Raw genomic sequence first — 205,001 nt, forward strand, 5'->3', positions numbered from 1 at the left:
GATGAATGGCAGATAATGATCCGGCCCTGAAGCGGTATGTATAAAACTTATTGAAATGGCACTCAAAAGAAGCGCCCAAAGTGTACTGTCCATTTTTTTATTTAATTTTTTTACCAGGGAGCCTTGTCAAGGTTTAAACCTTGACAAGGCTCCCTTTTTATTCTAAAGACCAAAGAATTTCCTGAATATGCAGGAAGAAGTTGTACATCATTTCACCTCCATGTCCTAAAGCTCTTACTACAAAACCGTTGTCTTCCATGGCAGAAACTCCTACTTCCATTTCTTCATGATGTTGTGCTGCAGCCTCAACAATCTCTTCAATCAAGCCATTCTTCTCTACATTTTCCTTTGTGCTGTAGAAAATTAGGGTTCCCTGATGGGTGTACTGTTCCAGATTTCCAATACTGCTGATCGGGATCATATCAGGCTGAATCAGAACATTATCTTTCACGACGAGTTTGTTGTTATGATAGATTTCCATTACATTCTGGAAACGTTTTAATTTAAAAACTTCTCCATAATGTTTTCGCCCGCAGGTAATAATCTCACTGATGATGATCTGACTGTTTTTCCCGATGTGAATATTTGCTTTACTCTTAAAGTTAGAGTCTTCATGCGGAACAATAGGATGAGGAACGTAGGCAAAAGAAGTTTCATCCTCCATCCTTACATTAAGCTCCTGAAGTGCCTTATCCTTCATGTTGAAAAGCCTCTGATACGATTGTGACTGCAGCTGAAGTGCAGATCCTTTTTCAAGGGCAACGTCCAGATGATAGTGGTCTCCATCCAGAATTCCCGGAGAGGAGCTCATCACCATCTGATAGAGCTTTTTGTCACTTTTTCGCTGTCCTACAGAAACTACTCTGAAAGGCAGCGAGACATAAAGATCTTTCACATAGGATTCTCCTCCCTTGAATCCTGCAATAATACTTAAACGACTATCCATCTATCTTACTAAGTTCGGTTCTTCAATTTCTTCTAAAAGAGCATATTTTTTGATCCATCCGATTACCTTATCCAGTCCTTCATCTGTTTTAAGGTTTGTGAACACAAAAGGATTTCCTTTTCTCATTCTTCTGGCATCATTTTCCATCACTTCAAGACTGGCTCCTACATGCGGGGCAAGGTCAATTTTATTGATGATCAATAAGTCTGATCTTGTAATACCGGGACCTCCTTTTCTAGGGATTTTTTCTCCTTCTGCAACATCGATGATGAAGATGGTAACGTCTGCAAGGTCCGGACTGAAGGTCGCTGAAAGGTTATCCCCTCCACTCTCAATAAGAACCAGTTCGATGTCCGGGAAACGTGCTGCAAGCTCATCTACCGCTTCAAGGTTCATACTTGCATCTTCACGGATGGCAGTGTGAGGGCAGCCCCCCGTTTCTACTCCAATAATTCTGTCATGAGGAAGAAGACTGTTTTTCGCCATAAATTCAGCATCTTCTTTGGTATAAATATCATTCGTAATCACTCCAAGATCATATTTCCCGAATAATTTTCTGCTTAGACGTTCCAATAAGGCTGTTTTTCCTGAACCTACCGGTCCTGCAACTCCTACTTTTATATATTTTCTATTTTCCATTGTATTTAAATTTTACTTTATTCTTTTAGCGCGATAGGCGCTGATTTTTTTATCAATTGAGAATATTATAAGGGGTGCAAAGGCATTTCATTCAGCTAAGAAACATCCCATTCATTGGGTCCTAAGTTTCTTCATTTTCTTAGCTTTTCCAGTCTTCCTTTATCATTTTGCCTTTCCTCCCTTTTATCTTTTTACTTTTGCTTTACGACATATAAAGTCTTGAATACAGCCTCTCATGCTGCATACACCTTATATCAAAAGCCGTATTACAAAGCCCCACCATATCTCTGTCCAGTTCTATAGTTTCTACAACTGTTTTTTCCATGACAGGATATAGGGAAAACAAGATATCCTGCCCGTCCAGCTGGCCAAGAGGGACCAATTTTACGGCATTGGTGATCATTCCTGCAACGGAGGTATAATAAAATCCCAGAAGTGCTTCGTACAAAGGGATCTTCATTAAATAAGCATACACCCCAAAAACAATACAGTAATGAGAATTGGCTTCTTTATGCTGAACTGCTTTTTCAAAAGCCTCCATCAAAGGGGAACTTTCTTTTCTTTTGAAGATCTTGATCAGCCTGAGGCCTAATTTCTGGCTGGCCTGACGGATTTCTTTCGGACATTTTATCGCATTACATTCGTTATCTAAATCCAACAGTTGTTGCAGATCACCATTTTCTGCAGCTTGATAAGCCATTTTTACAAAAGCTCCGTCATTGAATTTAAGATTGTACTCCAGCATATTCTGAACAAATTCTTTTGCTGTTGCCAGATTATGCACGATTCTTTCCTGTACATAGGTTTCCAGTCCGTTGGAGTGGCTGTAGCCCCCTATGGGAAGCGTAGGGTCAGAGAGATGAAGGAGTCCTGACAGAAAGGTTATGTTCATATTATTCATCTTTCGGAGCGGCCATTTTTAAGATTTTTGTAAAGATTGTAGAGCCAAGGCTTCCGTGTCCGTGAGGTTCTACGTTAGATTTAAGAAGATTCAGCAGTTTTACGGATTGTTTTTCCGGTTTGAAACCGCTTGCTTCCAGCCATCTGAACATGGGCATTTCAAAAGGAAGCAATACTTTATCCTCCTGAATAAAAAGCGGAATATGTTTGTTTCCTATTTCATAGCACACGGTACCCATTTCCAACAATGAAGCAGGTGACATCACAATAGCTTCTGTTTCCAGCACATTGACCGCGATTATTTTTTCGGCATCCTCAAAAAGAATATCTCCTTCACGCAAACGCTGGCCTTCTCTAAGAAACTTGATGGCAACATCAGTTCCTTGTCTGGTTTTTTTGCGCTGGATTCTTTTGGTGGTTTCAAACCATTCCAGATCAAGATAATCTATGGTTTTCCCTATAGGATTTTCGGTTAGATTGCCTATGATTTGATTAATTATCATTTTTGGATTTTTTTCTGAAGTCTAAGTTTTTGGAAATACCCACTCCGAATGTTGAACCACTGATTCCTGCTATATAACTTTTCGTCCAACCCTCTTCTTTTGTCTTGGTCTGAAGCATTGAAAGTTCAGCAAATTTGAATTTCAGAGCCCAGCCTCCGCCTAATAAAATTCCGATCAGAGGATAGGCACGAAGACGAAACCCGTTAAAATTCTGCATAGCATCAGCCGCCGTTGACAGCTGTTGTCCCCAAACATAATGGGCATCCACCTGTCCAATCAATACAAAGTATTTCCCTAGCATTAATGAGGGGCTGTACCAGATACCGGCTTCATTTTGTTTATAGACTACATTGTGATCAACCGTATTCTGTGAGTATGCATAATTGACTCCGATAAGATCATTATTGTTGATAAAGTACCCCACTCCCAGCGGTGCACTCGAAACGGTACTGCTGCTGCTTGACGGTGTTGTGATTTTAGAATAGTCTAAAGAACCGTACACCATAAACTGTCCTTTGGGGCCTTCTTCATCACTTTTCAGTCTGTGTCCTCCTAAAAACTGAGCGCTTACATTTCCTGAAAGCATAGATATTCCGGCTATGGCAAAAGAAAAAACTGTTTTATTTAAATATTTCATTCTAAGCTTAGTTCTATAATTGTTTTACATTCTATTGGGATAAACTTTAAATAAACAGAGTGTCTGAAAATCTCAATTATTTGACTTTTGTCATTCTGACGAAGGAAGAATCTCATTGATAATGCTCGGAGATTCTTCACTACATTTCATTTCATTCAGAATGATACTTTCAGACACCCTGCTTTAAGATTTATCTTAGAATAAGAAATACAACTGTGTTAAAGGAAGTGTTTCTGCCGGCTCACAAGTGATATATTCACCGTCTACCGTTACTTTATAGTTTTCAGCATTCACTTCAATTAAAGGAGTCTTATCATTATGAATAAGATCTGCTTTTGAAATATTTCTACAGTTTTTCACGGGAAGAATCATTTTCTCCAATTTGTAAGAAGCAATTGTTCCGTTATCGATAGAGATCTGTGAAACGAAGTTGGCACAAATACCAAACTTGGCTTTTCCGTGAGCTCCGAACATATTTCTGTAAATAATCGGCTGAGGCGTTGGAATAGACGCATTCGGATCTCCCATTTTAGCAGCGATTACAAATCCCCCTTTAACAATCATTTCCGGTTTTGCTCCAAATAATGCAGGCTTCCAGATCACCAAATCTGCTAATTTTCCTTCCTCAATGGATCCTACATATTCTGAAATACCGTGAGCAATGGCTGGGTTAATGGTATATTTAGCTACATATCTTTTAGCGCGGTAATTATCGTTTTCTGCATTCTGATCTTCTTCCAAAGCTCCTCTCTGCTCCTTCATTTTGCTTGCCGTCTGCCATGTTCTTGTGATCACTTCTCCAGGTCTTCCCATTGCCTGAGAGTCTGAACTCATGATGCTGAAAACTCCCATGTCATGAAGAATATCTTCTGCTGCAATGGTTTCAGGACGGATACGTGAGTCTGCAAACGCTACATCTTCAGGGATATTTTTGCTCAAGTGATGGCATACCATCAGCATATCTAAGTGCTCATCGATTGTATTGACCGTGTAAGGACGTGTAGGGTTTGTAGAAGCCGGCAATACGTTTGGATACATGGCAGCTTTAATGATATCCGGTGCGTGGCCTCCTCCTGCTCCTTCCGTGTGGAAAGTGTGGATTACTCTTCCGTTAATCGCTCTCATAGTATCTTCAAGAAATCCTCCTTCATTCAAAGTATCAGTGTGGATGGCAACCTGAACGTCATATTTATCAGCTACTTTTAGGGCAGCATCAATGGTTGCAGGAGTTGCTCCCCAGTCTTCATGGATTTTTACTCCTAAAGCCCCTGCTTCCACCTGTTCTTCAATAGGCTCTTCTGCTGAGCAGTTTCCTTTTCCAAAGAAACCAAGGTTCATCGGATATTCTTCTGCTGCCTCAAGCATTTTCTGCATATTGAATTTTCCCGGCGTAACAGTTGTAGCATTGGTTCCGTCATTAGGGCCTGTACCGCCACCGATCATTGTTGTAATTCCGCTGTACAGGGATGTTTCGATCTGCTGAGGGCAGATATAGTGAATGTGGGTATCAATACCTCCGGCAGTTACAATATATCCTTTTCCACCGTGAACTTCAGTTGAAGCTCCAATGATCATATTGGGACTTACCCCATCCATCGTATCAGGATTCCCTGCTTTTCCGATCCCTACAATCTTTCCGTCTTTGATTCCGATATCACCTTTTACAATTCCCCAGTGGTCAATGATTACTGCTCCTGTGATACAAAGATCCAAAACACCTTCGTCTCTTTTAGCCGTCACATTCTGGCCCATGCCGTCACGTACGGTTTTCCCTCCTCCGAAAACAGCTTCGTCTCCGTAATGGGTGAAGTCTTTTTCAATTTCAATGATTATTTCAGTGTCGCCCAGTCTGATTTTGTCTCCGGCTGTTGGACCTAATATATTGGCATATTGTTTTCTGTCTACGTGTAAGCTCATCTTAGTAATTTTTAAAGTTTAACTCTTCAACTTTTGCAAGGCTTGCTTTTTTCTGCTCTTCAGAATCTACCTGTCCATCAACAAGGTTGTTGAAGCCCATCGCTTTTTTGGTTCCTCCTATTTCTACCAATTCCACTTCTTTTTCTTCCCCCGGTTCGAAACGTACTGCAGTACTTGCTACAATATTCAGTCTCTTTCCGAAAGCTTTTTCGCGATCAAAGCTCATGGCTTTATTGACTTCGAAAAAATGGAAGTGTGAACCTACCTGAATAGGACGGTCTCCTGTATTGGTTACTTTTATTTTTACAGTTTCTCTGCCTTCATTGCAGATAATTGTACCTTCTTTTACAAAAATTTCTCCTGGTATCATCATCAATAGTATTAGCGGATTGGATTATGTACGGTTACCAGCTTAGTCCCATCCGGGAAAGTGGCTTCAATCTGAACGTCATGGATCATTTCTGAAACGCCGGGCATCACATCATCTTTGGTAAGAAGATGAGCGCCTTCCTGCATCAGTTCAGCTACTTTTTTTCCATCTCTTGCTCCTTCCAGCAAAAAGTGACTGATGAGTGCTATTGATTCCGGGTAGTTTAATTTAAGGCCTCTTGCCTTTCTTTTTAGAGCGAGTTCGCCTGCCAGAAATAGCATAAGCTTCTCCGTTTCTCTCGGTGTTAAGTGCATAATATTTTTATTTAAAATTGGACAAACACGATCCTGTTCACCTTTCTGTAAGGCAAATAGAAATGTTCAAAAATGTAAAATGGGGAATGACTATTACGGATCTGTATTTACATGAATACAAACCATAACAGATCATTAAAATCTTAAAAAAGGGATTAGCAGCCTGCTATCTGCAGGGAATGATACAGGATGTATCTTGGTGCTGTAAAATAAATACGGTTTTGAACAGCCGCAACCTGTGTATTATAAGTATAGCCTGCAAAGAAATAGTGTAACCACTGCTGGGCAAGTACTGAGTAATCAAATTTCACTTTCTCCCAGTCATTGGAATCCTGTACATCCTGAGCGTCTGTGAAACTATACATTTCAGGCTGAGTCTGCTGATCGGATTTCTGTTGAAGGAGATGTATTTTTGAAAGGAGATCAGGATAGGATTGAGTTTTCCCTTTATGTGCAAAAAGACCTGCACACAAAGCTGAGAAAAATAAGACAAAAGAGAAAAATAAGACTCTTTTTTTCATACCTGATTAATAATGGTGTAAAATTAGAACAATCTTAAAACTCCGGCTATCAAAAAAATCGTTTAAAATGTTCAAAATCGCAACAAATGCAATTTTATACATTTTTAACATTTCGCCATAAATCCTTTATTTACAATACTTAATCATCATTTATGAACTATGACAAATATTTTGTTGTTTCTATTCTTATGATTAAGATCGTTCACTTCATTCACTTCTTCTATTTAAAATATCGAATAAATACATCTTCTATTATCAATAGCAGATGTTAAAAAACCACTATTTATTAATGATTATTCAATAATAAAGTTTATTCCATAAAATCAGGTGGTATTTTTTTCTTTCCTTATAATTATCGTAAATTTGTATACACATCTTATTTAATTTAATAAAATAATAAAACGTAATATGTCAAAAGCAATTTCGCAAGTACCATTAGCGGTAAACGAGCCGGTAAATTCATATGAACCGGGATCTCCAGAAGTTAAGAGCCTTATCGACACTTATAAAAAAATGTGGGCTGAAAAGGTAGAAATCCCAATGATTATCAATGGAAAAGAAGTAAAAACGGATACCAAAGTACAGCTTCAGTCTCCACAGGATCATGCTCATGACTTCGGATTTTACTACCAAGGTGGTATGCAGCACGTGGATGACGCTATCAATGCGGCATTGGCAGCTAAAAACGATTGGAATGAACTAGGCTGGGAACAGCGTGCAGCAATTTTCTTAAAGGCAGCTGATCTTTTGGCTGGACCTTACAGAGATGTGATCAACGCTGCAACGATGATCGGACAGTCTAAAAATGTACACCAGGCTGAAATTGACGCTGCTTGTGAGTTCATCGACTTCTTAAGATTCAACGTAGAATTCATGACAGAAATGTATTCGGAACAACCAGTTTCTGACAATGGAATCTGGAACCGTGTTGAGTACAGACCATTAGAAGGATTTTGTTTTGCAGTAACTCCGTTCAACTTTACAGCAATTTCCGGAAACCTTCCGACTTGTATGGCAATGTTAGGAAACGTAGTCGTTTGGAAGCCTTCTGACAAGCAGGTATATTCTGCAAAAGTAATCATGGATGTATTGACAGAAGCAGGTCTTCCTGCAGGGGTTATCAACATGATCTTTACAGATGGAAAAGAAACTGCTGAAAAAGTATTGGCACATCGTGATTTCGCAGGTCTTCACTTTACAGGATCTACAAAAGTATTCCAGGGAATGTGGAAAATGATCGGTGACAATATCCATAACTACAGAACGTATCCAAGAATCGTTGGAGAAACTGGTGGGAAGGACTTTGTTATTGCTCACCCTTCTGCTAACGTAGAAGCTGTAGCTACTGCATTGGTAAGAGGTTCTTTCGAATACCAGGGACAAAAATGTTCTGCGGCTTCAAGAGCTTATGTACCTAAGTCTCTTTGGGCTGATGTGAAAAAAGTAATGGAAGCTCAGATGAGCACAATCAAAGTAGGTTCTCCGGAAGATACTTCTAACTTCGTAAACGCAGTAATCGACAAAAATTCTTTCGAAAAATGTAAAGGATATATCGACAGAGCTAATGCTTCAGGTGAAGCTACTGTAGCGATCGGAGGAAAAGTTGATGATTCTAAAGGATGGTTTGTACACCCTACAGTAATCGAAACGACAAATCCTCACTACGAAAGTATGGTAGAAGAGATCTTCGGCCCAATCTTATCGATCTACGTATATGAAGATCAGGACTGGAAAGAAACGCTGAAGCTTGTAGATTCTACTTCTCCTTATTCATTAACGGGTTCTGTATTTTCTCAAGACCGTTATGCTATCAATGAGGCTTATAAAGCGTTAGAAAATGCGTCAGGTAACTTCTACATCAACGATAAGCCAACAGGTGCTGTAGTAGGACAACAGCCTTTCGGTGGTGGTAGAGCTTCAGGTACAAATGATAAAGCAGGTTCTAAAATGAATCTTCTAAGATGGACGTCTGTAAGAAGCGTAAAAGAAACATTCGTTTCTCCAAAAAACTACAAATATCCATACCTAGGATAATAAACGATAAATGATCATTGACAAATGATGTAACAGCCTCGGAATTTCGGTTTCGGGGCTTTTTTGTAGAATGAGGTGCAGGATTGAAGGTTTAATTTAAGATTTCTGGTAGTCAGAAAGGCTCTTTACCTTAATACCCTCTAACCCTCAAACTCTTCCACTCCTACCTAACATCTTTTAACAAACTTTACCGATATTTTACGATTTCCCATACCCTATTAGGAATAATTGTTGATTTTTAATCACTACACACCCCAAAATAAAATAATATGAAAAAGTTATTGCTAACAGCCGTTGTGGGGATATTCGCAATGAGCTGTGGAACCAAAGAATCGACAATGTCATCGAGCAGCCGTGATTCAGCGACGGTAGATAATGCACGAAAAAACGCATCACCTGCCACCACTGATACTCTGACTACAAAGAAGACGAATCCTGACAGTATCAAGATGAAAAAAGATTCTACGGTGACATCACCCGTTAAATAGTATTACTATACGTTCAATTTAAAATAGAAAATCTGCAGATGAAAGCGCTGCAGATTTTTTTATTGTGAAAATAGAAAGATAAAGAGTTCAGTGAACTTGTCATTATTAAGTTTTAAGTTTTGGCTAAAGTCGATGGATAGGTGTTGTTTTTTAAGGTGGCCGGGCTAAAGCCCACCCCTATTGAATTTTGATAATAAAATCTTTTAATTTTTTAATTAAATGATTATATTTGATTAACATCAACATTAAAACAGTATTACAATGAAAAAAATATGGATAGGAGCGGTTCTTGGACTTCTTTTCTTAGGAAGTTGTGCTCAAAACAAAGAAAAAAGAGAGGAATATAAAGATGCTCACAACAAAGATTCTTTAAGAAATAAAATGGGTGATTCTGCTGTGGCCAATTCAATCCCTTCGCCGGCAGCCTCTGATACTTCAAAAACAAAAACCGACAGTACAAAAGGTAAATAAAATCACAAATCCACAGACTTCTGTGGATTTGCACTTAAAAAAACTTGACTGAAAAAAAACCGGGCAATCAACCCCGATTATGAGATATGGTTAATATTCTGATCCAGAATATTTCGTTAAAAGTTAAAAATGGGAATTGAAGTTTATGTTACCAATCTTTTATTTCAGAAGATGTAATATCCTTTCAAAAATAAAAGAGTTAAACCGTTGTAGTATTTGTATTCATCCCTTAAAGCTGGCGCAAAGATATGATAGCAAGGCTTTCCTATAAAACAATAGGTTGTTCATTTTCGCGAAAATGGTAAGATAGAATTAAAAAAACTATTTCTTTTTAATCATTTTCGGGAAAATGAACATTTTTATCTGATTGATTTTCAGCATCAATATATTTAATATAAGCAGATGGAGAATGGTCAGTAACAGCTTTGAAGACTGCGGCAAATTTGCTGTGTGAAGAGAAGCCGCATTCATCAGCAAGGATACTTATTTTATACTGTCTGTACTTTTCATCATTAATCATTTTGTCTACAATATAGTTGATCCTTAAGCGGTTGATATACGTTTTAAAATCAGCACTTTTATGCTGATTAATGACATAAGACAGATATTTTGTATTGGTATTCAGCTCGCCTGCAAGAAAAGACAGGGACATTCCTTTATTGTTATACAGGTTTCCTTTTTCAAATTCTTCCAGCAATTCGAGCAGTTTTGATTCTGTTTCAGAGGTCATCAATGAATCATTACGTTTTCGGTCTGTTTCAGAATCTTTTTCATCAATTTCTTCCACGGATATATTGGAAAACTCAGAACCACCGGATTGTTTTAAAGGTTGACCGTTCCTTTTACTGATCATATTCAACTGAGTCCTTATGATGTTTCTAAGTTTTGAACGCTGTTTTTTCTGCTGCGTTCTGAAGAAAATAAGTAAGCCAACCAACGATATAAACAGGACAATAATAGCCGCATTCTTCACCAAATTCATCTGCCCGTTCTTTTTATTAATCTTCCCTTTGGAAATTTCAGGACCTTTCATGGTGAAACTTTGGTTGCGGGCAGCAATGCTGTCATACATCCTTACATATTTTACCGCATATAAAGAAGCTTTGAAATTATCCCCCGTTCCTTCATAGTAATCATTAATATTAGAATATACTGCTTTCTTAAGCTTAAGGCTTCTGGATGTCTCTGCAATTTTTTCAGCTTTTTTAAGGTATAATTCGGCATCCTTCCAGTTTTTCTGTTTCAAACGGATACCTCCCAGTCCATTATAGACCAATCCCAGTGTGCAGCTGCCCTCTTTAAGCAATCCTTCGGCTTTTCTATAATAATTTTCTGAAACGGAATATTCATTAAGTTTAAAATAAACATCGCCCAACACCTGATAAGAAGCCGCTGCCGTTCTATCCTCATAACGGCTGTCTATTTTTTCAAAATATTTCAGGGATGACTCAATGTATCGTATTGCATTTGAATAATTGCCCAATTCCATTTCATAGAAGGCCATTTCCTGATTCAATAATCCTGCTGCCTCATTACTTTTCTGAAAATCGGAGATCTTACCCGATGCCTCCAGCCCTTTTACAATGTATTTTTTGGACCTTTCGTATAACCCTACCTGTCTATATTGCCTGGCAAGTAATCGGGTTACCACAGCCATCCATTCGGGATCATTAACCTGATTGATGACAGAATGGGCATTTTCACTATAGCATATTGCTTTTTTAAGCTCACCTGCATGATGATAAAGTTCTGAAGAAAGAACAAGGCATCTTATTTTCTCTGAAGGCGTTTGTGCCGACAAATAAAGAGAATCTGCAGTTTTGATCGCTTTGGGTAAATCTTTATAAGCTGTAACAGAAAAGGTTCTTTCACAGATAAGATCAAAGTTATTTTTTTTCTGAGCGAATATGGGGACCGCTGTTGCCAGCAAAAACAAAAATTTCAGAAGATTTTTAGACATAAAAAAACAAATTATTATTTTTATTTTATAATAATTCATCATTACTTTCACAGGGAGTGTCTTTTTGTTTTTTACAAAACTAGTGATATTTTATTTTTTATTAAAATATAATATTGAAATTTAATCATTTAACCAAAATAGCATTTTACATTAATTTTAATAATTATACTAAAACAATAGATGATTATCTTTCATATAAGCTGATGTCTGATTTAAAACTAAGGTTCCTCTATAATTATTTTCAATATGGACGGCTTATGTGTCATCATATTTATTACATTTGCAGGGAATAAAAAGTTTTTATGAAAAAAATAGCTATACTTTCCTCCATATTTATAGGAGCCCTTGTATGGGCGCAGGGAATTAAATTTGAAGAGGGCAAATTTGCCACTATCCTTGCCAAAGCAAAAAAAGAAAAAAAGCTGGTCTTTATAGATGCATATGCCTCGTGGTGTGGACCTTGTAAACTGATGGTAAAAAACATTTTCCCACTTCAGGCTGTAGGTGATTATTATAATTCTCACTTTATCAATGCTAAAATTGATATGGAAAAAGGAGAAGGAATTGAACTGGCAAAAAAATACAATGTAAAAGCATTCCCTACTTACCTGTTCATTGATGGAAATGGTGAAGCTGTACACAGAACGCTAGGATATGTTGAAGAGAAAGACTTTATCCAGTTTGCGAAGGATGCTGAAGATCCTAACAAAAGACTGACTTCTTTGAAGCAGCAATTTGAGAAGGGAGAAAAAGATCCTGAGTTTCTAAAGAATCTTGCAGGTCTTACCATGTATAATGATGCTGAATTTGCCGGTAAGGTACTTAACCGTTATTTTCAACAGAAAGCCAGCTTAGACCAGGAAGATATTCAAATGCTTCTTTCGGGAGTTCAGACCACAGACAGCCCATTGTACAAGATTTTCCAGGATAAAAAAACAGATATCGTTAAATTTTTTCCGGAAGATAAGTATGAAAAGTTTGACAAAAATATCAAACTGAATACTGTTTCCAAAAAAGCATATAACGCGGATGCCAAAACGTGGAACGACAGCTATTTTATGGCTGAAACCCAAAAATTTCTGAGCAAAGAAGAGGCGGACAAGATCTTAAAAAGGATGAAAGCCAACAGAGCTTTAAAGAATAAAGATATTCCTGAGTATGAAAAATTAATTCTCGATCTTTACAAAGATTATTCTGCAGCAGGTTCTGAAGAGTTGAATTCTCTTGCATGGAACTTCTTTGAAAATGTGAGCAATAAAACGTCTCTTGAGAAAGCAATCAGCTGGGCACAGGAATCTGTGAAGAAAGACCAGAACTTTGCCAATACAGATACTTTAGCTAATCTTTACAATAAGGTTGGAGATAAGAAAAATGCAAAAATGTGGGCTGAAAAGTCTATTGAGCTTGCAAAGAGTACCGGACAGGATTCTTCTGATACAGAAAAATTATTGAAAAGTCTTTAATAAGTAATACATCATAGAAAACCCCGCAGAACTGAAGTTCTGCGGGGTTTTTATTGTGTTATAGAACCACCCCGTCAAAAATTCTTAGAATTTTTGCCACCCCTCCAGAGGAGGGGAATTTTCACGTCTCCAGTTGTGGTATCAGTGAAAACCAGAGGGCTCTTTTACCTATTAATATTCAAAAAGGACACTTCCCCACGTAAATCCGCTTCCGAAAGCTGAAAGAAGTACAAGGTCTCCTCTTTTGATTTTCCCTTGCTCAATCGCTTCACTTAAAGCAATCGGAATAGAGGCAGCCGTTGTATTTCCATATTTCTGGATGTTATTAAAGATTTTATCATCCGGTAATCCAAATTTTTGCTGAACAAACTGAGCAATCCTCAGATTGGCCTGATGCGGGATAAACATGTCAAGATCTTCAACGGTTTTTCCAGCTTTATTCAGGGCTTCCATCATCGTTTCCGGAAATCTTGTTACAGCGTGTTTGAAAACGAAGTTTCCATTCATAATAGGATACACTTCTTTATTGGTAACATTCTCAGGTTCCTTTCTCATCCTGTCACTCCATCCGAACTTAGAACCCGGAAACTGTGTGCACAATTCATCTGCATATTTCCCTTCAGAATGCATATTGACTGCTAATATATCTCCCGCTTTTTCATCTTCTGCAGCAGAAAGTATTACTGCTCCTGCCCCATCTCCAAAGATTACAGAAACCCCTCTTCCTTCATCAGAAAAATCCAATCCAAAAGAATGAACTTCTGCTCCTACAACAAGAATATTCTTATACATTCCCGATTTAATAAAAGCATTGGCAACGCTCATAGAATATACAAACCCCGAACATTGATTTCTTACATCTAAAGCTCCGATGGTATCACATCCCAGCATATCCTGAAGCAATACTCCACATCCAGGAAAATAATAATCCGGAGAAAGTGTTGCAAAAACAATATAATCAATATCTTTCGCAGTCAGACCCGCTTTTTCAAGGGCTTTTTCAGAAGCTTTAAATCCTAGATAAGCAGCCGTTTCCTGAGAATCATTTCTATTCTTACGATGCCTTCTTTCTTTAATTCCTGTCCTTTCCGTAATCCATTCATCATTAGTAGTCATTAATTCTGCCAGATCATCATTGGTAACAACATTATCTGGAACATAAAATCCCACACCTTTTATTGTACTTTTAATCATATAGTTTTTTAATTTTGGCAAAGATAAAACTTATTTAACACATACTTTTTCAAAATATTAGTATTTTTACTTTATGCCAATTGATACGATATACAGAACCTCCCAGTGCGAATGGGTAGATGTGGAGGCTCCTACTGCAGAAGACCTGAAGTTTCTTCATGAAAGATACGAAATCAACAATCTTCTCCTGGAAGATACCATGGATCCTAACCACCTTCCCAAATATGAAGAAGACGGAAATATAAAATTCTTCTTACTCCGCGAAAGCACAGAACTGGAAAGAAAGAATCTGAATACAATCAGTGATATCAGCACCAAGATCGGAATCTTTTTGGTAGATAATACCATTATTACCATCCACAGGATGAAAACAAGGAGTATCTCCGAGGTCAAGAAAAAAGTTTCAATGATCCAGGAAGACCTTACTCCTCAGCAAATCATTCTGATGATCGCTATATTGATTATGAAAAGTTTTGACGACGAATCTTTGAGTCTTTTCGAAACGATGGACAATATAGAGAATGAGATTTTCCTTAAAAACACCAATCATACCAGCCAGATCCGACGTCTTTATAAACTGAAACGAAAATCAGGATTGAATTCACGGGTACTGATAATTTCTACGGATGCTATTGATAAATTTAAATTATTGAATCTCCAGGACTCTGAAATTGTAGATTTAAAGGATAAGCATAAAGATGTAGTGGCGGATTTTGATCATTTAAATATTCAGATTACCAACCTTATTTCCATGTTTCTGGCACTTTCGGATCAAAAGGCCAACCAGGTCATGAAAGTTCTGGCTATTTATTCTATTTACTTCTTACCCATCACCTTTATTGCCGGGGTGTATGGGATGAATTTCGATAATATGCCTGAACTTCATCATAAATATGGATATTTTATAACGCTGGGAGTCATGGCTACTATTATGATCAGTACATTTATTTATGTGAGGCGAAAACAATGGTAATTTCACTGGGAATACAATCACTTTTAGAATAGAAATTGTTTCAGTCCGGTTCGCAATGACCACACATCATCAAAATAAAATACCATGACCCCTGAAAACCTTAACACAATTCTGGAAGATCATTCTCTTTCGCAGGCCTCTAAGGAAAAACTGATTGCTTTGCATGAGAATATTTCAGCAAAAGAATTTTCTGATCTGCTGGACCAGTCAGGAAATCAATATGTGGAGTTCGTACAGGAAGGTGGCGGTGTCTGGGGAAGTGCATTGGTTGGTTATCTTTATGGATTGGAAATATTTGGTGTCCGATTTCTGAAAGTAGCAGGAACAAGTGCAGGAGCAATCAATACCATGCTTATTGCAGCGTGTAAAACCAAAGAAGAAGCCAAAAGTGAGCTGATTAAAGATATTCTCTTCAGCTGGGATTTTTCAGATTTTATGGATGGGAAAACCTATGTAAAAACAACCCTCCATGCAATGTTGAACAACAAAGATTTCTTTAAGATCAATGCTGTTATTGCCGCAATCCTGTTCATTATCTTGGTCAGCATTCCTTTCCTGGCACCTTCAACAACCATACTGAATGCCAAACTGATGTTTTTGATTCCTCTGATTCCGGCTGTTATTCTTTTTTTCTGCATTAAAAAGCTGTACAACAATTTCAGGAAAGAAAACAGCGGTCTTAATCCTGGAAACATTTTTCAGAATACCATGCAAAATGCACTGGATCATTTTGGAATAAAAACCGTTGCCCACCTCAACGAAAAATTCATTCAGAAAGAAAAGGACCTCAACCTCAACTATCGCTATGGAAACGGGCAGGAATACTATTTGATGGCCCTGCAAAGTATCGAAAAGATTAAAATCAAAAATCAGGAACATATTGATCAGACTCGATATAGAATTTTCTACGAAAGTGCGGTCAATAATGATTATTATAAAAACAATCCGTTTTACCTTCTTCAGTCTGATTATGTTGTGATTACCACTGACATCAATGCTAAAATTAAAGTACAGCTTCCGATTATGGCCAATCTCTACTGGTCTGAAGAAGAACTGAAACACATCAGTCCGGCTGAGTTTGTAAGAGCATCTATGGCGGTACCTTTTTTCTTTGAGCCTTTTCAGAAACGGATTAATAAAGATGACAGCTCTGTAAAATATGCCTGGAAATATTGGATGAATACCAAACCGGAAGATATTAATCCCGCAGGGGTTTTCATTGATGGAGGCAGTATTTCCAATTTCCCGATTGACCTGTTTCATGCGGATGAAGTTTTTTATCCCAGAATGCCTCTTTTCGGAGTTCAGCTCACAAGTGATTCTGATATCCTTTCTGAAAAAGGAAAAACCAGTGAAGAAATTCTTAAAACACCTTTCAGCTATGCCGGAAATATCATCAATACTTTGAAAGGTTTTAATGACAAGACATTTTTAACCAAACATACTTTCTATAAGCTCTACAGTATACAAACCGTGAACTGCGGTACCAGCAGCTGGCTTAATTTCTTTATGAAAAGAGAAGAAAAAGAAGAGCTTTTCAACAGAGGCTTTCAGGCAGCCCTTGATTTTCTCAACGGATTCAATTGGGAGAAATACAAATATGAAAGAATGATGCTTACCATGAAGGATAAAAAAATACTGAAAGAAGAGGATACACCTACGGTGGGATAAGGATTTTTAAGTATTTTAGCTTTTTAAATTTCCATGAAAAAGAGACATTTTTTTATACTTGGGACCGTTATGGTCCTTATTTTCATTGCTATTCCTGTTATTCATGTTTTTAAAACAAAATGGAGTGAATCTGGTATTAAAAACGAAATTCCCAAAGGATATACGAATGATGCAAGCCAGCTGAATTTAACAAAAATTGATACGCTGATCAAAGTTCCTGCTTCTAAAACTGAAATTGAAAACCAGCTTCGTCAGATCCTGAAATATGCTAAAGAAAAACATGTAAAAATCTCTATTGCCGGGGCCCAGCACAGTATGGGCGGACATACCATCTACCCTGACGGCATCCTGCTGAATATGCTCCCCTATAAACATATGGAACTGGATGAAAAGACCAACATTCTTACCATCGGTTCCGGTGCTCTTTGGGAAGACGCTATCAAATACCTGGACAAACATGGAAAGTCTATCGCCGTGATGCAGGCTTTCAGTTCTTTTTCAGTAGGCGGATCTATGAGTGTCAACGGTCACGGATGGCAGAAAAACCTTCCTCCCATTTCTTCTAGTGTAGTTTCGTTTTCACTGATGGATCAAAGTGGGAAAATTCTTAATTGCAGCAGGGAAGAAAACCCGGAGCTTTTTAAACTGGTAATCGGTGGTTATGGGCTTTTCGGGATTATTCTTGATGTGAAATTAAAAGTGGTTAACAACCTTGCTCTTCAGTATAAATATGTCCGCTTAAGTTCTGATCATTATACCGATTATTACAAAAAATTTGTTTCTGACAATCCGAATGTTAATCTTGTTTTCGGAAGACTGAGAATTTCTGATAAACATTTCCTTGAAGAAGCTACCATCAATTATTTTGAAAAAGTAGATGAAAAGCCTTTACCGCTCCCCCTTCAAAATGCTAAAAATGCGGAAACGAAGCGTCTCGTTTTCCGTAGTACCGTAAACAGTGAGTATGGAAAAAGGCTGCGATGGGATCTGGAAACGGGAATGAATAAAATGACTAAAGATGCTGTTTATTCCAGAAATGAACTCCTTAACGATCATGTTTCCCTCATTGAAAATAAAGACCCGAATTCTACTGATTTGCTGCAGGAGTATTTTATTCCGGACAGAAATTTTAATCAGTTTATTAAAGGTATAAAACCAGTTTTGAGAAACTCCGGGCTGGATCTCCTGAATATCACCATCCGCGCAGTGAATAAGGATGAAGACAGTTATATGAATTACGCCAGAGAACATGTTTTCGGATTTGTATTACTTTTTAACCAGAAGAAAACAGAGAAGCAGGAAGAAGCCATGAAAGTTCTCACCAACAAGCTGGTAGATATTACCCTGAAAAACGAGGGTACTTTTTATCTTCCTTACCGTCTTCATATCGGCAGAGAGAAAATGAGAAAGGTCTATCCACAGGCAGAATCTTTTTTTGAAATGAAAAGGAAGTATGATCCTCAGGAACTTTTTGACAATAAATTTTACCAACATTATAAATAAAACAATAGTATGAAATACATCTGCCAATGCTGTGGGGAAGAAAAGGAAGACTGGCCTGCACTCGCCTATAATGAACCCTATTTCTATTCGTGTTTGTCCGAAGAGGAATTAAAGAATGCTGAACTCAGTTCAGACCTGTGTGTCGTTGAAGATTCCGAAAATACCCACAGATTTATCCGTACTGTTCTTATACAGGAAGTTACAGATGACTGCAGGGATCTGGATTACGGAATCTGGGTATCATTAAGTGAAAAGAGCTTTAATGAATATGTTGAAAATTATGACAATAAGGAATTTGAAGCTGAATATTTCGGATGGCTTTCTACCTACCTTCCGGATTATGATTTTGAAGAAAGTATTCCTACAACAGTGGTAGTAAACAATTCTATCGGCCGGCCATTTGTTTTTCCTCACCAAAGCTATGAACATCCTTTTGTACATGATTTTTATAATGGAATAACAAAGGAGGAAGCGGAGAAGAGAATAAACAGGGTTTTAAACAGAGAATAGATGAACTGGATTATCAGAAGTACAAAAAAGGTAAAATTCCATACCAATCTTCAGGAGGTTTTGAAACCTATATGGGATGACCTCGTTATTTATAAATGGATTTTGACAGATTTGGATTTTATGCAAGATCAGTCGGTTCCCATTAACTTTGATGAAGATTTTTTTGTTTTGGATAATCCGGAATTTGAAAAACTTTATAAAAGCAATACTCAGATAATTTGGGGAATAATATCAGCCGTAAAAGATAATATTGAACCAGATACTTCATTAGTATCCAGATTATCTGCTGAAGATACAAGTGTTTGGGAACCTAATCATTTTTTAATTCAGGAAAGTATTGTAGAAATTATTGCTTTTGATAGCGGGTACACTATTGTAAAATTTAAAGAAAAAAATCTTTCAGATAAGTTCAAAGAATATTTTCAGGAACATGCGATAGATCTACAAAAGTTTAATGAAAAATATATTAATTGAGTCTAAAAAAATTTATCTTAAAAAAGTTTCATATTGTTATTTTGATAATCGTTTTCCTATTTATTATATTCTGTTTAATCAGTACCAATCTAGGAATTAATAGCATACTCAAAAATCCTAAATATACAATTGGAGAAGCCACCTCAGACTGGCATTATAAAAACAATAATGGGGTGGGAATAGATTATAAATATCATGTTAATGGTATTACATATTCTAAAACTGCTAATTTTTCTTATCAAAAAGGAGGCAAATTCCTTATCATTTTTGATTCTATTAAACCTGATAATTCAGCGATACTTGATATCTATTCTATTGAAAACTATCTTATAGATTTAAAAGTTCCTTCAAAAGGTTGGAAATATCAGGATGTTCCTTTTAATATTGACAGTAATACGATCAAAAAATATGTGCAGGATTGGAATGTCGAGCCATTTGAATATATTCAAAAGTAGGCTGAACACATTGAACATTCAAAGTTTCACCCTACTTTTTATATCATTATAAATTATCCAAGAACTCCAGATACATCGGAACACTTCTGTTGATCCATTCATCGGAAGAATCTCTTTCAATTCCGTAGTAGACAAAAGGTTCTTTATAGTCTGCTTTTATATAATCGAAGGTCAGTTCATAGGGTCTGAAAAGTTCATTCATCGTGTACTTATATTCTCCAGAGGGAGAGTATCCTTCTTCATCTATTCCTGCAGTAACAGCCAGTGACATTTTCTTTCCGGCCAGTTTAAAACCACTGTTGCTTCCATACGCCCAGCCATATAAAACCACCTCATCCAGCCATTGCTTCAAAAGCGGCGGGCTGCTGAACCAGTAAAAAGGAAATTGAAATACGACTTTGTCATAAGATTCCATCAGTTTTTGTTCTTCTGCTACATTGATTTTTCCATCGGGATAAGCTTCGTACAGTTGATGAACAGTATATTTTTCAGGGTATTTTTTCAATTCGTCAATCCATTTTTTATTGATCGCTGATTTTTCAATATCTGGGTGTGTAACAATTACTAAGGTCTTCATTATGTTTAAATTTCTCCTACAAAATTACAACACGTAACTTACATTTCGTACATTAGCAACCTATTGTATGGTACTATAAAAAATGTAAGTAATGACTAAAATAAAGGAAACCTCAACCAATTTTGCCAATAAAAAGGCACTTGCTGATGAATGTCCGGAAATCTATGCATCTAACACGATCGGAGGGCAATGGGCACTGGCCATCTGCTGCTATCTGATCAATGGGAAAATGAGATTCGGGGAACTTAGAAAAAAGCTTCAGAATATTACCGAAAGGATGCTTACGCTTCAGCTTCGCAGATTGGAAGAAGACAAGATTATTACCAGAACAGTCTATGCAGAAGTTCCGCCAAGGGTAGAATATGAGCTTACAGAAATAGGATACAAACTGAAACCCATTATTCTTGAGTTTGAAAAATGGGGAAATGAACATAAGGAATTGATGAAAAAAGCTTCGAAGAATGACTGAGGAATTAGATGCATTTTATCTGGAATTAATCGTAATGGCAAGCCAGACAAGCCAAAACGACGTCTATATGGAAGGCCAGCTAGAAATAAGGCTCAATAACAAGAAGCCTTATGCGGAAGAGGATATTATTGATATCGGCGAGTTCTATGAAAGTATACATTCTGATGGTGAATTTAAAATATTTTCATGTTGCTGTGGAATCCCTGAGTGCAGTGGCTGGCTTAGAGGAATCCAGGTTGATCAAATTGAAAATAAGTATATAAAATGGACCAATCTTAATACCGGACAATCCTGGACATTCGAAAAACATTTACTGGTTGATGCTCTACAGAAAATAGATGAAGAAGTAGAAGATTTTAAAAAATTCTTCCACCAGAAAGATATTGAATATGTGGGATATGGTTATTAATAGAATGTTTTTTATAAAAATTGATAAAGCTAGATTCCTACAGAATGATAAAATGTGCAAATAACCTAAGTACTCCGATTATCATTCCGCAGGAATCTAAAATTATATATTGATCAGTTTTTCTATTTATCCTCTATTTTATTCCATAATGGATTACTTTCCAATACCTTCACGTAAATAGGGCAGGTTTCGGTATGACAACCTTTCAAATATCCGGTACTCATGAGAAATTCGTTGACAATCTCTCCACCTGTGAATTTGAAGGTTTTCTTGAATAATTTCATCCACTCCTGCAAAGTTTTGGGATGATGATGTTCCAGCCATTTTTCAAATGAACCAAATTCCTTCTGCAATTCTATAATGGTTTTTGCATTTTCTATCGCAGCATTCACTTTGAGTTTATTCCTGATAATTCCCGGGTCGCTCAGCAATCTTTCACGGTCTTCTTCTGTATAAGCCGCTATTTTTTGGATATCAAAATGATCATAGGCTTTTCTGAAGCTGTCTTCCTTTTTCAGAACGGTTTCCCAGCTTAATCCTGCCTGGTTGATCTCCAGAATCAATCTTCCAAACAGTTCATTATCATCATGAATAGGAAAGCCATAATAGTTGTCATGGTAATTTTTGTGCAGTTCTTTTCTGCTTTCAGGCTGCATGCCTTCTATTGCTAAACAATAACTCATTAGAATATATTTTCCGTTTTAGTTAAAAATTTTTCCATCGCTTCTTTAATATCAATTCCTGTTCGATCTGCCAGGGCAATCAGCCACCAGATATTTTCTGCTAATTTATGTTCCAGTTCTTCCGCTGAATCTTTTTTCAGCCATGTTTTCTGATGGGACATTACATTTCTTCCTATCAATCCTGCATCGGTAAGATAAGCAAGAGCATCTTCTTCCAGAGTCCATTCTTTTCCGTTGCCTTTTATTTCCAGCTGATGATATTTTTCTCTGATATCTAAGGAACGTTTTATGATGGTATCAAAATTATTGGTGTCCATATTTTGTTTTTTTATATAAACTTTCAAGATGTAAAGATAAACCGGAACTGTGACAACTGTCCGTCAGTAGTGTTTTCAATTTTTAAATGTAATAATAATTCAGATCACTTTATTTTTTCTGCCCAGAGAATATTTAGTAGTTTAGAGGGTTTAAAAAAACCATCATGAAATCACTGTTTTCCATTCTTTTCATCATATGTTCAATGTTTTTTAAATCACAGAATTTATATTCTAAAGCCTATGGAAATCCGAAAAATTCTCCTGTAATTTTTATTCATGGCGGGCCAAGCGGAAATGCAACTTTATTTGAGGGAACAACGGCTCAACATCTTTCTGACAAAGGATTTTATGTCATTGTCTATGACAGACGCGGTGAAGGACGTTCAAAGGATGAAAATGCAACCATGACTTTTAAAGAAAGTTTTGAGGATCTAAAAGGAATCTATACAACTTATAACATCAAAAAAGCCAATATTCTTGCCCACAGTTTCGGCGGAATTATCGGGACTTTATTTACGGCACAATTTCCTGATAAAGTAAGCAGTCTGACTCTTGCAGGTGCATTATTTACCCAGCAGGAAACCTACGATCATATTTTAAAACAAGCCAGAGAACATTTTAAAAATGATCCTGCCCAGCTCAAAGAAATTTCGGAAATAGAAAGTCTAAACAAAAATTCTGCTGCCTATAGAAAAAGATGTTATGATATAGCCGGAAAACTAGGGTTCTTCGATATGCCCCATCCTACTGCCGAAAGTGAAATGCTGAGAAATGAATACAAAGCGGGTGAATTTTACAAAAACAACATAAGAAACCCCGATTCTCCATTGAAGTTTTATCAAAATGAACCTCAGAACAATCTGGATAATACCTCTATTTTAAAAGATATCCGAAAAAAAGGAATTCCCGTTTTTGCGGTCTATGGTAAAAATGACGGAATATTTTCAGAAAAACAGCTGAATGATCTTAAAAATATAGTTGGAAAGAAAAATTTCAAGCGTATTGATAATTGCTCACATTACTTATTTGTAGATTAGCAGGACGATTTCTTACAATTTATAAAGCTTACATTAAAATAAAGTGTAGTTTTGTAATTATGCCCCATTCAAGACTTCATATGAAAACTTATAAAGCTATCATTACGATGCTTATATTGGTGTTTTCATTGTCTCCATGTTCTGTCAAAAGAAATGTTCTTGATATTTTTGATATTCAGTACATCAGCGGCCTCAATAAAGTAAAAATAACCTCATCTCTTTCCTTCAGCTGTGATTTGGCCTCTGATTCCTCCAGGGTATCAGTTTCAAAAGCTAGAGCTCAATGCAGATACAAAGAATCTTTATCCGGTATTTATTTCACTGCCGGGAATTCTTTTGAAGAGAAGATTTTTTTCAATGACTATTCAGGGCATTCTACAGGAAACAGCCCACCGAAATATATTTTATTTAAAAGACTGAAACTTAATCTGGTTTAAATTTTTTTAAGCCTAATTAAAAATCAGTTTTTTACAATAACAATATAAATTTCAATGAAACATACCATAAACAGTCAGTCTTCGGACCTGGCCGGATTATATACATTATCCCTCCGAATGGTTATCGGATGGACTTACTTTTCAGCTTTCTGGCGCAGACTTATCCTTGAAAACAAGCTTATTCCCGATGAACAGGGATATATCGGGGAAAAATTCAATCATTTTTTACCCAATGCCCTCGGAATAAAACCAATTATTGAATATCTGGTTACCCATCCCGATGCTTTAGAGAGATCCATGATTACTTTCACCATTATTGAAGCCATTGTAGGATTATTGATTATCCTTGGATTATTTACCCGGTTGATGAGTATCGGGATCTTCAGTCTTGCCCTTGGAATCCTGCTAGGATCCGGATGGCTGGGCACAACCTGTCTTGATGAATGGCAGATAGGGGTTCTAGGAGTCGCAGGCGGATTTGTTCTGTTTCTTACCGGAAGCGGCCCTTATTCGATGGATTATTATTTTATAAAGAATAACAAGAGCTTCACTCAAAAAAAATGGTTCTCATGGTTGGGTTCGGGAGATCTCCCTGTTTCAAAACCTAAAACAATTGTCTTTACGGGCTCGCTCATTATATTCGGATTAACTCTTTTTACCAATCAATATTTCCATGGAGGCGTGTTTGGAACCTTACATAATAAATCGGTAAAGCCAAAGCTGGAAATTTCAAATATCTCCCATAGTAATTCGGATCTGACATTTGAAGTGTACAGAACGGAAGGTGCTGATGTCTATGGTTCTTTTCTGATAGGTATTCATATTCTGGACAAAAACGGAAATATTTTAAAAGAATTGAACCCTAAAGAACTTTCCGATTTTTCTAAAGAAAATATAAAAAACCATTACGTTGCCAAAGTAAAACCCGGAAAACACAGTCTCGTTATTCCGTTGGGAGCAAAGGCTGATTTAACTCTGAATATTGATGATGTTCTTTTGAAAAGTGAAATTCATACGTTGAAACTGATTGATATAAGTGGCATTGAGTGGATAGGGAGGATTGAATAAAATATTTTATTGGTGGACGCAAAGGCACGAAAAGTTTTGTATGGATGTGCTATAAGGCGCAAGGATTTTATCTCCGATAAAATTGAATATTGCTGATATTTTTGATAAGGTTATCGTTAAAGTGTGTGAGATTTTATGTTTTGGCTAAAGCCAATTGAAGGTATTGTTCTTTTGTAAATGGGCTAAAGCCTTATTGAATTTTCTTTATGACATAATTTCTTTAAAATAAGATCTGCAGAATCAGCAAAATCCACGAGATACTTTATACGTTCTGGCTAAAGCCATTAGATTATTCATTTATAAAAAAAGCGGACTAAAATCCGCTTTTTTTGATATTTGAAATTATTATTTTCATTACTATTTTTCTGAGACGATGACATGGTAACTGCATGAGCTGTCCGGATCAAGCTTCAGGACTTTTATTTCAAGTAAAACATCCAGTCCCATGGTATCGCAAACTCCCTGTATGAAAGGCTTTATGACCGGCCATTTCAGCAAACCTGCAATCTGCAGGCTCTGGGTGATTTTGTGGTAACGGTCTACTCCTTTAATCAGCAATTCGCCTCTGTGATCATTTAATTCTTTAAATTCAAAATTATATTCGGGACTGGATGTAAAAACTGCTCCTATCAATATTTTTGCCACAGCCGGAATACCGGGCTGCAGAGTAGGTTTTGCTTCAAGGTTCCTCAGTGCCATTCTTGATCCGAGGTCATACATAAAAATACTGGAAAGCTGCTCAATAGCTTCTGCACCGTAAAGCTTTCCGATCTGCTTGAGCATGCCTCCATAAAACGCTCCTGTAATATCTGACAGGCGTTGGGTAAGCTCTGTAAAGGTTGGTGGAAAAAAATCTGAAATAATCTGAGCCTGATTCATTTCAGGAAGGTAAATATCATTTTCCCTGAAATCTGATAATGCCAGATAGGTCTCCGGAAGTTGTATTTGATTCATATTTAATGTTTTGTAAGTGTTTTGAGATCATGGTTAAGTTTAGGATGAAAGAAAAAATAGTATTAATGCATCCTTTCGGAAATAAGACTATTACATTTATGGGCATAAAAGCATCGTAAAGGGTAAAATACGATGAGCTGAGATAAAAATACTCTTCAGATAAAAGTCCTGTAATAGAGTAAGGCTCTACTTTTTGAAAAGGCATTTTCGGGTTGAGGGAATCTATTCATATTTTTTCATTTGGTTATGTAAAACTAAAAAAAATAAATAAATTCTCCAATAAGTGATATTATTTTTATTTTAACAAGAGACTGTAAATTAATATTTTGTGTTAATATATTCAATTTATATAATAAAAAAAACCTTCGAAAATTTCGAAGGTTTTAAATTAAAATTTAGTGCATGGCTTCACTCAAATCTATTTTTTCTTTGCTTTTTCTTTCTTTTACGAGTAAGATAAATGGAATACATATCAGGAATACGATCCCAAGGTAAAGAAATACGTCCATATAGGACAATACTGTTGCCTGTTTGGTTACGGACAAATCAAGCATTTTATAAGCGGCATTCATGGCCTCATCAGGAGTTTTTCCTTTTGCTATAAAGCTTGCCTTTAGCGCAGCCAGCCTTTGTTGAACTTCAAAGCTATTTTCATCCAGATGAGAAATCAGGTTATTCCTGTATTTCTGACCTGCATTGGCGATAAATGTTGTAATGGCAGCAATACCAAATGAACCTCCTAGCTGTCTCATCATTCCTGTAAAGGCTGCTCCCTGACCAATCTCCTGACCTTTCAAGGTACTTAGTGATAAAGAGGTAATCGGGATAAATAATAATCCAAGACCGGCCCCTCTTACAATCAACATCCAGAAAAAGGCATCTTTGCTGGTATCCGGTGTCAGAATTTTATATCCCCAGAAACTATAGACAAAGAAGATAAAGAGTCCTAATGAAACCAGGATCTGCTGTTTTGCTCCTTTTGCTAATAGCCTGCCAATAATAGGCATCATAAAGGCGGTTGTCAATGCAGCCGGAATCATCAATGCTCCTGACTGAAGTGCCGTCCATCCCAAAATACTCTGTGTATAGAGTGGAACGATGAACGTGGAACCATAAAGTCCGAATCCAAGCACGAATGACATCATTGTTCCGATCCTTAAGTTACTGTTTTTAAGCACCCTGAGTTCAACGATAGGATATTTAAAGGTGAGTTCCCGCCAAAGGAATAATATAAATCCTAAAATAGCAGCTGCAGTAAACGCTACAATCATTCCGCTTTCAAACCAGTCTTCTTCATGTCCTCTTTCCAGAATGAACTGTAATGAACCTACCGTTACTGCCAGTAAACCAATTCCAATCCAGTCGACATCCGAAACTTTACGTTTCTCTGCATATTTCGGACTTCTTACAAACTGAAGAGTCATCAAAGTTGCCGCGATTCCGATCGGAATATTAATATAGAAAATATATGGCCAGCTGAAATTATCAACGATATACCCCCCAAGAGGCGGACCTAAGGTAGGGCCGATAATTACTCCCAGACCATAAATAGCCTGAGCCATACTTCTTTTTTCAATCGGATAAGATTCCGTAATGATCGTTTGTGAAGTTACCAATAAGGCTCCCCCACCGATTCCCTGCATCAATCTGAAGAACACGAGTTCCCAGATATTGGTCGCATTTCCACATAAAAATGAAAATATGGTAAATATAATGATGGATGCCGCAAAGTAATTTCTACGCCCAAACTGCTGGGAAAGCCAGCTCGTCATCGGTACTATAATTACGTTACCAATGGCATAAGCCGTAATTACCCATCCCACTTCTGAAAGTGTAGATCCAAGATTCCCTTTCATTTCATTCAAGGCAACATTGACAATCGTGGAGTCTACAATTTCTAGAAGGGCACAAAGGATAGCAGTAATCGTAATGATCACTCTCCGCGCTCCATATTCTACTAATGAATCTTGCATAAGTTTTTACGATGTAAAAATCAATGGTGAATTTTGCTCCGCAAGTGAATCGTGAATTATAAAGCAGTCGGTTTTAAATTGACAGCAAAACTGATTCACTATTGACAACGAAGCTCATTGACTTTCAACAATTTTAAATGTTATTTCAAAGCAACCTCTGCCTTCACGTTCATACCTGTTCTCAATCTTTTTGCAATATTCTTATCAAGATTTACAAAATCAATTTTCACAGGAAGTCTCTGAACTACTTTTACGAAGTTACCACTCGCATTATCCGGAGGAAGTATAGAGAAAGTAGCTCCTGTAGCCGGAGAGAAAGAGCTTACTACTCCATCAAATTTCTGATCAGGAAAAGCGTCAATTTCAATTTTTACTTTCTGGCCTTCTACCATTTTATCAACCTGTGTTTCTTTAAAGTTGGCCACTACCCATTTCTGGTCGTTTTTAACCAAAGCAAACAACTGTGATCCTGCCTGCAGATACTGACCTGCCTGAGTAGATACTTTTCCTACGTGTCCATCTTCAGGAGCAAGGATTACGGTATATGATAAGTTTAATTTTGCATTTTCAACATCTACTTCTCTCTGCTTTGCCACGGACCCTGCAACACTGATTTGTTGTGAGCTTGCTGCTGTCTGAGAAGAAGCAATATGGGTTTGCTGAGCAATTTGATTTCTCTGGTCAATCAACACCTGCAGCTGTCTGTCTGCTGATTGTTTTGCAGCCAGAGCCTGCTCATATTGCTGTTCTGTAATGGAGTGATCTTTCACAAGATTAGCATATCTTTTCAGATCCTGAGAAGTTTTCCAAATATTTACTTTCGCAGCTTCTATCTGAGCATTAGCAGTTACTACAGCAGCTTCTGAAGAACCGATATTTTTTGAAGTAGCTGTTGTGGTAGCTTCTGCATTTGAAATATTACTTTTGGCTGTAGATAGTGCTGCCTGAGCCTGCTCAAGAGCCATTTTCTGATCTCTGTTATCCAAAATCACCAAAGTATCTCCTTTCTTTACAAACTGATTATCTTTTACCTTTACCTGAGCTACATAGCCAGAGATTTTAGAAATGACAGGAGCCATATTGGAAGCAATCTGAGCGTCGTCAGTTTCCTCATGATACTGTCCGTAAGTGAAGGCTCTGTAACCGTAGATTCCTCCTCCGATTACTACTGCTGCTAAAATGATAGGAAAAACTAAACTTTTTTTCTTTTTAGGTTCAATTACCTGTGTATTATTATTTTCCATTTTGGTTTCGATCTGATTATTTAATTGTTAAAGTTCCTGTTGTCTGTAATAGTTTTCTGTATGCCAGTGCAGCATCTGCCTTAGCATTGATCACGCCAACGTTGGCCGCGATCTGAGCGGCGTCTGCATCCAGCAATTCGGTCATGGTTGCAAGACCGTTATCATATTTATTCTTTGTAATTCTATAATTCTCATTAGCCTGTTCAGCAGTTTTTTCGAAAACGACAATTCTCTTTTTTGAATAGTCTGTGTTCTGATATTCTCTGTTCACCTCAAGTTTAATGTTGTCATTCAATAATTCATCAGTAGCTGCCAGTTGCTTCTCTCTCGCTTTGTACTGTCTCAATGAAGAATTTTCTTTCCAGATATTGGATAAATTATAAGAAACTCCAATCCCAACATTGACGGCATTGTAGACCGTAAGAAATTTAGGAATATCTGCTGCTACATACCCTCCGGTAAATGCTATAGAAGGAAGGTTTTCTGCTTTTGCCGATTTGGTGCCCAATTCTGCTGCTTTTCTCTGCTGTGCTAAAGCCTGTAAGTCTTTACGGTTTTCTCTGGCCTCAGTAACATAGAAATCAACAGGTTTTACCTCTGTTCCTTCTTCAATATAATTCTGATCTACTTCAATCTCTGTCGTTTCAGGAATACCAAGTAATAAATCCATATTGATATTGGCAATATTGTAATTATTTTTAGCTTCCAACAACTGAAGTTCAATATTTGAAGTCTGAAGATTTGCTTTTAATCTGTCATTTCTGGCGATCAAACCATTATTCTCCATTTTAAGGAAGGTTTCATCTCTTTTTTGAGAAGCAGACAGGTTTTCTTCAAAAACTTTGATCGCCTGATTGGCTTTAAATAGATTGTTATAAGCCTGGGCAACATTATAAGCAATAGCAGTTTTATCGTTCTCAGTACTTAGTTTTGACGCTTCCACCAAATATTTAGCTGACTGTATCCCATATCTGATTCTTCCTCCGCTGTAGATAGGAACGCTAAGATTAGCTGAACCATATAGTACCTGATGTACTTCAGGGCCGCCTGCTCCTCCTGAAAGCCCAGGAAGTTTAATATCAACATTGGGCTTTATCGGAAGGTACATGTAACTTCCTGACACTTTCAACTCTGGTAACTGTTTGTTTTTCGCTTCCAGAAGATCAGCGGTAGCCTCTTCGATCTTGGCTGCATCAATCTTGAGATTCTTGCTGTTCTGGATTCCCAGCTGAACGGCTTCGTCAAGAGAAAGTGTTTTTTTCTCCTGAGCATTTGCATTTGCTATTCCTACGAATAGTGATAATGCAATCACTGAGTTATTTATTCTCTTCATAACCTAAAAGGTCTTTTAGTAAATATTTTATATGTTTATTAAGTTCTGTATAGTATTTTTCGTCAAATGCCTCCTCATCTTCTGTTTCGTTCAGGAATTCTTTATACATCTCTTTGGCATTGAATGCATAAAACAGAGTTCCGCTTACGGTAGAATGAAGCAGATAAATAGGTGGGTTTTTGGTAAAAATTCCATTTTTAAGACCGCTTTCCAATATTTGTGAATACATAGAAAGAAATCCCATTTTAGTTTGCTTCAAAAATTCTACAATCTGAGGATTTTTACTATGCAGCTGCTCTCGCTGCATAATCCTGTAAAAGCATTTTTGAGTTCGGATCTTGTTAGAAAACTGATCGATTACTCTTTCAATCTTCTGCCATTCGTTGATATCTGTTCTTCCCAAAAGATCTTTTGAAAAAAACTGACCTTCATTCATTCTGTATTCCACTAATTTCTCATAAAGTTTTTCCTTAGAGCCAAAATAATATGAGATCATAGAGATATTTACATTAGCAGCCTTTGCTATTTCCCGGGTGGAAGTTCCTTCGAACCCCTTTTCTGCAAAGAGCTTCTCGGCCGCAAACAATATATTTTCTTCTTTTGAAATCATGTTAGTGTTCATTTTTCAGGGCGCAAATTTACATAAGTTTTTGTTGAAATCAAACGATTGATTGATTATTTAATATAGATTTAATTGATTGTAAACAAAAGACTATTTCTATAATTATATATCGGAATAACAGGTAATCCTGTATTTATCACAAGAAACCGCAGTAATACCTCCGTTTATCTGAGATTACGGAAATGAATCAAAAAAGGTTTACATTGATCAACCTTAAAAATTGAGACGACGAAAAAAATAATTTCAATTGCAGCGCTAGCTTTTTCACATTGAGCTATGCTCAGGAAAAGACAAAAAAACTGAGTAGAAGTCTTTATATAAAAACAAAAACTCCGGTAATGTTACCGGAGTTTTATTATGTGCTTTTGTGAATATATCTTGATAATTTTATGCCCAGATCGGTCCAGACAATTTTAGGATTTCCGTTTCGGGTCAGATGCAGATCTGCGGTATTGATTTCTTCTAAAATACTTTCAATATTAGCACCACTGATAAATTTCGAAAATCCAGCCCAGTTGAAGCCATTGGCATTGATCTTTTTATATACCAGATTTTCGGACTGGTAATTCTGAAGGAGTGCCAATCTGAAAATTTCAGAACAGTAATTCAGGAAATTCTTCTGTTTTTCTCTGTTCCATCCTGCAATCTCTCTCGCCCAAAGAATAATACTCCTAAGATATTCCGGTTTCTTTTTCACCATAAAGGCATCTCTCACCCATTGTACAAAAAGCTTTTCAAATTCGTTGGTTTTATCTCCCGAATTAACAAGCTTTACCGCATCATTCAGATCTCCCTGTGCCTCATGAACAATTTCTCTTATTTTATCCTCCGTAACAGATAATTTTGTTTTAAGGTGCCTTTCAATATCTTCATCATTGATTCTTGGGATTTCTACCACCTGTGTTCTGGAAAGAATGGTAGGAAGTATATCATTTGTACTTTCTGCAGTAAGAAGAATGATCGTTTTAGCCGGCGGCTCTTCCAAAAATTTCAAAAACTTGTTGGAAGCGGCAATATTCATTTTATCGGCTCTCCAGACAATAAGGATTTTAGTTCCTCCTTCATAACTTTTTAGTGAGAATTTTTGATTTTGATCATCAATCTCATCTGCTGAAATAAAAAGCTGTTTATTTTCGGATTCTAAAAAAGCCGTCCAGTCATCATAGCTTGCATAAGGAGAAGCCAGTATCATTTCTCTGAACTCTTCAAATTTATTCTTGCTTAAAGAATTTTTATTATCTGTAAAAACAGGAAAGCTGAAATGCAGGTCCAGGTGATTGAGATGCTCAACTTTCGCTGCAGCATGTTCATTTTCCTGACTTAAAATTTCCCGTGCATAGGCTAATACCATAGGTAGAGTTCCATATCCCTCCTTTCCTACAAAAAGCTGGGCATGGCTCACTCTGTTTTCGGCAATGCTTTCTCTAAGAAGTTTTTTCAGATTCGTCTGTCCGGCGATGTTCTCCCAATTCATGTTTCAAAGATAAAAAATCTTATTTCAATTTATAAAATTAAGTCTGCTTAAAATGCATAAAACTACAGATCATTAATTCCTGAAGGTTCACACTATCTATTCTATGATAGGTAATATCAATAATGGCGTTAGAATAAAATTAAAAATTAAATTGTGTAAAATTTAATTTTAACCAATATATTTGCGAAGTAAAATTTCTCGTAAATTACATTACCATTTCAACTTATACTCTAATAGTAAAATCATAAACCAATGAACAAAGATTTAGAACAAAAAATCAAAAGTGTATTTCAGAAACAGAAGGCTTTTTTCAAAACGAATCAGACTAAAGATATTGAATTCAGAAAAACCCAGTTAAGAAAATTCCGTGACGTATTTTTACAGCATACGGACGATCTTTGCGAAGCTTTATCCATCGATTTGGGGAAAAGCAGAAAGGAAGCAGAGTATGTGGAAATTCAAATTGTCATCAGTGAACTTGATTATCTTCTTGAGAATATTGATGAGTGGGCAAAACCGACTCCCGTACTTTCAAAACCACATCCATCAGGAGCAGAAGTTGAGAGCAAGATAACCTATCAACCTTACGGTGTTACTTATATTATTGGCCCATTCAACTACCCTGTTCAGCTGACTTTCAGTCCGCTTATCGGAGCTCTGATTTCAGGAAATACCGCGATTATAAAACCTTCGGAAAATACCCCTCACGTTGCAAAAGTTCTTGAGCAAATTGTCAATGAATCTTTTGACGAATCTTATGTAGCGGTTATTCAGGGAGCTATTGAGGAAAACACCCTCTTATTGAGCTTTCCTTTTGATTATATCTTCTTTACAGGAAGTCCGAATGTTGGAAAAATCGTGATGAAAGCTGCTGCAGAACAATTAATTCCATTGGCGCTGGAACTTGGAGGAAAATCTCCTACTATTGTTCATAAAGATGCAGATCTGGATAAAGCAGTGGCAAGAATATCGTATGGAAAATGGATCAATTGCGGCCAGACATGTGTTGCTCCGGACTATATTTATATCCATGAATCTATAAAAGATGCATTTATCGAAAAGTTTAAAGCAAATTTAGAAACCACTTATGAAGGTAATTCTCTAGGGAAAATCGGAAAAATTGTAAGTCAAAACCAGATGAAGCACCTTGCAGGCTACCTGGAAGCGGCTCCTGAAAAAGTAATCTATGGAGGGCATTATGATCTTGAAACCCGTCATTTTGAAGCGACTGTAATGGATAATGTTACCTGGGATGATCAGATTATGCAGCAGGAAATTTTCGGTCCTATCCTTCCTATTATGACGTATAATGACATTGAAGAGGCCTTGGAAGAAATCAATAATCGACCTAAACCATTAGCTTTATATGTTTTCACGGAAAATCAGGAGTTTGCAGATTATGTTCTCAATCATACGACGAGCGGAGATGCGGAAATCAACAGTACTATCATCCATGTGGGTTCTCATTATTTGCCTTTTGGAGGGGTAGGAACTTCAGGAATGGGAAAATATCATGGTAAATTCAGTTTTGAAAGTTTTAGCCACAGCCGTTCTGTTCTTCAGGTAAAATAATAATAGATATAATACTCTGTATAAACCGAGACTGTTCATCATAGAACAGTCTTTTTTGTATAGCAGAATTACTATTTTTATTGATAAAAATTTGCATTTTTCTTTTAAAGGAAGGCCCTTAACAAACTTTAACCACATATAATTTTTACAATTCATTAATATTTAAGATATTTGCGCATTATTTTAAAAATAAAGAATGAAAAAAATCTTTGTAGTATCATTCATATCAGTTGGATATTTTCTGAACGCACAGAGTCTAAGCAACTCACCTTATGCAACTTATGGAATTGGAGATGTGAAATATGATAATACGATCGAAACTGCTTCTATGGGAGGTATATCTACTGCTTTTATCAGTGATTTTACCAGTAGTTTCAATTTTGCCAACCCGGCGAACAATGCCAATTTCGAACTTACGAGTATCAGATTGGAGGCTACCAATGAAAACAATTATTTCAAATCGAACTTTAACGATATGAAATCTACAAAGCATTCTACGTACCTTTCCAGTATTTCGTTGGCATTTCCGTTATCTTCAAAAGTAAAAATGGGAATCTCTTATCAGCCATACAGTTCTAAAAGCTACGATATTGTAACTGAGCAATTTGCTGACGATAAGACTCCTCTTTATAAAAATAACTTTAAAGGAAGCGGAACTTTGAACACCGCACAGGTAGCAGTTTCTTATAAAATCAATCAGGAACTTTCTGTGGGGGCAAGAGCCAACCTTTATTTTGGAGATCTTAGCGACCTTAACGAATTCCGTGCTTATAATGCTGCCACAGGTAGTTATGCTGGTGAATACGTGAATGGTTATCAGACTAAAAACAGAATCAGAAACTTTAACTTTACCCTTGGTACAAGTTATCAGACTTTAAATACACGTACTGACAAGAAGTTTACAGTAGGAGCTACTGCTACATTTGGTAACACGAGTAATATGACTACTGAATACATCAACAGTACCTACAGATATTCTGATGCTCAGGAAACGACAAAGGTTACCGGATCAGAAACAATTATAGAACAACAGAATACAAAATCTAAAAACCTTCTTCCATTACAGGCATCCGTAGGGGTTGGATATGGAAGTGAAAACCATTGGTTTGTATCTGGACAGGTTGATTATAAAAAAGGAGAAAACATCGCTTATTTTGGTAAAACTTTTGATTTCCAGGATAGCTACAGAATTTCTGCCGGTGGATGGTACCTTCCTAACTATAACAACTTCAGAAGCTACTTCTCAAGGGTAGTCTATAGATATGGGGCTTTCTATGAAAGAGGAAATCTTAATCTGGATGGAACAAGCATCAACAAATTCGGTATCTCCGGAGGGGTAATGCTTCCATTCAAAAACAGCAGTATCACAAGAATGAGTGGTCTTGAAATAGGAGTAGAAGTTGGAAAAAGAGGAACTCTTAGCAACAACCTGATCAATCAGAATTTCATCAACCTGAAAATCGGCTTTAATTTTGCTGATAAATGGTTCAGAAAGACTCTTTATAACTAGAATGAATTTTTCAGAAAAAATATCATATAAAAATATAGCATGCCTTTTTAGTTGTGCTATATTTTTTATATTGACATCCTGTGAAGAGGATCTTACCAAAAGAAATGGCAGTCAAAGTAAAAACTTCCCTTCACAGATTATCAACAACGCCAATATTATACAGCGCGACTCTGGCTTTGTCACCTTAAAAGCCAAAGCACCCATCATTGAAAAATATGAGCTTATCGACAGCCCGTATGTTGTAGCCAGAAAAGGAATTGATATCGAGTTTTTTGATAAAAAGAAACCTAAAGTTCCGGGAAGGATTACAGCCAAATACGCCAGAATCTTTGAATACAAAAAATTCTACGAAGCCAAAGGTGATGTAAGAATAAAAACCAATGAAGGACAGAGATTTGCGATGCAGAGTATTTATTGGGACCAAAGAAAGAACAGAATCTATACTAAAGATACGGTGTATGTCACCATGGAAGACGGCTCTACTCTAGTGGGTGCCAATGGAATGACTGCTAAAGATGATTTTTCAGAATATACGTTCTATAACAACTCAGGAGATTTCAGTTCAAAAAGAATTTCCGAGAACAAAAAATAAATCCAAGAAGAATGAAAGCTCTTGCTATTGGACTGATGTCCGGGACGAGTCTGGATGGTTTGGATATCTGTCTTGCAGCATTTGAAAAACAGGACAAATGGACCTTTCAAATCCTGAAAGCCGAGACATTACCTTATTCTGAAGATTGGGAAAACAGACTCAAAAACTCCATTCACCTTTCTGCTGAAGACCTACTGGAACTGCATTCAGAATATGGCTTTTATCTGGGAGAGCAGGTTAAAGAATTTATGCATCAGCATCGGCTTGAAAATATCAGTCTGATCGCATCCCATGGCCATACCGTTTTTCATCAGCCTCAGAGAAAATTTACGCTGCAGGTAGGTGACGGCAGAGCAATCAAACTGAAAACCGGAATACCTGTCATCTATGATTTCAGAAGTCAGGACGTCCTGCTGAAAGGAAACGGAGCTCCACTGGTTCCCATAGGGGATGAATTGCTTTTTTCAAAATACAGTGCTTGTCTGAATCTTGGTGGATTTTCCAATATTTCTTTACAGTCAGACGGAAAAAGGATCGCTTTTGATATTGCTCCTGTTAATATTGTGTTGAATCATTTAGCGAAAAAGCTCCATAAAAGTTTTGATGAAAACGGAGAACTTGCAAAAAAAGGAAAAATACATGAAGCTTTACTTGATGAGCTTAACAATTTAGATTTCTATCAGCAATCACATCCGAAATCATTAGGAATAGAATGGTGCCATCAACATGTTTTTCCGGCTCTTGAGAATATCGAAATTTTAGATGCCCTTGCCACTTTTACAGAGCACTGTGCCCAGCAAATCGCACATGTCATCAATAAGAACAATATAAAAGATATCCTTATCACCGGAGGGGGCACTTATAACTCTTTTTTAATTGAAAAAATAAGAGCAAAAACAAAATCCGAAGTCATCATTCCTGAAAAAGAGATCATCGATTATAAGGAAGCTTTGATCTTCGCCTTTATGGGGGTGTTAAAAATAAATAATGAAGTGAATGTATTGTCTTCCGCCACAGGAAGCTCCTATGATCACTGCTCGGGGATCATTGTATAGATAAACTTACTTTCATAGATTTATTTCATTTACTAACTCGGCTAAGGAAATATCAAGTGCATAAGCTATAACAGAAATAGTGAAAATACTGGAAGTAACCTTTCCCTTTTCAATCTTATAAAGATACTGTCTATCCTTCCCTATCATCATAGCAAGTTCTGTTTGTGAAAGTTTTTTCTTTTCACGAAATGTTCTTACCCGATTACCTAATTCGATAGGTATTCTTCCCTTTAATTCTGAGTTTTTATTTTCTTCAATATATTTCACTTACGCAGTATGCTAATAATGTATTAAGTTTTGTGCCGACCTCAGAAGGCTATTATGACTTCGTTCAAAATAAGTATATTTACAATTATACCGATCAGGTAGGAAACATCAGATTAGCGTATTACAAATATGCTTCCGGAAACCTTAAGGTAGACAGAACTACCCATTATTATCCTTTTGGATTGGAGTTTGGAGACTACTTGGGAACTTCTCTTTCGATATCTGCAAACTATAAATATTCCACATAGGGACAGGAGAAACAACAGGAAACAGGCTGGAGCTCCTACAGATGGAGGAATTATTATGCTGTAATGGGAATGTTTTTTAATGTGGATCCGTTAAGTGAAAAATATAACACTTGGTCTACCTATGCTTTTAGTGGAAATAGAGTAGTTGATGCAAAAGAATTGGAAGGTTTAGAGCCTGTAGATTTTAGAAAAAGTGATGGATTTAAAAATTTAGTGTAGTGCAGGGACATACCGGAGACACTAAAAAAGGCTATACACAAGCCCAAAATCGAGGAGACGGTTCTGTTGATACAAAAGGCCTTGGAGCTTTAAATCAGTTAAGTAGTAAAGATACTAAAGTAGTGATTTTTGATTCTTCTCAAAATGAAAACACAAAAGATGATATAAATTCTACAATCTCTAGTTTTAATAAAAATCATCCTGACGGTATAGTTGCTGCTGTTGGGCATAGTTTACGAGGAGACAACCTTGTCGAAAAAGTAAATGAAAATAAAGAGTTAAAAGTAGACTTGATGGTTACTTTAGATATTATGGATTGGTATTCAGACACTAAAATACCATCGAATGTATCAAAGGAAATTAACTACTATCAAACAAAAGATTTTTATGGTGGAGAAAAAGTAAAACCTACAAGTAGTAATAAAACAACAAAAATTTCCAATATCCATGCTCCTAAATCAAACCATAAAAGTATTGATAATGAATTAAGTAAAAGAGTAACAGAAATTGTTAAAAAAGAAATCAGTAAAACTAAAAATAATCACTAATGAAAAAACTTACACAAATTATTCTAATTATTTCCCTAGTTTATGCAGCCCTATTATTATATTTTCAGTATGACTACTTTTTAGAATTCACTCCAGTGATTATACTCTTACTGGCATTTAATTTTTATCTGATCTACAAATATAATAGTAAAAGGAAAAACTATCTTTTTAATAGTTTATTATTTATTTTTTTAATTATTTGTTTTGCTTTCGGAGCAATATTAAGACAAGATTGGAATCTATAAGATAAACCATAACCGAAGACTTTCCCTTTTTGAGACTTTCAAGAAAATTGGTTCCCACGAAAGATATATAAAAACAAGTAGCCATAAAGACTATCTGTTTTACTTCTTTGAAGAAAAATCAATATTTACAACTATACAGATCAGGTAGGAAACATCAGATTAGCGTATTACAAAGATGCTTCTGGAAACCTTAAGGTAGACAGAACTACCCATTATTATCCTTTTGGATTGGAGTTTGGAGACTATTTAGGAACCTCTCTTTCGATATCTCCAGACTATAAACACTCTACTCAGGAGAAGGAGAAACAAACGGAAACAGGATGGAGTGATTATGGAGCGAGAATGTATATGTCAGATATTGGACGGTGGGGAGTTTTGGATCCATTGGCAGAGATTTCCAGAAGATGGAGTACTTACGCTTATGCGTATAACAATCCTATTAGATTTATTGACCCAGATGGTATGCGAAACAAAGATGTAATACTTTCAGGAGATCTTAAAGATAAAGCGTTTGAACAGCTTCAAGCAAAAGCGGGAAATCTTAATCTACAAATGGATTCAAAAGGGAAAGTTAGGGGAAGTATTAAAAGCGGTGCAACAGCAACAGATGCTGAATTAAAGTTATTAGAAGCAACAAATGATTCTTCTGTTGTGGTCAATTTAGATGCCACAAGTTCAAATAGTGTTGATAATACACCTATTTTAGGAGGAGCCTTTGGTGGAAGTGAAATAGATGACAATGGCATTGTTCAAACAAATCAAATTATGAATCCGAATCAAGCAGAAATAATTGAAAATACTACTGGACGGCCAAAAGGAGGAACTGTGTTACATGAAATTCTTGAATCCTATATTGCAGGAAAAAATAACCCCGGAGCGCCTGGGTTTGGAATTGGAGGAGATTTGAGTGAAAAACCATACCTTAATGCGCATAATGCAGCAAAACGATTAGATCCTATTCATAATAATTATACTGTATCACAAACCATAGATTCTGTGGATGCGACCATTGGAGGAACTAAATTTGGAACAGTAACGACTTACATTAATGTGACAAAAACAAAACCGCTAATTAAAAGCAATGGGGAACCACACAAGAGAAAAACAGTGACAAGCATTATTAAGGTTCCTGTTGCAACTGCAAAAGATATTAGATTAAGAAATTAAAAAAATGAAAAATTTTACATTAATTCCAGTACTCATTTTAAATTCATTTCTTTATGGTCAACAAAAAATTGAGATAAAAATAAAGAAAGTCATTGAATTTGAAAAATCGTATGTTTTTAAATTTAAAAATTTAAAAACGAGAAAAGTAGATTATTTTTTCTCTTATAAAAAAGACATTTGTAATGAGGGAGCGAAAATTAATAAAGGTAAAAAATATACTATTATAATGTCTGAATTTACTATTCCTCATCAAAATGATGGAAATAACTACTTGATGGGTGTGGATAATTTTACACTACCTTCTCATCATAAATTATACTATTCTGACAATGTCAAAGGCTTGTATGTCTGTAAACAATAATCCCATTAAGAAATGAAGTTACTTATTGAGGCTTAGTTAAAAAGTTGTTTTATAGGCCTGTTTTGGAAATACGGATCAGGAAACATCAGACTGGCATATTATAAAGATGCTTCCAGTAACCTGAAAATTGACAGGACTACGAACTATTATCCATTTTGGTTAGGGTTTGGAGGAGAGTTAGATCTTAATGGTACACTATCTCCTAATTACAGATACTCCACTCAGGGGCATTAGTACTGGTAGTGAATCTACAAATAAAAAAATTAATTCTTTTCATCCTTCCATCCAAAATCAAATGAAATCATTCATATTAATGGCAAAATATAGATTTGATGTAGATTTAAGGATAACAGATGGTTTTAGATCAGTTGAAGAGCAGAATAAGTTATATGCAAAAGGTAGAACAGCACCTGGAAGCATTGTGACAAAAGCAAAAGGAGGGCAAAGTAATCACAATTTTGGATTAGCTGTTGATGTAGTTCCTATGGAAAATAGAAAATTAAATTGGGAAACTAAGAATTGGAATTCAATTGGTCAGATAGGGGAAAATAGAGGGCTTGAATGGGGTGGCAGATGGAAATTTTTAGATAGACCGCATTTTCAAAATTTACAAGGAAAAACATTAAAACAATTACAGGCTTTGCCTAAAAAATGGATTACCAATATTAAGATATTAAGACAATGAGAAATATAATACTAACATTTTTATTATTGACATTAATAAATTGCAATATGAAGGACAGTAATAGTACTACAAGTTCTGAAAAAGTATCCTTAAGTCAAAATGACTTAATAAAAAAAGATACTGTAATTACTTATAGTATTGAGGGCATTAGTTCTGAGGGAACAGAAGCAATAGTTACCTATAGAAGTAAAAGGATTTACGAAAGTAAGATTAGCATATATGGGGAAACGGGTCAAGCAGAGCTGATTTATAAATTTTATCCTGCAAAAATTGAAGTGACAGAAAAAAGGTATAAGTACAAAGATGATCTCAAAAGCGTAAATAGTAAAGATGATCTGATTTTGGCAAATACAATAAAATACAATATTGATTATGAAGGACAATTGTTATCAAATAATCCAAAAGAACATATAGATATTTTTAAAGAATTTAAAGGAATTGTTCCTTTTGAAATACAATAAAAGCCAATCAAAGGGGAGCAATTAGCTTTAGCCAGTGATTTTATCATGACAATATGACTTTTAAATAGTCGATTTTCTATTATTTTTAACCACAAGAAAGGATTGGATCACTCCTCTGTGATCATTTTTTAGGAATTGTATAACAACAAAAAACCTTCATTTTTGAAGGTTTTTTTTATTATTTATAAGCTTCGATCTTATCGGTAAGCGTATTGATAAAGTTCTGTAATGGTTTTTCTACCATCATTTTGATGAAAGGATTAAATTTCCCTTCAAACAACATCTGAACTTCAGTCTGATTTTCACTAATTGGGTTTAAAGTTGCTGTTAATGTAAAATCCAAGCTTGAACTTGCAGATCTTAAAACAGCCTTTTGATCATCTACTTCATCTATTTTTAACGCGATTTCCGGCATTCCTTGTAATCCAAATTTAAATCCGTTATCTCTTGTTTCAAACTTTTGAAGACCATCCGGCATAAAATCTTTGTAATTTTCAGGTGATTTTAGCAATTCGGTAAGCTCTTTAGATGATTTATTGACAATAATCTTTCGTCCTTCTAAATTCATTTTTTATTTTTGTATTTAAATTCTTAACTCTTACAAATGTATAAAGTTTTTATCAACGAAAAAAAATTATTAATATCTAAGCATCCTGAAGAACTTGAAAAAAAGCTTGGGTATGAAAATTATACGACTTTAGAGATCGCTCTTGATCTTTTGGAGAATACTTCTGTGCAGGAACTGAATGTATATGGTGAGAATTTGGACGAAATCTGGCAGGAATTCCAAAAGCTTTTCAGAATTATAGAAGCAGCAGGAGGCCTTGTCAATAATCCTGAAGGTAAGATTCTTTTCATCAAAAGACTTGGTAAATGGGATCTTCCCAAGGGGAAAATGGAAAAAGGAGAATCCAGAGAAGAGTCTGCAGTACGTGAAATAGAAGAGGAAACCGGTCTTAAAGATGTTGAACTTCTAAAATTCATCAATACCACCTATCATATTTATATAGAAAGAAATGGTGAGAAAATCTTAAAATGCACCCATTGGTTTGAAATGAGCTTCGATGGAGAAGACACTTCCAAGCCTCAAATAGAAGAGGGCATTACTGAAGTAGCCTGGAAAACGACATCACAGATTGAGAATGAAGTATTTCCGAGCACTTTCAAAAATATTCAACTCATTGTACAAGAATTCTGGGATTTAAAGATTAAATAAATTTAATATTAAAAACCGGAAGCTGGAAAAGGGAGACTCATTTTGCTATTCTGAACCGTTCTCCCCTACAGCTATATTTTTTTGATGTACACTCCATCAATTTCTGAAATCTATACAAAGTCAATCAGTTTCTCAAGGGCAATTCCTCTGGATCCTTTCAACAATATGTTTTCAGATTGAATTTTATTCTGTTTTAAATATTCCATCAATACTGTTGTATTTTCAAAAGCAAGATCTGAAGAATTAACTGCCTTAAAATGCTTTCCTACAGTAATAATTTCATCGAAATTCAGATCCTGAGCCAGTTTTAAGATGTTTTGGTGCTCTTTCTCGCTTTCATCACCCAGTTCAAGCATATCTCCGATAATAATGGTTTTACGGCCTTCAAAACTGATGAAATTATTCAATGAAGCAGTCATAGAGCTTGGGTTGGCATTATAGGTATCCAGAACCAGGGTTCTCCCCTCTTTTTTCACCACCTGCGATCTCATATTGGTCGGTGTATACAATTCCAGAGCATGTTGTATTTTTTCAAAACTGATTCCGAAATGAAGTCCAAGACTTGCTGCTGCACAGAGATTGGTAAAATTGTATTCTCCTGTCAGTTTTGAAACAGCTTTTACTCCCTGATAAGTTAATCCTACAAAATGCTCTTCCGAAAAAGATTCAAAATTGTAATCGGATGTTTCTTTTCCAAAAGTAATCTTAGGAGAATAGTTTTCAGTTTTTTCAATCTGAATAGGATCGTTCTCGTTAACAACAATGGTTCTATGATTGTTTTTAAGATAAGCATAAAGCTCAGACTTGCCTTTAATCACTCCTTCGAAACCTCCGAAGCCTTCTAAATGAGCTTTCCCAAAATTGGTAATATATCCGAAATCAGGTTGAGAGAGGGTACATAGAAATTCTATTTCTTTCTGATGATTGGCTCCCATTTCTATCACAGCTATTTCGTGTTCTGGTTTAATGGAAAGAATCGTCAAAGGAACTCCGATGTGATTATTCAGATTCCCAGATGTGTACTGAACATTAAATTTTTCTGAGAGAACAGCATGAATCAATTCTTTTGTGGTGGTCTTTCCATTACTTCCTGTAAGTCCTATAAAAGGAATGGTAAGCTTGCTTCTGTGATAGAGAGACAGCTGCTGCAAAAACTCAAGGGTAGACGGAACATAGAAAATATTTTTATCTCTGTTTTCAAATTCCGGAAGTTCAACAATTACAGCCAAAGCTCCATCATCAATGGCTTTTTCCGCTAAGGTAGCCGCATTGAAATTCTCCCCGGAAAAGGCGAAGAAAATATCATTCTCTGCTATTTTTCTGCTATCAATAGTCACTTTTGCGGCCTGCAGAAATAAAGGATAAAACTGTTCTATATTCATGTGGAAATATATATATATTTTTTAAAGAGGTCACATGCAATCGCCAAATCTATATGAGTATTTTAGATTTTTTAACCAAAGCGATTTCATGGTTCAAAAATAAAAAAACCTTCCGGAAATCCGGAAGGTTTTTTATAAGTATTTTTTGATAAATATTATCTTCTAGTTCTACTCTTATCGTTAGTTCTGGCATCCTGTGCAACACGGAATCCTACCCAACCATAAGCTCTGTTTTGATTTTTATATCTTCTTTGTCCCGGGTCCAGCCAATACGCTGTATCCTGCCAAGAACCACCTTTTACTACTCTAACCTCGTTAGAAATTCCAGAAGTTCTTTCTTTAGTATCTTTCTGTAGCTTCACTCTACCCGTTCCATCTACAACGAAACTTGTTTTAGGAGCGTTATACATATCAAATCCTGCAGCAGAATCTGAAGCTCTGTAATATTCTAAAGAAGATTGTCTGTCACCATCTCTGTAGTTTCTGTAGTCAGCGATAGTCTGTCTTTCGAATTGTCCAGGAAGTCCTTTATACACTAATCTTCCGTCAGCCAAAGTATCATACTTGATAGTACCTTCGTCGATCATTTTATAAGTTCCGTCACCGTTTCTTACGATCGCTTGAGGCATATTTCCTCTATAGTAGTTGAAATCACTGTAATCCTCATCAATGATCGGTCTGTAAACATCGGCAGTCCATTCTGAAACGTTACCGAACATACCATACACACCAAGATCATTAGATGGATACTTTCTTACATCAGAAGTTTGTGCAGAACCATCGTTCTTCCATCCTGAGATACCAGAATAATCCCCTTTACCCATTTTAAAGTTTTCAAGGAACATTCCTCTGTCTCTTCCTTTAGTACCTCTTAATCTTTCGATTTCAGGTTTTTTACCTAAGTATTGGTTATATTCTCTGGTTTTTGCCATACCAAGAGCTGCATATTCCCATTCTACTTCGGTAGGAAGTCTGAACTTCTGTACCATTGCAGAATTTGGAGCTCTGTTGGCTGCAAGCAATCTCTGGTTTGTAGTTTTCATACCAGTTTTTTGCTGCATTCTTTTCTCATTAATATATCCCTGCATTTCAGGATCATTCGATTTGAATTTATCCATGTTGAATGCAGTTCCTCCTTGGTTATTGGATTCGTTGATATACAAATCTTTAGCAATAATACCAGACTGCATCAAAGCTTTTTCGTTCGCTCTGTCTGTCAGCCATTCACAGTATCTGTTTGCCTGTGTCCAAGAAACTCCTACAACTGGATAGTAATCGAATTCCGGAGAACGCAAATACGTTTCATTATAATCGTTTCTAGCTAATTTGTTGTCCCATAATAAGGTATCCGGTAAAGCACCGTTATAGATCTCCTTAAAGCTCGGGTCACTTGGTGGGAATACATACTTCAACCATGTCAGGTATTCGCGGTATTCGTAGTTAGTAATTTCAGTTTCTCCGATAAAGAATGAGCTTACCTGCATTCTGCGAGGTGTGTTATTCCAATCGTGCATAACATCATCTTTCACTAATCCCATCGTAAAAGTTCCACCTTCTACATATACCATTCCAGGCCACCCCTTCTGCTTCTGTTGCTTTCCTGCAAAAAACCAACCTTGTTTCTCGTTTGGTTTCCAACCTGTTTTGCTGACAAATTTTTTGGTACCGCCACCCTTGCTGGTTCCTGATCCGCCACAGCTGGTTAATGCAAGTGTAGAACTTAATGCTATTAATGAAAACAACTTTAGTTTTTTCATAGTTGATATAAATATTTTCAAAGTACAAAGAAAAAATAAATTATTCAATAAATCAAGTAAACATTTGATTTTTTTGAAAAACGTTAACAAATTAATTTTATTGTATCGCAATTTAATTCTAAAATTTTCATTTATTTTGTAATTTAGCAATTTCAATAGTAAACATGAAACGAAAAATTACGCTTTTATCTTTAATCGCTTTTGCATCAACACTTTACGCCCAGAGAAACACCATAGAATGGAGTGGCTCTAAAATTCAGGATTTTGGTGACACAAAATTGAATCTTCCAAATTTTAAAAATGAAGGTTTTTCTTTCAACCAAAATAATGTTTTTATAGTAACCAAGCAAAAAATTGGAGAAAAGCAATTAAAAATTTCAGACCTTGTCTGGGAAAACGTTTCCAATCAGGATTTATTTGAACTGGATAAGGGCAGTCTTCCCAGTTATGATGTGGCAGATGTTGCTTATTATAATTTAGATGGAGACAGCTATGCAAGTGTGAGTATCGCTTTATTTAAAAATGTAAAAGGCCGTGTTCAGAGATTATCCTCATTTAATGTTTCAGAAGCCTCCGCATTTGTCAATACTACAGGCACTGTCAGTAAAATAGGATCTAACATTAACCCATTATCAAGTGGAAATTTCTACAAAATAAAAGTAGACAAGTCCGGAGTATTCAAAATTACCTCTCAATTTTTAAAAGATAACGGAATCAATCCTGGTTCTGTAAATCCTAAAAATTTCAGAATCTATGGAAACGGAGGTGTAATGCTTCCTGAGTTTAACCAGGATGCCAGATACGGAGCTTTACAGGAAAATGCCATTCAGGTAGTAGGTGAAGATGATGGCGTATGGAATGATAATGATTACGCCCTTTTCTATGCACAGGGACCTGATGGATACAATCTTTATGACACTTCCAATGGAAATGGTTTTAAAAGAAAAGATACCCGATTCAGCGAAAGAAGCAATAATGTCAAAAATATATATGAGGATTTCTCTTATTACTATATCAACTTTGACAAAGGTTCCGGTAAAAGGGTTCCAACGGTTGATGGAACTCTTCCTGCCCAGGTAATTACAAGATACGACAATTATCAGGTGATCAACAAAGATCAGAAAAATCTGTTGAAAGTGGGAAGAACATGGGTAGAGGACACTCCTTTCAACAATGAAAAAACAATAACGTTTACTACCAATTCGCCCATACAGGCGAATGATGTTGTACGATACAGAACACAGGTGGTTGCTTATAATTCACAACAGAATACAATTGATTTTAAAATCAATAATTTAAATCCGCACCCACTGCAAACGATTCCTTCCGATACATCAACATATCAGTATACCTTCTATCCTGTAACCTATACAGGTTCTCTTACCAATCTTACCGGGAACCAGATTACAATGGTTTTAAACCCTGATATTTCCAAAAACCCTAACGGAACTTTCTATTTTGATTATGTAGAAGTTCAGTATAAGGAAAATCTGGCTTTCAATGGTTCGCAGATGAATTTCAGAGATTATTCGATTGTAAGTGGAAGCAATACAGATTATGGTTTCAGCATTAGCAACGCTGCTAATATTGAACAGGTATGGGATGTAACGGATATTACAAATGCTACTAAAAGGGTGAATAAAGGAGGAGCCGGTTCTTTCAACTTTGCCTATACTGCCGCTGATCAGAATTTCAATAATGAATTTGTGGCTTTCCGTGCTGATGCTGCTTTCAGTCCTCAGTTTGTAGGAAGAATTTCGAATCAGAATCTTTCTGCTTTACAAAATGTAGATTACCTTATCCTTACTGTACCTGAAATGATGGGCCAGGCACAAAGACTTGCCAGCTACCACCAGACCAATCATAATTATAAGGTAGAAATTGTAGACGTTAACAAGATCTATGAAGAATATGGCAGCGGAAGCAAAGATCTTACTGCTGTAAGAGACTTCGTAAGTAAACTTAATACTCCTCTTGGAAGACTTCAGTATGTATTTATTCTGGGGGATGCTTCATTTGATTATAAAAATAGGATTCCTAATAATACAAATGTTGTTGCCAGCTACCAGAGTGAGCAGTCTTCAGATTATGTATCATCATTTGTAACGGATGATTATATTGTAATGACCAAGCCGCAAACCACATTATTAATTGAAAATAATTTACCGGATCTGCCTGTTGGTAGAATTCCAGCCGCGAATACCAGTGAAGCTGGAGATATGATCAATAAAACGCTGGCTTATTATAATTCTCTTCAGGGACAATCAAGTCCTTTCGGAGACTGGCGTATGAGACTTGACTTCGTAGTGGATGATAATAATGAAGGAGGAAGTCCTTTCCACAATGTCATGAACAGCTCTCTGGTTAGTATATTTGAACAACCTGGCCAGACAGACCTGAAAGAATATAATGTTAAAAAATTATATCTGGATGCCTTTACCGCTCAGAGTACATCCGGAGGCCGAAGATATCCACAGGTAAACCAGGCTATTTCCAATGCTATAGGAAACAGCTTATACCTTTTCTATTTCGGACATGGAGGAATCAACGGCTGGGCACAGGAAAGAGTATTGACAAGTACTGAGGTTCAGAATGCCAATAACTTCTCCAATGTATACAGTAGGTTCCCGTTTGTATCTACCATCACCTGTGAATTTACTTTATGGGATGAGCCTTCAACCAACTCTGTAGGAGAACAGTTTATTAAAATGAAACAGGGAGGTGCATCAACAATGATTACTTCCAGCCGTGCCATTGGGGTAGATTACGGACGTGACTTCACCAATACATTGACTCAAAATATATTTAAGCTAACCAACGACGATTTCAACTCATTAGGAAATGCTCATTTAATTGCTAAAAAACAAAAGGGTCCCAACAATAATCACTTAAAGGTAAACTTATTGGGTGACCCTGCTATGAAACTGAGCAGACCACAAAGACTTCTGGTCATCGACAATATTGAAACCCCTGTTCCGGGATTGATAAGAGGTTTGGATTTTGTTAAAATAAAAGGACACGTCAATAATACGAACGGAACATTGAACAGTACCTTCAACGGAAAGGTTAGCATCAATATTTTCGATAAGAGATTAAATAAGAAAACTTTAAATAACAATGGAGTTTTGTCTCCTGTATTAGATTATACTGAAGAAGGAAGCGCCATTGTAAAAGCTGCCGGAACTGCTGTGAACGGTGTATTCACTGCCGAATTCTACGTTCCTAAAGACATCAACTACGCAGTAGGTCAAGGAAGAATACTAGCCTACGCAGACAACAAGTCTACGGATGTTTTCAACAACCAGGCTGTACAGGTAGGTGATATCAACCCTAACGGAATTAATGATAACCAGCCGCCAAAGGTAAAACTGTATATGAATAACACCAACTTTGCAGATGGTGGAATTACCAATCAGAACCCTATGCTTCTGGCTTGTCTTACAGATGATACAGGAATTAATTCAACCGGATCAGGAGTCGGTCACGATATTACCGTATACCTTGACGGGCAGATTATCAACACCGTTGTTTTGAATGATTTTTATGCCCCTGGAGAAGGAAACGGATGTTTAAACCCAAGTCTTGCCGACTATCAGAAAGGAAATGTGACCTACCCTTTCAGAAATATGTCAATCGGACAACACCAATTGACATTTAAAGTTTGGGACATAAACAATAATTCGACAAGCGCTACGTTAAATTTTGAAGTTAAGGATGAATCTGACCAGCACCTGACTATCAACCGTCCGCTGAACTGGCCAAATCCATTTACAAATAAAACATATATTCAGTTTGAACACAATTGTGATGATATTCTGGATGTGAACGTACAAATTTATACAATAACGGGAAGATTGGTAAGAACTTTATCACAACCGGTGGTAGCAGAACCGTTCCTACAGGGCTTTAGAACCCCTCGTCAGGCGATAGAATGGGACGGAAGAGATGATTTTGGGGCTACTGTTGCAAAAGGTACGTATATTTTTAAGATATTTGCAAAAAGTCAAAATCAAGAAAAATGCAAAGGAAGTGCTACAGCTGTAGAAAAAATGGTACTTTTGAAATAATTAAATAATACATAGACAATAATATTAACAAAAAACTGATAATATATAAAAGACAACATATGAATTTAACTACTAAACTGCTTTTAGGATTTGGTTTGAGTGCTGGTTTTTTAGGCTATTCGCAAGATTTAGGTAAAGTAAACCCAGTTCTTACCGGAGCTCCTTTCCTAAGAATTGCTCCTGATGCGAGATCGGGAGGTATGGGAGATCAAGGGGTGGTAACCTCTCCGGATGCATTTTCTCAATTCTGGAATGCGGCTAAATATCCTTTCAGCAGAACAAGTTCTTCCGTAGGTCTTAACTATACACCTTACATGGGAAAACTTACCAATGATGTATTCTTATTATATGCTTCGTTCCACAAGTTCTTGGGGCAGGAAGAAAGATCTACAATTTCTGCAAGTATCTATTATTTCAACATGGGACAGGTAGACCTGACTCAGTTGGTAGGTACAGAAATTGCATCAATGGGTACATCAAAACCAAACGAATTCTCAATTGACGTTGCCTACGCTTTGAAGCTTTCCGATTCATTCTCTGGTGCTGTTACCGGTAGATTCATCCGTTCAGACTTAGCCGGAGGATTCAACACAGATACTACACTTAAGGCTGCAAACAGTTTTGCAGTAGACGTTTCAGGATACTATACTTCTCCAAGATTCTCCAGTATTGGTGGATATGATGGGAAGGTAAATGCAGGTTTGGCGATTCAGAACTTAGGTCCGAAACTGGATTATACAGGAAATGAAGAATCAAGATCTTATCTTCCGACGATGGCAAGATTAGGGGTTGGATATGACATGTACCTGGATGATATGAACAGAGTAGGAATCTCTGTAGAAGGTTCAAAACTTTTGGTTCCTGGATCTGAATATGCAGGAATAGATCCTAATACAAGACAGCCTATTTATCAAATTCCTAACGTAGGGCCAATGGCTGGTATTGGAAAATCTTTCAAAAACAAAAACAGTATCATGTACAGTGGTGCTTTAGAATATTCTTATGACAATGCTTTTTCTGTAAGAGGAGGTTACTTCCATGAAAGTGAAGAGCAGGGAGCAAGACAGTTTGCAACAGCGGGTGTTGGACTAAGATACCGTTCTTTCGGACTTGATCTTTCTTACCTGATCAATATGTCTAAAATCAACAGTGCATTGGATAATACTCTTCGTTTCGGTCTTACCTGGAACATTGGAGAAGAAACATCCAATAACGATCGTTAATAAAAGCAACAGCTATATAAAAAGCCTCATACATCGTAATGAGGCTTTTTTTGTCAATGGTGAATCTTCAATCCGCTGCGCTTGTCAATTTCACATACTACAACCATTCACCATTCACTTTGCAAAGCAAAAATTCACTATTAATCTTTAAACAGTGTAATGGTATAATCAAGAAGTCTTCCATCCCCATAATCCCCATGCCCGGGAACGACGATTTTCACATTGGGATATTCTTTTTTTACTTTTTCAACAGTATTGGACCACGCAGAAACATTAGCATCTCCCAAATATCCTTTGCCAGCCTCAAGTTCTTTCAACAAACAGCCTCCAAACAGAATATTTTCACTTGGGAAATACCCCACTGCATTATCCTTTGTATGGCCTTCCCCAAAAAATTTTGCAGTGACCTCTTGATCGCCTACTTTCAGAACAACTGCATCATTGAAACTGTTTTCAGGAATAACAAAATTATTTTCTTTGGCCAATTCAATTGTTTTAGCATATGAATAAGAAGGAATATTATGCTTGTGGAATGCCATCAATCCACCTAAACTATCATCATGGAAATGGGTAGGAATAACCGCATTGATTTTTGCATGGAGTTTTTCATTAATCCATTTAATCAGCTCTTCAGAACTTTTATCATGAGTGGGAGTATCAAAAACAATAGTTTCATCACGATCTTTTACAATCAATCCATTACAAGGTACATTTCCGAAATCATGGGTCTGTTTGAAGGAAGTATGAATAAAAGAATGTTCTGAAATCTGAGTAATGATCAGCTCATTGGATTTATAAATTTCTTTTGCTTTAAAGGCATCTTTATTCCGCGATCCGCAACTTAGAATAATGAAAGACAATAAAATGACAGCTATAGTATTAATACTAATCTTCATGAGCCTGAATATTTAAGAGTTGAGATAAGCTAAGGTAAGAATTCATAAAACATGATTGGTCAGCGGAAATGTTAAAGTGAATCCTCAATCCACTTTTGTTTCTCTGTTTACTTTTAAATAGTTAGTGACTCATTAAAAAATATAATATTTAAGTTAATAAAAGTCTCTTTTTTATGGCGCTTTTCTTAAATTCAATAACTATTTTTGTAATATGAACTATTCGGCGGAACTAAAAAAATTTGTAACCAGTCAGTATGTATATTCTGCCATCAGAATTACATTAGCTACTGTTCTGCCTTGTCTAGTCCTCGCCCACTTCGGGATTTTGAAAGAATACTTCCTCTTCCCTCTCGGAACCAGCTTTGTAGCCCTTACGGATCAGCCCGGTCCATTTATCCGAAGAAGAAATGCCCTTACCTTTGCGATCTTCTGTTTTGTTTTTGTGGCACTCATTGCAAGTCTTGTGATGAATATTAAGATATTGGTTCTTCTTGAGGTTATTATATTCGGGATGTTTTTCTCACTCATTGGGGTTTATGGTCAAAGATTGGCTGCTGTAGGCTCATTATCCCTGGTTGTCCTTGCGATCTTTATTGACGGGCATCTTACGGGAAGTAATATCTTTAAAAGTCTGCTGATCTTTGCTTCAGGCTGTATCTGGTTTTTACTCATATTCCTTATTGTAACAACCATACGCCCTTATAAACTGGCGAGTCAGATGATTGGAGAAAATTATCTTCAGCTGGCTGAATTTTTAAAGATTAAAGCCAATTATTACCAGAAAAATCCAGATTTTAATAAACTGACCACTCAGGTTATTGCGAAGCAGATTGCAATCAAAAACCTGCAGGAAGATACCAGAGAAACGGTTTTTAAAACGAGAACCATCGTCAATGAATCTACAACTACCAGCCGTTTGTTGATGCTGATGTTCCTGAATTCTATGGACCTTCATGAGAAACTGATGACTTCTGAAAGTGATTATCAGAAACTTCAGCAGAGTTTCGAAGACAGTATGATTCTGGTGAATATCCATGATTATCTCAATCTTTTGGCAGAAGAGATTACCAATATAGGAATCGCCCTTCAAAGCGGAACCAGAGCAAAACCACTGTCCGATCTGGAACTGGAATTAAAGAACTTAAATTATAATTATTTCGAGCTTAGAAATAAACAACTGTCTTCCGACAACCTGGAAAACTTCATGATCCTGCGTCAGATCCTGATGCGTATCTATGAAATCACGAAAGAAATCAACGAGATCTATAAAGTATTTTCTCAGAATATAAAACTGGCGAAGAGTTTATCCACAGGATTAGATTTGAAAAAATTTATGCCTAATGAGCCTAAACTGAATGCTAAGGTTTTAAGAAATAATATTTCATTATCATCTTCCCATTTCCGTCACGCCATAAGAATTACAACCGCTTTATTGCTGGGGTACCTTTTCTCTATGTTTGACCTTCTGGGACTGGGACATACTTACTGGATATTAATTACCATTACGGCTATTTTAAAACCTGCTTATTCCATTACAAAACAGCGAAATCTTCTTCGTCTCTATGGAACCATTGCCGGAGCAACGATTGCTTACGTTATTCTGCATTTTATCCATATTAACGGAGTATTATTGGCTATCCTGCTCATCAGTATGATCATGTGTTTCAGCTTTTTGAAAGGACGGTATTTCTGGGCAGTATTATTCATGACTATTTATGTTTTCCTGAGTTTTAATTTTTTAAATCCTGGAAAGGTCAATATCATTTTTAAAGACAGAATCGTTGATACAGCGATTGCGGGAATCATTGCTTTTGCAGTGTCTTATATTGTATTGCCGGTCTGGGAACATACCCAAAATCTGGAGCTGATGAAAAAGTCTGCTGCAGATAACCTTATCTATTTCCAGAGTGTAATTTCTAAGTTCCTACAGGGGAATTTTGACCTTGAGGAGTATAAAGTAAAAAGAAAAAATGCCATCATTTCTTTGGCCAATCTTTCCGATAATTTTCAGAGAATGATTTCTGATCCTAAAAATCAGCAGAAAAAACTGGAAGTAGTGCATCAGTTTGTAGCAACATCCCATTTGATCACAGCCTATACCGCTTCGTTATCTCAATATTCAAAAAGTAATGAGGAATATCCTGAAATAGATGCCGAAAGCTGGAGCAGAAAAATTGAAGCAGAAATGCAGCAAACCTCTACCCTTCTCAACGGAAATGATGTGAACGAAACCCTGAAAATGGAAAGCCGTCTTGAGCCGGAAGATTCTTCCATTGAAGATATGCTGTTGAAAAGAAAAACCGAGATTGAAGAAAACGATATCGTTGACAGAAGAGATCCTGACAAAATATCACATTTGACGGAGCTTAAAAATATCCTCGACATTCTGGAGCTGATCTATGATGTCGCAAAAGAACAGAGAAAGGTCATCGAAAAATACAAAAACGAAACAGATCCTACTCCTATTCCTCCACAATCGTAAAGCAGTAGTCGTCAAAAAACTCTACCCTGGCCTTGAATTCATCTGAAAACTGATCGTCATATACACGGCAGCTTATTTTATGAAGATGCTTCAGCTCAAAAGATTTCACCTCATAATTCTTCTTTAAAGACCAATATTTTGAGTGATGAATTTTGTACATGCTTTCCTTTACACTCCATATAATAGTGTAAAAAGTATCGGCTTTATCTTCGGGAATGAATCCGCGCTCATTTTCATAGGTGAATTTATCGATTACCCTTAAAATCTTAGGGTTGAATTTTTCGACATCAATCCCTATTTTATTTTTAGAAATGGCAATGGCGGCAAAGGGAAAAGAATGCGTAATGGAAATTTCCGCATCGTTGGGAGAAAGAAAAGGTTCTCTTTCTTTATATAAAATTTTAGAATGAGGTTTTAGTCCTTTCAGGAGTTTACGGACCATCAGGACTTCAAGGAGTTTCTTAGGATGATAATCTTTCACCTTTTCAGCATTCTCCGGCTCCAGAAGTTCGTTGATATCAAGCTCTTCATCCTCATCATATTTCCAAACAAGGATCGTGGCATTATCATCTGAAAAATCTCTGTAAAGGGGCATTCTTTTTTTATTGGACAAAAATACTAAAAAGAAACCATTAGTGGAAAAGAAGAAACGAAGATGGGAGCTAGAGGATGGAAGTTGCTACTCGTTATAAAAACAAATTCTTTATTTGATTAATCTTTATAAACCTTAAGCTTCCTTCTCCCAGTCCCCAGCTTATTTATTTAGATTGGTGATTCGCATCATTTCTATGCTCTACAATGTCAAGATTGGCATCTACAAAATAAGCACTTCCAAATCCGTTCACATAAGATCCTTTTACAGGCTGCAAAGCAATTAAAATAAAATCTCCCATTCCGGAAATAACATCCACTACTTTTCCGTGAGTTTCTTTAAGTTTAGCCACTACCTCATTCCATACCTCAGAATCTCTTTCAATTTGAGAAGGTGCTGCTTCAATAGTCAGACGTTCGCGGGCATAGATTTGTTTGGTCGCAGATTCGTCTTCAATAAACATGATAGAGGCATTTCTTCCATCAGCAAGATTTTTTGTATGTTTTGCCATGAAAGATACCAGGATATAAAACGTCTGTTCCACCTGTACAAAAGGGGCATAGCTGGAATTAGGAATTCCTTCAGCATCCACTGTAGCCAGGATGATACTTTTGGAAGCATTGATGAGCTCCTGTACTTTTGGGGCAATAGGCTTAGCACTCTTTTCTGTATGACTATGATTCATAATATATATATTTTTTTATCCGCTAAAATTAACTATTTATATTAAGACTAAATAATATTAACTCATGTTTAATCTCATACACCTGAACTTAATTTTGCCGTTTTTATATCTTAATTATTAATCGTAATTTTGCCTTTCGTTATCAATTGAATTTAAAAACTATTCATTACATATGAGTACTACAACACAATACGTTCCTTACAAAGTTAAGGATATCTCCCTTGCAGAATGGGGTAGAAAAGAAATTACCCTTGCAGAAGCAGAAATGCCTGGTCTGATGTCTATCCGTGAAGAATACGGACCTTCTCAGCCACTGAAAGGAGCAAGAATCGCAGGATGTCTTCACATGACTATCCAGACGGCTGTGCTTATCGAGACATTGGTCGCTTTAGGAGCTGAAGTTACCTGGTCATCTTGTAATATTTTCTCTACACAGGACCACGCTGCTGCGGCTATTGCTGCTGCTGGAATTCCGGTTTATGCTTGGAAAGGTTTAAATGAAGAGGATTTTGACTGGTGTATTGAGCAGACTTTATTCTTCGGTGAAGACAGAAAGCCATTAAATATGATTTTGGATGATGGTGGTGATTTAACAAACATGGTTTTTGATAAATACCCTGAATTCACAAAAGATATCAAAGGTCTTTCCGAAGAAACTACGACAGGAGTACACAGACTGTACGAAAGAATGAAGAACGGAACTTTGGTAATGCCTGCTATCAACGTAAATGATTCAGTAACTAAGTCTAAATTCGACAACAAATACGGATGTAAAGAATCTGCTGTAGATGCAGTAAGAAGAGCTACAGACGTAATGTTGGCTGGAAAAAGAGTGGTAGTTTGCGGATACGGAGACGTAGGTAAAGGTACAGCTGCTTCATTCAGAGGAGCTGGTTCTATCGTTACTGTTACAGAAATCGATCCCATCTGTGCGCTTCAGGCTGCAATGGACGGTTACGAAGTAAAAAGATTAGATACCGTGGTAGATAATGCTGATATCGTTATCACAACTACAGGTAACTTCAATATCGTTAGAGGAGAACATTTCCTTAAAATGAAAGATAAAGCTATCGTTTGTAACATCGGTCACTTCGACAATGAAATCGATATGGCTTGGTTAAACAAAAACTATGGTCAGACTAAATCTGAAGTGAAACCTCAGGTTGACATCTATACTATTGAAGGAAAAGAAGTAATTATCCTTGCAGAAGGTAGATTGGTAAACCTTGGATGTGCTACAGGCCACCCAAGTTTTGTAATGTCTAACTCTTTCTCAAACCAGACTTTGGCTCAGATCGAATTATGGAACAACTCTGCTGCTTATGGAAACGAAGTATATATGCTTCCTAAGCACTTAGATGAAAAAGTAGCTGCTTTACACCTTAAGAAATTAAGCGTTGAGCTGGAAACTCTTTCTCCTGAACAGGCTGAGTATATCGGAGTAGACGTAAAAGGGCCATTCAAGCCTGAATACTACAGATACTAGAATCTATATAAAACATGATATTATCCCACTATTTCTAAGATAGTGGGATTTTTTTATGCAGAGCCATAAGGCATTCTTTATTTTTGTCAGCAAAAAAATAACATGAAAAATTTCTTATTTCTAGGGTTGATGAGCTCTGTAGTATTCTTTAACAGCTGCAGCAGTAATGATGATAATGATGGGACTAATACCCCTTCTGAACCAAAGGTATTATTGAGCAAAATTACTATCGTTTATTATGATAATCCGGCTCAGCCACAGACCAGTATACAAACTATAGAATATAATAATCAGGGTGAACTTATAAAAACATCGTCAGCTTCAGGAACTTCCATGTTCGAATACAGTAACGGAAAACCCTCTAAAACCACTTATTATAAACCAGATGGAACGGTAGACTATTATTCATCTTATACTTACAATGGAGATCTGCTTACGACAGTTAAGGCAATCTACACTACTAATCCGGATTACAACAGAACCATTACCTATAATTATAATACCAGCGGGCAGGTGATTTCTTCAACGCTTTGTCAGTCACCAAACTGTTCCAATCCGATCGTAGATACTTATGCTTATAATGGAAACAATATTTCATCAGAAACGTCAGAGGGCGGAGGATCCAGCTATAGCACTAAAATTGTGTACTCTTATGATGATAAACTGAACCCATACTCTAATATCAACAAATATCTCAAAATTATGATGGGAGGAGCCTATACCGTAAGTCAAAACAATTATCTGACAGAAAAGATAAGCTATAAAAGTAATGGTGTCTGGATACAAAATCAAACCAGAACTTCCACCATCCAATACAACAGCGCTGGCTTACCTACTCAGGTTATCTCAAAAGAAGCTAACGGAAACCTTTCCGCCCAATACAATTACGAATATATTACTCAATAAGATACGAGCTCTCCAATTTGGGGAGTTTTTTATGAGCTGATCCCGCTATCCGCTCATACTCCTCACGCCATAGCCTTCCCATACCTTAACTCTTCAACTCTCCTACTCTTGCTCCGGGGTAACCGCTGCTATCGAGGCTAGGGAGGAATTATGAATTATCAATTTTTGTTCAGTCTTATAAACATTCAATAGGAACGGACTTAAGTCCGTTTTTACTATTCAATAAAAGTCCATTGGCTTTAGCCAAAAATTAATGATATCTCTACCGTATTTTACCCATATTTTCCCTCTGTTAGAGCTCTATTTATAAAAAATGAATATCTTAGCCCCTTAAATAAAACAGTAAATACATGAAAAAACAAAAAGTCTCGAATGCATTCATCGCTGCATCTTGGGTGGCATTAGGAGCCGGAATGATCGGTTTCATCGTGGGTCTTGTGAGGGCTGAAATGCTTCTGAATGAGAAAGGATATTATTTCACCATCCTTCTTTATGGCTTATTTGCCGTTGTTTCTCTGCAGAAAGCAGTAAGAGACCGATTAGAAAATATTCAGGTAACCGATATTTATTATGGCATTTGCTGGTTTGCGACATTATCATCCATTATACTACTAGCCATAGGACTTTGGAATGCAACCATTCTTCCAAGTGAAAAAGGTTTTTATGCCTTTGCCTTTTTGCTCGCTCTCTTCGGAGCTATTGCAGTCCAGAAAAATACCAGGGACAATATGATTCAGGAATAAAGTACAACTCTCCATTTTGGAGAGTTTTTTATTTTATCAAAAAAAAAAACAAAATTCAAAACAAACACGAAAAACATCATAAATATTTTAAATTTTTGTTATATTTATATCGAAAAAAATAGAGATATCGTTAAAAATATTCTTTATTTCTATTTTTCCCATGAAAAACTAATACCATAAAAACAATAAGCATGATTTTAAAAAAAATCCCAATGCTCATTTTTCTTTTGTCAATATTCACGGCAAAAGCGCAAAATGAATTTATCACCATCTGGAAAACCCAGACCGCACAACAAATTAAATTTCCGGGAAGAGGAACCAATTTTCAGGTTTCCTGGGAAGAGGTTGGGTATCCACAACACAATGGAACGATGAATAATGTAACTTCTACTAAGGAATTCATCATCAATCTAGGCACCCCTTTAAATCCTCTATCATCCCAAGCCAGCTATAGAATTAAAATCAGCAACGGAAATGGAAGCTTTGATCAGGTAAGGTTTTTCGACAATACAATAGTCCCTACTTACAATGCTACAGACCGAACGAAATTGACCCAAATTGCTCAATGGGGAAATATAAAATGGAAAAGCTTTGACAATGCTTTTGTATTATGCAACTTTATGGACGTGACAGCAACTGATGCTCCTGACCTGAGCATGGCAACCAGTATGCGCCAGATGTTTTATGTGTGTACAGCATTGGTAGGCAATCCTTCTTTCAATACATGGGATACTTCTACTATTACAGATATGTATTATATGTTTGGAGATGCTGACCAGTTTAACCAACCGATAGGAAACTGGAATACGGCTAATGTCACAGATATGTCGTATATGTTTGATAATACAGCATTCAATAAGCCTCTCGGCGAATGGAACACATCGAAAGTGACCACCATGGAGCATATGTTTCATGAGGCTAAGAATTTCAACCAGGATATTCAAAACTGGGATATATCCAGTGTTACCAATATGAACGAAATGTTCCACCATACAGCTTTTAATCAAAATCTGGGAAAATGGGACCTCAGCTCACTGGTAACTGCTAATGATATGTTTCTCAATTCTGCGATGAGTTGTCTGAATTATGACAAAACACTTTTCGGATGGAGCCAGAATTCATCAACACCTAATAATATTACTTTATCTAGTGTTTCCCCAATAGTGTATTCTCATCCGGATGCAGTTACCGCAAGAAATTATTTGATCAATTCTAAAGGCTGGACTATATCAGGGGATGTTTATAATGCGCTATGTAATCAGACCCTTTCAACTTCTGAAATGGAGATGAGCAATAAAGCTTTCATCTATCCCAACCCTGCCAAAGATAATATTCACCTGAAAAATATTCCGAATGCAGTACGTTATATCATCACCGATATGAGCGGAAGAACTGTTGCCAAAGACCGCCTGGAAAATGATGAAATTCCTGTCAGATCTTTATCTTTGGGAAATTACATCCTGCAGGTGGTTACCAAGAATAAAATTCATTCCTTTCCATTCATTAAAAAATAACCGTAAAACCAATCACCATAAAATTTTAATCATGATTTTAAAAAGAATTCCGATACTCATTTTCCTTTTGCTCCTATTCATGGCAAAAGCACAACATGAATTCATTACAGTATGGAAGCCCAGCCTGCCCCCTCCTCCCAATGCTTATACAGGAATTCCTGTTAACTCAAACAATAATCAGATCTGGTTTCCCGGAAGAGGAACCAATTACCAGATCTATTGGGAAGAAATAGGCTATCCTTCTCATAATGCTACTTTAACGAATGTGACTTCTGCCTATCAGACCTTGATCGATTTCGGAGCCCCACAAAATCCCAACCCATCAGATGCTACTTATAGGATAAAGGTAAGTAACGGAAACGGAAATTTTCATCAAATAAGATTTGCAGACTGGGATATGCTAAATTATGACGCAATTGTAGGAGATGTTCATAAAATACTATTGATAGAACAGTGGGGAACTATTCAGTGGTCTTCTATGGAGCAGGCATTCCAGGCGTGCAAAATTTTAGATTTTACTGCAACTGATATTCCCGATCTGAAGATGGTAACGGATATGTCTTACATGTTTTCAGGATGTTATGATTTAGTGGGAAACCCTAGTATCAACAACTGGAATACTGCTAATGTAACTACTTTGCTGGGCACGTTTGCAGGATGTTTTGTTTTTAATCAGCCGGTTGGAAATTGGAACACTTCCAATGTGACAATGATGGGAATAACGTTCAACGTAGCAAAGCTTTTCAACCAGCCATTAGACCACTGGGATACTTCTAAAGTAACCGCCACGACAGCAATGTTTAGTATGGCTAAGGAGTTTAACCAACCTATTGGAAGTTGGGATATGTCTAATAATCTTGATGCTGAATTCATGTTTTCAAATGCTTCAAACTTCAATCAACCACTTGGAAACTGGAATACCTCGCAGATTATAGAAATGAATAATATGTTTTCCAATGCAAGGGCTTTTGACCAGGATATCAGCAACTGGGATACCCAAAATGTGAAAATTATGAGTAGCATGTTTAGCAATGCAGAGAACTTCAACAGTAATATTTCTCACTGGGATACAAGAAAAGTAGAATGGATGCAGGATATGTTCAACGGAGCCAAAAAATTCAACCAGGATATAGGAAAATGGAATGTAGCTTTAGTAAAAAGCACAAACAACATGTTCAATAATGCAATTGTCTTTAACCAAAATTTAGGAAGCTGGGATCTGAGTTCTTTACTATATGCTTCCAATATGTTTAAAAACTCTGCACTGAACTGCCAGAATTATGACAGCACTCTTTATGGCTGGAGCCAGAATCCTTCCATCCCTGACAATATCAATCTGTCTTCGGTTTCACCTCTTACTTATTCTCATAATGCGGCGGTAACTGCCAGAAATTATTTAATCAACAGTAAGGGCTGGACCATTAGTGGAGATACTTATAACGGAGAATGCCAGTCTCTCCTTGGAACTTCCGATCTAAAGTTGAAAGGTGAAATCAATCTGTATCCCAACCCTGCTGCAGATATCATCTATGTGAAAAACTCCAATGCAAAAGACTTTAAGATTATGGATCTAAGCGGAAGAATTGTTTTACATGGAAATGTAGTGAATGAACAGATTAATATCCAAGCATTAACTTCTGGGAATTATATATTACAGCTTTATTCAAAAGAAAATATTCAGAATTTAAAATTCATCAAAAAATAATCTTAAACATTCAACATGATACTAAAAAAAATCCCAATACTCATTTCCCTTTTATTGGTTTTGATGATGAAAGCTCAACATGAGTTTATCACCATCTGGAAGCCAGCCTCTACTGCACTACCGGCATTAAATGTAGATGCCCCGCATCAGGCTACCACAGAGCAGATATGGTTTCCCGGAATTGGTGAGAATTATGATATATATTGGGAGGAAGTAGGTTATCCCCAGCACAATGGTACCCTTACCGATGTAACTTCTACAAAACAGGTTTTTATTGATTTTGGTACATCAATCGCAGATAAGGATGATGCAAAATACAGAGTAAAAGTTACTAATGGCAGCGGAGTTTTCAAGCAAATAAAATTCGGATCTCCTCAACTATTTGTTGCTCCTGAACAACTCATTCCCATATGGCAGGTCAACGGAAGTGCAGATAAATTGTTAGAAATAGAGCAATGGGGTAATATCTCATGGACTACAATGAACAGTGCCTTCAGCCTATGCAGACTTATGGTACTTACGGCAACAGATACTCCGAAACTTAATAATGTGGATGATGCTTCTTTCATGTTTTTTGGGACTAACAGCTTTACAGGTGCCGGCTCCATGCAAAACTGGGATACTTCGAAAATCAAAAATTTCAGCTTTATGTTTTCACTTTTATTTGATTCTCCACCAGTCACAATGACAGATCAGTTTAATCCTCCTTATTTTGACACCTGGAATATGTCTTCGGCTACGAACCTCAGCTATATGTTTGGAAACAGAACTGTTTTTAACCAAACTCTCAATAGCTGGGATGTTTCCAAAGTGACCGATATGAGCTGGATGTTTGGCCAGTGCCTAAGCTTCAATCAGCGTCTGGACAATTGGGATACTTCCAATCTTGAAGATATGCATTTTATGTTTCATATGATCCCTGTTTTCAATCAGCAACTGAATTGGAATACTTCCAAAGTGACCAATATGGCGCACATCTTCCATGGATGCTCATCTTTTAATCAACCCTTAGAAAACTGGGATACAACTAAGGTAACCAAGATAGATCAGATCCTTACTGGTGCTTCAAGTTTTAATCAACCGTTAGGAAACTGGAACTTAGCTTCTCTTATTAATGGTAACAGTGCTTTTACTATGTCAGGCATTAATTGTGAAAATTACAGCAAAACACTTCTGGGATGGGCAGACAATCCCAATACCGCAAACAATGTTTCACTAGGTTCTTTAATAGGAATAAAATATGCTTCAAACGTTTCTGACAAAAGAGATATTCTCATCAATAAAGGTTGGGTATTAGGAGGTGATGCCGTGGGAAGCTGTTTATTGTCTTCATCAGATTTGAAGCTGAATAAGAAACCTCTACTTTATCCTAATCCTGTAGTGGATGATATTCACATTGAAGGCTTAAGCGATATTAAGAATTATAAAATCTATGATGCAAGTGGAAGACTGGTAAAGGAAGGAAATCCTAATAATGAGATGATCAATGTAAGCTCTTTACCAAAAGGAAATTATATGATACAACTTATCATGAAAGAAAAAACTGTTTCTTCAAAATTCATTAAGAAATAACGATAAACTCCTCTATATGGTATTGAAAAAATTATTGGCCAGCTTTTTTATTTTACTGGTATGTATAGTGAAAGCCCAAAATGAATTTATCACCATCTGGAAGCCCGCTTCTACTGTCATACAGCCTATCAATGTAAGTGCTCCCTATCAGGCAAATTCTGAACAAATATGGTTTCCCGGAATTGGTGAAAACTATGATATTGATTGGGAGGAAGTAGGTTATCCCCAGCACAATGGTTCTCTTACCAATGTAACCTCTACAAAACAGGTTCTTATTGATTTTGGGACATCCATCGCAGAGAAGGATGATGCAAAATACAGAGTAAGAGTGAGTAATGGAAATGGTATTTTTCAACAGATAAAATTTGGAGATGTACAGGAGTTTCAGCTTCCGGATCAGATTTTCCCGGTTTGGCAGATCAACGGAAGCGCTGATAAAATTCTGGAAATAGAACAATGGGGAAACATTGCCTGGACCTCTATGAACAGTGCCTTCAGTCATTGTAAACTCATTCAGATCACGGCTGCTGACACTCCCAATCTTAATAATGTTGAAGATGCTTCTTATCTGTTTTATGGTATAAAAAGCTTTACGGGAGCCAGCTCCATGCAAAACTGGGATACTTCAACAGTTAAAAATTTCAGATTTATGTTTGCTCTTATTTTTGACAGCATTAATACCACGCTTTCTGATCAGTTCAATTCTCCTTATCTTAATAGCTGGAACATGTCATCAGCAACTGATCTCAGTTTTATGTTTGCAGGAAGAGGAATCTTTAACCAAACATTAAACAACTGGAACGTTTCCAATGTAACTGACATGAAATGGATGTTTGCTCTTTGTCCAAGCTACAATCAACCTATGGATCACTGGGATACCTCAAGCCTTGAAGATATTCGTTTTATGTTCCACTTTGATTCTGCCTTCAATCAATCATTAAACAACTGGAATACTTCTAAAGTTACGAATATGGCCCATGCTATTCATGGCTGTACAGCTTTTAATCATCCTTTAGAAAATTGGGACATGACCAAAGTTACCAGAATAGACCAGATACTTAAGGAGACTCCTAGCTTTAATCAATCTCTTGCAAACTGGAATCTGGCTGCCCTTACTGAAGGTATGCAGGCGTTGACGGAGGCAGGAATAGATTGTGAGAACTTCAGTAAAACACTGGCAGGATGGGCTGACAATCCTAACACTGCCAATAATATTAACTTAGATATTGTAACACCTTTGACATACGCTTCCAATGCAACAGATAAAAGAAATATTCTTATCAATAAAGGCTGGGCGATGTCGGGTGATACGGTAGGAAATTGTTTACTGACTTCATCAGACGTAAAACTCAGAAAAAAACTTTTACTCTATCCTAATCCCGCAGTAGATGATATCCACATTGAAGGATTAGAGGATATTAAAAGCTATACAATTTATGATGCAAGCGGAAGACTCGTAAAGGAGGGAAATCCCAATAATGAGATGATTAATGTAGGATCTTTACCAAAAGGAAACTACATTTTGCAACTGATTCTGAAAGATAAAATAATCTCTTCAAAATTCATTAAAAAATAAAACAAAGAAGCCTCGCTGTACAGTGAGGCTTTTATTTTAAATTTAATGACCAACTATTTGTCAAAATGATTTGGATGCTGGGCTTTGATGTCCTCCACCGTTCCCAGTACTTTATCTTTTAAAGAATCTTGATATTTCTGAAGTTTTGCAGCTACTTCTTCATTACCGCTTCCTAAAATTTTTGCGGCTAGAATTCCGGCATTTAAAGCTCCGTTCAAAGCTACTGTTGCCACAGGAATTCCGCCAGGCATCTGAAGGATAGATAAAACAGAATCCCATCCGTCTATAGAATTACTGGACAAAATAGGAACTCCGATCACCGGAAGTGTAGTACAGCTTGCCACCATTCCCGGAAGATGCGCTGCCCCTCCAGCTCCTGCAACAATTACTTTCAGCCCTCTTTCCTTAGCTGTTTTTGCATAGTCGAACATTCTTTCCGGAGTTCTGTGTGCTGAAACTACAGTTAATTCATAAGGGATATCAAGGCTTTTAAGAAAATTTGCAGCCTGTTCCATGATTGGCAGATCACTCTGACTGCCCATAATAATTCCTACCATCTTCAATTTTATTAGATGTTCAAAGATAAATGTCTTCTTTTAAAATAACAACTTTATTCGTTTCTAAATACAGAAGGTGATATTCCTTTCATTTTTTTAAAGAACCTGTTAAGGTGGCTTTTATCAGTAAATCCAAACTCATCGGCTATTTCACTGATCCGCATATCACTGTATCGCAGACGGTTTTCAATAAGCTTCATCTTGTACTGAGCAGAATACTCATTTAATGTTTTTCCTGTATTATTCTTAAAATAACGGCCTACATACGTTTTCGAGATACCAAATACATTACTGATGTTTTCACTCGTCAGCTTTTTAGGATTATAAATATTCCCCTGAACATACTGAATAATGTCTGCTGCCTTATGATCAGTACTTTCATTGACTTCCAATATATTTTCCTTGACCAGATTCTGAGCCACTATCGTCAGAACAGCCTGTACAAGAAGCCGGACTAATTCATCATTATAGAAATTCTTACTTTGCATGGCAATCATCAGGCTTTCCATCATTTTTTTGATCACCAGATTGCTCTCCTCTCCTTCAATAACAGATCCCTGCAGCGTATGACTGGAAAAAACCTTTTCCAGCTGTTTCATAAATACAGGGGTCATGGCATGAAGCTGAAAAAAAACCTTATTGAATCTTATAAAAAAAAGCTGAGTTTTTGTTTTGAATATGAAACGATGGGAATCTTCCGGCACAAGCAAAAAAAGGTTTCCTTCATGGTAAGAAAATGTATTACCATTAATCTCCTGCTCCCCTTCCCCTGAAACGATATAAACAAGTTCAAAAAAACTGACGCTGTGATCTCCTCTCGGACATACCTCCGCTGGTTCTTTTAAAACAAGTTCAAACGGCTGCTGAAGAAAATCTTTTTTCATGACAATATTATACTCTTTTATCATGTAAAAATACAACATACTGAAGTGCCAAATCATAGAAATTTGCAGAATAAAAAAGAAAATAATGAATTCACAAATCAATAACAGAAAAATGCAAGCATTGGTATCAGAACAATTTGAAAAACCTTTTGTACTAAAAGAAATAGATAAACCTACCCCAAAAGATCATGAAGTTCTTATTCAAATCAAATCAGCAGGATTGAATCCTTTAGACCTTAAAATAAAAAAAGGACAGGCAGCTCATGCGAAGGTCACTCTTCCGGCTGTACCAGGAATTGACATGTCAGGAGTTGTGATAGAAACAGGAAAAAATGTAGAAGGTTTAAAAAAAGGAGATGAAGTATTTGGAATGATTGGTGGAGTTGGCGGCCATCAGGGAACTTTAGCAGAATATATTACTGCTGATGCGGAACACATTAGTTTAAAACCTAAAAACATCTCATTTCAGGAAGCTTCTGCTATCCCTCTGATATTCATTACAGCATGGGAAGCATTAGTTGATAAAATTAATATACAACCCAGTCAAACGATATTAATTCACGGAGGAGCCGGTGGTGTTGGTCATATGGCTATTCAGATCGCAGCAGCCATGGGAGCAGAAGTATATGCTACCGTAAGCCCGGATCATTTTGCGAGGATAAAAAATTATGGTGCTACTCCCATAGATTACACTACCATACCTGTTGATCAGTATGTGAATGAATATACTGCCGGAATTGGATTTGATGCTATAGTAGATACAATAGGAAATAGCGTGCTGGATGATTCTTTCTTAGCCGTAAAAAAATATACAGGACATGTAGTGAGCATTCTGGGTTGGGGAAATCATAACCTGGCTCCTTTATCTTTTCGTAATGCTTCTTATTCAGGAGTATTTACCCTATACCCGTTATTGAGTGGAGAGGGAAAAAAGCATCACGGTGATATTTTAAAAGCGGCTTCCCAACTTTTTGAAACCGGGAAACTGAAGGTTCAGCTCCATCATCAATCCTATACTTTAGATCAAATAGAAACAGCCTATGAATTCCTTGAAAACAGAAAAGCAAGCGGAAAAATAGTCATTACGGTTTCTTAACTGCTGCCAGTTCTATCCTGCAAATTGGCATCTGTACCAGCAAAAATCAAAGCAACTGTATCCATCAAAATCATTTTAAAACTGCTAAATTTGTTTGTTACACTTTGATTTACGTTGAAAGATTATAAACTTATTTTTGCTGTTCTTACCGTTGCCATTGTCTGGGGAACGACTTTTTTAGCCATCCGTGTTGCTGTGGAAACAATTCCCGCATGGTTTGTTGCGGGAATCCGTCAGTTTCTGGCTTCTGTCATTATGCTTTTTATTCTTCTTTCGAGAAAAGAATTCAAATGGATCGGCTGGAAAAGTTTAGGATATCAGATTGTTTTTGCTTCCCTGATGCTGGTGATTGCTAATGGGATGACCACCGTGGCTGAAGAAACCGTATCAAGCAGTCTTGCTTCGCTGATCAGTGCCTGCTCACCTATCCTGGTGTTTCTGGGGAGTGTGGCTGTAGGATTACAAAAGTTCAGCCTGCGGGCTCTTAGCGGCATCATATTATGTTTCAGCGGCATCCTTTTTATTTTTTGGGATGGACTTCAAGATCTCGCCAACCCGGATTACAGAATGGGAATGATTTTCCTTTTCTGTGCTATCGCAGGTTGGGCTTCCGGAACCATTTTTACCAAAAAATTAAACATCCAGAGCGGAAATATAACCTTAAATCTTTTTTACCAATTCCTGTTTGCCGGAATCGTTCAGATCATTCTGGCATTCCTGTTTTCTGATAATTACAACTTTGGAAACTGGACTGCAAAAAGCATTTCAGCCATGTTATATCTTTCTGTTTTTGGTTCTGTAGCCGCTTTTTTTGCATTTCATTATGCATTAACGAAAATTTCGCCGGTACAGGTTTCTATTCTGGCATATATCAATACCATTATTGCCATATTTTTAGGCTGGCTGATTATGGATGAAAAAGTGACATTTAAATTCATCCTTGCTGCTGTAATGATCATTTGTGGTGTTTTTATCATCAATTACAAACCGGAGATGTTCAAAAGGCAAAGGGTTGAATGATAACCATATTTTAAACCACAAAAGACACAAAAGTTTGTAAATCCTTGAGCTTTTAAAGTTATTATATTAATTTTTGAAAAGTTCACAAAAGCTGTTTAAGATTTATAAAAATAAATCATTACAAAAATCTGTGCTAATCTGCGTCATCTGTGGGAAATAACAATTACTGATCACTGTTATAAATTCCATTCACTTGTAACCATTTTAGAAACAGATCCGTCCACTCACCGGTATTAGTCCCTTTTTTACCCAAGCCCCAACCATGACCTCCTGATTGAAACAAATGCAATTCAGCAGGCACCTTATTATTTTTCAAAGCCTGGTACATCAGAATACTGTTTTCTACAGGAGAAATAGGATCATCTTCTGATTGGGCAAGGAAAGTGATGGGAGTCTGAGCGTTCACCTGCTTTTCAACTGAAAGTCTGATCTGATCCTGTGTATCAGAATTTTTCCCTAATAAAGATTTATAGGAATGGGTAGTATTGTTGGGTGGCAGCATCGACACTACCGGATAGATCATTGCTGTAAAATTAGGCTTAGCAGTAATCAAATCAGTGTCATCCTGAGGTGGATAATAAGATGTATCGAATGTAGAAGAAATATATCCGGCAAGGTGGCCACCTGCAGAAAATCCTAGCACTCCTATTCTATTGGGATCTATTTTATATGTTCCAGCATTCTTTCTAATGATTCGTAAAGCACGCTGTGCATCCTGAAAAGGAACTGATTTTGTTGCCCAGCCTTCTGAGGGAAGCCTGTATTGAAGTTCAAAAGCTGTAATTCCCAGGGATTTCAGCCATTCTCCTGCAGGATACCCTTCTGATCCTGATTCAATATGAGCATATCCACCGCCGCTGATGACTAAAACTGCCATTCCATTAGGATTTCCAGGCTGATGAATAATAAGTTTTGGGGTACTGATATGAGTAATGGAACCTTTGGCAGAGATGATACTTTCACCACCCGGCCCCGGTCCATCAGGGATTTTTGTCCATAAAGGGATAGTTGGTAAATTCTGTGCAGAAGTCTCTTGCTGCGCAGCAAAAAGATTGGCAGAAAACAAAAATATAAGTAGTCCTTTTTTCATTTGCTTTATGTATTTCTATGTATTGAAGATAATTAAAATTTATAGGTAAGTTTCAAAATTTCTTTACATTTGTTTAGGCACAATTATTATAACCATGAAGCAAAAATTATCTATCATTTACGTTTTACTTCTTCCTACATTGTATTTTTCTCAAAAAACAGAGCCCAGAGAAGATATCAAACTGAAAAGCTTTGATTATAAAATCTATATCGAAAGCAAGAAAGACCAGACCACTGATCAGGAACTCTATCTGATTCCGAATAAAGGAGATACCATCAGGGAAAATGCTCTTGTTAAAAAAACATCAGGAGAAGAAACACATAGAGGCATTTACAGAATCAACAATACAGAAATTCATTTTGTGGATATTGATCTTACCACAGAAAAAATGAACCATAAAATATACAGCCCTAATAAAAAAGGAGTGCTTACATTAGTGAAGGAAAATTCAAACCTAAGCTCTTACCCTAAAGACCTTCCACCAAAATTTAAAGACAATAAACCTCCACATCCTGAATTCGAAGGTGGTGATGCAGCATTGTATCAATGGATTGAAAAAAACGTGTATCCTGTCCTCGAAAAGAAGTATAAGAAAAAAGAGAAAGGAAATTCTGTTCTTATTTTAGATATAGATTCAAAGGGTGCTCCATCTTTCATAGAAATAAAAAATTTGAACGTTCCGGATACAATAAAAAAGCAACTCACTGATATCATAAAAACATCTCCTGCCTGGAAGACCAATATACAAGGCTACGACCTCTCAGGACTTGTTTTTATTCCTTTAGAATACTAAAGGACATAATCGGGCCATTTTCATATTCCCTCCATTTTTCTTATATTGTATACTCAACTTATACAATATGCTGAAAAACACATTTTTTTTATTTCTGGCCGCATCTTTTCTTTTGATAAGCTGTGACTATAAAGAGAAAGAGAAGAACCTGACGGACAGGGAAAAACAATTATTAGAGAAAGAAAAAGTATTCGCCAAGAAAGAGTCTGAATATCAGTCGCTCCTGAAAATGAGAGACAGTATTTATACAAAAAAAGATTCTGTAGTTATCGCGACATGGCCTGCAGAGATTTCCGGTCCCTGGAACGGAAAGGTAATCTGTACAGAATCCAACTGCAGTGAGTATGCTGTGGGTGACCAGCGTACCGATATCTGGGAATTCGATAACGATTCTACCCAGCCTATTACCAAAATCATCAATAACAATAATCTGGTAAGGCTGTACACAGGCAAATTTGAAAATAATGAGATCAGATTGTCTTTCAAAACAGATTCTACAGCTAAAAAGAATGTAGAAATGAGCGTTCTTCTTAATGATATTTCAGACAACAAGATCAAGGGTACAAGAAGCATCACTTCTGATGGCTGTACTGCCAAGTTCTCTGTTGAATTAGTACGTTCCACAAAATAAACACTTATGATTTTACTGAGTATACACAACCTGAGTCTTCCTATAGAAGATCCGGTACTGAAGTTCCTATTAGTACTGGTCATTATCCTTGCAGCACCTCTGCTGCTTAATAAAATTAAAGTTCCTCATCTGTTAGGACTTATCATTGCCGGAGCGATCATTGGTCCCAACGGATTCAATGTATTATCCAGAGACAGCAGTATTGTTGTGACGGGAACTACCGGATTACTGTACATCATGTTTCTGGCAGGACTGGAAATTGACATGGGGGATTTCAAAAAAAACAAATGGAAAAGTCTCACCTTTGGTATCTATACCTTTACCGTTCCTTTTGTACTGGGATATCTGGGAGGTTATTACCTTCTTCACTTTTCTATGCTGACTTCTATCCTGTTTGCCAGTCTTTTTTCTTCTCATACTCTTATTGCGTATCCATTGATAAGCAAATTGGGAATTGCAAAAAATAAAGCAGTTAACATCACCGTTGGAGGTACAATGATCACAGATATTCTTGCCTTATTGGTACTTGCCGTGATTGTGGGAATGTCTCAGGGTGATGTAGGAACAGAATTCTGGGTTAAATTATCGGTCTCTTTTGTAGTTTTTGCTTTAATTGTACTTATTGTATTTCCTATTATAGGACGTTGGTTTTTCAAAAGAGTGGATGATAAAATCTCACAATATATTTTTGTATTAGTGATGATTTATCTGGCAGCTATGCTTGCAGAATTGGCTGGTGTGGAAGCCATTATAGGGGCATTCTTTGCGGGATTAGCTTTAAACAGGCTTATTCCTCATACTTCTTCTTTGATGAACAGGGTTGAATTTGTAGGAAATGCGATCTTTATTCCTTTCTTCCTGATCAGTGTGGGAATGCTGATTGATTTTAAGGTTTTCTTTAAAAGCTGGGAAACGCTGGAAGTAGCCGGAATTATGCTTGTTGCATCGATCGGAGGGAAATATCTTTCTGCAGTGGCTACTCAAAAAACATTCAGACTGACCAAAGAAGAAGGAAAACTTATTTTCGGATTGAGCTCTGCTTCAGCAGCGGCTACACTGGCTTCAGTAATGGTGGGATACAACATTATCCTCTCTGAAACGGAGACCGGAGAACCTGTAAGATTATTGAATGAGCATGTCTTGAACGGAAGTATTTTACTGATCCTTATTTCGTGCACCATCTCTTCTTTCATTTCTATGGCTAGTGCTCAGAAAATTGCGGAAAGTGACAATGAAGATACTGTTTCCGGGAACACTCATGAGGAAGAGAATATTCTATTGGCCATCAACCACGAAGCAACTGTTGAAAGAATGGTGAACCTTGGAATCCTAATCAAAGCCCACTCTAATACAGAAGATCTGTTTGCTTTAAATGTCATTAATGAAGATAAAAATGAATCTTCTGTAAAAAACGCAGAAAAGCTTCTTCACCAGGCAACAGATGCAGCGGCAGCGGCAGATGTTAAATTACAGGCCTTAAAAAGATATGACAATGATGTCATCAATGGGGTCAACAATGTTATTAAAGAACAAAAAATTACAGACCTCATCATAGGATTGGAGGGTGAAAAAGGATTTTCTCCATCTTTTGTATATAACCTTTACAATGGCTATCTTCAGAATGATGATGTCAATGTATTGGTCTATCATGCAGCACAACCCCTTTCCACCATAAAAAAATATGCTGTGATGATTCCTGAAAATGCCCATCAGGAAGCAGGATTCTTCCATGCACTGCTGAGAGTATGGAATATTGCCAGGAATTCCGGAGCTACAGTTGCTTTTTATGCCCCTGAAAATATTATTGATATTCTACAGAAAATTATTAAAAAAGCCAATATAGAAGCAGAATTCATTATTATGAACACATGGCAGGACGGAGAAAGGACCGCTGCTCAGCTGAAAGATGATGAAGCATTGATTATTCTAATGGCAAAACGGGGTATGAAGTCCTATATTCCGCGAATGAGAATGATTCCGGAACTTCTGAACAGAAACCTGAATGATAATAATTATCTTTTGATCTTCCCTTTCTCAGAATATGATAAAAACAGCCCGGAAATACGCTCCGTAGGAAATCATGGAGATTTTGTGGAGATCGGAAATGTAATTCAGAAGATTTTTAAATAAAGCTTTTTAAAGCTGGAAGCTAAAAGAGGGATGCTGGAAGTTACCATAATCGAATAATAAGTTCTCTCTTTTAGTTTTCTTTAGTAAAATATCTCTGCCTTGATTGTAGATTCCATCACAACTATTATTTTAACAAAAAAACATATAAACCATTGAAAGCAAACAAAGTATTCCTGTTAATAGCAATTCTAAGCATACAAATGTCTTTTGCTCAGTTTGCTAAAATTGTAGACAAAGATGGTTATGTAAATGTGAGGGAGAATGCAGATGCTAAAAGTAAGATTGTAGGAAAGGTCAATTCTGATGAAATTGTCTACGCTTATGAACCGGATGAGAAGAACAAAAACTGGCTGAATGTTTATTATAATGACAAAATAGTAGGCTACATCCATAGTTCAAGAGTACAATTGATAGAATCTTACGAACCTGTTTCTCCTATAGTAAGGAATGAAAATAAAGCGGTTTTCAAATCTGGAAATATCAAGGTAGATATCATTTCAGGGAAGTTCAATTACAAGGAAAATAAAAAATTCTTTTCTTCATCTGATTATAACGGGCAAAAAATTGAGGATAAATATAAAGGGCAACCCATATGGGGAACAGACGGCACCATTCCTCAAACCTATTATCAATCTATTACGGTACAGATTGGAGATAAAAAAGTTCAAATTCCTAACCGGGAGATTGAAAATCTCTTTAATCCTAACAATGAATTTACGGAATGTCATTTTGACCGTAAAAACGATACGTTATATATCACAACTATTAATTCTGACGGAGCGGGAGGTTATGTTGCTCTTTTTAAAATTGTAAATAGAGAATATAAAGGAAAAATGATAACAATACCTTTTTAGAATCTATCAATTTCGTATTTTGGCTCAAAAAATAACCTATGAGACCAACTATCGGATTATTATTCTTTTTAGTTTCAATGATTATCTCTGCACAAAGCCTTACTCTTTCTGATAAGGAGCTCCGGCAGAAACTAGATTCCATCAAAGCAGAAGGAAACCTACTCTATTCATATGAAAGTGCATCATGGCATGCCGGAGATCTTGTAGGCAATAACAAAAATTTGGCTGAAAATACCGGAAGCTACATCACCTATCAAACCAACGATAATAATATAAAAACAGCTTTTCTTAATAAAAGCAGTAATCTGATCATCGCCGAATTTTCTTTTAAAAATAACCAAACAAAACCAATAGATGAAAGTTATAAGCAAAGAGAACTTAATGAAACTGAAAGCACATTAAAAAATATCCGATCAGCCATTATACCACAGTTATATGATCCAAAATATGAGGTAACGGTACCACAGGGATATAGTCTTAATATGATTATTATTCCGTTTAATGAAAACTATAAGGTATATTTAATACCAGGTACTGCACAGTCCGGAGTCATCCCCTTCGGAAATGATTATCTTTTTATTTCTGATAAAAAGGGTACTATTATTTCCAGTAAAAAATTTCATTCAAGGCTTATTCCGGCTTTTACGTCATTGGAAAACGGAGGTACTGTAACAATGGCTACCCACAGCCATTTAGTCACTAACCCTTTTATTTCTGCAACGGATATTTGTACTTTTAAACTCTATGCTCCGCTTACAAAACTGGAAGAATTTTCAGTTCTGTCAACAGCTTTAGGAAGCTATATCAAATACAATTATAAGAAAGACAGTATCGAGGTGGTTAAAAATCCTTGATAAATCAAAACAATTAAATCATCAATAGCATTAGATTTTAGCTTTTAAGTTTTGGCTAAAGCCAATTGAATCTATAATCATTTGTAAACGGGCTAAAGCCCGTTCCTTTTGAATAATGATATAACAAAGTAAAAGGGAGCTGTTTTATATTTAAAAACAGCTCCCTTTATTTATTTTAAACTGATATTACTCAGCAATCACTCTCACCATTCCTTTCACCTGTACAAGCTTTTCCATCAGCTCTTCTCTGGAATCTGCAAGGACGTTGATATGTCCCATTTTCCTTCCTGGTTTGGTTTCTGTTTTTCCGTACAAATGGATATAAGTTTCAGGTAACTTAAGGACATCTTCCATTCCTTCGTATACTACTTTTCCTTCATATCCTTCTGCTCCTACCAGATTAAGCATTCCGCTGTACGTGATGGCATCGGTATCTGCTAAAGGTAGGTTTTTTACCACACGGTACATTTGTTCAAACTGCGAATTGGTGTTCCCTTCCTGGCTTTGGTGTCCTGAATTGTGAAGCCTTGGAGCGGTCTCGTTCACCCATATTTTTCCTTCTTTATCAAGGAATAATTCGATGGCGAATAGTCCCGGAGAATTCACTGCATTCAAAAATTTCTCTGTAATAGAATCAATCTGCCCCTGAACATCTTCTGTCAGAAGAACCGGACATACATTGAAGTCCAAAAGATTAAGTTTTGGATCGGCAACCATTTCTGTTACCGGAAAAATATTAGTTTCTCCTTTTTCATTTCTCGCCACAATGACAGAGAGTTCCTTATCAATATCTACCAAGCTTTCAATTACTGAAGCTTCTGTCCATACATGCTGATAATCTTCTTCTGTTTTGATCACCTGTACTCCTTTCCCGTCATAACCTCCTGTATTCATTTTCTGAACAAACGGCAACGGCATGATAATTTTCTCATTGCTGTCCCATACCACCTGAAATTCCGGGCTTGGGATATCATGAGTTTTATAAAATTCTTTCTGAAGGATTTTTTGCTGGATTGTTTTGATGATATTGGCATTAGGAACCACTCTTATTCCTTGCTTTTCAAGTTCTGCCAATGCTTCGGCATTCACGTGTTCTATTTCAATAGTTACGACATCTTTATCTTTTCCGAAGTCCAAAACCGTTTCATAGTCATTAAAATTTCCCTGTGTAAAATACGAGATATTATGACATGGTGCATCAGAAGCCGGATCCAGAGTATAAAACTCATCATCATACTTCAGTGCACTTTGTATCAGCATTCTTCCCAGCTGTCCGCCACCCAGAATTCCTATTTTCATTTTTTATTTTTATTAGATTTATATCTTATTGAATTTTATCGATTTTTAAATAACCAAGCCCCATTGGATTCTCCTGATTTTCTGCATCAGATTTTTTAAGAACAATAGAATACTTTTCTTTCATATGTACCGGAAGAATATCACTCACATTGAAAATATCATCAATATCTACTCCATGCTTATCATCAATATGACTTACTGCTCCTTCAAACCCCATAGTCTGGTAAAACTCAGTAGCTCTTGCTCTTTTTACAATTTCTCCCATGGACAGCCCTACCATCAGATGCTGCTCATGAAATTCTTCAAAGAAACCAGGCTTATACCCTCCTAAATTGAGAAAAAACAATTGATCTTCTGATGACTTCTCTCCTTTTTCTACAATCTCCACTTCATATCCGTCAGCAAATTTTACTTCCTGATAACAATCCAGATGAATTTTACCTTCTGCTTCCTTCCAAAACTCTTTCATATCCGGAATCAAATCTTTAAGATTCTCTGCTATTCCGAAGAAAACATCGTGCTGCTCAATATTTCTTCCTTTAGGAGTTGCCCCAAGGATAACATAAAATAATTTCATTTCATTTTTCATGCATGCAAAAATACGTTAAATTTATCTTTTTCAAATGTTTGGCAGACTACCACAATAATTTTATATTTGTAACATTATTTGTAGTATGTCAGAAATCATCATACTCTTCCTTGGCGCAATTTCCGCTGGTCTTTTAGGTTCACTTACGGGTTTAGGAGGGGGAGTTATTATCATTCCTTTATTAACGCTGGGTTTCGGCGTTCCAATGCATTATGCCATCGGTGCTTCACTCATCTCGGTGATTGGTACCTCTTCCGGTGCGGCTGTAGCTTTCGTCAAAGAAGGTTTTACCAATATGAGAATCGGTATGTTTCTCGAAATAGCCACCACAGCCGGGGCTATTGCTGGTGCTCTGGTTTCAGGAATGCTTAACCCGAATACCATCGGAATTATTTTTGCAAGCATCCTGCTTCTTACGGTTATTTTGAATCTTAAAGGGAAGCCTGATCACCAGGAACCTCTGGTCAAAGGAAGTCTGGAAGAAAAACTGAAGTTATACGGGACATTCCCAGATAAAGGAGTATTAAAAAGCTATTCTGCAAGAAATACAGTTCCAGGATTTTTGATGATGATGTTCGCAGGGGCTATGTCCGGACTTTTAGGAATAGGTTCCGGTGCGTTGAAAGTATTGGCAATGGACAATATGATGAAACTGCCCTTCAAGGTATCTACAACCACCAGTAACTTCATGATTGGTGTAACGGCAGTAGCCAGTGCCCTGATCTATTTCCAGAGAGGGGAAATTATTCCTGTCATTGTAGCTCCGGTTTTGATTGGGGTTGTAATCGGAAGTTTTATCGGTTCAAAAACACTGATGGTATCGAAGACCAAAAAATTAAAAGTATTTTTTGCCATTGTTATCACCATTCTTTCGGTTTATATGATGTATAACGGTATCAACAAAAGCTTCAGATAATGAAAAAGAATTTTACAGATGTAGATCTGAACCGCTCCGTAGGAAATCTTCTTAGACTGGGTGTTATTCTGTCTGTGGCAACCTCCCTGATTGGTTTTATCAAGTTATTTTTTGAAGGGTTTAAAATGCCTGAAAAATACACCAGCCTTGTGGTAGGTACTTCTTCAGAGAAAGTATGGAGTCATTTCTGGAATTCCCTGTGTAAAGGGGAAGGTATGGCTATTATTCAGCTGGGGATCCTTTTGTTGATCTTCACTCCTTTAATGAGGATTGTTTTCGCTTTAATAGGCTATTTAAAAGAAAAAGACTACGTATATGTAGTCATTTCTTCTATTGTTTTAGCGATTATGGCAGTGAGTTTCTTTGCAGGCTACGCCCACTAATTTTTATATTTCATAAAACTCCAACGGCAATTGGTCCGGATCCTGAGTAAAGAAAAATTCTTTTCCGGTGAATTCGTCTATGCGGATTTCTTCGCAGTTCAGGCCCTTTCGTATCAGTTCATTTCGTTTTTCTGTAACATTGTCAACGGAGAAGGCAAGATGTCTTAAGCCGCATGCTTCCGGACGTGACGGACGCTGAGGTGGATCAGGAAAAGAGAATAGTTCTATGACATAATGCTCTCCAATGGCCAGATCAAGTTTATAAGATTGTCTCTCTTCACGGTAAACTTCCCGAATGATATTCAAATCTAAAATTTCTGTATAAAATTTCTTTGAAACTTCATAATCTGAACAGATGATTGCAATATGATGAATTTTCATTTTTTTAATTTTTATTATTGTATTTCTTTACAGTTATCCTTTCTTCTCGTGTCAATAATATATTGAATTTTCCACTCATTATTCTGCTTCACCAACTGAAAACTATTTGCTCCACAATGAGACAGCTTTCCTTTTAAATAAAAAGAATAAGGCGTAAACACACTTGCCAGGTTTCCATCTGTATGAATGGCTTCTATGATAATTCTTTCATCCAGATCTCCTTTTGGAAATTTAGAAACTGAAGCAATAAAATCCTGTATGCTGTCACTTTTTACAGTACCGTCTTTGGCAATAGTCTGAAGAACTGCATTCTCCGAAAAAGCTGATTTTACAAGCTCAGAATCTGCATTTTTCATGCCAAGGAATAGGTTGCGGATCGGTTTTTCAATATCCTTATTTTGCTGACCAAAAGCTGAAATACTGACCAGCAGAAACAGTGCCATAATTTTACTCATAGAATATTATTTAGATAAATAAAAATAGATAAAATAAAATTTAAATTGATTAACAAATTTTAAAAATCATTTTCCTTAAATTGTGATCAAAATTATTTCATCGCTTTTATATGTGGATTATTTATCTGGTTCTGGCCATACTTTTAATGGTCTTGACAATACTGCCAAAAATTCAGCATTCTCACTGGATATTCCGGGTTCCTGAATTTGCTAAAATACAGGTTACTTATCTTATCTTTTTCACTTTGCTATTAGGATTTTTTACTGATTCTAAAGAATATTTATGGTATTACCAGGGCGTTCTGCTGGTCTTGTTTGTTCATCACAGTCATACTCTTATCAAGTACACCCCTTTCTACCCCGTAAAAAAGCACAGACAGCGTTACAAATCTTCTGATCAACTTCATTTTATTTCAGCTAATGTCTATCAGTTCAATAAAGAGTATGAGAAATTCATTAGGCTTATTAAAAAGCATAATCCTGTTTTTTTCATGACCATGGAAAGTAACGGAGATTGGGAAAAAGCAATGAAACCTTTAGAAAAAGAATATGCTTACCAACATAAGGTGACCCTTGAAAACACCTACGGCATGCATTTCTATTCCAGGATTGAAATCAAAGAAGCCATAACTCATTATTTTGTAGCAGATGATATTCCGAGCATTGAGGTACACCTAAAAACAGCTGATGGCTTTTCTTTTGTTTTCTTTGGTGTTCATCCTCCACCGCCAAGTCCTACAGAAGAGGAAACTTCAAAGGAAAGAGATGGTGATCTTCTAAGCACTGCCAAACGTGTAAAAGACATCAAAAAACCGGTTATTGTAGTAGGAGATTTCAATAATGTTGCCTGGTCAAGATCATCTGTACTTTTCAGAAAAACAAGTCATCTGATAGATCCGCGAATCGGGCATTCTTTTGTTTCTACCTTCCATGCGAAATACCGTCTTTTAAGATTTCCTATCGATCTGATGTTTCACAGTGAAGATATTTTTATTAAACAGCTGAAGACATTGGAAAATTTTGGTTCAGACCACCTTCCGGTATACTGCGAATTTTTTATAGATCATCACAACGATGAACAGGAAGAATTGATTGAAACAGCAACGTCCGAAGAGAAAGCAGAGGCCGAAATAATGATAGAGGAAGGAAAAAAAGAAGATGGCGAACGGGAAACTGTTGTTACTGAAGATTAATAAAAAAGTGGGCTTTAGCCCACTCCTATTGAATATTATTTATTTAAAATCTCATCACATCCTTCACTACTCCATTTTTCTGAGTGTGCTGTAATAATTCAGCTTCAATGAAGGCTTTAATCTGCTCTTCGGAACCATTATTTGGAAACAAAAGATGAACATTCGCTCCAGCATCCAAGGTAAAGAATAAAGGAAGCCGTGTTTCTCTTCTGAAATCCCAGATCTTATTGATAACTTCCAGTGTTCCTGTTTTCATCAGGATAAAAGCAGGATCGCTCATCATCATCATAGCATGCAGGGTAAGTGCTTCATGCTCTACCAATTTGATAAAACGGTCCATATCGCCGATTTTCAGGATCTCTTTCATGGGAACAAAGTTCTCCCTGGCTTCCTGGAATCTCCTTTCTGCGTAAGGATTGGTATTCATCAAACCGTGTCCCACTGTTGACGAAACACTTTTTTGTCCTTCATGAATTAACAAAACCCAGTCATTAAAGTTTTTAAATACCTCATGAATTTCTGTATCAGGATACTGTACTCCAAATAGATCAGAACTTCCTTCTACTTCATCAGTTTTTCCCCATACAACAAGTCCGTTGTATAAACTTCGGCATGCACTTCCACTTCCAAGTCTTGCTAAAAATGAAGCTTTTCTCAAAGATTCTTCTGCAGACATTTTCTCTGTAAATGAAGCATCCAATGCCATCAGACATTGTGCAATGGCTCCAAATCCTGAAGCTGAGCTTGCTATCCCGGAACTGTGTGGAAACGTATTTTCTGTTCTGATGATATATTTTCCTTTTAAAATCCAGGGAATGTACTGTTCTATATTTTTGAAATATTTCTCAATTTTTTCAGCAAATTTCAGCTCTTCATTTCCAGCCAGAAAAGTCTGTACTGAAAAAGGCTCATCCGCTATAAATTCCATTGAAGTATTGGTTTTACAGTGGTTTAGCGTATAGCTGATACTCGGATTGGCAGGAATCTGATTGTCATATTTTCCCCAATATTTAATCAGGGCAATATTAGACGGACAGCTTTCTGAAACCGTTTGTGTATGAATGCTGAAATTTTCTTTTCCTATAAATTCTTGTGTCGTCATCGTTTAATTTAAGTCATTATTTTGAACCACCCTGTCAAAAATTCTTTGAATTTTCGCCCCCCTTCCAAGGGAGGGGAATTTTCACATCTCCAGTTGTAATTGACATGAAAACAAGAGATCAAAAAAATTTTAATACATCTTCTCTATAATATCTGCATATTTTTTGATCACCACATTTCTTTTGACCTTCAATGTAGGAGTGATTTCTCCTGTATTGATATCAAATTCTGCAGGCATCAAAGTGAATTTCTTCACTTTTTCATAGTCTGCCAAATGATCCTGTAATTCTTTAATTTTTTCTTTGTAAAGGTTGATTACCTTCTCATTTTTTACAGCCTCTACCCAGTTGGTAAAAGGAATATTATTTTTCTTGATATAATCCTGTAAAAATTCAAAATTAGGAACAATTAACGCCGAAACAAACTGTCTTCCTTCCGCAATCAGCATGATCTGCTGGATAAAATTATTGTTGGTCAAAAGGTTTTCAATCTGTTGTGGAGCGATATATTTCCCATTGGAGGTCTTCATCAGATCTTTGATTCGGTCTGTAATAATCAGGTTTCCTTTATCATCAAATTTTCCTGCATCTCCGGTTTTGAACCATCCGTCTTCCGTGAACACTTTCTGGGTTTCTTCAGGTTTGTTATAATATCCTTTCATGATCCCGTTTCCTCTCGCCTGGATCTCATCACTTTCTCCGATACGCATTTCTACTCCCGGCAAAGGTTTTCCGCTAGTACCATGTTCAAAATGAGTGAGAGGGAAAAGAGTCAATGTTGCGGTAGTTTCTGTTAATCCATAACCAACAGTCACGTGAATTCCCACTGAATCAAAGAAACGGGTAACTTCCGGTGACAGAGAAGCGCCACCACATGGTAAAAACCAAAGTCTTCCGCCCATTTTGTCTTTAATTTTACTGAAAACCAGCATATCTGCAACAGTTTCTTTAAATTTTAATACAAAAGGAATCGGTTTTTCATTTCTTTTCAATTCAGCAGTTTCCCATCCGGTTTTTAGCGCCCAGTCAAAGATTTTCTTCTTCAATGATGAACCTTCTTCTGCTTTTTCCAGGACTCCGGCATATACTTTCTGAAAAAATCTTGGTACCGCACACATCGCAGTAGGTTTTACTTCTTCCAGTGCTTTAGCTATATTTTTAGGATCTTCCAGGAAATAAACTCGGGCACCGCCGTATAAACACAGTAAGCTCCAGCTTCTTTCAAAAACATGGCTTAAGGGTAAGAATGCCAGTGAAAGCTCTTCTTCAAAGTTTTTAAACTTAAAAAATTCAAAGTGAGAATCGAATGCTTTAATGAAATTTCCATGGGTAAGCATTACGCCTTTTGGAATTCCGGTGGTTCCGGAAGTATAAATCAATGTGGCAGTATCATCATTTTCTTTCTTACAGAACTCCAGCTTTAATGAAGCTTTTGCAATAAAGTCTTCAAGATAAAAACTATTGAATTCCTTCTTGATCCACACTGCTTTTTTGGAAACAATAATGGTTTCCAGATTATTTTCTTCTTTATGTAAAAATTCTAAACAAGCATCATACTGCATTTGGTTTCCTACTAAAACAACTTTAGCTCCGGAATCGTTGATGATATGTTCTGCCTGTTCAGCATTATTGGTTGAATAAATTGGGACCGTAACAGCACCAATTGCCATTGAAGCAAGGTCTACGATCATCCATTCGGATGAATTATCTGAATAAATAGCCACTCTGTCATTTTCCTGAACACCCGCTTCTTTTAAGGAATTGGCTGTTTTAAAAATAATCTCACTGAATTTTTGCCAGCTCAGCTCTTTCCAGGCTGCATCTTTCTTTTTAAATCCGATGGCCGCTTTTATAGGATGTTTTTCTACATTTTTAAGGATAATTGCCTCTGCAAGATTCATTTCTTCAGCTTTTTGTCGTTAATATAATTATTCAGGTGAAAGTCTATACTTTCTTTTACAGGAATAAACTGATAATTCAGCTTTTCTTTGACTTTGTGATTGGAAATGGTGTTGAATGATGAAATGGCCTCAATATTTGATTTGGTAACCATTTTCAGTTTCGGGATCAGCCATCCGAAAAGGGTGTTGGCAATTCTTCCGATATTTAATACGGATTGTGAAAGAATTCTGGCATCTTTAAGCCCCAAACGGGTTCTCACTTGTTTTGCCAGGTCAGCATACCGGTTGTTTTCAGCCACAATGATAAAACGTTCTCCAAAAAGATTATTTTCCATCAGGCCAATCGCAGTATTAGCTACGTCTCTTACATCAACGTAGGCAGAACCACCGGAAAAGGTAAAACTATTATCTTCAAAAGTCGAGAAAAGCTCCCCGCTGCTTTGGTTCCAGTTTCCACTTCCTACGATCATTCCCGGATTGATGATGATTGTATTCAGACCTTCTGCTGAAGCTCTCCATACTTCCATTTCAGATAGATGTTTTGAAATAGCATAAGCAGAGTGTTCCAGTTTTGGATTAAATTCAGAATCTTCATCCAACTCTCCTTTTTCATTGAAATTATCAAGAACGGCAACAGAACTTACATGGAGAAATTTTTTAACGTCTGATCCTTCACAGGCAAACAACAAATTTTCTGTACCCTTGATATTTGTACGGTACATTTCTTTTTCATCTTTTGGATGAAAACTTACTTTTGCGGCACAGTGATACACCTCATCTACACCTTGCAGTGCAGTTTTCAAAGAATCCAGATCATCAAAATCTACGTTTACCCATTCGATCTTATTGAAAAAATCGTCGGGATTCTCCGTATAAAAGCTGTATGAATGCTTTACTTCGTTTAAATTGCTGCCCGGTCTTTTGGAAGCACGTACATTTTTACCTCTTTTAAGAAGTTCCAGTACAATTATTCTTCCCAGAATTCCGGTAGCACCCGTTACAAAAATCATTAATTATGTTGCTTGATTGCTGACTAAAATATAACAATATTTTCTATCCGGCAATTCTTCGGAATCCTGTGAAAATTCCTCTGAAAAACCGATTTTGCAAATTTGCGATTTTTAAAGCATAATTCAACTTAATTTAACCAATATTATCATTTTGAAAACGATAAACGTGAAAGTTTTCACCACAAAAGTCACAAAAGTTTTTACCCGTTTTTTGTTTATTTAAATTATAAACTTCGCGTGAAAAAAGTACACTTAAGTTTTGAGACTATAGATTTTTAAACATCGAAAGGATATTTAGATTCCTAACTACGAAAAAACATTGAGTGACATTACAATAGTGGCAAAATATTCCAACTGAAGGATTCAAAATTCCTTTCCTCTGGGGGTGGCAAAAATTCTTTGAATTTTTGCCGGAGTGGTTCCAACCCATTCACTAAAAAAGTCCTGAAAGAATTGACAACTTTCAGGACTTTTATGATGAAAATATACTTTGTTTTTAAGCTATCACCTCATTATTTCTTCTTGGAGCCTTGTCGCAGAGAACATCAGCAATACTCTTGGAAATAAGGTTTCCTTCTGTAAGATTATCCAGCCAGAAGAACTCCCCTGCGGCATTGATCTCAATAAAGTAATATTCGTCTTCAGGAGAAACGATCATGTCTATCGCACCATAATCTACATTGTAAATATCAAGCAACTCCAGCAGCTTTGCTTCTACATCTCCCGGAAGTTCTGTTCTGGTCCATTTATCAATGAGATTTATTCCGTCTTTTCTCCAGTCTACTTTGGCATCTTCTGACTGTTGAGAGTCTATTTCAAATGCATAAACATCTCTTCCCACAATGGTAATACGAAGTTCTTTTTTCTTTTGAATCATCTGCTGAAACTGCATTGGGCAATACAGTAGTGAATCTAGCTCTTCCAATTTATCTTCACCGACAACGTTGGTAAAAACTACATTTTCGACGCCGTCTTCATAGATCGCAAAACCGGTTTGCATTTTGGCCACTACATTCTGATGTTTTATAATAAATTTTCTTGCTTCATCAGGATTGTTGGTCAGGCAGGTTGCCGGAATGGTCAGACCTAATTTATCTGCGATTTTCAATTGCTCTTCCTTACTGTCGAGTCTTCTGTAAACACTTGGCTTTCCTAAAGAATACGCATCTACCGATTCAAAGAAACCAAAAAGAGTATTGCGGATCTCGCCCATTGTTGCTCCGTAAAACTTAGAATCTATCTCTTCTCTCAGCCCTTTTCCTATATTGTAGGCTCTTCTGTACCAAATGGCTGAAATATCATCCAGTCGATATTTTGCCTCAGGAGTTTCAAGGTAGCTGATCCATTCTCCGTCCTGAAAAATGGTAGACAGTTTGTTTTGTAAAGGATATATGTCAACATCAAAGCGGATGACCTCACAGTCATTTTTTCCAATGTATTCTGTTACTTTTTCAATTGAAAAATTATCTGCGGTATGGGTTATAATTAAAATTTTATTCATGGAAATTAATTCTTTTGATAAGATTGTCGGCAATTCTTTCTGCAATGGGAAATCCCAGTTCTTTCTGCAGCATTCCCCATTCTCCCTGTGGATTAACTTCAAGGAAATAATAGGCTCCATCTCTTCCTTTGATCATATCGATAGCTCCGATATAAAGCCCCATTTCATTCATCATGGAAGTGAGATTGGCTTTCACAGAATCTGGCAGTTCATAAACTGACCAGAAATAACCTTCACGGGCAACTCTCCAATCTGCATTTTCGCTGTTATTAATTTTTCCTGTGAAGAAATCACCATCTACATAGACGATTCTTAATTCATATTCTTTATCAATATAAGGTTGAAAAATCATTGGGCAATATGCGATATCTGACAGATGTTCCAAAGATTCTTCTTCAATAACAGTCGTGGAAATCATGTTTTCACCTGACATCGTTTTTGCCGTTACACCATGAAGTTTAGCAATTGCTTTTCCCTTACAGTACTGATGAAAAAATGATGTTATTTTTTCTGAGTCATTGGAAAAAAGAGTTTTAGGAATGGTCAGGTTATTTTTTTGAGCAATTTTCAGTTGAAATATCTTATTTCCATCGACTTTTTTTTCATTTTCATAAGGATTAATCCAGGGAATATCTTCTAAAACTGTCATCAGATTATACCTCAGGCTTCCATATTCATTCAGAAAAATTCTTTCATAATCCTGATCCAGCTCTTCAGGAGCACTAATTTTCCAGGCTTTTCTGTGCCATACTCCTTTAATGGAATCGGAATGGATTCTATTTCCGGATTCGTCAGTTAATTCAAATGAATTTTCGTAAATACTGATCTTCTGAAGATGATTCAGCCTGTCAGAATTCAGTCTGAAATAAGGGATATTTTTGGAGGTCAGATATTCGAAAAAGAGATCGATATTATAAAAATCCTGTGAGTGCGTGATGCAGAGAATCATTTGCCGGTTTTTATTAAAAAGGGAAACTTAATGTTTAAGTTTCCCCCTATTATTTTTATTTATATTCTACTTATTTTATAGTGGAATAGTTATCGTATCATCATCACCGTCAGATGGATATTTCATCGTATGCATCATATCATCTTTTGGAGATGTTACAGTGTCTACTGAAGGTTTTGTGATCATATCTCTTTCAGGAATTGAAATAATATCTGTTCCTCCTTTTACCGTTTCCGGATCTTTAACCTGTTTTTCTAAAAATGATGCGAAAAACGGCTTTTTCTTTGAGCTGTTGCTTTTCATAATGTTTAGTTTTGATTTGATATAATTTAGCCTAAGCTTTATTTTCTTATGCTTCTAAAACATCCTCATCTCCGTCAGATGGATATTTCATCGTTACATTATCATTGTCAGGTTTAGTAACACTGTCTTGAAGAGCAGTAGTGATATGATCTTTGATTACTGTAGTAATCTGGTCTGTAAGAACAGAAGTAATACCTCCTCCTTTCACAGTTTCCGGGTCTTTAACTTGCTTTTCTAAGAATGTTGCAAAAAAAGGCTTCTTTTTTGAATTTTTGTTTTCCATAAGTTAATATTTTTATTGTTTTGGAAATCCAAAGTACAAAAAATTCATATCATGGAGAAATAATATTAAATTTTAATATAAATTTAACACAATGTCAAAAATCAAAGAATAAAATTAATTTAATTCTAAAAATTCCTTTACAACATTTGCAAAATCAACCGGATTTTCAGCTTGTACCCAATGTCCTGCATTTTTTACGGTTACCACTTTAGCCTTTGGAAACTGCTGCTTGATACCAAATTCATCCTGAGGCAGGATATAATTGGACTTTTCTCCCGCTATAAAGAGTGAATCGCCTTCAAAAACGCCAAATTTAACAGCGTTGGAAACAAATTCATTATATTTTTCGGATAATGTTTTAAGATTAAATCTCCAGCCAAGTTTTTTATTTTCATCCCAATACAGGTTTTTCGTTAAAAACTGTATCGTAGATTTTTCCGGAATATACTGATTGAGAACTTCTTCCACTTCATTTCTTGAGCCCACTGTATTAAAATCAACAGTTTCCAATGCTTTTATAATTCCCTGGTGATGGGGTGGATATGCTTTAGGCGAAATATCGACAACAATCAGTTTTTCAACACGTTCAGGATACTTTATCGCAAACTGCATCACAGCCTTTCCTCCTAAAGAATGTCCCAGAACATGTGCTTTCTGAATTCCATAATGATCCATATAGCGGGCAATATCATCTGCCAGATCATCATGAGACATACTTTCTGAATGAAAGCTTCTTCCGTGATTTCTGAGGTCGATCAGGTGTACAGGAAGATATTCTCCCAGGTCTTTTCCGAAGCTCCCCCAGTTGTCAAGCATTCCAAATAGTCCGTGGAACACCAACAACGGCGTATTAATTAAGTTTTCGCCGAATATTTTTGAGTTTAAAATTTCCATTTTTCTTAGAAGTTAGATAATATGAGAGACCAAAAAAGAAGTGTTACTCACTTCTAATCTCTAATTTTTAATTTCTTATTGATTACCATTTTGCCAGTCTCTTCAAATATGCCTGAACCGTATTTTCCAATCCCATATAAAGCGCTTCAGAAACTAAAGCGTGCCCGATAGATACTTCCAAGAGGTTTGGAATGGTATCTGCAAAATACTTCAGATTTTCTAAGCTTAAATCATGTCCAGCGTTGATTCCCAATCCAAAATTGGTAGCTTCAACTGCTGTATCATAATAAGGTTTTATAGCCTGTTCTTTATGAGTCAGATAATTTTTCGCGTACGCTTCGGTATACAGTTCTATTCTGTCTGCTCCGGCCTTCGCTGCATATTCTACCAATTCTGGTAGAGGATCAAGGAAAACAGAAGTACGAATCCCTGCATTTTTAAATTCTGCGATGATCTCTGTAAGAAAATCCAAATGTTTTTTAGTGTCCCAGCCTGCATTAGAAGTAATGGCATCATCAGCATCCGGTACTAACGTTACCTGCTCCGGTTTTACATCCAATACCATATCAATAAAGCTCTGATGAGGATTTCCTTCAATATTAAACTCAGTCGTAACCAATGGCTTCAGATCATATACATCTTTTCTTGTGATATGCCTTTCATCAGGTCTTGGGTGAATGGTAATTCCCTGCCCTCCAAATTCCTGAATTTTTACAGCTGCTTCTGTAACACTTGGGGTTTCACCTCCTCTTGCATTTCTTAACGTCGCAATTTTATTAATGTTTACGCTTAGTTTTGTCATTTTTTATTTTAGATGTTAGATATGAGAAGTTAGATATGAGATGAAAACGGTTATTATCATTTCACATTCTACTTCGATATCAATATTAAATTTCATACTTATTATGTTATCCAAATATCAGTTGTAAAGAAACCTAGCCCCTAAGTTCTAATATCTAGTTTCTAACTTCTACACTTTTACGCTTACCTGCATCACCTGAAGCTCAAATTCTTTTGAGGCGACCAATAAGTGGTCAAAAATATCTGCCTGAATCTGCTCAAAACGCTCCCATTGGGAATCACTGGCAAAACAGTAGATTTCAAGCGGCAGCCCTTGAGGGGTGATATCCAGCTGTCTAACCATTCTGGTTCCAGTTTTCTCTACATCCGGATCATTTTCAATATATTTCTGTGCATAATATCTGAAAACCCCAATATTCGTAAGCTGTCTTCCGTTCACAATTTTATCTTTATGTTCCAGACTTTCTTTCTCTTTTTTGATCTCAATATTTCTTTCTTCAAGGTAATCTGAAATAAGATTAATTTCCTTTAGACGTTCAATATCTTCATCTGTCAGAAACTTAAAAGAATTGATATTAAAGTAGATTGATTTTTTTATTCTTCGGGTATTGGATTCAGACATCACCTGCATATTCTTGATCTCTGTGGTCATCAGATCATAAGTAGGAATGGTAGAAACCGTTTTATCAAAATTGGTGATTTTGGTCGTCAAAAGATTGATTTCCGTAATATTTCCTTCAATGCTGTATTTGGGAATACTTACCCAGTCTCCTACTTTCAGGTTTTTAGAAGTCGCTACGTGAAGTCCTGTTACAAATCCTAAGATTGTATCTCTGAAAACCAATACCAGCACCGCTGTAATAGCCCCAAGACTTCCTACAATAGTGGTTCCTTTGATGCCAAAAATCACACAAAGCCCGACTACTGTAAAGATGAAAAGTCCCAAAATTTTTACGGTTTCAGAAATAGCATTAAGTGCCATAATCTTGTAAAAATCCTGTTTGATGCTGAAATAATTTCTGAATGCAGTCAATGATCTGTATAGCATTCCTGCTAACATTAGTACCAATCCCAGATTGATACATCGTATAATAAAAATGGTTGTTTTTGGCAATGCATTTTCCGGAAATATGGATCCCTGTATGCCGGCAACAGCAATCAAAGCTGCAAAATGTGCTACGGAGTTCGTGATTTTGGCCTGATAAATAGATTTTAAAATGGGAAATTTTTCTTCATTATGAAATAACCTGAAGACAGAATTAATGATGAATTTAAAAATAAAATCAGTAATAAAAAATAGGACAAGAAGTAAACTCAATTTTACAATAATATGAAAAAACCAGTCCAGCCCAGTGGGTGAAATCCGGGTAATATAGATGTAAAGCTGCTCGCTCAGCTCTTGTATAAAGTTTTTGGTTTCTTGTAACTGGTCATTCATTACAGCAAATTTATGAAATTAAGAATCATGATTTTACTATTCACAATCAATTTTCATCCCAAAGAGTATCTACCCTAAGATATTTGACAAAAATTTTTCATAACCCCTGTTATAAAATATCAAATCTTCCACAACATCTGATTATAGATGAAAAATTAACTACAAAAATCACAATAAACTAAATAATATTAAAAATAATTACAATTTTAACGTTTTAATATTATTTATTTATTAAATTTGATTAAAACTAAACCCATCAAAATCAATTAAATGTGAGACAAAATTACTTATTTATTATGCTATGCGGCCTTTTGCTGCTGGCCAACTGTAAAGGAGACGATACTGCCGCTCCTGAAGAAACACCTACTAAAGTAGTCTACACAGGAAAAGTGGAAGGCAAAGTATTTGCTAAAAACGGAACAAAGCCTATTGGAGGAGCTCTTGTATTCACCACTGATAGCCAAAGTAATGTTTTCCATACCTATTCCGGTGCTGATGGCAGCTTCAGCTTAACGGCTCCTGAAGGTAATACAACACTTCACATTCAAACCGGTGATGGAAAAAATTTCAGAACTGAAGTTCCGGTCTCCGTTAAAAAGAATGAAACAACTACTGTTACTGCAACAGATTCAAAGCTGAATCAGATAGCAAAAATGGCTTATATAAAAGGGAGTTATGACAAAATCGAAGATATTATAACTTCTCTTGGATATACCGCGACTGAGATTACTTATCAGGATTTAAAAAACATCAATACTATTTCGCAGTATGACATTATCTTCCTGAATTGTGGATCCCGTGCTTATGCGCAGACAGGAACCAACACTCCAGGTAATGATGCTAATGTATACTCCAATCTCTCCACTTTCGTAACTAATGGCGGAAGCCTTTACAGCTCAGACTGGGCCTCAGCTTATCTGGTAGGAGGAAATACAAATACCGAAAACTGTAATGCTCCCGGAGGTTTCATCAATGACAATCTTCTTTGCCTGAAAGACATTGGTACAGCAACCTCTTATATTGGCTGCAATGTATCAAATACAGCTTTGGCAGCTGCATTAGGCTTTAACACATTGGACATTCAATATGACATGGGATCGTGGGAAAAAATTCAGAATTATGATCCTGCATTCTGGGATGTTCTGGTACAGAAAGGCAACGAACCGCTGATGATCAGAACAGGACATTATACCAATCCTTCTGCTCCACAAACGCCTGTAGGAACTTCTTTAAATAATAATCACATTACGATCTGTCATCACACCGCCAGTGGAAATAATATCACCATCACCATCAACCAGAATGCATGGAATGCGCATCAGGCACATGGAGATACCATGGGACCTTGTACAGGAAATTCCAATAGCGGAAATATTTATTATACCACATTCCATAACCACGCAAGTGGAAATATCGGCAAAGCAGGACCGATTCTGGAATACGTAATCTTAAATTTGTAATAAAATTTTATAACTCGTTCTCAAAGTGGTCTTTTATAGGGCCACTTTTTTTATATTGCATCTATATTTTAAAACGAATGGATACAACGATTATTAATATTTTCTGCCTTATTTTATTATTTGTCGGGATATTGGGAACTTTCCTTCCTGTTTTGCCCGGTCTTTTGCTAAGTATCTGTGGACTTCTGATCTATAAATTCGGGACAGATGCGGATCTTTCTATGATTTACATCTGGGCATTCGGAGTTCTTACACTGGCTTCGGTAGTATTAAGCTATGTGATTCCGGCAAAGACCAACAGAAAATATGGTGGTACGCGCTGGGGAAGTATTGGTTCTGTAATAGGGACCATTGTTGGAATATTTATTCCAATTCCATTAGGCTTTCTGATCGGAATGTTTGCAGGGGTATTTATTGGTGAATTACTTCATGACAGTAAAGATATGAATAAAGCTTTACAATCTACTAAAGGAGCACTGATTGGATTCATTTATGGAACCGGGTTCAGTTTTGTGGTAGGAGTGGCAATGTTTTTGGTAGTACTTCTTAATATGTTTAGCGTCATTTAATTAAATATAAGAAACTATGTTCCATAAAGTTATCCTACTCAGTCTGGGAATTTTTGCATTAACGGGATGCGATGCCCAAAAGAAATCTAAGATTAATACAAAAGCTTCTGAAATACAAACCAATACAAAAGCTATGAATTCCAGTGATCAGAAAGACGGTATTCTGTACTTCAGTGAGGGTGAGAATAAGTTTTTAAAGGAATACCAGATGAATGTTACATTCAAAGGAATTTCTGAAGACAGCCGCTGTCCTGAAGGGGTCAACTGTATCTGGGCAGGAGCAGCTGTCGCCCAGGTGGAAGTAATGGGAACGGCAACCCGACCTGCTATTTTAAGCCTTGCCAGTACAGATTATCCGGGAAGAAATTATCACCAGTCGGCAGAATTTAACGGATATGTCATTACCTTAGAGGATGTTGCTCCCTACCCAAAACAACAGGATGGAACAAAAGCATTAGCCGGAAAATATAAAATCGGAATTACGATAAAAAAGGCAGGTCAATCAACAGATTCTACCAAGAAATAGGCTTCTTTCCTTTGGAAATAAGATATTCATTAATTTTTGAAAACGGTTTACTTCCAAAAAAACCTCTGTACACAGAGAAAGGTGAAGGATGTGCCGATTTCAGAATAAAATGCTTAGCCGGATCTATAAGTTCGGCTTTTTTTTGTGCAAAAGCCCCCCACAATACAAATACCACATTCTCTTTTTTATCCGAAATTTCTTTAATGATAAAATTAGTGAATGTTTCCCAGCCAAGATCTTTGTGAGAATTAGGGGAATGGGCACGAACCGTTAAAGTGGCATTCAAGAGTAAAACACCTTGTTTTCCCCAGTCTTCAAGTTCTTTAGAAGTTCTTACGACGCCCAAATCGTCTTTCAGTTCAATAAAAATATTCTTAAGTGATGGTGGCGTGGTAACCTGTTCAGAAACAGAGAAGCACAAACCATTTGCCTGAAAATCATTATGGTAAGGATCCTGACCAATAATTACAACTTCAACATCGTCAAAAGCCGTCAGTTCCAATGCTCTGAAAATCTGATTTTTCGGTGGGAAGACTTTGGTCGTTGCATATTCATTCTTTACTTTCTCCCAAAGGGTTGTAAAGTATTCCGTACTCTTTATCGGGGCTAAAATTTCTGTCCAGGTCATACTGCAAAAGTAATAATATTAAAAATAAGAGTTTAGATTATACCTTAAATATCTTCACTTTTCTTTCGATCAGCATATATGTAAAATAGGACAGCAGCAGCGAAGACGCAATTAATAATAAGGAATTAAGGAGTGGGGCATTCACAATTATAAAATGTTGATTTTTAACAATATAATGGATAATATACAATGAATATGAGATATTTCCTAAAATGTAAATAGGCTTAGTCTCCAAAAACATTTGAAGATAATTCTTTTCTCCCGTGTATAATTGCTTTATAATCAATGCTGATAAAAATGGGATAAAAATCAAACCTTTGGTCGTAAACAGCAGTATTAAAGATAAAATAAACACAGCATAAACAGGCCATTTGCCTTTTAATGTAAGTCGTGGCAGTATAGCAACCCCAATTCCGAAAAAATAAGAAGCTATTGTTCTGATTAAAGAATTTACTCCATACGGAATATCGAGATATTCCGGAGACTTCAGCATATTCACAGAACCTGCTGAACGAATATATATATCAGGAAAATGAGGGAGAATTAATCTTAAAAGCAAGCCTGTAATAATCAGGATTTCACCACGGATTTTATATCGTATAATCAAATAAAGCATAAAGGGAAAGATCAGATAGCACATCCACTCTGTACTCAATGACCAATAGACTATATTCAGTAAACGATTTGGATTAAAAAAGCACTGTACCAATCCGGCATTAATAAAAAATGTAAGCCATGGAACACCTCCTCTCAGCAGGATAATAAAAACAATTGATAAAAAATATATTGGATAAATTCTATTGATTCTTTTCTTATAAAAAACCTGTATCTTTTTAAATTCCAATTCTTTAAACTTCTCAGAATAAGAAACTGTCAGCAAAAAAGCACTTAGTACAAAAAAGACGTCTACAGCAAGGTAACCTTTACCTATCAGATTATGAAGAATCTCGTTTTTAAATTGAAAAAAATGAAAAAAAGTAACCCATAATGCCATTACCCCTCTAATCCCCGTTAAAGATTTTATTTCATTTTTCATATATAATTTCAATCGGCGATAAAGATAAAAAAAACCTATTAGTTTTCGTGTTTATCATTATCTGACATTCTTTTTAAGCTAAAAATAATATTATCCGGAAATCCGTCATCTTCCTTTCCTTCTTCCAAAATAAAATCATGCTTTAATAGAAGCCCTTTCGAATTTTCATTAAATTTACTGGTAATTGCTGCAATTTCCTGTAAATGCAATTCATTAAATCCGCAGTCTAAGACCGCTTTCAAAGCTTCGGACATAATTCCCTGTCTGTGATATTCGGGCAGCAATTCATAACCGACTTCTGCTGTTTTCAGATCTTCAGAAAAATTCCAAAGACAAATTGTTCCGATAAGATTCTGCTGACCTTTTAAAGAAATTCCAAAATAGGCGGTCTGATTGTTTTTAGTTCTTTCTTTAATGGTTAAGATAAACTGAAGTGCGTCATAATTATTTTTTGGTGAATTTCTCCGTACAAACCGATTGGTTACTTCATTGCTTCGAATCCGTAAAATATCCTCAGTATCGTTTTCATTGATTTCTCTTAAAATCAATCTTGTGGTTTCCAGTTTCATTGGTAAGATAGAATAAATAGTTATTATATTTTCTGTTCAGTGCTGTTGTTTCAGATATCTCTTAATGCCAGCGCTTCTGAAAATTCATTTTTGTCAGCATCGAGATTCATAAATAAGTACACGCCGTATTTTATGGAGTAATTTCTTTCATAAACAACAATAGATTCTTCTTTATCCCGATCATTTCTTTTGTACCCTTTATGATAATAATCCTCTTTTTTTCGATGATGGCTGAAAGCTTCTTTCTTATCTTTATTTTTAAGACTTTTCACCAAAAGCTTTTTATCTCCATATTTTTTGTTCTTCCTGCTGTTGGTTTTATGTTCACCTTTTTTAGTCTCACTTTTTTGAATTTGGGCCTGAGCCTGAATACCTGCCAAGAGAAAAAGAAAAGCAAGTAGTAAATTTTTCATGGTTATCGTTATTAGTGCAATAAATATAAGTCTTAACCACTATACGTTCAAACTTTTTCCTTCTAAAAAAATGATTCTATTTTTTAATGTAAACCATCAAGCGTTTCTAAGGAAGGAATGATAATTAGAGATTCGCAAGCGAATCTTAAAATTTTCATCATCTCAATAGTTAAAAAAACATCCAATTCAACGTTAATTTATTCTGTAAATCTCTCGGATATACGTAATAATCAAAATTCTCACTAAATTTGCACTGTGTATATAGATAAAGAAGATTTAGACGAATTAGAGTTTCCGCAATTGCTCGCGGAAATCTCCCCATTTGCGTATTCTCCGAAAACAAGAGAAAAAATTCTTCAACTTCGCCCAATGGAAATAGAAGAGGCGGAACTTTCCTTAAAAAAAACCTCAGAATATCTGTCGAGTTTTGAAAGTTCAAATGCGATTCCGTTTGATGAATATGAAGATATTGAAAATGAGCTGAAAGTGATGCTGATTGAGAACTACCGCCTGGAAAACGCAGCTTTCATCAAAATAAAAACCATCACGGAACAGATCGGAAAACTGCAAAAATTCTTTCCTACCATGCCGGAAACCTTTCCTAATTTATTGGAAGAAGTTTCTGTACTGGAATTCAGAAAAGAAATCATCGATAAGGTAGATAAGGTTTTCAACCGATTTGGTGAGGTAAAAAGTGAAGCCTCTCCAGCTTTAAAGGATTTGAGAACTGAAATCCAGCATGCTAAAAAAGCGATTCAGGAAAATTTCAATCGTGCACTCACCACGTATGGACAGAGTGACTTTTTGGATGATATACGAGAAACGATTATTGACGACCAAAGAGTTTTGGCGGTAAAATCAGGATTCAAAAAAAGAGTTCCCGGAAGAACGTTAGGAATTTCCAAAACGGGTTCCATAACTTACATTCAGCCGGACAGCGTTGTAAAACATTATTTCAAGCTTCGCGAGAGTGAGGAGGAAGAGAAAAAAGAAATTGATAAAGTTCTCCGAAAGCTTACTGCAGAACTGGCAGAATTTCAACCTCAGCTATGGAGATATCAGGTTTATATTTTTGACCTTGACCTTACGAGAGCTAAGGCTAAGTTTAGTGAATTGATTAACGGAGTTCTTCCGAAAATCAACCATCATAGAACGTTGAGATTAAAAGATGCTTATCATCCTTTGTTGTGGCTGAGAAATAAGATTGAGAATAAGATCATCCACCCACAGACACTGAGTTTAACGGATCACAACAGAATTATCTGTATTTCCGGACCCAATGCCGGTGGAAAATCCATCACATTGAAAACAGTCGGATTATTACAACTGATGATTCAGAGTGGTATTCTGGTTCCTGTACATCCTAAGTCTGAAATGTTTTTCTTTGAGAAGGTTATGACGGATATCGGGGACAATCAGTCCATTGAAAACCATCTGTCGACCTATTCATCCCGATTGAAAAAAATGTCTGGAATCATCCGCGAGGCTGATGCCAATACGCTTTTACTGATTGATGAATTCGGGACAGGTTCTGATCCGGAACTAGGAGGTGCTCTGGCAGAAAGTTTCATGGAGTTTTTCTATGATAAAAAAAGTTTTGCCATTATCACGACGCACTATACCAATATTAAACTGGTCATAGAACAGCTTCCCAATGCTCAGAATGCAGCCATGCTTTTCAATGAAGAAACATTGGAGCCGATGTATAAACTGGAAGTGGGACAGGCAGGAAGTTCATTTACTTTCGAAGTTGCTGAAAAGAATAAAATTCCAAGATTTATTATCCATTCTGCCAAGAAAAAGGTAGAACATGATATCGTAAATCTCGACAAGACCATTGTAAAGCTGCAACAGGAGAAATTCGAGGTTGAAAAACTGAAATTTGATCTTGCAGAAAGGAAAGAATCTGTAGAAGATAAACGTGATAATCTTCAAAAACTGAATGACCAGCTTCAGCAGAAACTATTCAATTTCCAAAAACTATATGAGGAGGAACATCGTAAACTTCAGTTTGGAAATAAGATTGAAACATTCATCGATAGTTATACCAAAGGAAAATCCAGAAAAGATGTTGTAAAAGACTTTGTAAAGCTTCTTGAGCAGGAGAAATTCAGGAAATTAGGCCATGACAAAGATGAAACTAAACGTCTGCAGGTAGTAAAAAGAAAAATCACTCAACAGCTGAAAAAGGAGGATGTCATTGAAAAAATCGCAGAAACCAATGAAAAACTGGAAGAACAGCGTAAAAGTGACCGAGCTGTTTGGATGAAGATTGGTCAGCGTGTCCGTATTACAGGAAGCACCAGCGTGGGAACAATTGAGAAAATTTCCCGAAACAAGGTAATTGTCAATTACGGAACCTTCAAGACAACGATTGATGCTGATGAGCTTGAGAGAATTTAATTAATCTGAATGAGCTTAAAAATGAACTCATTGTACGCAAATACGAAGAGAGAGTACCAGAAGGTGCTCTCTTTTTTTATGCTTTATCCTATATTTTTATCTATTTTTATCTAAAACTATAATTTATGAAACCATTAAAAGCACTTTCAGACCTTTTGCCAATACCCAGTTATACAGTTATTATTCTATGTTTTTTCTTTCCGTTTTTCCTGATAAAATGTGGAGATACCACTCTAATGTCTGTCAAAGGAACTGATCTTGTAACGGGAGTTTCCAAAAAAGCCATCAATGAGCGAATGAAGGAAAGCCTCAAAAAAAGTTCACCTTTTGGTGCTGCATTCGGAAATGATAAAGCAGAAGCAGATACCTCTTCAGGCACAGATATTGAATATTCACCTCTGAACGAACCTAAGGATAAAAAAGACAATCAAAACATCTCTCCTAACCCACTTATCATCATTGCATTGCTGACTGCCATTGCAGGAATTGCCGTTCAGGTGATGAAGAATATCAGAAAGAAATATCTTTATCATATCATTCTCTCTATGATAGGGCTCGCCTCTTTACTTGTTTTTTACCTGACGTTTCAATCCAAGATGGAAGGATTTGGAAATAATAAAATGGCGATGGGATTCGGAAGTGATATTTCGATCAGCTATGGTTTCGGGACTGCATTTTATCTATGTGCCGTTTTATATCTTTTCGTTCTTTTATTCTATGGAGTATTTTCTTACTTTTTAAAAAATAATCCACAAGCCATTTATGGCTCTACAAAACAAAATACAGAATCTTAAAACTGTGTTCCAGATAAAAAAAAGAGTGTTTTTCCAAACACTCTTTTTTATTTTATTTCTTAATGAATTTTAGTCGGGTCACCTTTTCTCTGTCTTTCAGCTGGATAAAATAAACGCCTTTTGAAAGGTGATGAAGGCTCACTTTATGATCTGAAACTTTACCTTCTTCTGTCTTTTGTCCCACAGCATTATAAATTTCAAAATTGGCTGATTCTGAAATGCCTGAGATATTTAAAATATCCGATGCCGGATTAGGATAAATTTCAGGCTGTACAGATTTTGCTAATTCTTCAACACCTAGTGTAAGATTTATAATATCTACCCCATAATCTTCAACCTCGCCATAGGTGAATGTTCCACAAGCATCTGTAGGTATAGTTTGACTTGAAATCACACGCATTACAGTACCACACGTTGTCAGTGCTGCAAAACTTGGAATATTAAATACAGACACAGCCGGAGCTGCCTGAGTAACATTATTAGCAACCATTACTCTTTCATTGGCTTCAAAAATACCGTTAGCATTAAGGTCTATCCATGCAGTAACTGCTATTGTGCCAGGCGTTCCTGTCCAGGTATTGCTTACCGAAAGTTTATTGCCCACACTTCCTACAAGAAATTTTATTCTACGATTTACATCGCTTCTGTAATCCGTATAGTTGGAAGAGCCCGAATTGCTTATCATGGGCATTCCTACCCCTGAAGAAGTTACTGTAACATTGGAAATATGCATCATACTTGTATCTGTGGAAGCACTTGCGCAGTAATTGACAACTGTTGTAAAAAATATAGGATTGGACCATGTTCCCGTTATCGTGTTACATCTTTTTGCGACTTGTACTTCATACACCGTACAAGGCTGCAGATTCGTAATAGTAAAGGAGTTTTGGCCCGATACAGCAGTCACTGCCATCCAGGTAGTCGTTCCAGGTATTCTGTATCTGATGGTATTATCCGGAGTATTGGGATCTGCAGTCCAGGTAACCGTTGCGGAAGTAAGAGTAATGTTTGATACCAGAACATCCGCTGGGGCATTTGTATCACAATAGAATAAAGATTTTGATCCTTCTTCTATTTTGTTTTCTGCCTGAAAGCTGGAAATTCCCAAAATAAAAGAGAATACATAAAGTAGTTTTTTGGTCATGTTTATTAGTTTTAAAATTCCCTTGAAAAATAAGGAGTTTTCCGGAATATACTTTACATTTACTTCAAATATTATTGTATTTTTCCAATACATTTGAAATTAAAAATATAAAAGATACATTTCATTGGCATCTCATTTTTATTGTTACTATTATGATCAAAAACTTTTCTATTCTCTGGATTTTTTATAAAAAGATAGTACTTCCCACCCTGCTGTTTTCATTGCTCATTTCTTTTTTGCTTCCCTTCGGGTTTGAAACGTTTGGATTAAGTTTTCTTTTAATTTTACCAGTCCTTCATTACTTTATGTATGAATTAAGGTTTAAAAACGAATATTACTTCTACGCCAATGTAGGACTTTCAAGAATCTTTCTTTGGGGCGGAACTGTTTCATTGAGTCTGATTGTAAAAATTATAACCTTATTCTTATGAGTAAACTTCATATTGACAGTGTAACAAAATCCTTCAATGAGAGAAAAATTTTGCAGGACATTTATATTGGATGTGAAACGGGTCAAATTACAGGGCTATTGGGTAGAAACGGAAGCGGAAAATCAACCTTATTAAAAATCATTTTCGGCGTTATCAGCAGTGATACTCAGTTTATCAGATGTGATGACAAAGTTTTAAAAAATAGATCAGACCGGAAAAACAGGATTTCCTATTTACCGCAGAACCTCTTTCTCCCTAAATACGAAACCGTTAAAAGACTGATTCCTCTTTTCTGTAATAAAGAAAACACAGACCTCTTATTTTCCTCAGAACTCATATATCCATTTCTTCATGAAAAGCCTAAAAACCTTTCCAAAGGTGAGCAAAGACTTATTGAAACTTTGATGATCATTCATTCTGAAGCTGATTTTGCTTTACTGGACGAACCATTTCACAGTCTTTCTCCAAAAGTTTGCGAAAAATTAAAGAAAACCATTCGCCAACAATCAAACGATAAAGGTTTTATCATTTCTGACCATAATTATCAGGATGTTCTGGATATTTCAGACTCAATATATCTGCTTTCTGACGGCCATCTGAAACAAATACAAGATTTTAAAGAACTGCAGCGGTATAATTATCTCCCGAAAAGCATTTAATTTATATATTTGGGGGATCAAAAAATTTTCATGATGACTTTCATAAACAAAGCATTCTATGTATCCGCTTTCAGTATTTTTTCTTTAGCCTTTGTAAAAGGACAGAATAAGGTTCCTTTCGGAGTTGTAAAAGCTGAAGAGGGATATGCCAATGTACGGGTTCATAAAGACAATTACCGAAAAATTGTAGACAAGATCCGTATGCGTAAAGGTGATGTATTCGTTTATGTAAAGCCTGCTCCCGGAGAGACAGAATGGATCTGGATCAAATATCCTGAAAAACAGGATGATGACAAACCGTTTGTACGTTATGAAACTCTTGATAAAGAAGGAATGGTCAATAAAGAACGTATTGCTTATATCGATCAGCTTCCGGCGTATACTCCTTCAAAATCTAAAAACGGAAGATCACTTATTTTCACAGACAATTCTGATCCGAAAATTCCTACTGCCCAAAGAAGCAAGGTTGTGATTGATGTTTATCCTTCCAACGCCGGCTACCGTAAAAAGGAAAAAGATGCAGAAGGAAAACTTCTTACCATCGATAAAGTAAAGCCCTGGGGAATTGGAAACGACCTTCCTGAAGGAATGACCGAGATCAAATCGATCAGAGTACAGCAGCCCGGAAGAGGTTCTGTCTTTGTAAGAGAAGCGATCAAAAACATGTTCCAGCCTACCATGGATTTTGAGAATATTGGAGTAACCTCTCTTGACAGCGACAATATTTTCCTATACATGATAAATGGTTCAGGAGAGAACAGATATACCACTCTCTGGACGATCAAGAAAGGTAGAGTAATCAGCCAGATTATTTACCATAATCCGGAATAAATTCATTATTTTTGCACTCGAAAAGTTTTACACTTATTCATCACAGAAATTGGTTCTGCATCACTGCAGATTAAAAGGGAACCGTGTGAAAATCACGGACTGTCGCGCAACTGTAAGTAACTGAAATCTTTATCAAGGATCCACTGTGCGAGGCATGGGAAGGAGATAAAGATGTTACGAGTCAGGAGACCTGCCTTTTTCTTAAACATGTAACTTTCGCGATTTGAAGTTGTATTGATCTGATGGATTGTTTCAGGAATTCTATAAGTTCCTGTCATTGTTCTGTTATTTTAATATCATTTTATTTCGCTTTAATTAATAATGATATATGACTACAGAAGAAAGAATTGAAGCATCCGAAACCAGAATCTTTAAAGCGGTTTTCCCTAACACAACCAATCATTATGATACCCTTTTTGGAGGTACAGCGATGCAGCTGATGGACGAAGTAGCTTTTATTACCGCAACCCGATTTGCAAGAAAAAGAGTGGTAACAGTGAGCAGTGACAAGATCGATTTCAAGAAACCTATTCCTGCCGGAACGATTGTTGAGTTGATCGGAAAAGTGTCATACGTAGGAAAAACCAGTATGAAAGTAAACGTTGAGATCTACACCGAGCAAATGTATTCCTATGAAAGAGAAAAAGCCATTGTAGGTGATTTCACTTTTGTAGCGATAGACGAATTCAAGAAACCAATCCAAATACTATAAATAAAAAGCTTCGGGCGGCCTTTGGCCGCCCGAAGCTTTTTATATTCTTATCAAAGTTATTTTACCACTTTTTCTGTTTCCAGACTTCTATTCAGCAGCAGTTCAAAAGCCTCTCCCATTTCATCTGAAGCTCTTGTGATTGCATTTTCAAGTATATTCCTGATTTGCTTTTCTGTTACTCCGGCTTCTGTCCAGCTCTTTCCTGAAGTATGGGAATTCAAGATAAATGGCATGATTCTATCTATTCCACACGCAAAAACAGCATCCGGTGTTTTCTCTTCTTCAAACTCAAGCCACAAATTAAAGAATTCCGAACGTAAAGGTTCATCCAGAATTCCGAAGATCTTTTGAGCAGATGCTTTCTCTCTTTCAAACTTTCCTACCATTGCTTTTTCATCAAAAATAAAAGTGTCTCCGGCTTCTATTTCCACCAGATCATGAATGGATAGCATTCTTATCACCCTTAACAAATCTATATCGGTACGGTTTTTCGCATATGGATAAAGTATCTGAGCCAGAATGATAATCTGCCAGGAGTGTTCCGCTGTATTTTCTCTTCGGGAATCGTCTGCATTATAATTCCTTCTCTGTACATTTTTCAAAGCATCCACTGCCAGGATAAAATCGATTTCTTTCTGAATTTTCATCTTACTTCTTATTTTCTATTATATTGATCTGCAGGATATACCTTTGTTTTGGTATTCCATTTATTATTGATCTTTTCTTTCGTTATTACTTTTACCCGATCTTCATTGGTTGTATCTTCTTCCTTTTCAAAGACCATATCCAGTCCTTTATTCGGAATTACGACATATTCCATCGTAAAAATTTTGCAGCATCCTGACTTTCCATAGGCGATGAGGCGTTTGCGCTTGGCATCAACATCAAAAATATCAAGGGAATTGGAAGCAAGATCCGTAAGCTCTTTACTCTTCACAAATGCCATTCTGGTACTATTGAACACATATACATCGTATGAAGCAGCGCTATAGTTCCCCATATTTCCGTTCCTTATGGCAATGTCTTCTGTTCCGTCAAAATTAAAATCATCTATAATCACAGAATTTTGCGGCTTCGTTAACTGAATCATTTTCCCCGGGGTCAGCTTCTGGCTTTCTTCTATTTCCAGAACAAGGTCATCGGAAACAAAAGTCTGCACCTTACTGTTTCTGTTATCAAACAGCTCCACAGTCCCCTTCCCACTGCATCGGCTGTCATAACAATTTTCTACCTTGATGATAGCACTATAGTTTTTTGACGCATTTTTTACTTCAAACTGATATTGCCCGAAACATAAAGGACCCAATACAAGAAAAGCCGATAAGTTCTTATACTTATTTAAAATATTCATGGTAATAGTAATTTGGATTTAAGTGTTTTCTATTGCTAACAAAAATACGAATCATAATACCGATCTCAAAATATCAATCTCATTATCTCTCAGAATTTGTAACAGCTTTATTCCTTCAAATAAAAGGATATCTGTTGATAAGAAGCTATTTCCCGCTATCCGCTCATACTCCTCGCCCCAAGCCTAAAACCCAACCCGCTGTGGGGTAACCGCTGCTATCAGGGCTATGATATGAGTAATAAGTAATCGGTCATGAGTAATAATTAATGAATCATGATTTCTTTCCCTGCATTTCTTTCAATTTCTTTAAAATTGAGAGATTTTTACCCATTTTTCACTCAAATTTATTCTCATAAAAATCTCCATAAAAAATTATAAAATTGATTATCAGTTATTTATATTTTTTATTTTAAAAATTTCACTACTTTGTATTGCATATTACCATTTAATTTACATATCTTTGTAATGTAAAATTAGAATAGGCTCAACTAGCTAGGGGCATTTTTCTAAAAATATAACTAATTAACAAAACTTATCAAAGATGAATACCGAAAATACCAAAGCGCAAATGCGAAAAGGGATTCTGGAATTCTGTATTCTAAGTCTCATCAATAATAGAGAAATGTATGTTTCCGATCTTATCGATGAACTGAAAAAAGGAAAACTGGATGTAGTGGAAGGGACCCTCTACCCTCTTCTTACAAGACTTAAAAACGGAGAGTTTCTCTCTTACAGATGGGAAGAATCTACAGGAGGACCACCCAGAAAATATTATCAGATCACAGAAAAAGGGAAACTCTTTCTGGATGAACTTCAAAACACATGGAATGAGCTGACAGCCTCAGTAAACCAAATCACCCAACAAAATTAAAAAACAAAGCTATGAACAAGACACTCTCAATAGGACTCGCAGGTTTTTCTTTTACCATAGAAGAACACGCATATATAAAGCTCAGCGACTACCTGAATGCTCTGAGAAGCTCACTGGACGCTTCTGAGGCTGATGAGGTAATGCATGACATAGAAATAAGAATGGTGGAGATTTTCAAAGATTCTCTGGGAAAACGTGAAGTAATCAACGATACCGACGTAGAAAAGGTAATCGCACAGATCGGAAGCCCTGAAAAAATTGAAGAACAGGAAGAGGCTTATTTTTCTGAAAAAACATCTACAAGAAATACCAATTCAGGAACTTATTATTCCGATAAAAAACAACTGTTCCGTGACCCGGAAAAACAAAAAGTAGCCGGAGTTTGTGCAGGTTTAGCTCAGTATGTAGGAATGGATATTACCGCAATGAGAGCAATCTGGCTGGGAATCTTTGTATTAGGAATTTTCACAGCAGCCATTTCATCTTCACTGATCGGTCTTTTATATGTAATCCTTTGGATCGTACTTCCAAAAGCTGAAACAGCAGCAGATTTCCTGAAAATGCAGGGAAAGCCTATGAACTTCGACAATCTTAAGAATGAGTCTAATAAATTGGTGCAGTTTGCCAATGAATCTACTCAGAGGGTCGGAGAAATATACAACGAAAACAAACCTTACATCAACAACGCAGGAAGCGGGATCTGGAATGTATTCAAATACATTGTAGGAGGGTTCTTCGTATTGATGGCTGTAGGAAGCATTATCGGAGTATTCGTATTATTCGGTCTTTTCGGAATGGATACAGACTTTCCTGGTGCTAATGAAATCAGATTCTACATGGATGATCAGGGACTTGATAAAGTACTGGCAGCCATGATGGTCATCGGAAGTTTAATTCCTGCTATTCTTTTCAGTTTATTAAGCATCAAGATATTCTCTCCAAAAACAAAACTGAGAAATATCGGATGGGTAATAGGAGGTTTATTTCTTCTTCTGATCGGACTAGGAACTTACTTTGGACTAAGCATGGCTAAAAAGAATATGATCTACAAAGGAAATAAGGAAGATGTAGAAAATGTTGCCATCAACACGACTTCAGATACCCTGTATGTGGATGTAAAGCAAATCAACATTCCTCAGAATTTCAAAGCTTATAACAATGACATTTATTCTGATAAAAGATCTGTGTATGAAGAAGATTATATTTCAGTAGATGTAACCAGAAAACCGGATATCAAAACCCCTTATCTGATCATCAAAAAGGAAGGAAATGGTTATAATTTCCCTATCCAGCTGACCGTTCCTGTAGAAGTTGTAAACAATAAAGTATTACTTCCAAACTATGTAAAATATCCATATGAACACAGATTCAGAGACTACAGCGTAAATTATGAGCTTGTAGTTCCGCAAAAAACCATTGTTATCTCAATGAAGAAGAACGAGATCAATATGGATGGAGACTTAGACGGAGACGGTATGAATGACAACGAGCAAGACAGAGATGAAGACCACAACGGTGTCAGAATTGAAAAAAATAAAATCACGGTAAACGGTTCAAGTATCGAATACAACTCTGATGATCAGGACAGCATCATCGTAAACGGTAAGAAGGTTCCGAACAACCAGGCAAAGAAAGTAATTGATTCTGCAGTGTCCAATATCAAGAAAATAAACAAAGATGTGGACATCAAAATCAAAGACGGAAAAAACGAAATTTCCATACAAACTAAATAATTAACTTCAGAGAGTGGTAGAAGGTGTGGGTGGATGGCAACCGTTTGAAATTCACACCCTTCTTCTCTCAGAAAAGTGAAAATAAAGCAATATTTAGTTCTTTATGTAAAAAAAAAGTTTTAATTTCGTACTGTTAAAATTTAATAACCAATCAACCAAAAACACAGCCTTATCATGATACAATTTGCAATGGAATTCGTAATGAAAATCGTAGATTTAATTAGCGGTTTGTTTTAAGAGCGATAATATTTCAATATATTTGTAAAGTATAACCAAAATTTGGTTATACTTTTTTGTTTTTAATCCAAGAAATCTATGAAAAAGCTAATAGGTAAAGCAATGTTAAAAATATTAGGTTGGAAGGTCGTTTTACAAGGCGATGTCAACAACCTGAACAGATGCATCCTTGTGGTAGCACCACATACTCATAATATGGAATACATTTTAGGGAATTTCGCCTATTGGTCTTTAGAGAAACCTTTAAAAATTATCATAAAAGATGCCCATACCAAAGCCTGGTACGGAAGTATCGTAAAAGGTCTTGGCGGTATTGGTATAGACAGAACCCAGAAAAATGATCTGGTGAATTTTGTCGCCAACCAGTTTTCTAAGGAAGATTTCAGTCTTGTTATTACCCCGGAAGGAACTAGAAGCTGGGTTCCGAAATGGAGAAAAGGATTTTATCATATGGCCCTCGCTGCAAAAGTTCCTATTGTACTGGCAGCAGGTGATTTCAAAAGGAACATTGTTTACCTTGGCTATACTATTCCTTACGAAAGAATAGCTTCCGTTCCTTTTTCAGAAATTATGAAGGAAATTCAGGACTATTATATAAAAAATGACATTGTCCCTAAAGTTCCCGAAAACTGGAATCCTAATATCATGGGAACCGGAACCGAATAGAAGCTAGAAGCTAGAAGCTAGAAGCTAGAAGCTAGAAGCTAGAAGCTAGAAGCAAAATTAATCATCATTTATCAATTATAAAAAATGAAAGGTCAGACAAAAGAAGAAATATTAGCATTCATCAATAACTGGGGAGATGTAACACTTGCCAAAACCCTTGAAATACAATTCATCGATATTGATCTTGAAAATGAAACCCTTACCGCCACGATGCCTGTTCTTCCAAGAACACATCAGCCGTTTGGAATTATGCACGGAGGAGCAAGTTGTGTTTTGGCTGAAACCTTAGGGTCAAGCCTGTCTAATATCTTTATTGACGGCGAAAAATATTACGGAGTAGGAACCAATATCAATTCCAATCATCTAAGAAGCAAAAAAGATGGTATTGTAACGGCTACCGCGCGTTTTATCAGAAAAGGAAAATCCATGCACGTTTCAGAAATTGAAATCCGGGACGAAAAAGGTGTTTTGATCAATCATACAACAATGACGAATAATATTATTCATAAATAGGTTGGAAAAAACATAAAAATAATAGGCTCAATTTTTTTGAGCTTTTTTTATATAATTACTGCAACCTTTTTATTTTTTTGCATCCTATAAGAAACTAATAACCATGAAAATTCAAATCTTAACTTTTTTAGCTGTACTGCTATTCTGTGTTTCCTGCAATAATGAAGATCGGGAGCTGGTAGAAAAAACAGCTTCCTATGAAGTTTATGTGGGCGGTGTAGATGAATTTAAAGCCTGCTATTGGAAAAATGGACAGCAAACTTTTGTACAGGGAGGAGAAAACCTGATGGGTATTCAAATTACTGTAGACAATAATGATGTTTACCTCTTGGGAACTAATATTCAGAAAATAAATCAGGAATATGAATTATATTTCTGGAAAAACGGAGTAAAACATAATGTTGCCCAATATTTAAATATAACACCCGGAAGTAATTATTTCATTTTTGAACAAATGATAGTACATAATGGAGATATTTATTTTGCAGGATCAATAACCAATCCTACCCCTACTTCTTCACAGGATATTTACCAATATTGTTATTGGAAAAATGGAGTAAAAACTGTTTTAGAATCATATGGAACAAATAGTCCGATTATGATGGGTGGTGGCATAAAAATTTTCAATAATGATGTGTATGTAGCTGTACGCAAAAATTTTACTTATTCCACAACTCCGACATGGGATTTAGGCTATTATAAAAATGGGACATACCATCTTCTTACCAATACCAATAGTTTTTTACCCTATAGTTTTATCAATGACCCTTCCAATTCATCCCAGTTTTATATGCTGATAAGAAATGCAGAGAACTCCGAAGATATCTCCTTTGTTAAAAATATAACCTCAGGCAGTGATATTCAGGTTCCTGCCAATATTATCCAAAGTGGTATAAAGAAAATATATTTCGAAAACTCTGATAAATACTTTGTAGGGAAAGATTTTTATTACAAAAATAATACGCTCGTTCAGATGAATCATCCAAACGGATTCAATATTATTAGCCAGTTTGCAGTAAAGGATCAGAACATCTATATTTCAAAACTTAATATTGATCAGAAAGCAGTAAAGTTCTACATTAATGATGTGGAAACATTGAGCCTTCCAAATATAATGAGAGGTTGTTTCAACTCTATTTTTGTTGTCAAAAATTAAAAATTTGATGATAAAGACCAATGACTGGCAAAAAATCTACAGTGCATACTCCCCAAAACTTCTGGGGATTTGCCGTAGGTATATACAGGATATTTCAACCGCAGAAGATATTCTTCAGGACAGTTTTATCACAGCAATCCAGAACATCCATCAACTGAAGGATAAAACATTACTTTTTGCCTGGCTCAAAAAAATTGTTATCAACAATGCATTACAATACCTACGGAAAGCCAGTAAAAACGTTTTTATAACAACAGAACCTTCAGAAATACCTGAAGCATCATTTGCTATGAACGACAACAACGAAGAAAAAAGCCATGTTCTTGCCTATGATTTTACGCGGGAAGAACTTCTGTCCTCTATAGACAGTCTTCCTTCCCATCATAAGTCAGTATTTAATTTATACTTTATTGAGAATTATTCTCATGCTGAAATTGCAAACCAATTGGGAATTTCTGTGAATACTTCAAAATCTCATCTTTCAAGAGCAAAAAAAACAGTGCAGAACTACTTGCTCAATAAAGTTGTAAATCCGGACACTCCGAAAAATAAAAATAAAGTTACCCAACTGCTTATTTTCCTTGGCTTTGCAGGTTTATTATGGGCACAGTCTTTCAGAAGTAAATTCTCAGATTTCACAATAACACCTTCTAAAACATTACAAATCCCGGAATCTATTATTCCTCAACGCTCTGGCATTTCATTAAATGCTCAGTTTAGCCGCAAAAACGGTGCTGTGATAGGAGGAGGAGTTATTCTGTTCTTCATTCTCATAAGTTCTGTTTTTATGTTCCGCCCGCAAAGCAGTAGCTTTTTCAGAAACAGCATCTCTACTGAAAGTAGAGAAACAATAGAGAATAAGAAAGAAAATAATGATCATACCAATTCCTATTCAGCTACCAAATCCGCTCAAAACGAAAGGAACACAAGAGAAGGAAAAACATTCTTTGAAAAGAAAGAGATCCCTGAAGAAAAAACGAGCAGCATAAAACCAAAAAAACAGTATCTCTCAATAAAAGACAGTATGTCAGGAGATCCTGCTCCTCAAAAGGTTATTGTAGTAAAGAAAATAATTCAGAGAGATACCATATACATTGAAAGATAAATTATTGCCCATTATGTTGTTTAGAAAATTAGTTTTTATTGTATTCCTTGCCACTCTACATGTATTCAGTGCACAAAGAAAAAAAACAGATACACTGTATGTATACGAAAAGGTAATTGTTTATGATACAATCTATCTGGAAAAAGCTATAAAAGTAAAGCCCATTGGACTTTCTGTAAACCTTTCAAAAATCCAGGATATGGAAATCAATAAAATCGGTTTTTTTATAGATAAAGTCAAAGGAGAAACAGTAAATGCACCCAAGAAGTTTCAGTTTGGGGGAGAAATCGGAACCGGCCTGAAAAAAGGAGCATGGGTAAACAATTTTTCCAAAAACAAGTACCAATCAGGGTTCTATGCTGGTTTCTGGGCTTCAAAATCTGTTTATAAAAGATTTTCTTTAATGCTATCCACCCATCTTTACCATTGGAATTCCACTTTTGATCTGAACGCTAATAAAGAAGATACATGGCTGAACGGGTTTTATTTTTCACAGGATCAGCAGCCCCTGCTCTTCCAGAAATTCAACAACAAGCATTTTGAATATGATGTACAATTAAAATTACTTTATGAATGGAATAATATCCGTCCATTTATAGGATTTCTTGCCAATAAAAACAATTACAAAATGCAGTTTTTAGTCCCTGAAGATAAAGTACTAAGCAAACTGGATGATTTTAAATCCACTCAGATTAATTTTGGCTTTTCTTTGGGGCTTCAGTATCTGTTTCTCAAAAGATTCATGTTGTCCTTAGAATATCAAGAATACAAAATGAAGAATATAAGACTAAAAAACAATGATTTTAATTTTGACATTTTTAAGACTAATAATACCTTTGCAGAAAGGAAAATCAACTTTGGAATTTCCTATATTATTTCCGGTAGTTAATTTTCAAAATCCCTTCATAACTCATGATTTATTTCAAACTTCCTTTCGACGAAAGACTATTGTCTGCGGATGAAAAAAACATAAAAAATGCGGTCGAATTTCATTCTTATAATGGCTTAGATCATATTTACTTCAATGGAGATATTGTTGAAATTGATCCATCTGAATTTGATCGTACTTCGATCACAAACGAAACATTCATTATTGCCCCGACCGACAGTGTCGCCGAAACCAGGGAAGAATACTGTAAAACATTACAGGAAGTCATTGAAGTGATTAAAGAAAACAACCTCCCTAAGCTGGTTTATTCAAGAAGAAAAATTTTCACAGACTTTACGATCATTGATTGTAAAGAGAGTTTTAATAATGTATGTAAATCTTACCCGAATGCTTTCAGATACCTCTTCAATGACGGAGAAAACGCATGGATGGGAGCTTTCTCAGAAGTATTAGGAAAATTCAATAAAACAACCCATGAGTTTGAAACGATGGCGCTGGCAGGAACTCTTCCTGTGTTGGAAGAATGGTCTGAAAAAGAAATTGAAGAACAAAAACCGGTCACCAGTTATATTCAGGACATTCTAAAAAATTATTCTGATAAGGTACAGCAATCGGAAACCTATGACCATATTTCCGGAAATATTAAGCATTTAAGAACCGATTTTAAAACGACCATTCAACCAGAGGATCTTGACAGAATTATTCAGGACCTTCACCCTACTCCGGCAGTCTGCGGTATCCCTAAAGATTTTTGTAATGAAAACATCTGTAAATACGAGAAATTTCCCCGTGAGTTCTATGCGGGTTATAGTAAGGTCGAAACTGAAGAGAGTATTTTATATTTTGTGAATCTTCGTTGTGCCAGGCTTTATAAAGACGCTGTACATGTTTTTGTAGGAGGTGGAATAACAGCGCAAAGCAGCCCTGAAAAAGAATGGAAGGAAACGGAACTGAAGTCTGAGGCGATATTGAAAAATCTGGTTATTTCTTAGTGTCTGAGGATTTTCCCGCAGATTTTCACGGATGTTTGCCTAAATTTTTTTTGCTAAGTGCCCCCATGAATGATTTTAAAGCCATTCATAACACCTTTGTGAATTTTGCTTACTATATAGGTTTTGGCTGAAGCCATTAAAGTTTTACATTTTTTTGAACGAGCTAAAGCCCGCTCCTATTGAATATAAAAAACCAAATTGTATTTATAACAGCCTAATCTCTATTACCTAATCCCTATTACCTAATCTCTATTACCTTCCACCTAATAAAACAAAAACCTCCTTCAAAACGAAAGAGGTTCTATATCTATAATGAAATATTCAATTATTTCCTTACACCGATTCTGCTCCAGGTATCCATTACAAAAAGCAGGATAAGGCCTATTGCAGCAGCTCCAGCTGAGAATGCAAACCTAATGTTATCTTCATCTCCTAAGATATCTGTCGCTTGCCAGTTGATCGCATAAAGATTGATGGCGATGAATACAATAAATAGTACTAAAAATACTTTATAAAACTTCTTCATGACTCTTAAAAATTAATATAATTCTGCACCAACTGTGCAAAATTTGCGGTGAATAATTTAATTGAAATTGCCAAAAGGATAATTCCGAAAACTTTCTGGAGGATCATCAAAGTAGCATCCCCGATTTTGCTCTCCAACCATTTCGCTGATTTCAGCACCAAATATACGAAAATTGTGTTAAGAATAATTCCGAAGATAATATTAATATCATGGAATTCAGCTCTAAGAGACAATGCCGTCGTTAAAGTTCCGGCACCTGCTACTAGCGGAAATGCGATGGGTACAATAGATGCAGCCTTTGCTTCGGTTGTTTTATTAATTTCAATTCCTAAAATCATCTCCAGGGCTATGATAAAAATCACAAAAGCTCCGGCAATTGCAAAGGAATTTACATCCACCCCAATAAGTTTAAGGATCTTATTTCCTACGAAAAGGAAAACGATCATAATAGCACCTGCAGTGATTGATGCCTTCCCAGCTTCAATCTTTCCAAACTTCTGCTGAAGGCTTACGATAATAGGCACCGAACCGATAATATCGATCACGGCAAAAAGAACCATAAAGCTGGTAACGATCTCTTTAAAAGAAAAACCATCAAAAATTTCCATCTCTTTGTAATTAAAAATTTCGCAAAAATATGAAAATAAACTGACTATTTGCTAATTTGTGAATATAAATTAACAATTGTTTTCAAAAGTTCTTCAAGAGCATCAGTAGATTTCACAGGATTATATTTTTCCATTTGAACTCTTTGCTGAAGTTTGCTGTATTCTTCAGCCACTGAAGACCCATTGTGCTTTTCAAGAAAAGTCTTAAACTCCGCTGAAGAGCCTTGGAAATACTGGCTTCTTACTTCCTCATCCAATTCTTCCAATGTGATAAAGAACTTTTCATACTCCCCATTATCCTTAAGATTTTCCAGATATCCAAAGTAATCATTGATATCTGTTTTCAGCAATTCTCTGATCTGTTTTTCTGTTTCAGCTACTGAACCTAAAGGTTTTGCCGGTGCAGTTTCCCTAACTAATGTGCGTTTTTTTTGCCAATTTTTAAATAACAGATAAGCAACAAATAAGCTTAACAGAATCGCAATATTGATTAAAAGAACATTCCAGTGGAATTTACTTTTCTCTTTTACTTTAAACGACGTTGTTTTTAAAACCGGAGTATTTACCGTTTCCAAAAGATTATTGGTATACTCGTTTACCTTTTCTACTGTAGAGCGGGCTTCCAGGATCTGATCATGAGAAAATGCATTCAGATCCAATGTTTTTTGTCCCAGATCTACATATTCTTTATTTTCAGGATCAAAGAAAGCAAATTGTTCAGTTTTAATAGCTATCGTTCCGGATTTGTTCGGAATAATAACATAGTTCGCCAGAATCTCTCCTTTCATTCCTGTCGTTCCCGGAGAAATTTTAGAGGTAATTTTCGGAGCAAAAACCTCATAGTCCGGAGATGCAGCAATTTTAGGAAGTTTCATATCCGGCAGGTTACCTTCTCCTGAAACTTTCACTACAACATTCAATGGTTTCTTGGCTTCCGGTTTTTCTTTGGAAGCATTATATACATTTACATTAAAGTTTCCAACAGCATTTTTAAAACATTCTGGCGCTCCTTCCGGAAGTCTTCTTACATTGATTTTTACTTTATTGGAAACAATCTTAGATTTGTTAGAATAGGTGCTTACAGAGGCTGACACCCCCGGAACTTCTACATAACCTGCTTCATTTGGAAATACCATAAACATGGCCAATACCTGTGAAGGCATATTTCCATATCCGGACGGATCTATTTCAGACTTATCAAAATTGATAGGATGTACATTGATATTATCCTGCTGTGGAAGATGGATATTCTTTACCTTTCTCAGGTTATCCATACTTCTTGAATATACTCTAAGAACAGCAATGGTAGGCTGATCCTGATACACTTCCCTGTCTTCGATCTCCATATTCAGATAGACATCATTGGATGTATTGGCAGCCAGTGATCTTTTGTCAACAATATCACGGATATTGACATCAAAAGGTTCTGTTTTGTAGATTTTATTATTGACCGTAACCAGAACTGAGCCTATTTTTATTTTCCCTTTTTTCTTAGGTTCAAGAGCAATTCTGGATATTTTTTGAGTAATTAAAGTATTGGTAGCGGGATCAATCACCGTATTGGTAACAGATCCACTTCCTATAATATTAAATTTTGAAAGATCCGGCATCTGAAAACCTGTCTGCTGTACAAGGTCAGTTCCGTTAAGTTCAAGAACGATGGTAAGATTTACGATATCTTTTCCTGTATATTCAGATTTATCAGCATCCAGAGTAAGATTTACCTGTCCGTAAGTAATTACGGATGCCAGAGTAAGCAATATGTAAATCAATTTGTGTTGCATCACCAATCTTTCTCGTTGCTTTCAGGCATCGAATAAGAATTTTTGTTCAAAATTCTTCTGGCAGTTTCTTTTTCTTTTTCGTTTATTTTATCTAAGATCGCATTTTCAAGATTCTTTGGCATTCTGCCTTCATTCTTTTGATTCTGCTTAGGGCTGTCACCTTGGTCGCTTTTACCTTCGTTTTGTGGACCATTACCCTGATCTTGCTTTTTGTCTTTGTCGCCTTTGCTCTGATCATCACCTTTGTTCTGATCATTTCCACCGCCGCCTTTTCCTGAGTTATTTTGTTCTTGTTTTTGTTGTTCTTTTTCTTTCTCTTTCAGCTTGGCAATCTCATAATTTTTTCTGGTCGCCTCACTGTAAGGATCCTGCTTCAATGCCTTTTTATAATAATCAGCGGCTTTTTCCGGCTGGTTCATCTGCATATATGCATTCCCTAGATTATGAAGAGCGGCCATCTTATCAGGAAGTGTCTGTGAAAGCTTTTCTGCTTTTTCAAACTCTGCCTTTGCCTCTTCGTATTTTTTGCTTTTATACAAAGCATTCCCCATATTATAATGAGCGGTAAAATCTTTATCATTAGATTTTATCGCTTCCATGTATTTTGAGGAGGCTCCGTCATAATCTTTACCGTCAAATTTCTGATTGCCTTCATGAACTAAATTTCTGTAGTTTTCCTGCCCAAACAAAAAGCCTGAGAGTGAGATGGCAACAATAAACGATAAAAATATGATTTTAGTATTCATCACTTGCAAAATTATTCCTTTATATGTTAAGAAACAGAGTTTTATTTGTTAAAATTCGGTTAAAGTACTTGTAGAATTTCTTCTATAAATGAGGGAAAAACTACACATTAAAATCTTTTTTAGGATTAAAAATATAAATTAAAAAGAAGAACAGAATAGATACTCCTAGAAAATATTGATAATAATGATTGGCATTCTGAGATTTCACCAATGTTACAGCCCCGGCAGACTTCTTGCTGATAGCATCTACAATCCTGTCCGGGGCTTCATTGATGTTATTTCCGTCAATATAAGTACCTTCCGTAGATTCTGCCATTTTCTTTAAAGCTTCCGTCTGTCTTTTTGAAATGACCGTTCCTCCGTTTACATCTGATTTATATCCCATCAGCTGGCCAAAAACATATTCCGGAACCGGAGCCCCTTCATCAGTACCAATGCCTACAGAAGTAATACTTATTCCTTCCTTATTGGCTAGTCTTATTGCTGCATTGTCATTTCCTTCATTATCTTCACCATCACTCAGCAATATAACTTTTCTGGATCCTTTGCTTACATTTTTAAATTTCTCAGCTGCTGCCTGCATCCCTTTCAGAAAATCGGTTCCCTGAATCTGCATCGAACTGGTTTCAATACCGCTGATATAAGTCTCTGCAGTATTATAATCAGTCGTCAGGGGCATGATAGATATTCCGTTCCCGGCAAAGATGACAATACCGATCTTATCATTATTCATTTTCTTCATGGTAGCTATCATCAGATTCTTAGCCTCAGTAAGACGGCTTGGATCGATATCTTCCGCATTCATAGAGTTGGATACATCCAGCATAAAGATCACATTATTCAGTTTCTGAGTACTCTTCACCTCCTCCGAACCATTCAGAAGGTCAATGATAGCAAATATCAGAAATAATGTTCCTATCAAATATAAAGCAGGGAAAAACTTCGTAAATCCCGAGCTCTTGTCAAATAAATTATCATGAAACCGGCTGGCTGCAAAAATTTCTCTTTTTTTATTTCTCCATTTAAAAAAACGGATCAGAAAGGAAGCTAACAGCGGCAGAAGCAACAGTAAAAGTAAATACCAATAATTTCCTAAAGACCAACTCATCAGCTTAAAATTTTATAAAACACCCATCTCAATAATGCATCAAATACCAACATTCCTAAAGCAATCCAAAGGAATATCTTAAAATATTCTTCATAATTGTAAAGTTTGGAAACTTTCACATCAGATTTTTCCAGTTGATTGATCTCATTATATACTTCTTCCAGACTGCTGTTTGAGGTAGCTCTGAAATACTTCCCTCCGGTAGTCTGTGCAATTTCTTTCAATGTATTTTCATCAATGGCAACCTCAGTTTCTGTAAAGATAAGATCTCCAAAAATATCCTGTGAGGTTGGCATCAGGGCATAACCGTTGGTTCCGATCCCGATTGAATACACTTTTATATTATTATTTTTCGCAAGTTCAGCAGCTACCTGCGGAGGAATAGCATTCTGAATATTGCTTACTCCATCTGTCATCAGGATGACTACCTTACTTTTCGCTTTGCTTTTAACCAAATGATTCACCGCAACGGAAAGTCCTTCTCCAATAGCTGTTCCAGGTTCAAGACCGGCAGAATTCAGATTTTTAATCTCATCAATGACGACCTGATGATCTGAAGTCACAGGAACTTTTGTGAAAGCTTCTGCAGCATAAGCTACAACACCTATTCTATCGTTCGGACGTTTCTGGACAAATTTTACAGCAATATCTTTTAATGCAGTAATTCTGTCCGGATTAAGATCTTTAGCCAGCATACTCAAAGAAACGTCAATAGACAACATAATATCTACTCCTTTTGTATCATCTCTGTCCTGAGAAATGGTAAATGTTCTTGGCCTGGCCATAGCGATGATCAAAGCAAAAAGAATGATATACTTTGAGATTTTCAGTAAAAAAAGTACCCCCTGGATACCACCGCTGTGCTCCATATTTTTTGTCGTAGGAACTTTTATCCCTTTTCTTTTGCGTCTCCCAGCATCTTTAATTAGAAGTGGGATAAACAGCAGAAAAAGCAATAAAAACCATGGACTGTAAAACTCAAAATTAAACATCCTTTCTTAAGTTTTCAAATTCTAAATCTTTAGATGATCTTTTCACAAAATCCCTGATATTGGCAAAGTCTTTCTCCATCGTATCCTGATCCGGGAAAGTCTTGGCAAATTTTACCAGATCTCCTCTCAGGAATACATCTTCTATTACTTTCTCATTGTCCTGCGAAATGGTATTATTCTTTTTCATGACATCAATAAGGTCATCGGTAAGAAGTACATCTGCCGGAAGATGATATTGTTTTGTGATAAAGTTTCTGGAAATATCAATCAGTTCAACATAAAATGAACGGAAGTTTCCTCCTTCGATATATTTTTTCTTTTTAAGGGAATCCAGCTCTTTCAATGTCTGATTGGTCGCAACCACGGGAGAACTTTTGGATTTTCTGCCCCATTTCACAAACATGATAATGGCAATTATGAGAGCCACCGCTGCCAATGCCGCAAGAATATAAAACTTATAAAGCTCCCAATAATCCTTGGCTTCAAGTTTCACATCCTTATTGTTCATGATGTCATTGATCTGATCTGATTTTTGAGCCGTATTGATGACCTCTATTTCGTAAGGAATTGTCTTAAGTATTTTATCTCCTACTTTGAATTCCAGCTCAGGAATAGTAAACTTCCCTTCCTCAAAAACAGAAAATTCGATCTTTCTTTCATAAGAATTCTGATTTTGTCCGATACTGTCCTTAGTTTCTTCAAAGTGAAAAGGAAGCAGTTCATTTTTTGGAGCTGAAGTTACCTGCTGTTCATTAAGATTATCAATCTTTATCGTAAGATGATTGATTTCTCCCAGAGCAAGGGTTTGCTTTTCTACATTAGAGGATAATATCTGTGAAAAAACATTCGCACAGATCAGAAAAGATAATATTAAAAGTATTTTTCTCAATGTTAAAATAATAAAGGCAGCTGCCTCATGTTTTTTAGTTACGAGCTAAGCCCGATGTTATTTTTTCTGAAAGTAATTATACAATAATTTTGAATAATCTGACCCGGTATCAATATTCATAAAACTTGCAGAGCTGTTGGCAAAATCTTCTTCCAAGGCTCTCAGTTTTTGTTTCTGAGCTTCCGCAAAGGTATATCTCCATCTTGCGCTGGAAGTATTGGCCCAGATCTCCTTTCCGGTTTCCACATCATATAGACGGGCATATCCTACATCCGGAATCTCATTGTCTTTTTCATCATAGATCCTCATCCCCAACAGCTGGTGTTTCTTTGATGCTACTCTCAGCATTTTTGAATCATAGGTGTCTTCAAAATCTGACAACAGAAAAACCAATGATTTTCTTTTAAAAATCCCCATCATATACTCCAGAGCTTTATCTATTTTAGATTCTGCCGGAACATAATCGGCAGTCAGAATATTACTGATGATCGAAAGAATATGCTTTCTTCCCTTTTGAGGGGGAATTACTTTATATACTTTATCCGCAAACAGGATCAATCCTACTTTATCATTATTTCCTGCTGCGGAAAATCCTAAGCTTGCGGCAATTTCGGCTACATATTCTCTTTTCAGCTGAACTTTTGTACCATAATCCATGGAAGCAGAAATATCAACAAGAATCATCATTGTCAGCTCTCTTTCCTCTTCCATTACTTTTACAAACGGTTCACGGAAACGTGCCGTTTTATTCCAGTCGATCCTTCTGATCTCATCTCCAAACTGGTACGGACGAACTTCAGAAAAAGTCATTCCCTGCCCTTTGAAGGCACTGTGATATTGCCCCATCAAAGCAGCCTCCGTCTTTTTTCTGGTACGGATTTCAATCTGCTTTACTCTTTTTACAATATCTTTTATCTGCATAGACAAGTTTAAGGTTTAAAGTTCAACGTTTGAGGTTCAAGGTTTAGTTACAAGATTCTGTACAATTTACCCTTTAAGCTCAATGGATACATTCAACCATTCATTATCAAACTTTGGACTGTATTTTTTATAAAAATTGATAGCGGGCTCATTCCAGTTTAATACCTGAAACACCATACCGTTATAATTATTTGACTTACCATATTCTAAGGTGGCATCAAATAATTTCTTTCCGATCTGCTTTCCTCTCAATCTTTCTGTTACCACGAGATCTTCAAGATACAATCTTCTTCCTTTCCATGTAGAATATCTGTCATAATACAGCGATATTCCTACTATTTCACCATTGAATTCGGCTACAAAAGCTCCCCATACCGGAGAAACCCCGAAACCGTCATCTGTAAACTCATCTAATGTTACAGTGACTTCATGCAGTGCTTTTTCATATTCGGCCAATTCCCTGATTAAATCCAGCATGGAAGCGCAGTCCTCCTGAACTGCTTTTCTGATTATTACTTCACTCATTATGGTGCCTGTATTTTTGCTAAAATTCTATTGATAATTTCTTCTGTTGAAATTTCTTCAGCCTCAGCTTCAAAAGTTAAGCCCATTCTGTGTCTCAATACATCTTTTGCCAATGCTTTTACATCTTCAGGAACCACAAAAGCTCTTCCTTTTAAGAACGCATATGCTCTTGAAGCAATAGCAAGGTTGATAGAAGCTCTTGGAGAAGCTCCGAAACTGATATAATTTTTAAGTTCAGAAAGACCATAGTTTTCCGGATAACGTGTTGCAAACACCATATCCAGTATATATTTTTCAATTTTCTCGTCCAGATAAATCTGGTTGATCAATTCTTTAGCATCTATAATATCCTGAAGAGAAATCACAGGTTTTACTGTTGGCTGATGTGAAGTGGAAACCATTCTCATTACCTGTCTTTCATCTTCGAAAGAGGGATAATCTATGGTACATTTCAGCATAAAACGGTCACTCTGTGCCTCAGGCAGCAGATAGGTTCCTTCCTGATCAATCGGGTTTTGTGTTGCCAATACCAGGAACGGCTTTGGAAGCTTCATAGTTTCATCACCAATGGTCACCTGCTTTTCCTGCATTACCTCCAGAAGAGCCGACTGTACTTTTGCCGGCGCACGGTTGATCTCATCCGCCAAGACAAAGTTCGCGAATACAGGTCCTTTTTTTATGGAAAAATCATTGTCTTTGATACTGTAGATCATTGTTCCTACAACGTCTGCAGGAAGCAAATCCGGGGTAAACTGAATCCTGGAAAACTCGCCATGAACAGCATCTGCCAATGTTTTTATCGCAAGAGTTTTTGCCAATCCCGGCACCCCTTCAAGAAGAACGTGACCATTCCCCAAAAGCCCTACCAGAAGACGGTCTACCATGTATTCCTGCCCAATAATAACTTTGTTGATTTCCTGTTTCAGAAGAGAAAATAAGTAATTTTTTTCCTTTATCTTTTCCGTCAATTGGCGGATATCTTCAGCTTGATATATCTCTGACATAGCTTGATTTAAAATAAGTGGTAAATTTCTGATAAATACTTGCATTAATCAACATAATAAATGCCATTTTTGAGTTAAAGTTTGTTAAATATTCCAGAACTGGTAAGACATTAAGAACTATACAGTTTGATTTTTCCATTAAAAAAAACAGCTGTAATACGGTTGTTATTTTCATTCGGATCGTTTAGAATCTCTTTAACATCACTCATAAAAAATGCTGTAAAACTACTTTCACAACATTTTAGCTTATAATTTTAAACACATTGAAAAATGGGTATCACCCAGATACTAAAGTTTAGTTATGGTAATGGTAAAAGTATTTTCAGGTGCATCTGTAGTATCATCATAAGCCCCCACATTGATAAAATATTCAGTTCCTGATGCAGTGGTAATGGTAAGGGTTTCCGCACCTCCACCTCCAGCATTATCTACGGTATCCACACACAGCAGATTACTGCAGCTTCCACCATATACTCCTATTTGAGGGTCAAAAGCACTTCCCGAGGGCATTGTGACTTTAATGGTATACTGACTACCGTCTCCAACAAACTTAAACCATGTTCCGTCATTCATTCCGGTATCCGAACTATTGGTACATACGCTTATATTGCCTGCATTATTAGTGGTAGAGATAGCATCATCCTGCGTATAGCTGTAAGGAAAAGCAGATACCATAAAAGCTCCAGAACAAGTATCATTAGCAGGTATCGGAGGAACAGTTTTAAAAATAAATTCCGTACAGCCGGAAGATTCCATATTGGACGAGACGGAGGTTATTTTCAAATAATAAGTGACTCCCGTTAATAGAGCTGTTGAGGGTGAAAAATTATTCCCGGTTACAGTTTGCTGGTTAACAACATTAGCACTTCCCGGACTTGTTCCCAACGAAATTTTGTAAGAATCTGCTCCAGATACAGGAAGCCAGCTGATAGTAGGAGTCAGAGAAACGTTCTGAGTATTATTCGTAGGATAAATAATAAAAGGACAGGCAGGATTCATACTGGATACAAGTCCTGAAATTGTAATTGATGATTTATAATCCGCTCTTATTCCACCCGGTGGAGACGCTGGATCTACGACTGCCCGATCTCCTTTATAATATAAGGTTGAGTACGGCACATGAGTATAAACATGAAAAGCCTCATTAAAATTATTAATATCAATATTCGGAGCACTCTCTTTTACTGCAATCACCAGATTATCAATATTATTGTAAGCAAAGGGTATTGTAAAGACAACTTGAACCTTATTATTACTTTGGATTACACTTCCTGTAAATACTTGTGTCAACTGCGAAACAGGAATCCAGTCTGTACCGGAAGAGAAAGCTGTTTTTGAAGTATGCCCCAGATAAACAGTCCAATTCGAAGACTCTGTAATTGTTGAAGAGGGATCAGTATAAAAGGTAAGCCCTGTAATGTTTCCTGCTGCATTAGTATTTATTTCCTGCTTAGGGTATATCTGCTGTACATAGGAATACGAAAAAAAACTACTCACAGGTGCTGTACCTACATTGGTGCTTCCGATATTTATATTGATCTGGGCACTCACTCCCAAAACGATAAAAAACAAAACTAAAAGTAAAATTCTTTTCATTATTAATAACATTAACATGGAATAATACGCTAAATTAACAATAAAATACCGATTTTAATAATAAAAAAAATATTCAACCATATAAGCAAATACTGAATAATATTTTTAAACAAAATAACATAATATGATTTATTTTTTAAACATTTAACAACAAATAAACTTAAATAATAAAAACAAAAATAATTAAATGTATTTTTTATACATATTTTATATATTTACACTAAATACCAACACAATGTATAGAAAGCTATTTTTTTTAAGTATTTTTCTGACAAATCTGTTTTTCTCACAGACCACAATGACGAATGTGATTTCAGATGCTGTCTACTATGACGGTTATGCTGCTACGGTATCTACCCCTGCTCCTACTGGTTTGACCAGACTGAATAATGCCCGATATACAAGAAAACTTACCGATTCTGAACTTGATTCTTTCAAAGCAAAGATTGCTATGAGAGTAACAATAGGTTCTTTATGTGACAATTATGACCGTCTTGGGGAAGTTTTTTTAACTATGGTTCCTAAAAATCAATCTACTTACACCATCAACGACCCTAATGTAAAAAGAATTGAAGTAGGCAGATATATCACTCCATTTATGAATAAAAACCGAACTCCGTCGGAAGTTCCTTATACCTATGATGTCAGCAATTTATACAGTGTTTTTCATGATACCGGATTGCGCAGCGCCTATGATATATATATGGAGTTGGATGTTTTTGGTGTTCCTTATGCTGCCCAGACTCAGGTTTCCGGCTGCTCGGGCAGAATTGATGTCTTTTCGGGAACTCTTACTTTTTTCTCAACAGACATAGGGGCAACCCCTACAGATTTCAATACTATTGTACCCATACTAAGCTATAACAAATTAAACAACTACAACAGCACCGATGTTAGCGGAGAAACCGTTAGAATAGTTACTTTCAATCTACCTGCTCCGGTCACCAACGCTCGTTTCTTTGTAATATCAACTCCTCATGGTGCCAACAGCGGCGGTGAAGAATATGTCAGAAGACAAAATTACACCTATATAGATGATGCGCAGGTACTCACTTACACTCCTGGAGGTATTTCCTGCGAACCATACCGGGTATACAATAGTCAGGGTAACGGAATCTATGGTCCCTCTCCTAAAACCTTCGCAGACTGGACCTCATGGAATAACTGGTGCCCCGGAAACTCTGTTCCTATCAGAGAATTTACAGTATCAAACCTGACTGCGGGTAACCATACCCTGAAACACACAATACCAACAGCGGTTTTCAACCAACAACAAGGAGATGTCATGTTATCCGTATACATGCAGAGTAAAAGCAATGTGATTTTGGATGTAAAAGATATCAAAACAATAGATGTGAGCATATATCCTAATCCTGCTTCTGACTTTGTTCATGTAAAATCAAAAATAGATGTTGCCTCAATAAGCCTCTTCAACATAGAAGGAAGAAAGCTTGCTGAAACTTACAGAGAGAATCAAATAAATGTATCCCAATACAACAAAGGGGTTTATTTCTTACATATTATTCTAAAAGACGGAACCGCATTTAGGCATAAAATCATTAAAAAATAAAAAAATCTGCAAAATCACAGATTGGCATGAAAATAATAAAGCCTTCCCTGAATCTTTTCAGAGGAGGGTTTTCATGAGGATTTATTTTAGCTGTTTTGTAAAATCAAATGCAAAAGCACCATCATATCAATAAAAATCTGTCATAAAATAGCATAAAAACACCCTTTTACGGAATAGTTAAAAAACTTTAACTTTAATCCTTTACTCAAAAAAATTGTCATTTCCAGTTTATTAAACTATTTTTGGTGATTAAAAATTTTGCAAAATGAATTATCATTTTCAAGCGCACAGACAGGTAAGAAAGAACCTTTTGGATGTACTTCGAAACACCTCTCATGAAGATCTGCTTTTGATTCCGGATGGTTTCAATAATAATCTTTACTGGAATATTGCACACACCGTTGCTACACAGCAGCTTCTGCATTATTACCTGAGCGGAAACCCTTTCCGTATTGATAAATACTGGATCGAAACTTACAAAAAGGGAACTCTACCCAACCTGGATGTTCAGAAATCCGAAGTGGAAGATTTAGAGTTTTTGCTTACAGAAACTTCGAAGATTCTGATGAAAGATTATGACAGCGATTTCTTCTCAGACTACACGCCTTATACCACGAGTTTCGGAATGGATCTGAAAAGCATTCAGGATGCGATTATCTTCAACAACATGCATGAAAGCCTTCATTATGGGTATGTGATCGCACAAAAAAGAGCGATTCTAGGAGAAAAAGGAAGATAGTTGATGTGAATTTTACTTCGCCAGTCAATGATAATAAAATCTGATTTTATCAACCAAAATGGATTGATAAGGTTAGATTGACATTTTACAACTCACTATTTAAAATAATAAAATGACAGATAAAAAAGACGATTTCATTTTCGGGCTGCGTCCCGTGATTGAAGCAATTGAAGCAGGGAAAACGATTGACAAGGTCTTTGTGCAAAATGCACTTCAGGGTCCTATTTATGCTGAACTAAAGACAATTTTAGCGAAAAATAAAATCCGTCCTAACTATGTTCCGATTGAAAAACTTAACCGTTTTACAAGAAAGAACCACCAGGGTGTAGTAGCCTTTATTTCAGATGTACCATTTCATAAAGTGGAGGATATTGTTCCACAATTATTTGAACAAGGGAAAACGCCGTTTCTTTTGATTCTGGACAGACTTACCGATGTAAGAAACTTTGGAGCAATTTGCAGAACTGCAGAATGTGTAGGAATTGATGCTATTATTATTCCGGAAAAAGGAGCTGCTCCTATCAATTCTGACGCGATAAAGACTTCTGCAGGAGGAATTTATAATATTAAAATCTGTAAAGAAAATAACCTTGCACACACGGTAGATTTTCTTCAGCAGAGCGGAATTTCCGTATATGCAGCCAGTGAAAAAGCGGAGAAGCTGATTTATGATGTCAGCTTCACAGAACCATGTGCCATTGTAATGGGAAATGAGGAAACCGGAATTTCTAAAGAAGTACTGCATCATTCGGACGAAAAAATAAAACTTCCTATCGAAGGAAAAACTCAATCTCTGAATGTTTCTGTAGCATGTGGAGCGATTTTGTATGAAGCGGTAAGACAGAAAATGACCGTAGCACCGAATCCTTAAACCATGAGCATACAATCACTTTTACCATTGTTTTTTGCTATATGTACACTGAATGTACAGACAAAAAATAAAGCAACAGGATGGTAAAAGTTATTCCTACAATTACGGAACAACAGAAATCGGAATATCAAAATTTCCGACCTCTAAAAGTTGATATGAGAAACCCTTGAAAACGGACCCAATCATTATTGGTACAAATTCTGCACAGTTATTGACTTGTTATGGGAAAAGCTGTATAATATTGCGGACCATATAGTAAGGAATAGTAGTAAAAAATAAAGTTAAAAATCAAATGAAGAACATTGCAGCGCTTGCGCTTATCTCATCAATAGCTCTGGTATCTTGTAAAAAAGAAACGGCAAAAATAACGAAAGTAGACCCTAAAACCGGAAAAACGGTAACCGTAGAAGTTCCTGCTGACTCTGTAGCAAAAGTTGCAGAAAACCCGGCAATCAAAGATTCTGCAGGAGTTATCACTCAAACATTTAAGCTTGAAAAAGGAAAAACATATCCTCTTACAACGTACCAGAGAGATGTAAAAACAATGACAGATCCTCAGGGAAAATCCATCACTGCAACCAGTGAGTCTACAGATGAAATGAACTTTGTAGTGGACGATATCAAAGGGAATGTATACGAGATGACTCTTAACCTTGTTGCAAAAAGAAATTCTCAGGCTGCACAGGGAAAGACCGTAGTTGTAGATACTAAACTGCCTCTTCCTAAAGAAGATGATCTTAAAATGATCTGGAATGTAAACAAAGCGCTTACCGGAAACAAACTTGCCATGAAAATGGATACAAAAGGTAACGTAATTTCTATCACAGGATTTGATGCTGTTTATACAAAAGTAGGTACCGCAGTAGGTACTCTTATCAAAGATGCCAATGAAAAGGCGAATGTTGTAGCAAGCCTTAAAGGATCATTCAACGAAAAAGTATTGAAAGATCAATTCCACAAAAACCTGATGATTATTCCTAAAAAAGGAGTGAAAATAGGTGAAAAATGGTCAACTTCTGAAAATGCAGACGCAAGCGGAAGCGTTAAGGTGACATCCAACTATGTCATGAAAAGCTTAGGAAACGGAACCGCAGAAATTGCGGTAACCGGGGGTATTCCTAAGAAAACAGAAAAGAAAGCTCAGGGACCGATTACACACAGCATGAGCAGCGAACTGGTTCAGAACGGAACCATTAAGTTTGACGAAAGCACAGGATGGATTACCAACCAGAATATCAACGTAAAAACAACACAGGTAGAAACTATTTCAGATGGAAAGCAGTCTCAATCTATGAAAAGCGTTTCTAATTCTTCGGTAATGGTAAACCCATCTGCTAAATAATTAAAGTAAATACATTCAGGGTTTATACTCTAAACCCTGAATTTTAAATCTAAAAATTATGAAGTACATTCTTGAGTTAGTACTCACTGCCATTATTATTTTCTTTGTCTGGAATATTCTCAAAAGAATCTTCTTCAAGACATTTTATAGTTACCGTTTTAATAACAATAATCAAAACAACGGAAAGCAGGATATAGACGACTCGAATAAGAATAACAAACAGAACCTTAAATGGGATGCAGAGACTGTAGACTATGAAGAGGTGAAAGAGAGTAATGACAAAAGGTAAAAATTCCAAGAAATAAAAGATAATAACCAGCATGGCAAAAAACAAAAACTTCCTTTATATTGCAATTTCATTAGGAGTATTTATAGTTTTAGCATTTTTATATTCCACTCCTGTATTTACAGGAAAACAACTTTTCCAGCATGATATTGTGCAATACAGAGGAGGAGCTAAAGAATTGCTCGACTATAGAGCCAATACCGGAAATGAAACGTATTGGAGTGACTCCATGTTCGGGGGAATGCCGACTTATCAGATGGGAAGCCAGTTTAAAGGGGACATCATCAAAAAAATCGACAGCAATCTGAATTTCCTGCCAAGGCCGGTCAATTATCTCTTCCTGCTTTTTGCAGGTTTTTTCCTTTTGGGAATGGTAGTAGTCAGAAACTGGAAATATGCTCTTCTAGGAGCTACTTTCTTTGGACTTTCGACCTATTTTTACATTATTATCGCAGCCGGGCATAATGGTAAGGTAAATACCATTGAATATTTTGCTCCGCTGTTAGCCGGAATTTTACTGGTTTATATCAGAAAAAAATACATCTGGGGATTCATTGTGACGACCCTTTTTATGGGGCTTCAGATCGCAGCCAACCACCCACAGATGACCTATTACCTGTTCCTTGCTTTAGGATTTTTATTCCTGTCTGAATTGATCAGAGCCATTCTGAAAAAGACACCGATGAAGCATTTCCTTATTTCTTCGGGAATTATCGCGGCAGCATGCATTATTGGCGTTGGAATGAATTCGCAAAGAATCATGGCCAATTCTGAATATGTAAAAGAAACGGTTCGCGGAAAGCAGATTTTAGATAACGACAGTCATACTTCCGGAAAATCCGGAATGGATAAGGAAAGTATGCTGATGTGGAGCTATGGACAGCTGGAAACTTTAAACCTATTTATCCCAAGATTAATGGGTGGTGGAAGCCAGGAGCCGGAAGGAAAAGAAATGATGAACAAAGTTCAGGAACTGGTTCAGGAAAATGTAGGCTCACAGGCTGAAATGGACAGAATTTCAAAAGGTTTCGGCGGAATGACTTACTGGGGAGACCAACCGGGAACTTCAGGTCCTGCTTACCAGGGTGCTATTGTATGTTTCCTTGCTTTATTAGGATTTTTCTTTGCATCGAAGAAATACCGTTACTGGATTTTAGGAGCTTCTATCCTGACTATTTTATTAGCTTGGGGAAGCAATTTCATGCCTTTATCTGATTTCTTTATTGATTATGTTCCGTTCTATAATAAATTCAGAGCACCGTCTTCCATCTTAGTCGTGGTAGAATTACTATTCCCATTGATTGCCATTCTGGGATTGTACAACTTCTTCACAGATGAGAAACTGACTGAAGAATACAAACAAAAAATCCTTCTTTATGTAGGAGGTGGAACATTAGGGTTTTTATTGATTCTTTTGATCTTTGGAAAATCATTATTAGGGTTTTCGACAGAAGGCGAAAAGACTTACTTCCCTCCTTTCCTACTCGATTATCTGGTAGATGAAAGATATAAACTATTCAGAATAGATGCGATAAAAGCATTTATTTATATAGCGATTACTGCAGCAGCATTATTCTTAACCTTAAAGAAAAAGCTTAATCAGAATATTGCTTTGGTCATCATCGGAGTCGTAAGTTTATTTGATCTTTGGACGGTAAACAAGCGTTATTTGAATGACGAAAACTACGTAGATAAGATCTTTGCTGAAAATCCTTTCCAGACAGAAAGCTCAGATCTTCTGGCTGAAAAAGTTCAGGGAAATCCGAACCTGGAATCTATTTTATCCAATGTCAACATCAACAAAACATTGGAAACAATCACTGAAAAAGACAAAACTCACTACAGAATTTACAATCAGACGCTGGGCGTAACCAGTGAAACCAATACCTCTTATTTTAAGGCTTCAATTGGTGGTTACCACGCTGTAAAATTAAGAAGATACGATGATGTACTGAATGAGTATATCAACAATGTTGACAGTGTAAAAACACCTAATGTATTAAACTTATTAAATGCTAAATATCTGGTTTTCGGAGGTCCTGATCAGCCACAGGTTGTTCCTAATCCAAAAGCCAATGGAAACGCATGGTTTGTAAGCGACTTGAAATTTGTAGATACTCCTAATCAGGAAATTAAATCTATCGGAACTATCGACAACAAAAAAACAGCGGTTATCGCATCATCTGATAAATCCTATTTTGATAACAAACCAGTACAGGCAGATTCTACAGCATTTATTAACCTGACGAAATATCAGCCTAATGAACTTGAGTTTAAATCTCAGTCGAAGACCCCTCAATTGGCCGTGTTCTCTGAAGTTTATTATCCTCATGGATGGAAAGTATTAGTGGATGAGAAAGAAGTTCCATACATCAAAGCAGATTACTTACTTCGTGCAGTGCATGTTCCGGCAGGAAATCACCACATCAGAATGGTTTTTGAACCAGAAGTGATTGAAAAAGGAAAATGGCTTTCTCTACTTTCATTCGGATTATTTATCCTGTTATCTGCGTTTGGTATCTTCTGGATCAACAAAAACAAGAAAAAAGAAATTGTAGCTGAACAAAAAGCTTAAATATTTAAGCTTAATAATATTACGCATTTTCATTCTGAATGAAGAGATAGAATGAGATTCTTCACTGCGCTACTCTTCGTTCAGAATGACAAAGACCATTTAAGCTTAAAAAATGGAACAAAAGAAAATATTGATTATCACCTATTACTGGCCTCCTGCGGGAGGTCCTGGTGTTCAAAGATGGCTGAAGTTCGCAAAATATCTTCCGGATTTTGGCTGGAAACCGATCATCTATACTCCGGAAAACCCGAGTTATCCTTTGCTGGATGAAACGCTGATGAAAGAGGTTCCTGAAAACATTGAGATGGTAAGAACCAAAATATGGGAGCCTTATCAGCTGGCCGAAAAACTTAATAAAAGCAACAAAAAATTTAAAGCGGGACAATTTGATGTAGGAAAAAATCAAAGCTGGAAATCTAAACTTTCAATCTGGGTGAGGGGTAATTTTTTTATTCCGGATGCCAGAGTTTTTTGGGTGAAACCCTCCATTACATTTTTGGAAAAATATTTGAAAGACAATAAAATAGATACGATTGTTACTTCCGGCCCGCCCCACTCACTCCATCTGATTGGTTTGGGACTTAAGAATACAATGCCGGATCTGAAATGGATTGCCGATTTCCGGGATCCATGGACCGAGATTTCCTATTACAAACATCTGAAATTAACCAAAGGCTCAGATAAAAAGCACCGTCAGCTTGAAAGTGCTGTATTCAAAAATGCAGACATCACTTTGGCTACGAGCTATACTGATGCAGAAAATTTTCGGAAAGCTGGAGCCAATGCGGTTTGTATTACAAATGGATTTGATGAAAGTGATTCACAGGAAAAAGTGAAAGAGCCAGTAGGTGAAACTTTTACATTAAGTTATATCGGAGTTTTGGAACAGCTAAGAAATCCCGAAAATCTTTGGAGGGCACTTGATGAACTGATCAAAGAAAACCTAAAATTTGCAGCCAGTTTTACGTTGAAATTTGTAGGAAGAATTGACGATAAAATCCTGCATTCTATTGAAAATTCAAGTCTGAAAAATCATATCCTGAATCTTGGATATCTTGCCCACGGAAAGGCTGTAGAGGAAATGAAGAATTCAAATCTTCTTCTGATCACCAATTTTCCAAATGAATCTTCAAAAGGAATCATTCCCGGAAAAATATTTGAATACCTGGCTTCAGGAAAGCAGATTCTGTCATTCGGTCCGGACAAAGCTGATGTGGCAAAAATTCTGGAAGAAACCCAGGCAGGAAAGCACTTTAACTATCAGGACACGGAAATAGTAAAAAAGTTTATTCTTGAAAAATTTGAACTTTGGAAAAACGGAAGCCTTCTCGAAAACATTCAACATATTGAGCAGTTCTCAAGAAGAAATTTGACCCGTCAACTCACTGAGGTTTTGAAATAAAACAGAATGGAAGCCAGAGGCTGGAAGCATGAAGTTTATTCCTGATCTGCCCGCCTCTAACTTCTAAATTGTCCACTGGTCATTCACTACTGCGATCAGATAATGTTTACCCTGAAATTCTTCAAATATAAAACGAACCGTTTTCCAATCCATATTCCCATATTTTTCGGTTCCTTTGATATAGTTTTCGGTGAAGTCACCTTTAGGATAGATCTCTTTTAAATTATTTAAAGAATTACCGCCGCCGATAAATTTATTCAGTGAATATTGTGATGTTGTAAAATCTTTAGAAAAGACCCATTTACCAAGATAATCATTGATCGTCGCTTTATAAGGATCTCCTGAACCATCATGTGCCCCCCAGGTAAATATAGTTTTGGTAGGCTGATATTTTTCAAAATCTGCTTTAGAAAAATGTTTGTCTTCCTTCATATCCACATAAGCATACATTGAAAAACGAACCCCTTTTTCCGGGTGAATGAAGGAAGCAAAAGCTGTATAGTCTTTATTTTTCAAAGTTTTCAAAACCTCATCATTGATCTGTTTTAAAACGGCTTCTTTATTAGCATTATTCTGAATAGTACTTGCACTGTCTGTTTTTGCCTTCTGTGCGACAGAATCAATTTCATTAGGGACAGGCTTCCCAGCCTCTTTGTTACAGGCTACAACAAAGCTTAAAGCGAGTACCGGAATAAATAGTTTTTTCATATTTCAAATTTTGTCTTAGGTAAAAACACCAAAACTGATGCCAAGCAGAATTATAAATTCATCATTGATAATTTATAATTTCCATTGTACCTTTGTTATATGGAAATTTTGGACATTCTCATTATCGGAGCCGGACCTATTGGTTTAAATTGTGCTCTTGAAGCTCAAAAAAACAATCTTAGTCATTTAATCATAGAAAAAGGAACCATTGTCAATTCGCTTTACAATTATCCTTTGTATATGCGCTTTTTCTCCACTGCTGAAAAATTGGAAATTGATGAAATTCCTTTTATTTCTACGGCTCCAAAACCGGGAAGGCAGGAAGCACTGGAATACTATCAGGGAATTGCCAGACAAAAAAAGCTGAATATCAACTTATATGAGAAGGTGCTGAGTGTTTCAAAAAATGAAGAAATATTTGAGATCAAAACTACAAAAGCAACCTATCTGGCCAGAAATATAGTCATCGCTACCGGATTCTATGATATCCCCAATCTTATGGACATTCCTGGTGAAAATCTTCCGAAGGTCAAGCATTATTATACCGAGCCCTATCCTTATGCGAAACAGAAAATTGTGGTGGTAGGATCAAGCAATTCTGCGGTAGATGCCGCACTGGAAACGTATAGAAAAGGAGCTGAAGTAACCATGATCGTCCGTCATGCTGAGATTTCCAAAAGTGTAAAATACTGGGTGAAACCGGATATTGAAAACAGAATTGCAGAAGGCAGCATCAAAGCTCATTTTAATGCAGAACTGATAGAAGTTAAGGAAAACACGGTTGTTTTTAAAGATGAGAACGGAAAAACCCATGAAATTGACAATGATTTTGTACTGGCTATGACAGGTTATCTTCCGGATTTTGATTTTCTAAGAAACTCAGGTATCGAGCTCAATGGAGATTGCCTAAATCCGTTCTATAACTCTGAAACGATGGAAACCAATATCCCCAACCTTTATTTGGCAGGGGTAGTTTGTGGAGGAAAAGATACTCATCTTTGGTTCATTGAGAATTCCAGAATTCATGCGAATATGATTATCTCCCATATTCTGTCTAAAGATTCCATCCAAAACTCTTAAAGTAAGCATTCTATATAGATACCCAATAATAACCCCGGCTGAAAATTTTCAGCCGGGGTTATTATGATATAAATGAAAGATGAATCTGTGCTTTACACCAGCTCTTCCTCTATCTTATTTTTATCTTTAAGCATCCATGGAACAATAAAGTAAAAACCAACTGCAATAAATGCTGCCAGTACTCCTGTTCCTATCCACAGTATATTGAAGCCTAATTTCTCTGCAATGAGTGTTCCTATATAAGGTGTAATGATGAATGCTATAGAAAATGATATTCCATTCAGCCCCATATAAGCGCCTTTGTTATTCTCTCCTGAGCGCAATGCTGTAATAGTCGACATAAAAGGCAGCGTCCAGATTTCTCCCACACAAAGCAAGGTCATAGAAACAATAAGGGTAACCATACTGTAATCAAAAGCCAGCATCGCATAAGAAACTCCACACAGCAATGTCCCGATAAGCATGGTAAAAGCTAAAGTAAAATACTTCTCCGCCACCTGTACAAGCCCCATTTCAAGCAGTACAATCAAAAAACCACTGTATCCCAGAATATACCCGATATTTTGCTGACTCAGATGTGCTGTATCCTTATAAAATATGGTCAGTGTACTGAACAGCTGGAAAAAACATATTGAAAACAGCATACAGAACACACAATAGATCAAAAACTTCCTGTCGCGATAGGGAGAACTTTCTTTTTTAACAATGATGGCTTCTTTTACCTTTTTTGCTTTCAGTTTCGCCAATTTTGCCCGATCTTTAAAGAACCAGATATACATCAGCCCGGCCAGAAAAGCAGCCAGTGCGTTACTGAAAAACAGAAACTCATAAGAAATAGCAGATAAAATACCTCCCAATGCAGGTCCAATAGAAAACCCAAGGTTTACAGCCATACGGTTCAGTGAAAAGGCACGGGTAATATTTTCAGGTTTGGCATATTTGGTAATCGCTACCGAGTTTGCCGGACGGAAAGTTTCACTTACAATGCTCTGGGCCAAAATAATTCCAGCCAGACCAGCTTCTGTCGTAAAAAGCGGAATCAGACAGAATAAAGGAACACTGAGAAGTAAACTCAGACTTTGTACTCTATACTCTCCTATTTTATCGGTGATCATTCCTCCCAGCCAGGATCCAAGGACCGAGCCTATTCCAAAAAAGCTCAGTACAATTCCTGAATTTTCTATGCTGAAATGTAAATGATTGGTCATATAAACTCCCAAAAAAGGAAGTACCATAGAACCGGCCCTGTTGATGAGCATTACCAACGCCAGCATCCAACTCTCCTGCGAGAGTCCTTTGAAAGAACTCGTATATACGTTAATTAATCTCACAATATTATTTTGGGGGAATTTGAAAGTGCAAAATTAGATAAAAATAACCCAAAAGCCTGTATTTAAACCCCTTTTTAACAAATAACATCATTAAAACAGAATATTAGCTGTATCCTGAAAAAAGAGTTTTTTTTACTATTTGAAGCCTAAATACTTTTATAAAAATCGTAAATTGCAATAACAACAGGGGTTTTAAGCTAAAATTACTTAAAAACACAATAAAATTTTAACCAATACGTAAGAATGGTAACCTACGAAAATTTACATGATACGCTATCCTTTTACAGTATTGACTGCCGGCAATCCTACTACATTTCTTCCGGAAAACCCATTTTTGAGTTCCCAAAAGCTCCTTTCAGAATGGATTATTACGCATTGTGCATCTGTACCGCAGGAGAAATCAATATTGAGATAGACCGCCAGAAATACAAAATAGATGCTCATAGTTTTCTGATGGCTGCCCCTTCTACCATTGTAAAGTTTGTAAAGACCAGTGAAGATTTTATGATGAAACTGCTGTTCTTTGACAAAAATTTTCTGATTAAAAATATTTCCAATCCTTTTATTATTGAGAAAATGAATCTTTTCTCCAAAGGCTCCTACAACATCGTAAAAACCTCTGCAAAAAATTCATCGTTGCTGCAGAACCTTCTCGATTATCTTGATAAGAAATCAAAGAAACAAGGAAAGTTTACGGAAGAAATTATCCGTACCATTATTTTCAATCTGCTGCTGGAGACGGCTGAGATTATAGAACAGGAAAACTCTGCAAATCCAGGAAAAGAGGAAGGCAAAAAAGATCTTTATCTGAAGTTTAATAAACTGATCAGAGAAAATATCAACAGGGAGCGGACGGTTCAGTTTTATGCCGATCAGCTGCATGTTTCTAATAAATACCTCATAGAGATCATTAAAAAGGCAAGCGGAAAAACACCTCATGAGGTTATTGACGAAGCCTTACTGAAAGAAGCTTATGTCATGTTGGGAAATCCTGATATAACGATTTCGGAAATTGCATTTGAACTTCAGTTTAATTCCGCATCGGCTTTCGGCCGTTTTTTCAAAAAACATACTACACTTTCTCCTTCAGAGTACAGAATGAAAGAAAATATTCAGTCATGAGAATTTGGGGATAATAATTCTGAACTTGGGGATATATATTGCTTTGTGAATAGAGGTACCTTTATACTGTTAATTAAAAACAATACAAAATGAGTACGATCAATTCAAAATTCGACAAAGTTTTAAATGCCTCTGATCAGTTCGGAAAAGTAAACCACGAACCAGATTCAAGTAAAGAAGTTCAGATTAACACTCCTGAAAAAACGATGCCTTTTTCCGATCAGATCGGAAACTATCAACGAAACAAAGGAATTCCTTTACAGTCTTACGAAAACAGTAAAATCTATATTGTAGGAAGTGGAATTGCAGGCATGTCTGCTGCTTATTATTTCATCCGTGATGGCCGTGTACCAGGCAAAAACATTATTTTCCTCGACCAGCTGAATGTTGAAGGTGGATCCCTGGATGGAGCCGGTAACGCAAAAGACGGCTATATCATCCGTGGAGGAAGGGAAATGGACATGACGTATGAAAACTTATGGGATATGTTCCAGGATATTCCTGCGTTGGAATTACCAGCTCCTTATAGCGTATTGGATGAATATAGACTTGTTAATGACAATGACCCCAATTATTCTAAAGCGAGACTTATTCACAATCAGGGACAGATTCAGGATTTCAGTAAATTTGGTCTTGAGAAAAAAGATCAGCTTGCCATTGTAAAACTTCTGTTAAAGAAAAAAGAAGAGCTTGATGATCTTACCATTGAAGATTATTTTGCAGAATCCTTCCTGAACAGTAATTTCTGGTTTTTCTGGCGCTCTATGTTTGCCTTCGAAAACTGGCACAGCTTGCTTGAACTGAAACTGTATATGCACAGATTCCTTCACGCTATTGACGGAATGAAAGACTTCTCATGTCTGGTTTTCCCTAAATATAACCAATATGATACCTACGTAACCCCTCTGAAAAACTTCCTGGTTGAAAAAGGAGTACAAATCCAGTTTAATGTTCTGGTAAAAGATCTTGATATTCACATCAACACCGAAGGAAAAACGGTAGAAGGAATCATTACTGAACAAAATGGGGAAGAAGTAAGAATACCAATCGGTAAAGATGATTATGTTATTGTAACAACCGGATCCATGACAGAAAGTACTTTCTACGGAGACAATAATACCGTTCCTGAAATTACGATAGATAACAGCAGTGCAGGACAAAGCGCCGGATGGAAACTTTGGAAAAATCTTGCTGCAAAATCTGAAGTATTCGGAAAACCAGAGAAATTCTGTAGCCACATCGAAAAATCTTCATGGGAATCTGCCACATTAACATGTCGTCCTTCTGCTTTCACTGAGAAACTGAAAGAGATGTGTGTGAATGATCCTTATTCAGGAAGAACCGCTACGGGAGGCATTATTACCATTACAGACTCCAATTGGGTGATGAGCTTTACCTGCAACAGACAGCCGCACTTCCCTACTCAGCCGGATGATATCCTTGTAGTATGGGTATATGCTTTGCTAATGGATAAAGAAGGTAATTACATCAAAAAAACAATGCCTCAATGTACAGGAAACGAAATTCTTGCCGAGCTTTGTTATCACCTTGGAATGACAGACCAACTGGATAACGTTATAGAAAATACGATTGTACGTACCGCCTTCATGCCTTACATCACTTCCATGTTTATGCCAAGAGCGCAGGGAGACCGCCCTAGAGTGGTTCCTGAAGGATGTACCAACTTAGGTCTTGTAGGACAGTTTGTAGAAACCAATAATGACGTTGTATTCACGATGGAAAGTTCTGTGAGAACTGCTAGAATAGCTGTTTACAATCTTCTTAATCTCAACAAACAAGTTCCGGATATCAATCCTTTACAATATGATATCAGACATTTATTAAAAGCTACCCAAGCTCTTAATGACTACAAACCCTTCTTAGGAGAAGGAATATTAAGAAAGGTATTGAAAGGAACTTATTTTGAACATATTCTGGTAAACCGTCCGGAAGAAAATGAAGAACACGAATCTTTCTTGAGCAGATTTCAGGAATGGGTAAAAGGAGTAAAAGGCTAAAAAAACCAATTCACAAAATAATAGTTTTAAAGTAGTGTATACTTTATTTTTAACGCAAAGGCACAAGATTATTTTGCCCGAAGCGTTTTTAAGGCGCAAAGATTTTATCTCCGATAAAATTGAACACTGTTAATTTCTTAAGCTAAGAATATGGACTGATTAAGTATTACACTTGTTGGAAATCTTTGATTTCCTTGTGCCCTAAAAATATTCACAATGATGAGTTTTTTTAGCGCCTTTGCGTTACTCAACAAAAATAAAAAGCAGGACTCCAATGAAGTCCTGCTTTTATATATTAAGTATCCTGAAAATTATTCAGGCTTATAAGAATCTTTCAGCGTTACTGTACGGTTAAATACGAATGTATCCTCTGTAGAATCCTGATCTTTTGTAAAGTATCCAATTCTTTGGAACTGTAATGGCTCTCCTACCGCAACTTCTTTAAGGCTTGGCTCAGCAAAACCTTTGGCTGTAGTTACAGATTCAGGGTTGATGAAGTTTAAGAAGTCAACATCTTTCTCTGCATCAGGCTGCTCCACGGTAAACAGATGATTGTAGCTTCTTACTTCTACAGGAATAGCATGTTTTGCAGAAACCCAGTGTAGAGTTCCTTTTACTTTTCTTAAACTTTCCTCTGTTCCACTTCCAGATTTACTCTTCTCATCATAAGAAGCGTAGATTGTTGTGATCTCTCCATTTTCATCCTTCTCTACTCTTTCAGCTTTGATGATGTAAGCAGATTTCAAACGAACTTCTCCGCCTAATTTAAGTCTGAAGAATTTATTATTAGCTTCCTCTTTGAAGTCTTCGCGCTCGATATATAATTCTCTTGAGAAAGGTACTTCTCTTGTTCCTGCATTTTCCTGCTCAGGGTTATTTTCAGTATCCAACCATTCTTCCTTGTCTTCAGGATAGTTTTCAATCACTAATTTTACAGGATCTACAACTGCCATCACACGTTTAGCTACCTTATTCAGGTCTTCACGTACACAGAAGTCCAGCAACTGAATTTCGATTAGATTTTCTCTTTTCGCCACCCCTACTTTATCAATAAAGTTTCTGATGGAAGTCGGAGTATATCCTTTTCTTCTCATTCCTGAAATGGTAGGCATTCTAGGATCATCCCATCCGGTTACAGCTCCTTCCGCTACCAATCTCTGCAGCTTTCTTTTGGAAGTAATCATATAGGAAACGTTCATCCTTGCAAATTCTCTCTGCTTGTTTTTAACCTTTCCTTCTTCATACACCTGATCTAGATACCAGTTGTACAAAGGTCTGTGGTTTTCAAACTCCAAAGAACACAGCGAGTGTGAAATTTGTTCGATATAATCGGATTCACCATGAGCCCAGTCGTACATTGGATAGATTTTCCATGCAGTACCCGTTCTATGGTGAGGTTTGTTCAAAATTCTGTACATAACAGGGTCACGCATATTCATGTTTGGCGAAACCATGTCGATTTTTGCACGAAGAGACATTGAACCACTTTCAAATTCACCGTTTTTCATCCTTTCGAATAAATCTAACGATTCTTCAACAGGACGGTTTCTGTATGGAGATTCAATTCCTGGTTCTGCAGGATTTTTCCTTTGTTCTGTAATGACTTCTGATGCTTGCTCATCTACGTAAGCTTTTCCTTCTTTAATTAACTGAACTGCCCAATCGTAAAGCTGCTGGAAGTAATCGGATGCGTACAAAACTTTATCCCATTTGAAACCTAACCATTCTACATCTTTCATAATAGAATCTACAAATTCCTGTTCTTCTTTTTCAGGATTCGTATCGTCGAAACGAAGGTTTACGGGAGCATTGTATTTTTCGCCCAGCCCAAAGTTGATGCAGATTGCTTTTGTGTGCCCTACATGCAGGTAACCATTTGGTTCAGGCGGAAAACGGAAACGGATCTGATCTTTATTCAAACCGTTTGCCAGATCATCTTCAATAATTTGCTCAATAAAATTGAGGGATTTTTTTTCTTCTTCCATTAAGATTAGCTTTTGTTTTTGTACAAAAAAAGTTGTACAAAGTTACGGAAAATTTGGGGTAAAGAAAACTCTATTTTTTTGTATCTATTTTAGATGGTTTAGGTTTCTTAAGCTTATCAATCCATATTTGCAACTGGCCTTTAGGAATAGCTTTTTTAAAATTTTTATTGTCAAAATACTTATGTTCCAAAACCAGATCTTTTTTACCAAGCTCTCTTGCCAGTTTTTCTGCTATTTCAGCATCACCTCCATTAAAATACCGAACCTGATTGATATCAAAAGAAGAAACATTTTGCATGCCCTGAACACTGAATATATATTTTTTCTGTCTATTTTTGGGATTATCAATGATGACTTCGTTGCTGATATAATTTCCCATATTTTTGATGAGTTCCGGGTTTTCTTTTTCAGCTTTATCTGAGTAATAAATATATACTGTAGATACGTTTGCACCATTATTATCATTAGAAATCATTTTAGTACGCTCATCTGTGATTTTTTTCAAAGCATTAATGATAAGTGTCGCACCACTCTTTTCAGAGCTTCCATATAAAAACATTTTGTTTATTGTTTTCTTACTGATCAATCTTGTAGTAGCAAATTCTTCTGAGTTTCTTATATTTAAAATTGTATCGGTGATTCCCTCTTGTTTATTAAATATATTGTTACTGCTTTCAACTTCTTTTTCTAAAAAACTTAAAGCATCCTTAGCATGTCCGTTAAAAGGTACTTTATAAGTCTGGTTTATCGTATAGTACAGCATAGATTTTCTTAATAAGTCCGAAGATTTATCTGTTTTTTTATCTGATTTATCTGCTGAAAGGAAATTAATCATTATAAACCGTATCTTTCTTTTAGTGTGGTTTTTTAGATAGTTTTGATAATAGCTTTTTAATTTTTTATAAACAATTAAGGTTGTAGATGTTCCTGTATTTTCATAAAAGCCGCCATCGCCCAGATGGTCTACTCCCGGAACATTATTGTAAGTGCTCAACAATGGAAATGCCTGGCTTTGTGCTACAGCAGCGGAAATCGGGATGTAGTTCTCTTTTCCGTATTTAGTATTTGCAAATCTCTTAACAATATCTTTCACACGACTGGTATCTAAATCCTGAACAGGTGAAAAAATAGCCTTTTCACCTTTATTCATCATAGTTGTATTAATAAAGAATAAAGGATTGAGCTGTTTTTGTTTATCAATTTTTTCTTTGTACCACAAATCCAGATAGTTTTGATCAAAATAAGCTTCAATAGATTTTAAACTGTCCGGTCTTATCATTGAAGTTGCAGCAAGCATTGCATTCTTTTCTTCTTTCTGCAAAATATAATTCCTGTCGATATGAGCTCCGCTAAGCGAAGCAATAGGATTAATAAAATAATCAGAAAACATAAGTCCTAAAAAATTGCTGCTGAAATAATTGGTAGTGTAAATTTCTTTAAGCAATTCATATCTTCTATTATCTGCAAATCCGGCTTTTGGAATTTCAGGTAAAATATTTTTCGTCTTAGCCGCAAAATAAAAATTAGCTCCATTTGATGATCCTGATACGGTAGAAATACTAAAGATATTATTATAAAACTGAGGATTTACAGCTTCTACATTCAGCAGATTGGCAAGCAGCCAGCTTCCTGCCGTAGACCCTCCTCCTTCTCCCGAAATAAGGATAACATCAATGGGTTCATTATTTTCCTTTTCATTAAATTGATGATTATGTATCAGCCACTGAAGAAAATACCCATTCAAAGTCATTCTTTTGTCAACCTTTTCTGAAGTAGGGCATTGGTATACATTTTCTCCTGCATCCGATTTTATCATGTGGATGTTTTTATCAGGCAACAATATGAATATCACAAGCATGATCATCATTACTGCATAGAAAATATACCGCTGTCTGTCATATTTTCCTGTAGGTGAAGCGTTTTTATAGCGATCAATCACAACAATCATTCGCGGAGTTGTATAAAGTAATTCAAAAGCTAATATAAATACCGTTGAGACAATGATTAGTATTACCGTTGGAGAAATCCAGATTAATTTTGAGTTCAAACTAAACAAACAGAAAATCAATAAAAGTGAAACACTGAGAAAGATGGTGGACCGGTGAAGCGTTTTACTGAATTTATATTTTTGTTCCGTAGTTGCCGACTCTTTTTCTTTATACACTAAAAATAAAAAAGTACTCACAATACAGAAAACATTATAAATAGCCAATAAACTTAAGAATATATTATAATATTTCTTTACGCAAACCGGATTTGTACTGCATTTATTGCTAAGCTCAGGATAGGCAAACAAAAAGATAACTAATGGAAGGACAGCAATTACAATAGCTACCAGAATTAGGGTATTTAGTAATCTTTTGCGGGTTTTATTTCTAGTAAAAAACTTGTGAAATATATTGTATTTTCTATTCAGAAGATTCAGAATATACATAGAAAGCAGGAATAAATATAAAAAGATATACCAGACTGATTCTATTATAAATAAAGACTTCATCAGACAAACAGTCAAAGTAATAGTGTAGATAACCCAGGGAGCAATAGCTATGTACTTGACCGGAATTTGATTTCTCTTTTCATTTCTCTTTCCATTATAAATGTCTTCAAAACCTTGATAATATGACAAAACTTCCTCATGTGGAGTTTTAGACCCTAAAAATATTTTTAGAAAAGATGCAGGAATTACCCACAAAGCAAGCGTTAGAAGAATAAATGACAAACAGATAAAGAATATACTGGCAAAATTTCCTTTATCACTTAATGCATAGATGAAATCATCACTCACATCTGAAATCACAAAAAGTAAAAAGACAAAAAAAACAGACAAAAAGATATAAATTCCATTAGATTTAATGGTATTATAAAGCTTTTCAAAATAATAGATTATAGTTTCCATGGTATTAATTTTAGTTGATTTTAAAGTTAGTGAAACTGAAATCTGATGCAAATCACCCGAAAGTGGTATTTTCAATCATTATTTTTAATAACTTTATGAAAAACTAATCATGGCCGTTTATATCTTAAGCAACCGGAAAATCATCCGGCATAAAGGCGAAAAAGTGGACTCTTTTTCTAATGATGAATACTCAATTCCCAATTTCAGGATTGCTAAATGTGATTTTGAAAACTATAAAGAACCCACTGCACAAGCCAAAAAAAAGAAAGATTACACCAACAGGAATATTGTAAACTACAAACTGTTCTCCGAACCCGAAAAACAAGGGTATCAAGATGTTTTAGATGTTCTGTTGAACGAAAAAGGAGTTAAAAATTCTTCTCTTACAGCCAATAATCTGGGCGGAACTCAGAGAATGTTCTATGAGCTGTATAAAAATATGTCTTCTACTAAAGAAAGGAGTGATGTACTGATATTTATTCATGGCTATTTGTATGATTTTGATGATGAATTAAAAGCTATTCTAGACCTTAAGAAAATATTCATTGATAATCCGGCATCACCTGTAGAACATATTTTATTCGTAAGCTGGCCTGCCTCAGGAAGTATTATTCCGTTAAGTTATTTTGATGATAAGGCATCCAGTATCAATTCCGGAGCATCACTGATGAGGATGTTTTATTTCTATACCCAGTTTTTAAAGGATATTTTTTCAAACAGAGATCTTGTGCCCTGCAACCAAAGAATTCATATCATGACCCATTCTTTGGGAAACAGAGTCCTTCAAAGCATGCTGTACAGTCTTAAACGTGAAAATATACTTCGTGTCATAGATCAGGTGTTGCTGTTAAATGCAGATGTGACTTATAAAGTATTTGAAGATTCTGAAGATTCTTTTAATAAATTGCCTTTATTAGCCAACCGGATTTCTATTTATCTCAACAGACAGGATGCCGTTTTAGGCATTTCTCAATTCACTAAAAATATTCTGACACCAAGGCTGGGTAAAAACGGACCGAGTGACATTGACCGTTATAAGGATATTGTTTCTATTATTGATTGTACGTTTGTGAAAGACGACCTTCTAAACAGCTTAAAATATGAAGTAGGACATCATTGGGGATATCTCTCGAGCTCACAGGTACAGAATGATATCATTCAGAATTTAAATGGAATAGACAGAAACCTTATTACCAATAGAACAAAGAATAACGAAAATATTTTCACAATTATTTCTTAACAAATAATTAAAATAAACTTTAAAAAATGAACTCTATGTTAAAATTAATTCAATGCTAGAGTATGGCATAAAGATTGCCAATTCAAACTATAGGGAATTACAATTTTTTATTATGGAACAAATTAAAAAAAGGTTTTCTTATATTTTAAACTATATAAAGAAGGCCATCTTCGTAAAAGATGTGATTTAACTGAATAACAACCTCTAAACATTAATTATCCGATAAAAAACTACTTTAGCCATTCAACAGAATTGAAAACTGATTACACTTCCTACAAATTTAATGCAGGAATGTATTTTCATTTTTAGTATTCGGATTACTTCTCTACCTATTCATCCTGATATTTAATATCTATATAATAATTTTCGCCATATTGTTAAATATAGCTAAATAATTCCCTGTATGTTGTATAATTGAAAAAAGTTTTCGACATTTGATTATCAATCAAATAAAATATTAAACATGAAAAATCTAAAAAAAATCAAAAGAGGAGAATTAAAGACGATCAAAGGAGGAAGACCACCTCTTGGATGCAACAGCTGGAACCCAGCTGCCATGTGCTGTAGATCGTGGGCCCCTGATTACTGTGGCCAGGCTACATGCCCGGATTCACCTGCTCCATCATGTTAATTAATTTTTCTCAGTTATATTTTGAACCATAGCAGCTCATTTCTGAGTTCCAGATCGGATTCAAAATTATTGACAAATAAAGCTCCAGTGCCCAAACCTTGAGGCATTGGACTTTTTTTTGTAAATGTATATTGAGCGATAGCATTCAAGCCAATATTACTTTCCAACGCTGAAGTAATCCACCAGTCTATATTCTGATTTTCAGCAAGAGAAATCCATTCATCCGAACCGGAAAATCCCCCTACCAAAGCAGGTTTCAGAATGATATATTGGGGTTGTATTTTTTCTAAAAGCTTTTTCTTTTCTTCAAGATCAATAATCCCTATTAACTCTTCATCCAATGCAATTGGAGTGGGTGTTTTTGCACATAATTCTGCCATATCATTCCAGTTTCCAGCTTTGACAGGCTGCTCAATAGAATGAATGTGAAGATCCGCAAGCTGTTGCAAAACGGTAACTGCTTCATCTTTACTGAATCCTCCGTTGGCATCTACACGAAGCTCTAGCTGGTCTTTGGAAAACTTTTCTCTTAATTTCTGAAGAATAACATGTTCTGATTTCCAATCGACACCGATTTTCAATTTAATACAGTGAAATCCTTTTTCCAGTTTCTCCTGAATCTGTTCTTCCATATACCCTGCATCACCCATCCATATCAGACCGTTGATCGTAATGGCAGATTTTCCTTCAGTAAACTCACTTGGAAAATAAAGACTGCCTCCATATTTCAGATTCTGAATAGCCTGCTCATATCCAAACCAGATTGACGGAAATTCTTTCAGTTCTTCTTTCAAAAAAGCGTTATTCTGATTGATATTTTCGCAAAGCCATTTTAATTTGTTTTCATAATCAGGTCTGTCATCAAAACTCAGTCCCCTGAAAATAGCACATTCTCCTACTCCTTTTCTTCCGCCTTCAGAAATAGTAAGGATAAAGGTTTCCTTATCAAGCAAAACGCCGCGAGATGTTCCACTCGGGCGCTTAAATTGTAATAAATATTGTAAATAATTTGCTTCCATTATTTTACGCTGTCGATACGCATAAATTCTTCTGCTTTCTCTACCATTTCTATACTTCCACAGAAGAACGGAATTCTCTGGTGAAGTTCTGTAGGTTCTATTTCCAGAATTCTTCTGAATCCGTCTGTTGCTTTTCCTCCTGCCTGCTCTGCAAGGAATGCCATCGGATTACATTCGTATAACAACCTTAATTTACCATTTGGAGCCTGTGAATAAGAAGGATAAATATAAATTCCTCCTTTCAGCATGTTTCTATGGAAGTCTGCTACCAAAGAACCGATGTATCTTGATGTATAAGGACGGTCTCCTTCTTCCATCTGGCAATACTTAAGATAGTTTTTTACTCCCTGAGGAAATTTGATATAATTTCCTTCGTTGATAGAATATATTTTACCCGTTCTTGGGAAAGTCATATTAGGATGAGAAAGATAATAAGTTCCCAAAGAAGGATCCAGCGTAAATCCGTTTACTCCGTTTCCGGTCGTATAAACAATCATTGTAGAAGAACCGTAAATAACATATCCTGCAGCAATCTGATTGATTCCTTTTTGTAAAAAGTCTTCTAATTGTACGGGAGTTCCAGGTTCTGTAACTCTTCTGTAAATAGAAAAAATGGTTCCTACAGAAACATTAACATCAATATTGGAAGATCCGTCCAAAGGATCGATAAGTACTACATATTTACTTAAATGACCATTTTCTCCACATTTAATATCAATAAAATCATCATTTTCTTCAGAAGCAATACCACAAACAACCTCTCTTTGAGACAAAGCCGTAATAAAAATTTCATTAGCGATCACATCCAATTTCTGCTGTTCTTCACCCTGAATATTCTGGTTTCCGGCAGCTCCTGTTATATCTACAATTCCGGCTTTATTTACTTCTCTGTTTACCACTTTCGAAGCTAATCTTATGGCACTCAGAAGACGAGAGAATTCACCTGTAGAATACTGAAAATCGTCCTGCTTATCTATAAGAAATTCTCCTAAAGTCTGTAATGGTTGATTTGACATATTTTTCTTTTTACGTTTTGCCCAAATTTCGGAAAATTTATCGCATTAAGAAAATTTAATTACAAAAGAGATTACCCACTGTATTTCAACACAATACAAACCAAATACAACATAATATGAAGCAGTTACAAAAAATAATATCCCCCAATTTGCTATTCCAGACCTATGAAAAAATCAGATTATTTCAACAATTATTGATTTTAAGGAAATCTTAATTCTATCATTCCGCTAGGCTATTTCATATCTCGTTGTAAATTTATAATTTTGACGTCCGTAAAAAACTCATGTAATTTTTTATCTAACAATTTTATTTTTAACAATTTAATGAAAATTTTCAAGTTTGGTGGAGCATCAGTAAAAGATGCTGAAAGTGTGAAAAACGTGTCTATGGTTCTAAAAAGCCAGGGATTTGCCAAATGCTTGCTGGTCATTTCAGCAATGGGCAAGACGACGAATGAGTTGGAAAAAGTTGTAGAACTTTATTTCAAAAAAGATAACTATCAAACCGAGATTGAGAAGATAAAACGAAAACACATTGAGATTGCGGAAGGACTTTTCCCTGAAAATCATGCGGTTTTCGCTGAAATCAATCTCTTTTTTGATGATATCGATTCTTTTTTAAGAAGAAATAAGTCTCCTAACTACAGCTTCGTATATGATCAGGTGGTAAGCTGTGGAGAAATGATTTCTACTAAAATATTGAGTGAATACCTGAATGAGATCCAGTTTACCAATCAGTGGTTAGATGCCAGAGATTATATTAAAACGGATAATTCATACAGAGAAGGTACAGTAGACTGGACAAGAACTGAAGAATTTATTTCAAATCTTAATCCTGAAATCTGCTATGTAACCCAGGGGTTCATAGGTTCCGACGACAACAATTTTACGGTGACGTTAGGAAGAGAAGGATCTGATTACTCTGCGGCTATTTTTGCTTACTGCTTAAATGCTGAAGCTATGACCATCTGGAAAGATGTACCAGGAGTAATGACCGGAGATCCAAGAAAATTCAATGATGTGACTCTCCTTTCTAATATCTCTTATGAAGAGGCTATTGAAATGGCTTATTACGGAGCAAGCGTTATTCACCCGAAAACATTACAGCCCCTACAGCAAAAAAGTATTCCTTTTTACGTAAAATCTTTTGTAGATCCTACTAAAGAAGGAACAAAAGTAGGTGCTTCCGAGAAAAACCAAAACGAAGAATCTTATATTTTAAAAGAAAATCAGGATCTTTTGAAAATCTCTACCAGAGACTTCTCTTTTATTGCAGAAGATCATATGAGCTTAATTTTCGGATATTTATCCAAATATAAGATCAAAGTTTCCCTAATGCAGAATACTGCAATTTCCCTGGCACTATGCCTTGAAGATAAGTTTAATCATATTGAAGAACTCGAAGAAGAGCTTCAAAAAATTTTTAAAACCGAAACAATTAAAAATGTATCTTTATTCACAGTAAGAAATGCGAAGATGGATCACATTGATAAATTTTACCATGAAAAAAATGTATTATTGGAACAAATTTCCAAGAATACTCTTCAAATGGTAACACAATAATATTAATTGCGACTAAACACACATGAGTTTAATTTCGAAAAACGATCTGATCAAAGCTTCCGGCTTAAATAAAATTGGGTTTCTAAAGAACCCAGTAGCATCTGCTGTGATGAGCATTGCTAAAATAAACGAAGTAAATAAATTATACGACAAACTAAAAGACAAGGAAGGCAAAGACTTTTTCGACTCATTTGTAAGAGAAAGAAACCTAAGCTATATAGCTTTTGAAGAAGACTTGGCAAAGATTCCCAAAACGGGACCATTTATACTGGTTTCTAATCATCCGCTGGGTGCTATAGACGGGATTCTGATGTGCAAAGTCTTATCTGAGGTTCGTCCGGATTTTAAGGTGATGGGAAATTTCCTTTTGGAAAAGATCAAACCTATGGAACCGTATGTAATCGCAGTAAACCCTTTTGAAGGTAGAAAAGAAGCTTACAGCAGCTCTTCAGGAATGCGTGAAACGCTCAAGCATTTGCAAAACGGAGGCTGTGTAGGTATTTTTCCGGCGGGAGAAGTTTCCAACAAAAACAATCCTTACGGAGAAATTTTAGATAAAGAATGGGAAAAAACGGCACTTAAGCTCATAAGAATGGCTAAAGTGCCGGTAGTTCCTATGTATTTCCATGCTAAGAACAGCCGACTTTTTTATCAGGTGGCGAAGCTTCATCCGAACTTGCAGACCTTGATGCTTCCGGCTGAAATGATGAATGACAGGGAAAAGCCAATCAGAATCAGAATCGGACGACCGATCACTGTAAAGGCCATGGACGAAATGGAAACGATTGAGGAATTAGGCGAATTTCTGAAACGTAAGGTGTATATGATGAAATCTTACTACGAAAAGAGAAAATCCCTTGCTCAAAGCATCAATCTTCAGAATTTATCCGTAAAGTTTCCTTTGTTAAAGGAAGAAAATATCGTTCAGAATATTATTGATGAGACTCCTGTGGAAGATATCATAAAAGATGTTGATAAGCTGAGAGGAACTGATAAAATGCTGTTCAGTAACGGAAATTATGAGATCTACTTCACGACATACGAAGAAATCCCTTCTATTATGAGGGAAATCGGACGTCAGAGAGAGCTTACTTTCCGTGCAGTAGGTGAAGGAAGCAACCTTCCGTTTGACCTTGATGAATATGACAAACATTACCACCACTTATTCCTTTGGGACAATGGTGAGAAAAAGCTGGCTGGTGCTTACAGAATGGCACTCGGTAGAGAGGTGATGAAAAAATATGGCATCAAAGGCTTCTATACAAGCTCTTTATTTGAGTTTGAGCAGGATATCCATCCTTTCTTCAAAAAAGTGATTGAAATGGGCCGTGCCTATATCTGCCAGGAGTATCAGCAGAAGCCACTTCCTCTTTTCCTTTTATGGAGAGGAATTGTACATGTCTGTCTGAGAAATCCTGATCATAAGTTCCTGATGGGTGGCGTGAGTATCTCCAATAAGTTCTCGGAGTTCTCAAAATCTCTGATGATCGAATTTATGCGTTCCAATTATTTTGATTCTGCAGTAGCTCAATATATCACTCCAAGGAATGAATATAAAGTAAAGCTTCGTGACAGGGATAAAAACATTTTCTTTGAGGAAATGGAATCTGACCTTAATAAGCTGGACAAGATTATTGATGACCTTGAACCGGAATTGAGACTTCCTGTTCTGATCAAGAAATACATCAAACAAAATGCTAAAGTAATTGCTTTCAACGTTGATCCTAACTTTAATGATGCGATCGATGGATTGATGTATATCCGAATCAGTGATCTTCCAGAAAACACGATAAAACCGGTATTGGAAGAGATGAGCGAACAGATCAGAAAGGAGCAGGAAAATAATCCGGCTGATAATCAGTAAGTTTTTAACTTTATTCAAAAAAAGTACGATGACTACTTGCTTTGTATACTAAAACTTGCTACTTTTGCATCACTTTAAAACAACGAAGTAAGTCAAACAAAAATATAATGGTTTCTTAGCTCAGTTGGTAGAGCAATGGATTGAAAATCCATGTGTCCCTGGTTCGATTCCTGGAGAAACCACTTTAAAACCTCTAATTTATTTTAGAGGTTTTTTTGTTTTTTATAAGCATACTTTTCTCACATGCTTCCACAATAAAATTTATATACTCAGCAAATTTCCAACCCTACACCACCATCAAAGCACACCTATCCAAAATTTGAACATTTTGACTAGTGGGTTCAAAAAGTAATATGACAAAATATCATATTTATATGGAAATTGATGGGGTCATAACCAACCGATAAAAGAGGTTTATTATTTCAAATATAATTACAAAAAATTGTAATTGAAAACAGTGCTTTGATAAGACAAATGTGTCTCTTGAAGAAAAAGGGAAAGAACTGCAAATTGTTTGGAAAAAATTTCATACTGAATACTATAGCCTAAATTATATATTAAATAACATCAGTAAAGCTTTCCCAGAAGGCGTGTAAGTTAAAAATTTTCTCTCTTTAACTTCATTTGAATAGTATCCTTGTAAAAAATCATCTTCCATTGCATTGAACTATTTCTAAAATTGTTAATCTGAACAGGAATTGTATCAGGTTTACTCGGATTCTTTTCGTAAGATATAACCTTAAAACTCTGTTTTTTATCATCGTAATGATATTTCATAAATATTGAAGTACTATCCACATACATAAATGGGTTTGGGCAATAATACATTTTTCCTCTTTCTTCAATATAAATTGTTTTCCAAGCCAAAGTATCTTGTTGCCATTCATTGTCTCTAACCAATTTTCCATTACGAAACATCGACGTGACCTTCCATTTTCCAAAATATTTTTTTGAAAGGTGAACGTCATAATTATAGTAGATAACAAATAATAAAGGAATTAGAATACATAACACACGAGCAATTGAGCGTGAAAAATTATTACCGATTGATGGTGCTCTATTTTTGTATTGATTAAAGAAGTTTATTATATTAACTTTTTGCTGTAAAAATAGATTAACCAAGCCTAATGTTATTAGGATTGATGTAAATAATGTAATTGGTCCAATATTATAAAAAACGTTAATCAAAACAATGTTCAGCATTACAGGTAAAAGTATTGTAATGCCTAATAAAGTTGTACGTTTGAATAGTAAAAGAATACTACCAATGATTTGAAAAAAAGCCACAATTACAGCAAGTCCGTAAGAAAATCCATAGTACTTCCAGGTTAACTCCGGACCCGTTAATACACCTGATAAAGAATCATTTATATGATATGAATAATTAAAATTAACTTCAAATATTTTTTGAAAGCCAAAATCTAATAGTAGAAATGCAATCCAATAACGTAATAATGTTGAAAGCCAAGTAATATATTTTATAGAATTAAAAGTTCCATTATTTTCTTTTTTATGCCAATAAAAAGAAAAACCAATTGAGAATAGTATTGCTAATCCTAATGTAAAAAATCCGGCAGGGAGTATAAACTGTGAAATTTTATAGGGTAAAAGAGGAGAGATTATAAAAAGAGCAGTATTTATCGTACCTACAATTGCTAAAAAAGATAATGAAAATTTCGAAAACCATTTTGTATTATTTATTACTTCGGTTGAGTTCATAGTTTTTTTATTAATCTTTTTCGGTTTTTGTTTGTACAAAATGAAGCTTAGCATTATTCTTTATGAAGCAAAAAGATATAAAAATTTCGTAAAAAAATAGTATATCCGTATTTCGTTAAACTTGTCGCTAATATAATTATTTATTTATAATCTAGAGACTTAATAAAAAACGGTCATGATTAGCTTTGCAAGGGTATGCAAATAATACTATCAAATCGTAATAGGGCTATGCATAAATTTTCTCAGAACACATGAAAAAGTATAAGAATCTTAGTAATTTACTTAAAAGCTATAACTGATCTATATTTTTTCCAAGCCATTCTTATCCTTTCTCTCCAACCGAAGCATCAAATAAGTGAGTAACACAATAAGGTATGCTATAGCAACCTTCTACACCCTCATTTTTTTGATCTAGATCATTTTTTTCCTTTCTCTTTTAAATTTTTAAATCTTTTCGTAATTAATTTTTTTTCCCGTTATACCTTAAAAAAAAATCAAAAAAATGATAATTAATTTTTTATTTGACAGGTAAAACTTAATTTAGTGCAGTAAAACAAAATCACAAATACTATTATGAAAATAAAATTATTAGCAGATACTTTTCTGGGTATCGCTGCTCTGCTCGTTTTTCAATCCTTTACAGAAACTACTATAGCAACCCAAGACACTGCTGCTACAAAAAAAAATGCCTCAGCTTTAAGGCATGCACCGTCTTTCAGTGTTCCTGTTGCCGGAAATTCTTTTTTAACGGTAAAACCTTCGGCTGCCAACGAGGTTATCACCTCGAGCAGCTTGGGCAACTGGACGAACTCCAATAGTGTCATCAGCACCTATTTCAGAGTGAGTAATACAGGAACATTAAACATTGGATTAAAAGCCTCTGTTCCTTCAGGTACAAGTGTTGTAAAAGTAACTGTAGGCAGCACATCCAAGAATGTTACTTTAACGGGATCTACGTATAAGGAATATACCGTTGGAGATTTTACCGTTTCCACTCCAGGTTATGTAAAAGTTGATCTTCAGGGTGTTTCTAAAACCGGTGGTTATTTTGCAGATGTCACAGATGTTACTTTCGCTGGGGCAGCCTCTACAGGAACTAATGTGTACAGTAATGATCCTTCATACTATTATTGGGCGCGCAGAGGACCTTCCTGCCACCTGAATTATATAATTCCAACCACCAATAATGTTAGCTATTATTACAACGAAGTAGCAGTTCCTGTAGGAGAAGATAAGATTGGCTCTTATTTTATGGTCAATGGATTTAGTGCGGGCTATTTTGGAATGCAGGTGAATTCTGATACAGAAAGAAGAATTCTGTTCTCTGTATGGAGCCCCTTTGATACGGATGATCCTAATAACATTCCTCCTGATCACAAAATAGTTCTGAACAGAGCAGGTACCGGAGTAACAATCGGAGAGTTTGGCAATGAGGGCTCTGGTGGACAAAGCTATTATAAATACAACTGGAGCGCAGGACAAACTTATAAATTCTTATTAAAAGGGGAACCGGATGGTAATGGAAAAACAGATTTTACAGCCTGGTTTTTGTCACCGGATGCTACGACATGGAAGCTGATTGCCAGCTGGAAGAGACCTGAAACCAGTACTTATCTTAAAAACTTCTACAGTTTCGTTGAGAATTTCAATCCTGAAAATGGATATCAGGGAAGAAAAGCAGAGTTTAAAAATCAATGGGCAAGAACTTCAGATGGCAGCTGGGTATCTATTTCCGAAGCAAATTTTAGTGTAGATAACACTTATAATGCACAACAAAGAATAGATGCAATAGGAGGAACAAGCAGTAATTCTTTCTTTTTGCAAAATGGAGGATTCTTTAATACAACTGTTGCTCCCGACTCACAGTTTTCCGTTACTGCCCCTACGCAGGCCCCGAGCATTAATTTTTCAACACTTCCTTAAAATTATAACTTAAAAATAAAAGCCAGTTAACTTATGAGAACTGGCTTTTTTTATGATGTACATTTTCAATTTTAATTACATAGTATAACTGCTGTAAACAACGTAGTACATGCAATACTCACATTGACTTCTTAGCTCGTGAATGGGGCAAACATCTCTATCAGGAATGCAGTTTTTTACAGAGACAGCAACAATAAAAATGTTTCAGCTATAAATTACAGGGAACGATACTACTTCTAGGGCTGATAAAAACTCTTTACTGAATTCCCCCCTAAAAATACATTTGCAAGAAACAATTAAAAATAATTTCCTGAAAAAAACAAAAAAAGTAAAGCATATCAAAACACTGATGAACAGAACATTGAATACAAAAGCCAGCTCTAACAGCAGATTTATTCAAAAAAATATAATAAAATACTTGCGCGGTATTACAAAATGTTATACTTTTGCATCACTTTAAAACAACGAAGTAATAAACAAAAACATAAATGGTTTCTTAGCTCAGTTGGTAGAGCAATGGATTGAAAATCCATGTGTCCCTGGTTCGATTCCTGGAGAAACCACTTAAAACCTCTAATTCATTTTAGAGGTTTTTTTGTTGTTTACACTCTCAATAATTCTTTTCATTATCTCTTTCATACATCAAGGCTGATGGTATTTTCTATGATTATTTAAATTTAATCACACAATAAGGATTTATTTATAAAATTGATTTATATTTAAACATAAATAATTATTAATAAATTAAAAATAAATAATAACACCAAAATAAAAATCATGAAACACCAAAGCCTTCAAAAAAATGTTAATAATGAATTTAGCATTAAACAAAGTCAGTTTAAAAATGTAATTTCTATTTTCAAAGCAGTAAGCCGTTCTTTTCCCGAAAAAACAGCTATTATTTCTAAAAGCAAGAGTATTTCCTATGCAGAATTGGATTATCAATCTGATCAACTCGCGGCTTATCTTCTGAACTCATCCTTAAAAAAGGGAGCTTCTATTGCAGTCTGCATGTCCCAATCTGTAGAGCGCATTGTCTCTTTTCTGGCTGTTCTGAAGGCAGGTTCAGCATACATCCCTATTGACGGACAACTGCCTTCAAACAGAATCAAAATGATCATAGAAGACTCAGAAGCTGAACTTATCATCACTGAAAACCTGTATGTCGATAAATTTGCAGAGATCAAAACTCAATTGATTAATATAAACCAGCAAGCCAATGAAACTGCAGAAAATCATATTGACATCAATCCTGACGACATTGATCTGATGCAGACAGCCTATATCATTTATACCTCAGGAAGTACAGGAATTCCTAAAGGAGTAGAAATACATCATGAAGCTTTTTATACTTTTATAGTATCCTTCACAGAGCTTTGGGGGTATTCCGCCAAAGATAAAACGCTTCAGTTCAGCTCAGCCGGATTTGATGTTTCTATTATTGACATATGGGTACCGCTGTTTACAGGAGCAACCATTGTTCTGTATCCTGACAACAAAATCATAGGAAAACCTCTACTGGATTTTATCGTTGATCATAAAATTGAGGTGGTTCCTTTTCTTCCGCCCGCTGTACTGAGTACGTTGCCAACCAATCTTCCCATCGGAGATCTGCATACCCTTTCAATTGCAGGTGAAGTTCCATCGGAGCAGACCATAAAAAACTGGTGCAGCAGAGTACGCCTTATTAATGTATATGGCCCTACTGAAACAACCGTAAGTGTTGTAACTCACCATTTCCAGGATGATACCAATCCCCATATCATCGGAAAACCATTGGAAGGCGCTCATATTCACATCCTGAATCAGGATCTTGAATATGTGAGTGAAGGTATTACCGGTGAAATTTATATCGGTGGTAAGCAAGTAGCGAAAGGATATATCAATAAGCCCGCGGAAACATCAGAAGTATTTATTGATGCCCCTGAATGGATGCAGTCTGATCACGGGATCAACTACAGATTGTATAAATCAGGGGATCGTGGATTCTGGAGAAAAGACGGCAATATTGAATTTGTAGGACGGCTGGATGAACAGGTGAAATTAAGAGGTTACAGAATTGAATTAAAAGAAATTGAGCATCATATAGGACAACTTGCACAGGTTGCAAATGTCGCGGTTAAAGTTCATCGTCCGGAACAAGGACAACCTGTTCTTGCTGCATTTCTCGAACTTTATGAAACAGATAAAGAACATATTACACTGGAAGACATCCGTTCAAGACTGAAACAAAGCCTCCCCACTTATATGCTTCCTGAAAAGATCATACTGTATGACAAACTTCCTTTGACCATTACTGGAAAGATTGACAAGAGCAAACTTCACATTCCTTTGCAGCAAACCATGAAAAAGACGAAAGAAAAGGTGGATACATCAGATCTCAAACAGGAAATCACTGAAATATGGATGGATTTACTGAACATGGATGAAATAAATGAAAATGACAATTTCTTTGAATTAGGGGGACATTCTTTAATGCTTGGACAAATGCATTCCCGTTTGCCGCTGAACATCCAGAAAAGAATATCACTTCCGGAACTGTATCAGTTTTCAACCATATCTCTTTTTGTAAAAGAAGCTGAAACCCGCTTGATACAAAATCAGCTTAGTCAGCAGGAGAAGGCCCTTCTTGTGGAAGAACAGCTTATAAAAGATGCAGAACTTCCATTTGATTTTGAGATTACGGTACAGCCGGATCCCAAAATTTTAGCCGATCCATCTGCAATTTTCCTCACAGGAGTTACTGGTTTTGTAGGCTCACATTTACTGGAAGAACTCATTCCCCGAAACCCAAACGCCATTATCTACTGTCTTGTAAGAGCCGAGAATGAAGATTTTGGATTAGAACGCATCAAAAGTACTTTTTCAAAATTCAAACTTGTATGGAAAACAGAGTTTGAAGATAGAATAAGAATTGTTTTAGGTGACCTGACGCAGCCGAATCTGGGTATTGATGATAAACTGTATGGAAATCTCCTGAAAAACATTGAGGTAATTTACCATATGGGAAGCGATGTAAGCTATGTAAAACCCTATGAACATATCAAAAAACCAAATGTTGACGGAATGGCACATATATTACACCTGGCAGTGCACGAAAAAACAAAATTCCTTATCATATCATCATCAATGGGCGTTTACAGCTGGGGCAGAAGCTTTACAGGAAAAACATGGATGAATGAAGATGATCCTATTGAACAAAATTTACCTGCCGTATGCCGTGATATGGGATACATCCGTAGTAAATGGGTCATGGAAAGCATGGCTTCCAAAGCCCGTGACAAAGGTCTCCCTTTGATTAATTTCCGTTTAGGGTTTGTAGTTTGCCATGGAGAAACCGGGGCAACTCCGTTAAACCAATGGTGGAGCTCTTTGATGCGTTCCTGTATTGAATTAAAAGCATTTCCTCTGGTAATGGGATTGAAAGATGAAGTGATTACTGTAGATTATGTCTGCAAATCTATTGCTCACATCAGTCAGAATCCGGATGCAGTAGGACTCAACTTTAATTTGAATCCTTTACCGGAACATGATCTGTCTCTTACTGATTTTTGTGTACGCATCACTGATTACTGCGGGCTGGAAATGAAAAGCTTAGATTTTGAAACCTGGTTTGAACAATGGAAACGAAATCATGACACACCTGTGTATGCCCTACTTTATCTATTTTCTGATGATATTCATGAAGGAAAATCCCTGGTTGAAGCTTATGAAAACACCTATTATTTTAAAAGCCATAATACGGAGCGTTTCTTAGAAGATACAGATATCAGACCCGCCATTTTTAATAAGCCAGTTATGGAAGCCTATTTAAGGTATATGAAGATGATTTAAAAATCACCAATGACATTCAAAATAACTCAAAATCTCTAATTCATTTTAGAGATTTTTCTGTTTTATATGCAAAATCAGAGTAATGGAATTAGCGATCAGTTCAAAATTGGGAATTGGCAAAAGTTTGAATGATCTGAGAAGAAATTATATATTAAAAAAAACGAGATCATTTATTCAGCCAGTTCAGACACTCCGCAATCTGTGTTTTACTGATAAAAATTTCAGCATTCACCTCTGGTTCCGGAGAGAGTCTTAGCTCTACTTTCTGACTGGAATGTTTAATGATTTCGGAAACAGCTTCCTTATTAATGATAAACTTGCGGTTTATTTTAAAGAAAATATCCGGGTTGAGTTTCTGAATAATATCTTTAATGGTATCATCATAGATATAAGTCTGATAATCTTTTGTGGTAAGGAAAAGGTATTTCCCGGAAGCAAAAAAATATGCAGTGTTATGCTCATCTATCGATTTAAGCTTATTCCCTTCTCTCACCATAAAGCGTTTCATGACCTCATCTTCTACCTGGCGCAAAGAGGAAATTGACTTGAGCACCGGTTCGGGATCAAAATTGTTTCTTATGGAAATAAATTTCTGTAAAGCTTTATGCAAATCCTCTTCTTCAAAAGGTTTCAGAAGGTAATCAATGGTAAAATGCCTGAAGACTCTCATGGCATATTCATCAAACGCAGTAATGAAAATAATAGGGGTAAAAAGCTCTACATGTTCGAAAATTTCCAGACTCATCCCGTCACCAAGATGAATATCCATAAAGATAAGATCAACAGAATCTTTTTCAAAAAAATCAATTGCCTGTTTTTTGGAACGAAGAATAACAGTCTCTGTAACAGGGACTATGCTCTGTGTATCCAAAAGATTTTTCAGATAATTCACAGCCAGCAGCTCATCTTCTATAATGGCAATTTTCATAACGGTGCAAAAGTACAAAAAAACCGCTAGAACAATTAAGTTCAAGCGGTTTCCTCTGTATTGAATTTGATATGAAGTTCTATAGATTAGGATTATTCTTCTTCGCACTCATCGGATATTCAATGGTATATCGCGGATCGTTCTGCTGAAGAATATATTCTTTGCCACTGATTGTATGGCTTATTTTTTTCTGATTTGCTCTTCTTAAATCGAACCACCTTTGTCCTTCCAAAGCAAATTCTCTGAATCTTTCATCCATGATAAAGTTCATGAATGCTGTAGAATCCATTGAAGACACTGTATTTTGTACTGAAATATATCCGTCTGGTGTATATCTGTTTTTCAATACTTTCAGAAGTGTTTCTTTAGCCTCTGTCAGTTTGTTCAGCTTTAATAATGCTTCAGATTTTATAAAGTACTGCTCTGCTGTTCTGAAAGATACTTTGAATTCTAAGCTACCTCCTTTAATGACTTTATACTTACTTCCATTTTTTTCAAAATACATGCCAAACCTTTTATCTGCCGCAGTATTGTATGAAGAAATTAATTCGGGAGAGGCAAAAGATAAGTTCTTTATAGAGTTATCCCAGGTATTGTCCAACGCCATGATAGATTCCGGGGAAGCATAATGGTTAGGCGGAGTACTTGCTGTATTCAAATTACTCAAATCTCCTTTTACTGCTAATACCTGATCTGCATAGTTTACAGCTTTGTTCCAGTCTCCTTCATATAGAGCTGTTCTTGCTTCAAAAGCCAGCAATGCTGTCTTTGAGAATCTGTAGTTTACTCCTAATGCCTGCTTCTGCTCTACCATCAGATCTTCTGCTTTTTTAAGGTCTGAATGAACCTGATTGTATACTTCCTGCACAGAAGAAGGCTTCAATACCTCCTCAAGATCAATTTCAAGATTGATCGGAACACCTCTGTCTGTAGAAGCTGTAGCACTGTTGTATGGTTTCCCATATAAATTCACCATATCAAAATACAAATAAGCACGAAGAGCATATGCTTCTGCTAGAATCTGATTCCTTTCCGGAGAATCCTGCATTGTCTTACTTCCTTCATTAATAATCTGATTCAGATAGAAGTTCACGTTATAAAAGCTTAACCAAGGAAGCTCCGCAGATGTAGAATCATAGTTCGAATCCTTCCACATCGCAATTTCACGATAAGAAATAAAATCTACTCCATTGTCATCGATACTTGTCTCATCGGTACGAAGGGCTACCAGCGATTTGTGAACGGGATATTTTGAATAGGCTGATGTAAGTACTTTTCGGTAATCTTCAACGGTGGTAGGAATAACCTTTCCTTCCGGCTGAATATCTAAAAACCTGTCACATCCGATACTGATAAAGCTGATTGCGGCAAGCGCTATGATTGTTGTAATTTTTCTCATTTTTCTCAAGTTTTAAAAAGAAACATTAAATCCTACGGTCACCGACTTGGTGATAGGCTGTGCATAAATATTACCATACGTTTCCGGATCAAAATATCCTTTATATCCATTACTGAATACAAACAGGTTACGCCCTTCAACACTCAGTCTCAAACTGCTGATCCCCATAGGATTTGTAAACTCTTTAGGAAGCGTATACCCTAAACGGATACTGCTGATTCTGATATAGCTGATCTCTTTTGCCCATACATCAAGCAGATTGTATGCGCTTGATCGGTTTCCTGCAAACCATTTGTTCGCCATCCATCCATCCGGATTAGCGTCCATATCAGGACTAGTAATTCCCGGAAGCGAACCTCCTGCTTCATAGATATCTCTTGTGTAATTTCTTCCTCTATCCAAATCCATACCTCTGTAAGAAGGTGTTCTCATTACTGTCTGCTTCAGATTGAATGTTGCGGAGATAGTAAGATCAAAATCATGTACTTTAAATGTGTTGATAATACCTCCGGTAAACTTCGGATCTCTATCTCCTACATAGGTAAACAGGCTTCTAAGTTCAGCGTTTGAAAGTTTCGTATCTACAAGCTGTCCCGGAAGGAAATCTGCATACACATCATATAATTTGAAGAATTCTGCTACTGAAATCTTCTGGTCTCCTTTCCAGAACAATGGGTTTCCATGTTCATCCATTCCTGCCGTTTTCAAAGCAAAAACAGCATTCACAGGAAGACCTTCTCTTGAAGGAAGAAAAGAGTTGTCACGAGGCTGCTCGCTCAATACTCTACTCTTGTTATGTGCAAAGTTGATCGTAGTAGTCCACTTGAAATTATCATGATTAATGTTTCTTGTAGATATTGCCAATTCAAAACCTTTGTTGGTCAAACTTCCCCAGTTCATCATCGTGTATTCAAAACCTGTTTCAAGAGGAGTTTCTCTCATACTGATCATATCTGTTCCTTTTCTGCTGTAAACATCAGCGGTAAGGCTAACACGGTTATTAAACAATCCTAAATCAAGACCAACGTTGGTGTTGGTAGTTTTTTCCCATCTCAATTTATCATTCGGCGGGCTGATAACATTGATGACTCCTTCTTTTATTCCCGGAAGAATCGTTGCATCATTGTATTCACCAATAAAGAATGGCGATGTATTTCTGTCGATATTCCCCTGAAGACCATAAGATGCTCTTAGTCTAAGGTTAGATACCGCAGTAATATTTTTCATGAAGTCTTCCTTCGTCACCAGCCATGATCCTGAAACGGCCCATATTGGAAGGTATTTATATTTTTTATTCACCCCAAAAAGGTTCGTTCCGTCATATCTCACACTTCCGAAGAATGTATATTTCTGATCGTAGGTGTAAGATGCCGTAGCAAACATAGAAGCATAAGCATTCTCTATAGGAGCCGCCTCACGGTATGTTTCATATCTTTTATCTGCCGCAAAACCTGAATTCGGGAAAACAATTGCCGTAGCTCTTCTGGTCTTTGGGTCATACCCAAAAGCTCTTGTAATGGTCGTATTATCCTCTGTTTTACGGATTTCCGTTCCTGCCATCAAATCAATTTCATGTTTTGAATTGATCTTCGTGCTGTACGCCGCCTGTAGTTTCCAGTTGTATTGGAAGAAATCGTTATCCCAGTTTTGTTTTACAGCACCGGCTGGTAGAAAGTAATTGTATTTACCGTCTTTATAGTAACGGGTATTTTCTTTCATTTTTCTGGTGAAGTAGGTATTCTCCGCAGCAAATTTTTCTGTTTTATTGGTATCATACTGAAGACCTAACTGAGAAGTAAATCTTAAACTTTTTGAAGCTTTATATTCTAAATCTAAAATCGCTTTCAAAGAGTTATTTTTCAGTGAATAGTTTGTATTTTCTCTTTCTTCAAGGAAATTGAAAGGAATATAACGGTCCTCAAAGCCATCCATATCTTTATCATAATTGTAACTTCCATCTGCATTGAAAGGTTTCAGATAAGGATTGGCATTTCTTGAATAATTAACAGGGTTTATTGAAGCATCAGCATCCGTTACAAATGATTCACGTTCACTTTGCGTTCCGAAAATAGAGATTCCTGCATTTAACTTATCGCTTAATTTATAATTATTTTTTAAAGTCAGGTTGTAACGCTTAAAACCTGTACCGATAGTTGTTCCTTCTTCATCATAGTATCCCAGAGAGAAGTAGTAATCTGCACGATCACTTCCTCCGGAAACACTTAATCCATATTGTTTGTTGATCGCATTTCTGTACAACAGTTTACCCCAGTCTGTATTGCCGTTTCTTAAACCGTCGATCTGCTGGCGTGTGAATGAATTCAACGCATCAAAACCTCCGTTTCTGAAAGCATCAAGCTGGCTGTTCTGAGTCAGAATTCTCATCACTTCTCCTTTATCTGCACGATAAGTAAGGTCTGCGCGCTTAGCAAGCATCAGTTCCAGGTCTACTTTTTCGGAAGCGTTCAGAAGGTTCAGTTTGTCAAAATCAGGACGTGATGTAATGAAAGTATCTGCTGAGAAGTTCAGCTTCAGGCTTCCTTTTTTTCCTTTTTTGGTTGTAATGGAAATTACTCCATTTGCAGCTCTTGCTCCATAAATGGCTGTTGCAGCTGCATCTTTAAGAATGGTAATATCTTCAATATCGTTAGGGTTCAGCCCTGCGATAGAGAAGTTCTGAAGCTGGTCTATATTATCTTTATCGGTAAAATTCGGAACATCATTTCCTTCTAACGGAAGACCGTCGATTACCCATAGCGGATCCTGAGGACCGGAAAGAGAAGCTGTACCTCTGATTCTGATCTTTGCCGGGCTTCCCGGAGCCCCTGTTTCAGGAGTTACTGCCACACCGGCAATCTGACCTGCCAGCATTTGGTCTACACTGGCAACACCAGCCTGGCTGATGTTGTCCATTTTTACTGTAGAAACCGCTGAGGTCTGCTTACGTTTTTCAATTTTCTGATATCCAGTGATGATTACTTCCTGGATTTTATTTTTGTCTGTAACTTCAGAAGTTAGTCTTATTGTATAGTTGGTCTGTCCTTCATTCAACTGAATTACCCGGGATTCATAACCTGGATAGCTTACTGATACAGATTTTGTATCTGCAGGAATTTCTAATATAAATTTCCCGTCCTTATCGGCTACTGTACCTACAGATACACTTTCGATAATTCCTTCCAATTCTGTTTTTGTTGAAACAGACTGGGTCTCTATTTTTATAGATGCACCGGCAATGATATGAGAAGTATTTCCGTCTTCTATTTTCCCGGTGATGGTTTTCTTTTGCTGGGCCATTGCTATATTAGCAGCCAAAAGAGGTAAAAGTATTAGAGTTTTTTTCATTGCCGTTTATTTGTTTAAAGCCTCTTGTATACGAATGATTAAATCTGTGTAATGTGCTCTGGAAGCATCATCACCTCTGTATCTTGTCCTGTTTAGTAAGTCCAGAACCTTCTGAAGTTCCGCTCTCTTGTATGTAGTGACTTCAGATACTCTTTTCATGGATGAATAATTGATATTCCTCAAACCGTGATCATCTTCATGGAAATTACAGATGGTTGGGATATTCAGTGTATCATCTACTTTCAATCCTTTCACAGCCGTTTTTTCAAATAGTTTGTTTACAGAAACGATCAGAGCATCCACATAATTTTTCTGGGTCATCTTCTCAAGCATCGTCAAACTTCCTTTTTTATTGAAAATAGCTGTTCTTACCTGATCAAATAAGTTTTCAACCGTGTAGATCTCTTCTTTAGAACCTGAAACCTGTTGTTTCAATTCATTTTCAAGCAATCTCAACAATCGGTCATCCATCAACAGAGAATAGATATTTGCATACTGCATTCCTCTTGCAAGCGTATACGGTGTCTGCTCAAATGGTCCCATTGGTGAATCTTTAACCGGATACGTTTTTTCTGTAATCGGGTTGAAGAATAACCATTCCGGAAGGTTGATCGCATTTTTAACAAGATAATCAACAGCTCTTCTCTGTATTTCTGCAGGAACTGCTTCGTAAGCTTTCTTCTTGTTGCCAAAAACAGTATTGTTCAGATAGATCCCTCCAACATTAGCCATCACATGACCTGTATACAAATCCCATTGTCCGATAACTCCCAGATACAGTTTTCCGGCATCTGTATATTCTTTACCATCTTCATACGTCCACTTTAAAAGATTATTGATGACAACTTTCAGGTTTTTTATTCCATATTCGCTGGCTTTCATCGCATCATCTCCCAAATCTTCAGACTGCGAACGTGGATCAATGGTTTCCAGGTAGCTCTGCTGCTCACCGTAGAAATACATCGGATCATTCTCGTGTTTTTCAATTAAGTTTTTTAGCGCTTTTTTCTCAGCAAACTCATCCGGATACCAACGATACCCCCAGTCTATAGCATATTTATCGTAAACACCTATTTTCGGAGTAATCGCTGTCACACCATCTTCCGGCTGTGCCACGTAATTGTAACGTGCATAATCCATAATAGAAGGTGCCGTACCACCCATTTTGTCTGTAAATTCTTTGGAACGAAGCGATTCTACAGGGAATGCAAAAGAAGCTCCCATATTATGCTTCAATCCAAAAGTGTGACCTACCTCATGAGATGAAACAAAACGGATTGCTTCTCCCATGTGTTCATCACTGAATTTATTTCCTCTTGCTTTCGGGTCTATAGGTCCCGTCTGAATTCTCATCCAGTCATGAAGAGAAGTCATTACATTATGCCACCAGATGATATCTGCTTCGATAATTTCACCACTTCTCGGGTCTACTACAGAGGGTCCCATTGCATTTGACTTTGGCGATGCGGCGTAAGTAATCACAGAATATCTTACATCATCAATATCAAAATCTTCATCTTTTTCATCCGGCATTTTCGCAATCACTGCATTTTTGAATCCTGCCTGCTCAAACGCCGCCTGCCAGTCATGTACTCCGGCAATGATTTTTTCACGCCATTGTTTTGGGGTTGCCGGGTCTATATAATAAATAATAGGTTTCTTAGGCTCTACTAATTCTCCTCTCAGATATTTTTCTTTGTCTTCATCTTTGGGTTCAAGGTTCCATTTGGTAATGAAGAACTTTTCATCCATTTTCTGCTGATTGTCATTGAACGACCAGTGTTTTTCGGAGAAAAATCCTACTCTTGAATCAGCTACTCTTGGTTTCATCGGTATTTTAGAAAGCAGAACCAGATTGGTAGTAACTCCTAATGTTACCGGCAGATCTACCCCACCTTCATTTACAGAAGTAGACAACTGAGACTTCACCACAAGGTTCTTAGGAAAAGTCTTCACCCCTTCTATATAAGAAAGGCTTGATTTCACAGATCCTCCCAACCCAACATTCGCCAAAACATCATTAAAGCTCTTTTGATTTCCATCAAAAACTTTGTTGACTTTAATAGCTACTGCTGTAGAATCACTGTTTTGTGCTTCAATATCAAAGACTTCGATTACAGATTCTGAAAAGTTGTCTTTCACAGATCTTGTAATGGCATCATTTTTTGGGGATGATACTTTAGGAACCACCGTTTTTACCCATACCTTTTTAGCTACAGGGTCACGGTGGAAAGAGATGACCTTATTTTCATAGTTCATTCCTTTGTTCAATCCTGCCTCATTGACCTGCATGGGCACCTGAGAAAGTTTGTTCACCACCAAAAACTGACGTTCCATCAAGCTGTCAGGAATTTCAAAATAAATATCCGTTTTTACCTGGATCGTATTAAAAAGCCCCTTTTTATAGGTTCCTTTTTTGATCAGGTCTTCAATTTTTTTTGTTTTCTTTGATGAGGAAGTTTCTGTTTTATCAGTTTTGTCTTTGTTGACCTTCACAGTATCTTTTTTCTGTGCTATTGCCATTGGTGAGGCCACAGCAAGACCTAAATACAGTGCCAGTCTGTAATTCTTCATTAAAATAGTCCGATTCATTCCAAATAGTAAATATCTTAGTTTCAGCTAGCAAAGCTATAGGTATAGTGAATTATATAAATAATGTTAGGGAGTGAACGGTGATTTTTCGGGAGTGAATGGATTTTTATTTTCACTTCATTAACGGTAAAAAACATATGAAATATTCACCATCTACAGAAATATGAAGAAGATTATTCTTAAAATACTCATAAACCTGATTCAAATAATCAATTCCGAATTTCTCTCCCTGCACCGGTTCAGTTTTTAACTGCCAGGTGTTCTTTACTGTGATCCCATCTGTATCAACAATAATACTAATTTCCAGAGGCTGATCTATCGTGGCAATATTATGCTTGATAGCGTTCTCAGTAACAATCTGCAGTGACAAATACGGAATCCGCTTTTCCAGACTTTCAGGATCATTAATAATCATTTCAAACCTTATCTCTTCATCAAACCTGCTTTTCAGAAGTTCCATATACTGCTGTATAAATTTAATTTCCTGCGAAACCAGAACAATATTCTCTTTTGGAGGCACAATAAGGTACCTGTAGATCTTAGAGAGATTCATGGTAAATTTCTGTGCATTCTCTTTATTGATTCCGATCAGCATATAAAGGGAATTCAGAGAATTGAAAAGGAAATGCGGATTGATGTTATTTTTAAGCTGCTGAAGCTGATTGATCACTTCAGCTTTGTGCATCTTTTCGTTCTCTACCAATAATAAATTCTTTTCAGCCTGTATTTTTTCTTTTTCCTGATATGCCAGATTGGTTGCCCGCTGGAATAAAATGAAGACTGTGACAATAAGAAATAAGGCTGCCAGAAAAATATAAACGGTGTAGGTTTTTATCTTGCTGATATTTTCATCAATAATAAAATTAACATGATTCACGACTGTATATCCATCAAAATTATCGGTCTTCAATGGTTTTATGAAACGGGTTACTTCCACGCCCAAATACTCTGAAACAGCTGCTCCTTTGGTATATCCCGCTTCAGTTTTGCTGGTCAGAGTATCATTAGATTTAATATCTGTAAAATCAAAAATATTCTTCCCGATGTACTTTTTTTCAGGATGGGTAATGCAGATTCCTTCTTTGGTAAAGACATAAGCATAGGTATTGGAACTCTTATCTACATTGATAAAATATTGATGGAGATCATCCAGGCTTACGGTAGAACCATAATACAATTTGTTTTTATCAGGCAGCATCAAAGAATCATAGCTTATCCAGTATATACTGTCTTTTTTAGTCATCAAAAGGTCTTTAAAATGCCCCGGACCATTATTTTTCATTATAATGGATTTTCCTTTTTCATCTTTATTTTTGAAAATATCTGATAAAGGATTATTGCTCTCAGATTTCCCTGAACTCCTGTTTTCATAATAATACCAGCTGTAGGGCAGCAGATTTCTTTTTTTGTTTAAATCATTTAAAACTAAAGAATAGTCTTTATAATTCTTCAGACCGTCTTTCTGGATCAATGCACGAAGCAGATATTGATAGTCCTCAATATTTCTAAATTCATGTTCTATCGACTCATATTTTCGGAAGAATGTTTTCTTCGCAAAATCATCGGTATTTTTTCGGCTGTCTTCAGTGATCAGAAGACTCAAAATGGCAAATGCTGCCACTGCAATCAAGCAGGCAGATAGAGCGGTGATGTAAATATATTTTGGGGATAAGGCGTGTTTAAAATTAATACTCAAGCTTCTCTGAATTGTGGGTTCCTCTACATATAAATTATTCGTTTGCAAAGATATAACAAAGATTTCAGGACCGTAAAGTGAATTATTTTTATCTTTAAAACCACCGGTGAGCAAGCTTATTTTTTAACAATAGCATGTATTTTCAGCTATTTATTTCAAAAAAATTATCAAAAAGATGGCAATTTCAATGTACTCAGATTAATTTTTCTGCTTCTTTATTATTTCGGTTCCCTCCCCAATATTTTTCATCACGAAATTCTTTTTGAATATCAATAAGAAGTAATGCCGGTTTTTTGTCTCGCAATTTCATCTGTTTTATTTTACATCATTATTTGAAAAGTCTGTTCATAAGAAACACATTATATTCATTCTTTATAGGAGAATCGAAAAGATCAAATACATGCAGCGCACCTGGAATTACCCATAATTCTGTTTTCACTCCTGCTTTATATAAAAGCTGAGCATATTCTACATCCTCATCTCTTAAAGGGTCCAACTCACAGGCAACAATGGTGGTTTGTGGTAACCTTGAAAAATTATTATAATAAGTAAGATCCGAATATTGAATGCTTTTATCCTTTTTTTCTTCACCCAGAAAATGCAGCCACGCTGTTTCTGCATAGATTTTATTCCATAGAGGAATATCAGTAAATTCTTTCATTGAAGGAGTATCCAGCCTGTTGTGAATAACAGGATACAGTAAGAACTGATGTTCAATATTTTTAATATTATGATCTGTTGCCATTTGAGTTACAGCCGCTGCAAGATGACCACCTGCACTTGCCCCAAAAACGGTAATACGATCAGAATTAATTCCCAGCTCTGACTCACTGTATTTTATGACCCATTGTAAAGCATCAAAACCATCTAAAACAGGAATGGGAAACCTATATTGGGGAGCCAGCCTGTAATCAACAGAAATAATGGTTGCCTTAAGCGTATCTGCTATCTCAAACATCTGGTCATCCACCTGCTCCGGCAACCCGAAAACATATCCCCCTCCATGAAAGTAAAGAAGAACCCTGCCCCGGTTGAAACCTTCAGACTGATAAATGTGAAGTCTGATTTCGTATCCATCTTCTGAACTTGGTATAAAAATATCTTGCACAATAATATGATCCGGTTTTTTAAAAGGATGAGCTTTCGTAAATTCTTTTCTTTCCTGTTGAATAATTTCCGGAGCATTCAAAAATAAATTTTCATCAATTTCCAACGAATAAGGAACATTTTCAATACTATTTTTTAAATCACTATTAATTCTATTAAAATTCATATTATCCTAAATATTTTATTCTACATAAGCGACAAAACCACTTCCCAACAAGATATTTCTTGTTTTTATTTGTAAATTTACCTATCAGCATTATGCTTTCCAAGTGTACCAATAATTGTCTGGAACGAACAAAAATGTAAGTATGAGTATTAAAGAATCATCCACCAATAATGAAAATAAGCAAACACTGGAATACAGCTGTTCCGAAATATATGCCGTAAATCTGATCAGTGGCCGCTGGATTCTTTCCATCTGCTATCATCTTAAACATGGGAAACTAAGATTTTTTGAACTGAAGGACAGGATCCACAATATCTCTGAAAGAATGCTTACCCTACAACTAAAAAAAATGGAACAGGAGGAACTCATCGCCAAAAAAGTATATGCAGAAGTACCCATAAAAGTAGAATACGAGCTTACAGAAATTGGTAAAAAACTGATTCCGGTTTTGGATCAGCTGGAAATATGGGGTAACGAGCATAAAAAGGTTAAGAAAAAATAATCTAAACTCCCACTACTATTTTAAAGCCCCCCAAAGAATAACTCTTATTTTTATACAAAAACTGAAAAATAAAAAATAGGTATAAATCTTAAAATTAGTTAATATCAACGTTCAATCAGCAGATTCAGCGTTTTATATTTTTAAAATTAATTATCTTCGCCTACAAATCTTATTTGAAAATGAAGAAGATCATCTCCGGGATATCTATTTTTTGTACCATCGCTATCTCAGCTCAGGAAACGATCCAGTTTCAGGAACTCCCTTATAAAGATATTATTGCCAAAGCCAAAAAGGAAAAAAAATTGGTTTTTATCGATGCATATGCTTCCTGGTGCGGTCCCTGCAAAATGATGGAGAAAAATGTTTTCACACAGAAATCGGTGAGTGATTATTACAATACCAACTTCATTAATGCAAGATTTGATATGGAAAAAGGAGAGGGTAGAGACATTGCTTCTCAATTTGGAGTACGATCTTATCCTACTTATCTTTTCCTAAATGGTGAGGGTGAGCTTGTTTCCAGGAATACAGGGTATATGGAAGAAAGTATGTTTGTAGCAATGGCACAGGATATCAATTCACCCGGAAACAAAAAAGGGTCTCTGAAAGATCGTTTTGCGAGTGGTGAAAAGGATCCTGAATTCCTGATCAACATCATGAAGCTGAACGCCAATACAGACTATGAATTTGCTAAGAAAGCTTCTGAAAGATATTTTCAGAACAAAAAGAAAACAGAAGAACTTACAAAAGACGAAATTGGCTTTCTTCTTTATTTTGTAAAATCATCCGAAGACACTAATTATAATATTTTTGCTTCCAGAAAAGTAGAGATCATTAAATTTCTTCCTGAAGAAACTTACAAAGAATTTGATGCACAGTTAAAACTAGGAAAAATAGTAGAACAGTCCATTGATGATAAAAATAAAAAAATCAATGATGATTATTTCCTGAAAACTGCTGAACCATTGGTAGGGAAAGAAGCAGCTATAAAAAAGCTGAATCAGACTAAGCTTAGTTATTATGAGCAAAATACTAACTTCCCTGAGTATGAGAAAGCAGCTTTAGACTACTATAAAAACTCTGATACTTTTGACCCAAACGAGCTTTTGAGAGCTGCCTGGATATTTGCAGATCATGTGAAAGCACCTGCTTCATTAAAGAAAGCCACTGAATGGGCAGAAAAGTCTGTGATGAGAGGAGAAACTTCCGAAAACACTTATATACTTGCTAAGCTTTATTACCTTACCGGAAATAAGGAAACAGCAAAAAACTATGCTGAAATGTCTAAAAATATGGCAGCTCAGGGTAACAAAGATTCTCAATTAGCAGATGAATTATTAAAGCAAATAAAATAAACATTATATACCGGATGAAATATAAATTATTAGCAGCAGGCATTTTAGCTTTCCTGTCAGCAAGTACATTGAATGCTCAGGAACAGGAACAAAGAGGACAGGATAAAAGTTTATACATAAAAGGAAATGCGGTATTTGCTCCGTTAGGAATCTTAAATGTGGGAGTAGAAAAACAAATCGCTCCAAGATATACGCTTCAGGGAGATGTTTTCATTTCACCCTGGAAATCTTTCTCAGGACACAAACTACAGTTTTATTCTGTATCTGCAGAAGGAAGATACTATTTCAATGAGGCTTTCAAACATTGGTATGTAGGAGCTAACGTTGCTTTTGCTGCTTATAGTGCTTCAAAATGGAATTATTGGAATGATAATGCTTTTGAAAACTGGAACGGAGAAATTCTTGTCAATTCTAATCTTTATCAGAAAGGATACTCAGTAATGCTAGGAGTTACAGTAGGATATCAATTTCAGTTAGCTGAACGATGGAATCTTGATATTTATGCAACAGCAGGAACGTCACAAGGATTTTATAAAGGATATGACAAGTCTACGGGAAGACGCTATGATTCTGCAGAGAAATTTAATAAAAGTGGTGAAATCATTCCTTACAGAGGAGGGGTAATGATTTCCTATAAATTAAAATAAGACAATGAAGCTATTCGGAAAAAATCATATTATCATTTTAGTGATCACTTTTGTGATCCTTTTTTTAATGAATTATATCGGAAATGATCTGCCTGATAAATTGCAAAGAGCTTTATTGACTGCTTTTGCAGGAGTCGTTGGATTGACGGTGGGACTTTTTATATTAAATAAGGGTAAAAACGATAAAAATCCACCCCAAAATTTTGATTAATTAATCTTCATACACCACATATTGGGTTCTGATCTTTTCGAAATTTTCCAACTCTTTTTTCCATGAATCTTTAATTTCCGGAATTGATTTTCCAGCGATGATCTGTTTCCTAAATTCATCAGTTCCGGATAAGGTATCAAACCACAGGTTTTTCAGAAAGAAATCCTGCTGAGGGTTTTTATAATTCTGATAAGCTTTGATTACCCATTCAAGATTGAGTTCTCTTAAATCTTTATGATAATTGGAGAGATTTTCACCATAACATAATTTTCCGTTCAGGAAAGGATCTTTAGCCCCATAGCTTGGCTTTGGTGTAAACTGGTATGGCAGATTTTCTGTCCATGGAGAACCATAAATCTGAAAAGGGAGATCTGTTCCTCTTCCTACTGAAACCTGAGTTCCTTCAAAAAAGCACAGACTCGGATATAAATTGATTGCTTTATCATTGGGTAAGTTAGGAGAAGGCTTGTCAAGTATTGGATAACGCTGCTTCTTATGATAGTTTTTCATAGGGATAAGCGTATACTTAGCTTGAACTCCATTTTTCAGCCACTTCTCACCGTTGACCATCTTTCCATACTCTCCTATCGTAAGCCCATATACTACAGGAACCTCATGCAATCCTACAAAACTGGCCCATTTTTTTCTTAATACAGGTCCATCAGTGTACCCGTCATGCGGATTGGGACGATCCAATACCATTATCTCAACATTATTTTCAGCACCTGCTTCCATCAGGTAAGATAAAGTGGAAATATAGGTATAGAACCTCACTCCAACATCCTGGATATCGAAAACAACAACATCAATCCCGGCAAGCTGCTCCGGCTTTGGCTTTTTATTATTGCCATAAAGAGAAACAATAGGAATCCCGGTTTTCACATCTAGTCCGTTTTTCACTTTTGCACCTGCATCAGCATCTCCTCTGAAGCCATGTTCAGGAGCAAAAATAGATTTGATCTTAATTCCGTTTTTTACCAGAAAATCTACCAAATAAGTCCTGTCACTCATCAAACCTGTCTGATTGGTAACAATCCCTATGGTCTTACCTTTTAATAGTGGTAAATAAATTTCAGGCTGGTCTGCTCCGGTTTTGAAATCAGATTGAACTTGAGTCTGAGAATAATATTGATTGAATACTCCTAAAAAAATTAGGCAAATCAGAAGTAAATTTTTAATTTTGAAATCTAAATTCATAAGCTTGAAATTTCCTTTATATTTCTCTAGAAAAATAGCATTTTCCAAAGATAACAAAAATAACCTTTCAAGGGTTATCATCTTCATTGGCAGGCTTTCCGTAGCATTGGGGATTATTGTTTCTTTAATTACCGTCGCCACTGGTTTTGGTTCCAAAAAAGCTATCAAAGAGAGGCTGGCAGATTTCAGCGGACATATTACAGTAAGATCTACCCGATCCAACTCATCCTACAATACCTCAGTACTTGATAACCAGGGGCTGAATATTGCAAAAATCAAAGAACTGCCTGATGTAGAAAGTACCCAGAAATATGTAACGGTTACCGGAATTATGCGTAATAAGCACAATTTCGCTGGAATTATATTTAAAGGAATTGGAAAAGATTTTGACAGTTTAAGATTTAAAAAATTCCTGATTGCCGGTACGACTCCGAAAGTGACTGAGAAAGGCTTCAACAATGATGTTGCTGTTTCACAAAAAATAGCTAATGACCTTCATCTTAAAGTAAATGACAGCATTGTTACCGTATTTTTAAAAGCTGATCAAAAACCACTTTACCGAAAATTCAGAATCATCGGTATTTATAGAACTGATATTAAACTGATCGATGAGCAGTTTGTTATCGGCGGGATAAACCATGCAAGAAAAATTCAGGATATGAAGCCTGATGAAATTGGCGGAATAGACATTTTCTTCAAAAATGTAAATGACATTGACAAAGATTTTCCCGAAATTGAAAAACTGATTGGTTATAAAAACTACGCTGAAAAAGCCACTGAAAAGTTTCCGCAAATTACCGACTGGATCAGTATTTTTGACACCAATATCGCTTTGATTATCATTATTATGCTGATCGTAGTGGTCATCAATATCATTATGGTTCTTCTGATTCTTATTATTGAAAGAACCAATTCTATTGGTCTTCTTAAAACTTTAGGAGCGAGCAATTCACAGATAAGAGCAACCTTCATCAATTATACCCTGATCATTATGATTCCGGGGCTTTTATACGGAAATGCTATCGGATTGGGACTTATTTTAATCCAGAAATTCTTTGGTGTGATAAAGCTTAACCCGGAAAACTATTACGTAAGTACAGTTCCGGTAGACCTTAATCCTGTCGCCATTATTTCTATCTCGGTGGGAATTCTTATTATTTCAGGCTTGGCTTTAATTATTCCCAGCTATCTGATCAGTAAAATTTCTCCTGTGAAGGCTATTAAGTACAACTAAATTGATCATTAAAAATTGATAGATTATGAGTTGTTTTTCAATTCATTTCAATTTTATCCACAACTTATCCACACGTTATCCACAGCGCAGATAATTTTAAAAGCCTTATCTTTGCGCCGCATATAAACCATTTATGAAATACGCAAAAAATATCCTTGAAACGATAGGTAACACACCGCTGGTAAAGCTTAACAAAGTATTAGGTAAAGATTTCCCGGCATTAGTATTGGCAAAAGTAGAGACTTTCAATCCTGGAAATTCAGTAAAGGACAGAATGGCTCTTAGAATGATAGAAGATGCCGAAAAAGACGGCAGGCTAAAACCTGGGGGAACCATTATTGAAGGGACTTCCGGAAATACAGGAATGGGGCTGGCATTGGCTGCGATCATTAAAGGCTACAAATGTATTTTTGTAACCAATTCTAAGCAATCAAAAGAAAAATGCGACATCCTTCGTGCTGTAGGTGCTGAAGTAATCGTTTGTCCTACAGATGTAAAACCTACTGACCCGCGTTCTTATTATTCAGTTTCCAAAAGACTGGCAAAAGAAACGGAAAACGGATGGTATGTCAACCAATATGATAACTTATCCAACAGAGCTGCTCATTATGAATCTACAGCGCCTGAGATCTGGGAACAGACTGAAGGAAAACTTACTCACTTTGTGGCAGGAGCAGGAACTGGAGGTACTATTACAGGTTGCGGAACGTTCTTCAAAGAAAAAAATGCTGATATCAAAGTAATTGGAGTGGATACTTACGGTTCTATTTTGAAAGAATTCCACGAAACTGGGGAATTACATTACGACCACGCTTATACTTATATTACGGAAGGTATTGGAGAAGATATCATTCCTGAGAATTATGATATGTCTGTGATTGATCATTTTGAAAAAGTAACTGATAAAGACGGTGCCATCTATGCAAGAAAACTGGCTAAAGAAGAAGGTATTTTCTGTGGATATTCTGCCGGAAGTGCAATCGCTTCATTGATTCAAATGAAAGATCAGTTCACAAAAGATGATGTAATCGTTGTTCTCCTTCACGACCATGGCTCAAGATATGTAGGAAAAATCTACAATGATGAGTGGATGAAGGAAATGGGCTGGCTGGAAGAAAGCAAAGAAGGCTAATAAAGCAGAGACGATAAATTGGCATACCTTTTAAAGGGTAAAAATGTTAATTTCCATATAAAAAAACGGAGTAAAATAATTTTACTCCGTTTTTTTATTTATTGATATTCTCTTTCAATACATTTTTGAGAAAGCTGTACTCTCTCTCAGTCATTGCTTTTCTTGGAAACATATAATTGTATTTTCCTTCAAGAGAAATAAATTCATTACTACTGTCAAAATATTCAAAATCTTTCCATTCACTGGTTTCTTTTTCTCCATCAATATTTACAGTGAAAAAATTCTGATCAAATCTGATGTCATATACTTTACACTTTTCCAGCCCATTTAAATAATGATTCACCTGCTTCTTCCATCTTGACACTTTATTGACGCTTACAGATAGAAAAACAGCACAAAGTAAAAATATAAAACTCATAAAATATAAAACACCCACACTTTCTTTGCTCAAACTATCTTTTAAAAGAAATACAATGAAAACGATCACTGCAGCTACAATAGTGGTAACTGTTTTACTTTTCGTTGTAGGTGAAAAAAGCAGACTGCCCTGATTACCGCTAAAATAAATATCTTCAAAAATCTTTCTGTCCGATTTTAGTGTAATCACCTTTTCTTCATTCATAATTATAGAGTTTGCTTTAAAAAGCTACAAAACTAAACTAAATATCTTCATATTGATCACTTATTGCAGAAAGTTTGTTCATCAGTTCTCTGTTTCTACGGTTCAGCGCATCCAGCTTTTTCAGCATATTATGAATCACTTCAAGACCAGGAAGATTGACTTCGAGATCATAATGCCAGTTAGCAAACTTTTCCAGATCAGGCAGATCTTCATACATCAGATAATGAACATTCTCTTCAATCTGTATATTCAATAGCCCATATTCTACAAGCTCATCAAAAAAAGTGATTTCTATGTTATAGATTCTTACGAGTTCTTCCCGTGATATTCTTTCACTCATAGCTTAGGAATTTTTTAGTTGTTCAAAAAGTTCTTTCTGCTTTTCAGTAAGATTGGTTGGCAGTTTTACTTCATACGTTACAAAAAGATCTCCATGTTGTCCTTCTTTTTTATAAACAGGAAAACCTTTGCCTTTAAGTCTTACTGTGGCTCCGCTTTGGGTTTCCGGTTTTACTTTAAGATTAACGCTTCCGTCCAGTGTATTCACATTCACTTCTCCGCCTAAAACAGCAGTATAAAGATCAATTGCTACTTTGGTTTTCAAGTCATCTCCAATTCTTTCAAAATCTGGATCTATAGGAATATTAAAAGTAATATATAAATCTCCGCCTGGTCCTCCGTTTACTCCTGGGCTTCCATGTCCTTTTAATTTGATCTGCTGCCCGTCATATACCCCTGCCGGAATTGTAATTCTGACTTTCTTTCCATTGATATCAAAAGTCTGCTGGTGGGTTTTTGCGGCATCTCTTAAGTTCAGATTAAGTTCAGCCTGTATATCCTTTCCTTTGAATTTTCCGGAAGCTCTTCCTCTTGAGTTTCTGCCAAAACCGCCTTCTGCCCCACCGAACATGCTTTGGAAGAAATCTGAAAAATCTTCTCCTTCACCAAAGTCTGCCCCGGAGGAGCTTCCTCTGCTATTACTTTGCTGTTGATATTGTCTTTGTTGCTGCTGTTGAGCCTTTTCGTATTCTTCACCATGTTTCCAATGCTCACCGTACTTATCATACTTAGACCTGTTTTCAGAATTGCTGAGCACTTCATTGGCTTCGTTCAGTTCTTTGAATTTCTTTTCTGCTTCCTTGTCATCAGGATTAAGATCGGGATGAAGTTTCCTGGCCAATTTCCGGTAAGCCTTTTTGATATCATCCTGTGTTGCGCTTTTATCTACGCCTAAAGTTTTATAGTAATCTATATAAGCCATAGAAATGAGGTTTACCCAAATTTATGAAATTTAGGTCTGAAAATTGTATAACAGAGTGTTAAAAATAAACTTATCTTTGATAAAAAGCGCTACATGAAAGAGGTATTGAAAAACTACTCCGGAATTATATTTTTACTTTTGGGAATAACAATCGGAAGCATCATAGGAATCGTTGCTCCAGGTTTTGTGGAGTACATTAAGCCTCTGGGAGATATTTTTCTTAATCTTCTTTTTGTAAGTGTGGTTCCTCTAGTATTTTTTGCAGTATCCAACTCTATTGCCTCTTTAGAACAGCAGTCTAAATTTGGAAAGATCATCCTTGTGATGGCTCTTACTTTTTTATTCTTTATTCTTACTGCGGCTGTTTTTACGATCTGTGCTGTATATCTGTTTCCGGTTTCCGGAGTTTCAGGAAGCTCTGATATGATTGCAGAAGCAGCTAATGATGATACTTGGGGCAACAGAATAGTAAGCTTCTTCACGGTAGGAGAATTCACAGAGCTTTTTTCGAGACGAAATATGCTGGCACTCCTGGTATTTGCATTTATGACAGGATTTGCTGCCAGAAAAACAGGAGAGCAGGGGCAGCCTTTCAGGGCTTTTATTGCTTCGGGTTATGAAGTAATGAAAGAGCTTCTTTTGCTGGTTATGAAACTCGCTCCAATTGGTCTGGGAGCCTATTTTGCGTATCAGGTAGCCACTTTAGGACCACAGCTTTTCGGATTTTATGCTAAACCTTTGGGGCTGTATTATATCGCAGGAATTATTTACTTCTTAGTCTTCTTTTCCATTTATGCTTTTATGGCAAATGGAAGGAAAGGAGTGAAAAGCTTCTGGACGAACGCTATCTATCCTAGTTTAACGGCAATCAGTACCTGCAGCAGTTTTGCTACTATGCCGGCCAATTTACAGGCAGCCTCTAAAATCGGAATTCCGAATTCTATTGCTAATCTGGTGATCCCTATTGGGACTACGCTTCATAAAAATGGATCTTCCATGTCTTCTATTATTAAGATCTATGTGGCATTTTTAATCATTGGAAAGGATTTCTTTGATCCTGCCAACCTGTTATTAGCATTAGGGATTACTGTTTTCGTCAGTATTGTAGCTGGAGGTATTCCTAATGGTGGATATATTGGGGAAATGCTGATGATCTCCGTCTACAAATTACCTCAGGAAGCTATTCCGGCTGTCATGATCATCGGGACTTTGGTAGATCCTTTGGCTACAGTTCTGAATGCTGTAGGAGATATCGTCGCAGCTATGTTTGTCAACCGGTTTGTAAAGGTCTGATCTAATTTCACCTATTTTTTGTTACGAAATGAGTTCATTTTTTAAAAATATCGGATTATATGACAGTTCCAAAGTGGAAGTCAATATCAGCAGATCTGATCTGATTCAAAGGTTATGGAAAATCACTTATAAAACCAATACCACTTTTATATCACTGGAAAAAGATTCTGCAATTCCTACAAGGTTTGAATATAGAGGAATGATTGATGAAGAAAGTTTTACAATCAAAAGAAGGACAAGAATATTTGATATCAATATGAATAACCCCGTATTTCATGGGCACATTTCAAATGAAAATGGTACATCATCTGTCTCGGTAGAAGTTCGCCCATCCGGATTTCAGATTTTCAATTGTATAGGCATCCTACTTTTTTGCTTAGTGGCAATTTTTGTCAATATAGGAAGAGGGCAACAAGACCTTATGTTCCTGGTAGTGGCTTTAATAATAGCTGTTTCTCAATATTTCATCATAAAAAGGGGAATTTCACGAGGAAAATATGAATTTGAAAGAGAACTCATTTATATTGCTCAAAAGCCTTAAATTTTTTCTCTTTACTATTAAAATTCTATTCGCTGCGTTTCACAGGTTCCAGATTTTCATATTCATCAGGAGTGAAAAGCCTGTAGTGAACTTTAAAGGTTTTGCCTAAAGGAGTTTCCAAAGAGAAGCCTCCGGGACCCAAACCATCTGTAACATCCAACGTGAAGTGTGAATATTTCCAGTATTCAAAAAGATCGCGATCTATCCAGAACTCATATCCATTGATGGTTCCGATCATTGCATCATTCATTCTGGGGAAAAATCCCCCTTTTTCAAAACATTGTGGCTGTGTCCCTTCACAGCATCCTCCTGCCTGATAAAACATCAGAGGCCCATATTGGTCTTCAAGCTTCCGAATGACTTCAAGGGCTTGTTCCGTTGCAGAAAGTCTTGCTATTTTTGCTTCCATTGTTTTTGTTTTAGCCTGATACAAACCTTATCGTTATAAAAAGATCCCGGTGCAATACATTCTAACCGGGATCAGCAACACATCATCAATTAATTTGAGCCGGCAATATCCAAAACGATTCTGCCGTCAATTTGTCCTTTTTTCATTTTATCAAAGACGTCATTAATATCTTCAAGCTTTGCAGAAGTTACGGTGGCTTTTACCAAGCCTTCGTTAGCAAAATCTAATGCTTCCTGCAAATCTTTTCGGGTTCCTACAATGGAACCTCTTACGGTGATTCTTTTTAGTACGGTTTCAAAGATCGGAAGCTCAAAGGATCCGGGAGGGAGCCCGTTGAGTGCAATGGTTCCTTTTCTTCTCAAAACATCTATTCCCTGTTTGAATGCAATGGGTGAAACTGCTGTAATCAATGCACCGTGCATTCCGCCAACTTCTTTATGCAGATATTCTCCGGGATCTGTATTTTTTGCGTTGACCACCAAATCTGCACCCAATTTTTTCGCCAGCTCAAGCTTATCATCTGCAACATCAATAGCTGCTACATGCATTCCCATTGCTTTTGCATATTGAACTGCTACGTGTCCCAATCCACCAATTCCTGAGATAGCAACCCATTCTCCAGGTTTTGTTTCGGTTTCTTTCAATCCTTTATAAACAGTTACTCCGGCACATAATATAGGAGCAATTTCAAGGAAGTTTACATTTGATTTCAAATGTCCTACATATCTTGAGTCTGCAATCACATATTCTGCAAACCCGCCATCCACACTATAGCCTCCGTTTTTCTGTGTTTCACAAAGGGTTTCCCATCCTGTGATACAGTAATCACAACATCCACAGGCACTGTACAACCATGGGACACCGACCGCATCTCCTTCTTTTACAAAAGCTTCTGGTCCGCAGGCTACCACAATCCCAACTCCTTCATGTCCAGGGATAAGGGGCATCTTTGGTTTTGCAGGCCAATCGCCATCTATAGCGTGTAAATCTGTGTGGCAAACTCCACATGCCATCACTTTGACAAGGACTTCATATCTTCCGGGGGTTCTTACGGGTACTTCTTCTATTTTCAGAGGCTGGCCGTAGCCCTGGACTACTGCCGCTTTCATAGTTTTTGGAATCATATTTTATTTTTTGATCGAGTTATTACGGGTTATTAGATTTTATCACAATGTCTGAACGGGTAACTGTAAATGGTTGGGATTGCCTTTATAAAGTCAATAATTATATAGAATATTTACATCAAAAGACAGATATTTCCCTGCGTGAGGGATAGTAAGGGCGGCGAGGAACGAGCCGGTGCGGAATGCAATGAAGTACCGAAACGAAGTGCAGCCCTGCATAGCCCGACCGTTTTGCCCTGGAAAAAGCCAAGGCAATCGGGCACGTCCTAAATAATATTAAAAGAAACCTAACTTATTCTTGTTATAAGAAATCAGCATGTTTTTGGTTTGACGGTAATGATCGAGCATCATTTTATGATTTTCTCGTCCTATTCCTGATTGTTTGTAGCCTCCGAAAGGTGCTCCTGCAGGGTAAGAGTGATATTGGTTTACCCATACTCTTCCTGCTTCAATCTGACGTGGAACGTTATACAGCTGATGGGCATCTCTTGTCCACACTCCAGCTCCAAGTCCATAAATGGTATCATTGGCAATTTTCACGGCTTCTTCTTCATCTTTGAAGGTTGTGAATGCCAGCACCGGGCCGAAAATTTCTTCCTGGAAAATTCTCATTCTGTTGTTTCCTTTGAAAATAGTAGGCTGGATATAGTACCCGTCTTCCAGGTCTTCACCCAAATGGTTTACCGCTCCTCCTACCAATACTTCTGCTCCTTCTTCTACTCCTAATTGGATATAGGAAAGGATTTTATCTTTCTGAATCTGTGAAGCCTGTGCTCCCATCATGACGGTTTTATCCAGTGGGTTTCCTACTTTGATGGCTTTTACTCTTTCGATCACCCTTTCAATAAAGGCGTCTGCGATATCTTCCTGAACCAGCAGCCTTGAAGGGCATGTACAGATCTCTCCCTGATTAAGGGCAAAAAGAACGGCTCCTTCTATCGCTTTATCTAAAAATTCATCATCTGCATCCATTACAGAGCTGAAGAAAACGTTAGGTGACTTACCTCCCAATTCCAGGGTTACAGGAATGATATTTTCTGTTGCATACTGCATTACCAGACGCCCTGTAGCGGTAGAACCTGTAAAGGCTGCTTTAGCTACTTTGGGATTGGTCACTAATGCTCTCCCTAGCTCAGCTCCAAATCCGTTAACAATATTGATAACGCCCGCAGGTAAAAGATCTCCAATAAGCTCCATTAAAACCATGATGGAAACAGGGGTGCTTTCTGCCGGTTTCAACACCACACAGTTTCCTGCTGCCAATGCCGGAGCTAATTTCCAAACAGCCATTAGTATCGGGAAATTCCAAGGGATGATCTGCGCGATCACTCCAAGAGGTTCATGAACAATCAGGGATACGGTATCTTTATCCAGCTCATTGTGCGATCCTTCGTCAGCACGGATTACGGAAGCAAAATATCTGAAATGATCAATGGCCAATGGTAAGTCTGCTGCAAGCGTTTCTCTTACCGCTTTACCATTATCTATTGTTTCTACTATAGCCAGATATTCTAAGTTCTGTTCTATCCTGTCTGCAATTTTGTTCAGGATAATACTTCTTTCTGTAGACGAGGTGTTTTTCCAGGTACGAAATGCTTTTTCTGCAGCATCTACAGCCAGTTCCAAATCTTCTTTGGAAGAATGGGCAACCTGGGTAATTTTTTTTCCATCCACCGGAGAGACTACATCGAAATATTGTCCTTTAACAGGTGGTGTGAATTTTCCATCAATATAATTATCATATCTGCTTTTGAACTCTGGACGCTCTAAAAGTGTCGTTGATCTTGGTTCTGTAATAGTGCTCATATTAATCTTGTTTTTATTTTTCGATACCACCAAATTACACTGAGAAGACCAAAAGAGTATAGCACAATCCTATAAAAAAAGTGTAAAATAGTGCAAGGGTTTCAATTTTAGTATTTTATTAACAGCAACGTAGTCCCAAATTTTCTATATTTGAGTTACTCCCTTTTCAAAAAAAATTTAGAAATGAATAACAATAGTAAGATTTTATTAAATACTCCTGAATTACGTAAGGAAAGCCAACTATTGAGTCTTGTTGAACACCAGACGAAATTCAACCTAAATAATTGTGAATTCAGTATTTATGAGACCCACAAGGCTGCTTTTGATGTAAAACTTCATTTTGAAAACATTGCATTTACAGCCATGCTCAGGGGGAAGAAACATATGAAACTGGATAAGAAGACGAGTTATTTTGATTATTATCCGGGGGAAAGTATTCTGGTAGCTCCGGGAGAAACTATGGTTATTGATTTTCCTGAGGCAGATGAAACTCCTACACAGTGTATTTCATTAAGCCTTAATCCTGATTTTATTGAGGATTCTCTCAACTATCTCAATTACCATCTTCCTAAAGTGGATGAAACTTCGCAATGGAATATTCAGCTGGATGAATATTTTCTGTTTAATAATAAGGCGCTTGCCTCTGCTACCAATAATATTATGAGGATTGCTATGGATGATAATTCACAAAAGGATATCATGGCAGATTTTGCATTGAAAGAACTTCTGATCAGATTGATGCAGACCCAGGCAAGGAGTATGGTGGAAAAAAATATTGTAAAGAATAAATCCAGGATAGGGTTTGTGGTAAATTATATTAAAAGAAACCTACATCAGAAATTGTCTATTGACAGTATTGCAAAGCTGGCTTATGTAAGTAAATCAAATTTCTTTAAAATGTTTAAAGATGAACTGGGAACCTCCCCTAATGATTTCATTTTGCAGGAAAGAATCAGCCGTGCAAAAGAATTGCTGGCCAGCCAAACCAGCATCAAGGAAACTGCTTTTCAGACCGGATTTTCAGATACGAACTATTTCACAAGGGTATTTAAGCAATTGGAGGGTATCACTCCGAAAAGCTATCAGGACAGAATGCTTGTGAGGTAATTTTATTGACAAACTCAAGATAAGTTATAAAAAAAGAGCCCCATAAATGAGGCTCTTCTTAATAAATATATTAAAATTAAATCTTAATAATTGTCATTCTGCTTAACACTAGGGTTTGCAGAGATTTCTCTGATTGGAATAGGTAATGTATATCTGTAATCACCATTTGGAAGATTTTTCACATCGATAATATCATCCGTAGGGTTTCTGTCCATACTTACATTAGCCAATACAGCAAGTCTTTTCAAGTCAATGAAACGGTGTCCTTCAAGTGCTAGTTCTATTCTACGCTCTTTCAAGATGTCTGCATAAGCGAATTGTGCTGATGCATAAGCAGGCGTTGTAGCCGTTCCTAGGTAATTTCTTGCCGCTCTTACTTGTTGAATCAAATCATGAGCTGCTGTAAGGTTTCCTGCTTTCACTTCAGCTTCAGCCAAAATGAAATACATTTCTGATAATCTGAAAACTTTTACATCATTTCTTGTCGCTGTACTTGTTTTACCAGGATATTTGTCAATAACCAATCCATCAGTTCTTGTATTTCCTGCAGTTGCACTTGCATAGTTAGCCTTTGGTGTTTCTGTAGGATCTACATAAGCATATCTTCTGATATCTCCAGGAGTACCCGTGAATAAATTATATAGATTTCTTCCCCAGAACCACATTGGAGAACCTGTAATATTTGACTGGTTTGTATTCCATCTTGAACCAATTGATCCTCCAGCTCCTAATGGAAGTCTGTTTAGAGAGAAGATAATTTCTCCTCTTGAAGAATCATTCCAAAGGTTTCTATATGGATTGAAAGAACTTGCTACATCATAAAATGGTACATTCCATTCTTTAGATCCAACAACAAGATTGTTAACCGTAGATGGAGATGCCTGAGTTAATGATAAAGTTGAATTTGTTATAACTTCCTGTGCGTATTGTTTTGCTAAGGTTGTATTTCCTCTATACAAATTGAAACGTGCAGTAACAGCATTTACAAAAGTTTTATCTGTCAAATATCTTCCTTCAGAAGGATACCCTGCTTGACCAGGATATAATAATATATTTCTTGCGTAATCTAAATCAGCATTAATGAAATCATATACGTCCTGATTCTTAGCTCTTGGTAATTGTGCATCGGTAGAAGGAACATCTTTCAGAAGGATTACTCCTAATGCATTAGGATCCTTCATATCAGGAGAGAAATAAGCTTCTAACTGTACATAGCAATATGCTCTGATCGCTCTTGCCTGAGCAATAATCGCGTCGTATTGTTTTTGTTCTGCTGCAGAAGAAGGTGTAATTTTCTTTGCTCCTTCAAGAAGTCTGTTAACTCTGTTGATTACTTTATAGTTATTCATCCAGATCCCATCACTTGAAGCTGTACTTACAGTTCCTCCTGTTACAACAGCACTAGATGGATCAAGGAAGAATCTGTGTAGAGAATATTCCTGTCCTCCACTACCAGATCCTGGTTTTACTTCGTCTGTAAATACAGCTGTGAAGTAGATCTCATCAATTGGATCCAACTGAGCATATACAGATCCGTTTAAAACTTCGCCTAGATTAGCAACACTTGTATACAGATCTTGCTCCTGTAATTCTCCCGGCTGCTTTATATCAAGTGCATCCTGACAACTGTTCAGCGCAAATGCTGCAGATGATAAGGTTGCTACAACTAATATTGTATTTATAATTCTTTTCATAATTCTTCTCTATTAAAAATCAACATTTAAACCTACAGATACGGTTTTTGGGTTAGGGTAAACATTTAGTGAATACGTAGTAATTGGCTCTGGATCGAATCCTTTCCAATCTGTCCAGGTATAAAGGTTCTCTGCCTGAACAAATACTTTGATTCCTTTTACTGGCAGTTTACCTAATTGACTTTTGCTAAAGTTATATCCAATAGAAATATTCTTAAGTCTGATAAAGTCTGATCTGTGTAAGAATCTGTCTGAAGAACCTAAGCTTAGGTTATTAGCTTTTAATCCAGGTACATCAGTATCTCTGTTATCAGGAGTCCAAGCGTTCAATAAATCAGCAGAAAGGTTTCTGTTTGCAGCTGCACTTGGGTCCATAATCCATGATTGTAAGTTATCATAGATCCATCCTCCTTGTTGGAAAGAGAATAAGGTATCAAGGAACCATCCTTTGTGTTGTAAATTGAATCCGAAACCTCCTGTAAACTTAGCATATCTTGATTTTCCAGTCAATACTCTGTCTGCAGATGTTGGAGCTTCAGTAATATTTCCGTTTTTGTCAAGGAACTGTAAGTTTCCGTTATCACGATTTACACCAACGTATGAATATAGCTGATATTGACCAGCAGGTCCACCGATAGCATTTACCACATCTCCTGCAAGGTTTTCGCTGTTCATAGAAACAATCTTGTTAGAGTTGTATGAAGCGTTTGCAAAAACAGATAATCTTGTATTTTCGTTTCTGATCACGTTATATTTGATCATCCCTTCAATACCTTTGTTATCAAGAATTCCGTCGTTACCTCTGATTGAGTAGTACCCTGTAACTGATGATCTCTGAAGATCGTTGAACATTCTTGATGTTCTTTTCTGATAGTAATCAAAACTACCTTCAATTAATCCTTTATAGTTAAAATCCACTCCAATGTTGCTTTGTTTTACCTGCTCCCACTCTAAGTAAGGGTTTGATAAGTTAACAAAGTTATATCCTAATAAATTCTGGTATCCTGAGAATCCATTATAAAGATCAAGGAAGTTATTGGGAAGAAGTGCTAACGGATTAGCGTTGTCACCTGCAATACCTAAGTTCTGGTTACCTGTAGTACCGATTGAAGCTCTTAACTTAAGCAATCTGAATCCGGAATCAGCCATGAATTCTTCTTTGTCAACATTCCATCTTGCTGCTACTGACCAGAAAGTCTCCCATCTGTTGGTAGGAAGGAAACGGTAAGAACCATCTCTTCTTACAACTCCACTTACTCCATATTTATCTTTGTAATCGTAGTCTACTGTTCCAAAATAAGCTAGCGTACCAGCAGTTACTTTTGTAGCACTGTTAGAAGGTCTGTAAATGTTTGGAGTATCCGGGTTAAATGGAATATAACCAGTTCCAGCACCAAATTCCCACTGTAATGGGTTCAGACCGTTTTGTCTTTGAGTCGTTGAAGTTACATGAGCTTTGATATAATCCAAGTATGCAGCAGCACTAATCGTATGATCTCCAAAAGTTTTATTGAATGAAATATTCGTAATACTGTTGAATGTTAAATCTCTTGTTGTTGAAAAGTCTTCAAATCCTCCATATCTTGATCCATCTCCTTTAGCAACGCTAATAGAAAGATATCCTAGTGGTGATCTTGCAAAATTTCTTTCGTATTGTTTGTACTCAATACCTGTTCTGTTTCCAACGCTTAAATAATCTGTAATTTTATAGTTTACGTTAGCATTAGCAGAGATACTTAATTCTGTAAATCTGTTTCTGATTCCTCCATTGATGTTATCCTGAAGAATCCATTGTCTGTTGTTAGCAGCATCTGCTCCTACAGCATTGTAAAGCTCCTGTCCGTTTGCATATGGAGAAGGGGCGATATATGGTCTTGAAAGTACTCCTCCGAATAAAGGATTCTGAAGGGTATTGTTAGCAATACCTGTGTTTGTTTCATCATCCAGCTGATTTCTTCTGGAATATCCTAACCCCATGATCGCACCGAAAGTCAGTTTCCCGTCTTTAGTCTTACCATTAAGGTTGTTTCTCATCGTAAATCTCTTGAAGTCTGTAGATCTTACAGTACCTTCGCTATCAAGATATCCTAAAGAGAAAAAGTTATTGATGTTTTCACCACCTCCTGTAATTGACAGGTTGTGTTGTTGAGAAATACCAACACGGGTAAATTGTTTGTTCCAGTCAGTATTGGTTCCCCAGTTATTGATCTGATCCTGAGATAAAGTATTCCCTAATCCCGTTTGTAAATTCTTTTGAAGCTGTAAAAGTTGTCTACCGTCTGCCATGTTATAGTCAGAAGTAGGTAATTTACTGAAAGAAGTTAATGCATCATAAGACACCTTCAGTCCAGAGTTGAATTTTCCTCCTTTAGTAGTAATTACAACAACCCCATTCGCAGCTCTGTTACCATAGATCGCAGTTGCCTGAGCATCTTTCAGGATACTGAACGTATCAATGTCATAAGAGTTCAGGTTTCTGAACTGAGAACCGGAAGTAATTACCCCATCCACAACGTACAAAGGATCTGTAGAACCATTAAGGGAACTTGTACCTCTGATCAAAATATTGAATTTTCCAGAACCTGGAGATCCAGATGCTGAATTCACTACAATCCCGGGAGCTGTACCCTGAATCGAGTTCAGTACCGAGATATTAGGTCTGTTTTCTAAGGTTTCAGCACCAACTGTTACTGAAGATGAAGTTGTTTTAGCTTTAGTAGCAGTCTTGCTATATCCTAAAACAACAACTTCCTCAAGTTTTGTCTCCTTCTCCTTACTGTTCTTAGAGTCCTTTTCCTGAGCTAGTACAGTCTGTCCTGTAAAAAACAGAACACCAACTGTCAAAACGCTTAATTTCACATTCATATTAACAGATTTTAATATATTCAAGTGACAAATATGTCAATAAATATCTGTAACATCAATTCATTAAACGCTGAAAACAGGCTTCTGGAACGGGCAGATTCACACCCATACTTAAAAAATGATAGAGAATCATTTTAATTATATTTAAAAAATTAACAAAAAATAAGTCAATTTTAATATTAACGGAATTTTAATAAATTTAAAAATTAAAATCAATTTTCACCTATTAAAAACAAATGGTTAAAAAAATAAACAAAAACAATCAATATACATGAAAAAAATAAAATAAATCAATTCTTAATTTGGGGCAAAATGGAGAAAAAAACACCCTATTTTCTTAAATTTTATATAAAAAATACACTTTTACAATCAGAGAACCCCTGTTTTAAGACAGTCTCATTAAGATAAAAATTAAAAAACTATTAATATACTATATTCAGAATTCGGTTGAAGCCCCCAATATGTTCATCCTTATTCTCTGTATTTTTTTAACCTTTTCACCATTAAACTTAAAAATAATTCAACTTTAAAAATGATGAAAATCCAGCCTCTTTTTACCTTAATAAAAAAGTAAAACACCCCAAAATATGAGGTGCTTTTTTATTTTAAATTCTGGATTATTTTACTTTTTAAAACTATAATATCTGGCTCCGATCAAAACAGGATTTTCAGTCTCAATAGAAACAAGCCCGAAACCTTTATACGCTATGTTCACAGATTCTTTCAGTTGTCTTCTGTGAAGCTTTTCATAGATTTCAAAATCAACAGCTGTTCTTTGGTTTAGATTTTCGAATAAGTTCCATTTTTCTACTACTTTTCTCCAGTTGTCAGAAACTTTACCCGCAAAAACCTTTGATTTCGAACCGCTTCCATACCCTACAAAGCCAATTTCCTTTCCTGAAAGTTCTTCATTTTCATTAAAAGCTGTTTGTAATGCGGAAAGAAATGCCATAAAGATGGAAGCTGTATACATATTCCCTATTTCAGAAGAGGCTCTCTGTGTCTTTTCTATCTTATCATTAATTAATTTCAGATAATTTTCAGACTTTGCAACTGCTTTCTGCTCATCCGCAGTTTCATAAGAAAGACCATTCTCAAGGCTGTAGATCTCAGTAAAAACTCTTTTCCCGTGGAAGGCATAAGGAAGATGAAAAATAATATATTCCCAATTTTCATAAGGTTTCTCCTGTCCTGTAATTTCTTTATAATGACTGTAGGCTTCTTTTATTCTATCCTGATAACACTGATTAGAATATTGTCCATCAAAAACAGGTTCATCCGTAAAAATTTCAATTTTTTCAGGATATGCTTCTGGTGCTCCATTCAAATCCTCTTTATTATATAATCTTCTCGGTTTGAAAAAATCAAAGACGCTTTCCGAGGCTACTCCCCAGTTATTTTCAATTTCAAGAAGATCTGGCTTTGACGAAACCAACAGAGCTACTGCTCCTCCTCCTTGTGTATATTCTCCTGAAGAAGCCAATTCATATTTGGCATAATCACTGGCAATCACTACTGCTTTTTTATCCGGATTCACTCTTACATAATCCAGCGCATTATGCAATGCATCTACCCCTCCTACACAAGCAAAGGTCATATCCAGAACGTCACAGTTTTTGAAACATCTTGCTCCAAATTCTTCTTCCAACACCTTTTCCACCATCTGTACCGCATAGGAAGCTGTAGACTTTGCTGCATCTACAGCACTTTCTGTTCCCAGATAAACTCTTGCTACTTCTTTAGGATTGATATTGTAATCTTTTATAAGCTTCAGCAACGCTTCTGCTGCAAAAGTTGCCGCGTCTTCATGAACATCAGACAGTCCCATTTTATGAAGACCTAACCCTTTTTCCAATTTCGCTGGTTCTATTCCCCTTTTTTCTGCTAAATCCTTAATCTCCAAATATAAACCAGGCACATAATAGCCCGCTGCTTCAATTCCAAAACTCATAATTGTCTAAATTTTAAACGAATTTATGAAAGATAATGCAAAAAACGGTGGTAAAAAATGCTGATTTTTGTAACATTACTAAAACCAACATACTTTAAATAATATTTCAACAAACTGGTATTGATCCTAAATAAAAAGAAAGCCAGCAAAATCTGCCGGCTTATCTATTTATTTATAGTTTTCTATTGCTTTATTGATGACATCAATCTGCTTGTTGATGCTTGCTGCATTTTGTGGATTTTGTTTCAGTAGCTCCATCTTTTTGCTTAAGCCGTCTTTCAGAATCTGAACCATCATCATTTTTGCTTGCGGGTTATCTGCCATCTGGTTTTTGGCATATCCCGCAATCTTTGCGACGCTTTCAGTTGCTTTCAGGTTATCTGAAGTCATAATCCAATTGAATCCTTCTTCTGCTGCTTTTCCTAATTCCGGATTCTGGAATTTAATAAATGGATAAAATGTTGCAAGTGGTGTAATATTTTCCATTTGAGAAGTAATTTTATTCTTCACAATAATCGGGAGCAATTGTGCCTGCAACTCATCCGAAGCTCCTTTCATATCAATTTTATCAGCCAGATTATTAGCTCTTGACGGATCTATTGAAAGAATGGCACTCATAGAACTTCCTTTCACAGCATTTGAAACCGCATTGACTCCTTTTTCAAATAAGGGAATGTATTTCTTATCTTTTGTCTTTCCTAAAGCGGCAATAGCAGCAGCCTGAGTTAAGGTTTTAGGATCATTTGAAGCCAGTTTTTCAACATCAGCACCTAATGCTTTCATCTGCTCAGGGTTGGTAAGATCTATTAAGCCTAATGCTTTTATTCTTATCCTAAAGAATGGATCTTTCAATGCGGAGGCTAGTAACTTTACGGCAGCAGGGCTTTTTCCAACCTGATCTTTTATTCCTGTCAAAGCATTATACCTATTTTTGAATTCCTTAGAGTTGGTAAACTGCATCAGATTCTGCTCAGGGGTTTTGGTATCGGTAATATCTGCCAATAAAACTCCGTCTGCATTAATGTTTATCAGATCCGGAGTCTTAGAAACATCAAAGTTGAATGTATTCTTTGCCTCTGCATTTACCCATACATTGTATCTTTTTGGCTTTCCGTTGTCATATACATCTATTGCCAGAGGGAACTCAAATGGTTTTTCCTGAGTTTGGTTAATAGTAACCGCCACCTGCTTTTTCACAGGTTCAAATGTAGATGAGTAACTGATTTTTGGATTTCCACTTCCAAAATACCATTGATTAAAGAACCAGTTTAAATCTTTCCCTGAAACTTTTTCAAAAGACAGTCTCAGCTGATGTGCTTCTGCGTTCTGATATTCATTGGTTTTCAAATAGTCATTCATTCCGGCAAAGAAAGCATCATCTCCAAGATAGTTTCTCAGCATATTGAGAATTCCTCCCCCTTTCTGATAAGTTACCAGGTCAAAAACATCTTCACGGGAATCATAATTGAATCTCACCAGATTCTTATTGAAGTCTGATGGATTGTGGATATACTGATTCACGTCTGACATCAGGTGATAATCTGCCTGGTCTTTTCCGTACTTATATTCGTTCCAAAGATATTCGGAATAGTTGGCAAAAGATTCATTGACGGTAAGATTACTCCAGCTTTCTGCGGTAACCAGGTCCCCAAACCAATGATGGAATAATTCGTGGGCAATGGTATCTTCCCATTTATTTTCATCAATAAGCTGTCCCGGTTTCTGAAGGATATCGCTTCCGTGAAGAGTTGCCGTAGTATTTTCCATCGCTCCACTCACATAATCCCTGCCGGAAATCTGAGCATATTTTGCCCATGGGTAGTCATAGTTTAATTTTTTGGAGAAAAAGTCGATCATTTCCGGAGTATTACCGTAGATCTGCTTGGCATAAGGCTCGTATTCTTTTTCGATATAATAATCAACTGGAATATTTTTCCATTTGTCTTTTACAATAGCATATTCTCCTACTCCCATGAAGAAAAGATAGGTAGAATGTCTTTTATCCATCACCCAGTGATCAGTTCGCAGGTTATTGCCCTCCTTTTTAGACTCTTTCAGAATACCGTTGGAAAGGGTAACATATTGATCAGGAACGGTCATGTAGATTTCCTGCGTTGTCTTTTGATTCGGTTTATCGATAGTCGGAAACCATGCAGAAGAAGATTCTGTTTCTCCCTGAGTCCAGATCTGTGTGGGCATATCCGGATTTGTTCCCTGAGCATTGATGAAGTAAAGACCTTTCGCATCATTGATTGCCATACTTCCTTCTTGTTTTACTTCGTTCGGGCGGGATGTGTATTTGATATAAACTGTATAATCCTGATTTCTCTGGTATGTTTTATCCAGGGTAATTTTCAGGACATCGCCTTTGTATTCGTATTTTAAAGGCGATTTTTTGCCGTTATTGTCAAGAGCTACTTCATGAATCAGCATTCCTTTTGCATCAAGCGTCAGTTCGTTTGCAGCATAAAAATAAGGTGAGGCAGTAAGCCATTCTTCCCCATTCATCTGTTCTTTCTGATAATCAAAATTTACTTTCAGCTTCGTGTGTTTGAGTTCTGTTACTTTGGTGTGAGTAGCTCTGTACACTTTTTCCCTTCCTGAAGTCTCAGTTTGTGCTGATACATTTGCGGAAAATAAAATCCCAAGTATAGCAATTGATAAAATGGCCTTTCTCATCGGTCTACTTTATTATTTTTTAGATTTATTTTTTTATGATGATATCGAAAATATCATTGACTAAGGTTTCATAGTCTCCTTTTTTAAGTTGTTCCTTCGTTTTTGCAAAAGCTTTTTTCAGTTCACTTTCAGGATTTTCGTCATCAACTATTTCTACCGAAGCGACTCCTTTCAGCTGAAGTACTGCATTTTTCAGTGCTTCAATATCTGCATTTTCTTCAATATCGATTTTTAAATACTTCATGATTTATTTTTAAGCATTTGAAATTTATGATCTACCACCAGCCCATTTATCTTCTTTCACAAAGATTCAATAAGCAAGCTGGAGTTGTTCTTTCAAATGTAAGAAACAATTATTAAAGGAAAGCCTGATTACGTTTTTATATCGAGATAATTTGAAGCATCAGCTACTTCGTACGGATCATGTTCCCGTCTTTGTAAGAAAACTTTATAGTACAGTTTGATTCTCTTTGTGTGCTGTAAACATGAATCTTTTGAGGATCAATTCCGTTCATTTCACACAGCAAAGGAGCTTCCCAGTCATTATAGAAAAGAGGTTCTCTTAAAGTAAGGTTGGGATTGGATTTAAGTTCATGAAAGACATCATATTCCAGGCAAATATTTCCGGTCTCAATATTATTTTCTTTGAGTGCAACATTCAGTTTGCTGAATAGTTCTTTATCAAACTGATGGGCATAAATCCATGAATTCTTCACACTGATATTAGTTGTTATAAGAATAAAGGCAATTCCAGCAAGAAAAATACTGACTGTTCTGTTCTGTAATTTCAGTTTAACCGACAGATAGATGATGCCTGAAATGAGAAATAGGGTATAGAAAAGCCTTATTGCTCCAAGATTTCTGTTATCAAATCCGAAAAGAGTGGGAATGTAAGAGGAGAAAAAAAAGATACTTAGCCCCAGCAATATTGATACAGAAGAAATAATGCTTAGGATTTTTAAATCCTTGACCTTACTCTTAAAATCGCAGCTACAGAATATTTTATAGACTATTGAAGGGATGATCAGGGAGACTATTATTTCTATAACATTCATTTTTCCTATGTTCAACAGTCCTTTATTAAGTCCTATAAAAATATCTTTGAAGAATAGTTTCACAGCATATTCCGCGACAAAAACACCTCTTTTGAATTCAAAGATTTTACTCACTTCATCTCTATGATAAGAGTGTATAAATATATTCGGCTGAATTACTTTCCTGAAAATCACTATTGCTCCAAGGGTAAGCATTGCGAAAAAAATCTTTTTTTTATTTTCTTTAATTATAAAAAGATTGAGAAGTATTAAAGGAAGAAAAATTTCATAACTCAATACTGATGCAATGAAAAACAAGGCGCTTGGTACAATTCTTTGCCGAACATATGCATAATAGATACTCAAAGCAAAAAAGATTGTTGCCAGGTTTGAGTTGAGCATAAGAGGAGAAAACTGAATACTTGTACCTATTACGGAACAAGAGTATAACAAGGTAATCAGGCTGGCCAATTCTTTTGAAAGAATATTTTTGGCTACCCAATATATAGCCACCAATGAAAGTGGGAAAAAGAGAATTCCTAAAAAATAAACAGATGCATTGTTCTTTGACAGGTAAAACAAAGTTCCTGTCACCATCCCCGAGACAGGTCTTGCTGCCATGGTTACAGAATCCAGAAACGAATGAATATAACTGAAATAAGAATCTGAAATAGATCTTAATTCATATACTCTTGCCAGATCATCCGTAAGTATTACTTTTTCTTTAAAAACGGACAGACAGATATAAAGGGCATAAACAATGATTAAGACATTTAAAAATATCAGATAATGATTGTTTATTTTTTCCTTCATATTGTTTTAGAAAAAGCTTACAGCAAAAAAATATATTGCCTATTAATATCAAAAAATAATAGAATTCTATTAATTAAAAAAAGGAATCAGGCTAATATAACAGAATGTTAAATTGCCACGGGAGCTTTAATCCCCGGATGCGGATCATAATTCTCCAGGGTAAAGTCTTCAAAATCAAAATCGAAGATGTCTTTAACCTCTGAATTCAGTTTCATTGTCGGAAGTGATCTGGTTTCTCTTCCAAGCTGTCTGTTGACCTGCTCAAAGTGGTTATTATAGATATGAACGTCTCCGAAACTGTGAACATAATCTCCTACTTCCAGATCACAAACCTGCGCTACCATCATCAACAGCAATGCATAGCTTGCAATATTGAACGGTACACCAAGGAAAACATCAGCACTTCTCTGATACAACTGTAAAGATAGTTTGCCATCTGCTACATAAAACTGGAACAAAGCGTGGCAAGGCGCCAAAGCCATGTTTGGAATTTCCGCCACATTCCATGCTGACACAATCAGTCTTCTGGAATCAGGATTCTTTTTAATCTGGTCGATTACTTCTGTGATCTGATCTATCACTTTTCCGTCTGCTCCACTCCAGCTTCTCCACTGTGCTCCATATACCGGTCCCAGATCTCCATTTTCATCTGCCCATTCATCCCAGATGCTTACTCCGTTATCTTTAAGATATTTGATATTGGTCTCTCCTTTCAGGAACCAAAGCAATTCATAGATAATAGATTTTAAATGCACTTTTTTAGTTGTCACCAATGGAAATCCTTTTGACAGATCGTATCTCAACTGATATCCGAAGACACTTCTTGTTCCAGTGCCCGTTCTGTCGGTTTTATCAGTTCCGTTATCTAAAATATGCTGTAAAAGATCCAGGTAGTTTTGCATTTTGAATGGGATTTTAAGTTTTCAAATTTAGTAAAAACCATCAAAAAAAGCACTCCTTTTTATGAATGCTTTTTATAGAGACCATCTCTATTTTCTATTAAACAGCTGTTTATCTGCGATCTAACTTCTTATATTTTTACCATATATTTTCAATCGTCTGGCTAATGGTATTTACGGTGAATGATTCTCCTGTTTTTTTACCATACATCACTTTTACCAAAGGAGATTCAGCCGAAACGGTCATGACTTTCTGATTATCAACAGCAATTTCGCCCATTGAAACAGAGATATAAAACAATCCCTTATTGGTTTTCACCAATGCTCCGTTCTGAACTTTTTCTGAAGGATCGGACGTTATTTTCTGCAAAACAGCCTGCTGGTTCAAAACTTCATTAAGCTGTCTCTGGAGATTATTAATTTCCTGCTGAAGCATTTCTCTGCCGGTTTCATATTTATCACCCATTGAGCTTTTCGTATCATTATTGGAAGCTCGTGTTTCTGCGATAAGGTTTTCAAAAGACTGGATTTTGTCCGTCGCTTTTGCTTTAATTATATTGATTATTTCTTGTTTGTTCATGGTAACACTTGGATTTTTTATTGTGAATGGTAAACCACCCCGTCAAAATCATAGATTTCGATACCCGAATTGAGCACCGTTTAAAGACTATTCATTAAGATTTTACAATTTCAGCTAAAACTTTATGGCTTTCATTTTTGAAATACAGCGTATTCTGAAACCTTAAAGCTGAAATCTTTTCCAGCATTGAAATCTCTTTTTGTTTTATCGAAAACATTTCCGAATGTTCCTGATACATGTTCGTCTTCAATTGAAAACTTAACAGGTTCTTTCGACATATTCAGAACTACCAGCACTTCATCTTTTCCGTTTTTTCTTACATACGCCAGAATTTTGTCATTGGCTGTAGTATTCAAAAGATACGTCGTCACATTAGAATCTCCACCTCTTAGGGCTGGATTGGAAGCTTTTAACTCCAGTAATGTTTTATAGAAATCCGCTGCCTGGTACGTATTGGTCCATTTGATAACATCTTTTTCGAAAAACTCCAGTCTTTTCATATTGGGAAGCTCCTGACCTGAATATAATAACGGAACTCCATTCCATGTTGCTGAGAATACAGCCATAGGTTTTGTGATGACTCCATATTTTTCATATTCGGTCCCATTCCATGAGTTTTCATCGTGATTTGTTGTAAACCATGCTCTCATTGAAGCATCTCCGATATTAGAATATTGTCTTAGAAGATCTTTTAATTCCTGAAGGGGTTCATTTTTTTTATAATAATCAGCAGATTTATGCATCCATTTCCATGAATAGCTGGCATCAAAAACTTTTCCGTATTCAGGACTTTCCAACTCATCGAATTCTCCCAGCCAGAAAAGAGGTTTTATTTTTTCTACTTCAGGACGTGCCTGCTCCCAGAAATCTACTTCTACCCATGAAGCCAGATCACATCTGAAACCGTCAATACGGGTTTCCTGCACCCAAAATTTCATAGCATCTATCATTGCCTGGCGCATTTCCTTATTTTTATAGTCCAACTCAATGATATCATCCATTCCTGAAGCGATATGGAATTTACCGTCGGGATCTTTCAAATAAAATTCGGGATGTGTTTTGGTCCACACATGATCCCATCCGGTATGGTTGGCGACCCAGTCTATGATCACTTTGAATCCTAATCTGTGTGCCTCATTTACCATATCTTTAAAATCCTGTAGTGTTCCGAATTCAGGATTAATGGAAGTATAATCTGCAGCTGCATATGGGCTTCCCATACTTCCTTTTTTATTCTGCTGGGCAATGGGGGTAATGGGCATAAACCAAAGTGTTTTTACTCCCATAGATTTCAGGCGGGGCATTTCTTTTGCAAAGGCTTTGAAAGTTCCTTCCTGAGTATATTGTCTTATGTTGACTTCGTAAATATTCGTGTTATGTTTCCAATCTTTTGGCAGTTCTGTCATCTTCCGGGTATTTTTTTGAGTGGTACAGGAAACAATTCCCAGACCAATTACAGCTAACAAAATCAATTTTTTCATTAAACTATTTTTAACAAAAGTAAGGATTGTTTTTTGAGAAAAAGTAAAAGGAAAAGTGAAATCATTAAAAGGTTAATGGGTGGATTTGCGAATCGGCTTACTGCCACTAAGCAGGTGAATAACTCTTTTTAATAATTTATTTTTTGCCATAAAAAAGCCCTGGATTAAAACCCAGGGCTCATTATATTTTGTTGACTATCTTTCTTCATCATTGTCATCCTCATCATCAAAGACATCATCGTTGTAGTCTTCTTCTTCCTCATCATCAAAGCTATCATCTTCATCTGAAAAATTCCCTCCTGCTACAAAATCATCATCAAAACCGAACTCATCATCTACCAGAGGCATTGCTGATTTCCTTTTGGATCCTCCAGCACTTCCATTTTTGCTAGGTGCTTTCAATGGAACATTTCCAAATCTGTATACAGTGATCGGATAGTTCACGCCTTTTGTTTCTTCAATGACTTCAACAAGCTCACAGAAGAATTCCCAAAGGTCAAGCAGCCCATACTGAAACTGTGCTTTGTCACCTGCATTTGCAAAAGCCTCATCAATGTAAACATCTGACATAATTTCGCCATCACCATCATCACTCATATCTTCCAATGGGACACTTTTTACGATCGTTCCGTCATCTTCTAACAGATTAAAAGTAGAAAGCTCATCTCCCTGCAGACTGAATGCACTTTTAATTCCTAAATGTAAGTTCCATAACGTTTGTTTTCCCTTAACTTCGATATCTCGGAAAATATCTTCTTTCGCATCTAATATTACGCGGATTTTGTAAACCATATCAGTTTCTTAAATTACTTTTTTGCCTTTATAATTATGATAAATCTCTGGTGCAAATATATAATAAATGACATGTGACAAAAAAATATTTCAGGATTTTTTAAAATATTTTTTTTTCTTACATTTTGCAGGAATTATTTACTTTTTTCGAGCATAAAACTGAATTTCGTCCCTTCAAGGTAGACACTTTCTACAGTAATATTTTCGTTATGAGCTTCAAGGATGTGTTTTACAATAGCCAGTCCTAGTCCGGAACCGCCTTCTCTTCTGCTTCTGCTGGTTTCTACACGGTAAAATCTTTCGAAGATCCTTGGAAGAAGTTCAGATTTTATTCCCATTCCGTTGTCTATTACTTCTATCAGTACCTTATTTTTAAGGACACTGGTTTTTACAATGACTTTTGCTTCCTGCCTGTTGGCATAATGAATGGCATTGGAAATAAGGTTAATGAAAACCTGGGAAATTTTTTGTTTATCAGCTTCCACAAAAATCTGTGGATGAAGGGTCTGTATTTGTAAGGTGGTATTTCGTTTTTCAGCTTCAAGATCAAGCAGATCAAAGATTTCCTTAATCAGAAGATTGACATCAAATTTTGAAACGGTAAGATTGATTTCGCCTGCTTCCAGCCTGTTGATCATATCCAGGTCTGTCACAATAGCAATAAGTCTTTCTACGGATTTGTCTATTCTTTCCAGATATTTATCCCGGATGGTAAGGTTGTCTACCCCCCCGTCTCTTAAGGTTTCCACATATCCCTGGATAGAAAATAAAGGTGTTTTCAATTCGTGGGAAACATTTCCGATGTATTCTTTACGGTAGCTTTCCATCTCTTTCATCATATCAATTTCTGATACCTGCTGCTGATTGAGATCCGAAAACCTTTCACCCAATTCTTTGATCGTGATATTTTCATCGTGATTCTGAACTATTTCCTGCGGAAGAAATCCGGAAAGACCTTTTACCTGTTTTCTGCTGTAGTAATTGAAAAGAAGTTCCAGCACGACAGAGTTAATCAGAAAGATCAGGATAATACAGATCAAAAGACCCGTTTTGAACAAAGGGGTCTCATAATAGATATCTTTCAGTGAATCGAATACGACTACTAAAAGGAACATTACCAGTGTCAGCAGACAAGAGGCAACGAGGGTAAGTCTGTAAAATTTCAATTTTACAACATTTTAATGATTGAACGTAAAGGTAAGATTTCTAAATAATTAAACGATCAGTTTATACCCGATTCCTTTTAATGTCTGAATCGTATTGATTCCTAGTTTTTCTCTTAGCCTTCTGATATGAACATCGATTGTTCTTTCTCCTACAATCACATCATTACCCCAAACTTTTTCCAGAATCTCTTCTCTTTTGAAAACTTTTTCAGTGTTGGAAGCCAAAAGGTAAAGCAAATCAAATTCTTTTTTAGGAAGAAGAAATTGCTGTCCGGCTTTGGAAACTCTGAAGTTATCTTTGTCGATAACAAGGTCTCCGATTTCGATTAGTTTTGCATTGTCAGAAACCTGAGAGGTCAACTGTAATAATGCATTCACTTTAGAGATAAGGATTTTCGGTTTGATCAGTTTTACGATGTAATCATTGGCACCCGCCTGAAAACCTGCTAACTGAGAAAATTCTTCGCTTCTTGCAGAAAGGAACACGATAAGTGTTTTTTGCAGTTCTTTCACTTTACGAAGTTCCTGACAGGTTTCTATACCATCTTTCTCAGGCATCATGACATCTAGTAAGATAAGGTCCGGAACAATTTCCTTTGCTTTTTCTATACCTTCATTACCATTGGTCGCTGTATAGATATCATACCCTTCCTTTTCTAAATTGTAAGACAGAATCTCTAAAATGTCCAGTTCATCGTCTATTAAAAGAATTTTTTTGCTCATCTTCTAGTTTAAGAATTCCCACAAAATTAATTATTTCAATTGATTTTATCTATCCGTCAAATGTTAACTAATTATTAAAAAACTACATTTTAACTTAAAATTACAAAATCAATAAAAAAATTAAACATTAAATACACATAAATCAAATATACGAAACAATATTGGAAATTAAAACAAAAAATATAATTAAAAAAATTAAACATCAATAACCACCTGTACCGCTCATTCGTTCATACAAACTTCACAATTAATTAAGATTATCCTAAAGTTTTCTTAAAAACTTAGCCCTTATTTTGCCCTTGAAAAAGAAGTAAAAGAAGTAAAATGAAAAAACAACTCCACAAGAGCATTATGCTACTTGCCTTGTTTTCTGCTGGCTATGCCTTTGCACAGAGTCAGATTCTGGAAGGTAGGGTATTGGATGAGAAAGACAACACTCCTATAGAAGGAGTAAAGGTAAAAGTAAATGGCCAGGAAGTAACCACTGACATTTCCGGATACTACTCTATCAACCTATCCCCTGGTGCCAATTACATTGTAACGGTAAGTTCCAATGGGTATAACAGAAAAGAGATCAGTGAGGTTATTATAAAGAATGAAGGTAATACTCATCTTGATATCGTTCTGGATAAGCCATCTACTAAGGAAAAAGAAATTGAGGGAGTTGTCATAAAATCAAACGCCAGAAAAGAAACCATAGCCTCTACAATCGGTTTACAGAAAAATGCCGGTGTAGTTTCTCAGGTCATCGGGGTTGAAGCTATCAAAAGAAGTCCGGACAGAAACACCGGTGAAGTTCTGAAAAGAGTTTCAGGGGTGAGTTTATCTGAAGGGAAATATATCGTAGTAAGAGGGTTATCAGACCGTTACAACCAGGCGATGTTAAATGGTATTCAGCTATCCAGTACGGAACCAGACAGAAAGACCTTTTCTTTTGACCTTTTCCCGGCAAACGTTATCGAAACTCTTGTTATCAACAAAACTTTCATTCCTGAATATACCGGAGAATGGGGAGGAGCTTTGATTCAGGTAAATACTAAAGATATTCCCAATAAAAATTTCTTCAATGTTCAGGTAGGTGTAGGAGGAAACACAGCTACTATGGGACAGGAATTCCACATGCAGAAAGGCGGAAAATGGGACTTTTTAGGAATTGATGACGGTTACAGAAAGCTTCCCACCAATATGCCTGCAAAAAATGCGTTCAGCATTCTAACTGAAGGTCAGAAAACAGATATTGGTAAAGGATATACAAAGAACTTAGGATACAACAGTATTGGATATCCTGAAAATTTAAGTTTACAACTTGACGGAGGTTTCAATACAAAGCTTTTCGGAAAAGATTTAGGGGTAATTGCAGTATTAAACTACAGTAACAATAAAAGAAGAACCGAATCTACCAACCGTTTCTTTACCATCAACGACCAGCTTGCTGACACCAACTTCGATTATTTCACAGAAAAATACAGCAATGATATTATTTTAGGAGGGATGTTGAATCTTTCTTTAAAATTAAACAACAACAATAAAATTTCCTTAAAGAATATCATCACCAACAATACGGTGAACCATATGTCTTTCAGAACAGGAAAAGATTTTGAATTTGATCCAATCAACGGAACAAATATTATGGCAAGGGAAATTGGGTTTAAAGAAACTACTTTCTATAACTCAACCCTTACCGGTACTCATAAAATTGATGCTCTTGGCGGATTTACCGTAAACTGGTACGGAAGCTTCGGGATCCTGGATCAGTATATTCCTTTGCTGCAGCGTTTGCAGTACAACCAATACACAAACATGGAAGGAAGCCCTTATTTAGCATTGATTTCTAATGGCCTTTCTCAAAAATCAGGAAGTGTATTCTATTCTACTCTAAGCGATTATCTCTATAATGCAGGGGGTGACATCTCTAAGTCATTTACTCTATTTGGGCAAAAACAAACCATCAAAGGAGGGTATTTGTTCCAGGTAAAAGACAGGATCTACAACTCAAGACCTTTCTCTGTAAAACTTGAAAACTTCAACCAGGGATTACTTTCCCAACCTTTCGAAACGATCTTCAATCCAGGAAATTTCGGAAGTAACGGAGGATTTACATTTGATGAAATTGCAGGAAATCAGTACAGATATATTGCCAATACCATCCTTAACGCAGGATATTTACAGTTTGACAACAACTTTACACCATGGTTAAGAGCTGTATGGGGATTAAGAGTTGAAAACTTTGATCAGTTGGTAGGAAGCACAAAAAGAAGCGATGACCGTTTTGTAAACACTCGTGTTACTGACTTTTTACCGGCCGTTAACTTGACATTCAAGGTAAACCCTAAAATGAATATCCGTCTTGCAGGTTCACAAACTGTTGTAAGACCGGAATTTAGAGAGGTTTCTCCTTTAGCATACTATGACTTTGATTTGGGAGCTACCGTAATCGGTAACAAGTCTATTGAAAGAACAAAAATAACGAGTGCTGACGTTCGTTGGGAATATTACCCAAGAAACGGAGAAATTATATCCGTAGCAGGTTTCTATAAAAACTTCAAAAAACCAATCGAGCTATACTTCAACCAATCAGGGGTAGGAACCAGTAATACCTTCAACTACCTTAACGTAGATAAAGCTGATGCTTATGGTGTGGAAGTAGAAGTAAGAAAAAAACTTGATTTTGTAAGTGCTCTTAAAAACTTTACGCTAGGTGGAAACGTAGCTTTAATTAAAAACAAAGTAACAGACGAGGCTACTAAAATTGACAGACCAATGCAGGGACAATCTCCATACACTGTCAACGTAAGTCTTCAGTATGATACTGAAAAATCAGGATGGTCTTCTACTGTACTATTCAACATGATCGGAAGAAGAATCCTTTATGTAGGAAACGACCAGGTACCACCAATCTGGGAAGCACCAAGACCTCTTTTAGATTTCCAGCTTGCTAAAAAAATATGGAGCAACAAAGGAGAGATCAAGCTTAATGTTTCAGATATCCTGAACCGTCGTGCTAAATTCTACCATGACCTGAACGATAATGGTAAGTATGACAGTAAGGATGCTCTTGCTATTGAAAGACTTACAGGAACCAATATCAGTTTAACACTGGGATACAATTTTTAATTCATTCAACAAATAATCTAATAAATAATTTAATTCTTTATAACATGAAAAAGTTCGTTTTATATTCTTTAATGCTTGGCGCTCTAGTATCTACTACCGCATGTAGAAATATAGAAGAAGATGGACCTACCATTATTCAAAATGGAGGTAACGGAAACGGAGAGACTGAAAACATTATTCTTTCAGGAAAGATCACTTCCAGCCTTACGCTTAAAGCAAATAAAATCTATAAGCTAAGAGGGCTAGTATACGTAACTAACGGAGCTACTTTAACTATCGAGCCAGGTACAAAGATTGTAGGTGAAGCTGATAAAAACGGAGCTTTGATTATTACAAAAGGAAGTAAAATCATGGCAGAAGGTACTGCTGCCAACCCAATTATCTTCACTTCTGAAAAACCAAGTCCTAAAAGAGGAGACTGGGCAGGGATAGTAATTTTAGGAAATGCTCCTACTAATGCTTCTTTCGGTGGAGTAAACGGAGTTGGAGAGATTGAAGGAGGTATCAACAACTCTGATGGTCTTGGACTTTACGGTGGAAACAATGCTGCTGATAACAGTGGTGTATTAAAATATGTAAGAATAGAATATGCAGGATATGCATTCTTACCGGATAAAGAGATCAACGGACTTACGTTCGGTGGTGTAGGCAGCGGAACTACAGTAGATTACGTAGAAGTTGCTTATGCTAATGATGACAGTTTTGAATGGTTCGGAGGAACGGTAAACTGTTCTCACCTTATTTCTTACAAAGGTCTTGATGATGATTTCGATACGGATAACGGTTTCTCAGGAAAGGTACAGTTTGGTATTGCAGTAAGAGATTCTCAGGTAGCTGACGTTTCAGGTTCTAACGCATTTGAATCTGATAATGATGCCAACGGTTCTACTTTGACACCTCAAACATCCGCTACATTCTCTAACATGACGATCATCGGGCCAATCAACTCTGCGGCTCCAGGAACGATCAACGCGTTATTCCAGAATGCATTACAGATCAGAAGAAACTCTTCTATCTCTGTATTCAACTCTGTATTTACAGGATTCCCTGTTGGTTTATTCATTGATGCTACAAAAGGTGCTCCAACAGATAACAATATTGTAGGTAATAAGCTGTTCTTTGAAAACAACGTTTTAGCAGGAATGCAAACTCCTTTAAAATTCGGACCATCTACTTCTACTCCGACAACGTATACATTGAATGATCTTACAACTTGGTTTAATGCTAAAGGAAATACAATCCTTGCTTCTACTGCTGATGTAAAGCTTACCAATGCATGGGCTCCTGCAGGAACTACACCAAACTTCACTCCTAGTGCTGGTTCTCCATTATTAACAGGTGGAGCATTTACTAACCCTAAATTGGCTGCTTGGTTTACACAGGTAACTTACAAAGGGGCAGTAAAAGATGCCAACGATACTTGGTATGCAGGATGGACAAACTTCAACCTATAACACAATATAGCAGTTAGATTCAATTTTTAAAAGCCTTCGGAAGTATTTTCCGAGGGCTTTTTTTATCACTTTTGTCTGATTCCACTGAAGCCTGACGATTTCAACATTAAGGGGTGTTCATATTGTAAAAAGGAAAATTGCAATTTGAACAACTGCTTTTTATCGAATCACAGATTGTCACAGATTCCCATATAAGTTTATTGAGAAGTTTTGCCTAAAGCCGGATGAATATATTCTTTTATAAAAGCAAACGGTCAAAAGCCCGGTCCTATTGAATGGAAAAACAAATTTTGATATTTACTCAAAAAATAATCAATAATCAATAATCAATAATCAATAATCAATAATCAATAATCAATAATCAATAATCAATAATCAATAATC

General features: G+C 36.3%; 184 protein-coding genes, 2 tRNA genes and 1 riboswitch (1 of these 187 only partly in view). Of the genes, 91 read left to right on the forward strand and 95 right to left on the reverse strand.

Going from position 1 to position 205,001, the window contains the following annotated elements:
- From AC07UM_RS18330 to AC07UM_RS18375, 10 genes are all read right to left on the reverse strand, one after another.
- Positions 1-93: the beginning of a hypothetical protein gene (locus AC07UM_RS18330; RefSeq protein WP_494681495.1), read on the reverse strand. The gene continues 609 nt to the left of window position 1, outside the view; 93 of the gene's 702 nt are visible here — the first part of the coding sequence; its start codon is at positions 91-93; the stop codon falls past the left edge of the window.
- Positions 94-157: 64 nt separating this feature from the next.
- Positions 158-946 carry an urease accessory protein UreD gene (locus AC07UM_RS18335; RefSeq protein ID WP_494681496.1) on the reverse strand — a complete coding sequence of 263 codons (789 nt, stop codon included), beginning with the start codon at positions 944-946 and terminating at the stop codon, positions 158-160.
- Complete coding sequence (gene ureG / locus AC07UM_RS18340) at positions 947-1,585, reverse strand: urease accessory protein UreG (protein WP_103290289.1); 639 nt, start codon at positions 1,583-1,585, stop codon at positions 947-949.
- A 202-nt stretch (positions 1,586-1,787) separates the two neighbouring features.
- The gene (locus AC07UM_RS18345) at positions 1,788-2,477 is read right to left on the reverse strand and encodes an urease accessory protein UreF (protein ID WP_494681497.1); all 690 of its coding nucleotides are present in this window, start codon (positions 2,475-2,477) and stop codon (positions 1,788-1,790) included.
- 1 nt (position 2,478) lies between these two features.
- Complete coding sequence (gene ureE / locus AC07UM_RS18350) at positions 2,479-2,988, reverse strand: urease accessory protein UreE (RefSeq protein WP_494681498.1); 510 nt, start codon at positions 2,986-2,988, stop codon at positions 2,479-2,481.
- Entirely contained in the window at positions 2,978-3,625 is a 648-nt protein-coding gene (locus AC07UM_RS18355; protein ID WP_494681499.1) for a hypothetical protein, read from the reverse strand. The genes ureE and AC07UM_RS18355 overlap by 11 nt, the downstream gene beginning before the upstream one ends.
- Before the next feature lie 195 nt (positions 3,626-3,820).
- Positions 3,821-5,542, reverse strand: coding sequence for an urease subunit alpha (gene ureC, locus AC07UM_RS18360; protein ID WP_494681500.1), 1,722 nt, complete (start codon positions 5,540-5,542; stop codon positions 3,821-3,823).
- Position 5,543: 1 nt separating this feature from the next.
- Positions 5,544-5,912 (reverse strand): urease subunit beta, encoded by a 369-nt coding sequence (ureB, locus tag AC07UM_RS18365; protein WP_131435166.1) that lies wholly within the window; start codon positions 5,910-5,912, stop codon positions 5,544-5,546.
- Positions 5,913-5,923: 11 nt separating this feature from the next.
- Positions 5,924-6,226, reverse strand: a complete 303-nt coding sequence (gene ureA / locus AC07UM_RS18370) for an urease subunit gamma (protein WP_103232561.1) — start codon at positions 6,224-6,226, stop codon at positions 5,924-5,926.
- Between the two features lie 155 nt (positions 6,227-6,381).
- The gene (locus AC07UM_RS18375; protein ID WP_124533729.1) at positions 6,382-6,747 is read right to left on the reverse strand and encodes a hypothetical protein; all 366 of its coding nucleotides are present in this window, start codon (positions 6,745-6,747) and stop codon (positions 6,382-6,384) included.
- A 408-nt stretch (positions 6,748-7,155) separates the two neighbouring features.
- Here AC07UM_RS18375 and pruA point away from each other — a divergent pair, with 408 nt between their 5' ends.
- From pruA to AC07UM_RS18390, 3 genes are all read left to right on the forward strand, one after another.
- Complete coding sequence (gene pruA / locus AC07UM_RS18380) at positions 7,156-8,781, forward strand: L-glutamate gamma-semialdehyde dehydrogenase (RefSeq protein ID WP_494681501.1); 1,626 nt, start codon at positions 7,156-7,158, stop codon at positions 8,779-8,781.
- A 281-nt stretch (positions 8,782-9,062) separates the two neighbouring features.
- Positions 9,063-9,269 carry a cytochrome C551 gene (locus AC07UM_RS18385; RefSeq protein ID WP_494681502.1) on the forward strand — a complete coding sequence of 69 codons (207 nt, stop codon included), beginning with the start codon at positions 9,063-9,065 and terminating at the stop codon, positions 9,267-9,269.
- A 261-nt stretch (positions 9,270-9,530) separates the two neighbouring features.
- Complete coding sequence (locus tag AC07UM_RS18390) at positions 9,531-9,740, forward strand: hypothetical protein (protein WP_494681503.1); 210 nt, start codon at positions 9,531-9,533, stop codon at positions 9,738-9,740.
- A 331-nt stretch (positions 9,741-10,071) separates the two neighbouring features.
- Here the strand turns inward: AC07UM_RS18390 and AC07UM_RS18395 are convergent, their stop codons facing one another.
- Entirely contained in the window at positions 10,072-11,700 is a 1,629-nt protein-coding gene (locus AC07UM_RS18395; RefSeq protein WP_494681504.1) for a helix-turn-helix domain-containing protein, read from the reverse strand.
- A 302-nt stretch (positions 11,701-12,002) separates the two neighbouring features.
- Here AC07UM_RS18395 and AC07UM_RS18400 point away from each other — a divergent pair, with 302 nt between their 5' ends.
- A complete protein-coding gene (locus tag AC07UM_RS18400) occupies positions 12,003-13,163 on the forward strand; it encodes a thioredoxin family protein (protein WP_494681505.1) in 1,161 nt (386 codons plus the stop codon).
- 171 nt (positions 13,164-13,334) lie between these two features.
- On the opposite strand, the gene AC07UM_RS18405 is transcribed toward AC07UM_RS18400, so the two are convergent.
- Complete coding sequence (locus tag AC07UM_RS18405; protein WP_124533739.1) at positions 13,335-14,357, reverse strand: 3-oxoacyl-ACP synthase III family protein; 1,023 nt, start codon at positions 14,355-14,357, stop codon at positions 13,335-13,337.
- A 73-nt stretch (positions 14,358-14,430) separates the two neighbouring features.
- Between AC07UM_RS18405 and AC07UM_RS18410 the strand changes: the two genes are divergently transcribed.
- The 6 genes from AC07UM_RS18410 (at position 14,431) to AC07UM_RS18435 (ending at position 19,943) form a co-directional block, all read left to right on the forward strand.
- Entirely contained in the window at positions 14,431-15,330 is a 900-nt protein-coding gene (locus AC07UM_RS18410) for a magnesium transporter CorA family protein (protein WP_494681506.1), read from the forward strand.
- An 84-nt stretch (positions 15,331-15,414) separates the two neighbouring features.
- Complete coding sequence (locus tag AC07UM_RS18415) at positions 15,415-17,001, forward strand: patatin-like phospholipase family protein (protein WP_494681507.1); 1,587 nt, start codon at positions 15,415-15,417, stop codon at positions 16,999-17,001.
- A gap of 33 nt (positions 17,002-17,034) precedes the next feature.
- On the forward strand, positions 17,035-18,504 hold the full coding sequence (locus AC07UM_RS18420) for an FAD-binding oxidoreductase (protein WP_494681508.1): 1,470 nt from the start codon (positions 17,035-17,037) through the stop codon (positions 18,502-18,504).
- A 9-nt stretch (positions 18,505-18,513) separates the two neighbouring features.
- The gene (locus tag AC07UM_RS18425) at positions 18,514-19,014 is read left to right on the forward strand and encodes a DUF2199 domain-containing protein (RefSeq protein ID WP_494681509.1); all 501 of its coding nucleotides are present in this window, start codon (positions 18,514-18,516) and stop codon (positions 19,012-19,014) included.
- A complete protein-coding gene (locus tag AC07UM_RS18430; protein WP_494681510.1) occupies positions 19,015-19,488 on the forward strand; it encodes a hypothetical protein in 474 nt (157 codons plus the stop codon). It begins immediately after the preceding gene.
- Positions 19,485-19,943 (forward strand): hypothetical protein, encoded by a 459-nt coding sequence (locus AC07UM_RS18435; protein ID WP_494681511.1) that lies wholly within the window; start codon positions 19,485-19,487, stop codon positions 19,941-19,943. Before AC07UM_RS18430 ends, AC07UM_RS18435 begins: the two co-directional genes overlap by 4 nt.
- Before the next feature lie 46 nt (positions 19,944-19,989).
- Here the strand turns inward: AC07UM_RS18435 and AC07UM_RS18440 are convergent, their stop codons facing one another.
- Positions 19,990-20,520 carry an NAD(P)H-dependent oxidoreductase gene (locus AC07UM_RS18440; protein WP_494681512.1) on the reverse strand — a complete coding sequence of 177 codons (531 nt, stop codon included), beginning with the start codon at positions 20,518-20,520 and terminating at the stop codon, positions 19,990-19,992.
- A gap of 91 nt (positions 20,521-20,611) precedes the next feature.
- On the opposite strand from AC07UM_RS18440, the gene AC07UM_RS18445 reads away from it, so the two are divergent.
- A complete protein-coding gene (locus AC07UM_RS18445; protein ID WP_124533753.1) occupies positions 20,612-20,989 on the forward strand; it encodes a winged helix-turn-helix transcriptional regulator in 378 nt (125 codons plus the stop codon).
- Complete coding sequence (locus tag AC07UM_RS18450) at positions 20,982-21,398, forward strand: hypothetical protein (protein ID WP_494681513.1); 417 nt, start codon at positions 20,982-20,984, stop codon at positions 21,396-21,398. Before AC07UM_RS18445 ends, AC07UM_RS18450 begins: the two co-directional genes overlap by 8 nt.
- A 122-nt stretch (positions 21,399-21,520) precedes the next feature.
- Here the strand turns inward: AC07UM_RS18450 and AC07UM_RS18455 are convergent, their stop codons facing one another.
- Together AC07UM_RS18455 and AC07UM_RS18460 are read right to left on the reverse strand one after the other, a co-directional pair.
- Complete coding sequence (locus tag AC07UM_RS18455; RefSeq protein WP_494681514.1) at positions 21,521-22,081, reverse strand: DNA-3-methyladenine glycosylase I; 561 nt, start codon at positions 22,079-22,081, stop codon at positions 21,521-21,523.
- The gene (locus tag AC07UM_RS18460; RefSeq protein WP_494681515.1) at positions 22,081-22,398 is read right to left on the reverse strand and encodes a MazG-like protein; all 318 of its coding nucleotides are present in this window, start codon (positions 22,396-22,398) and stop codon (positions 22,081-22,083) included. Before AC07UM_RS18460 ends, AC07UM_RS18455 begins: the two co-directional genes overlap by 1 nt.
- Positions 22,399-22,562: 164 nt before the next feature.
- Between AC07UM_RS18460 and AC07UM_RS18465 the strand changes: the two genes are divergently transcribed.
- The 3 genes from AC07UM_RS18465 to AC07UM_RS18475 all read left to right on the forward strand — a co-directional run bounded on the left by AC07UM_RS18465 (position 22,563) and on the right by AC07UM_RS18475 (position 24,940).
- Positions 22,563-23,435, forward strand: coding sequence for an alpha/beta hydrolase (locus tag AC07UM_RS18465; RefSeq protein ID WP_494681516.1), 873 nt, complete (start codon positions 22,563-22,565; stop codon positions 23,433-23,435).
- An 80-nt stretch (positions 23,436-23,515) separates the two neighbouring features.
- Positions 23,516-23,872, forward strand: a complete 357-nt coding sequence (locus tag AC07UM_RS18470; RefSeq protein ID WP_494681517.1) for a hypothetical protein — start codon at positions 23,516-23,518, stop codon at positions 23,870-23,872.
- A 54-nt stretch (positions 23,873-23,926) separates the two neighbouring features.
- Complete coding sequence (locus AC07UM_RS18475; protein ID WP_494681518.1) at positions 23,927-24,940, forward strand: TQO small subunit DoxD; 1,014 nt, start codon at positions 23,927-23,929, stop codon at positions 24,938-24,940.
- Positions 24,941-25,297: 357 nt separating this feature from the next.
- Here AC07UM_RS18475 and AC07UM_RS18480 read toward each other — a convergent pair whose 3' ends face one another.
- The 6 genes from AC07UM_RS18480 to AC07UM_RS18505 all read right to left on the reverse strand — a co-directional run bounded on the left by AC07UM_RS18480 (position 25,298) and on the right by AC07UM_RS18505 (position 32,540).
- Positions 25,298-25,894, reverse strand: a complete 597-nt coding sequence (locus AC07UM_RS18480) for a hypothetical protein (protein ID WP_494681519.1) — start codon at positions 25,892-25,894, stop codon at positions 25,298-25,300.
- 395 nt (positions 25,895-26,289) lie between these two features.
- On the reverse strand, positions 26,290-27,867 hold the full coding sequence (locus AC07UM_RS18485; protein WP_124533769.1) for a DHA2 family efflux MFS transporter permease subunit: 1,578 nt from the start codon (positions 27,865-27,867) through the stop codon (positions 26,290-26,292).
- Between the two features lie 140 nt (positions 27,868-28,007).
- Positions 28,008-29,111, reverse strand: a complete 1,104-nt coding sequence (locus tag AC07UM_RS18490; protein ID WP_494681520.1) for an HlyD family secretion protein — start codon at positions 29,109-29,111, stop codon at positions 28,008-28,010.
- Positions 29,112-29,127: 16 nt separating this feature from the next.
- Positions 29,128-30,444 (reverse strand): TolC family protein, encoded by a 1,317-nt coding sequence (locus AC07UM_RS18495; RefSeq protein WP_494681521.1) that lies wholly within the window; start codon positions 30,442-30,444, stop codon positions 29,128-29,130.
- Entirely contained in the window at positions 30,428-31,066 is a 639-nt protein-coding gene (locus AC07UM_RS18500; protein ID WP_494681522.1) for a TetR/AcrR family transcriptional regulator, read from the reverse strand. The genes AC07UM_RS18495 and AC07UM_RS18500 overlap by 17 nt, the downstream gene beginning before the upstream one ends.
- A gap of 355 nt (positions 31,067-31,421) precedes the next feature.
- Positions 31,422-32,540, reverse strand: a complete 1,119-nt coding sequence (locus tag AC07UM_RS18505; protein WP_494681523.1) for a DNA polymerase III subunit — start codon at positions 32,538-32,540, stop codon at positions 31,422-31,424.
- 252 nt (positions 32,541-32,792) lie between these two features.
- On the opposite strand from AC07UM_RS18505, the gene mdlD reads away from it, so the two are divergent.
- The 4 genes from mdlD to AC07UM_RS18525 all read left to right on the forward strand — a co-directional run bounded on the left by mdlD (position 32,793) and on the right by AC07UM_RS18525 (position 37,269).
- The gene (gene mdlD / locus AC07UM_RS18510) at positions 32,793-34,112 is read left to right on the forward strand and encodes an NAD(P)-dependent benzaldehyde dehydrogenase MdlD (RefSeq protein WP_494681524.1); all 1,320 of its coding nucleotides are present in this window, start codon (positions 32,793-32,795) and stop codon (positions 34,110-34,112) included.
- 196 nt (positions 34,113-34,308) lie between these two features.
- Complete coding sequence (gene bamG, locus AC07UM_RS18515) at positions 34,309-35,622, forward strand: BamG family beta-barrel-assembly machinery protein (RefSeq protein WP_494681525.1); 1,314 nt, start codon at positions 34,309-34,311, stop codon at positions 35,620-35,622.
- 1 nt (position 35,623) lies between these two features.
- Positions 35,624-36,214 carry an LPS export ABC transporter periplasmic protein LptC gene (gene lptC / locus AC07UM_RS18520; RefSeq protein ID WP_103232933.1) on the forward strand — a complete coding sequence of 197 codons (591 nt, stop codon included), beginning with the start codon at positions 35,624-35,626 and terminating at the stop codon, positions 36,212-36,214.
- Between the two features lie 11 nt (positions 36,215-36,225).
- The gene (locus AC07UM_RS18525) at positions 36,226-37,269 is read left to right on the forward strand and encodes an anhydro-N-acetylmuramic acid kinase (RefSeq protein WP_494681526.1); all 1,044 of its coding nucleotides are present in this window, start codon (positions 36,226-36,228) and stop codon (positions 37,267-37,269) included.
- Between the two features lie 12 nt (positions 37,270-37,281).
- On the opposite strand, the gene AC07UM_RS18530 is transcribed toward AC07UM_RS18525, so the two are convergent.
- Positions 37,282-37,536 (reverse strand): helix-turn-helix domain-containing protein, encoded by a 255-nt coding sequence (locus AC07UM_RS18530; protein ID WP_494681527.1) that lies wholly within the window; start codon positions 37,534-37,536, stop codon positions 37,282-37,284.
- Between the two features lie 32 nt (positions 37,537-37,568).
- Here AC07UM_RS18530 and AC07UM_RS18535 point away from each other — a divergent pair, with 32 nt between their 5' ends.
- The 6 genes from AC07UM_RS18535 to AC07UM_RS18560 all read left to right on the forward strand — a co-directional run bounded on the left by AC07UM_RS18535 (position 37,569) and on the right by AC07UM_RS18560 (position 41,470).
- Positions 37,569-37,784: a hypothetical protein gene (locus tag AC07UM_RS18535; RefSeq protein ID WP_494681528.1), complete on the forward strand. Its 216-nt coding sequence runs from the start codon at positions 37,569-37,571 to the stop codon at positions 37,782-37,784.
- A gap of 218 nt (positions 37,785-38,002) precedes the next feature.
- Entirely contained in the window at positions 38,003-38,551 is a 549-nt protein-coding gene (locus AC07UM_RS18540; RefSeq protein WP_494681529.1) for a hypothetical protein, read from the forward strand.
- Between the two features lie 473 nt (positions 38,552-39,024).
- Positions 39,025-39,963, forward strand: a complete 939-nt coding sequence (locus AC07UM_RS18545; protein WP_494681530.1) for an RHS repeat-associated core domain-containing protein — start codon at positions 39,025-39,027, stop codon at positions 39,961-39,963.
- Positions 39,964-39,967: 4 nt separating this feature from the next.
- Positions 39,968-40,324 carry a hypothetical protein gene (locus AC07UM_RS18550; RefSeq protein WP_494681531.1) on the forward strand — a complete coding sequence of 119 codons (357 nt, stop codon included), beginning with the start codon at positions 39,968-39,970 and terminating at the stop codon, positions 40,322-40,324.
- Positions 40,325-40,619: 295 nt separating this feature from the next.
- Positions 40,620-41,009, forward strand: a complete 390-nt coding sequence (locus AC07UM_RS18555) for a M15 family metallopeptidase (protein WP_494681532.1) — start codon at positions 40,620-40,622, stop codon at positions 41,007-41,009.
- A gap of 47 nt (positions 41,010-41,056) precedes the next feature.
- Positions 41,057-41,470, forward strand: coding sequence for a hypothetical protein (locus AC07UM_RS18560; protein ID WP_494681533.1), 414 nt, complete (start codon positions 41,057-41,059; stop codon positions 41,468-41,470).
- A gap of 178 nt (positions 41,471-41,648) precedes the next feature.
- On the opposite strand, the gene AC07UM_RS18565 is transcribed toward AC07UM_RS18560, so the two are convergent.
- Positions 41,649-42,038 (reverse strand): SRPBCC family protein, encoded by a 390-nt coding sequence (locus AC07UM_RS18565; protein ID WP_124533789.1) that lies wholly within the window; start codon positions 42,036-42,038, stop codon positions 41,649-41,651.
- A gap of 36 nt (positions 42,039-42,074) precedes the next feature.
- Between AC07UM_RS18565 and AC07UM_RS18570 the strand changes: the two genes are divergently transcribed.
- Positions 42,075-42,686: an NUDIX hydrolase gene (locus AC07UM_RS18570; RefSeq protein WP_494681534.1), complete on the forward strand. Its 612-nt coding sequence runs from the start codon at positions 42,075-42,077 to the stop codon at positions 42,684-42,686.
- Between the two features lie 110 nt (positions 42,687-42,796).
- Here AC07UM_RS18570 and AC07UM_RS18575 read toward each other — a convergent pair whose 3' ends face one another.
- A complete protein-coding gene (locus AC07UM_RS18575) occupies positions 42,797-44,068 on the reverse strand; it encodes a UDP-N-acetylmuramoyl-tripeptide--D-alanyl-D-alanine ligase (RefSeq protein WP_494681535.1) in 1,272 nt (423 codons plus the stop codon).
- 155 nt (positions 44,069-44,223) lie between these two features.
- Positions 44,224-45,825 carry a gliding motility lipoprotein GldJ gene (gene gldJ, locus AC07UM_RS18580; RefSeq protein WP_494681536.1) on the reverse strand — a complete coding sequence of 534 codons (1,602 nt, stop codon included), beginning with the start codon at positions 45,823-45,825 and terminating at the stop codon, positions 44,224-44,226.
- Between the two features lie 164 nt (positions 45,826-45,989).
- Between gldJ and porU the strand changes: the two genes are divergently transcribed.
- The gene (gene porU / locus AC07UM_RS18585; protein ID WP_494681537.1) at positions 45,990-49,892 is read left to right on the forward strand and encodes a type IX secretion system sortase PorU; all 3,903 of its coding nucleotides are present in this window, start codon (positions 45,990-45,992) and stop codon (positions 49,890-49,892) included.
- 59 nt (positions 49,893-49,951) lie between these two features.
- Positions 49,952-51,115 (forward strand): type IX secretion system outer membrane channel protein PorV, encoded by a 1,164-nt coding sequence (gene porV / locus AC07UM_RS18590; RefSeq protein ID WP_034699905.1) that lies wholly within the window; start codon positions 49,952-49,954, stop codon positions 51,113-51,115.
- 140 nt (positions 51,116-51,255) lie between these two features.
- On the opposite strand, the gene blaCHM is transcribed toward porV, so the two are convergent.
- Positions 51,256-52,011 carry a CHM family subclass B1 metallo-beta-lactamase gene (gene blaCHM / locus AC07UM_RS18595; RefSeq protein ID WP_494681538.1) on the reverse strand — a complete coding sequence of 252 codons (756 nt, stop codon included), beginning with the start codon at positions 52,009-52,011 and terminating at the stop codon, positions 51,256-51,258.
- A gap of 211 nt (positions 52,012-52,222) precedes the next feature.
- Here blaCHM and AC07UM_RS18600 point away from each other — a divergent pair, with 211 nt between their 5' ends.
- A complete protein-coding gene (locus AC07UM_RS18600; RefSeq protein ID WP_494681539.1) occupies positions 52,223-54,493 on the forward strand; it encodes an FUSC family protein in 2,271 nt (756 codons plus the stop codon).
- Here the strand turns inward: AC07UM_RS18600 and AC07UM_RS18605 are convergent.
- Together AC07UM_RS18605 and AC07UM_RS18610 are read right to left on the reverse strand one after the other, a co-directional pair.
- Positions 54,474-55,088 (reverse strand): 4'-phosphopantetheinyl transferase superfamily protein, encoded by a 615-nt coding sequence (locus AC07UM_RS18605; protein WP_494681540.1) that lies wholly within the window; start codon positions 55,086-55,088, stop codon positions 54,474-54,476. The two genes, AC07UM_RS18600 and AC07UM_RS18605, sit on opposite strands and share 20 nt — an antisense overlap.
- A 163-nt stretch (positions 55,089-55,251) precedes the next feature.
- Positions 55,252-55,770: a HugZ family pyridoxamine 5'-phosphate oxidase gene (locus AC07UM_RS18610; RefSeq protein WP_494681541.1), complete on the reverse strand. Its 519-nt coding sequence runs from the start codon at positions 55,768-55,770 to the stop codon at positions 55,252-55,254.
- Positions 55,771-55,942: 172 nt separating this feature from the next.
- Between AC07UM_RS18610 and ahcY the strand changes: the two genes are divergently transcribed.
- The 7 genes from ahcY (at position 55,943) to AC07UM_RS18645 (ending at position 65,272) form a co-directional block, all read left to right on the forward strand.
- Positions 55,943-57,256 (forward strand): adenosylhomocysteinase, encoded by a 1,314-nt coding sequence (ahcY, locus tag AC07UM_RS18615; RefSeq protein ID WP_124533807.1) that lies wholly within the window; start codon positions 55,943-55,945, stop codon positions 57,254-57,256.
- Between the two features lie 102 nt (positions 57,257-57,358).
- Positions 57,359-58,162: a hypothetical protein gene (locus AC07UM_RS18620; protein WP_494681542.1), complete on the forward strand. Its 804-nt coding sequence runs from the start codon at positions 57,359-57,361 to the stop codon at positions 58,160-58,162.
- A 350-nt stretch (positions 58,163-58,512) separates the two neighbouring features.
- A complete protein-coding gene (gene yiaA, locus AC07UM_RS18625) occupies positions 58,513-58,905 on the forward strand; it encodes an inner membrane protein YiaA (RefSeq protein WP_103234617.1) in 393 nt (130 codons plus the stop codon).
- A gap of 212 nt (positions 58,906-59,117) precedes the next feature.
- Positions 59,118-60,419 (forward strand): BspA family leucine-rich repeat surface protein, encoded by a 1,302-nt coding sequence (locus AC07UM_RS18630; protein WP_494681543.1) that lies wholly within the window; start codon positions 59,118-59,120, stop codon positions 60,417-60,419.
- Positions 60,420-60,450: 31 nt separating this feature from the next.
- On the forward strand, positions 60,451-62,124 hold the full coding sequence (locus tag AC07UM_RS18635; protein WP_494681544.1) for a BspA family leucine-rich repeat surface protein: 1,674 nt from the start codon (positions 60,451-60,453) through the stop codon (positions 62,122-62,124).
- A 15-nt stretch (positions 62,125-62,139) separates the two neighbouring features.
- Complete coding sequence (locus tag AC07UM_RS18640) at positions 62,140-63,696, forward strand: BspA family leucine-rich repeat surface protein (RefSeq protein ID WP_494681545.1); 1,557 nt, start codon at positions 62,140-62,142, stop codon at positions 63,694-63,696.
- A 16-nt stretch (positions 63,697-63,712) separates the two neighbouring features.
- Positions 63,713-65,272: a BspA family leucine-rich repeat surface protein gene (locus AC07UM_RS18645; RefSeq protein WP_494681546.1), complete on the forward strand. Its 1,560-nt coding sequence runs from the start codon at positions 63,713-63,715 to the stop codon at positions 65,270-65,272.
- A gap of 53 nt (positions 65,273-65,325) precedes the next feature.
- On the opposite strand, the gene purE is transcribed toward AC07UM_RS18645, so the two are convergent.
- On the reverse strand, positions 65,326-65,829 hold the full coding sequence (purE, locus tag AC07UM_RS18650) for a 5-(carboxyamino)imidazole ribonucleotide mutase (RefSeq protein WP_494681547.1): 504 nt from the start codon (positions 65,827-65,829) through the stop codon (positions 65,326-65,328).
- A gap of 53 nt (positions 65,830-65,882) precedes the next feature.
- Positions 65,883-66,713, reverse strand: a complete 831-nt coding sequence (locus tag AC07UM_RS18655; protein WP_494681548.1) for an AraC family transcriptional regulator — start codon at positions 66,711-66,713, stop codon at positions 65,883-65,885.
- An 85-nt stretch (positions 66,714-66,798) separates the two neighbouring features.
- Between AC07UM_RS18655 and AC07UM_RS18660 the strand changes: the two genes are divergently transcribed.
- Together AC07UM_RS18660 and AC07UM_RS18665 are read left to right on the forward strand one after the other, a co-directional pair.
- Positions 66,799-67,809, forward strand: a complete 1,011-nt coding sequence (locus tag AC07UM_RS18660; protein ID WP_494681549.1) for a zinc-dependent alcohol dehydrogenase family protein — start codon at positions 66,799-66,801, stop codon at positions 67,807-67,809.
- A gap of 114 nt (positions 67,810-67,923) precedes the next feature.
- Positions 67,924-68,829, forward strand: coding sequence for a DMT family transporter (locus AC07UM_RS18665; protein WP_494681550.1), 906 nt, complete (start codon positions 67,924-67,926; stop codon positions 68,827-68,829).
- A 163-nt stretch (positions 68,830-68,992) separates the two neighbouring features.
- Here the strand turns inward: AC07UM_RS18665 and AC07UM_RS18670 are convergent, their stop codons facing one another.
- Positions 68,993-69,919 (reverse strand): alpha/beta hydrolase, encoded by a 927-nt coding sequence (locus AC07UM_RS18670; RefSeq protein WP_494681551.1) that lies wholly within the window; start codon positions 69,917-69,919, stop codon positions 68,993-68,995.
- A 94-nt stretch (positions 69,920-70,013) separates the two neighbouring features.
- Here AC07UM_RS18670 and AC07UM_RS18675 point away from each other — a divergent pair, with 94 nt between their 5' ends.
- The 5 genes from AC07UM_RS18675 (at position 70,014) to AC07UM_RS18695 (ending at position 75,181) form a co-directional block, all read left to right on the forward strand.
- On the forward strand, positions 70,014-70,712 hold the full coding sequence (locus AC07UM_RS18675; protein WP_494681552.1) for a hypothetical protein: 699 nt from the start codon (positions 70,014-70,016) through the stop codon (positions 70,710-70,712).
- A 67-nt stretch (positions 70,713-70,779) separates the two neighbouring features.
- A complete protein-coding gene (locus tag AC07UM_RS18680) occupies positions 70,780-71,343 on the forward strand; it encodes a hypothetical protein (protein ID WP_124533828.1) in 564 nt (187 codons plus the stop codon).
- A gap of 6 nt (positions 71,344-71,349) precedes the next feature.
- On the forward strand, positions 71,350-73,473 hold the full coding sequence (locus tag AC07UM_RS18685) for a cation:proton antiporter (protein ID WP_494681553.1): 2,124 nt from the start codon (positions 71,350-71,352) through the stop codon (positions 73,471-73,473).
- Positions 73,474-73,625: 152 nt separating this feature from the next.
- Positions 73,626-74,327: an SH3 domain-containing protein gene (locus AC07UM_RS18690; RefSeq protein ID WP_494681554.1), complete on the forward strand. Its 702-nt coding sequence runs from the start codon at positions 73,626-73,628 to the stop codon at positions 74,325-74,327.
- Between the two features lie 38 nt (positions 74,328-74,365).
- The gene (locus AC07UM_RS18695; protein ID WP_180564314.1) at positions 74,366-75,181 is read left to right on the forward strand and encodes a hypothetical protein; all 816 of its coding nucleotides are present in this window, start codon (positions 74,366-74,368) and stop codon (positions 75,179-75,181) included.
- Between the two features lie 186 nt (positions 75,182-75,367).
- Here the strand turns inward: AC07UM_RS18695 and AC07UM_RS18700 are convergent, their stop codons facing one another.
- Both AC07UM_RS18700 and AC07UM_RS18705 read right to left on the reverse strand, forming a co-directional pair.
- Positions 75,368-76,480, reverse strand: a complete 1,113-nt coding sequence (locus tag AC07UM_RS18700; RefSeq protein ID WP_494681555.1) for a 5-(carboxyamino)imidazole ribonucleotide synthase — start codon at positions 76,478-76,480, stop codon at positions 75,368-75,370.
- Positions 76,481-76,505: 25 nt separating this feature from the next.
- Complete coding sequence (locus tag AC07UM_RS18705; protein WP_494681556.1) at positions 76,506-77,057, reverse strand: DUF1543 domain-containing protein; 552 nt, start codon at positions 77,055-77,057, stop codon at positions 76,506-76,508.
- A gap of 97 nt (positions 77,058-77,154) precedes the next feature.
- Between AC07UM_RS18705 and AC07UM_RS18710 the strand changes: the two genes are divergently transcribed.
- Both AC07UM_RS18710 and AC07UM_RS18715 read left to right on the forward strand, forming a co-directional pair.
- A complete protein-coding gene (locus AC07UM_RS18710; RefSeq protein ID WP_494681557.1) occupies positions 77,155-77,985 on the forward strand; it encodes a sulfite exporter TauE/SafE family protein in 831 nt (276 codons plus the stop codon).
- Positions 77,985-78,368 (forward strand): DUF1634 domain-containing protein, encoded by a 384-nt coding sequence (locus tag AC07UM_RS18715; RefSeq protein WP_109737959.1) that lies wholly within the window; start codon positions 77,985-77,987, stop codon positions 78,366-78,368. The genes AC07UM_RS18710 and AC07UM_RS18715 overlap by 1 nt, the downstream gene beginning before the upstream one ends.
- Before the next feature lie 3 nt (positions 78,369-78,371).
- Here the strand turns inward: AC07UM_RS18715 and gloA2 are convergent, their stop codons facing one another.
- Entirely contained in the window at positions 78,372-78,749 is a 378-nt protein-coding gene (gene gloA2, locus AC07UM_RS18720; protein ID WP_494681558.1) for an SMU1112c/YaeR family gloxylase I-like metalloprotein, read from the reverse strand.
- A gap of 14 nt (positions 78,750-78,763) precedes the next feature.
- A complete protein-coding gene (locus tag AC07UM_RS18725; RefSeq protein WP_494681559.1) occupies positions 78,764-79,204 on the reverse strand; it encodes a nuclear transport factor 2 family protein in 441 nt (146 codons plus the stop codon).
- A gap of 110 nt (positions 79,205-79,314) precedes the next feature.
- Between AC07UM_RS18725 and AC07UM_RS18730 the strand changes: the two genes are divergently transcribed.
- Positions 79,315-80,397 carry an endonuclease/exonuclease/phosphatase family protein gene (locus tag AC07UM_RS18730; protein WP_494681560.1) on the forward strand — a complete coding sequence of 361 codons (1,083 nt, stop codon included), beginning with the start codon at positions 79,315-79,317 and terminating at the stop codon, positions 80,395-80,397.
- A gap of 43 nt (positions 80,398-80,440) precedes the next feature.
- Here the strand turns inward: AC07UM_RS18730 and AC07UM_RS18735 are convergent, their stop codons facing one another.
- The 10 genes from AC07UM_RS18735 to AC07UM_RS18780 form a co-directional block, all read right to left on the reverse strand.
- Positions 80,441-81,499, reverse strand: a complete 1,059-nt coding sequence (locus tag AC07UM_RS18735) for a diphosphomevalonate decarboxylase (RefSeq protein ID WP_494681561.1) — start codon at positions 81,497-81,499, stop codon at positions 80,441-80,443.
- A 129-nt stretch (positions 81,500-81,628) separates the two neighbouring features.
- Complete coding sequence (locus tag AC07UM_RS18740) at positions 81,629-83,398, reverse strand: AMP-dependent synthetase/ligase (RefSeq protein ID WP_494681562.1); 1,770 nt, start codon at positions 83,396-83,398, stop codon at positions 81,629-81,631.
- Positions 83,395-84,408: an NAD-dependent epimerase/dehydratase family protein gene (locus AC07UM_RS18745; RefSeq protein WP_494681563.1), complete on the reverse strand. Its 1,014-nt coding sequence runs from the start codon at positions 84,406-84,408 to the stop codon at positions 83,395-83,397. The genes AC07UM_RS18740 and AC07UM_RS18745 overlap by 4 nt, the downstream gene beginning before the upstream one ends.
- A gap of 496 nt (positions 84,409-84,904) precedes the next feature.
- Positions 84,905-85,909, reverse strand: a complete 1,005-nt coding sequence (locus AC07UM_RS18750; RefSeq protein ID WP_494681564.1) for an MvdD family ATP-grasp ribosomal peptide maturase — start codon at positions 85,907-85,909, stop codon at positions 84,905-84,907.
- The gene (locus AC07UM_RS18755; RefSeq protein ID WP_494681565.1) at positions 85,902-86,858 is read right to left on the reverse strand and encodes an MvdC family ATP-grasp ribosomal peptide maturase; all 957 of its coding nucleotides are present in this window, start codon (positions 86,856-86,858) and stop codon (positions 85,902-85,904) included. The genes AC07UM_RS18750 and AC07UM_RS18755 overlap by 8 nt, the downstream gene beginning before the upstream one ends.
- 75 nt (positions 86,859-86,933) lie before the next feature.
- Positions 86,934-87,161: a microviridin/marinostatin family tricyclic proteinase inhibitor gene (locus AC07UM_RS18760; RefSeq protein ID WP_124533852.1), complete on the reverse strand. Its 228-nt coding sequence runs from the start codon at positions 87,159-87,161 to the stop codon at positions 86,934-86,936.
- 46 nt (positions 87,162-87,207) lie between these two features.
- Positions 87,208-87,444, reverse strand: coding sequence for a microviridin/marinostatin family tricyclic proteinase inhibitor (locus AC07UM_RS18765; RefSeq protein WP_494681566.1), 237 nt, complete (start codon positions 87,442-87,444; stop codon positions 87,208-87,210).
- Between the two features lie 114 nt (positions 87,445-87,558).
- On the reverse strand, positions 87,559-88,338 hold the full coding sequence (locus AC07UM_RS18770) for an alpha/beta fold hydrolase (RefSeq protein WP_494681567.1): 780 nt from the start codon (positions 88,336-88,338) through the stop codon (positions 87,559-87,561).
- A gap of 82 nt (positions 88,339-88,420) precedes the next feature.
- A complete protein-coding gene (locus AC07UM_RS18775; protein ID WP_124533859.1) occupies positions 88,421-89,140 on the reverse strand; it encodes a pyridoxine 5'-phosphate synthase in 720 nt (239 codons plus the stop codon).
- 168 nt (positions 89,141-89,308) lie between these two features.
- A complete protein-coding gene (locus tag AC07UM_RS18780; protein ID WP_494681568.1) occupies positions 89,309-90,577 on the reverse strand; it encodes a mechanosensitive ion channel family protein in 1,269 nt (422 codons plus the stop codon).
- 272 nt (positions 90,578-90,849) lie between these two features.
- On the opposite strand from AC07UM_RS18780, the gene AC07UM_RS18785 reads away from it, so the two are divergent.
- The 3 genes from AC07UM_RS18785 to AC07UM_RS18795 all read left to right on the forward strand — a co-directional run bounded on the left by AC07UM_RS18785 (position 90,850) and on the right by AC07UM_RS18795 (position 93,132).
- Entirely contained in the window at positions 90,850-92,037 is a 1,188-nt protein-coding gene (locus tag AC07UM_RS18785) for a peptidase associated/transthyretin-like domain-containing protein (RefSeq protein ID WP_494681569.1), read from the forward strand.
- 77 nt (positions 92,038-92,114) lie between these two features.
- Positions 92,115-92,606: a DUF456 domain-containing protein gene (locus tag AC07UM_RS18790; RefSeq protein WP_124533863.1), complete on the forward strand. Its 492-nt coding sequence runs from the start codon at positions 92,115-92,117 to the stop codon at positions 92,604-92,606.
- 16 nt (positions 92,607-92,622) lie between these two features.
- Positions 92,623-93,132, forward strand: coding sequence for a hypothetical protein (locus AC07UM_RS18795; protein ID WP_494681570.1), 510 nt, complete (start codon positions 92,623-92,625; stop codon positions 93,130-93,132).
- Here AC07UM_RS18795 and AC07UM_RS18800 read toward each other — a convergent pair.
- The 4 genes from AC07UM_RS18800 to AC07UM_RS18815 are packed head-to-tail and all read right to left on the reverse strand — an operon-like array spanning position 93,119 to position 95,778.
- On the reverse strand, positions 93,119-93,760 hold the full coding sequence (locus tag AC07UM_RS18800; protein WP_494681571.1) for a uracil-DNA glycosylase: 642 nt from the start codon (positions 93,758-93,760) through the stop codon (positions 93,119-93,121). The genes AC07UM_RS18795 and AC07UM_RS18800 overlap by 14 nt on opposite strands.
- A 37-nt stretch (positions 93,761-93,797) precedes the next feature.
- Positions 93,798-94,796 (reverse strand): acyltransferase family protein, encoded by a 999-nt coding sequence (locus tag AC07UM_RS18805; protein WP_494681572.1) that lies wholly within the window; start codon positions 94,794-94,796, stop codon positions 93,798-93,800.
- A 38-nt stretch (positions 94,797-94,834) separates the two neighbouring features.
- Complete coding sequence (locus tag AC07UM_RS18810; protein WP_494681573.1) at positions 94,835-95,365, reverse strand: GNAT family N-acetyltransferase; 531 nt, start codon at positions 95,363-95,365, stop codon at positions 94,835-94,837.
- 50 nt (positions 95,366-95,415) lie between these two features.
- Positions 95,416-95,778 carry a hypothetical protein gene (locus tag AC07UM_RS18815; protein ID WP_494681574.1) on the reverse strand — a complete coding sequence of 121 codons (363 nt, stop codon included), beginning with the start codon at positions 95,776-95,778 and terminating at the stop codon, positions 95,416-95,418.
- Between the two features lie 255 nt (positions 95,779-96,033).
- On the opposite strand from AC07UM_RS18815, the gene AC07UM_RS18820 reads away from it, so the two are divergent.
- Together AC07UM_RS18820 and AC07UM_RS18825 are read left to right on the forward strand one after the other, a co-directional pair.
- A complete protein-coding gene (locus AC07UM_RS18820) occupies positions 96,034-98,181 on the forward strand; it encodes an endonuclease MutS2 (RefSeq protein ID WP_494681575.1) in 2,148 nt (715 codons plus the stop codon).
- A gap of 125 nt (positions 98,182-98,306) precedes the next feature.
- Positions 98,307-98,975: a hypothetical protein gene (locus tag AC07UM_RS18825; protein WP_494681576.1), complete on the forward strand. Its 669-nt coding sequence runs from the start codon at positions 98,307-98,309 to the stop codon at positions 98,973-98,975.
- Between the two features lie 52 nt (positions 98,976-99,027).
- Here AC07UM_RS18825 and AC07UM_RS18830 read toward each other — a convergent pair whose 3' ends face one another.
- Positions 99,028-100,119 carry a GEVED domain-containing protein gene (locus tag AC07UM_RS18830; protein ID WP_494681577.1) on the reverse strand — a complete coding sequence of 364 codons (1,092 nt, stop codon included), beginning with the start codon at positions 100,117-100,119 and terminating at the stop codon, positions 99,028-99,030.
- Positions 100,120-100,546: 427 nt separating this feature from the next.
- Between AC07UM_RS18830 and AC07UM_RS18835 the strand changes: the two genes are divergently transcribed.
- The 3 genes from AC07UM_RS18835 (at position 100,547) to AC07UM_RS18845 (ending at position 102,752) form a co-directional block, all read left to right on the forward strand.
- A complete protein-coding gene (locus tag AC07UM_RS18835; protein WP_494681578.1) occupies positions 100,547-101,209 on the forward strand; it encodes an ATP-binding cassette domain-containing protein in 663 nt (220 codons plus the stop codon).
- A 30-nt stretch (positions 101,210-101,239) separates the two neighbouring features.
- A complete protein-coding gene (locus tag AC07UM_RS18840) occupies positions 101,240-102,040 on the forward strand; it encodes a hypothetical protein (protein WP_494681579.1) in 801 nt (266 codons plus the stop codon).
- A gap of 33 nt (positions 102,041-102,073) precedes the next feature.
- Positions 102,074-102,252, forward strand: a riboswitch (cobalamin riboswitch).
- Positions 102,253-102,368: 116 nt separating this feature from the next.
- The gene (locus AC07UM_RS18845) at positions 102,369-102,752 is read left to right on the forward strand and encodes an acyl-CoA thioesterase (protein ID WP_002977578.1); all 384 of its coding nucleotides are present in this window, start codon (positions 102,369-102,371) and stop codon (positions 102,750-102,752) included.
- Between the two features lie 56 nt (positions 102,753-102,808).
- Here AC07UM_RS18845 and AC07UM_RS18850 read toward each other — a convergent pair whose 3' ends face one another.
- The gene (locus AC07UM_RS18850; RefSeq protein ID WP_494681580.1) at positions 102,809-103,399 is read right to left on the reverse strand and encodes an HD domain-containing protein; all 591 of its coding nucleotides are present in this window, start codon (positions 103,397-103,399) and stop codon (positions 102,809-102,811) included.
- 8 nt (positions 103,400-103,407) lie between these two features.
- Positions 103,408-104,103 (reverse strand): XAC2610-related protein, encoded by a 696-nt coding sequence (locus AC07UM_RS18855; RefSeq protein WP_494681581.1) that lies wholly within the window; start codon positions 104,101-104,103, stop codon positions 103,408-103,410.
- A gap of 541 nt (positions 104,104-104,644) precedes the next feature.
- Between AC07UM_RS18855 and AC07UM_RS18860 the strand changes: the two genes are divergently transcribed.
- The 8 genes from AC07UM_RS18860 to AC07UM_RS18895 all read left to right on the forward strand — a co-directional run bounded on the left by AC07UM_RS18860 (position 104,645) and on the right by AC07UM_RS18895 (position 112,265).
- Positions 104,645-104,974 carry a PadR family transcriptional regulator gene (locus AC07UM_RS18860; RefSeq protein WP_103234940.1) on the forward strand — a complete coding sequence of 110 codons (330 nt, stop codon included), beginning with the start codon at positions 104,645-104,647 and terminating at the stop codon, positions 104,972-104,974.
- 11 nt (positions 104,975-104,985) lie between these two features.
- A complete protein-coding gene (locus AC07UM_RS18865; protein ID WP_494681582.1) occupies positions 104,986-106,707 on the forward strand; it encodes a PspC domain-containing protein in 1,722 nt (573 codons plus the stop codon).
- 315 nt (positions 106,708-107,022) lie between these two features.
- Positions 107,023-107,610 (forward strand): 1-acyl-sn-glycerol-3-phosphate acyltransferase, encoded by a 588-nt coding sequence (locus AC07UM_RS18870; RefSeq protein ID WP_494681583.1) that lies wholly within the window; start codon positions 107,023-107,025, stop codon positions 107,608-107,610.
- Positions 107,611-107,694: 84 nt separating this feature from the next.
- Positions 107,695-108,123, forward strand: a complete 429-nt coding sequence (locus tag AC07UM_RS18875) for a PaaI family thioesterase (protein ID WP_494681584.1) — start codon at positions 107,695-107,697, stop codon at positions 108,121-108,123.
- 103 nt (positions 108,124-108,226) lie between these two features.
- Positions 108,227-109,279, forward strand: coding sequence for a hypothetical protein (locus tag AC07UM_RS18880; RefSeq protein ID WP_494681585.1), 1,053 nt, complete (start codon positions 108,227-108,229; stop codon positions 109,277-109,279).
- Between the two features lie 7 nt (positions 109,280-109,286).
- Positions 109,287-110,384, forward strand: a complete 1,098-nt coding sequence (locus AC07UM_RS18885; protein WP_494681586.1) for an RNA polymerase sigma factor — start codon at positions 109,287-109,289, stop codon at positions 110,382-110,384.
- Positions 110,385-110,397: 13 nt separating this feature from the next.
- A complete protein-coding gene (locus AC07UM_RS18890; protein ID WP_494681587.1) occupies positions 110,398-111,273 on the forward strand; it encodes a hypothetical protein in 876 nt (291 codons plus the stop codon).
- A gap of 23 nt (positions 111,274-111,296) precedes the next feature.
- Complete coding sequence (locus AC07UM_RS18895; RefSeq protein WP_494681588.1) at positions 111,297-112,265, forward strand: chorismate-binding protein; 969 nt, start codon at positions 111,297-111,299, stop codon at positions 112,263-112,265.
- 325 nt (positions 112,266-112,590) lie between these two features.
- Here the strand turns inward: AC07UM_RS18895 and AC07UM_RS18900 are convergent, their stop codons facing one another.
- The 11 genes from AC07UM_RS18900 to AC07UM_RS18950 form a co-directional block, all read right to left on the reverse strand.
- Positions 112,591-112,791 carry a hypothetical protein gene (locus AC07UM_RS18900; protein WP_494681589.1) on the reverse strand — a complete coding sequence of 67 codons (201 nt, stop codon included), beginning with the start codon at positions 112,789-112,791 and terminating at the stop codon, positions 112,591-112,593.
- Positions 112,792-112,796: 5 nt separating this feature from the next.
- Positions 112,797-113,399: a MarC family protein gene (locus AC07UM_RS18905; RefSeq protein WP_124533986.1), complete on the reverse strand. Its 603-nt coding sequence runs from the start codon at positions 113,397-113,399 to the stop codon at positions 112,797-112,799.
- Between the two features lie 44 nt (positions 113,400-113,443).
- Positions 113,444-115,183, reverse strand: a complete 1,740-nt coding sequence (locus AC07UM_RS18910; protein ID WP_494681590.1) for a BatD family protein — start codon at positions 115,181-115,183, stop codon at positions 113,444-113,446.
- Positions 115,183-115,929: a tetratricopeptide repeat protein gene (locus AC07UM_RS18915; RefSeq protein ID WP_494681591.1), complete on the reverse strand. Its 747-nt coding sequence runs from the start codon at positions 115,927-115,929 to the stop codon at positions 115,183-115,185. The genes AC07UM_RS18910 and AC07UM_RS18915 overlap by 1 nt, the downstream gene beginning before the upstream one ends.
- A 100-nt stretch (positions 115,930-116,029) precedes the next feature.
- Complete coding sequence (locus tag AC07UM_RS18920) at positions 116,030-117,037, reverse strand: vWA domain-containing protein (RefSeq protein ID WP_494681592.1); 1,008 nt, start codon at positions 117,035-117,037, stop codon at positions 116,030-116,032.
- On the reverse strand, positions 117,037-118,029 hold the full coding sequence (locus tag AC07UM_RS18925) for a VWA domain-containing protein (RefSeq protein WP_494681593.1): 993 nt from the start codon (positions 118,027-118,029) through the stop codon (positions 117,037-117,039). The genes AC07UM_RS18920 and AC07UM_RS18925 overlap by 1 nt, the downstream gene beginning before the upstream one ends.
- A complete protein-coding gene (locus AC07UM_RS18930) occupies positions 118,022-118,918 on the reverse strand; it encodes a BatD family protein (RefSeq protein ID WP_494681594.1) in 897 nt (298 codons plus the stop codon). The genes AC07UM_RS18925 and AC07UM_RS18930 overlap by 8 nt, the downstream gene beginning before the upstream one ends.
- A 57-nt stretch (positions 118,919-118,975) precedes the next feature.
- A complete protein-coding gene (locus AC07UM_RS18935; RefSeq protein WP_109737945.1) occupies positions 118,976-119,839 on the reverse strand; it encodes a DUF58 domain-containing protein in 864 nt (287 codons plus the stop codon).
- Positions 119,840-119,905: 66 nt separating this feature from the next.
- Complete coding sequence (locus AC07UM_RS18940) at positions 119,906-120,364, reverse strand: GNAT family N-acetyltransferase (protein WP_494681595.1); 459 nt, start codon at positions 120,362-120,364, stop codon at positions 119,906-119,908.
- Positions 120,364-121,368, reverse strand: a complete 1,005-nt coding sequence (locus AC07UM_RS18945; protein WP_103232916.1) for an AAA family ATPase — start codon at positions 121,366-121,368, stop codon at positions 120,364-120,366. The genes AC07UM_RS18940 and AC07UM_RS18945 overlap by 1 nt, the downstream gene beginning before the upstream one ends.
- A gap of 288 nt (positions 121,369-121,656) precedes the next feature.
- The gene (locus AC07UM_RS18950; protein WP_494681596.1) at positions 121,657-122,964 is read right to left on the reverse strand and encodes a hypothetical protein; all 1,308 of its coding nucleotides are present in this window, start codon (positions 122,962-122,964) and stop codon (positions 121,657-121,659) included.
- A gap of 235 nt (positions 122,965-123,199) precedes the next feature.
- Between AC07UM_RS18950 and AC07UM_RS18955 the strand changes: the two genes are divergently transcribed.
- The 7 genes from AC07UM_RS18955 (at position 123,200) to AC07UM_RS18985 (ending at position 131,749) form a co-directional block, all read left to right on the forward strand.
- The gene (locus AC07UM_RS18955) at positions 123,200-124,534 is read left to right on the forward strand and encodes a peptide-N-glycosidase F-related protein (RefSeq protein ID WP_494681597.1); all 1,335 of its coding nucleotides are present in this window, start codon (positions 123,200-123,202) and stop codon (positions 124,532-124,534) included.
- Between the two features lie 265 nt (positions 124,535-124,799).
- Positions 124,800-125,273 carry a DinB family protein gene (locus AC07UM_RS18960; protein WP_109737943.1) on the forward strand — a complete coding sequence of 158 codons (474 nt, stop codon included), beginning with the start codon at positions 124,800-124,802 and terminating at the stop codon, positions 125,271-125,273.
- A 112-nt stretch (positions 125,274-125,385) separates the two neighbouring features.
- On the forward strand, positions 125,386-126,144 hold the full coding sequence (gene rlmB / locus AC07UM_RS18965) for a 23S rRNA (guanosine(2251)-2'-O)-methyltransferase RlmB (protein WP_494681598.1): 759 nt from the start codon (positions 125,386-125,388) through the stop codon (positions 126,142-126,144).
- Between the two features lie 292 nt (positions 126,145-126,436).
- The gene (locus tag AC07UM_RS18970; RefSeq protein WP_494681599.1) at positions 126,437-127,486 is read left to right on the forward strand and encodes a DUF6263 family protein; all 1,050 of its coding nucleotides are present in this window, start codon (positions 126,437-126,439) and stop codon (positions 127,484-127,486) included.
- A gap of 58 nt (positions 127,487-127,544) precedes the next feature.
- Positions 127,545-127,775: a hypothetical protein gene (locus tag AC07UM_RS18975; protein WP_103232921.1), complete on the forward strand. Its 231-nt coding sequence runs from the start codon at positions 127,545-127,547 to the stop codon at positions 127,773-127,775.
- A 31-nt stretch (positions 127,776-127,806) separates the two neighbouring features.
- Complete coding sequence (locus tag AC07UM_RS18980; protein WP_494681600.1) at positions 127,807-130,347, forward strand: YfhO family protein; 2,541 nt, start codon at positions 127,807-127,809, stop codon at positions 130,345-130,347.
- 112 nt (positions 130,348-130,459) lie between these two features.
- On the forward strand, positions 130,460-131,749 hold the full coding sequence (locus AC07UM_RS18985) for a glycosyltransferase family protein (RefSeq protein ID WP_494681601.1): 1,290 nt from the start codon (positions 130,460-130,462) through the stop codon (positions 131,747-131,749).
- Between the two features lie 63 nt (positions 131,750-131,812).
- On the opposite strand, the gene AC07UM_RS18990 is transcribed toward AC07UM_RS18985, so the two are convergent.
- Complete coding sequence (locus AC07UM_RS18990) at positions 131,813-132,457, reverse strand: hypothetical protein (protein WP_494681602.1); 645 nt, start codon at positions 132,455-132,457, stop codon at positions 131,813-131,815.
- A 99-nt stretch (positions 132,458-132,556) separates the two neighbouring features.
- On the opposite strand from AC07UM_RS18990, the gene AC07UM_RS18995 reads away from it, so the two are divergent.
- Positions 132,557-133,537 carry a YpdA family putative bacillithiol disulfide reductase gene (locus AC07UM_RS18995; protein ID WP_494681603.1) on the forward strand — a complete coding sequence of 327 codons (981 nt, stop codon included), beginning with the start codon at positions 132,557-132,559 and terminating at the stop codon, positions 133,535-133,537.
- A gap of 92 nt (positions 133,538-133,629) precedes the next feature.
- Here the strand turns inward: AC07UM_RS18995 and AC07UM_RS19000 are convergent, their stop codons facing one another.
- Entirely contained in the window at positions 133,630-134,811 is a 1,182-nt protein-coding gene (locus AC07UM_RS19000) for an MFS transporter (RefSeq protein WP_494682285.1), read from the reverse strand.
- A gap of 300 nt (positions 134,812-135,111) precedes the next feature.
- Between AC07UM_RS19000 and AC07UM_RS19005 the strand changes: the two genes are divergently transcribed.
- Both AC07UM_RS19005 and AC07UM_RS19010 read left to right on the forward strand, forming a co-directional pair.
- Positions 135,112-135,990, forward strand: a complete 879-nt coding sequence (locus tag AC07UM_RS19005; protein ID WP_494681604.1) for a helix-turn-helix domain-containing protein — start codon at positions 135,112-135,114, stop codon at positions 135,988-135,990.
- 89 nt (positions 135,991-136,079) lie between these two features.
- The gene (locus tag AC07UM_RS19010) at positions 136,080-138,008 is read left to right on the forward strand and encodes an oleate hydratase (protein WP_494681605.1); all 1,929 of its coding nucleotides are present in this window, start codon (positions 136,080-136,082) and stop codon (positions 138,006-138,008) included.
- A gap of 311 nt (positions 138,009-138,319) precedes the next feature.
- On the opposite strand, the gene AC07UM_RS19015 is transcribed toward AC07UM_RS19010, so the two are convergent.
- Together AC07UM_RS19015 and AC07UM_RS19020 are read right to left on the reverse strand one after the other, a co-directional pair.
- Positions 138,320-139,993 (reverse strand): glutamine--tRNA ligase/YqeY domain fusion protein, encoded by a 1,674-nt coding sequence (locus AC07UM_RS19015; RefSeq protein ID WP_494681606.1) that lies wholly within the window; start codon positions 139,991-139,993, stop codon positions 138,320-138,322.
- Positions 139,994-140,063: 70 nt separating this feature from the next.
- The gene (locus tag AC07UM_RS19020) at positions 140,064-142,889 is read right to left on the reverse strand and encodes a G-protein coupled receptor family protein (RefSeq protein WP_494681607.1); all 2,826 of its coding nucleotides are present in this window, start codon (positions 142,887-142,889) and stop codon (positions 140,064-140,066) included.
- Between the two features lie 109 nt (positions 142,890-142,998).
- On the opposite strand from AC07UM_RS19020, the gene AC07UM_RS19025 reads away from it, so the two are divergent.
- A complete protein-coding gene (locus tag AC07UM_RS19025; RefSeq protein WP_494681608.1) occupies positions 142,999-144,129 on the forward strand; it encodes an alpha/beta hydrolase in 1,131 nt (376 codons plus the stop codon).
- Positions 144,130-144,592: 463 nt separating this feature from the next.
- Positions 144,593-144,760, forward strand: coding sequence for a bacteriocin-like protein (locus AC07UM_RS19030; protein WP_494681609.1), 168 nt, complete (start codon positions 144,593-144,595; stop codon positions 144,758-144,760).
- A 14-nt stretch (positions 144,761-144,774) separates the two neighbouring features.
- Here AC07UM_RS19030 and menC read toward each other — a convergent pair whose 3' ends face one another.
- Together menC and fbp are read right to left on the reverse strand one after the other, a co-directional pair.
- The gene (menC, locus tag AC07UM_RS19035) at positions 144,775-145,779 is read right to left on the reverse strand and encodes an o-succinylbenzoate synthase (RefSeq protein WP_494681610.1); all 1,005 of its coding nucleotides are present in this window, start codon (positions 145,777-145,779) and stop codon (positions 144,775-144,777) included.
- Positions 145,779-146,795, reverse strand: coding sequence for a class 1 fructose-bisphosphatase (gene fbp, locus AC07UM_RS19040; RefSeq protein WP_109737937.1), 1,017 nt, complete (start codon positions 146,793-146,795; stop codon positions 145,779-145,781). The genes menC and fbp overlap by 1 nt, the downstream gene beginning before the upstream one ends.
- 324 nt (positions 146,796-147,119) lie before the next feature.
- Here fbp and AC07UM_RS19045 point away from each other — a divergent pair, with 324 nt between their 5' ends.
- The 3 genes from AC07UM_RS19045 (at position 147,120) to AC07UM_RS19055 (ending at position 150,404) form a co-directional block, all read left to right on the forward strand.
- The gene (locus AC07UM_RS19045; RefSeq protein WP_124534038.1) at positions 147,120-148,358 is read left to right on the forward strand and encodes an aspartate kinase; all 1,239 of its coding nucleotides are present in this window, start codon (positions 147,120-147,122) and stop codon (positions 148,356-148,358) included.
- Between the two features lie 22 nt (positions 148,359-148,380).
- Positions 148,381-150,222, forward strand: a complete 1,842-nt coding sequence (locus AC07UM_RS19050) for a bifunctional lysophospholipid acyltransferase family protein/GNAT family N-acetyltransferase (RefSeq protein ID WP_494681611.1) — start codon at positions 148,381-148,383, stop codon at positions 150,220-150,222.
- A gap of 109 nt (positions 150,223-150,331) precedes the next feature.
- A tRNA-Phe gene (locus AC07UM_RS19055) sits at positions 150,332-150,404 on the forward strand.
- A gap of 415 nt (positions 150,405-150,819) precedes the next feature.
- Here AC07UM_RS19055 and AC07UM_RS19060 read toward each other — a convergent pair.
- Positions 150,820-151,941, reverse strand: a complete 1,122-nt coding sequence (locus AC07UM_RS19060; RefSeq protein ID WP_494681612.1) for a hypothetical protein — start codon at positions 151,939-151,941, stop codon at positions 150,820-150,822.
- 573 nt (positions 151,942-152,514) lie between these two features.
- Here AC07UM_RS19060 and AC07UM_RS19065 point away from each other — a divergent pair.
- From AC07UM_RS19065 to AC07UM_RS19075, 3 genes are all read left to right on the forward strand, one after another.
- Positions 152,515-153,864: a DUF3472 domain-containing protein gene (locus tag AC07UM_RS19065; protein WP_494681613.1), complete on the forward strand. Its 1,350-nt coding sequence runs from the start codon at positions 152,515-152,517 to the stop codon at positions 153,862-153,864.
- 490 nt (positions 153,865-154,354) lie between these two features.
- A tRNA-Phe gene (locus AC07UM_RS19070) sits at positions 154,355-154,427 on the forward strand.
- A gap of 214 nt (positions 154,428-154,641) precedes the next feature.
- Positions 154,642-157,698 (forward strand): non-ribosomal peptide synthetase, encoded by a 3,057-nt coding sequence (locus AC07UM_RS19075; protein WP_494681614.1) that lies wholly within the window; start codon positions 154,642-154,644, stop codon positions 157,696-157,698.
- 166 nt (positions 157,699-157,864) lie between these two features.
- On the opposite strand, the gene AC07UM_RS19080 is transcribed toward AC07UM_RS19075, so the two are convergent.
- The 6 genes from AC07UM_RS19080 to AC07UM_RS19105 form a co-directional block, all read right to left on the reverse strand.
- Complete coding sequence (locus AC07UM_RS19080) at positions 157,865-158,626, reverse strand: LytR/AlgR family response regulator transcription factor (RefSeq protein WP_494681615.1); 762 nt, start codon at positions 158,624-158,626, stop codon at positions 157,865-157,867.
- Between the two features lie 79 nt (positions 158,627-158,705).
- Positions 158,706-160,025, reverse strand: a complete 1,320-nt coding sequence (locus tag AC07UM_RS19085) for a RagB/SusD family nutrient uptake outer membrane protein (protein WP_494681616.1) — start codon at positions 160,023-160,025, stop codon at positions 158,706-158,708.
- Between the two features lie 12 nt (positions 160,026-160,037).
- The gene (locus AC07UM_RS19090) at positions 160,038-163,370 is read right to left on the reverse strand and encodes a SusC/RagA family TonB-linked outer membrane protein (RefSeq protein WP_494681617.1); all 3,333 of its coding nucleotides are present in this window, start codon (positions 163,368-163,370) and stop codon (positions 160,038-160,040) included.
- Positions 163,371-163,376: 6 nt separating this feature from the next.
- On the reverse strand, positions 163,377-165,962 hold the full coding sequence (locus AC07UM_RS19095; protein WP_494681618.1) for a zinc-dependent metalloprotease: 2,586 nt from the start codon (positions 165,960-165,962) through the stop codon (positions 163,377-163,379).
- Between the two features lie 112 nt (positions 165,963-166,074).
- Positions 166,075-167,658, reverse strand: a complete 1,584-nt coding sequence (locus tag AC07UM_RS19100) for a histidine kinase (RefSeq protein WP_494681619.1) — start codon at positions 167,656-167,658, stop codon at positions 166,075-166,077.
- 328 nt (positions 167,659-167,986) lie between these two features.
- Complete coding sequence (locus AC07UM_RS19105) at positions 167,987-168,931, reverse strand: alpha/beta hydrolase (protein WP_494681620.1); 945 nt, start codon at positions 168,929-168,931, stop codon at positions 167,987-167,989.
- Between the two features lie 142 nt (positions 168,932-169,073).
- On the opposite strand from AC07UM_RS19105, the gene AC07UM_RS19110 reads away from it, so the two are divergent.
- From AC07UM_RS19110 to AC07UM_RS19125, 4 genes are all read left to right on the forward strand, one after another.
- The gene (locus AC07UM_RS19110; protein ID WP_494681621.1) at positions 169,074-169,433 is read left to right on the forward strand and encodes a winged helix-turn-helix transcriptional regulator; all 360 of its coding nucleotides are present in this window, start codon (positions 169,074-169,076) and stop codon (positions 169,431-169,433) included.
- A 179-nt stretch (positions 169,434-169,612) separates the two neighbouring features.
- Positions 169,613-170,788 carry a thioredoxin family protein gene (locus AC07UM_RS19115; protein ID WP_494681622.1) on the forward strand — a complete coding sequence of 392 codons (1,176 nt, stop codon included), beginning with the start codon at positions 169,613-169,615 and terminating at the stop codon, positions 170,786-170,788.
- A 14-nt stretch (positions 170,789-170,802) separates the two neighbouring features.
- Entirely contained in the window at positions 170,803-171,435 is a 633-nt protein-coding gene (locus AC07UM_RS19120; RefSeq protein ID WP_494681623.1) for a DUF3575 domain-containing protein, read from the forward strand.
- A gap of 4 nt (positions 171,436-171,439) precedes the next feature.
- On the forward strand, positions 171,440-171,646 hold the full coding sequence (locus tag AC07UM_RS19125; RefSeq protein WP_109737933.1) for a hypothetical protein: 207 nt from the start codon (positions 171,440-171,442) through the stop codon (positions 171,644-171,646).
- Here AC07UM_RS19125 and AC07UM_RS19130 read toward each other — a convergent pair whose 3' ends face one another.
- Entirely contained in the window at positions 171,647-172,843 is a 1,197-nt protein-coding gene (locus tag AC07UM_RS19130; protein WP_494681624.1) for an exo-beta-N-acetylmuramidase NamZ family protein, read from the reverse strand.
- Between the two features lie 4 nt (positions 172,844-172,847).
- On the opposite strand from AC07UM_RS19130, the gene AC07UM_RS19135 reads away from it, so the two are divergent.
- Positions 172,848-174,077 (forward strand): ABC transporter permease, encoded by a 1,230-nt coding sequence (locus AC07UM_RS19135; RefSeq protein WP_494681625.1) that lies wholly within the window; start codon positions 172,848-172,850, stop codon positions 174,075-174,077.
- Positions 174,078-174,210: 133 nt separating this feature from the next.
- Complete coding sequence (locus AC07UM_RS19140; protein WP_494681626.1) at positions 174,211-175,209, forward strand: PLP-dependent cysteine synthase family protein; 999 nt, start codon at positions 174,211-174,213, stop codon at positions 175,207-175,209.
- A gap of 94 nt (positions 175,210-175,303) precedes the next feature.
- Here AC07UM_RS19140 and AC07UM_RS19145 read toward each other — a convergent pair whose 3' ends face one another.
- From AC07UM_RS19145 to AC07UM_RS19155, 3 genes are read right to left on the reverse strand one after another with little or no spacing between them, the layout of a single operon-like run.
- Positions 175,304-175,831 (reverse strand): hypothetical protein, encoded by a 528-nt coding sequence (locus tag AC07UM_RS19145; RefSeq protein WP_494681627.1) that lies wholly within the window; start codon positions 175,829-175,831, stop codon positions 175,304-175,306.
- A 37-nt stretch (positions 175,832-175,868) separates the two neighbouring features.
- Positions 175,869-176,171, reverse strand: coding sequence for a chaperone modulator CbpM (locus tag AC07UM_RS19150; RefSeq protein WP_494681628.1), 303 nt, complete (start codon positions 176,169-176,171; stop codon positions 175,869-175,871).
- 3 nt (positions 176,172-176,174) lie between these two features.
- Positions 176,175-177,092 carry a DnaJ C-terminal domain-containing protein gene (locus tag AC07UM_RS19155; RefSeq protein WP_494681629.1) on the reverse strand — a complete coding sequence of 306 codons (918 nt, stop codon included), beginning with the start codon at positions 177,090-177,092 and terminating at the stop codon, positions 176,175-176,177.
- Positions 177,093-177,185: 93 nt separating this feature from the next.
- Between AC07UM_RS19155 and AC07UM_RS19160 the strand changes: the two genes are divergently transcribed.
- Together AC07UM_RS19160 and AC07UM_RS19165 are read left to right on the forward strand one after the other, a co-directional pair.
- Complete coding sequence (locus tag AC07UM_RS19160) at positions 177,186-178,385, forward strand: dicarboxylate/amino acid:cation symporter (protein WP_494681630.1); 1,200 nt, start codon at positions 177,186-177,188, stop codon at positions 178,383-178,385.
- A gap of 28 nt (positions 178,386-178,413) precedes the next feature.
- Positions 178,414-178,926, forward strand: a complete 513-nt coding sequence (locus AC07UM_RS19165) for a hypothetical protein (RefSeq protein WP_494681631.1) — start codon at positions 178,414-178,416, stop codon at positions 178,924-178,926.
- A gap of 25 nt (positions 178,927-178,951) precedes the next feature.
- Here the strand turns inward: AC07UM_RS19165 and AC07UM_RS19170 are convergent, their stop codons facing one another.
- The 3 genes from AC07UM_RS19170 to AC07UM_RS19180 all read right to left on the reverse strand — a co-directional run bounded on the left by AC07UM_RS19170 (position 178,952) and on the right by AC07UM_RS19180 (position 182,265).
- Positions 178,952-179,335, reverse strand: coding sequence for a DUF779 domain-containing protein (locus AC07UM_RS19170; RefSeq protein WP_494681632.1), 384 nt, complete (start codon positions 179,333-179,335; stop codon positions 178,952-178,954).
- Between the two features lie 89 nt (positions 179,336-179,424).
- On the reverse strand, positions 179,425-180,459 hold the full coding sequence (gene adhP, locus AC07UM_RS19175) for an alcohol dehydrogenase AdhP (RefSeq protein WP_494681633.1): 1,035 nt from the start codon (positions 180,457-180,459) through the stop codon (positions 179,425-179,427).
- A gap of 276 nt (positions 180,460-180,735) precedes the next feature.
- Positions 180,736-182,265, reverse strand: a complete 1,530-nt coding sequence (locus AC07UM_RS19180; RefSeq protein ID WP_494681634.1) for an aldehyde dehydrogenase family protein — start codon at positions 182,263-182,265, stop codon at positions 180,736-180,738.
- Between the two features lie 183 nt (positions 182,266-182,448).
- Between AC07UM_RS19180 and AC07UM_RS19185 the strand changes: the two genes are divergently transcribed.
- Entirely contained in the window at positions 182,449-183,372 is a 924-nt protein-coding gene (locus AC07UM_RS19185) for a helix-turn-helix domain-containing protein (protein ID WP_494681635.1), read from the forward strand.
- Between the two features lie 83 nt (positions 183,373-183,455).
- Here the strand turns inward: AC07UM_RS19185 and AC07UM_RS19190 are convergent, their stop codons facing one another.
- The 12 genes from AC07UM_RS19190 to AC07UM_RS19245 all read right to left on the reverse strand — a co-directional run bounded on the left by AC07UM_RS19190 (position 183,456) and on the right by AC07UM_RS19245 (position 200,049).
- Positions 183,456-185,066, reverse strand: a complete 1,611-nt coding sequence (locus AC07UM_RS19190) for a RagB/SusD family nutrient uptake outer membrane protein (RefSeq protein ID WP_494681636.1) — start codon at positions 185,064-185,066, stop codon at positions 183,456-183,458.
- Positions 185,067-185,078: 12 nt separating this feature from the next.
- Positions 185,079-187,931 carry a SusC/RagA family TonB-linked outer membrane protein gene (locus tag AC07UM_RS19195; protein WP_494681637.1) on the reverse strand — a complete coding sequence of 951 codons (2,853 nt, stop codon included), beginning with the start codon at positions 187,929-187,931 and terminating at the stop codon, positions 185,079-185,081.
- 622 nt (positions 187,932-188,553) lie between these two features.
- Positions 188,554-189,882 carry a hydroxymethylglutaryl-CoA synthase family protein gene (locus AC07UM_RS19200; RefSeq protein ID WP_494681638.1) on the reverse strand — a complete coding sequence of 443 codons (1,329 nt, stop codon included), beginning with the start codon at positions 189,880-189,882 and terminating at the stop codon, positions 188,554-188,556.
- A gap of 168 nt (positions 189,883-190,050) precedes the next feature.
- The gene (locus AC07UM_RS19205) at positions 190,051-192,561 is read right to left on the reverse strand and encodes a M1 family metallopeptidase (RefSeq protein ID WP_494681639.1); all 2,511 of its coding nucleotides are present in this window, start codon (positions 192,559-192,561) and stop codon (positions 190,051-190,053) included.
- Between the two features lie 25 nt (positions 192,562-192,586).
- Complete coding sequence (locus AC07UM_RS19210; protein ID WP_103234222.1) at positions 192,587-192,805, reverse strand: hypothetical protein; 219 nt, start codon at positions 192,803-192,805, stop codon at positions 192,587-192,589.
- Between the two features lie 163 nt (positions 192,806-192,968).
- Complete coding sequence (locus tag AC07UM_RS19215) at positions 192,969-194,408, reverse strand: hypothetical protein (protein ID WP_494681640.1); 1,440 nt, start codon at positions 194,406-194,408, stop codon at positions 192,969-192,971.
- A gap of 107 nt (positions 194,409-194,515) precedes the next feature.
- A complete protein-coding gene (locus AC07UM_RS19220) occupies positions 194,516-195,310 on the reverse strand; it encodes a thymidylate synthase (protein ID WP_494681641.1) in 795 nt (264 codons plus the stop codon).
- Between the two features lie 136 nt (positions 195,311-195,446).
- A complete protein-coding gene (locus AC07UM_RS19225) occupies positions 195,447-195,887 on the reverse strand; it encodes a GreA/GreB family elongation factor (RefSeq protein ID WP_103234224.1) in 441 nt (146 codons plus the stop codon).
- Positions 195,888-196,018: 131 nt separating this feature from the next.
- Positions 196,019-197,368 carry an alpha-amylase family glycosyl hydrolase gene (locus tag AC07UM_RS19230; protein WP_494681642.1) on the reverse strand — a complete coding sequence of 450 codons (1,350 nt, stop codon included), beginning with the start codon at positions 197,366-197,368 and terminating at the stop codon, positions 196,019-196,021.
- Between the two features lie 195 nt (positions 197,369-197,563).
- Positions 197,564-198,160 (reverse strand): IS1096 element passenger TnpR family protein, encoded by a 597-nt coding sequence (locus AC07UM_RS19235; RefSeq protein ID WP_494681643.1) that lies wholly within the window; start codon positions 198,158-198,160, stop codon positions 197,564-197,566.
- 134 nt (positions 198,161-198,294) lie between these two features.
- Complete coding sequence (locus AC07UM_RS19240) at positions 198,295-199,326, reverse strand: sensor histidine kinase (RefSeq protein WP_103234227.1); 1,032 nt, start codon at positions 199,324-199,326, stop codon at positions 198,295-198,297.
- Between the two features lie 48 nt (positions 199,327-199,374).
- Positions 199,375-200,049 carry a response regulator gene (locus AC07UM_RS19245; RefSeq protein WP_109737926.1) on the reverse strand — a complete coding sequence of 225 codons (675 nt, stop codon included), beginning with the start codon at positions 200,047-200,049 and terminating at the stop codon, positions 199,375-199,377.
- Positions 200,050-200,373: 324 nt separating this feature from the next.
- Here AC07UM_RS19245 and AC07UM_RS19250 point away from each other — a divergent pair, with 324 nt between their 5' ends.
- Together AC07UM_RS19250 and AC07UM_RS19255 are read left to right on the forward strand one after the other, a co-directional pair.
- On the forward strand, positions 200,374-203,163 hold the full coding sequence (locus AC07UM_RS19250) for a TonB-dependent receptor domain-containing protein (protein WP_494681644.1): 2,790 nt from the start codon (positions 200,374-200,376) through the stop codon (positions 203,161-203,163).
- A gap of 44 nt (positions 203,164-203,207) precedes the next feature.
- Positions 203,208-204,617, forward strand: coding sequence for a beta-helix domain-containing protein (locus tag AC07UM_RS19255; RefSeq protein WP_494681645.1), 1,410 nt, complete (start codon positions 203,208-203,210; stop codon positions 204,615-204,617).
- The last annotated feature ends 384 nt before the right edge of the window (positions 204,618-205,001 follow it).

This window comes from Chryseobacterium sp. GW821-FHT04C04 (genome assembly GCF_059420365.1).

Bases quoted from the DNA above. Each gene is read 5' to 3' on its own strand.
- AC07UM_RS18335 (WP_494681496.1), bottom strand. From the start codon at position 946: ATGGATAGTCGTTTAAGTATTATTGCAGGATTCAAGGGAGGAGAATCC.
- ureG (WP_103290289.1), bottom strand. From the start codon at position 1,585: ATGGAAAATAGAAAATATATAAAAGTAGGAGTTGCAGGACCGGTAGGT.
- AC07UM_RS18345 (WP_494681497.1), bottom strand. From the start codon at position 2,477: ATGAACATAACCTTTCTGTCAGGACTCCTTCATCTCTCTGACCCTACG.
- ureE (WP_494681498.1), bottom strand. From the start codon at position 2,988: ATGATAATTAATCAAATCATAGGCAATCTAACCGAAAATCCTATAGGG.
- AC07UM_RS18355 (WP_494681499.1), bottom strand. From the start codon at position 3,625: ATGAAATATTTAAATAAAACAGTTTTTTCTTTTGCCATAGCCGGAATA.
- ureC (WP_494681500.1), bottom strand. From the start codon at position 5,542: ATGAGCTTACACGTAGACAGAAAACAATATGCCAATATATTAGGTCCA.
- ureB (WP_131435166.1), bottom strand. From the start codon at position 5,912: ATGATACCAGGAGAAATTTTTGTAAAAGAAGGTACAATTATCTGCAAT.
- ureA (WP_103232561.1), bottom strand. From the start codon at position 6,226: ATGCACTTAACACCGAGAGAAACGGAGAAGCTTATGCTATTTCTGGCA.
- AC07UM_RS18375 (WP_124533729.1), bottom strand. From the start codon at position 6,747: ATGAAAAAAAGAGTCTTATTTTTCTCTTTTGTCTTATTTTTCTCAGCT.
- pruA (WP_494681501.1), top strand. From the start codon at position 7,156: ATGTCAAAAGCAATTTCGCAAGTACCATTAGCGGTAAACGAGCCGGTA.
- AC07UM_RS18390 (WP_494681503.1), top strand. From the start codon at position 9,531: ATGAAAAAAATATGGATAGGAGCGGTTCTTGGACTTCTTTTCTTAGGA.
- AC07UM_RS18395 (WP_494681504.1), bottom strand. From the start codon at position 11,700: ATGTCTAAAAATCTTCTGAAATTTTTGTTTTTGCTGGCAACAGCGGTC.
- AC07UM_RS18400 (WP_494681505.1), top strand. From the start codon at position 12,003: ATGAAAAAAATAGCTATACTTTCCTCCATATTTATAGGAGCCCTTGTA.
- AC07UM_RS18405 (WP_124533739.1), bottom strand. From the start codon at position 14,357: ATGATTAAAAGTACAATAAAAGGTGTGGGATTTTATGTTCCAGATAAT.
- AC07UM_RS18410 (WP_494681506.1), top strand. From the start codon at position 14,431: ATGCCAATTGATACGATATACAGAACCTCCCAGTGCGAATGGGTAGAT.
- AC07UM_RS18415 (WP_494681507.1), top strand. From the start codon at position 15,415: ATGACCCCTGAAAACCTTAACACAATTCTGGAAGATCATTCTCTTTCG.
- AC07UM_RS18420 (WP_494681508.1), top strand. From the start codon at position 17,035: ATGAAAAAGAGACATTTTTTTATACTTGGGACCGTTATGGTCCTTATT.
- AC07UM_RS18425 (WP_494681509.1), top strand. From the start codon at position 18,514: ATGAAATACATCTGCCAATGCTGTGGGGAAGAAAAGGAAGACTGGCCT.
- AC07UM_RS18430 (WP_494681510.1), top strand. From the start codon at position 19,015: ATGAACTGGATTATCAGAAGTACAAAAAAGGTAAAATTCCATACCAAT.
- AC07UM_RS18440 (WP_494681512.1), bottom strand. From the start codon at position 20,520: ATGAAGACCTTAGTAATTGTTACACACCCAGATATTGAAAAATCAGCG.
- AC07UM_RS18445 (WP_124533753.1), top strand. From the start codon at position 20,612: ATGACTAAAATAAAGGAAACCTCAACCAATTTTGCCAATAAAAAGGCA.
- AC07UM_RS18450 (WP_494681513.1), top strand. From the start codon at position 20,982: ATGACTGAGGAATTAGATGCATTTTATCTGGAATTAATCGTAATGGCA.
- AC07UM_RS18455 (WP_494681514.1), bottom strand. From the start codon at position 22,081: ATGAGTTATTGTTTAGCAATAGAAGGCATGCAGCCTGAAAGCAGAAAA.
- AC07UM_RS18460 (WP_494681515.1), bottom strand. From the start codon at position 22,398: ATGGACACCAATAATTTTGATACCATCATAAAACGTTCCTTAGATATC.
- AC07UM_RS18465 (WP_494681516.1), top strand. From the start codon at position 22,563: ATGAAATCACTGTTTTCCATTCTTTTCATCATATGTTCAATGTTTTTT.
- AC07UM_RS18470 (WP_494681517.1), top strand. From the start codon at position 23,516: ATGAAAACTTATAAAGCTATCATTACGATGCTTATATTGGTGTTTTCA.
- AC07UM_RS18475 (WP_494681518.1), top strand. From the start codon at position 23,927: ATGAAACATACCATAAACAGTCAGTCTTCGGACCTGGCCGGATTATAT.
- AC07UM_RS18480 (WP_494681519.1), bottom strand. From the start codon at position 25,894: ATGAATCAAATACAACTTCCGGAGACCTATCTGGCATTATCAGATTTC.
- AC07UM_RS18485 (WP_124533769.1), bottom strand. From the start codon at position 27,867: ATGCAAGATTCATTAGTAGAATATGGAGCGCGGAGAGTGATCATTACG.
- AC07UM_RS18490 (WP_494681520.1), bottom strand. From the start codon at position 29,111: ATGGAAAATAATAATACACAGGTAATTGAACCTAAAAAGAAAAAAAGT.
- AC07UM_RS18495 (WP_494681521.1), bottom strand. From the start codon at position 30,444: ATGAAGAGAATAAATAACTCAGTGATTGCATTATCACTATTCGTAGGA.
- AC07UM_RS18500 (WP_494681522.1), bottom strand. From the start codon at position 31,066: ATGAACACTAACATGATTTCAAAAGAAGAAAATATATTGTTTGCGGCC.
- AC07UM_RS18505 (WP_494681523.1), bottom strand. From the start codon at position 32,540: ATGAATTGGGAGAACATCGCCGGACAGACGAATCTGAAAAAACTTCTT.
- mdlD (WP_494681524.1), top strand. From the start codon at position 32,793: ATGAACAAAGATTTAGAACAAAAAATCAAAAGTGTATTTCAGAAACAG.
- bamG (WP_494681525.1), top strand. From the start codon at position 34,309: ATGAAAAAAATCTTTGTAGTATCATTCATATCAGTTGGATATTTTCTG.
- lptC (WP_103232933.1), top strand. From the start codon at position 35,624: ATGAATTTTTCAGAAAAAATATCATATAAAAATATAGCATGCCTTTTT.
- AC07UM_RS18525 (WP_494681526.1), top strand. From the start codon at position 36,226: ATGAAAGCTCTTGCTATTGGACTGATGTCCGGGACGAGTCTGGATGGT.
- AC07UM_RS18550 (WP_494681531.1), top strand. From the start codon at position 39,968: ATGAAAAATTTTACATTAATTCCAGTACTCATTTTAAATTCATTTCTT.
- AC07UM_RS18555 (WP_494681532.1), top strand. From the start codon at position 40,620: ATGAAATCATTCATATTAATGGCAAAATATAGATTTGATGTAGATTTA.
- AC07UM_RS18560 (WP_494681533.1), top strand. From the start codon at position 41,057: ATGAAGGACAGTAATAGTACTACAAGTTCTGAAAAAGTATCCTTAAGT.
- AC07UM_RS18565 (WP_124533789.1), bottom strand. From the start codon at position 42,038: ATGAATTTAGAAGGACGAAAGATTATTGTCAATAAATCATCTAAAGAG.
- AC07UM_RS18570 (WP_494681534.1), top strand. From the start codon at position 42,075: ATGTATAAAGTTTTTATCAACGAAAAAAAATTATTAATATCTAAGCAT.
- AC07UM_RS18575 (WP_494681535.1), bottom strand. From the start codon at position 44,068: ATGAATATAGAACAGTTTTATCCTTTATTTCTGCAGGCCGCAAAAGTG.
- gldJ (WP_494681536.1), bottom strand. From the start codon at position 45,825: ATGAAAAAACTAAAGTTGTTTTCATTAATAGCATTAAGTTCTACACTT.
- porU (WP_494681537.1), top strand. From the start codon at position 45,990: ATGAAACGAAAAATTACGCTTTTATCTTTAATCGCTTTTGCATCAACA.
- porV (WP_034699905.1), top strand. From the start codon at position 49,952: ATGAATTTAACTACTAAACTGCTTTTAGGATTTGGTTTGAGTGCTGGT.
- blaCHM (WP_494681538.1), bottom strand. From the start codon at position 52,011: ATGAAGATTAGTATTAATACTATAGCTGTCATTTTATTGTCTTTCATT.
- AC07UM_RS18600 (WP_494681539.1), top strand. From the start codon at position 52,223: ATGAACTATTCGGCGGAACTAAAAAAATTTGTAACCAGTCAGTATGTA.
- AC07UM_RS18605 (WP_494681540.1), bottom strand. From the start codon at position 55,088: ATGCCCCTTTACAGAGATTTTTCAGATGATAATGCCACGATCCTTGTT.
- AC07UM_RS18610 (WP_494681541.1), bottom strand. From the start codon at position 55,770: ATGAATCATAGTCATACAGAAAAGAGTGCTAAGCCTATTGCCCCAAAA.
- ahcY (WP_124533807.1), top strand. From the start codon at position 55,943: ATGAGTACTACAACACAATACGTTCCTTACAAAGTTAAGGATATCTCC.
- AC07UM_RS18620 (WP_494681542.1), top strand. From the start codon at position 57,359: ATGAAAAATTTCTTATTTCTAGGGTTGATGAGCTCTGTAGTATTCTTT.
- yiaA (WP_103234617.1), top strand. From the start codon at position 58,513: ATGAAAAAACAAAAAGTCTCGAATGCATTCATCGCTGCATCTTGGGTG.
- AC07UM_RS18630 (WP_494681543.1), top strand. From the start codon at position 59,118: ATGCTCATTTTTCTTTTGTCAATATTCACGGCAAAAGCGCAAAATGAA.
- AC07UM_RS18635 (WP_494681544.1), top strand. From the start codon at position 60,451: ATGATTTTAAAAAGAATTCCGATACTCATTTTCCTTTTGCTCCTATTC.
- AC07UM_RS18640 (WP_494681545.1), top strand. From the start codon at position 62,140: ATGATACTAAAAAAAATCCCAATACTCATTTCCCTTTTATTGGTTTTG.
- AC07UM_RS18645 (WP_494681546.1), top strand. From the start codon at position 63,713: ATGGTATTGAAAAAATTATTGGCCAGCTTTTTTATTTTACTGGTATGT.
- purE (WP_494681547.1), bottom strand. From the start codon at position 65,829: ATGGTAGGAATTATTATGGGCAGTCAGAGTGATCTGCCAATCATGGAA.
- AC07UM_RS18655 (WP_494681548.1), bottom strand. From the start codon at position 66,713: ATGAAAAAAGATTTTCTTCAGCAGCCGTTTGAACTTGTTTTAAAAGAA.
- AC07UM_RS18660 (WP_494681549.1), top strand. From the start codon at position 66,799: ATGAATTCACAAATCAATAACAGAAAAATGCAAGCATTGGTATCAGAA.
- AC07UM_RS18670 (WP_494681551.1), bottom strand. From the start codon at position 69,919: ATGAAAAAAGGACTACTTATATTTTTGTTTTCTGCCAATCTTTTTGCT.
- AC07UM_RS18675 (WP_494681552.1), top strand. From the start codon at position 70,014: ATGAAGCAAAAATTATCTATCATTTACGTTTTACTTCTTCCTACATTG.
- AC07UM_RS18680 (WP_124533828.1), top strand. From the start codon at position 70,780: ATGCTGAAAAACACATTTTTTTTATTTCTGGCCGCATCTTTTCTTTTG.
- AC07UM_RS18685 (WP_494681553.1), top strand. From the start codon at position 71,350: ATGATTTTACTGAGTATACACAACCTGAGTCTTCCTATAGAAGATCCG.
- AC07UM_RS18695 (WP_180564314.1), top strand. From the start codon at position 74,366: ATGAGACCAACTATCGGATTATTATTCTTTTTAGTTTCAATGATTATC.
- AC07UM_RS18700 (WP_494681555.1), bottom strand. From the start codon at position 76,480: ATGAAAATAGGAATTCTGGGTGGCGGACAGCTGGGAAGAATGCTGATA.
- AC07UM_RS18705 (WP_494681556.1), bottom strand. From the start codon at position 77,057: ATGAAATTATTTTATGTTATCCTTGGGGCAACTCCTAAAGGAAGAAAT.
- AC07UM_RS18710 (WP_494681557.1), top strand. From the start codon at position 77,155: ATGTCAGAAATCATCATACTCTTCCTTGGCGCAATTTCCGCTGGTCTT.
- AC07UM_RS18715 (WP_109737959.1), top strand. From the start codon at position 77,985: ATGAAAAAGAATTTTACAGATGTAGATCTGAACCGCTCCGTAGGAAAT.
- gloA2 (WP_494681558.1), bottom strand. From the start codon at position 78,749: ATGAAAATTCATCATATTGCAATCATCTGTTCAGATTATGAAGTTTCA.
- AC07UM_RS18725 (WP_494681559.1), bottom strand. From the start codon at position 79,204: ATGAGTAAAATTATGGCACTGTTTCTGCTGGTCAGTATTTCAGCTTTT.
- AC07UM_RS18730 (WP_494681560.1), top strand. From the start codon at position 79,315: ATGTGGATTATTTATCTGGTTCTGGCCATACTTTTAATGGTCTTGACA.
- AC07UM_RS18735 (WP_494681561.1), bottom strand. From the start codon at position 81,499: ATGACGACACAAGAATTTATAGGAAAAGAAAATTTCAGCATTCATACA.
- AC07UM_RS18740 (WP_494681562.1), bottom strand. From the start codon at position 83,398: ATGAATCTTGCAGAGGCAATTATCCTTAAAAATGTAGAAAAACATCCT.
- AC07UM_RS18745 (WP_494681563.1), bottom strand. From the start codon at position 84,408: ATGATTTTTGTAACGGGTGCTACCGGAATTCTGGGAAGAATAATTGTA.
- AC07UM_RS18750 (WP_494681564.1), bottom strand. From the start codon at position 85,909: ATGAATAAAATTTTAATTATAACCCATACCGCAGATAATTTTTCAATT.
- AC07UM_RS18755 (WP_494681565.1), bottom strand. From the start codon at position 86,858: ATGATTCTCTGCATCACGCACTCACAGGATTTTTATAATATCGATCTC.
- AC07UM_RS18760 (WP_124533852.1), bottom strand. From the start codon at position 87,161: ATGAAAAGCAACAGCTCAAAGAAAAAGCCGTTTTTCGCATCATTTTTA.
- AC07UM_RS18765 (WP_494681566.1), bottom strand. From the start codon at position 87,444: ATGGAAAACAAAAATTCAAAAAAGAAGCCTTTTTTTGCAACATTCTTA.
- AC07UM_RS18770 (WP_494681567.1), bottom strand. From the start codon at position 88,338: ATGGAAATTTTAAACTCAAAAATATTCGGCGAAAACTTAATTAATACG.
- AC07UM_RS18775 (WP_124533859.1), bottom strand. From the start codon at position 89,140: ATGACAAAACTAAGCGTAAACATTAATAAAATTGCGACGTTAAGAAAT.
- AC07UM_RS18780 (WP_494681568.1), bottom strand. From the start codon at position 90,577: ATGAATGACCAGTTACAAGAAACCAAAAACTTTATACAAGAGCTGAGC.
- AC07UM_RS18790 (WP_124533863.1), top strand. From the start codon at position 92,115: ATGGATACAACGATTATTAATATTTTCTGCCTTATTTTATTATTTGTC.
- AC07UM_RS18795 (WP_494681570.1), top strand. From the start codon at position 92,623: ATGTTCCATAAAGTTATCCTACTCAGTCTGGGAATTTTTGCATTAACG.
- AC07UM_RS18800 (WP_494681571.1), bottom strand. From the start codon at position 93,760: ATGACCTGGACAGAAATTTTAGCCCCGATAAAGAGTACGGAATACTTT.
- AC07UM_RS18805 (WP_494681572.1), bottom strand. From the start codon at position 94,796: ATGAAAAATGAAATAAAATCTTTAACGGGGATTAGAGGGGTAATGGCA.
- AC07UM_RS18810 (WP_494681573.1), bottom strand. From the start codon at position 95,365: ATGAAACTGGAAACCACAAGATTGATTTTAAGAGAAATCAATGAAAAC.
- AC07UM_RS18815 (WP_494681574.1), bottom strand. From the start codon at position 95,778: ATGAAAAATTTACTACTTGCTTTTCTTTTTCTCTTGGCAGGTATTCAG.
- AC07UM_RS18825 (WP_494681576.1), top strand. From the start codon at position 98,307: ATGAAACCATTAAAAGCACTTTCAGACCTTTTGCCAATACCCAGTTAT.
- AC07UM_RS18830 (WP_494681577.1), bottom strand. From the start codon at position 100,119: ATGACCAAAAAACTACTTTATGTATTCTCTTTTATTTTGGGAATTTCC.
- AC07UM_RS18835 (WP_494681578.1), top strand. From the start codon at position 100,547: ATGAGTAAACTTCATATTGACAGTGTAACAAAATCCTTCAATGAGAGA.
- AC07UM_RS18840 (WP_494681579.1), top strand. From the start codon at position 101,240: ATGATGACTTTCATAAACAAAGCATTCTATGTATCCGCTTTCAGTATT.
- AC07UM_RS18845 (WP_002977578.1), top strand. From the start codon at position 102,369: ATGACTACAGAAGAAAGAATTGAAGCATCCGAAACCAGAATCTTTAAA.
- AC07UM_RS18850 (WP_494681580.1), bottom strand. From the start codon at position 103,399: ATGAAAATTCAGAAAGAAATCGATTTTATCCTGGCAGTGGATGCTTTG.
- AC07UM_RS18855 (WP_494681581.1), bottom strand. From the start codon at position 104,103: ATGAATATTTTAAATAAGTATAAGAACTTATCGGCTTTTCTTGTATTG.
- AC07UM_RS18860 (WP_103234940.1), top strand. From the start codon at position 104,645: ATGAATACCGAAAATACCAAAGCGCAAATGCGAAAAGGGATTCTGGAA.
- AC07UM_RS18865 (WP_494681582.1), top strand. From the start codon at position 104,986: ATGAACAAGACACTCTCAATAGGACTCGCAGGTTTTTCTTTTACCATA.
- AC07UM_RS18870 (WP_494681583.1), top strand. From the start codon at position 107,023: ATGAAAAAGCTAATAGGTAAAGCAATGTTAAAAATATTAGGTTGGAAG.
- AC07UM_RS18875 (WP_494681584.1), top strand. From the start codon at position 107,695: ATGAAAGGTCAGACAAAAGAAGAAATATTAGCATTCATCAATAACTGG.
- AC07UM_RS18880 (WP_494681585.1), top strand. From the start codon at position 108,227: ATGAAAATTCAAATCTTAACTTTTTTAGCTGTACTGCTATTCTGTGTT.
- AC07UM_RS18885 (WP_494681586.1), top strand. From the start codon at position 109,287: ATGATAAAGACCAATGACTGGCAAAAAATCTACAGTGCATACTCCCCA.
- AC07UM_RS18890 (WP_494681587.1), top strand. From the start codon at position 110,398: ATGTTGTTTAGAAAATTAGTTTTTATTGTATTCCTTGCCACTCTACAT.
- AC07UM_RS18895 (WP_494681588.1), top strand. From the start codon at position 111,297: ATGATTTATTTCAAACTTCCTTTCGACGAAAGACTATTGTCTGCGGAT.
- AC07UM_RS18900 (WP_494681589.1), bottom strand. From the start codon at position 112,791: ATGAAGAAGTTTTATAAAGTATTTTTAGTACTATTTATTGTATTCATC.
- AC07UM_RS18905 (WP_124533986.1), bottom strand. From the start codon at position 113,399: ATGGAAATTTTTGATGGTTTTTCTTTTAAAGAGATCGTTACCAGCTTT.
- AC07UM_RS18910 (WP_494681590.1), bottom strand. From the start codon at position 115,183: ATGCAACACAAATTGATTTACATATTGCTTACTCTGGCATCCGTAATT.
- AC07UM_RS18915 (WP_494681591.1), bottom strand. From the start codon at position 115,929: ATGAATACTAAAATCATATTTTTATCGTTTATTGTTGCCATCTCACTC.
- AC07UM_RS18920 (WP_494681592.1), bottom strand. From the start codon at position 117,037: ATGAGTTGGTCTTTAGGAAATTATTGGTATTTACTTTTACTGTTGCTT.
- AC07UM_RS18925 (WP_494681593.1), bottom strand. From the start codon at position 118,029: ATGTTTAATTTTGAGTTTTACAGTCCATGGTTTTTATTGCTTTTTCTG.
- AC07UM_RS18935 (WP_109737945.1), bottom strand. From the start codon at position 119,839: ATGCAGATAAAAGATATTGTAAAAAGAGTAAAGCAGATTGAAATCCGT.
- AC07UM_RS18940 (WP_494681595.1), bottom strand. From the start codon at position 120,364: ATGAGTGAAGTAATAATCAGAAAAGCAGTTCAGGAGGACTGCGCTTCC.
- AC07UM_RS18945 (WP_103232916.1), bottom strand. From the start codon at position 121,368: ATGTCAGAGATATATCAAGCTGAAGATATCCGCCAATTGACGGAAAAG.
- AC07UM_RS18950 (WP_494681596.1), bottom strand. From the start codon at position 122,964: ATGAAAAGAATTTTACTTTTAGTTTTGTTTTTTATCGTTTTGGGAGTG.
- AC07UM_RS18955 (WP_494681597.1), top strand. From the start codon at position 123,200: ATGTATAGAAAGCTATTTTTTTTAAGTATTTTTCTGACAAATCTGTTT.
- AC07UM_RS18960 (WP_109737943.1), top strand. From the start codon at position 124,800: ATGAATTATCATTTTCAAGCGCACAGACAGGTAAGAAAGAACCTTTTG.
- rlmB (WP_494681598.1), top strand. From the start codon at position 125,386: ATGACAGATAAAAAAGACGATTTCATTTTCGGGCTGCGTCCCGTGATT.
- AC07UM_RS18970 (WP_494681599.1), top strand. From the start codon at position 126,437: ATGAAGAACATTGCAGCGCTTGCGCTTATCTCATCAATAGCTCTGGTA.
- AC07UM_RS18975 (WP_103232921.1), top strand. From the start codon at position 127,545: ATGAAGTACATTCTTGAGTTAGTACTCACTGCCATTATTATTTTCTTT.
- AC07UM_RS18980 (WP_494681600.1), top strand. From the start codon at position 127,807: ATGGCAAAAAACAAAAACTTCCTTTATATTGCAATTTCATTAGGAGTA.
- AC07UM_RS18985 (WP_494681601.1), top strand. From the start codon at position 130,460: ATGGAACAAAAGAAAATATTGATTATCACCTATTACTGGCCTCCTGCG.
- AC07UM_RS18990 (WP_494681602.1), bottom strand. From the start codon at position 132,457: ATGAAAAAACTATTTATTCCGGTACTCGCTTTAAGCTTTGTTGTAGCC.
- AC07UM_RS18995 (WP_494681603.1), top strand. From the start codon at position 132,557: ATGGAAATTTTGGACATTCTCATTATCGGAGCCGGACCTATTGGTTTA.
- AC07UM_RS19000 (WP_494682285.1), bottom strand. From the start codon at position 134,811: ATGCTGGCGTTGGTAATGCTCATCAACAGGGCCGGTTCTATGGTACTT.
- AC07UM_RS19005 (WP_494681604.1), top strand. From the start codon at position 135,112: ATGGTAACCTACGAAAATTTACATGATACGCTATCCTTTTACAGTATT.
- AC07UM_RS19010 (WP_494681605.1), top strand. From the start codon at position 136,080: ATGAGTACGATCAATTCAAAATTCGACAAAGTTTTAAATGCCTCTGAT.
- AC07UM_RS19015 (WP_494681606.1), bottom strand. From the start codon at position 139,993: ATGGAAGAAGAAAAAAAATCCCTCAATTTTATTGAGCAAATTATTGAA.
- AC07UM_RS19020 (WP_494681607.1), bottom strand. From the start codon at position 142,889: ATGGAAACTATAATCTATTATTTTGAAAAGCTTTATAATACCATTAAA.
- AC07UM_RS19025 (WP_494681608.1), top strand. From the start codon at position 142,999: ATGGCCGTTTATATCTTAAGCAACCGGAAAATCATCCGGCATAAAGGC.
- AC07UM_RS19030 (WP_494681609.1), top strand. From the start codon at position 144,593: ATGAAAAATCTAAAAAAAATCAAAAGAGGAGAATTAAAGACGATCAAA.
- menC (WP_494681610.1), bottom strand. From the start codon at position 145,779: ATGGAAGCAAATTATTTACAATATTTATTACAATTTAAGCGCCCGAGT.
- fbp (WP_109737937.1), bottom strand. From the start codon at position 146,795: ATGTCAAATCAACCATTACAGACTTTAGGAGAATTTCTTATAGATAAG.
- AC07UM_RS19045 (WP_124534038.1), top strand. From the start codon at position 147,120: ATGAAAATTTTCAAGTTTGGTGGAGCATCAGTAAAAGATGCTGAAAGT.
- AC07UM_RS19050 (WP_494681611.1), top strand. From the start codon at position 148,381: ATGAGTTTAATTTCGAAAAACGATCTGATCAAAGCTTCCGGCTTAAAT.
- AC07UM_RS19060 (WP_494681612.1), bottom strand. From the start codon at position 151,941: ATGAACTCAACCGAAGTAATAAATAATACAAAATGGTTTTCGAAATTT.
- AC07UM_RS19065 (WP_494681613.1), top strand. From the start codon at position 152,515: ATGAAAATAAAATTATTAGCAGATACTTTTCTGGGTATCGCTGCTCTG.
- AC07UM_RS19075 (WP_494681614.1), top strand. From the start codon at position 154,642: ATGAAACACCAAAGCCTTCAAAAAAATGTTAATAATGAATTTAGCATT.
- AC07UM_RS19080 (WP_494681615.1), bottom strand. From the start codon at position 158,626: ATGAAAATTGCCATTATAGAAGATGAGCTGCTGGCTGTGAATTATCTG.
- AC07UM_RS19085 (WP_494681616.1), bottom strand. From the start codon at position 160,025: ATGAGAAAAATTACAACAATCATAGCGCTTGCCGCAATCAGCTTTATC.
- AC07UM_RS19090 (WP_494681617.1), bottom strand. From the start codon at position 163,370: ATGAAAAAAACTCTAATACTTTTACCTCTTTTGGCTGCTAATATAGCA.
- AC07UM_RS19095 (WP_494681618.1), bottom strand. From the start codon at position 165,962: ATGAATCGGACTATTTTAATGAAGAATTACAGACTGGCACTGTATTTA.
- AC07UM_RS19105 (WP_494681620.1), bottom strand. From the start codon at position 168,931: ATGAATTTTAATAGAATTAATAGTGATTTAAAAAATAGTATTGAAAAT.
- AC07UM_RS19110 (WP_494681621.1), top strand. From the start codon at position 169,074: ATGAGTATTAAAGAATCATCCACCAATAATGAAAATAAGCAAACACTG.
- AC07UM_RS19115 (WP_494681622.1), top strand. From the start codon at position 169,613: ATGAAGAAGATCATCTCCGGGATATCTATTTTTTGTACCATCGCTATC.
- AC07UM_RS19120 (WP_494681623.1), top strand. From the start codon at position 170,803: ATGAAATATAAATTATTAGCAGCAGGCATTTTAGCTTTCCTGTCAGCA.
- AC07UM_RS19125 (WP_109737933.1), top strand. From the start codon at position 171,440: ATGAAGCTATTCGGAAAAAATCATATTATCATTTTAGTGATCACTTTT.
- AC07UM_RS19130 (WP_494681624.1), bottom strand. From the start codon at position 172,843: ATGAATTTAGATTTCAAAATTAAAAATTTACTTCTGATTTGCCTAATT.
- AC07UM_RS19140 (WP_494681626.1), top strand. From the start codon at position 174,211: ATGAAATACGCAAAAAATATCCTTGAAACGATAGGTAACACACCGCTG.
- AC07UM_RS19145 (WP_494681627.1), bottom strand. From the start codon at position 175,831: ATGAATGAAGAAAAGGTGATTACACTAAAATCGGACAGAAAGATTTTT.
- AC07UM_RS19150 (WP_494681628.1), bottom strand. From the start codon at position 176,171: ATGAGTGAAAGAATATCACGGGAAGAACTCGTAAGAATCTATAACATA.
- AC07UM_RS19155 (WP_494681629.1), bottom strand. From the start codon at position 177,092: ATGGCTTATATAGATTACTATAAAACTTTAGGCGTAGATAAAAGCGCA.
- AC07UM_RS19160 (WP_494681630.1), top strand. From the start codon at position 177,186: ATGAAAGAGGTATTGAAAAACTACTCCGGAATTATATTTTTACTTTTG.
- AC07UM_RS19165 (WP_494681631.1), top strand. From the start codon at position 178,414: ATGAGTTCATTTTTTAAAAATATCGGATTATATGACAGTTCCAAAGTG.
- AC07UM_RS19170 (WP_494681632.1), bottom strand. From the start codon at position 179,335: ATGGAAGCAAAAATAGCAAGACTTTCTGCAACGGAACAAGCCCTTGAA.
- adhP (WP_494681633.1), bottom strand. From the start codon at position 180,459: ATGATTCCAAAAACTATGAAAGCGGCAGTAGTCCAGGGCTACGGCCAG.
- AC07UM_RS19180 (WP_494681634.1), bottom strand. From the start codon at position 182,265: ATGAGCACTATTACAGAACCAAGATCAACGACACTTTTAGAGCGTCCA.
- AC07UM_RS19185 (WP_494681635.1), top strand. From the start codon at position 182,449: ATGAATAACAATAGTAAGATTTTATTAAATACTCCTGAATTACGTAAG.
- AC07UM_RS19190 (WP_494681636.1), bottom strand. From the start codon at position 185,066: ATGAAAAGAATTATAAATACAATATTAGTTGTAGCAACCTTATCATCT.
- AC07UM_RS19195 (WP_494681637.1), bottom strand. From the start codon at position 187,931: ATGAATGTGAAATTAAGCGTTTTGACAGTTGGTGTTCTGTTTTTTACA.
- AC07UM_RS19200 (WP_494681638.1), bottom strand. From the start codon at position 189,882: ATGAGTTTTGGAATTGAAGCAGCGGGCTATTATGTGCCTGGTTTATAT.
- AC07UM_RS19205 (WP_494681639.1), bottom strand. From the start codon at position 192,561: ATGAGAAAGGCCATTTTATCAATTGCTATACTTGGGATTTTATTTTCC.
- AC07UM_RS19210 (WP_103234222.1), bottom strand. From the start codon at position 192,805: ATGAAGTATTTAAAAATCGATATTGAAGAAAATGCAGATATTGAAGCA.
- AC07UM_RS19215 (WP_494681640.1), bottom strand. From the start codon at position 194,408: ATGAAGGAAAAAATAAACAATCATTATCTGATATTTTTAAATGTCTTA.
- AC07UM_RS19220 (WP_494681641.1), bottom strand. From the start codon at position 195,310: ATGCAAAACTACCTGGATCTTTTACAGCATATTTTAGATAACGGAACT.
- AC07UM_RS19225 (WP_103234224.1), bottom strand. From the start codon at position 195,887: ATGAACAAACAAGAAATAATCAATATAATTAAAGCAAAAGCGACGGAC.
- AC07UM_RS19230 (WP_494681642.1), bottom strand. From the start codon at position 197,368: ATGAAAAAATTGATTTTGTTAGCTGTAATTGGTCTGGGAATTGTTTCC.
- AC07UM_RS19235 (WP_494681643.1), bottom strand. From the start codon at position 198,160: ATGGTTTACAAAATCCGCGTAATATTAGATGCGAAAGAAGATATTTTC.
- AC07UM_RS19245 (WP_109737926.1), bottom strand. From the start codon at position 200,049: ATGAGCAAAAAAATTCTTTTAATAGACGATGAACTGGACATTTTAGAG.
- AC07UM_RS19250 (WP_494681644.1), top strand. From the start codon at position 200,374: ATGAAAAAACAACTCCACAAGAGCATTATGCTACTTGCCTTGTTTTCT.
- AC07UM_RS19255 (WP_494681645.1), top strand. From the start codon at position 203,208: ATGAAAAAGTTCGTTTTATATTCTTTAATGCTTGGCGCTCTAGTATCT.